The organism is Bradyrhizobium jicamae (assembly GCF_018130695.1).
Classification (GTDB): domain Bacteria; phylum Pseudomonadota; class Alphaproteobacteria; order Rhizobiales; family Xanthobacteraceae; genus Bradyrhizobium; species Bradyrhizobium jicamae_B.
This window is the reverse complement of record NZ_JAFCJX010000004.1, coordinates 1-230,686: the sequence shown is the minus strand read 5'-3', so window position 1 is coordinate 230,686 and position 230,686 is coordinate 1. Positions and strand designations below refer to the sequence as shown.

The 230,686-nt window shown below is 63.8% G+C and carries 205 protein-coding genes and 1 pseudogene (1 of these 206 cut by a window edge); 88 read left to right on the top strand and 118 right to left on the bottom strand.

From position 1 onward, the window contains the following. From JQ604_RS07940 to JQ604_RS07915, 6 genes are all read left to right on the top strand, one after another. On the top strand, positions 1–1,449 hold the end of the coding sequence (locus JQ604_RS07940) for a UvrD-helicase domain-containing protein (protein ID WP_212355083.1). The gene continues 1,911 nt to the left of window position 1, outside the view; only the last 1,449 of its 3,360 coding nucleotides appear in the window; the start codon falls outside the window, past its left edge; its stop codon occupies positions 1,447–1,449. Positions 1,450–1,529: 80 nt separating this feature from the next. Next, positions 1,530–2,021, top strand: a complete 492-nt coding sequence (locus JQ604_RS07935) for a hypothetical protein (RefSeq protein WP_212355081.1) — start codon at positions 1,530–1,532, stop codon at positions 2,019–2,021. 5 nt (positions 2,022–2,026) lie between these two features. Beyond that, positions 2,027–2,512 carry a DUF7665 family protein gene (locus JQ604_RS07930; RefSeq protein ID WP_212355079.1) on the top strand — a complete coding sequence of 162 codons (486 nt, stop codon included), beginning with the start codon at positions 2,027–2,029 and terminating at the stop codon, positions 2,510–2,512. 40 nt (positions 2,513–2,552) lie between these two features. Next, positions 2,553–2,987, top strand: a complete 435-nt coding sequence (locus tag JQ604_RS07925; protein ID WP_212355077.1) for a Mov34/MPN/PAD-1 family protein — start codon at positions 2,553–2,555, stop codon at positions 2,985–2,987. A gap of 4 nt (positions 2,988–2,991) precedes the next feature. Then, on the top strand, positions 2,992–4,350 hold the full coding sequence (locus JQ604_RS07920) for a hypothetical protein (protein ID WP_212355075.1): 1,359 nt from the start codon (positions 2,992–2,994) through the stop codon (positions 4,348–4,350). A gap of 105 nt (positions 4,351–4,455) precedes the next feature. Next, positions 4,456–5,238: a hypothetical protein gene (locus tag JQ604_RS07915; RefSeq protein ID WP_212355073.1), complete on the top strand. Its 783-nt coding sequence runs from the start codon at positions 4,456–4,458 to the stop codon at positions 5,236–5,238. Positions 5,239–5,247: 9 nt separating this feature from the next. Here JQ604_RS07915 and JQ604_RS07910 read toward each other — a convergent pair whose 3' ends face one another. Both JQ604_RS07910 and JQ604_RS07905 read right to left on the bottom strand, forming a co-directional pair. Next, positions 5,248–6,120 (bottom strand): nucleotidyl transferase AbiEii/AbiGii toxin family protein, encoded by an 873-nt coding sequence (locus tag JQ604_RS07910; protein WP_212355071.1) that lies wholly within the window; start codon positions 6,118–6,120, stop codon positions 5,248–5,250. Continuing rightward, positions 6,117–6,971, bottom strand: coding sequence for a type IV toxin-antitoxin system AbiEi family antitoxin domain-containing protein (locus tag JQ604_RS07905; protein ID WP_249158105.1), 855 nt, complete (start codon positions 6,969–6,971; stop codon positions 6,117–6,119). The genes JQ604_RS07910 and JQ604_RS07905 overlap by 4 nt, the downstream gene beginning before the upstream one ends. A 279-nt stretch (positions 6,972–7,250) precedes the next feature. On the opposite strand from JQ604_RS07905, the gene JQ604_RS07895 reads away from it, so the two are divergent. The 3 genes from JQ604_RS07895 to JQ604_RS42000 are packed head-to-tail and all read left to right on the top strand — an operon-like array spanning position 7,251 to position 13,437. Continuing rightward, the gene (locus JQ604_RS07895) at positions 7,251–8,423 is read left to right on the top strand and encodes a DUF6361 family protein (RefSeq protein ID WP_249158104.1); all 1,173 of its coding nucleotides are present in this window, start codon (positions 7,251–7,253) and stop codon (positions 8,421–8,423) included. Beyond that, positions 8,420–10,273, top strand: a complete 1,854-nt coding sequence (locus JQ604_RS07890; RefSeq protein WP_212355066.1) for a phospholipase D family protein — start codon at positions 8,420–8,422, stop codon at positions 10,271–10,273. The genes JQ604_RS07895 and JQ604_RS07890 overlap by 4 nt, the downstream gene beginning before the upstream one ends. Beyond that, the gene (locus tag JQ604_RS42000) at positions 10,270–13,437 is read left to right on the top strand and encodes a helicase-related protein (protein ID WP_212355064.1); all 3,168 of its coding nucleotides are present in this window, start codon (positions 10,270–10,272) and stop codon (positions 13,435–13,437) included. The genes JQ604_RS07890 and JQ604_RS42000 overlap by 4 nt, the downstream gene beginning before the upstream one ends. A 55-nt stretch (positions 13,438–13,492) precedes the next feature. Here JQ604_RS42000 and JQ604_RS42115 read toward each other — a convergent pair whose 3' ends face one another. Further along, on the bottom strand, positions 13,493–13,759 hold the full coding sequence (locus JQ604_RS42115) for a helix-turn-helix domain-containing protein (RefSeq protein WP_212355062.1): 267 nt from the start codon (positions 13,757–13,759) through the stop codon (positions 13,493–13,495). 780 nt (positions 13,760–14,539) lie between these two features. Here JQ604_RS42115 and JQ604_RS07875 point away from each other — a divergent pair. Next, the gene (locus JQ604_RS07875) at positions 14,540–14,800 is read left to right on the top strand and encodes a pyocin activator PrtN family protein (RefSeq protein WP_212355060.1); all 261 of its coding nucleotides are present in this window, start codon (positions 14,540–14,542) and stop codon (positions 14,798–14,800) included. Positions 14,801–15,474: 674 nt separating this feature from the next. Continuing rightward, a complete protein-coding gene (locus JQ604_RS07870; protein WP_212355058.1) occupies positions 15,475–16,428 on the top strand; it encodes a LysR family transcriptional regulator in 954 nt (317 codons plus the stop codon). Between the two features lie 301 nt (positions 16,429–16,729). Here the strand turns inward: JQ604_RS07870 and JQ604_RS07865 are convergent, their stop codons facing one another. The 7 genes from JQ604_RS07865 to JQ604_RS07835 are packed head-to-tail and all read right to left on the bottom strand — an operon-like array spanning position 16,730 to position 24,148. After that, positions 16,730–17,890 (bottom strand): CaiB/BaiF CoA transferase family protein, encoded by a 1,161-nt coding sequence (locus JQ604_RS07865; protein ID WP_349631068.1) that lies wholly within the window; start codon positions 17,888–17,890, stop codon positions 16,730–16,732. A 26-nt stretch (positions 17,891–17,916) separates the two neighbouring features. Further along, positions 17,917–18,579 carry a nitroreductase gene (locus tag JQ604_RS07860; protein ID WP_212355056.1) on the bottom strand — a complete coding sequence of 221 codons (663 nt, stop codon included), beginning with the start codon at positions 18,577–18,579 and terminating at the stop codon, positions 17,917–17,919. Between the two features lie 20 nt (positions 18,580–18,599). Next, positions 18,600–19,640 (bottom strand): phosphotransferase family protein, encoded by a 1,041-nt coding sequence (locus tag JQ604_RS07855; RefSeq protein ID WP_212355054.1) that lies wholly within the window; start codon positions 19,638–19,640, stop codon positions 18,600–18,602. A 5-nt stretch (positions 19,641–19,645) separates the two neighbouring features. After that, on the bottom strand, positions 19,646–20,890 hold the full coding sequence (locus tag JQ604_RS07850) for an acyl-CoA dehydrogenase family protein (protein WP_212355052.1): 1,245 nt from the start codon (positions 20,888–20,890) through the stop codon (positions 19,646–19,648). 45 nt (positions 20,891–20,935) lie between these two features. Then, on the bottom strand, positions 20,936–21,721 hold the full coding sequence (locus tag JQ604_RS07845) for an SDR family NAD(P)-dependent oxidoreductase (protein ID WP_212355050.1): 786 nt from the start codon (positions 21,719–21,721) through the stop codon (positions 20,936–20,938). A 10-nt stretch (positions 21,722–21,731) separates the two neighbouring features. Further along, complete coding sequence (locus JQ604_RS07840) at positions 21,732–22,493, bottom strand: SDR family NAD(P)-dependent oxidoreductase (protein ID WP_212355048.1); 762 nt, start codon at positions 22,491–22,493, stop codon at positions 21,732–21,734. Next, entirely contained in the window at positions 22,490–24,148 is a 1,659-nt protein-coding gene (locus JQ604_RS07835; protein WP_212355046.1) for an AMP-binding protein, read from the bottom strand. Before JQ604_RS07835 ends, JQ604_RS07840 begins: the two co-directional genes overlap by 4 nt. A 186-nt stretch (positions 24,149–24,334) precedes the next feature. Between JQ604_RS07835 and JQ604_RS07830 the strand changes: the two genes are divergently transcribed. Then, positions 24,335–25,354: a zinc-binding dehydrogenase gene (locus tag JQ604_RS07830; protein ID WP_212355044.1), complete on the top strand. Its 1,020-nt coding sequence runs from the start codon at positions 24,335–24,337 to the stop codon at positions 25,352–25,354. A 29-nt stretch (positions 25,355–25,383) separates the two neighbouring features. On the opposite strand, the gene JQ604_RS07825 is transcribed toward JQ604_RS07830, so the two are convergent. The 6 genes from JQ604_RS07825 to JQ604_RS07800 form a co-directional block, all read right to left on the bottom strand. Continuing rightward, on the bottom strand, positions 25,384–26,601 hold the full coding sequence (locus JQ604_RS07825) for an ABC transporter substrate-binding protein (protein WP_212355042.1): 1,218 nt from the start codon (positions 26,599–26,601) through the stop codon (positions 25,384–25,386). Between the two features lie 32 nt (positions 26,602–26,633). Further along, a complete protein-coding gene (locus JQ604_RS07820; protein ID WP_212355039.1) occupies positions 26,634–27,329 on the bottom strand; it encodes an ABC transporter ATP-binding protein in 696 nt (231 codons plus the stop codon). After that, a complete protein-coding gene (locus JQ604_RS07815; RefSeq protein WP_212355261.1) occupies positions 27,326–28,024 on the bottom strand; it encodes an ABC transporter ATP-binding protein in 699 nt (232 codons plus the stop codon). The genes JQ604_RS07820 and JQ604_RS07815 overlap by 4 nt, the downstream gene beginning before the upstream one ends. Before the next feature lies 1 nt (position 28,025). Further along, entirely contained in the window at positions 28,026–29,057 is a 1,032-nt protein-coding gene (locus tag JQ604_RS07810) for a branched-chain amino acid ABC transporter permease (RefSeq protein ID WP_212355037.1), read from the bottom strand. Continuing rightward, on the bottom strand, positions 29,054–29,950 hold the full coding sequence (locus tag JQ604_RS07805; protein ID WP_212355035.1) for a branched-chain amino acid ABC transporter permease: 897 nt from the start codon (positions 29,948–29,950) through the stop codon (positions 29,054–29,056). The genes JQ604_RS07810 and JQ604_RS07805 overlap by 4 nt, the downstream gene beginning before the upstream one ends. 281 nt (positions 29,951–30,231) lie before the next feature. After that, the gene (locus JQ604_RS07800; RefSeq protein WP_212355033.1) at positions 30,232–31,404 is read right to left on the bottom strand and encodes a phosphotransferase family protein; all 1,173 of its coding nucleotides are present in this window, start codon (positions 31,402–31,404) and stop codon (positions 30,232–30,234) included. A 269-nt stretch (positions 31,405–31,673) separates the two neighbouring features. Here JQ604_RS07800 and JQ604_RS07795 point away from each other — a divergent pair, with 269 nt between their 5' ends. From JQ604_RS07795 to JQ604_RS07785, 3 genes are read left to right on the top strand one after another with little or no spacing between them, the layout of a single operon-like run. Then, on the top strand, positions 31,674–32,861 hold the full coding sequence (locus tag JQ604_RS07795) for an ABC transporter substrate-binding protein (protein WP_212355031.1): 1,188 nt from the start codon (positions 31,674–31,676) through the stop codon (positions 32,859–32,861). A 23-nt stretch (positions 32,862–32,884) separates the two neighbouring features. After that, positions 32,885–34,036 (top strand): thiolase domain-containing protein, encoded by a 1,152-nt coding sequence (locus JQ604_RS07790; protein ID WP_212355029.1) that lies wholly within the window; start codon positions 32,885–32,887, stop codon positions 34,034–34,036. Beyond that, entirely contained in the window at positions 34,033–34,419 is a 387-nt protein-coding gene (locus JQ604_RS07785) for a Zn-ribbon domain-containing OB-fold protein (RefSeq protein ID WP_212355027.1), read from the top strand. Before JQ604_RS07790 ends, JQ604_RS07785 begins: the two co-directional genes overlap by 4 nt. Before the next feature lie 84 nt (positions 34,420–34,503). Here the strand turns inward: JQ604_RS07785 and JQ604_RS07780 are convergent, their stop codons facing one another. Both JQ604_RS07780 and JQ604_RS07775 read right to left on the bottom strand, forming a co-directional pair. Then, positions 34,504–35,694, bottom strand: a complete 1,191-nt coding sequence (locus JQ604_RS07780) for a CaiB/BaiF CoA transferase family protein (RefSeq protein ID WP_212355025.1) — start codon at positions 35,692–35,694, stop codon at positions 34,504–34,506. 19 nt (positions 35,695–35,713) lie between these two features. Next, positions 35,714–37,102, bottom strand: a complete 1,389-nt coding sequence (locus JQ604_RS07775) for an enoyl-CoA hydratase-related protein (RefSeq protein WP_212355023.1) — start codon at positions 37,100–37,102, stop codon at positions 35,714–35,716. 34 nt (positions 37,103–37,136) lie between these two features. Between JQ604_RS07775 and JQ604_RS07770 the strand changes: the two genes are divergently transcribed. The 5 genes from JQ604_RS07770 (at position 37,137) to JQ604_RS07750 (ending at position 42,085) form a co-directional block, all read left to right on the top strand. Further along, entirely contained in the window at positions 37,137–38,318 is a 1,182-nt protein-coding gene (locus JQ604_RS07770; RefSeq protein WP_212355021.1) for an acyl-CoA dehydrogenase family protein, read from the top strand. 70 nt (positions 38,319–38,388) lie between these two features. Next, on the top strand, positions 38,389–39,147 hold the full coding sequence (locus JQ604_RS07765) for an SDR family oxidoreductase (protein WP_212355019.1): 759 nt from the start codon (positions 38,389–38,391) through the stop codon (positions 39,145–39,147). Between the two features lie 40 nt (positions 39,148–39,187). Then, positions 39,188–39,982, top strand: a complete 795-nt coding sequence (locus JQ604_RS07760; RefSeq protein WP_212355017.1) for an enoyl-CoA hydratase-related protein — start codon at positions 39,188–39,190, stop codon at positions 39,980–39,982. An 11-nt stretch (positions 39,983–39,993) separates the two neighbouring features. Then, positions 39,994–40,923: a 3-keto-5-aminohexanoate cleavage protein gene (locus JQ604_RS07755; RefSeq protein ID WP_212355015.1), complete on the top strand. Its 930-nt coding sequence runs from the start codon at positions 39,994–39,996 to the stop codon at positions 40,921–40,923. Between the two features lie 16 nt (positions 40,924–40,939). Further along, on the top strand, positions 40,940–42,085 hold the full coding sequence (locus JQ604_RS07750; RefSeq protein ID WP_212355013.1) for an acyl-CoA dehydrogenase family protein: 1,146 nt from the start codon (positions 40,940–40,942) through the stop codon (positions 42,083–42,085). 6 nt (positions 42,086–42,091) lie between these two features. On the opposite strand, the gene JQ604_RS07745 is transcribed toward JQ604_RS07750, so the two are convergent. The 3 genes from JQ604_RS07745 to JQ604_RS07735 are packed head-to-tail and all read right to left on the bottom strand — an operon-like array spanning position 42,092 to position 44,599. Continuing rightward, the gene (locus tag JQ604_RS07745) at positions 42,092–43,276 is read right to left on the bottom strand and encodes an acyl-CoA dehydrogenase family protein (protein ID WP_212355011.1); all 1,185 of its coding nucleotides are present in this window, start codon (positions 43,274–43,276) and stop codon (positions 42,092–42,094) included. Then, on the bottom strand, positions 43,269–44,150 hold the full coding sequence (locus JQ604_RS07740; protein WP_212355009.1) for an HpcH/HpaI aldolase/citrate lyase family protein: 882 nt from the start codon (positions 44,148–44,150) through the stop codon (positions 43,269–43,271). The genes JQ604_RS07745 and JQ604_RS07740 overlap by 8 nt, the downstream gene beginning before the upstream one ends. Then, positions 44,147–44,599 carry a MaoC family dehydratase gene (locus tag JQ604_RS07735; protein ID WP_212355007.1) on the bottom strand — a complete coding sequence of 151 codons (453 nt, stop codon included), beginning with the start codon at positions 44,597–44,599 and terminating at the stop codon, positions 44,147–44,149. The genes JQ604_RS07740 and JQ604_RS07735 overlap by 4 nt, the downstream gene beginning before the upstream one ends. A gap of 125 nt (positions 44,600–44,724) precedes the next feature. Between JQ604_RS07735 and JQ604_RS07730 the strand changes: the two genes are divergently transcribed. Next, a complete protein-coding gene (locus JQ604_RS07730) occupies positions 44,725–45,738 on the top strand; it encodes an NADP-dependent oxidoreductase (RefSeq protein ID WP_212355005.1) in 1,014 nt (337 codons plus the stop codon). A gap of 10 nt (positions 45,739–45,748) precedes the next feature. Here the strand turns inward: JQ604_RS07730 and JQ604_RS07725 are convergent, their stop codons facing one another. Further along, complete coding sequence (locus JQ604_RS07725; RefSeq protein ID WP_212355003.1) at positions 45,749–46,624, bottom strand: SDR family oxidoreductase; 876 nt, start codon at positions 46,622–46,624, stop codon at positions 45,749–45,751. A gap of 134 nt (positions 46,625–46,758) precedes the next feature. Between JQ604_RS07725 and JQ604_RS07720 the strand changes: the two genes are divergently transcribed. Continuing rightward, positions 46,759–47,562 (top strand): enoyl-CoA hydratase/isomerase family protein, encoded by an 804-nt coding sequence (locus JQ604_RS07720; protein ID WP_212355001.1) that lies wholly within the window; start codon positions 46,759–46,761, stop codon positions 47,560–47,562. 1 nt (position 47,563) lies between these two features. On the opposite strand, the gene JQ604_RS07715 is transcribed toward JQ604_RS07720, so the two are convergent. The 3 genes from JQ604_RS07715 to JQ604_RS07705 all read right to left on the bottom strand — a co-directional run bounded on the left by JQ604_RS07715 (position 47,564) and on the right by JQ604_RS07705 (position 51,040). Continuing rightward, the gene (locus tag JQ604_RS07715) at positions 47,564–49,189 is read right to left on the bottom strand and encodes an AMP-binding protein (RefSeq protein WP_212354999.1); all 1,626 of its coding nucleotides are present in this window, start codon (positions 49,187–49,189) and stop codon (positions 47,564–47,566) included. A 121-nt stretch (positions 49,190–49,310) separates the two neighbouring features. Next, complete coding sequence (locus JQ604_RS07710; RefSeq protein WP_212354997.1) at positions 49,311–50,111, bottom strand: enoyl-CoA hydratase/isomerase family protein; 801 nt, start codon at positions 50,109–50,111, stop codon at positions 49,311–49,313. A 47-nt stretch (positions 50,112–50,158) separates the two neighbouring features. Beyond that, on the bottom strand, positions 50,159–51,040 hold the full coding sequence (locus tag JQ604_RS07705; protein WP_212354995.1) for an SDR family oxidoreductase: 882 nt from the start codon (positions 51,038–51,040) through the stop codon (positions 50,159–50,161). A 218-nt stretch (positions 51,041–51,258) separates the two neighbouring features. Here JQ604_RS07705 and JQ604_RS07700 point away from each other — a divergent pair, with 218 nt between their 5' ends. Beyond that, positions 51,259–51,783 (top strand): MarR family winged helix-turn-helix transcriptional regulator, encoded by a 525-nt coding sequence (locus JQ604_RS07700; RefSeq protein ID WP_212354993.1) that lies wholly within the window; start codon positions 51,259–51,261, stop codon positions 51,781–51,783. A 48-nt stretch (positions 51,784–51,831) separates the two neighbouring features. On the opposite strand, the gene JQ604_RS07695 is transcribed toward JQ604_RS07700, so the two are convergent. Next, positions 51,832–52,734, bottom strand: a complete 903-nt coding sequence (locus JQ604_RS07695) for an SDR family oxidoreductase (protein WP_212354991.1) — start codon at positions 52,732–52,734, stop codon at positions 51,832–51,834. Between the two features lie 13 nt (positions 52,735–52,747). Beyond that, positions 52,748–54,160, bottom strand: a complete 1,413-nt coding sequence (locus tag JQ604_RS07690) for an ABC transporter substrate-binding protein (RefSeq protein WP_212354989.1) — start codon at positions 54,158–54,160, stop codon at positions 52,748–52,750. Here JQ604_RS07690 and JQ604_RS41485 point away from each other — a divergent pair. Both JQ604_RS41485 and JQ604_RS07685 read left to right on the top strand, forming a co-directional pair. After that, positions 54,159–54,308 carry a hypothetical protein gene (locus JQ604_RS41485; RefSeq protein ID WP_249158103.1) on the top strand — a complete coding sequence of 50 codons (150 nt, stop codon included), beginning with the start codon at positions 54,159–54,161 and terminating at the stop codon, positions 54,306–54,308. The two genes, JQ604_RS07690 and JQ604_RS41485, sit on opposite strands and share 2 nt — an antisense overlap. Positions 54,309–54,313: 5 nt before the next feature. Continuing rightward, on the top strand, positions 54,314–55,012 hold the full coding sequence (locus JQ604_RS07685; protein ID WP_349631067.1) for a MaoC/PaaZ C-terminal domain-containing protein: 699 nt from the start codon (positions 54,314–54,316) through the stop codon (positions 55,010–55,012). A 1-nt stretch (position 55,013) separates the two neighbouring features. On the opposite strand, the gene JQ604_RS07680 is transcribed toward JQ604_RS07685, so the two are convergent. The 3 genes from JQ604_RS07680 to JQ604_RS07670 form a co-directional block, all read right to left on the bottom strand. After that, on the bottom strand, positions 55,014–55,976 hold the full coding sequence (locus JQ604_RS07680) for a Bug family tripartite tricarboxylate transporter substrate binding protein (protein ID WP_212354987.1): 963 nt from the start codon (positions 55,974–55,976) through the stop codon (positions 55,014–55,016). 159 nt (positions 55,977–56,135) lie between these two features. Then, positions 56,136–56,618, bottom strand: a complete 483-nt coding sequence (locus tag JQ604_RS07675; RefSeq protein ID WP_212354985.1) for a hypothetical protein — start codon at positions 56,616–56,618, stop codon at positions 56,136–56,138. 7 nt (positions 56,619–56,625) lie between these two features. After that, entirely contained in the window at positions 56,626–57,603 is a 978-nt protein-coding gene (locus JQ604_RS07670) for an amidohydrolase family protein (RefSeq protein WP_212354982.1), read from the bottom strand. A gap of 176 nt (positions 57,604–57,779) precedes the next feature. Between JQ604_RS07670 and JQ604_RS07665 the strand changes: the two genes are divergently transcribed. From JQ604_RS07665 to JQ604_RS07630, 8 genes are read left to right on the top strand one after another with little or no spacing between them, the layout of a single operon-like run. Continuing rightward, positions 57,780–58,997, top strand: a complete 1,218-nt coding sequence (locus JQ604_RS07665) for an NAD(P)/FAD-dependent oxidoreductase (RefSeq protein WP_212354980.1) — start codon at positions 57,780–57,782, stop codon at positions 58,995–58,997. A gap of 22 nt (positions 58,998–59,019) precedes the next feature. After that, positions 59,020–60,291 carry an aromatic ring-hydroxylating oxygenase subunit alpha gene (locus JQ604_RS07660; protein WP_212354978.1) on the top strand — a complete coding sequence of 424 codons (1,272 nt, stop codon included), beginning with the start codon at positions 59,020–59,022 and terminating at the stop codon, positions 60,289–60,291. A 14-nt stretch (positions 60,292–60,305) separates the two neighbouring features. Next, positions 60,306–60,791, top strand: coding sequence for an aromatic-ring-hydroxylating dioxygenase subunit beta (locus tag JQ604_RS07655; protein WP_212354976.1), 486 nt, complete (start codon positions 60,306–60,308; stop codon positions 60,789–60,791). A 12-nt stretch (positions 60,792–60,803) separates the two neighbouring features. Next, complete coding sequence (locus JQ604_RS07650; protein WP_212354974.1) at positions 60,804–61,565, top strand: SDR family oxidoreductase; 762 nt, start codon at positions 60,804–60,806, stop codon at positions 61,563–61,565. Between the two features lie 8 nt (positions 61,566–61,573). After that, positions 61,574–61,888 carry a non-heme iron oxygenase ferredoxin subunit gene (locus tag JQ604_RS07645; RefSeq protein ID WP_212354972.1) on the top strand — a complete coding sequence of 105 codons (315 nt, stop codon included), beginning with the start codon at positions 61,574–61,576 and terminating at the stop codon, positions 61,886–61,888. A gap of 1 nt (position 61,889) precedes the next feature. Then, positions 61,890–62,573, top strand: coding sequence for a TetR/AcrR family transcriptional regulator (locus JQ604_RS07640; RefSeq protein ID WP_212354970.1), 684 nt, complete (start codon positions 61,890–61,892; stop codon positions 62,571–62,573). Continuing rightward, positions 62,570–63,469: a VOC family protein gene (locus JQ604_RS07635; RefSeq protein WP_212354968.1), complete on the top strand. Its 900-nt coding sequence runs from the start codon at positions 62,570–62,572 to the stop codon at positions 63,467–63,469. Before JQ604_RS07640 ends, JQ604_RS07635 begins: the two co-directional genes overlap by 4 nt. Further along, positions 63,466–64,329 carry a VOC family protein gene (locus tag JQ604_RS07630; protein ID WP_212354966.1) on the top strand — a complete coding sequence of 288 codons (864 nt, stop codon included), beginning with the start codon at positions 63,466–63,468 and terminating at the stop codon, positions 64,327–64,329. The genes JQ604_RS07635 and JQ604_RS07630 overlap by 4 nt, the downstream gene beginning before the upstream one ends. Positions 64,330–64,349: 20 nt before the next feature. Here the strand turns inward: JQ604_RS07630 and solA are convergent, their stop codons facing one another. The 7 genes from solA to JQ604_RS07595 form a co-directional block, all read right to left on the bottom strand. After that, positions 64,350–65,516, bottom strand: a complete 1,167-nt coding sequence (gene solA, locus JQ604_RS07625) for an N-methyl-L-tryptophan oxidase (protein ID WP_212354958.1) — start codon at positions 65,514–65,516, stop codon at positions 64,350–64,352. 84 nt (positions 65,517–65,600) lie between these two features. Then, positions 65,601–66,917, bottom strand: coding sequence for an NAD(P)/FAD-dependent oxidoreductase (locus JQ604_RS07620; RefSeq protein WP_212354956.1), 1,317 nt, complete (start codon positions 66,915–66,917; stop codon positions 65,601–65,603). 57 nt (positions 66,918–66,974) lie between these two features. Continuing rightward, positions 66,975–68,291 (bottom strand): NAD(P)/FAD-dependent oxidoreductase, encoded by a 1,317-nt coding sequence (locus JQ604_RS07615; protein ID WP_212354954.1) that lies wholly within the window; start codon positions 68,289–68,291, stop codon positions 66,975–66,977. 49 nt (positions 68,292–68,340) lie between these two features. After that, positions 68,341–69,087 (bottom strand): amino acid ABC transporter ATP-binding protein, encoded by a 747-nt coding sequence (locus JQ604_RS07610; protein ID WP_349631066.1) that lies wholly within the window; start codon positions 69,085–69,087, stop codon positions 68,341–68,343. Further along, positions 69,084–69,899 (bottom strand): amino acid ABC transporter permease, encoded by an 816-nt coding sequence (locus JQ604_RS07605; protein ID WP_212354952.1) that lies wholly within the window; start codon positions 69,897–69,899, stop codon positions 69,084–69,086. Before JQ604_RS07605 ends, JQ604_RS07610 begins: the two co-directional genes overlap by 4 nt. Beyond that, positions 69,899–70,615 carry an amino acid ABC transporter permease gene (locus JQ604_RS07600; protein ID WP_212354950.1) on the bottom strand — a complete coding sequence of 239 codons (717 nt, stop codon included), beginning with the start codon at positions 70,613–70,615 and terminating at the stop codon, positions 69,899–69,901. Before JQ604_RS07600 ends, JQ604_RS07605 begins: the two co-directional genes overlap by 1 nt. A gap of 20 nt (positions 70,616–70,635) precedes the next feature. Continuing rightward, positions 70,636–71,445, bottom strand: a complete 810-nt coding sequence (locus tag JQ604_RS07595; RefSeq protein WP_249158121.1) for a transporter substrate-binding domain-containing protein — start codon at positions 71,443–71,445, stop codon at positions 70,636–70,638. 216 nt (positions 71,446–71,661) lie between these two features. Here JQ604_RS07595 and JQ604_RS42110 point away from each other — a divergent pair, with 216 nt between their 5' ends. Continuing rightward, positions 71,662–72,432, top strand: coding sequence for an IclR family transcriptional regulator (locus tag JQ604_RS42110; RefSeq protein WP_212354948.1), 771 nt, complete (start codon positions 71,662–71,664; stop codon positions 72,430–72,432). Between the two features lie 46 nt (positions 72,433–72,478). Here JQ604_RS42110 and JQ604_RS07585 read toward each other — a convergent pair whose 3' ends face one another. The 10 genes from JQ604_RS07585 to JQ604_RS07540 all read right to left on the bottom strand — a co-directional run bounded on the left by JQ604_RS07585 (position 72,479) and on the right by JQ604_RS07540 (position 80,396). Beyond that, positions 72,479–73,405: a dihydrodipicolinate synthase family protein gene (locus tag JQ604_RS07585; RefSeq protein WP_249158102.1), complete on the bottom strand. Its 927-nt coding sequence runs from the start codon at positions 73,403–73,405 to the stop codon at positions 72,479–72,481. A gap of 15 nt (positions 73,406–73,420) precedes the next feature. Then, a complete protein-coding gene (locus tag JQ604_RS07580) occupies positions 73,421–74,221 on the bottom strand; it encodes an amino acid ABC transporter ATP-binding protein (protein ID WP_283817964.1) in 801 nt (266 codons plus the stop codon). Continuing rightward, on the bottom strand, positions 74,218–74,949 hold the full coding sequence (locus tag JQ604_RS07575) for an amino acid ABC transporter permease (protein ID WP_212354944.1): 732 nt from the start codon (positions 74,947–74,949) through the stop codon (positions 74,218–74,220). The genes JQ604_RS07580 and JQ604_RS07575 overlap by 4 nt, the downstream gene beginning before the upstream one ends. A gap of 16 nt (positions 74,950–74,965) precedes the next feature. Then, positions 74,966–75,802, bottom strand: coding sequence for an ABC transporter substrate-binding protein (locus JQ604_RS07570; RefSeq protein WP_212354942.1), 837 nt, complete (start codon positions 75,800–75,802; stop codon positions 74,966–74,968). 126 nt (positions 75,803–75,928) lie between these two features. Continuing rightward, positions 75,929–76,231, bottom strand: a complete 303-nt coding sequence (locus tag JQ604_RS07565; protein ID WP_249158101.1) for a DUF4286 family protein — start codon at positions 76,229–76,231, stop codon at positions 75,929–75,931. Between the two features lie 11 nt (positions 76,232–76,242). Then, positions 76,243–77,196 (bottom strand): dihydrodipicolinate synthase family protein, encoded by a 954-nt coding sequence (locus JQ604_RS07560; protein ID WP_212354938.1) that lies wholly within the window; start codon positions 77,194–77,196, stop codon positions 76,243–76,245. Then, positions 77,193–77,624, bottom strand: a complete 432-nt coding sequence (locus JQ604_RS07555) for a MaoC family dehydratase (protein ID WP_212354936.1) — start codon at positions 77,622–77,624, stop codon at positions 77,193–77,195. Before JQ604_RS07555 ends, JQ604_RS07560 begins: the two co-directional genes overlap by 4 nt. A 3-nt stretch (positions 77,625–77,627) precedes the next feature. Next, entirely contained in the window at positions 77,628–78,035 is a 408-nt protein-coding gene (locus JQ604_RS07550) for a MaoC/PaaZ C-terminal domain-containing protein (protein WP_212354934.1), read from the bottom strand. 10 nt (positions 78,036–78,045) lie between these two features. Continuing rightward, on the bottom strand, positions 78,046–79,209 hold the full coding sequence (locus JQ604_RS07545) for an acyl-CoA dehydrogenase family protein (protein WP_212354932.1): 1,164 nt from the start codon (positions 79,207–79,209) through the stop codon (positions 78,046–78,048). After that, on the bottom strand, positions 79,206–80,396 hold the full coding sequence (locus JQ604_RS07540) for a CaiB/BaiF CoA transferase family protein (protein ID WP_212354930.1): 1,191 nt from the start codon (positions 80,394–80,396) through the stop codon (positions 79,206–79,208). The genes JQ604_RS07545 and JQ604_RS07540 overlap by 4 nt, the downstream gene beginning before the upstream one ends. A gap of 191 nt (positions 80,397–80,587) precedes the next feature. Here JQ604_RS07540 and JQ604_RS07535 point away from each other — a divergent pair, with 191 nt between their 5' ends. Then, a complete protein-coding gene (locus JQ604_RS07535; protein ID WP_212354924.1) occupies positions 80,588–81,490 on the top strand; it encodes a LysR family transcriptional regulator in 903 nt (300 codons plus the stop codon). Positions 81,491–81,495: 5 nt separating this feature from the next. Here the strand turns inward: JQ604_RS07535 and dapA are convergent, their stop codons facing one another. Further along, positions 81,496–82,407 carry a 4-hydroxy-tetrahydrodipicolinate synthase gene (gene dapA / locus JQ604_RS07530; RefSeq protein ID WP_212354922.1) on the bottom strand — a complete coding sequence of 304 codons (912 nt, stop codon included), beginning with the start codon at positions 82,405–82,407 and terminating at the stop codon, positions 81,496–81,498. Between the two features lie 186 nt (positions 82,408–82,593). Between dapA and JQ604_RS07525 the strand changes: the two genes are divergently transcribed. From JQ604_RS07525 to JQ604_RS07485, 9 genes are all read left to right on the top strand, one after another. Further along, positions 82,594–83,685: a LacI family DNA-binding transcriptional regulator gene (locus JQ604_RS07525; RefSeq protein ID WP_212354921.1), complete on the top strand. Its 1,092-nt coding sequence runs from the start codon at positions 82,594–82,596 to the stop codon at positions 83,683–83,685. A 3-nt stretch (positions 83,686–83,688) separates the two neighbouring features. Then, positions 83,689–84,057: a tautomerase family protein gene (locus JQ604_RS07520; protein ID WP_212354919.1), complete on the top strand. Its 369-nt coding sequence runs from the start codon at positions 83,689–83,691 to the stop codon at positions 84,055–84,057. A 12-nt stretch (positions 84,058–84,069) separates the two neighbouring features. After that, positions 84,070–85,212 carry an acyl-CoA dehydrogenase family protein gene (locus JQ604_RS07515; RefSeq protein ID WP_212354917.1) on the top strand — a complete coding sequence of 381 codons (1,143 nt, stop codon included), beginning with the start codon at positions 84,070–84,072 and terminating at the stop codon, positions 85,210–85,212. 13 nt (positions 85,213–85,225) lie between these two features. Then, a complete protein-coding gene (locus tag JQ604_RS07510; protein ID WP_212354915.1) occupies positions 85,226–86,809 on the top strand; it encodes an acyl CoA:acetate/3-ketoacid CoA transferase in 1,584 nt (527 codons plus the stop codon). Positions 86,810–86,818: 9 nt separating this feature from the next. Then, positions 86,819–87,307 (top strand): MaoC family dehydratase, encoded by a 489-nt coding sequence (locus tag JQ604_RS07505; RefSeq protein ID WP_212354913.1) that lies wholly within the window; start codon positions 86,819–86,821, stop codon positions 87,305–87,307. A 65-nt stretch (positions 87,308–87,372) separates the two neighbouring features. Further along, on the top strand, positions 87,373–88,209 hold the full coding sequence (locus tag JQ604_RS07500) for an ABC transporter substrate-binding protein (protein ID WP_212354911.1): 837 nt from the start codon (positions 87,373–87,375) through the stop codon (positions 88,207–88,209). Between the two features lie 394 nt (positions 88,210–88,603). Beyond that, positions 88,604–89,578, top strand: coding sequence for an ABC transporter substrate-binding protein (locus tag JQ604_RS07495; protein ID WP_212354910.1), 975 nt, complete (start codon positions 88,604–88,606; stop codon positions 89,576–89,578). Positions 89,579–89,587: 9 nt separating this feature from the next. Further along, on the top strand, positions 89,588–90,400 hold the full coding sequence (locus JQ604_RS07490) for an ABC transporter ATP-binding protein (RefSeq protein ID WP_349631065.1): 813 nt from the start codon (positions 89,588–89,590) through the stop codon (positions 90,398–90,400). Next, complete coding sequence (locus JQ604_RS07485; protein ID WP_249158100.1) at positions 90,397–91,152, top strand: ABC transporter permease; 756 nt, start codon at positions 90,397–90,399, stop codon at positions 91,150–91,152. Before JQ604_RS07490 ends, JQ604_RS07485 begins: the two co-directional genes overlap by 4 nt. Here JQ604_RS07485 and JQ604_RS07480 read toward each other — a convergent pair. The 12 genes from JQ604_RS07480 to JQ604_RS07425 form a co-directional block, all read right to left on the bottom strand. Further along, a complete protein-coding gene (locus JQ604_RS07480) occupies positions 91,089–92,537 on the bottom strand; it encodes an amidase (RefSeq protein WP_212354906.1) in 1,449 nt (482 codons plus the stop codon). The genes JQ604_RS07485 and JQ604_RS07480 overlap by 64 nt on opposite strands. A 4-nt stretch (positions 92,538–92,541) precedes the next feature. Then, positions 92,542–93,063: a VOC family protein gene (locus tag JQ604_RS07475; RefSeq protein ID WP_212354904.1), complete on the bottom strand. Its 522-nt coding sequence runs from the start codon at positions 93,061–93,063 to the stop codon at positions 92,542–92,544. 13 nt (positions 93,064–93,076) lie between these two features. Then, complete coding sequence (locus JQ604_RS07470) at positions 93,077–94,285, bottom strand: FAD-dependent oxidoreductase (protein ID WP_212354902.1); 1,209 nt, start codon at positions 94,283–94,285, stop codon at positions 93,077–93,079. Continuing rightward, a complete protein-coding gene (locus JQ604_RS07465) occupies positions 94,285–95,400 on the bottom strand; it encodes a ring-opening amidohydrolase (protein ID WP_349631064.1) in 1,116 nt (371 codons plus the stop codon). Before JQ604_RS07465 ends, JQ604_RS07470 begins: the two co-directional genes overlap by 1 nt. After that, positions 95,397–97,742 (bottom strand): xanthine dehydrogenase family protein molybdopterin-binding subunit, encoded by a 2,346-nt coding sequence (locus JQ604_RS07460; RefSeq protein ID WP_212354900.1) that lies wholly within the window; start codon positions 97,740–97,742, stop codon positions 95,397–95,399. The genes JQ604_RS07465 and JQ604_RS07460 overlap by 4 nt, the downstream gene beginning before the upstream one ends. Then, the gene (locus JQ604_RS07455; RefSeq protein ID WP_212354898.1) at positions 97,739–98,230 is read right to left on the bottom strand and encodes a (2Fe-2S)-binding protein; all 492 of its coding nucleotides are present in this window, start codon (positions 98,228–98,230) and stop codon (positions 97,739–97,741) included. Before JQ604_RS07455 ends, JQ604_RS07460 begins: the two co-directional genes overlap by 4 nt. Next, positions 98,220–99,095 (bottom strand): FAD binding domain-containing protein, encoded by an 876-nt coding sequence (locus JQ604_RS07450; protein ID WP_212354896.1) that lies wholly within the window; start codon positions 99,093–99,095, stop codon positions 98,220–98,222. The genes JQ604_RS07455 and JQ604_RS07450 overlap by 11 nt, the downstream gene beginning before the upstream one ends. 199 nt (positions 99,096–99,294) lie before the next feature. Then, a complete protein-coding gene (locus JQ604_RS07445; RefSeq protein WP_212354894.1) occupies positions 99,295–99,504 on the bottom strand; it encodes a hypothetical protein in 210 nt (69 codons plus the stop codon). Positions 99,505–99,530: 26 nt separating this feature from the next. Further along, positions 99,531–100,379 (bottom strand): cyclase family protein, encoded by an 849-nt coding sequence (locus JQ604_RS07440; protein WP_212354892.1) that lies wholly within the window; start codon positions 100,377–100,379, stop codon positions 99,531–99,533. Between the two features lie 26 nt (positions 100,380–100,405). Then, on the bottom strand, positions 100,406–100,990 hold the full coding sequence (locus tag JQ604_RS07435; protein ID WP_212354890.1) for a CoxG family protein: 585 nt from the start codon (positions 100,988–100,990) through the stop codon (positions 100,406–100,408). A gap of 40 nt (positions 100,991–101,030) precedes the next feature. Beyond that, a complete protein-coding gene (locus JQ604_RS07430) occupies positions 101,031–101,435 on the bottom strand; it encodes a cupin domain-containing protein (protein WP_212354888.1) in 405 nt (134 codons plus the stop codon). 6 nt (positions 101,436–101,441) lie between these two features. Then, the gene (locus tag JQ604_RS07425) at positions 101,442–101,840 is read right to left on the bottom strand and encodes a hypothetical protein (protein WP_212354887.1); all 399 of its coding nucleotides are present in this window, start codon (positions 101,838–101,840) and stop codon (positions 101,442–101,444) included. A gap of 116 nt (positions 101,841–101,956) precedes the next feature. Here JQ604_RS07425 and JQ604_RS07420 point away from each other — a divergent pair, with 116 nt between their 5' ends. Continuing rightward, positions 101,957–102,571: a helix-turn-helix domain-containing protein gene (locus tag JQ604_RS07420; RefSeq protein ID WP_212354885.1), complete on the top strand. Its 615-nt coding sequence runs from the start codon at positions 101,957–101,959 to the stop codon at positions 102,569–102,571. Between the two features lie 4 nt (positions 102,572–102,575). Here the strand turns inward: JQ604_RS07420 and JQ604_RS07415 are convergent, their stop codons facing one another. From JQ604_RS07415 to JQ604_RS07395, 5 genes are all read right to left on the bottom strand, one after another. Beyond that, positions 102,576–104,855, bottom strand: coding sequence for a xanthine dehydrogenase family protein molybdopterin-binding subunit (locus JQ604_RS07415; protein ID WP_212354883.1), 2,280 nt, complete (start codon positions 104,853–104,855; stop codon positions 102,576–102,578). Next, entirely contained in the window at positions 104,852–105,340 is a 489-nt protein-coding gene (locus tag JQ604_RS07410; protein WP_212354881.1) for a (2Fe-2S)-binding protein, read from the bottom strand. Before JQ604_RS07410 ends, JQ604_RS07415 begins: the two co-directional genes overlap by 4 nt. Next, a complete protein-coding gene (locus JQ604_RS07405) occupies positions 105,333–107,648 on the bottom strand; it encodes a xanthine dehydrogenase family protein molybdopterin-binding subunit (RefSeq protein WP_212354879.1) in 2,316 nt (771 codons plus the stop codon). Before JQ604_RS07405 ends, JQ604_RS07410 begins: the two co-directional genes overlap by 8 nt. Further along, positions 107,645–108,499: an FAD binding domain-containing protein gene (locus JQ604_RS07400; protein ID WP_212354877.1), complete on the bottom strand. Its 855-nt coding sequence runs from the start codon at positions 108,497–108,499 to the stop codon at positions 107,645–107,647. Before JQ604_RS07400 ends, JQ604_RS07405 begins: the two co-directional genes overlap by 4 nt. 170 nt (positions 108,500–108,669) lie before the next feature. Then, positions 108,670–109,347 carry a cysteine hydrolase family protein gene (locus JQ604_RS07395; protein ID WP_212354875.1) on the bottom strand — a complete coding sequence of 226 codons (678 nt, stop codon included), beginning with the start codon at positions 109,345–109,347 and terminating at the stop codon, positions 108,670–108,672. A gap of 371 nt (positions 109,348–109,718) precedes the next feature. On the opposite strand from JQ604_RS07395, the gene JQ604_RS07390 reads away from it, so the two are divergent. From JQ604_RS07390 to JQ604_RS07375, 4 genes are read left to right on the top strand one after another with little or no spacing between them, the layout of a single operon-like run. After that, entirely contained in the window at positions 109,719–110,798 is a 1,080-nt protein-coding gene (locus JQ604_RS07390) for a BMP family ABC transporter substrate-binding protein (protein ID WP_212354874.1), read from the top strand. A 17-nt stretch (positions 110,799–110,815) separates the two neighbouring features. Then, positions 110,816–112,318 carry an ABC transporter ATP-binding protein gene (locus JQ604_RS07385; RefSeq protein WP_212354872.1) on the top strand — a complete coding sequence of 501 codons (1,503 nt, stop codon included), beginning with the start codon at positions 110,816–110,818 and terminating at the stop codon, positions 112,316–112,318. A gap of 22 nt (positions 112,319–112,340) precedes the next feature. After that, positions 112,341–113,417, top strand: a complete 1,077-nt coding sequence (locus JQ604_RS07380) for an ABC transporter permease (RefSeq protein ID WP_212354863.1) — start codon at positions 112,341–112,343, stop codon at positions 113,415–113,417. Positions 113,418–113,426: 9 nt separating this feature from the next. Continuing rightward, positions 113,427–114,368: an ABC transporter permease gene (locus JQ604_RS07375; protein ID WP_349631063.1), complete on the top strand. Its 942-nt coding sequence runs from the start codon at positions 113,427–113,429 to the stop codon at positions 114,366–114,368. Between the two features lie 27 nt (positions 114,369–114,395). Here JQ604_RS07375 and cutA read toward each other — a convergent pair whose 3' ends face one another. The 6 genes from cutA to JQ604_RS07345 all read right to left on the bottom strand — a co-directional run bounded on the left by cutA (position 114,396) and on the right by JQ604_RS07345 (position 121,338). Beyond that, a complete protein-coding gene (cutA, locus tag JQ604_RS07370) occupies positions 114,396–116,789 on the bottom strand; it encodes an aerobic carbon-monoxide dehydrogenase large subunit (RefSeq protein WP_212354861.1) in 2,394 nt (797 codons plus the stop codon). Positions 116,790–116,801: 12 nt separating this feature from the next. Beyond that, positions 116,802–117,329, bottom strand: a complete 528-nt coding sequence (locus JQ604_RS07365) for a (2Fe-2S)-binding protein (protein ID WP_249158099.1) — start codon at positions 117,327–117,329, stop codon at positions 116,802–116,804. Next, the gene (locus tag JQ604_RS07360; RefSeq protein WP_212354859.1) at positions 117,326–118,216 is read right to left on the bottom strand and encodes an FAD binding domain-containing protein; all 891 of its coding nucleotides are present in this window, start codon (positions 118,214–118,216) and stop codon (positions 117,326–117,328) included. Before JQ604_RS07360 ends, JQ604_RS07365 begins: the two co-directional genes overlap by 4 nt. Positions 118,217–118,225: 9 nt before the next feature. After that, a complete protein-coding gene (locus JQ604_RS07355) occupies positions 118,226–118,987 on the bottom strand; it encodes an alpha/beta fold hydrolase (RefSeq protein ID WP_212354857.1) in 762 nt (253 codons plus the stop codon). 5 nt (positions 118,988–118,992) lie between these two features. After that, positions 118,993–119,964: an isopenicillin N synthase family dioxygenase gene (locus tag JQ604_RS07350; RefSeq protein ID WP_212354855.1), complete on the bottom strand. Its 972-nt coding sequence runs from the start codon at positions 119,962–119,964 to the stop codon at positions 118,993–118,995. A 126-nt stretch (positions 119,965–120,090) separates the two neighbouring features. Further along, positions 120,091–121,338, bottom strand: a complete 1,248-nt coding sequence (locus JQ604_RS07345; protein ID WP_349631062.1) for an amidohydrolase family protein — start codon at positions 121,336–121,338, stop codon at positions 120,091–120,093. A 491-nt stretch (positions 121,339–121,829) separates the two neighbouring features. On the opposite strand from JQ604_RS07345, the gene JQ604_RS07340 reads away from it, so the two are divergent. The 5 genes from JQ604_RS07340 to JQ604_RS07320 all read left to right on the top strand — a co-directional run bounded on the left by JQ604_RS07340 (position 121,830) and on the right by JQ604_RS07320 (position 127,152). Further along, positions 121,830–123,266: an ABC transporter substrate-binding protein gene (locus tag JQ604_RS07340; RefSeq protein ID WP_212354851.1), complete on the top strand. Its 1,437-nt coding sequence runs from the start codon at positions 121,830–121,832 to the stop codon at positions 123,264–123,266. 70 nt (positions 123,267–123,336) lie between these two features. Further along, entirely contained in the window at positions 123,337–124,257 is a 921-nt protein-coding gene (locus JQ604_RS07335; protein WP_212354849.1) for a carbohydrate ABC transporter permease, read from the top strand. A gap of 41 nt (positions 124,258–124,298) precedes the next feature. Then, positions 124,299–125,093, top strand: a complete 795-nt coding sequence (locus JQ604_RS07330; protein ID WP_212354847.1) for a carbohydrate ABC transporter permease — start codon at positions 124,299–124,301, stop codon at positions 125,091–125,093. A 12-nt stretch (positions 125,094–125,105) separates the two neighbouring features. Then, positions 125,106–126,209, top strand: a complete 1,104-nt coding sequence (locus tag JQ604_RS07325; protein ID WP_212354845.1) for an ABC transporter ATP-binding protein — start codon at positions 125,106–125,108, stop codon at positions 126,207–126,209. Positions 126,210–126,261: 52 nt separating this feature from the next. Beyond that, positions 126,262–127,152 (top strand): SMP-30/gluconolactonase/LRE family protein, encoded by an 891-nt coding sequence (locus tag JQ604_RS07320; RefSeq protein ID WP_212355245.1) that lies wholly within the window; start codon positions 126,262–126,264, stop codon positions 127,150–127,152. A 24-nt stretch (positions 127,153–127,176) separates the two neighbouring features. On the opposite strand, the gene JQ604_RS07315 is transcribed toward JQ604_RS07320, so the two are convergent. The 3 genes from JQ604_RS07315 to JQ604_RS07305 are packed head-to-tail and all read right to left on the bottom strand — an operon-like array spanning position 127,177 to position 129,801. Then, complete coding sequence (locus JQ604_RS07315) at positions 127,177–128,187, bottom strand: transketolase family protein (RefSeq protein WP_212354843.1); 1,011 nt, start codon at positions 128,185–128,187, stop codon at positions 127,177–127,179. After that, the gene (locus JQ604_RS07310; protein WP_212354841.1) at positions 128,187–129,035 is read right to left on the bottom strand and encodes a transketolase; all 849 of its coding nucleotides are present in this window, start codon (positions 129,033–129,035) and stop codon (positions 128,187–128,189) included. Before JQ604_RS07310 ends, JQ604_RS07315 begins: the two co-directional genes overlap by 1 nt. A gap of 16 nt (positions 129,036–129,051) precedes the next feature. Further along, on the bottom strand, positions 129,052–129,801 hold the full coding sequence (locus JQ604_RS07305) for an SDR family NAD(P)-dependent oxidoreductase (RefSeq protein WP_212354839.1): 750 nt from the start codon (positions 129,799–129,801) through the stop codon (positions 129,052–129,054). Between the two features lie 111 nt (positions 129,802–129,912). Between JQ604_RS07305 and JQ604_RS07300 the strand changes: the two are divergent. Next, positions 129,913–130,798, top strand: a pseudogene (locus JQ604_RS07300) (LysR substrate-binding domain-containing protein). A 74-nt stretch (positions 130,799–130,872) separates the two neighbouring features. Here the strand turns inward: JQ604_RS07300 and JQ604_RS07295 are convergent. Genes JQ604_RS07295 through JQ604_RS07280 form a run of 4 tightly spaced genes read right to left on the bottom strand, consistent with a single transcriptional unit; the run spans position 130,873 to position 135,312 of the window. After that, positions 130,873–131,646, bottom strand: a complete 774-nt coding sequence (locus JQ604_RS07295; protein ID WP_212354835.1) for an SDR family NAD(P)-dependent oxidoreductase — start codon at positions 131,644–131,646, stop codon at positions 130,873–130,875. Then, positions 131,643–132,440: an SDR family oxidoreductase gene (locus JQ604_RS07290; RefSeq protein WP_212354833.1), complete on the bottom strand. Its 798-nt coding sequence runs from the start codon at positions 132,438–132,440 to the stop codon at positions 131,643–131,645. The genes JQ604_RS07295 and JQ604_RS07290 overlap by 4 nt, the downstream gene beginning before the upstream one ends. Then, entirely contained in the window at positions 132,437–133,831 is a 1,395-nt protein-coding gene (locus JQ604_RS07285) for a transaminase (RefSeq protein ID WP_212354831.1), read from the bottom strand. The genes JQ604_RS07290 and JQ604_RS07285 overlap by 4 nt, the downstream gene beginning before the upstream one ends. Continuing rightward, positions 133,828–135,312 (bottom strand): aldehyde dehydrogenase, encoded by a 1,485-nt coding sequence (locus JQ604_RS07280; protein ID WP_212355243.1) that lies wholly within the window; start codon positions 135,310–135,312, stop codon positions 133,828–133,830. The genes JQ604_RS07285 and JQ604_RS07280 overlap by 4 nt, the downstream gene beginning before the upstream one ends. A gap of 216 nt (positions 135,313–135,528) precedes the next feature. Between JQ604_RS07280 and JQ604_RS07275 the strand changes: the two genes are divergently transcribed. From JQ604_RS07275 to JQ604_RS07265, 3 genes are read left to right on the top strand one after another with little or no spacing between them, the layout of a single operon-like run. Continuing rightward, positions 135,529–136,791 (top strand): Tm-1-like ATP-binding domain-containing protein, encoded by a 1,263-nt coding sequence (locus JQ604_RS07275; RefSeq protein WP_212354829.1) that lies wholly within the window; start codon positions 135,529–135,531, stop codon positions 136,789–136,791. After that, complete coding sequence (locus JQ604_RS07270) at positions 136,788–137,453, top strand: HAD family hydrolase (protein WP_212354827.1); 666 nt, start codon at positions 136,788–136,790, stop codon at positions 137,451–137,453. Before JQ604_RS07275 ends, JQ604_RS07270 begins: the two co-directional genes overlap by 4 nt. Before the next feature lie 13 nt (positions 137,454–137,466). Next, positions 137,467–138,819 carry an aminotransferase class III-fold pyridoxal phosphate-dependent enzyme gene (locus tag JQ604_RS07265; RefSeq protein ID WP_212354826.1) on the top strand — a complete coding sequence of 451 codons (1,353 nt, stop codon included), beginning with the start codon at positions 137,467–137,469 and terminating at the stop codon, positions 138,817–138,819. Here the strand turns inward: JQ604_RS07265 and JQ604_RS07260 are convergent. From JQ604_RS07260 to JQ604_RS07195, 14 genes are all read right to left on the bottom strand, one after another. Then, the gene (locus JQ604_RS07260; RefSeq protein WP_212354824.1) at positions 138,805–139,089 is read right to left on the bottom strand and encodes a hypothetical protein; all 285 of its coding nucleotides are present in this window, start codon (positions 139,087–139,089) and stop codon (positions 138,805–138,807) included. The genes JQ604_RS07265 and JQ604_RS07260 overlap by 15 nt on opposite strands. After that, positions 139,086–140,975, bottom strand: a complete 1,890-nt coding sequence (locus tag JQ604_RS07255; RefSeq protein ID WP_212354822.1) for a tyramine oxidase — start codon at positions 140,973–140,975, stop codon at positions 139,086–139,088. Before JQ604_RS07255 ends, JQ604_RS07260 begins: the two co-directional genes overlap by 4 nt. 158 nt (positions 140,976–141,133) lie before the next feature. Further along, on the bottom strand, positions 141,134–142,594 hold the full coding sequence (locus tag JQ604_RS07250) for an amidase (protein ID WP_212354820.1): 1,461 nt from the start codon (positions 142,592–142,594) through the stop codon (positions 141,134–141,136). Next, positions 142,591–143,610, bottom strand: a complete 1,020-nt coding sequence (locus JQ604_RS07245; protein WP_249158098.1) for a branched-chain amino acid ABC transporter permease — start codon at positions 143,608–143,610, stop codon at positions 142,591–142,593. Before JQ604_RS07245 ends, JQ604_RS07250 begins: the two co-directional genes overlap by 4 nt. Positions 143,611–143,615: 5 nt before the next feature. Continuing rightward, positions 143,616–144,482 carry a branched-chain amino acid ABC transporter permease gene (locus JQ604_RS07240; RefSeq protein ID WP_212354818.1) on the bottom strand — a complete coding sequence of 289 codons (867 nt, stop codon included), beginning with the start codon at positions 144,480–144,482 and terminating at the stop codon, positions 143,616–143,618. Between the two features lie 17 nt (positions 144,483–144,499). Continuing rightward, complete coding sequence (locus tag JQ604_RS07235) at positions 144,500–145,198, bottom strand: ABC transporter ATP-binding protein (RefSeq protein ID WP_212354816.1); 699 nt, start codon at positions 145,196–145,198, stop codon at positions 144,500–144,502. Continuing rightward, entirely contained in the window at positions 145,185–145,916 is a 732-nt protein-coding gene (locus JQ604_RS07230; RefSeq protein ID WP_212354814.1) for an ABC transporter ATP-binding protein, read from the bottom strand. Before JQ604_RS07230 ends, JQ604_RS07235 begins: the two co-directional genes overlap by 14 nt. Before the next feature lies 1 nt (position 145,917). Further along, on the bottom strand, positions 145,918–147,237 hold the full coding sequence (locus JQ604_RS07225) for an ABC transporter substrate-binding protein (RefSeq protein WP_249158097.1): 1,320 nt from the start codon (positions 147,235–147,237) through the stop codon (positions 145,918–145,920). A gap of 36 nt (positions 147,238–147,273) precedes the next feature. After that, a complete protein-coding gene (locus JQ604_RS07220; protein ID WP_212354812.1) occupies positions 147,274–148,359 on the bottom strand; it encodes a CobW family GTP-binding protein in 1,086 nt (361 codons plus the stop codon). A 5-nt stretch (positions 148,360–148,364) separates the two neighbouring features. After that, positions 148,365–150,029, bottom strand: a complete 1,665-nt coding sequence (locus JQ604_RS07215) for an amidohydrolase (protein ID WP_212355237.1) — start codon at positions 150,027–150,029, stop codon at positions 148,365–148,367. A gap of 215 nt (positions 150,030–150,244) precedes the next feature. Further along, complete coding sequence (locus JQ604_RS07210; protein ID WP_212354810.1) at positions 150,245–151,246, bottom strand: SphA family protein; 1,002 nt, start codon at positions 151,244–151,246, stop codon at positions 150,245–150,247. Positions 151,247–151,387: 141 nt separating this feature from the next. Then, entirely contained in the window at positions 151,388–152,401 is a 1,014-nt protein-coding gene (locus tag JQ604_RS07205) for a helix-turn-helix domain-containing protein (RefSeq protein WP_212354808.1), read from the bottom strand. Between the two features lie 106 nt (positions 152,402–152,507). Beyond that, positions 152,508–154,085 (bottom strand): gamma-glutamyltransferase family protein, encoded by a 1,578-nt coding sequence (locus tag JQ604_RS07200; protein ID WP_212354806.1) that lies wholly within the window; start codon positions 154,083–154,085, stop codon positions 152,508–152,510. Positions 154,086–154,266: 181 nt separating this feature from the next. Then, entirely contained in the window at positions 154,267–154,941 is a 675-nt protein-coding gene (locus JQ604_RS07195) for a helix-turn-helix transcriptional regulator (RefSeq protein ID WP_212354804.1), read from the bottom strand. A gap of 236 nt (positions 154,942–155,177) precedes the next feature. Here JQ604_RS07195 and JQ604_RS07190 point away from each other — a divergent pair, with 236 nt between their 5' ends. Both JQ604_RS07190 and JQ604_RS07185 read left to right on the top strand, forming a co-directional pair. After that, on the top strand, positions 155,178–156,380 hold the full coding sequence (locus JQ604_RS07190) for a serine hydrolase domain-containing protein (RefSeq protein WP_212354802.1): 1,203 nt from the start codon (positions 155,178–155,180) through the stop codon (positions 156,378–156,380). A gap of 97 nt (positions 156,381–156,477) precedes the next feature. Then, positions 156,478–158,004 carry an ABC transporter substrate-binding protein gene (locus JQ604_RS07185; protein ID WP_249158096.1) on the top strand — a complete coding sequence of 509 codons (1,527 nt, stop codon included), beginning with the start codon at positions 156,478–156,480 and terminating at the stop codon, positions 158,002–158,004. A 36-nt stretch (positions 158,005–158,040) separates the two neighbouring features. Here JQ604_RS07185 and JQ604_RS07180 read toward each other — a convergent pair whose 3' ends face one another. After that, on the bottom strand, positions 158,041–158,961 hold the full coding sequence (locus JQ604_RS07180) for a LysR substrate-binding domain-containing protein (RefSeq protein ID WP_212354798.1): 921 nt from the start codon (positions 158,959–158,961) through the stop codon (positions 158,041–158,043). 118 nt (positions 158,962–159,079) lie between these two features. On the opposite strand from JQ604_RS07180, the gene JQ604_RS07175 reads away from it, so the two are divergent. The 23 genes from JQ604_RS07175 to JQ604_RS07065 all read left to right on the top strand — a co-directional run bounded on the left by JQ604_RS07175 (position 159,080) and on the right by JQ604_RS07065 (position 191,761). Continuing rightward, positions 159,080–159,826: an ABC transporter ATP-binding protein gene (locus JQ604_RS07175; protein ID WP_249158094.1), complete on the top strand. Its 747-nt coding sequence runs from the start codon at positions 159,080–159,082 to the stop codon at positions 159,824–159,826. Further along, positions 159,823–160,545: an ABC transporter ATP-binding protein gene (locus JQ604_RS07170; protein WP_212354795.1), complete on the top strand. Its 723-nt coding sequence runs from the start codon at positions 159,823–159,825 to the stop codon at positions 160,543–160,545. The genes JQ604_RS07175 and JQ604_RS07170 overlap by 4 nt, the downstream gene beginning before the upstream one ends. A 2-nt stretch (positions 160,546–160,547) precedes the next feature. Next, complete coding sequence (locus JQ604_RS07165; RefSeq protein ID WP_212354793.1) at positions 160,548–161,462, top strand: branched-chain amino acid ABC transporter permease; 915 nt, start codon at positions 160,548–160,550, stop codon at positions 161,460–161,462. A gap of 3 nt (positions 161,463–161,465) precedes the next feature. Beyond that, complete coding sequence (locus JQ604_RS07160) at positions 161,466–162,539, top strand: branched-chain amino acid ABC transporter permease (RefSeq protein ID WP_212354791.1); 1,074 nt, start codon at positions 161,466–161,468, stop codon at positions 162,537–162,539. A gap of 29 nt (positions 162,540–162,568) precedes the next feature. Next, positions 162,569–163,756 carry an ABC transporter substrate-binding protein gene (locus JQ604_RS07155; RefSeq protein WP_212354789.1) on the top strand — a complete coding sequence of 396 codons (1,188 nt, stop codon included), beginning with the start codon at positions 162,569–162,571 and terminating at the stop codon, positions 163,754–163,756. 103 nt (positions 163,757–163,859) lie between these two features. After that, complete coding sequence (locus JQ604_RS07150) at positions 163,860–164,588, top strand: LamB/YcsF family protein (RefSeq protein ID WP_212354787.1); 729 nt, start codon at positions 163,860–163,862, stop codon at positions 164,586–164,588. A 41-nt stretch (positions 164,589–164,629) separates the two neighbouring features. Next, positions 164,630–164,872 carry an acetyl-CoA carboxylase gene (locus tag JQ604_RS07145; RefSeq protein WP_212354785.1) on the top strand — a complete coding sequence of 81 codons (243 nt, stop codon included), beginning with the start codon at positions 164,630–164,632 and terminating at the stop codon, positions 164,870–164,872. A 16-nt stretch (positions 164,873–164,888) separates the two neighbouring features. Next, a complete protein-coding gene (locus JQ604_RS07140; protein ID WP_212354783.1) occupies positions 164,889–166,262 on the top strand; it encodes an acetyl-CoA carboxylase biotin carboxylase subunit in 1,374 nt (457 codons plus the stop codon). A gap of 36 nt (positions 166,263–166,298) precedes the next feature. Continuing rightward, positions 166,299–167,174 carry a 5-oxoprolinase subunit B family protein gene (locus tag JQ604_RS07135; protein WP_212354781.1) on the top strand — a complete coding sequence of 292 codons (876 nt, stop codon included), beginning with the start codon at positions 166,299–166,301 and terminating at the stop codon, positions 167,172–167,174. After that, positions 167,164–168,141, top strand: coding sequence for a biotin-dependent carboxyltransferase family protein (locus tag JQ604_RS07130; RefSeq protein WP_212354779.1), 978 nt, complete (start codon positions 167,164–167,166; stop codon positions 168,139–168,141). Before JQ604_RS07135 ends, JQ604_RS07130 begins: the two co-directional genes overlap by 11 nt. 174 nt (positions 168,142–168,315) lie before the next feature. Next, positions 168,316–169,323 carry a helix-turn-helix domain-containing protein gene (locus tag JQ604_RS07125; RefSeq protein WP_249158093.1) on the top strand — a complete coding sequence of 336 codons (1,008 nt, stop codon included), beginning with the start codon at positions 168,316–168,318 and terminating at the stop codon, positions 169,321–169,323. A gap of 239 nt (positions 169,324–169,562) precedes the next feature. Beyond that, positions 169,563–171,587, top strand: coding sequence for a hydantoinase/oxoprolinase family protein (locus JQ604_RS07120; protein ID WP_212354777.1), 2,025 nt, complete (start codon positions 169,563–169,565; stop codon positions 171,585–171,587). Between the two features lie 3 nt (positions 171,588–171,590). Continuing rightward, positions 171,591–173,552, top strand: coding sequence for a hydantoinase B/oxoprolinase family protein (locus JQ604_RS07115; protein ID WP_212354776.1), 1,962 nt, complete (start codon positions 171,591–171,593; stop codon positions 173,550–173,552). 106 nt (positions 173,553–173,658) lie between these two features. Next, on the top strand, positions 173,659–174,756 hold the full coding sequence (torT, locus tag JQ604_RS07110) for a TMAO reductase system periplasmic protein TorT (protein ID WP_212354774.1): 1,098 nt from the start codon (positions 173,659–173,661) through the stop codon (positions 174,754–174,756). Between the two features lie 67 nt (positions 174,757–174,823). Next, positions 174,824–176,362, top strand: coding sequence for a sugar ABC transporter ATP-binding protein (locus JQ604_RS07105; RefSeq protein WP_212354772.1), 1,539 nt, complete (start codon positions 174,824–174,826; stop codon positions 176,360–176,362). After that, positions 176,359–177,375 (top strand): ABC transporter permease, encoded by a 1,017-nt coding sequence (locus JQ604_RS07100; protein ID WP_212354770.1) that lies wholly within the window; start codon positions 176,359–176,361, stop codon positions 177,373–177,375. The genes JQ604_RS07105 and JQ604_RS07100 overlap by 4 nt, the downstream gene beginning before the upstream one ends. Positions 177,376–177,388: 13 nt before the next feature. Continuing rightward, positions 177,389–178,381: an ABC transporter permease gene (locus JQ604_RS07095; RefSeq protein WP_249158092.1), complete on the top strand. Its 993-nt coding sequence runs from the start codon at positions 177,389–177,391 to the stop codon at positions 178,379–178,381. Next, the gene (locus JQ604_RS07090; protein WP_212354766.1) at positions 178,378–179,253 is read left to right on the top strand and encodes an FAD binding domain-containing protein; all 876 of its coding nucleotides are present in this window, start codon (positions 178,378–178,380) and stop codon (positions 179,251–179,253) included. The genes JQ604_RS07095 and JQ604_RS07090 overlap by 4 nt, the downstream gene beginning before the upstream one ends. Positions 179,254–179,274: 21 nt before the next feature. After that, on the top strand, positions 179,275–179,733 hold the full coding sequence (locus JQ604_RS07085; RefSeq protein ID WP_212354764.1) for a (2Fe-2S)-binding protein: 459 nt from the start codon (positions 179,275–179,277) through the stop codon (positions 179,731–179,733). 9 nt (positions 179,734–179,742) lie between these two features. Next, the gene (locus tag JQ604_RS07080) at positions 179,743–182,112 is read left to right on the top strand and encodes a xanthine dehydrogenase family protein molybdopterin-binding subunit (RefSeq protein WP_212354762.1); all 2,370 of its coding nucleotides are present in this window, start codon (positions 179,743–179,745) and stop codon (positions 182,110–182,112) included. Between the two features lie 12 nt (positions 182,113–182,124). After that, entirely contained in the window at positions 182,125–183,816 is a 1,692-nt protein-coding gene (locus JQ604_RS07075; RefSeq protein ID WP_249158090.1) for a hydantoinase B/oxoprolinase family protein, read from the top strand. Between the two features lie 22 nt (positions 183,817–183,838). Further along, positions 183,839–185,917 (top strand): hydantoinase/oxoprolinase family protein, encoded by a 2,079-nt coding sequence (locus JQ604_RS07070; RefSeq protein ID WP_212354760.1) that lies wholly within the window; start codon positions 183,839–183,841, stop codon positions 185,915–185,917. A gap of 342 nt (positions 185,918–186,259) precedes the next feature. Continuing rightward, positions 186,260–191,761 carry an ATP-binding sensor histidine kinase gene (locus tag JQ604_RS07065; RefSeq protein WP_249158089.1) on the top strand — a complete coding sequence of 1,834 codons (5,502 nt, stop codon included), beginning with the start codon at positions 186,260–186,262 and terminating at the stop codon, positions 191,759–191,761. Positions 191,762–191,831: 70 nt separating this feature from the next. Here JQ604_RS07065 and JQ604_RS07060 read toward each other — a convergent pair whose 3' ends face one another. The 15 genes from JQ604_RS07060 to JQ604_RS06990 all read right to left on the bottom strand — a co-directional run bounded on the left by JQ604_RS07060 (position 191,832) and on the right by JQ604_RS06990 (position 208,624). Then, positions 191,832–193,376 (bottom strand): alpha-N-arabinofuranosidase, encoded by a 1,545-nt coding sequence (locus JQ604_RS07060; protein ID WP_212354758.1) that lies wholly within the window; start codon positions 193,374–193,376, stop codon positions 191,832–191,834. A gap of 52 nt (positions 193,377–193,428) precedes the next feature. Continuing rightward, positions 193,429–194,241: an ABC transporter ATP-binding protein gene (locus JQ604_RS07055; protein ID WP_212354756.1), complete on the bottom strand. Its 813-nt coding sequence runs from the start codon at positions 194,239–194,241 to the stop codon at positions 193,429–193,431. After that, positions 194,238–195,254: an ABC transporter ATP-binding protein gene (locus tag JQ604_RS07050; RefSeq protein WP_212355229.1), complete on the bottom strand. Its 1,017-nt coding sequence runs from the start codon at positions 195,252–195,254 to the stop codon at positions 194,238–194,240. The genes JQ604_RS07055 and JQ604_RS07050 overlap by 4 nt, the downstream gene beginning before the upstream one ends. A 14-nt stretch (positions 195,255–195,268) precedes the next feature. Next, on the bottom strand, positions 195,269–196,132 hold the full coding sequence (locus JQ604_RS07045; protein WP_212354754.1) for an ABC transporter permease: 864 nt from the start codon (positions 196,130–196,132) through the stop codon (positions 195,269–195,271). Continuing rightward, positions 196,132–197,136, bottom strand: coding sequence for an ABC transporter permease (locus tag JQ604_RS07040; RefSeq protein ID WP_212354752.1), 1,005 nt, complete (start codon positions 197,134–197,136; stop codon positions 196,132–196,134). Before JQ604_RS07040 ends, JQ604_RS07045 begins: the two co-directional genes overlap by 1 nt. 86 nt (positions 197,137–197,222) lie before the next feature. Next, positions 197,223–199,079, bottom strand: a complete 1,857-nt coding sequence (locus JQ604_RS07035; RefSeq protein ID WP_249158114.1) for an ABC transporter substrate-binding protein — start codon at positions 199,077–199,079, stop codon at positions 197,223–197,225. A 300-nt stretch (positions 199,080–199,379) separates the two neighbouring features. After that, positions 199,380–200,114, bottom strand: a complete 735-nt coding sequence (locus tag JQ604_RS07030) for an aspartate/glutamate racemase family protein (RefSeq protein WP_212354751.1) — start codon at positions 200,112–200,114, stop codon at positions 199,380–199,382. A gap of 50 nt (positions 200,115–200,164) precedes the next feature. Then, positions 200,165–201,439, bottom strand: a complete 1,275-nt coding sequence (locus tag JQ604_RS07025) for an NAD(P)/FAD-dependent oxidoreductase (protein ID WP_212354749.1) — start codon at positions 201,437–201,439, stop codon at positions 200,165–200,167. Between the two features lie 27 nt (positions 201,440–201,466). Further along, complete coding sequence (locus JQ604_RS07020; protein WP_349631061.1) at positions 201,467–202,258, bottom strand: amino acid ABC transporter ATP-binding protein; 792 nt, start codon at positions 202,256–202,258, stop codon at positions 201,467–201,469. Positions 202,259–202,293: 35 nt separating this feature from the next. Further along, entirely contained in the window at positions 202,294–202,953 is a 660-nt protein-coding gene (locus JQ604_RS07015) for an amino acid ABC transporter permease (protein ID WP_212354747.1), read from the bottom strand. 215 nt (positions 202,954–203,168) lie between these two features. Beyond that, the gene (locus JQ604_RS07010) at positions 203,169–204,023 is read right to left on the bottom strand and encodes a transporter substrate-binding domain-containing protein (RefSeq protein ID WP_212354746.1); all 855 of its coding nucleotides are present in this window, start codon (positions 204,021–204,023) and stop codon (positions 203,169–203,171) included. Between the two features lie 57 nt (positions 204,024–204,080). Then, entirely contained in the window at positions 204,081–205,211 is a 1,131-nt protein-coding gene (locus JQ604_RS07005) for a saccharopine dehydrogenase family protein (RefSeq protein WP_212354744.1), read from the bottom strand. 12 nt (positions 205,212–205,223) lie between these two features. After that, complete coding sequence (locus JQ604_RS07000) at positions 205,224–207,005, bottom strand: thiamine pyrophosphate-binding protein (protein WP_212354742.1); 1,782 nt, start codon at positions 207,003–207,005, stop codon at positions 205,224–205,226. A 191-nt stretch (positions 207,006–207,196) separates the two neighbouring features. After that, complete coding sequence (locus JQ604_RS06995) at positions 207,197–207,637, bottom strand: Lrp/AsnC family transcriptional regulator (protein ID WP_212354740.1); 441 nt, start codon at positions 207,635–207,637, stop codon at positions 207,197–207,199. 84 nt (positions 207,638–207,721) lie between these two features. Further along, the gene (locus tag JQ604_RS06990) at positions 207,722–208,624 is read right to left on the bottom strand and encodes a LysR family transcriptional regulator (RefSeq protein ID WP_212354738.1); all 903 of its coding nucleotides are present in this window, start codon (positions 208,622–208,624) and stop codon (positions 207,722–207,724) included. Between the two features lie 151 nt (positions 208,625–208,775). Between JQ604_RS06990 and hglS the strand changes: the two genes are divergently transcribed. Genes hglS through JQ604_RS06975 form a run of 3 tightly spaced genes read left to right on the top strand, consistent with a single transcriptional unit; the run spans position 208,776 to position 213,036 of the window. Next, positions 208,776–210,173, top strand: coding sequence for a 2-oxoadipate dioxygenase/decarboxylase HglS (hglS, locus tag JQ604_RS06985; protein ID WP_212354736.1), 1,398 nt, complete (start codon positions 208,776–208,778; stop codon positions 210,171–210,173). 59 nt (positions 210,174–210,232) lie between these two features. Then, a complete protein-coding gene (gene amaB, locus JQ604_RS06980) occupies positions 210,233–211,795 on the top strand; it encodes an L-piperidine-6-carboxylate dehydrogenase (RefSeq protein WP_212354734.1) in 1,563 nt (520 codons plus the stop codon). Between the two features lie 11 nt (positions 211,796–211,806). Beyond that, on the top strand, positions 211,807–213,036 hold the full coding sequence (locus JQ604_RS06975) for a pyridoxal phosphate-dependent aminotransferase (RefSeq protein WP_212354732.1): 1,230 nt from the start codon (positions 211,807–211,809) through the stop codon (positions 213,034–213,036). Between the two features lie 22 nt (positions 213,037–213,058). On the opposite strand, the gene JQ604_RS06970 is transcribed toward JQ604_RS06975, so the two are convergent. After that, entirely contained in the window at positions 213,059–213,739 is a 681-nt protein-coding gene (locus JQ604_RS06970; RefSeq protein ID WP_212354724.1) for a GntR family transcriptional regulator, read from the bottom strand. A 174-nt stretch (positions 213,740–213,913) separates the two neighbouring features. Between JQ604_RS06970 and JQ604_RS06965 the strand changes: the two genes are divergently transcribed. Together JQ604_RS06965 and JQ604_RS06960 are read left to right on the top strand one after the other, a co-directional pair. Further along, entirely contained in the window at positions 213,914–217,318 is a 3,405-nt protein-coding gene (locus JQ604_RS06965) for a molybdopterin-dependent oxidoreductase (RefSeq protein WP_212354723.1), read from the top strand. Positions 217,319–217,365: 47 nt separating this feature from the next. Beyond that, positions 217,366–218,820, top strand: coding sequence for a short-chain fatty acid transporter (locus JQ604_RS06960; protein ID WP_212354721.1), 1,455 nt, complete (start codon positions 217,366–217,368; stop codon positions 218,818–218,820). 90 nt (positions 218,821–218,910) lie between these two features. Here JQ604_RS06960 and JQ604_RS06955 read toward each other — a convergent pair whose 3' ends face one another. The 9 genes from JQ604_RS06955 to JQ604_RS06915 form a co-directional block, all read right to left on the bottom strand. Further along, positions 218,911–220,632 (bottom strand): PHA/PHB synthase family protein, encoded by a 1,722-nt coding sequence (locus JQ604_RS06955; protein ID WP_212354719.1) that lies wholly within the window; start codon positions 220,630–220,632, stop codon positions 218,911–218,913. 122 nt (positions 220,633–220,754) lie between these two features. Further along, on the bottom strand, positions 220,755–222,131 hold the full coding sequence (locus JQ604_RS06950) for a sigma-54-dependent transcriptional regulator (protein WP_212354717.1): 1,377 nt from the start codon (positions 222,129–222,131) through the stop codon (positions 220,755–220,757). Continuing rightward, a complete protein-coding gene (locus tag JQ604_RS06945; protein WP_249158088.1) occupies positions 222,121–223,965 on the bottom strand; it encodes a sensor histidine kinase in 1,845 nt (614 codons plus the stop codon). Before JQ604_RS06945 ends, JQ604_RS06950 begins: the two co-directional genes overlap by 11 nt. Positions 223,966–224,014: 49 nt before the next feature. Continuing rightward, positions 224,015–224,182: a hypothetical protein gene (locus JQ604_RS06940; protein ID WP_212354711.1), complete on the bottom strand. Its 168-nt coding sequence runs from the start codon at positions 224,180–224,182 to the stop codon at positions 224,015–224,017. A gap of 36 nt (positions 224,183–224,218) precedes the next feature. Then, a complete protein-coding gene (locus tag JQ604_RS06935; protein ID WP_212354709.1) occupies positions 224,219–225,541 on the bottom strand; it encodes an NAD(P)/FAD-dependent oxidoreductase in 1,323 nt (440 codons plus the stop codon). 51 nt (positions 225,542–225,592) lie between these two features. Then, positions 225,593–227,875 carry an NADP-dependent malic enzyme gene (locus JQ604_RS06930; RefSeq protein ID WP_212354707.1) on the bottom strand — a complete coding sequence of 761 codons (2,283 nt, stop codon included), beginning with the start codon at positions 227,873–227,875 and terminating at the stop codon, positions 225,593–225,595. A gap of 90 nt (positions 227,876–227,965) precedes the next feature. After that, positions 227,966–228,691, bottom strand: a complete 726-nt coding sequence (phbB, locus tag JQ604_RS06925) for an acetoacetyl-CoA reductase (protein ID WP_212354704.1) — start codon at positions 228,689–228,691, stop codon at positions 227,966–227,968. A gap of 127 nt (positions 228,692–228,818) precedes the next feature. Beyond that, positions 228,819–229,991 carry an acetyl-CoA C-acetyltransferase gene (locus JQ604_RS06920; protein ID WP_212354702.1) on the bottom strand — a complete coding sequence of 391 codons (1,173 nt, stop codon included), beginning with the start codon at positions 229,989–229,991 and terminating at the stop codon, positions 228,819–228,821. 41 nt (positions 229,992–230,032) lie between these two features. Further along, positions 230,033–230,686: cation:dicarboxylate symporter family transporter (locus JQ604_RS06915; RefSeq protein WP_212354700.1), on the bottom strand; the 654-nt coding region annotated here is incomplete at its 5' end.

Genomic DNA, 230,686 nt, shown 5'->3' with positions numbered 1-230,686 from the left:
CTGCGCATCCTAGACGCGCTACGCCGGATCCCAGAGATTTCGGGCCTGACGCCTCAGGGCAGCGCGGGCCTAGCACATCTTGCCAACCACCTCGACGGCTTCGGAGCGGCCACTTCGCCCTGGACGCTTCTGACGACATGGCTTTTCGAGCGCAGCGACTATCTTAAACCGCGCCTGGCGGCCAACGACTCCAAGGCGCAGCAGCAGCTCGTCGCCATTTATCAGCTCCTTAAGGTCTGCGGTGAAATGGCGGCCGACGGCGATTCTACCCGCAAGCACATGCTGGCGCGCGTGCGCCGCATCGAGGCCTTGAATGACGATCGCATGTACCGGGCCGTGGCCTCAGAAGCGTCCGACCTCAACGGAGTGCGAGTCCTTACCGTTCACGGCAGCAAGGGGCTTGAGTTCAAAGCGGTCCACCTGCCGGCGCTAGCGACCCGGTACATGCCGGCGAACCGGCAGGGCGTACGCTGCCCGCCGCCACCCGGCCTGCCGCACCTCGCCATCCGCCCCGCCGATCATGAAGCGGAAGAAGAATGCCTGTTCTTCGTGGCCCTCTCGCGCGCGCGGGACTTTTTGTTCTTGAGCCGCGCCGAACGCTATAGCGCGAGCCAATCCGCGAGCGCTTCCAAATTCTTGGCCCCCATCAACGCGCTGGCACCGGCCGCGCGGCGCAATGGCTCTCCACTTCCGGCGCGTCCGGCGCGGGTCCTCGCGCCGCCCGGCCTGCGCGCGCTTTATCAGGAACGCGAGCTTTCTCTCTATATCCAGTGTCCGCAGCGTTATCAGTTCGAGACCTTGGACGGGTTGCGCGCCATTCGCGACGACTCACCCTATGTCCGCTTCCATCGCTGCGTGTTCCGCACCATCGGCTGGCTTGAGACGCAGCGCGCCGCCGGCACGCCATCCGGCCTTCCCGCCGCGCTCGCGCAGCTCGGGCAAGAGTGGGCGGTGCGCGGGCCGAAGGGGCACGGTTTCGAGGCGTATTACCGGGCCTCCGCCGAGACCATGATCACGTCGATGGTGGACGTGATCGCGGCGGAGACGGGAAGCTATGACCAGGGAGAATGGATCGTCGATGTCGGCGGTAAGCAAATCGCGGTGACGCCCGACCGCGTCGTCATCACTGCAGACGGGACGCTGCACGTGCAGCGCATCCGTACCGGGCGCAAGACCAAATCGGATCCCGCCAACCGCATTTATGCGCTGCTCCGCCGCGGCGCTGCGGAGCGCTATCGGGGCCGGCGTGTCGTGATCGAGGCCTATTACCTCGCGACCCGGGAAGCGGTGCCGATTCCACCTAACAAAGATGACAAATTGCTGGAGGAATACACCGGCGCCATCGCCGACATCGAGCGCGGCGCATTCGCGCCCGCCCCGGAGGATGCGCGGCGCTGCCCGAATTGCCAGTGCTACTTCATCTGCGATTTCGTCCAAGGCGTCTCCTAGACCACTTCCTGAAAATTCTGCCTGCCGTCGCTTTCTCCTTAGGGGCTCAATCAAGGGCCGCACACCAAAGGGAATATGCGATGAGCAAGACGATCATCTTCATCCAGGTCGAGGGAAAGCCCGGCGTCACCGAGGCCGAGATCACGATCCCGGCGACGGTGCGCGACCTGCACGAGGCCTTCAAAGCGCACGGGATCGATTTCGACAAGGAGCGCGAAGCTTTCGTCGATGAGGCGGATAACCCCGTGCCGCACGACGACAAGGTCACGGTCGAGGGCCTCAAGCACGGCTCGCGCGTCCACGTGACCCACTGCACGAAAATCAAGATCACGGTCCACTACATGCACCGCACCATCGACCGCGCCTTCGCGCCGGGCACCCGCGTGCGTACCATCAAGCAGTGGGCCGTGCGCGAGCTGAAGCTCAATCCCACGGATGCGGGCGAGCACGTGCTGCAGCTCTGCAACAGCACGATCCAGCCGCCGACCGACGCCGCGCTCTCAGAACTGGTCAGCGGCCTGAGCTGCGATGTCTGCTTCGACCTCGTCCCCGAAAAGCGCATCGAGGGCTAAAGCCGATGAGCGTGGTCGTGCCTCCCGACCAGTTGCTCCTCGCAGCGGATCTCGCCGCCCCGGAATTCCGGCGCGGCGAGATCGAGGGCAAATGGCATCACATCGAAACTGCGTGGCCGCACGCGACCATCGTGGTTTCTGCGGCGAAGCGCCCGCACGCGCCCGACGAATTCGGGTTCCGCTTCGAGTGCAGCGGTTACCGCCACACGCCGGCAACGGCGCAGCCGTGGGATGTCGCCGCGCGGCGGGCTCTCCCCGCGCCGCACTGGCCGGCGGGCCGCTCCATCGTTCCGTCTGTCTTCAGGCCGGACTGGAAAGGCAGCCAATGCCTTTATTTGCCGTGCGACCGCATGTCGATCGAGGGCCACGGCGACTGGATTCACAAACACCCGAACCGGCTGTGGCAGCCGCAACGGGGCATCCTCTGTTACCTGGAGCAGCTTTATGATCTCCTCAATCAAGACGATTATTCGGGCATTCGCGGCGCCTGAGCACCGTTTGAACTGCCCCACAGCGCTATGGGCGCGCACCATGGCCGAGCTGCACCGGCGCACGCAGCGCCGGCACGAATCCGGTGCGTTCCTGATCGGTCACGATCATGGCGGCCGCCGCGCTGCCGTCGATGTCGTCTTCTATGACGAGCTCGATCCGGCGGCCTACGCGAGCGGTGTGTGCATTCTCCACGCCGGCGCTTTCGCCAAGCTCTGGGCGATCTGCCGAGCGCGCAAGCTCTCCGTCGTCGCGGACATCCATACGCATCCGGGCACCGCCTTCCAGAGCGAAGCCGATCGCACCAACCCGATGGTCGCGCAGCCCGGCCACATCGCCATTATCGTGCCCGGCTTCGCCGCGTCGCCGGTCGGCTACGAGGATCTTTGCATCTACGAGTACCAGGGCGAGCACCGCTGGACCGAACGCAGCCACCGCCACTGCCGCAAATTCGTCTACACCGGATTTTGGAGTTGATCCCATGACCGCTCTTATCGATCACACGCGCCTGCACCGCACGGCCAAATACTTCATGGATAGCGGCCGCGCGGCGACGCACGACGACGCGATGGGTATCCTGCGCGGCTTCGGCGCTTCGATCCGCGTCGGCCCGGAAGTCGAAGCCTCGATCCCGCATCAGATTGCGGTTCTGACTTTGGTCAATCTCGCGCGCCGGACCTTGCTTGGCGGCGTCGAGGTGCTCGGGGTGCCCGATGCGCCCCTGGTGGTTCCGCTCGCGCGCGCGCGCAGTCTCGCAGACGCCGTGGTGGAACTGGGCGGCACGCTCGCCACAACCGGCAATCCGCTTTGGCCAGTCGCGCAGATCGGGACGGTGTCGCCACCGGCGGACGTCACTGGTTGGCAGCTCACCTGGCAAGGATGGCGGGGCGGTGTCGTGCCGCGGCATGACCCACGCCGCCTGTCCGACGATGCGGCGAATCCGCTCACTGCCGCCATGGCGGCGGCTGCTGCCGCCGCCGAGCTATTTGCCTGGCACGCGAAAGATCATGCCATGGCGGGACGGCGTGCCGCGGGGATCTCACTCTGGAATCCAGGCGCCGATTGGCTTGCCCCAGACCTAAGCGAGCCCGCGCTCGCCTACCTGCCCGCTTCGCTTTGGCTGATCGGCCTTGGCAATCTCGGACAGGCGTTGGCATGGCTGCTGGCCTGCCTGCCCTATGCCGATCGCAGCAAAGTCGAACTCACGCTCCAGGACTACGATCGGATCGCGGCCTCGAACGAAAGCACCTCCTTGCTGTCGTCCGTGCCGTTGGTTGGAGTCAAGAAAACGCGCGCCGTCGCGCGCTGGCTGGAGGCGGCGGGGTTCAATACTTCGCTCGAAGAGCGACGCTTTGGACCGTGGACATTGCGTGGTCCGCACGATCCGGCGGTCGCTTTCTGCGGCGTCGATAACGGGCCGACGCGCGCCGATCTCGGAAGCGCGAAATTCGAACTCGTGGTGGAGGCTGGGCTAGGCGCCGGTCCAAGCGGCTTTCGGAATTTCTCGCTGCACACCTTTCCGTCGTCACGGCGGCCCGACCAAATTTGGCGTCGCGAAGATGCTGGAAGCGCCTTTGATGTTTCCGCGATGCCGGCGTACAGCGCGCTGCGAAAGTCCGGGCTCGATACTTGCGGTCTGGCCCAGCTTGCGTCGCGCACGGTCGGCGTGCCGTTCGTCGGCTTGATTGCCGCCGCCCTGGCCGTCTCGGAACCCTTGCGCCGACTCCATGGCGGCGGCGGGGTCGAGATTGCCTCGGGGTCGGCACTCAATCTCTGTGATGTTGAATGTGTCCGCCTCCCGTTTTCCGCCTACGCACTCGGCCACCTGCCGGCGCGGTAGCGCGAGCGAGCGTGTTATACTCATTGTGGCGCATATCGATCCTCTCATTGGAGATTCAGAGTACAGATGAGCTTGTCGCAGACTTCCCGCGTCCTATTGGAGCGGATGAAGCCGATCATCGCGCACGCAACCCAGGCCGAGATCCGCCAGGCTGTCACCTCCGACGGCCCGTCGGTCTTGCGCGATGAGGCGTTGGGCCTCGTCCAGGAGGGGGATTACAGCGCGTTCTTCGCGCCCTTCGACTGGATCAACGACAAGGCCGACATCGTCATCATCGGGGCCACGCCCGGCAAGCAGCAAGCGCTTGAAGCCTTACTCAGCTTTCGCACCGCGCTTGCCAGTGGAGCGTCGCTCGATGAAGCGGCGCAGCGCGCCAAGAGCGCCGCTTCGTTCAAGGGCGGCATGCGCACGCTCGGCGCGCGGTTGATGGACCACTTCGGCTTGCACCTGCTCTTCGGCCTTTCGTCCACGCTTGATCTCTTCGGCGCAGCCGCGCACCGGGCTCATTACACCTCCGTCCTGCGCTATCCCGTCCTGAAGAGGTCTGGAAACTATGCCGGCGACAGCCGGATAGCGACGCGCCCCATTATGCGACGCATGATCGAAGAGACCCTTGCGGACGAGCTCGCTGCGCTGCCCAAGGCTTGGCTCGTGCCCTTCGGGCCCAACGCGCTACGCGCGCTCGAACACCTCGCGGCTGCCGGCCGCATCGACGACACGCGTATCCTAGGCGGCATCTTGCATCCCGGCGGTCAGCAATGGAACCGCTACAACATACAGCTTGATCTTGTGTCCGGCGATGCCGCGCTTGCGGTCCCAGGCGGCGCTGAGGTCCTGCGTCGCAGCGCCGTGCTGCGCGCGAAGGTCACCGCCCTGCTCCAGCAGTGATCACTGCTCCTATGATGTGAGCAGATTGGCAAGATCGTGTTGCTCGATTTTCTCAGGCGTATTCGCCCAAGGTTCGCCCTGGATCAGCTGAACGATGTCGCGGAAGACTGCTGTAAAGGCTTGCCTGCCCGTCTCATCCGTGAACCGCGCCGCCTCTTCCGCCGTCAACAAGGGTTTGACGTCGGCCAGAAAGTCGGAGCGCTCCAGTTTTTCAAACATGCGCTGCTCGGCCTGTGCGCGTGAAATCGCCTGACCGGACAGATCGAGGTACTTGCCGAAAAGCTCGACAATTCGCTTCTCATTAAGTTTCTCGAAGATGTCGAGCGAATGCGAAAGGTCAATGAGGTCACGCCCCTTGTTGCGCTGAAGCAGCGCGCGCAGCTTGGTCGAGAGGAGTTCCTCGTTGGAAAAGGTCGGAATCTCCGTCTCGCCGGAGAACCACGGGTTGTCGACCTTGAAGGGAGCCGTGATGGCCGGGTCATAAGCCTCACGCTCGCGCGTGTTGATCTCTACCTTCAGGCGGATGAGGCCTGATCCGTCTTCGGCCTCGGTCCTGAAGCGAAACTTGGGTGCCACTTCGCTCTGATCGAAGCGCGGAGTGCCGAGCCAAGGCGTAAGGGTATCACGGACGCGATCGAGGATCGGGCCGATCGCGCCCGCCGTGGTCCGCACAAGGTCGATATCCTCCGAATACCGCAGAGGCTTTGGGAAGTGCAGTTTGTTGAGCGCTGTTCCGCCACGGAAGCGAAGCTCTTTGCGCAGGAATGGGTCGTTGAAGAGCTCGACCAGCGCCCGTGCGATGATGAGGTCCTGCTCGACTTGCCGCTGCTCCGCCCACGGTGTATGCTTTGACCATGCGATGATGTTCTGAGCGGGGATCATTCATCGATCTCCGGATAACGCTGCACAATCACGCGCCAGCGCTCGTTGCGCTCGACAGGCGAGAGTTGCGCCTTCTCATCCTTTCGACGCTCCGGTTCGAGCGTGACCCACGGCATTGCCTCTTTTTCAAAGAGCTGGTTACGAAGCGCATTGGCGCGCTCGGCATGACCGAGACGATCAAGCAGATAGCCGACCCGCTGGCCGCAAGCGCGCTCGAAATGCGCCGACAATGCCGCCAGCTTTTGACCATCAATGCTTTCCGCAAGATCCGTCATGACGGTCGCCACGGCATCGATGCCGCCTGCCACGTGCATGTAACGGAAGAGGTCAAGCGCCGTTAGTTCGGGCCCTGAAATCTTCATGCTGCCCGTATCCGTCTTTCGATCGACGATACCCTCGCGGACGCTTTCCAGGTCTTTGCGGAAATAGAACGTAACCCAAGAGCGCCCCGCCCGGATCTTGCGGAGTTGCTTGTCAGTCACGACTTGGAATTCCATGACCGCATGATGCGTAGCGCCGTGCAGCTCAGCGGCCTTGAGCAGTCCGACATAGTAGGGACGCTCCTCGTGCCGCATCAGCGCGTCGATGTACCAAGGGGGTGGTGGTGCCTCCCAGCTCATGAATTGCGGCGGGACAGCCACGTAGAAACCATGCCGGGGGTTGAACAGCATGTGGCGTTTCTGGAGCCGCGCGGCGGCTTTGAGGAAGGCAGCCTCCGTGATGCCGAGGGCCGCGATGGCTTCCGCGCGCGTGAATGTAATGCGCCCCTCCGACTGGAGAGTCGTGACGAAGTTAGGGAGACTGGAACCGGCTTGTAGCATCATATCCAAAAATGGGCTATAAATGTCCATTTTTCAATATGGCGCATCCAGCAGCAAAGCGACATATGCAAATTTCGACCCAAAACGTCTATTCTTTAATATGATTCAACTAGTTAGGATCCCCGCCATGACTGCCGATCCCTTCACGCACCGAATTGCCTTCGGCGTCATGCTCTATGACGGCGCTGATCTCTCGCCTTTTGGCGATAAGCTGCCCGCCTTGCCCTTGTCCTCTTTATGGGGCTGAGCGGCATGGGCCAACCCACAAGATCATCCCGTACGAGAAGCGGCTCGCCAATCGAGTCCGCTTTGGGATGGACCTATCTATCGCGAGAGGCGCTCGCTCGCGCCAAGGCGCAGATGGATGAAGAGTCCATGGGTGTGCGCGATGAGATCGGCTTCCTGACGATCCATCAGCGTTATGCCGATCGCTTTTTTCCCGGCACATCGGTGCTGCATACTCGCGCCCGCTATGCCGTCATCGTGCCCTGGCTCTTCGAGGATCTGGCGGGACTGACGGGCCCGGCGGCCGTGCGTGCTTTGCGCGAACGCGAACGGGAGCTCGCTGGCCGTCTCAAAGATGCGGGCGAAAGCCAGGTGATTGGCGGCCGTGTCTTTCCCAAACCATCAAGCCAGCCGCCATCAACAGTGTATTGGAATGCGCTGGCGGTCTGGGGAATATTGCGTCCACGTCCGGATGGACGAACGATTTCGCGGGCACAAGCACATCGATTGCTGAAGAGCGCGGGAGCGGCGACTGATGACGATGGACAGCCGCTCCTCAATTTCGACCCGCCGTTCGCGCCGCTTCCCAACCGGCCGGATAGTTGGCAGAGCGGCCCCCTTACCCTTCAGCTAGCGACCGCGGAAGCGATATTTCTTCGCGAGCGGCTCGCTCAATTGCGGCGGAATGGCGGGCACGAGCTGTCTCTCCTTGCCCGGCTGGTCCGGAGCGAGGTTGCGGCACCACCGGCTATGTGGGCCGACGAGACTCGTGCAATCGCCGGTCCTGACCAAGCACCGCTTGTTCGGGCGCGACAGGCCGCAAGTCTCGCCGGTGTGGGCCGCGCCGTCTACGACGCGCTTCTCGAACATATGGTCGAGGCCGACGACAAGCGGGAAATTTCAAGCCGACATCGCAACCACTTAATCAATGTTGTCGAAGAATACGGTTCCATCGCAGCCAAACTCGACGTCGACGCGCTCGAGGCGGATATTGGCGCAGTGCCATCCAAATTACGCGCGGTCCTGACCGCCACAAAGGAGTGGATCGCGTCCAAATCGGAAAGTCCCGGCTCGCTCTTCGATGTATATGCTGCAGCCGAAGCTCGCAAAGGGCCTCGCGCTCGGCTTGCGAAGACGCCCAACGGTCGCGCGCGGCGCCTCGAATGGTCGAGCGACGAACACGGTCTCGCAGGACCTCTCCACTATCGATGGGAGCAGGTAAGCACGCTCCTCAATGATCTGGCTGACGCCGAATGAGCGGAACGGTCGATAGCTGGCCGGCGCTCTCGTTTCTCGAAGGCTTGCGCCCGGCTCCCGATGAGAACGTCGAGCTGGCGTTGTTGGCATCCTATTCGGCAGACCTGGGATCGATCGGTGCGACCTTGCTCGCCCTGGCGGGGAAGGACACCGACGCGGGCCGGGGCAGCCCGTCCGATTTCGCCGACGCGGTTGAGCGGCTGCGGGGGAAGGTGCGCATTATCATCCAGCGCGGCCGCCTCGCGAAGATGCGCAAGACACCGCGTATCGCTGCAGTGCTGGATCAGTTCGTACGCGAAGTCGATTTCGATGAGGCGACGCATAGTTGGCACCCCAAGGTCGCGCTGGTCCGAACGCGCGGCGCAGATGGCGAAATCGGTTGGCGGCTCTGGATTGGGAGCCGAAATCTAACCGAATGCGTGAATCGTGACATCGGACTTTTGCTTGTCTCCGGCGGGAAAGGTGGCGCTCCGATCCCCGGTACTGACGACCTAGCACGCGCGTTGGCCGACAGGGCCGCACTCAAGGGCCTGCGCTCGACCTCCCTTGCGGCCATCATTGCGAAAGTGGCTTGGCGGCCTCCGGCGGGCGTGCGCGTCGAGCGGATTCTCTGGTCGTCCGGATTGGGCGGCCAGCCCATTCCTGTTCCGCCGGTAGGAACGGACGAAGTTGTGGTGGTGAGCCCCTTCGTCGACAAGAAATTCCTTGCGCGACAGGCTCCGCAGACGACGAAGCCAACGCGACGGGTGCTGCTGACAACAATGCGCGAGATCGAGCGGATTGGTCCGTCTTTGGCGGTGTTCGACGATCTGCTAGCGCTGGATGCACCCGACTATCCAATCGGCGATCCCGCGCCTGAACCGCAGAGCGCTGCGTCGGCTCCTGACAGCGGCGCGCCCAATGACGAGGAAGAAGAGGTGGGCCGCGGACTTCATGCGAAGTTGTTGTTTATGCGATCGGGGCAGAAGCGTCGGCTCTGGCTTGGAAGCGCGAATGCAACTATGCGCGCCTGGACCGGGCGCAATGCTGAGGCGACGGCCGAACTGCTGGTGACCGAACCGGTTGAGAAAGGGCTGAGAGCGCTTCTCGGTTCGGCCCGGCTGGTTGAGGCGCCCGGCATCGAACATTCGCCGGATGCGGCGGCCCTAGAAGAGGAAGCGCTCGAACGGGCGCGTGCCCAGGTCGCGGCGCGATGGGCGGCGCAGCTCAGCATCGACGATGCGGGAGCGCGGCTCACCCATCGTTCCAGTCTCCATCCTGGCGGCCCCCATTCCGATGAGTTGGACATCGTGCTGGAGGTGGGCGCGCTTCACGGCGAGCTCATGGTCTGGCCCGCGCAACAAGTCGTGGTGGAGCTGGGGCCCGTCGCTCCCGCCGAGCGAAGCGAGTTCGTTCGCTTGCGCGTCAGCCGGGGGGGCAAAGGCCTGTCATGGCTTCAGCGCGCGCCAGCGGAGCCGCCTTTCGGAGAGGATCGCGACCGCGCAGCGTTCGTGCGCTTCCTCGGCGCAAGAGGATTCCTCATGTGGCTGGCCGGATTGTTAGCCGACGACGGGCGCGAGGGTGAAGGCGACTGGACGAATGACGAGCCGCAGCAACGAGCAGGCACGGTAACGAATCCCGCGCTCGATTCCTCACTGCCCACGCTCGAAGAAATGTTGGCGGCATGGGCGCGCGATCCGGACAAGTTCCTGGAGATCGAGCGGCGGGTCTCTCAATATCTGCCAGCCGTGCTTGAGCAGGCCAAACAGGAGGAGCCGCAAACCGCGGAAATGCTGGAGCGCTTTGATGATCTGTGGTGCAAGCTCCGGAGCGGGCTCGGCGTCGCCAAGATCAAGGAACAGCGTCGGTGAGCGCGCCCAAACCATTCCAGAAAGCCGCCGTCGATGCGGCGTTTGCGATCTTCGCGGCCCCCGGAGGCCGTCGGCGCTTTCTGGTTGCCGATGAGGTCGGTCTCGGAAAAACGGTCGTGGCGAAGGAGCTGGCTCGCCGAATGTCCGATGATGGCCGCCGCTCCTTCGTCATCTACTATATCGCCAATGGTCACGCGGTTTCGCACCAGAACAAGGGTCGGGTTGTCGGCTTTCTTGGTGATACACAGCGCAAGGCCGCAACCGCCACACCGGATCGGCTTTCGCTGATTGCGGTTGCAAAGCGGCCGGACAATCCGGTTCTCATTTACGCGTTGACCCCGGCAACGTCCTTTCCGGGCGCACGAGCACGCCTGACCGGAGGACGCAAGGAAGAGCGTGCATTCCTTAAGGTCTTGCTCGAGCAAGCATACCCCGCTTTCGCCCGCGACCTTGATCCCGGCATATTGCGGCTGAGCGCACGTGGGTCATGGGATTGGGCCGTCGCGGACGCGGAGACGAAATTCGCTGCCTCGCCACCTCATCTGCGACAGCAGTTCCGCGACGCGCTAGCGGCGGAATTTGGGGAGCCGGTACGTGCGATGCTCGACCTGGCCCTGCGCGGCGACGCCGAGCGGAAAATCAAAGCTGTCAAGCCCACAACTTTCGTTGGCCGCCTTCGGCGTGCGCTGGCGCTGGCGACGCTGCGCCAGCAACCGCCCGATCTCGTTATCCTCGACGAGTTTCAGCGTTACCGGCAGCTTCTGGACGAGAAAGACGCTGATCCGCTTCTCAAGGCGCTCCTTGATCCCGAAGGCTCGACCACCCCGCCGGCCATCCTGCTGCTCAGCGCAACGCCTTATCCGCATCTGACCACTCGGTGGGAGGAAGCACGCGGCGCGCTCGCTCACGCCGAACTTCTAAAACTGATCGATTTCCTTGGAGGTCCTTATGTGCGAGACCGTGCGAGGAAGCTCTTCTCGGATTTCGGCGACAAGCTACGTGACATTGCGGTGCATGCCGATGCGAGCCATCCGGAACTGAGGAATGAGGTGGCCGAAGCTGGCCGGCTCAGAGACGAGCTACGCAAGCTGCTGACGCCCGTGATGTCGCGCACCGAACGAGACAGCGTGGCCTCAATAGATCCGCTGGCAGGAACTCAGTTCCTCCATGCCGATCCGTCGCCCGAGGACTTTCAGGTGTACCGCCATTTGGCCGACAGTTTCGCCGAACGGGTTCGCTATGAAGCGCTGCCGTACTGGTCGTCGGTTCCGCTGCCGGCCCAATCTCTCGGTCCCCGTTACGCGGCCTGGAAGGGCGCCAACATTAGGGCTGCGCCGAAGCTCATCAGGATGACGCGCGAGCGCCGCAACAAGCTCGATGCGCCAGCCGCGTGGCCTGACGCAAAGCTTCGCGCTCTGAGCAGCGTAGCTCCGCCCGAACTGCTGTCGTTGCCGTGGGTTGCCCCTTCGCTTCCCTGGTGGCCGCTCGGCGGAGACTGGAAAAAGGTGGCCGCCGAGCCCAAGCTCCTGATGTTCAGCCGCTTCCGCGCAACGCCGCCCAGTGTCGCCGCACTGCTCAGCTTTGGCGTCGAGGCCCACTGCCTCCCCCGAAAACATGGCGGCTATGAAAAGGCCTACAGGCGCCGGCGCTTCAAGCTGGCCGCCGTTCCCGGACCCGTGATGGCGGCCTTCCATCCTTCGCCATGGCTGATCCGTAACACTGACCCGCTCGCGAAAGCCGGGGCGACGCTCGGCGCCGTCCGTAAAGAGGTGCGTCGGCAGATTCTCGCCGCATTGCCAAAGGGGATCGTTGAACGAGACACCGTCAAAGCCCGGCGAAGGCACAGATCGATTGCACGGATCTTGGCCTCGATTGAACGCTTCGCCGATGTCGCGGAGCTATCTGCCTCAGCGTGGAGCAGCGCAATCGGCGACGATCGTGCTGCGCAGACCGCTGTCCAGAAATGGCGGCAGGCGCAGCCGGTCGACCGGCTCTCTCCAGCCGAGCTTTCGGACCTCGTGGACTATGCAATCGGAGCGCCGGGCGTCGCACTGGGCCGGGCCCTGCTGCGCCACGACCCGACAATGCTCGATCCCACACGCTATTCCGAACTGGTGCAACTGAGTTGGCAGGGGCTTCGCGCCTATCTCGACAATCCGGTTATCCTGTCATCGTTGCCGGGAAAGAGTGCCGTCGACCAGGTCATGGGTGCGGTCGTCGATGGCGGTTTCGAAAGCATTCTCGATGAACACTTTTGGCTCCGCTCGCAGAATCTGCAAGAGGGTGCGGCTGGGCTCGCCAAGGACTTGCAAACATCTCTCGGACTTCGCGCCGGCGGCTTCAGCTTCCATAATATCGGAGGACAGCCGCATAAGATTCCAGTGCGCTGCCATGTTGCCGTGCCCTTTGGAGATGCCGAAACCGAGCCGGTTGTCAAAGTGGATGGCGGAGTGGCGCAAGCCACCCCGGTCCGCCCGGACGAAGTGCGCCGAAGCTTCAACACACCCTTTTGGCCGCATGTCCTTGCGACGACGTCAGTTGGGCAGGAAGGGCTGGATTTTCACACATGGTGCTCGCATGTCGTTCATTGGGATCTCTCTTCCAACCCGCTCGACCTCGAACAACGTGAAGGTCGCGTCCAGCGCTACGCGGGCTTGTCGGTCAGGCGAAGGCTGTCCGCGGAATTGCGCGATGAAGTATTGAAAGATCCCGCCCTGGCCGACGGCTCACCGTGGCGTTGCGTACAAAGACATGCGGAGCGTTTTGTCGATGCCAGCGGTCTTCGTCCTTGGTGGGTGCTCGACGGAGCCGAAATCCGCCGCCATGTCTTCGAGCGTCCCTTTGGGCGAGACATTGCGCGGTTCGCACAACTTCGAGAACAGCGCATGATCTATCGGCTAGCCCTTGGACAGCCCAATCAGGAGGATTTCATCGACCTGTTGTCTCGTGGGGGCGAGGCGACCCGTACCCTGCTACAGCCACTCATTCTTGATTTATCCGCAATGGGTCTCCGAACGAAGGCAATCCATGCCTCCGGCATGAATGGTCAGAGCCCGATATCGATCGCCCGTCCTCGGGTCAGGGGTGACGAAGATACTTCTGCGCGGCCCCCGCCGAACGAGGAGACGACCGTCCATCGAGCGATGCCCGGTCAGACATTTTGATGCTCCCCGCGCGGCGATCGCGAGCTGCCTATTGCTCTCTTAAATCGCTCATCGATTAGCTCGACATGTTGGTTTCAAGGAGCGCCAGTAGTGAGCGCACCACTACTAACCGTCGACGTCCGATCGTTGTCGTGACGATACGCCCAGCACCTATCAACTCGTAAAGCTTCGTGCGTCCCAGGCCCGTCACTTCGCATGCATCGTCAATAGTGCAGGTGAGCCGCTGAGCGAATGGCAAAACGCTCAGTTCTGCGGCTTTCGGAGGAGATAGACTGACTTGTGACTGTTGTCCGCCAGTTTTCTCTCGTCGATTGTCTCTCACGTGGCCCTCCTATCCGCACAAAGCTCGACAGGACGAGAGTTGAGTGTGCGACGAGCAAGGTCAATGCGAACATCCGAGGGCGCTGGCGTACGACAGCGCACGTCAGCGGCGGTTTGAATGTTTCTGGACACCAAGGGCGACGGAGAAATTTTTGCGAATGCGCCAGCCACCGTGAGGCATCGCGCCGAGGCTGGTCTGCCAATATCGGGAGCAAATTCCGCAAACGTTCGCCGCTGTTCACCAGCGTCTTATTCAACCATTATTCAACGAACGCGGCTGGTGGCTAGCTAAGTGCCTGAGTTTGCTGGCGCTCCCTAGGGGAATCGAACCCCTGTTTCAGCCTTGAGAGGGTAAAGCCGACCCGCTTGATGATCATCGTGAGGAGAGTCCCGCGATGGAGACCTTACGGATGTCAAGCCCGGGCGCTTGAGTCCGCCTTCCTCTGCACCGCACCAGTTGCGCACCAGAAACGGCCTCACTGAAACGCAACGAACGCAAACGAATCCAACCGGAAACCCAATTAACAAGGGCGATCGATGTCTTGCCGCTCATAACGGTCAGCTTGCAGGTTCGAACTCAAAGAATCAACGCTATCGAATTGCCCAGATCCCAAGATAGGCGCGCCATGTACGGCACTTACTCGCCGATGCAGAGAGCCGCACGCCCGAGCGCTCCTTTTACTACGCTAGGCAAGCCAAATTCCGCCGATGACGGAAATAGATCTCACAAGCCGGAAGCTATCAACGTAGATAGAATAAGTAGCGATTGAGATCTGGCCCAATGAACACTGCATTCCTTTTGATGGCGCAGTACGGAGGTAAGGCCATCATCCCGATTGAAGACGTGTGTCGGGATTACTTCTCACACCTCAATCCCACCAAGCTGGTGCAGAAGATCAGCGCAGGTGAAATAGCAATCCCTCTGGTGCGAATGGAAGCAAGCCAGAAATGCGCTAAGGGAATCCACCTTCTGGATCTGGCCAAATACCTTGATGCGAGAACCGAGGCCGCCAGAAAGGAAATGGCAGCCCTGACGGCCTAGCGGCCCCCCGCCTCGCCCTTTTTTGGGCGCCCTCAGGCTCGTTGCCTGAAACTGGCTAGACTAACCGCCCTCGCCCACGCGCAGAGCAAAGCTCCGAGCAGAATGATCGCTGCAGAACGTTGCACGCGGACGCCGCAGCGCATATCGCCAAGCCGCGGCGCGCGGCTACGCCGTGCTACGCTATAGCCGGAGGACAGACGCTGAGGCGCGACAATGCTCGCTCGTCGAGCTCCGAACCAGCGGCAGTACTACATTTGGTACGACATGATCGATCGAGGAGCGGCTTAAGTGCTGGCGCTGCTTGGCTTTTTGCGATGTCCCGGTCCAATCCATCATGGGGGCCGTGGTGAATTTTCGATCTAACTCATTCATCTTGCTAAGATATTTCGGCTTCAATCGCTCCTTTATGCTATTGGACCGATTGAGATATTTGGTTTTAACAAGCTTCCCCTGTTGGGCTCTTCTAGGACCATATATGCATGAAGTGGAAGCGAAAATCGCTTCTTCGGATCTCAGTGCACACGTCAGGCACGCGAGAGCAAAGGGGTGCACGGGCACCCGCATGACGTGCATCAGCGATTTTCGAGGCATCCAGATTGGGCAATGGGCATCAGTTCATACCCATTCAGCGATGTGAGTATAAATCGCAGCTATTGCCGGGTGGAGAACTTTCGATGCAAGAAACCAACGTCGATCACGCCCGCCTTGCCCGGCTTGATCTCAACTTGCTCGTGGCGTTAGACGCCATCCGGACCGCCGGAAGCGTGACCAAGGCCGCCGCCCGGCTCCAGATCAATCAGTCCTCGCTTAGCCACCAACTCGGCCGCCTGCGCGAGCTATTCGGCGATGAGTTGTTCGTCCGAAGCGGTTCGGGGATGAATCCAACGCCACGCGGCGCATCCATTGCCAACGTCGCGTCGGAAATCTTGCGACGCGTCGACGGCATGTTGCTGACCGAAGTGGAGTTCTCACCTGCCTCTTCCAACCGAGTCTTCAGGCTCGGCATTCCCGATTATCTCGAGAGTGTCCTCGTTCCGCCACTGGCCCGATTCTGTCAGACCGCCGCACCGAACGCCCGCCTGGAACTGCACTCTCTCGAGCATCATCGTGCCATTGACATGCTGGACAACGGCGAAATCGACGCCGCTGTCGGTAGCGTTTCCGAAGGAGGCCTCCTCCACAAGCGAAAGGTTCTGTTCGACGACCACTACGTTTGCTTGCACGGTTCGTGGCTTTTGGGGGACGCGTCGTCGATCACTCCAGAGACCTATTTCCAGCTCCCTCATGTCGCCGTGGAGCTGAAGGAAAACGCCTGCAAACTCGTCGATGAAGCGCTCGAGCACAACAAGCTGCGCCGCAAAGTGGCAGTATCGACGCCCCACGCGCACGCCATTCCAAAGCTGATCGCCTCGTTTTCCGCGATCGCGACGGTACCGAGGATGTTCGCCGAGGATGCCGCAAAAGTTCACGGCCTCGCAGTCAGCCCTCTCCCCTTCCATGTGGCACCATTCCAAATCTCTCTGGTTTGGCACGCGTCCAGTCATGCAGACCCCCAGTACGGCATGGAGGTTTTGATGGGACCCAGGCGGGGGCACGGATGTTTCTCGGCTTTGCGTTGGATTGCCTGAAACGTTGTCCAATCGGTTGGCCAAAATGCCAACGCTACTTTCAGATGCGGGAGATATCCGAAACTCAGAAAACGGCCGATACTACTTACGGCCAGCCCTGCAATCGCCCCGCCAGCTTGTCGGGGGAGCGCCGCGCGCCCGAGGCATCGGACCTTGGATGTGGGCCACGTAGGTCCAATTGAAGTCGCGGACCAACGTGACCTCGCGGGGAGCGCGCACCCATACCGCGCTATCGATCACCTGAAGATCGGCTAATCTGTCGACGACACGAGCTGGACCCTGTCGAAGGATCCTCGGCCGACTAGAGAGCAGCATCATCCCCGATGGCGCGGGCCGATTCCAGCGCGGCGATCTGCTCCGGGGAAACGCCCCAATCCGCGAGCGCCTGTCTTGTATCGCGCCCCGGCGTTGGCGGCGGCGTGTGAAGCGCAGACGGTGTTCGGGAAAACCGCGGCGCAGGGCTTGGGTGCCGTACCCCGTCGAACATCGTGTAGGCGCTTCGCGCCTGCATCTGCGGATGCAAGGGTGCCTCGTCGATGGTCAGGACCGGCGCGAGGCAGGCATCGCGTCCCATCGCGGCCGCAACCCATTCGTCGCGCGTTCGCCGAGCGAAGGTATCCGCAAAGCGCTGCCGCATCTGCGGCCAGGATGCGCGGTCGTTCTGGTCCGGAAGTTCCCCTGCCCTGAGCTCCATCACGCCCAACAGGTTGGCATAGAAATGCGGTTCGATCGCGCCGACGGCGATGAACCTGCCGTCCCTGGTTGCGTAGCTGCCATAGAAGGGTGCGCCGCCGTCGACGATGTTGTCGGCCCTCCGCTCAGTCCAGCTTCCCAGCTGTCGGAATGCCTGGAACGCCGACATCAGATGCGTCACGCCGTCGATCATGGCGACATCGATTGTCTGCCCGTTGCCCGACCGCCGCGCCTCCATGACTGCTGCGAGCAGGCCGACGACTAGATACAGCGCCCCACCGCCGAGGTCCGCGACCAGATTGAGCGGTGGTGACGGCGGCCGGTCCGCATCACCCAGGCAATGCAGCGCTCCGGTGAGCGCAAGATAGTTGATATCGTGCCCGGCCTCCTGCGCCATCGGTCCTGCCTGTCCCCACCCCGTCATGCGTGCATAGACCAGCCGCGGATTGGCGGCTTGGCAGATCTCCGGTCCAAGTCCAAGTCGCTCCATCACCGACGGACGAAAGCCTTCGATCAACGCATCCGCCCGCGCCACCAGTTGGAGCGCAGTCGCGACCGCCTCGGGCTGCTTGAGATCGAGTGCCACGGAGCGCTTGTTACGATTGTAGAAGTCGAACTGCGCGGGTAGCTCCGGTGCGACGCCGGGCTTCGCGATGCGATCGATACGCATCACATCCGCCCCGAGATCTCCGAGGAGCGCACCGGCAAAGGGAGCCGGGCCAATTCCGCCCATTTCGACGACGCGAAAGCCTTGCAGCGGTCCGGTCAAACCAACACCTCCCTGTCTCGACGCTCTCAGCGATGGAAACGCACGACGTCGTCGATCGGGGCCCGTTCGACGCGCGCGGCATTAGCCTTGACGTCAACATCCTCGTAACCAAACGAGATACCGAACAGCAGCCTTTGATGGCCGGGAATTCCGAGCTGTTCACGGACGATATCCGGAAACAAGCCGAGCGCGCCCTGCGCGCAGGAGGCGATGCCGCGGGCGATGAACGCAAGCATCAGGGTTTGCGCGTACATGCCGATATCCGCCGCCTCGCGCGTATCGAACGGCTCGGGCATGAAGATGAAGACGGCGTGGGGCGCATCGAAGAACGCGTGGTTGCGAACATAGGCCAGCTTGCGCCCGACCGTATCGCTTCGCGCCACGCCCATCGCGCCATAGAGCGCCTGCGCGGCACCGACCTGACGTTCGCGATGGATTCCGGAGAACTTGCCGTCGGCCGGCCAATCCGGCTTGATCGGCTCGTCGCGCATCCCTGCCGCAACCAGCGCGTCACGAAGCCGCTTGAGCCGACCTCCCGAAACCACGTGCGGAACCCATGGTTGCACATTGCAGTTCGACGGAGACCACTGCGCCAGTGCAAACACCTCGCGAAGCGTCGCGTCAGGCACCTCGCGGGACAAGAAGCCGCGCACCGAACGGCGCCGGCGGATCGCTTCATCGACACTCATCGACGGTCGTTCCAGCATGCTCATGTTTCATTCTCAATCAGGGCCATTCCCCGCGTCGCATAGGCACGGGCGAGCCGGCGCCCCACATTCGCGGCATCAGGCAGCGTGTTGTTGCCGAGATCGCCGCGCGCCGCGACGCCGGCACTGCCGACCGCACCGCGGAACATCGCGAACACCTGATGAAAGGCCGTCAGGCGCTCGGTCGTTTCGGCCCGATCGTAGTAGTGGTCGAGATAGGACTGCTCGCCCGGTATCCCCATCTCTTGGAGCGGCAGACCGAGCAAGCCCCCGTTCTCGTCCGGTGCCATGCGCCACGCCTGGGTATTGAACGCCAGATCGACGAGCGGATGGCCGAGTGTCGACAACTCCCAATCGAGCACACCGATCACGCGCGGTTCAGTCGGATGAAACACCAGATTGGCCATCCGGAAATCACCATGACAAAGCGCTAGGCTGTCGCTTTCGGGCACGCGTTCCGACAGCCAGCGCACCATCCGGTCGAGCGACGGATTGTCGTCGTCACCGCAGCGGTACTCGGCCCACAATTTTGACCAGCGGTTGAGCTGGCGGGCGAAATAATTTCCGGGCTTGCCGAAATCGCCGAGCCCGGCCGCGCGGAAGTCGAGCCGGTGCAACGCGGCCAGCGTTTCAGCCATCGAACGATAGCAGGCCGCACGTGCCTCCGGCGCAAGCCCTGGTAACGCGTAGTCGTACATGACGCGCCCCCTTAGCCACTCCATCAGATAGAACGGCGTGCCCAGTACATCCCGATCCTCGCAGTACCGGAACGGTCGCGGCATTGGGACGACGCTCTGCTGCAAAGCCGTGAGCACGCGATACTCGCGATCGATGGCGTGAGCCGACGGCATCAGCACGTTGTTCGGCTGCTTGCGCAGCACCGCATGCCAATCGCCACGAGTCACGAAATAGGTGGGATTCGACATCCCGCCACTGGTCCGCGTCACGCTGGCTTCGGCGCTTCCGCCGAGCCAGTCCCTCAGATACGCGTCGAGCCGACGAAGGTCGAAATCCACGTCGCCGTCGCTCGCCTGCCCGCTCATCGCGATCAGCTCGCGCTCTTGCCGCTGAAGCCGAACAGATACTGCGCCACGCGGCGCATCTGCACCTCCTCGGTTCCCTCCGTGATGCGGTAGCGGCGGTGATGGCGATAGATGTGCTCGAACGGCATGGCGCGGCTGTAGCCCATGCCGCCATGCACCTGCATCGCGCGGTCAGCGGCCTCGCAGCACAGCCGGTTGGCACGGAAGTTACAGATCGAAACCATGTCGCTGATCGTCAACGGGTTCTGGCGGTCCATCTGCCACGCGGTGCGGAAGATGAAGTTGCGGAGCAACTGATAATCGGCCCAAAGCTCGACCAGCGGAAACTGCACGGCCTGCTTCTTCGCCAGCGGCTCGCCGAACGCGACGCGTGATCTTGCGTACTTGACGGCCTCCTGGATGCAATAGCGCGCGGCGCCGGCGCTGGCCGCGGCCTGGCGGATGCGGTTCTCATGCACAAAGCGTTGCGCCACCACGAGACCCTCTCCCTCCCGGTGCAGGATCGCGCTGTCGGGCACGCGCACATTGACGAGCTCTGTCTCCGCGTGATCGCTCGGCATGTTGAAGGTCCAGTGATTGTAGAGCACGTTGTGGCCGGGCGTATTGGTCGGCACCACGAAGGCGGTGATGCCCTTGGCTTCGCCCGGCTTGCCCGAGGTGCGCGCGAACACCAGGTTGGCATGCGCACGCGCAACCTGACTGTTCCAGCGCTTGCGGCCGTTGATCACCCAGTGATTGCCGTCGCGCACGCCTGTGGTCTCGAGCCAGGTGGCGTCGCTGCCGTGGCCGGGCTCAGTCAGACCGAAGGAGAGATGCTTCTTCCCCGTGATGATGCCTTCGATATAGGTCTTCTGCTCCTCGGTCCCGTAGTCGGCCAAGGCAGGAATGATCGGGAAATTGCCGACGATCGACGACTCGTCCTGCAAATCGTTGTGCAGACCGAGGCCCTTGGCCGCGAGATGTTCGCGGATCGCGGCGATCGCGAGATTCGAAGCGCCCTGCCCGCCGCATGATTTCGGCAGGCCGTAGCGCAGATGTCCGGCCTTGTCAGCGCGGCGCTCCATCTCGCTGATCAGTGCTCGCCATTCATCGCAGGGACGGCCGTCATTGTCCCAGTCGGTGCGGGCGTTCTCGCGGCGGTGATCGAAGAACTTGATGTTGTCGCGTTCGAGCGGCTTGATTTCCGCTTCGATGAACGCGTCGAGCTCAGCCAGCTTGTCAGTGATCGCCTTCGGGAGTTCGAAATCCACGGCGTCTCTCCTGTGTCTGCTATTCTTGTTGGGCCGCCCGCTCCGCTAGAGCGCGATCCGGCCATACGGATGCGTGCTACTGACCCCACCGTCGACGGACAGCAACTGGCCGTCGACATATGACGAATCATCGCTCGCGAGGAACGCCGCGGCGGCCGCGATTTCTTCAGAGCGCCCCGGACGCTTCAGCGGCGTGACATGGCCGAGCTTGGATTCGACACCCCGTGCGCGCGCATCCTCGAACACCTTGCGGGTCAGTTGGGTCTCCACGAGGCCGGGCAGCACCGCATTGACGCGTACGCCAGTGCCGGCAAAGGCATTGGCAGCCGTTTGTGCCAGATTGTTCACTGCAGCCTTGCTGGCGCTGTAGGAGATCGCACCCGCATTGGCGCGCAGCGACGCCGCCGACGACGTCAGGATGATCGAACCGTAGCCCTGCTTCGTCATGTGCCGACCGGCATATTTGATGGCGAGGAAGCAACTGATCGTGTTGATGCGATAGACCTCGGACCACTCCTCGACCGTTTGCTCCAGCAACGGCGTATTCGTCCCGGTAACACCGATATTGGCAAAGAAGATTTCAAGCCCGCCGAATTCAGACACGCAACGCGACACGATCGCGGCCACATTCTCCTCGACCGCCGCATCCGTGATCATGGCCGAAGCAATCCCGCCCTCGCTCCGGATCGCCGCCACCGCCGCCTCGGCGTTGCCGGCGCGACCGACCACCAGGACGGAGGCGCCTTCGCGCGCGAAGCGGATGGCACTGGCGCGGCCGATACCGCTTCCGCCGCCGGTGACGACCGCGCGCTTGCCTTCGAGCCGCCTCATGCGCCTTCTCCTATTTTGCTGGGACAGTCCAGCCGCCGTCCGCGGTGATGACCGCGCCCTGGATGTAGCTGGCGTCATCGCTTGCGAGGAATGCCGCGAGCCCAGCGATCTCCTCGGGCTGGCCAAAGCGGCCGGCAGGCATTTCGGCCTGACGCGCCGCGATCGTCGCCTCATCGAATTGCGCGATCGAGGCCGGCGTTCCGATCATGCCCGGCGCGATTACGTTGACGCGGATATTCTTCGCAGCCAGCTCGATCGCCGACGCACGCGAGAGGCCGACGACACCAGCCTTCAGCGCGGAGTATGCGATGGAGTCCTTGGCCGGATGAAATGCCGATACCGAACTCAGATTGACAATCGAACCGCCGCCGCGCCGCTCCATCTGCGGCACCACGGCCTGCGTGGCCCAGATCAGGCCATGCACGCCGACCGCGAACATCCGCTCCACCGTGTCGACCGCGATCTGCGCCAGCGGCTCGAAGCGCGCAAACACGGCATTGTTGACCAACGCGGCAACCGGCGCCTTGAATTCATGTTCGATGCGCTCGAACAGCGTATGAATGTCATCGCGCCGGCCGACGTCGACTTCATATCCCCTGGCTTCGAACCCCATGTCTTTCAGCCTGATGACAGCGGGCTCCAGCCGCTTCGCGCTGATGTCGACACAGGCCAGACGCCCGCCCTCGCGGCCGAAGCGCTCGGCGATCGAAAAGCCAATTCCGCGCGCCGCGCCCGTAACGACGCAGACACGATCCTTCAGACGTGCGTTCATGCGCTGGCCTTGTGGGGCGGCTCGGCGAATGCCTTGGCAATCTCACGGAGCTGATATTTCTGCACCTTGCCGGCCGGCGTCTTGGGTAAATCGGCGACGATTTCGAGCCGTTCGGGCCAATACTGCTTGGCGACCTTGTGCTCGGCCATATGCGCCTGCACGGCGGTGAGATCGAGCGTGGTGCTCGGCCGCAGGACGACGAAGGCACAAGCCCGCTCGCCAAGCCGCGGATCCGGATATCCGACGATGGCGACGGACAATACGGAGGGAAGCTTGAACATCAGGTTTTCGATGTCGAAGACGGGGACGTTCTCTCCACCGCGGATAATGATGTCCTTGATGCGGCCATCGATCCGGATGTAGCCCTCGTCATCAATATAGGCCATGTCGCCGGTATCGAACCAACCCTCGGCATCGAACGGCTCCATGTCGTCGCGCTTGTAGTAACCGAGGAACATCTGCGCGCCTCGCACTTTCAGCAGGCCGCGCTCTCCGACCGCAGCCGGCGATCCGTCCATGCGCAACACCTTGACCGCGACGCCCTCGACGGGACGTCCGTCGGTCTTCGATGATTTCTCCAGCGCCCGCTCGGGCTCGGTCAATGTGCTCGCGAGCGACTCTGTCATGCCCCACAGTGAGCAGACCTTGAGGTCGAGCTCCCGATAGGCGCGATCGATCAGCGCGGGCGGGATCGGCGCACCTGCACAGAGGAATTTGCGTAGTTCTGACGGCTTCGCCGCACCGGCAGCAACCGCTTCGCACATGTCGGCCAGGAACGTGGCGGCGCCGGCAGAATAGGTGACGCCCTCCTTGGCCATGATGGAGACCCCGCGCTTTGGCTCCCAGATGTCCTGGAAGATCACGGTGGCGCCGATCTTCAGACCGAGCAGCATGCCGGCCGCAAAGCCAGTCATGTGGCCGAGTGGCGAGCACACTAGCATTGTATCACCTGCGTCGAGACCGAAGCGTCGGCCAAGTCCAATGCAGCACCCCATCAGCGTGTTAAGGCAATGCATGACGCCTTTGGGCGAACCCGTGGTTCCCGAAGTGAACATCAGCACAGCCATCCGGTCAGCCGGCAGCGCGCCGATGTCGCCGACCGGCGGCGGGCCGAGGCGCTCGCTGCCGGACAGCAAAGCCTGCTCGAAGCTCTCAGGTCCCTCGCCGTCGACGACGATGACATGCGTGAGCTTCGGCAGCCCCGGCTTCAGCGAACGCGCCATCGCCTCGTGATCGAAGCCGCGGAACAGCTTTGGCACCACTAGCAGCTTCGTCTCGGCAAAACCGAGCATGTAGCTGAGCTCGTGCTCGCGGAAGATCGGCATCAGCGGATTGACGACCGCACCCACCCGGAACGCCGCCAGCGCAATGACCGCGAATTCCCACCAGTTCGGCAGTTGGACCGATATCACGTCGCCTGAACCGACACCGAGACGACGCAGCGAGGCCGCCGCGCGCGAAATCATGTCGCCCAGCTCTGCGTAAGTGAGCCGCTTCGGCGCGTCACGATCGGCACGGTCAGCCATCAGCGCGAGCTTGTCGGGCGTCGCCACGATCGTCTGCTGCAGGAACTCGTCAAAACTCTTGTCGACCCAGAAACCGCTGGCACGCATCGCACGCGCGTGCGCCACGGGATCGAAACGCTTCTCGCTCATGGCGTTGCCTCCAAGACGATTGGTCGATGCACTTGACGGCATGTTCGTTCGCTAGTGTATTATATTTGAAATGGACCGCAATACTAAATTGCGTGGCTATGTAGACTGTCCATCAGGCACGCAGCGGAAACGTTCGTGAGCTAGTGCATTAGTTTTGCAGTGCGACCCGAAACAGGGAGGGCGACGATGCAGGCGGCAGTTCTGGAGCGGCGCGGGCCGGACGGCGTATCCTGGCGCGAGTTCCCCGATCCTGTTCCCGCCGCGGCTGAGTCCGTGCTCAAGGTCGCGGCCTCCTCGGTCAACCGCGTCGATCTCTACATGCGCGACAATGGCGACGGCATCACCCACGCATTGCCGCAGGTGATGGGGGTCGAAGCCGCGGGCGAAGTCGTCGAGGCCGCGCCCGGCAGTGGCCTGAAACCCGGCATGAAAGCAGTCCTGTTCTCAGAGGCGTTTTGCGGCAAATGTCGCTACTGCCTGGCCGGTGACCAGCCGCTCTGCGAGAACGTCAGGATCATGGGCGAGCACCGTAATGGCGGCTTCGCGGATTACATCGCGATGCCCAGCGATTGCTTCTTCCCTCTCCCCGACGATGCGGATCTCGTGGCCGCGGGCGCCTTGATGACCGGCCATCTCACGGCATGGCGAATGCTGTTCGGCAAGCGTCCGCTGCAGCCCGGCGAAAGCGTGATGATCGTCGGCATCGGAGGCGGCGTGGCCGTCGCTTGCCTTCAGCTTGCCAAGCTGGTCGGTGCCCGCGTGTTCGTCACCTCCTCCAGCGACGAGAAGATCGCCAGGGCCATCGCGATGGGCGCGGATGGCGGCGTCAACTACCGGCGCGACAAGGTCTCGGCCGCGATCCAGCAAATGAGCGGCGGTGGTGTCGACATGGTGATCGACAGCGTCGGCGAAGCGAGCTGGGGCGAGTCGCTCCGTTCCCTGCGCCGCGGCGGCCGGCTTGTCACCTGCGGCGCCACGACCGGCTCCAATCCACCGGCCGATTTGCAGCGCGTCTTCATCCGCCAGCTCGAAATCTACGGCTCGACGGGCGGCAGCGTCGCGGAGTTTCGGCAATTGCTCGACGTGTTCAATCGCGGCCTGATCCGGCCGGTGATCGACACGACCTTCAAGATGGCCGACGTCCCTGCGGCCCTCGCACGTCTCGCTTCGGGAGCGCAGTTCGGCAAAGTGTCGCTCGTGGCGTAGATGGCGCCACGAGCGAAGGCGGATCAGCGTCACATCTTGCAAGCGGGATCGACCGGCGGAATGATGTCGGACCCCGGCTCGATCTTCTTGATCTGGTAGACCGGCTTACCTTCCGGGCCCATCACGATCTGGCTGATCGCCATGCGCCGCGCTGTCTGGTGGTCACCCGCGCGCACCTCCACGTCACCCAAGACCGTCTCGGTCTTGAGGCCGGACAGCGCGGCACGGACGGCGTTGATGTCGGTCGAGTTCGCCTTCTGGAGCCCGGCGGCCATCAGCTGGATGGCCGCGTATTGATCGGCGCTGGTGTAGGGCGGAAGCTCACCGTTGTATTTCTCCTTGTACGCTTTCACGAAGGCCTCGGCCTGCGCGCCGGGGAAACCGGCCACGAAGCCGATGTTCTGATACACGCCGAGCACGGTCTCGCCCTGCGCGGGCAGCGTCTGCGGGATCACGAAGGAATTGCCCAGCACCATCTTGTACTTCTTGAACAGGCCGAATTGCTGCTGCTGTTTGGCGAGGTTGATCGCGTCGCTGCCGAAGATCGTGACGAACAGGCCGTCGGCCGGATCGGCACCAAGCTCGGAAATCTTGGCACCGAAATCCGGCGTGCCGTTTGGCGAGAACAGGACCTTGCCGATGGTGCCGCCCTGCGAGGTGACCAGCTGCTTGAACTTGTCCGCGGAGTCACGCCCAGCGGCATAGTCGACTGCGATGATGTCCCACTTCTTGATGCCCTGGTCCTTCAGAAATTCCCTGAACGTCCCCATGATCATGGAGTCATTGGCATTGACGCGGAAGTAATTCGGCGTGCAGTTCTTTCCGGTCAGGCCGTCCGCATTGGCCATCACTTCCAGCATCAGGACCTTCAACGCCGGAAGCTTGGCCTGCAGCGCCGGCGTCACTGCGGACGTGTCCATACCAGTGATGAACATTGCGCCATCCTTCTGGACCGCGCGGATGGCGCCGTCCACGGCCGTATCAGGCGTGCCGGGATAGGAGATGAAGATCGCTTCCAGCTTCTTGCCGGCCGCGCCGCCAGCGGCGTTGATCTGCTCGATCGCGAGGTTGGCGGCCTTGACCTGAGTGTCCTTCAGGCCGGCAAGCGGTCCGCTGTCGATCAGGAGAACGCCGATCTTGACCGTATCTTCGGCCAAGGCGGCGGTCGTGACGCCGAAAGCCATCGCTGCGCCGATTGTCGCCATGCGCAACAAACCGAAAGTCGAGCCCATGGATGATTTTTTCATTTTTTTCCCTCCTCCGTTATCCCGATGTTCCACTAGATCGCCATGAGCGCCTGGTTCTCCGGTGCACCGATGGCAGCGATCGCGCCTGCGCCGACGACCTCGCCCTTTGCCAGAATCACGAATCGATCAGTGGCGCGCTTGACGAGACTGAGATGTTGCTCGACCACGAGCACGCCGGTTCCGGCGCCACGGATTGTGTTGAGGGTGTCGACCAACCCATCGATCAGAACGGGAGAAAGCCCCTCCGAAGGCTCGTCGAGCAGAATGAGGCTTGGGTTGGCCATCAGCGCGCGGCCGATCGCCAGCATCTGCTGCTGGCCGCCGCTCAGCATCGTGCCGAGCCGATCGGCGCGCTCCTCGAGCACGGGAAACAGGTCGTAAATGGTTTTCAGAGTCCAATGCCCTGCCCTGCCGGTGGCCCGGCCCAGCAGCAAGTTCTCCCTGACCGTAAGATTCGGCAGGATTCGCCGCCCCTGCGGCGCGATCGACACACCGAGCTTGGCCGCCGTGTAACCTGGCAAGTCATCGATCCTGCGCTCGCCGACCCAGATCTCGCCGGACAGAATGTTGGTCTCGCGAAAAACGGAGAGCAGGAGTGTCGATTTGCCGGCCCCGTTGCGGCCGACCAGCGCGACCGATTCTCCCTCCTCGACCGTCAGATCGATGCCGCGCAGCACCGTCGAGGCGCCATAGCCGGCAAACAGCGACTGGATCCGCAGCGCACTCATGCCGCCGTCCCCAGATATGCCGAGATGACACGCTGGTCGGCGCGGATCGCTTCGGGCGCACCTGTCGACAGGTGCCGGCCAAGATCCAGCACCGTGACCATGTCGCAACAGGCGAAGACCGCGTCGACATCATGCTCGACGACGACAGCCGCGATCCTGCGCTCGCGGACGAGATCACGCACATGCTGGAACAGGCGCAACGTCTCCGTGGCCGAGAGACCGGCGCCCGGCTCGTCCATCAGCAGGAGGCGCGGGCGTCCGATCAGGGCGAGAGCGACGTCGACCCGGCGCTGCACGCCATAGGCGATACGTCCGGCCTTCTGGTCGAGATAGCCGCCGAGATCCATGGTCTCAATGACGTCGTCGAGCCCCTCGTCGCCGAGATGCTGTGCAACCAGCTGCAGCTGCTCGCGCACGGTCAGATCCTGGAAGATGCTGGTGCGCTGGAACGATCGCGCCATGCCCTGCCGGCGGCGCCAGCTGATCGAACGGCGCGTGATGTCCTCGCCGCAATAACGAACGCGTCCCGAGGTCGGACGCCGGCGGCCGCAGATCGCATCGAGCAAGGTGGACTTGCCGGCCCCGTTCGGGCCAATGATGCCGTGCAGCAGGCCATCGCCGCTGATCTCGAGATCGACGTCGGTCAACGCCCGCACCGAGCCATAGCTCACTGATAGTTTTTCGGTCGCGAGCATGTCAGGCCCCCTCTCGCCGCCAGCCCAGCCGCTTCGATAGGCTCGACAGCCCGCCGACGACACCGCGCGGGAACACGACGATGAACAGGACGATGGCGACGCCGGTCAGGAGCTGCGTCAGCCCCCGCGCGCCGAACTCGTCCTGCGCAAACGAGAAGATCAACCCGCCGAGAATCGGGCCGAGCGAACCGGAGATTCCACCGATCAGCGCCGCGACCAGCGTATTGGTGCTCACGAATAGTCCCAGGCTCTCCGGCGAAACGAAACCGGCATTGAGCACATGCAGGAAGCCGGCGATCGCCGCCGCGACATTGACCAGCACATATCCGATCAGCCGCGGCAGGAAGGTGTTGAAGCCGGAGAACCGCATGCGTTCCTCGTTCCCCCTGATGGCGCGCAGCACCACGCCGAGTCGCGAACGCCCGATGGCCCAGAAGGCCAGCCCGATCAGCACGGTCACGATCCAGGCGATGCACCAGAATTGCACCGGGTCGGCAAAACGAAGCGCGTCGATGCCAAGGACCGATCCGTTGACCCGAACCACCAGTCCGTCGGCACCTCCGGTATAGTCGCGCAATCCCTCGAGCAGCACGGCATGGCTGATCATCTCGCCGGCAGCAAGTGTCAACATCATGAAAGCGAGCGGATTGGTCCGGACGATCAGCGCGCCGAGCATCGCAGCATAGACGAGAAGGATCAGGAACGCGACGCACAGTGCTGCCGTTGGTGACAAGCCCCAATCGCTCATGCCGATCGCGAACAGGTAGCCGGCACCGCCATAGATACTGGCCGCGCCGAGCGCGACCAACCCAGCCTGGTTCATCAGGAAGGCGACGCTGAGCGCGAGCAGGCCGAGCAGCAGGCCTTCGCTGCCCAGTCGAAGCACGAAATCGCTGGCGAGATAGGTCGGAACGATTGCACCTGCGCAAAGCCCGATCAATCCGACGGCGATTGCGAGCGAACGCTGCGACAGCGAGCCGAATGTTGCCGTCGTGGAAGCACGCAGATCGTCGGTCATCGTGCCGTTGCTCAACTCATCACCCTCCCACGCCCGATGCCGCCCGGTGCGATCAACAGCACGACCATCAGCAGGATGTAGGGTACGAGCGCCGCAAGATTGGGGAGGAATACCGATCCTGCCACCTGCACGAAGCCGAACAGCAACGCCGCGATGATCGCGCCTCCAATGCTGCCGGTGCCGCCGATCACCACGATGATCAGGCAGTTCACGATCATCACGACGTCCATGCCGGGATCGACAGACAGATAAGGCCCGGCCAATACGCCGGCGATACCAGCGAACGCCGTGCTGAGACTGGTCACGAGCAGGCTCAGGCGATCGGCGTTGATGCCCATCATCCGCGCGACCGACGGATCCTGGCTCACCGCGCGCACATAGAGCCCCGACGACGTATAGCGAAGCCAGAGGGCCAGCAGCGCGCAGGAGCCGAGCCCCATCACGATCAGGAACAGGCGGTAGACCGGATAGGACAGATGCAGGACGGTCACAGAGCCCGACAGGATTTTCGGCGCATCCACGCTGCGCGCCTCGCCCCCGTAGATGTAGATGATGACCTGTCCGAGGATGATGCCGAGACCGAGCGTGACCAGCGCCACCTCGATATGCGAGCGGCGCTGCAGCGGTCGCAGCGCCAGATACTCGAACGCGATCCCGAGCAGCGCCAGCAGCAGCGGCACCAGCAGCAGCGCGAGCCAGAATCCGCCAACGAGGGCGATCGTGTAGCCGAGATAGGCGCCGAGCATGTAGATCGCGCCGTGACCGAAATTGATGACGTCGCGCAGGCCGTAGATCAGGGCGAGCCCGCTCGACAGCATGATCAGCAGGGACGCCAGCGCCAGCGAATTCGCGATCAGCAGCGCGATCATCGCAGCGATCTCCCGCCACGGTGCACGGCGCGACAGCACGCGATCGTCCGATGCGTCGCCAGTCTGCGCGCTTGATCTCGCAAAGGGCCCTCCTGCCATATGCACAACGTCCGTGGCGGATCTCGATCGCGCCCGGAGCCGGCCTTCAGCATTTCCCCGTCCTATCGGACGATTTCGAGTTCGACGCTCGATTAGTACACTGGCTTATCATATACTGGTGTTCGCCGCAAATCGAAATCGGGCGATACGCTGCGGCATCTCGCGCATGTGTCGTCAGGTTCACGGCGACGGCAACGGCCGTCTCTCGCCGAGACGCGTGATCAACCGCGCAGCGCCTCCAAATCGGCCATCGCCGTCGAGATCCGTTCGATCATCGCCAGCGTGGTCGCCTCGGACTGCATCGCCGGCAATAGCGGCGAGTGGCACAGCGTGATCGTCCACATCAGCAGCGCATGCACCATCTGCTGCCGATAGTTGAGGAAACTCCGGTCAAAATCCGGCCTGGTCCCCGTCAGCGCGGCAAACCGGTCAAGATAACGAACGAGCAAGTCCTTCTCCCACTTGCGGCGATCGCCGGGGGTGAGCGCCGCCGTCACGGCATAGGAAAAGTCCCTCGACCAGTGACCGCGGGCCAGGCACTGCCAATCGCACAGGCCCATCTTCCCCGCGCCCGTGCGATACCAATTACCGATATGCACGTCCGAGTGGATCAGCCCCTGCGGCTCGCTGTCATGGACGGCGAGCGCCTGCATGGCAGCTGGCCAGACCGCGTCCCGCTGCGCCAGCACGCCCTTGGGGATCACGTGCGCCGCGGCGTCGAACGCCTTCCTTGTGTAATGCTCGAGGCTCATCTTGTCCGCGCCGATGGTGAACCAGCGCGGATAGCTGGCGACCCAGCGATATTGCGTCGCGAGTTCAGCATCGCCGTAGAAGCGCGCATGCAGCGCGGCCAGCACATCGACCATGTCCTCCGCCATCCCCCGATCGACATAGGTCCTGGAGTTGCAGAAGGTCGCCGATTTGGTCGCGACCATGTCCTCCAGGAGCAAGATCGAGGCGTAGGTCTGGCGATCGAATGCCGCGTGATAGCCGATCGGCGCCTCGATCTCGAGCTGCGGCCGCAACTGCATGTAGAACCGGCCCTCGACCCGCGCGGTGCCGTTGAAACCACCGATCATGCGCGTCACGACGCTGGGCAGCGATTTCGTGAACATCGACCGCGGCAGGCCGGCGCGCTGGCCCGCGTCATTGTAGCTGACGATCAACTGGTGGCGTTCGTGCGTTCCTGCACTCGACGGCTTCACCACGACGTCGGTGACGACAGCGCCGGGCGTTTTCTGGCAGAGCACGGCGGTCAGCCATTCCGGCGTGATGGCGCTGGGCGAGCACGGAACATCCTCCGCGCGGCGGGCCTTCGGCCGCGTCAGGCGCTCGAAGGCCACGCGTCCGCCAATTTTCAGTGCAGCCAGTGCCGTTGCACCCGACGCAGCCATGGTCCCTCCCCTCTGCCGCACCCGATCGGGATCTGAGGCGACATAATTAGTACGCTTATGTACTATCTGTAGCACAATACAGGCCGCGTTCAAGGCATGGCTGCGCCGCGTCACGCGGTGGCTATGGCTACATCTTGGGCCAGCAACCGCCGGCTCGCGCGGAAAATTCGGTCGTGACGCAGCATCGCATATTTTAGTTTGATAATATATGGTATACATGCGTACTTACTACAGTCAGAGACCTGACTGGAATGACAGGGGGAGAGAACATGAGAATTCCGGTACTGGTCGGCATTTCCGCTCTTATTCTCGGCAGCACGGCTGGCGCCGCCGAGAAGCAGTACGGCCCGGGCGTCTCCGACACCGAAGTCAAGATCGGCCAGACCGTTCCCTACAGCGGTCCCGCATCGGCTTTTTCAAGCTATGGCCGCGTCATGACCGGCTATTTCCAGATGCTGAACGAGAGCGGCGGCATCAACGGCCGGAAGGTCAACCTGATCTCGCTGGATAATGCGTTCAGCCCGCCAAAGGCGATCGAGCAGACTCGCAAGCTGGTCGACGACGATGGCGTGCTCGCCGAGGTCGGCACGGTCGGCACCGTCCCGAACGTCGCCGTTCAGAAATACCTGAACCAGAACAAGGTCCCGCAGGTCTTCATCTCCGCCGGTGGCCGCCGTTTCAACGACCCGCAGAATTTCCCCTGGACCGTGCCATTCTATCCGCCGTTCGAGATGGAAGGCGCGACCTTCGGCAAGTTCATCGCCCGGAAGCTGCCTAACGCGAAGATCGCGGTGCTCTTTCAAAATGACGATTACGGCAAGGATTACCTCACCGGCTTCAAGTCAGGCCTGGGCGCGGATGGCACCGCCAAGATTGTCGCGGAAGCCTCCTACGAGCTGAGCTATCCGACCGTCGACTCCGAGGTCCTCAAGCTCAAGGCTGCTGGCGCCGATACGATCGTCTATTTTGCGACGCCGAAGTTTGCGGCGCAGGCGATCAAGAAAGCCAACGAGCTGAATTGGAAGCCGGCCCAGTTCCTCGCCAGCCCCGTCAATTCGATCCAGGGTGTGTTGATGCCGGCGGGCCTCGAAAACGTCCAGGGCGCCTACACGACCCAGTTCACCAAGCAAGCCGGCGATCCCGCCTGGGCGGACGACCAGGACGTGAAGGACTACGTCGCCTTCATGAAGAAGTGGGCACCGAACGACAGCCCAAATGATTTCATCGCGCTGTCCGGCTACATCAATGCGCAGGCCATCGCGAAGGGCCTGCAGCGATGCGGCGACAACCTGACGCGCGAGAACCTGCTCGCGCAGGCGACGAGCTTCAACAAGGAACGTGTCGGCATGCTGCTGCCGGGAATCGAGCTCTCCAATTCCAAGGAGAATTACGCGCCCTACCGCACGTTGCGTATGGCGATCTTCGAGAAGACGTCCTGGAAGCTGCTCGAAGAATAACGCAAGCACCGGCGGAGACCGAGTTGACCATCAAGGGCAAGGCCTACATCGCGGGGATCTATGAGCATCCCACCCGGCATGCTCCAGACAAATCCATCGCGCAGCTCCACGCCGAGGTCGCCAAGGGCGCGATCGAGGACGCGGGGCTCAGCAAGGACGATATCGACGGCTATTTCCTGTCCGGCGATGCGCCGGGCGGGACCTGGCCGATGGTCGACTACCTCGGCCTGAAGGTGCGCCATATCGACAGCACCGATACCGGCGGAAGCTCCTACATCATCCAGCTCGGCCACGCAGCCGAAGCGATCGCCGCCGGCAAATGCTCGGTCGCCCTGATCACGCTGGCCGGTAAGCCGCGTACCAGTCATACGCCACCTCGCGCACCGGGCGCAGAAGCTGACTTCGAAACAGCCTATGGCGCAACCACGCACAACGCATATGGCATGTGCGCCATGCGCCACATGCACGATTACGGCACCACTTCCGAGCAGCTCGCCTGGATCAAGGTCGCGGCCTCTCACCATGCACAATACAATCCGCATGCGATGCTGAAGGAGGTCGTCACCGTCGAGGACGTTGTCAACTCTCCGATGATCTCCGATCCGCTGCACCGGCTCGATTGCTGCGTCGTCACCGATGGTGGCGGCGCGTTGATCGTGACGTCACCGGAGATCGCCAAGAGCCTGAAGAAGCCGCTGGTCCGGCTGATCGGTCACAGCGAGGCGATGAAAGGTCCGAACAGCGGCAGGAATCTCGACCTCACCTATTCCGCCGGCGTCTGGTCCGGCCCACGCGCCTTCGAGGAAGCCGGCGTGACGCCAAGGGACATCAAATACGCCTCGATTTATGACAGCTTCACCATCACCGTCTTGATGCAGCTGGAGGATCTCGGCTTTTGCAAGAAGGGCGAAGGCGGAAGATTCGTGGCCGACGGCAATCTCATCTCCGGTGTCGGCAAGCTGCCGTTCAACACCGATGGCGGCGGTCTGTGCAGCAACCACCCCGTCAACCGTGGCGGCATGACCAAGATCATCGAGGCCGTGCGCCAACTGCGCGGCGAAGCGCATCCGAAAGTGCAGGTCAGGAACTGCGATCTTGCCATCGCCCACGGCACCGGCGGGCTGCTTGGCGTGCGCCACGCCGCATCGACAGCCATCCTGGAGCGCGTGCAATGAGCGAGAAAGTCTATCCGGCTCCCGTGATCAACCCCGAGACCGCGCCGTTCTGGGACGCGGCGAAAGCCGGCAAGCTGATGATCAAACGCTGCACCGCTTGCGGCGAGGCGCACTATTTTCCGCGTTCGATCTGCCCGTTCTGCTTCTCCGATCAGACCGTCTGGGAAGAGAGCTCGGGCGAGGCCACGATCTATACGTTCAGCCTGATGCGGAAATCACCGACCGGACCGTACGCGATCGCGTATGTGACGCTGAGGGAAGGTCCCTCGCTGCAGACGAATATCGTCGATTGCGATCTGGGGCAGCTGAAGATCGGCCAAGAAGTGAAGCTGGTGTGGAAACAAACAAGCGGCGCGCCGCTTCCCTTCTTCACGCCGGCCTAGAGGGTACCTTCTCCCCTTGGAGAGGGCACGAAAAAGAGCGCCTTCGCTTGCGGAGCTCATCTCCGAAGATGAGCTGCATGCCGGTCAACCAATGATCTCATCCCGGCGCAATGCGGCGATGCTCTCCGCGGATAGCCCCATCTCCCTCAACACATCATCCGTATGCTGCCCCAGCATCGGCGGTGGCAGGCCGGGCTCCCGCTCCGCGCCCACGAATGTCACGGGGTGGCCGACGCAGTTCAAGCGACCGGCGGCGGGATGATCGTACTGCATGATCAACCTGTCCGCCTTGGTGTGCGGATGCTCCAGCAGCTGGGCAAGCGTGTTAATCGGCGAGCAAGGTATGCCGACCTCATTCAACGCGTCGTTCCACGCGGCAACGGTCCGCGTCGCGATGATCGCCTGCACGTAATGCAACGTTTCGGCACGGTGCCTGACCCGCTCCGCATTGGACCGGAACTTGGGATCGTCCACGATCGCGTTCAACCCCGCAACCGCACAGAATTTGCGCCAGAGATTGTCGTTGGCGACACCGACCATGATCGGTCCGTCCGCGGCTTCGAACGCCTGATAGGGACAGAGCGACTCGTGGCTGGAACCGCATTTGGGCGGCTGCGTTCCGCGTTGCCAATAGGTCTGCAGATTGTAGCCGAGCAAGCCGAGCGCGGTATCGAACAGCGACACCTGGATCGCCCCACCCTTACCCGACTTCTCCCGTGCCAGCAGGCCGGCCAGAATGCCGCTGAAGGCGTGCACCCCGGTCATCTGGTCGATCGGCGAGATCGGGCTGCGGATATAACCGCCGCCCTCGTCGCCGGTCATCGACATGATGCCGCCGAAGGCCTGCAGGATCACGTCATAGCCGGGCGAGTTCTTGAGCGGTCCGGTCCGGCCGAAACCGGAGATGCTGCAATGGACGAGCCGGCTGTTAAGTGAGCAGAGTGTCTCGGCATCGATGCCCAGCCGTTCAGCCACACCCGTGCCGAAACTCTCGATGGCGACGTCGACGGATTTCGCCAATTCGTGCACGAGCTTTCGCCCCTTGTCCGACTTCATGTTGATTGCAATGCTGCGTTTGTTGCGATTGGCGCTCAGGAACACGGTACCCAAGCCGGGTGCTGGAAACGGCGGCCATCCCCGCGTCTCGTCGCCCTGCCCCACCGCCTCGACCTTGATGATCTCGGCGCCGAGGTCGCCGAGGTATTGCGCGCAGAGCGGGCCGGCCAAGACCTTCGAGAGATCGAGAACCTTGATGCCATCGAGCGGTTTTGACACGGCGTGTCTCCTTGATCGGCTAGTTCAGTCCGGCGGCAAATAATCCACCGAGATAGGCCGGAAAACCTTGCTGCGTAACGAGGACGTAATCGGCAGCGCGCCGCTCCGCCTCGTCAAGCTCGGAACGCCAGGTCGCGGCTGCGGCATCCGCTTCCGCAAGCCGCGCTCGCAGCAATTCCTTGCCCCAGGTCCTGGGCTCGTCATCATGCCAGTAGACGTCGCCGGCGATCCGGCCGTCGAAGCTCGCCTTGCGCTGTCCATCGACCCGAAAGCCCGCCCGTGCAAAGGCATCACCAAGCTCCTGTCCCGGCTCGGCCTCCGCACGGAGTGCATGCGAGACGGCGCCGACAGCCTGCATGATCCCTGAATCGAGCCCCTTCTTCTTCAGCCGCTCATAGTCGAGCCTGCCGAGAAACAGCGTCCGGATCATGTTGCGCGGCTCCCGGCGCTGGATCAGCTTTGCAAAGATCTGCATCTCGGCCCGAATCGCCGTGTCGAAATCCTGGGGGAGTCCCTGCACAACGCAATCGAGAATCGCTGACGGCGCGGGATAATGTCCGAGGGTTTCGGCAAGCATTTTGGTCCGGCATGTGTCGATCTCGCCCGCGATGCGCTGCGCGGCCGCCGGCCGCCAATTGGGGCGGTCCCAGGGCTGCGTGGACACGGGACAGGACAGCACCCAATTTTCTGCCGCGGCAATCTCCTCGCCTGGCGTCACCAGTTCGTGCGCGAGGCCTGCCGCGACCGCCGCTTGGCCACCGATCCGCGCGCCGTCAAGTAGCACCGGAAGCGCCGCGTCGATACCAATCAGCCGCGGCAAGCGCTGGGTTCCGCCGCCGCCCGGCAACAATCCGACCAGTGACTCCGGCAATCCAAATGTGGCCTGCGGTCGATCCGCGAGTACCCTGTGATGAGCCGCAAGCGCGAATTCACAACCACCTCCCAGCGCAAGACCGCCGACCGCGACGGAAATGGGCTTGCCTGCCGTCTCGAGCTTGCGCAAACCGTGGCTCAGGCGGAAGAAATGGTCGAAGGCCAAACGGTCGCGCTCGCCTGACGGCGCGGCCATGATCATGTCATACGCGGTCTCCAGTTCGGCCAGATCCGCGCCGGCGCAAAACGCCGTGGACTTGCCGGAGCTGATGACGACGCCCGCCACATCGCTCTGCTTGAGCCAGTCGGCGAACAGGTCGAGCTCTTCAATCGCCGCGTTCGAGAACACGTTCATCGAACGGCCGGGCATATCGAAGATCAGGTGCAGGACGCCGTTCCCCGACTGCTCCATGCGAAACTGCTTCAGCTCCGGTCCGATCGGCATCATTGGCCCCTTGATTACAGTTCGTTGGTGTACGATCACGCTTGCACTGGTCCCGTTTCGGGTTGTATACCCAATCCAAATACTGTACACTAGCACACTAAATCAGACGAGAAGCGTTTTGACAATGATCGAGCGTACGATCTTTCGCGAAGAGCATGAGATTTTCCGGCAGACGGTCCGGCACTTCGTCGACCGCGAGATCGTGCCCTTCCACGCCCAGTGGGAAGAAGACGGCATTGTTCCGCGGGAATTGTGGCTGAAGGCCGGTGCTGCCGGCCTGCTCTGCTGCACCGTGCCCGAAGAATACGGCGGCATGGGCCTCGATTACCTCTTTGACGTCGTCGTGTTCGAGGAACTCTGGCGGGCCGGCGCGAGCGGCCCTGGCTTTCTCATCCACACCGACCTCGTCGCCACCTATCTGCTATCGTTCGGCAGCGAGGCGCAGAAGCGCAAATGGCTGCCGAAGATGGTGTCGGGCGAAGCCATCGGTTCGCTCGGCATGACGGAACCCCATGCCGGCAGCGATCTCAAGGCAATCCGCACCCGCGCAACGCGCGACGGCGATAACTTCGTCATCAACGGCCAGAAGGTCTTCATCTCCAACGGCCAGCTCTGCGACTTCATCGTGCTGGCGACCAAGACCGACGGCCAGGCCGGCGCCAAGGGCGTCACCCTGTTCATCGTCGAGAGCAACCGAGAGGGCTTCAAGCGCGGCCGCAATCTCGAAAAACTCGGCATGAGGGCGCAAGACACCTCCGAACTGTTCTTCGACCATGTCCGCATTCCCGCCAGCAACATGCTCGGCGCGGAAGGCAGGGGCTTTGCACAGATGATGACAAAGCTGTCGCAGGAACGCCTTGCGCAGGCCATTCGCTCCGCAACGGTCACGGAAACCGTGATCGACTGGACGCTGCAATATACCGCCGAGCGTAGCGCGTTCGGCCAGAAACTCGCGGACTTCCAGAACACCCAGTTCAAGCTCGCGGAGCTGAAGACCAAAGCAACCGTTGCGCGCGTCTTCACCGACAAATGCATTGCACTGTTCATGGAAGGCAAGCTCGATCCCGTCGATGCAGCCATGGCAAAGATGTTCACCTCCGAGTTGCACTGCGAAACGGTCGACGAATGCCTACAGCTGTTCGGCGGCTGGGGCTATATGTGGGAATATCCGATCGCAAGGGCTTACGCCGATGCCCGGGTGGTGAAGATCGCCGGCGGCTCGATCGAGATCATGAAAACGATCATCGCCCGGCAGATGTATTCACAGCGCGGCTTCGACATCCAGAAGAACGGGTCGGCGTCATAGCCTTCCGACTTCCGACCATCGAAGACCAACGGCAAAGCGAAAGAACGACAAACGACAAGGGAGATCAGCGTTGAAGGGCCTATCTGGAAAGGTTGCCGTCGTGACCGGCGGCGGACAGGGCATCGGACGAGGACTGACGCTGCGGCTGGCCGAGGAAGGCTGCAAGGTCGCAATCTTCGACATCAACCCACAGGGCGGTGAAGAGACAGCAAAACTCGCACCACAGGCCGTCATCAAGACCTACGGGGTCGACGTTGGTGATGCCGCCTCGGTCGAGGCAGCCGTTGCCAAGGTGGAAGCTGAGCTCGGTCCGATCTGGGTGCTGGTCAACAACGCCGGCTGGGACCGCCCGATGCCGTTCCTGAAGACCGACAAGGAGCTTTGGGACAAGATCATCCGGATCAACCTCTATGGTCCGCTCAACACCCACAAGGCGATCGCGCCTCTGATGGCCGAGCGCGGCGGCGGCCGCATCATCAACATCGCTTCCGATGCCGCCCGCGTCGGCACCAGCGATGAGGCCGTCTACTCCGCTTGCAAGGGCGGGCTGATCTCCTTCACCAAATCGCTCGCGCGCGAGCTCGCGCGCAAGAACGTGCTCGTCAACGCCGTCTGCCCCGGCCCAACCAACACGCCGATGATGGCGGCCGTACTTGGCGAAGGCGAGCATGCCGTGAAATGGAAGGACGCCATGGTCCGCGGCATTCCACTGAAGCGGATGGGCGAACCGGACGATTACGGCGGGATCGTTGCCATGCTTGCATCCGACGACGGAAAATTCATCACCGGACAAACCATTTCCGTCTCCGGCGGAATGAACATGATCTAAGCGCGCAAGGAAACGCCAAGAAAACGCCGAGGAAAACACCATGACCGACCCCAAGCAATTCACCGACGTCATCTATGAAGTCCGCGATCGCGCCGCCTGGATCATCATCAATCGGCCGAAGGTCTACAACGCGTTCCGCGCGCGCACGCTGGATGAACTCATCCACGCCTTCCAGCTCGCCGGCAACGATCGCAACGTCGCAAGCATCGTGCTGACCGGCGCGGGCGAAAAGGCGTTCTGCACCGGCGGCGATCAGTCCGCGCATGAGGGCCAGTATGACGGCCGCGGCGTGGTCGGCCTCCCGATCGACGAAATCCAGGGCTTGATCCGCGATGTGCCGAAGCCGGTGATCGCACGCGTCAACGGCTTTGCGATCGGCGGCGGCAACGTGCTCGCCACGCTATGCGACCTGACCATCGCCGCCGAGCACGCGCAGTTCGGGCAGGTCGGTCCCAAGGTCGGCTCGGTCGATGCTGGCTGGGGCACGGCGTTCCTGGCGCGTCACGTCGGCGACAAGAAGGCCCGCGAAATCTGGTTCCTCAATGAGCGCTACACTGCCGAGCAGGCATGCGAGATGGGCCTCGTCAACAAGGTCGTCCCCATGGCGCAGCTCGACGCCGCCGTGAAGGAATGGACCGACAAGCTCGCGCAGCGGTCGCCGACCGCGATTGCGCTGGCCAAGCGCTCCTTCAACGCCGATTCCGACAACATCCGCGGCATCAGCAATTTCGCGCTGCACGCGGTCAAACTGTTCTACGACACGGCGGAGTCAAAGGAAGGCGTCAACGCTTTCAACGAAAAGCGCGAGCCGGACTTCCACAAGTTCACACGCTGAGTGGCCACGCCATGGCGCCCCACAAGGTCATCATCTCCTGCGCAGTTACGGGATCGATCCATACGCCGTCGATGTCACCGCATTTGCCGGTGACGCCGGCGGAGATCGCCGAGTCCGCGCTCGGTGCCGCCGCGGCGGGGGCTGCAATCGTGCATTTGCACGCGCGCAATCCTCTCGACGGACGGCCTGATCAGTCGCCGGAGGCGTTTGAGCCATTTCTGCGGGTGATCAAGCAGAGTTCAAACGTCGTGGTGAATCTCACGACCGGCGGTTCCCCCTACATGACCGTCGAGGAGCGCGTCCGTCCGGCGGCAACCTGGAAGCCGGAGGTCGCAAGCCTCAACATGGGCTCGATGAATTTCGGCCTGTTCCCGATGCTGAAGCGCTACAAATCGTTCAAGCACGACTGGGAGCCGCAGATGCTGGAGGGCTCCCACGACCTCGTCTTCCGCAACTCCTTCAAGGATATCCGTTACGCACTGGAGACGCTGAACGGAACGGGCGCGCGCTACGAGTTCGAATGCTACGACACCAGCCATCTCTATAATCTGCATTACTTCTGGACCGAAGGGCTGGTGAAGGCGCCGCTGTTCATCCAGACCTGCTTCGGCCTGCTCGGCGGCATCGGCTCGCATCCGGACGATGTCATGCACATGAAGCGCACGGCCGATCGCCTGTTCGGCGACAACTACTGCTGGTCCGTGCTCGGCGCCGGCCGCGCCCAGATGCAGGTTGCCGCGATGGCGGCGGCGATGGGCGGCAATGTCCGCGTCGGGCTGGAAGACAGTCTGTGGATCGGCGCCGGCCGTCTTGCGGAAACCAATGCGGCGCAGGTGACGCAAGTGCGCAAGATCATCGAGGGCCTCGGGCTCGAGATCGCGAGTCCCGAGGAAGCCCGCGACATCCTTAAGCTCAAAGGTGGCGACAAGGTCGCCTTCTAACAGACGGTCCGACGAAATGCTGCCAAACCGCGCGGTCTACGACGAAGAGCACACCCTCCTGCGCGACAGCGTCCGCCGCTTCGCTGCGGCCAAGATCGCGCCGCATTTCCAGGGATGGGAGAAAGCCGGGATCATCGATCGGGCGCTGTGGCCTGCGGCCGGTGATGCCGGCCTGCTCTGCCCACAGGTGCCCGAGCAATATGGCGGGATCGGCGGCGACTTCCGTCACAACGCCGTCGTCATCGAGGAGCTCGCCTATTCCGGCTTCGCGGGTCCTGCGACCGACTTCTCTGTTCATAACGACGTCTGTTGCGGTTATCTCCTGAGCTACGGCACGGAGGAGCAGAAGAAGAAGTGGCTGCCGCGCATGGTCTCTGGCGAGACCGTTTGCGCGATCGCGATGACCGAGCCCGGCACCGGCAGCGATTTGCAGGGCATCCGCACCCGCGCCGTGCGCGACGGCGACGACTTCGTCATCTCCGGCCAGAAGACCTTCATCTCGAACGGCCAGATGTGCGATCTCGTCATTGCCGTGACACGCACCAATCCGGATGGCGGTTCGCGCGGCATGAGCCTGATCCTGGTCGAAACCGATCGCTCGGGCTTCCGGCACGGCCGCAACCTCGACAAGCTCGGCCACCTCTCCTCCGATACGTCGGAGCTGTTCTTCGATCAGGTCCGCGTTCCCGTCAGCAACCTGCTGGGCTCCCAAGGCGGGGCGATGGGCGCATTGATGAGCGAGCTGCCGCAGGAGCGGCTGACGATCGCGCTTCACTCCATCGCGTCGGCGCAGAAGGCGTTCGACATCACCAAGGCCTATGTCCTGGAGCGCAAGGCGTTTGGTCAGGCCGTCGGAACGTTTCAGAACACCCGTTTCAAGCTGGCCGATCTGAAATCAGACCTTCAGGTCGGCTGGGCCTATGTCGACCAGTGCCTGGCCCAGCATATCCGCGGTGAGCTCACGACCTATGCCGCTTCGACTGCAAAGCTCTGGACCACCGAGATGCACGGGCGTCTCGTCGACCAGTGCCTGCAGTTCTTCGGCGGCTACGGTTTCATGCGCGAATACGAGATCTGCCGGCTTTTTGCGGATGCGCGCGTTCTGCGCATCTATGGCGGCACATCGGAGATCATGCGCGAGCTGATCTCGCGCAACCTTTGACGGGCTTCAATAGCTCTTCGGCAGATCGAGCACCTTCTCGGCAATGAAGCTCAGGATGAGTTGCTCGGTGATCGGCGCAAGGCGGGTGATCGAGACTTCGCGGAACAGCCGCTCGACGTGATACTCCTTGGCATAGCCAAAGCCGCCATGGGTCATGATGGCCTGCCAGGCTGCATCGTGGCCAGCACGCGCACCGAGCAATTTGGCGCTGTTGGCTTCCGCGCCGCAGGGTTTGCCGGCGTCGTAGAGCCAGGCCGCGCGCATCGCCATCAGCCACGCCGACTCCAGATACATCCACTTCTCAGCCAGCGGATGCTGGATCGCCTGGTTCTGGCCGATCGGACGATCAAAAACCACACGCTCCCTTGCGTAACGGGTCGCGCGGCGCAACGCATCCTGCCCGATACCGATCGCTTCGACCGCGATCAGGATGCGCTCCGGATTGAGGCTGTGCAGGATGTAGGAAAATCCCTTGCCTTCCTCGCCGATCCGGTCGGCCTCGGGGATGAACAGGCCGTCGATGAAGATCGCATTGGAGTCCACCGCCTTGCGCCCCATTTTCGGGATCCGCCGCACCTCGATCTTGGAGCGATCAAGGTCGGTGTAGAAGATGGTGATGCCGTCGGTCGGCCGCTTGCAGTCCTCGAATTTCGTGGTTCGCGTCAGCAGCATGATCTTGTTGCCGATCTGCGCGGTCGAGGTCCAGACCTTCTGGCCGTGGACGAGGTAACCGCCCGGCACCTTCTCGGCAAAGGTCTTGATGCGGGTGGTGTTGAGCCCGGCGTCCGGCTCGGTGAAGCCGAAGCAGCACTGGTCGTCGCCCGAAACCAGCCGCGGCACCCAGCGCCGCTTCTGGTCGTCGGTGCCCTTCACCACGATCGGATGCGGCCCGAACAGATTGATGTGCACGGCGGAGGCCGAGGTCATGCCGCCGCCATGGCTCGCCACCTCGTGCATCATGATCGCGGCTTCGGTGACGCCAAGGCCTGCGCCGCCATATTCCTCCGGCATGGTGATGCCGAGCCAGCCGGCATCCGCCATCGCGCGATGGAACTCGCGCGGAAATTCGCCATCCTCGTCACGGGCCAGCCAGTATTCATCGTCGAAGCGTGAGACCACGCCCCGAACACCCTCACGAATGGCAGCGTGATCCTCGGGCACGTCGAGCTGGTTGGCAAAGGATCTATCCATTCGAGCTCCCCTCCCCGATCGACGCCAGCGTGCGCCGCGCCGCGGTCAGATGCGGCATGTCGTACATCTTGCCGTCGATGCCGATCGTGCCGAGATCCGGATTCGCCGCGAACGCGGCCACGACGCGGCGCGCGTGCGCGATGTCTTCATCCGACGGCGTGAAGCATTCGTTGATGGTCGCGACCTGATCCGGATGGATCGCGATGCGGCCGACGAAACCGTCGCGGCGCGCGATCTTGCAGGTGTCAGCCAGCCCCTTCTGATCCCTGAAGTCGACATAGAGGGTTTCCAGCGCCGCGGCATCGGCAGCGCCCGCGGCAAACAGGCACTGCGCTCGCGCCACCTGATAAGGGAACGTCCAGCTTCCATCGGCCTCCCGCGGCGTCAGGGCGCCGAGCGCCGCGCTCAGATCCTCGCCACCCCAGGTCAATGCCACCAGTCGCTTGTGCTTGCGCGCATAGCCGCTGAAGCCGATCATCGCGGCGGGCGTCTCGGTTGCCACCGTCAGCAGCTTGACGTGACCGGGCGTCACGCCGTTTGCGACTTCCAGCACATCGACATAATGCGAGACCAGTTCGACATCCTCGATGCCGTTGACCTTGGGGATCAGGATGCCGTCGAGGCCGGGACGGACCACCGCCGCGAGGTCTTCCAGCGTCAGCCCGGTGCCGAACGGATTGATGCGGACCAGGAACGCCCAGTTTCGCGGCCCGCCGCCGAGCAATTCCTTGACGGCGTCGCGAGCAAAGGCCTTGCGGCCGGGCGCCACGGAGTCCTCGAGATCGAGGATCAGCGCGTCGGAACCGATTCCGTTGGCCTTGGCGAACTTGCGTTCGCTGTCGGCGGGCACAAAGAGCAGCGAGCGCAATTTCATGCCGGCCTCCGCATCATCAAGCCGTTCCTGCGGCAGTACACCACCTCTTCGTCACGCTGGTTGAAGCCGCGGTGCTCGAAGGTCACGATGCCCTGGGTCGGCCGCGACTTACTCTCGCGCACAGCGACGATCTTGGTCTCGGCGCGCAGCGTATCGCCGGCAAACACCGGCTTCGGGAACCGCGTGTCCTCCATGCCGAGATTGCCAACGGTGGTTCCGAGCGTCGTGTCCTGCACCGACAGGCCGATGATCAGCCCGAGCGTGAAGATCGAGTTCATCAGCGGCTTTCCAAACTCGGTGCTTGCCGCATAGTGATGATCGATATGCACCGCCGCCGGATTATAGGTCAGCGACGAGAACAGGATGTTGTCCATGTCAGTCACGGTGCGCCGAATCTCGTGGACGAAGGTCTGCCCGACCGAAAATTGCTCGAAGTAGAGCCCCGCCATCGCTTGCCTCTTCTGTTTTACAGGGTGACCTGGCAGCTTTCGACCCGCCGGACGTCCTTGTCTCCCGACCGATTTTTACCGTATAGTTATATCGTACACAAGCGTACCAATTTGAGGATCGTGCCATGACCATACATGAAAACCGGCAGGTGCGGCTGACGGCGCGGCCGCGTGGAATTCCGCAGGGCGAACACTTCTCGCTGGTCACGGAACCGATCGCCGCCCCCGGCAAGGGCGAGATCCTGATCGCAAATCGCTACCTCTCCGTCGATCCCGCGCAACGCGGATGGGCCAATGAGGAGGGAAATTACAGCGCACCGGTGCCGCTCGACACGCCGATGCGCGCGCTCGCGGTCGGCGAGATCATCGCGAGCAATGTTCCTGACTATCGTCCCGGCGAGCACGTCTATGGCTGGTTCGGCTGGCAGCGATATTGCCTCACGACGCCGGACGCTGTGCTGCGCCGCGTCGTTCCATCCAGCCTCCCGCTCAGCGCCAATCTGAGCGTGCTCGGCATGAACGGAATCACCGCCTATCTCGCCTTCCACGGCCTCGGCGATCCCAAGCCCGGCGAGCATGTGCTGGTGTCGACGGCGGCCGGCAGCGTCGGAAGTTTTGTCGGTCAGCTCGCAAAAATCGCGGGCTGCCGCGCGGTCGGGCTGACCGGTTCATCCAACAAGGCTGCGCACGCAAAGGCACGCTACGGGTACGCAGAGATGATCAACTATCGCGAGGCACCCGACCTCGGCGCGGCGATCCGTGCGGCCTGCCCTGACGGCAACGACATCTTCTTTGATAACACCGGTGGTTCGATCGCCGATGTCGCCATCCGCACCATGCGCCTGCGCGGACGCGTGATCCAGTGCGGCACGGCAGCCAATGCATCCTGGACCCCCGTCCCCACCGGCCCGCGTCCCGAGCGCGAAATTCTTACCCGCCGCCTGCGCTGGTCGGGCTTCATCATCTTCGATCATCTCGCCGAGTTCGAAACGGCGGCGGCGCGCCTCGCCGAGCTCACGTTGGCTGGCAGGATCGTTCACGACGAGGAGATCCTGCCGGGTCTGGAGCACGCTCCCGGCGCGATCGCGAGACTTTACCGCGGCGAGAACCAAGGCAAGCTGATCATCGCGGTCGACTGAACGCGGCCGGCTACGCGCTGGCCTTGCGCTTCATCACTTCGGGCAGCTTCACGCGATGGAAGCCTTCGAAGGGCGTGCTGCGGCTATGCGGCTCGAGCTTCCAGGTGGTGCGCGCATTCGGCGTTCCGCCGTCGACGCGCAGACAAGAACCAGTGATGTAGGCCGCTGCCGGCGACAGTAGATAGGTGATGGCGGCCGAAATTTCGGCTTCCGTGCCGAACCGCTGCAGCGGCACGCGTTCGGTGAAGTCGTGGAGCTTCTTCTGCATCTCCGGCGTATAGGTATCGAAGCCGCTGGAGACGATGCCGCCGGGCGCCACCGCATTGACGCGCACGCCCGAGGCCGACCATTCGCAGGCCGCCGTCTCGGTGAGGGTCAACATGCCGCCGCGGGCTGCGGCCGAATGGCCGAACTCGGGCCAGCCGTGCCAGATGTCGGCGATGATGTTGACGATCGCGCCGCCATTGGCCTCCATCCAGCGGTTGTAGACCTCGCGCATGAAGATGAAGCCGCCGGTCAGATTGTTGCGCACGACAGCCTCAAACCCCTTGGTCGAGATCGCCTTCAATGGTGCACGAAATTGCCCGCCGGCATTGTTGACCAGACCGTCGATCCGGCCATAGCACGCCAGCACCGCGTCGACAGCGCCGACCACCATCGTCTCATCGCGGATGTCGCAGGCATGGCTCATCGCCTGGCCGCCATCCTCCTCAATCTCGCGCTGCACCTCGACGAGCTTCGCCATCGTCCGGCCGAGGATCGCGACATTGGCGCCGAGCGCGGCGAGCTCATGGGCGGTGCAGCGCCCGATGCCGCTGCCGCCGCCGGTCACGATGATGGTCTGCCCCTTGAACAGATCCGGCCTGAACACGGATTGATATGGCATGCGTGCTGCTCCCTGAAGGTCTTGGCGCAAGCGGCGGCGACCTTCCTTCGACGGCCTCGACGAGCATTGCGCGTCGCGATAGTACACTATATTACTATATGCCATCAAGGACGTTGACCGATAGGAGCGCAGCCGTGACGCAAACGACCACCATCACGATCGAGAGCAAGGGCGCGATCGATATCCTGACCTTGAACCGCCCTGCCGAGCTCAACGCCGTTTCGCCCGACATGATCGCGGAACTCACCGCTTATCTCTCCGCCCTGCACGATCGGCCGACCACGCGCGTCGTGGTCCTACGCGGCAACGGGCCGCAATTTTCCGCCGGCGCCGAGCTCGGCTCTGATGCCTTCGCCGTGCCCGGCAAGGGCCGGCCGCAGCGCCAGCTCAAGATGCAGCAGAACTACTCCGGCGTGATCCGCCTGATGCGATCCTGTCCGCAGCCGATCATCGGCCTCGCCCATGGCGCGGCCTGCGGCGCCGGCTTTTCCTTCCTGCTCGCCTGCGACGTCCGCTTTGCCGCACCGGATGCGAGGATGAACGCCGCCTATATCAAGATCGGTGTCGGCGGCTGCGACATGGGCTCGGGCTACCTGCTGCCGCGCCTGGTCGGCCTCTCTGTGGCCTCGGAATTTCTGCTCACGGGACGCTTCATCAAGGCCGATCGCGCCAAAGCAATCGGACTTGTCAGCGACATCGTGCCGGGTGACGATTTGCTCAGAAGGGGGCTCGCATTCGCCGAGGACATGCTGCTTGTGTCGCCGATGGGACTTCGCATGACCAAACAGGCGCTCAACACGTTGATCGACGCGCCGAGCCTCGATGCGGCGCTGATGATGGAGGACCGCCAACAAGTCATCCTGCTGGAGACACACGACCATGCGGAAGCCGTCGCCGCGTTTCGTGAGCGACGGGATCCGACCTACGGCGACCAGTGAGCTATTTGGCGTCGGCAAACGCGACAGCCATCTCGCGCAGCTTGAACTTCTGGATCTTTCCGCTCGCCGTGCGCGGCAACTCGGCGACGATCTCCACCCGTTCCGGCCAAAACTGCTTGGCCATCTTCGCCTCGCCGAGATAAGTCTGCACCGCTGCGAGATCGATCGTGCTCCCGCTCCGGGGCACGATGAAGGCGCAGCCGCGCTCGCCGAGACGCGCGTCCGGAAATCCGACCACCGCGACACCGGACACCGCGGGATGCTTGTAGAGCAGGTTCTCGATCTCGACGACCGGCACATTCTCGCCGCCCCGGATCAGGATGTCCTTCACGCGACCGGAGATACGGATGTAGCCATCCCCGTCCATGTAGGCGAGATCGCCGGAATCGAACCAGCCGTCGCGATCGAAAGTCTGCAGCTCCGGCCGCCTGTAGTATCCCTTGAACATCTGGGCGCCACGCACCAAAAGTCGGCCTGACTCGCCTGCCCGCATCGGCCTGCCGTCGGTATCGACGATCCTGACCTCCATCCCCTCCAGCGCGCGGCCATCTGTGCTCGCCGATTTCCCGGCGGCACGCGACGGCTCCGTCAGCGTGCCCGACAGCACTTCCGTCATGCCCCAGAGCGAGCAGACCGTCAGGCCGAGTTCCTCGGCCGCGCGTTCGATCAGGACCGACGGGATAGGCGCGCCGCCGCACAGGAAGGAGCGCAGGCTCTTCGGATGCGGCGCACCAGCCCTCACGGCTTCGCAGATGTCGCTGAGGAACGGGGTGGATGCCGCGGTGTAGGTCACGCCTTCACCTGCTATCAGGTTGACGCCGCGCTTGGCTTCCCAGACATCCTGAAGGATCATCGTGCCGCCGAGATAGACCGAAAGCAGCACGATCGCAGCATAGCCCGTCATGTGGCCAACCGGCGATGCCACCAGCAGCACATCGCTCGCGTCCAATCCAAACCGACCCGACAGCGCCTTGCAGCAGGCGATCAGCGAGTTCGAGGTGTGCATGACGCCCTTGGGCTCGCCGGTCGTACCCGACGTGAACATCAGCACCGCCATGTCGTCCGGACGCAGGCCGGGCGGAAGCCTGGAAGGCTCCGACGATAGCAGCATGCGCTCGAAGCCGGTCTCGCCGTCACCGTCGGCCACGATCACGTGCTTGAGATGCGGCAGCTCGGCACGCATGCCCTCTGCCATCGCGGCATAGTCGAAACCGCGATAGCTCTTCGGCACGATGAAGACCTTCGCCTCGCAGAAGTTCAGGATGTAGAGCAGTTCGCGCTCGCGCAGGATCGGCATCACCGGGTTCATGACAGCGCCGATCTTGCTGCAGGCGAACGCCGTGACCACGAACTCCCACCAGTTCGGCAATTGCACCGTGACGACGTCGCCACTGTTGACGCCGAGCCGCCGCAACGAACTGGCAGCGCGATTGGCAAGATCGTTCAACTCCCTGTAGGAGAAGCGCGGCGCCTGGTCGCGATCCGCCCGATCCGCGACGATAGCAACCTTGTCGGGCGTTCTCGCAACCGCTTCGCTCAGCAACTGGTCGACGGTCTTGTCGAGCCAGTAGCCGGCTTCGCGAAAGCTCGCGTGGGACGTGTCTCGTAGGGCGGCGGCCACGGTCATTTCTCCCTCCTCTCGTGTCGTGCATCGTCCGGCTTCGCCGCCGGATTAATTGGTTTATGTGTGTACGTTATTGCAGAGTACGAGTGACTGCCAAGATTGTCGCTTCACGTCGCGTCGCGGGTCATTTTCCCGAGAACACCGGCTTGCGCTTCTCGACGAAAGCGCGGACACCTTCCTGCGCATCCGCCGTGCGTGAAATCGCGGCAAGCGTCTGCGCTTCCTCCTCGAGCTGGCTTTCGAAGGACCGATCATTGGTTTGAGAAAACAGCCTCTTGATCGCGCCGAACGCCTCGGTCGGACCGGCGGCGAGCTCCATTGCAATCCGCGTCGCCTCCGTCTGCACCGCGCTGTCGGCAACGACGACGTCGACGAGCCCGAACGACAGCGCTGTGGCGGCATCGAAGGTCTCACCGAGCAGGAAGAAGCGTCTGGCGCGGCCCACACCGATCCGGCGGGTTACCGTGGTCGTCGATCCGCTGTCCGGGCTGAATCCGATCCTGGAGAATGCCGCGGAGATCTTCGCCGATTCCGCCATCACGATGAGATCAGCGGCGGCCATCAGCGAGACGCTGCCGCCCGCGATATTGCCGTGGACGGCGGCGACGACGGGCGCGCGCATCCGCACCATCCTGGCGATCGCAACATGAATGTCGGCGGTCCAGGCCTTGATCGTTCCCGGCAGCGCCTCGCCCTGCTTGACCAGCGCCATCAGGTCGCCGCCGACGCTGAACAGTCGCCCGCGCGCAGAGAGCAGCACCGCGCGGACGTCGGAGCGTTCGCTCAATTCGGCAATCGCCAGAGCGAACTCGCGACAAAAGTCCCCGTCGATCGGATTCCCGCGGGAGGGTTGATTGAGGATGATATGGGCGAGACCATTGTCGATCGCGCATTCAAAGCTCTTGGTCGATATCGCCAATCCCATCAGCTCTCTCCCTTCGAGGCGCTTGCAACGCGTCCACCTGCCAATGCTCAGATCGACCGCGCCTGCTTTTCCTTTTGCACCGAGGCCTGGATCACCTCGCGCGCCCGCTGCCAGTCGGCCGGCGACAGCTTTGAAAGCCCGGCAAACGTGCTGGGCGCGGCCAGATGGTGACCGCCGTCGATGCTGATCGTATCCCCGGTGATGTAGCTGCAGCCGTCCGACATCAGGAAGATCAGGAGATTGCGCAGTTCGTCCATCTTGCCGAAGCGGCGCAACGGCACCTCGTCGGCCTGCGTCGCGCCGACGCCGGTCTCCGCCAGCGGGTTGAGCTTGTCCCAGGCGCCTTCGGTCGGAAACGGCCCGGGTGCGATCGCGTTGACGCGGATGTTCTTCGGGCCCCACTCGACCGCGAGTGACATCGTCATGGCATGCACCGCCGCCTTCGCCATCGCTGCCGGCACCACATAGGCCGACCCGGTCCACACCCAGGTCACGAGATTGCTGATGATGACGCCCGGCAGGTTGGCTGCGATCCAGCGCTTGCCGCAGGCAAGCGAGGCGTAGAACGAGCCGTCCATCACGGTGGAGCGAACCGCCTCATAGCCGCGCGGCGACAGAGTTTCGGTCGGCGCCAGAAAATTCGCGCCGGCATTGTTGACGAGGCCGGTGAGCGGACCTTCCGCCCAGATGCTCTCCATCATCGCCTCGATGCTGTCGGGATCGCGTACATTGGCGAGCAATGCGGACGCCTGCCCCTTCGACCGCGTGCGGATGTCCTGCGCGGCCTGGTCGAGCACCTCCTTGCGCCGGCCGCAGATGTAGACGTGGGCGCCGTGCGCGGCGAAGCCGACCGCCATCTCCTTGCCGAGCCCGGTCCCTCCGCCGGTAATCAGGATGCGCTTTCCCTTGAGCACCGCGGCGTCGAACATGGGTGGCTCCCGTCCCTGTGGCTGATCTGGCTGCGCCGGCCTTGCTTACGCCGGCAGCGTCGACGATATTAATACACTAGCGTACTTCTTTTGTAAATCGGCCGACGCGAGCCTGATCCGGGGCATTGTGCCTCTTCCATGGCCTTCCCTTTAAAATACGCTGGTGTATGGTATTTGTGAACCGCCGGCCCGACTCGGGGCCTTGAAGGGAAGCATCAATGGTTGAACAGCCCGATTGGGATCTCCGTCTTGGATATTTGATCCACGACGTATCGCGGCTCAGGAGGATGATGTTCGACCGCGCGCTGGCACCGCTTGGCATCACCCGTTCGCAATGGTGGGTGCTGGCCTTCATCTCGCGCAAGGACGGCCTGCCGCAGACCCAGCTCGCCAATGAACTCGACGTCGGCAAGGTCGCTGTCGGCGCCCTGATCGACCGGCTCGAGGCCTCCGGCTTCGTCCTCCGTCAAGCCGATCCGGTCGATCGGCGCGTCAAGCGCGTCTATGTCACCAAGCAGGCGCGTGGGTTCTTGGAAAAGCTGCGGAAGGAAACCGACAAGTTCAACGCTAGGATCGTCAACGGTATCGACCGCAAGCAGCTCGAGGCGGCGTCCGACGCGCTGCTCGCCATGAAGCACAATCTCCTCGCCATGTCTGATGGCGCGGTCCCTGGTGGCGCCGACGACGAAGAGGAAGAAGCTCAGCCCGCCAAGGCTAAGAAGAAGAAGCGAGCGGCGGCCTAAGGCTTGACCGTCCACTTCAAATGCACTCCGGGGGAAGTTTCGCAAAAGTTACGAGACGATGTCGCGTCCCCAGATATCCGCGTTGGGACGCGCCTTGCGCAGCATGTCCAGCACCTGCGGGCCGAGTTCGTTCGGATCATCAACCGGATCGATGCCGGGGCCGGCGTGCCAGCCCTCGGCGACCTTCAGAATTCCATCACCCGCTTCGAACACGCGACCCGTCACCTCGGCCGATTCCTCGCTCGCAAGCCAGACCACGATCGGCGCGACCCAGCGCGGATTCCGCCGCTTGATCTCTTCCTCGGTGCGTTCGCGCAGTCCTTCGGTCATCCTTGTCTGCGCGCGCGGCGCAATCGCATTCACCGTGATTCCGTACTGCCGAAGCTCCATGGCACTGATGATCGTGAATGCAGCGATGCCGGCCTTGGCGGCGCCGTAGTTGCACTGGCCGACATTGCCGAAGATCCCGGAGGCCGACGACGTGTTGATCAGGCGGGCACTCACCGGCTTGCCCTGCGTCTTCGATTCCTGACGCCAATACAGAGCGGCATGGTGCGACGGCGCGAAGGTGCCCTTGAGATGCACCTTGATCACCGCGTCCCATTCCGCCTCGCTCATGTTGACCATCATGCGGTCGCGCAGGATGCCGGCATTGTTGATAAGCACGTCGAGCCGGCCAAACGTATCGACGGCGGCGTCGATCAGCGCCTTGGCACCGGCCCAGTCGCTGACGTCGTTGCCGTTGACGATGGCCTCGCCACCGGCACGCTTGATGTCATCGACGACCTGCTGGGCCGGCGAAAGATCGGCGCCCTCACCTGCCGCGGTGCTGCCGAGATCATTCACCACGACCTTGGCGCCTTGCCCAGCCAGCATCAGCGCATATTCACGCCCGAGTCCGCGGCCGCCTCCGGTCACGATCGCGACGCGCCCGGCACATAGTCGTCCCATCTCTCGTCTCCCTCTAATTTTTCACGTCGCTGCTCATGACGTCGCCGAACAGATGCCAGGTGGTGCCCTCGAAGCGCATCAACTGCCACTGCTTGACCGGAGCAAAATCGTTCGGCGATGTATTCAGACGGATGCCGGGAAGCAGCATTCCGAGTTCGACGTCTTTCAAGTGGGACGCCTGCCGCATCACGTTCTCGCGCGTCAGATCGTCGCCGCACTGCTTCAAGAGATAGACCAGCGCCTGCGCCGTGTTGTAGCCGTTGACGATGAGCGTATCGCTGCGATCGGCGCCGGGAAAATAGCCGTCAAGGAATCCGTTGAGCGCCTTGAGCCCGGCATCGTCCTTCCAGGTCGGATCGTTCGGATCCTTGAAATAAGCCGCCGAAATCAGGCCCTGCGCGCGCTCGAACCCGGCGGGCTTGATCACGCTGCCGATCGACGCCGAGACATAGCTGAGAAAATGCAGCGGCTTCCAGCCGAGTTCCGACACCTTCTTGATCGCCTGCGCACCAAACTTTGGCGTCGCGACGTCGAACAGCACGTCGGCGCCGGTGGCCTTCAGCTTGACGAGGTGGGAGTCGATGGTCGGCTCCGACACGTCGAAGCCTTCCTCCGCGACGATCATGGAGGCGGCCTTGTCGCCGAGCCCCTGCTTGATCCCCTTGAGATAATCCTTCCCGAAATCATCGTTCTGGAACAAGATCGCGATCTTGGCCGCCGGCCGCTTCTTGAGCACGTATCGTGCGTAGATGAAACCTTCGGTCTCGTAACTCGGGGTAAATCCCATCGTCCAGGGGAAGTTCTGCGGATCGTTCCACTTGGCGGCGCCGCTCGATACGAAGAGTTGCGGCACCTTCCTTGTGTTCAGATATTTTTGCACGGCCGAGTTGGCCGCAGTCCCCATCGCATTGAAGACCAGCAACACCTCGTCGCTCTCGACCAACCGCCGCGTCTGCTCAACGGTCTTCGGCGGCGAATAGGCGTCATCATACGACAGGAAGACGATGCGCCGGCCGTTGATGCCGCCTTCCGCATTGACCTTGCGGAAATAGGCCTCCTCCGTCTTGGCGACCATGCTGAAGGCGGAAGCCGGGCCGCTATAGGGATTTGTGTTGCCGATCCTGATCTCGGTGTCACTGACGCCGGGGCCATATCTTTTCTCGCCGGCCAGCGCTTGCGTCGCAAGCAGACAGGCCACGGCGAGCGTCGCGGCGCCGCGAAGCAAGGTCACTGCGAACGATCCTGCTGTGCGCCCGCGACGGTTTGTCTGGTCAGTCTCCGGGTCCACGGCGTCTCCCTGCCCGGCGGGTTCGATGCCGGCATTTTCTATTTCGTACACTTGTGTACTATATGATAAGACAGCATTGCAACCGCCCTTGAACCGCGATCTTGAAATCGCAGCCGGGTCGGTATCGGAGGACGCCATGAACCTCGAAGCCGTCAGGAACCTGCGTTTTGAGTCGGTCACGCAGAGCTACACCCGCCGCGACACGATGCTCTATGCGCTTGGCCTCGGTTACGGCTCCAATCCGCTGGACCGGCGCAGCTCGACTACGTCTACGAGGCAAATCTGAAGGCTGTGCCCTCGATCTGCTGCGTACTTGCCCATCCCGGCTTCTGGGCGAAGCGGCCTGAGCTCGGCATCGACTGGCTCAAGCTGCTGCACGGCGAGCAGAGTTTTGACATTCACAACCCAATTCCTGCCGAAGGCACCGTCAGGGCCAACTATGAGATCGCGGCCGTGGCGGACAAGGGCGCCGGCAAGGGCGCGATTCTTCACCTCGTCAAGACGCTCGACGATGCCGCCACCGGCGCAAGGCTCGCGACGGTCCGCAGCGTGTTGTTCCTGCGCGGCGATGGCGGTTGCGGCAGTTTCGGCGAAGTCCCTGCCGATCCTGCAGGCATCCCCGAACAGGCCCCGTCACAGACGACGGATATCCCGACCCTGCCGCAGAGCGCGCTGATCTACCGGCTGAGCGGTGACTACAATCCGATCCACGCCGATCCGGACGCTGCGGCAAAGGCCGGCTTCGACCGGCCGATCCTGCACGGCCTGTGTACGCTCGGCGTCGCCACGCGCGCGGTGCTCGCGACCTTCGCGGATGGCAAGCCCGCGCGGCTTGCCTCATTGTCTGCCCGCTTCAGCCGCCCGGTGTATCCGGGCGAGACGATCCGGACGGAATTTTTCCCCGCCGGCAACCAGGTCCGTTTCCGCTCGCGCGTGATCGAACGCGACGTCGTGGTGCTCGATCGCGGAACGGCGGTGCTGCGCGATTAGGTTACTTCTTCTCGATCTTGGCGATCGCGACGATCTCGGCCCAGCGCCGCGTGTCGGCCTCCTCGAAGGCGCGCAGCGCATCGGGACTCGCGGGGAATGGCTTGGCGCCCACGGACTCCAGATAAGCAGCGGTCTCCTTGTTGTTGACAAAGGCAAGCACGACCTGGCTGAGCTTCGCGACGATGTCGGATGGCGTTCCAGCTCGCACGAATACGCCGACCCAGGCGGCAAGCTCCGCGCCGGGAAGCCCGGCCTGCGCCAGGGTCGGGATGTCGGGCAGGCCCGACAGCCGATCGCTGCTCGTCACCGCAAGCACGCGCAACTTGCCATCCTGGATCAACCCTTGTGCGCTGGCGGGATCGGCGAAGACGCAATCGATCTCGCCGGCCAGCACATCGGTCAGCGCCTGCGGCATCCCACGATAAGGCACGTGCTGCATCTCGATCCCGGCACGCGAGCGAAACAGCTCTGCAGCACCGCGGCTCGATGTGTTTCCGCTTCCGAACGACAGCGGCTTCTGCCGCGACTTCGCCAGCGCGATGAACTCGGCGACGGTCTTCGCCGGAAACTCCGGCTTCACGGCCAGCATCATCGGAATGGTCATGATCCCCGCCACCGGTGCGAAGTCCGCAGCGGGATCGTAGGGCAACGTATTGAACAGATTGATATTGGCCGACTGCGTCGAGTTGGTCGTCACGAACACGGTATAGCCGTCGGCGTCAGCTTTCAGCACGGCAAGCGCCGCCAGATTGCCATCGGCGCCCGGCTTGTTCTCGACCAGCACCGTCGCTCCGGTTTCGATCCGCATGCTTTCCGCAAGACGCCGCGTCACGCCATCGGTGGCGCTGCCCGCAGGAAACGGCACGATCAGGTTGATGCGCCGCGACGGATAGACTTCCGCCGACGCGGACGTTCCGACGAGCAGGGCGGCCAGCCCCAGGATGATCGCAACCCGACGCCGCATGAATTCTCCTTCGGCCTGAAGCGCTTGACGTTTCCACGCTGCGGTTCTGCATCAACCACAGTCTCGATTTGTTCTGATCGTACTCTACTTTACGATCTCTGAGAACAATCGTTTACAGAATGGATGCCCAGTTTCTCGTCGGCCGCCCCCTACGACGGCCTACGCGCACGGCTCCGACTCGCCGCTGGTCCGGCTCAACTCGACGCGATCGAGCTTCGGGAACAGCCCGTCATCGAGGCGCATATCCGCCGCAAAATGCATGGGATCGGCATGGCCGCAGATCACATCCGGAAAATGCCAGCTCGCGGTGCCCAGCACCGTCTCGCCGGCAAGCACCGCGATCTTCAACGGATGCAATGCCCCCACGCCGCGCGCGCTCTGATAGCCGTCGGCGATGCAGTAAAGTTCGAGCCGCATCATATTCTCCGCGACGCGCTGCACCGACAGCTCGATCTCGCAGAACCCGAACGCAGGATCATCCCTCGAACCCTCCGCATAAAAATAGAACGCACCGATCTTGCCATGCGCGCACGGGCCGCGCTGTGCGTCCTTCGGAACCTGCGGATCCGGCCGGGCCGGCGTGCGTGGCGGCAGGGGACCGAGCGAGCAAAACTGTCGATAGGAATAGCAGCGTCCCAACATCTCCTCCCTATTCGAGCCCGAACAGCCGCCTGGCATTATCAGCGAATGCCGCGCGTGCGATCGACGAAGCCTGCTCGGCAAACTGTGCAGGCTTGTCCTGCTTGATCGTGAACGGATAATCCGATCCCACGACCAGACGATCTGTCCCGACCTTGTCGGCCAGATACCGCAGCGCCGGCCCGTCGTAGAGGATCGTGTCGTAGTAGAAGGACCGCGCGATCTCGCTCGGATCCCGCGCAAACAGACTTTGCAGCGGCGGCCCCATGCCATAGGCGTGGCAGAGCCGCGGCAGCAACCAGGACAGCGCGCCGCCGCCATGGCTGAGCAGGATCCGCAAATTTGGAAAGCGCTCGAGCACGCCGTTTGTCATCAACGACACCGCGGCAAACGCCGTCTCCAGCGGAAACGCCGCGACAGCCGCGAGCTCTGGACGTCCACTCATCCGATCGAGCCCGAGCGGATGCAGCGGATGGATCATCACCGTCAATGCCGCCTGCTCTGCTGCCGCATAGAAATCGTTGAGGCGCGCATCGCCAAGCGGCATGCCGTTGATATGCGTGCCGATCTCGATGCCACGCAGGCCGAGCGACTTGACCTCCGCCATGCGCCGCGCCGCCAGCGCTGCGTCCTGCATCGGGACCATGCCGATCCCGATGAAATGCCGCGGATGTTCCGCGCAGAGCGCGGCAATGCCCTCGTTGACATGGCGACACAGCGCGTCCGCGTCGGCGGAGGGAAACCGGTGCGAGAGCAATTCCGGCATCGGCGAGACGACCTGCACATCCACGTCGTCTTCAGCCATATCGTCGAGCCGACGGCGCGCGTCCCAGCTTCTGGAATCGATCACCCGAAACACCTTGCCGCCGACCATGACGGCGGCGGACGCGTCGCGGAGCGCGATGGAGGGCCAGAGCGGGTTACGGCCCAGCTCCGCCGGAATGTGTCGCGGAACGAAATGGGTATGGGTGTCGATCGCTTCGACCACGGCGCTTCCTCAAACGATGCTTTTGCGCTGCACCCGGGTCCGGAGGGGCTCCCGCCGCCAGCGATCAACTTACAAGCAGGTTGGACTGTTTTTATTTTCTATGCAATCCATTATTCGTATGCTAGTGCACTAACTAGCCAGACGGGTGCGAACGGGCATCAGGGAGCGAAGCGCGCGTGACGCGGACGATCAACCACATCGTGATCGCAGGAGCCGGCCAGGCCGGCGCGCGCGCCGCGGAGGCATTGCGGGCGCGCGGCTTCAAGGGCTCGATCACGATGATCGGCGAGGAACGCCACCTCCCCTACGAACGGCCGCAGCTGTCGAAGGCCCTGTTGCGGTCGCCAGATACACCCCTCGCCTACATCAAGCATGCCAATGACTGGAACGAGGCGCTGGATATCCGGATCGCGACCGGCTCTGCTGCAATCGATGGCGATGCCGATCGCCGCGTCGTGTCGACCGCGGACGGCCGCAGCTTTCCATTCGACGCCCTTCTGCTCGCGACCGGCACACGGCCGCGACGTCTCCCTGCACTGGAAGGTGCACAGCTCGAGGTTCAGTACCTCCGCAATGTCGAAGATGCGCTCCGCGTCCGCCGTCATATCCAGGCGCAATCGCGGATCGTGATCGTCGGCGGCGGCGTCATCGGCCTGGAAGCGGCGTGCGCCGCAGCCAACGCCGGCTGCCATGTCACATTGGTCGAAAATGAGGCGCGGCTGCTCCCGCGGGCGTTTCCGGCTGCAATCAGCGACCTCGTTGCCGACAAGCACCGCAATCACGGCGTCACGTTCGTCTTCAGCACGACAGTAACGGGAAGCTCATCGCGTTCTGTGACGCTGAGCAACGGCGCTGAGATCGCGGCCGATCTGGTGCTGGTCGGCATCGGCGTCACCCCGTCGGGCGATCTCGCCGCCCGGCTGGGTCTTCCTGTCGCCGAGGGCATTGCGGTCGACGCCTGTGGCCGCACTGCAGTTCCCGGCATCTTCTGCGCCGGTGATGCTGCCCTACAATGGAGCCGGTGCCACGGCCGCGCCATTCGCGTCGAGACCTGGGCGAACGCACAGAACCAGGCGATCTCGGTTGCATCAAACATGATCGGCGAGACCAGCGACTACGGCGACCCGCCATGGTTCTGGACCGATCAATACGACCTCAACATCCAGGTTACCGGCGATATGCGCGATGCCGATCACATTGCGCGCGGCGATCCCGGCAGCGGGCGGTTCTCGGTCATCGCCATGCGCGGCACCGAGCTCGTCGGCGCGCTCTCAGTGAATGCGACCAAGGACATGGCAATGCTGCGGCGGATCATTGCCACCGACGCCAGACCCGGGCGCGCCGATCTGGAATCACCGGCCTACGATCTGCGGACCGCGTTGAAAGCACGATGACGAGTTCGAGGGAGGAATTGCAATGAATGCGTTCCAGAGAATGAACACCGCGCTGATGGTCGACGAGGACAGGCAGATCTTCAAGGTCTCGCGCCAGGCCTTTGTCGACCCCGATATTCTCGAAGCCGAGCGCACCCGCATCTTCGACAAGTGCTGGCTCTATCTCGGCCATGCCTCCGAACTGGCAAAACCCGGCGACTTCGTCACCCGTCAGGTCGGCGGCCGCAGCATCCTGTTTGCGCGCGACGCCAAAGGAACCCTGCGCGCGATGTTCAACACCTGCCCGCATCGCGGCGCGCAGGTCTGTCGGGAGAAGCACGGCAACGCCAAATCATTCCAGTGCTTCTATCATGGCTGGGTGTTTGGCCTCGACGGCGCGCTGCGCAGCCAGCCGGGCGACGCCTCCTACGCGCCTGACTTCAAGGAGCGCAGCACCTCCAGCATGCAGCAGGTGTCGCGGTTCGAGACCTATCGCGATTTCTGCTTCGTCTGTTTCGACAAGAATGCCGAATCGCTGGACAGCTATCTCGGGGCGGTGAAGGAGTATCTCGACGTCATCGCCGACCAGGCCGAGATGGGCATGACCATCGTCGGCGGCACGCAGGAATATTCCATGCGCGCCAACTGGAAGCTGCTCACCGAGAACTCGATCGACGGCTATCACGCACTCACCACGCATGCGACCTATTTCGATTACCTCAAGGCCACCAATGGGGGCCTTGCGCCGGTGCCGCTCGATGGCGCCGCCCGCGATCTCGGCAACGGCCACGCGGTGCTGGAATACAAGGCGCCGTGGGGTCGGCCGGTCGCGCAATGGGTTCCAATGTGGGGCGATGGGGGCAAGCGCGAGATCGACCGGCTCTATGAGGGGCTCGTGACCCGCTACGGCGAGGAGCGCGCCAAGCGGATCGCGCTCTACAACCGCAATCTCTTCGTGTTCCCCAATCTCGTCGTCAACGACATCATGGCGGTGACGATCCGCACCTATTATCCGCAGGCACCTGACTTCATGACCGTGAGCGCGTGGGCGCTGGCGCCGAAGGAGGAGACCGACTGGGCGCGCAAATATCGCCTTTTCAACTTCCTCGAATTCTTGGGCCCCGGCGGCTTTGCAACCCCCGACGACGTCGAGGCGCTCGAACAGTGCCAGCGCGGCTTCCGCAACGCGACGGAAGCTCAATGGAATGACATCTCAAAGGGCATGGGCAAGGCAGTGCCGGCCTATGACGACGAGCTGCAGATGCGCGCGTTCTGGTCGAACTGGAACAAGCACGTCTTCGCGGCTCAGGTGTAAGGCGGGAGGCGCAGATGCAGAATATCTCCCGAGCCGACGTCGAGGATTTCCTGTTCGCCGAGGCCGAGCTGCTCGACGAGTGGCGGCTGCCGGAATGGCTCGAGCTGTTCACGGACGACGCGATCTACTACGTGCCGTCGACCGACGTTCCCGCCGACTCCTCGCCCGACAAGAACCTGTTCTATGTCGCCGACGACCGTTTTCGCCTCAGCGAGCGCGTCAAGCGCTTGATGAAGCGCACCGCACATGCCGAGTTTCCGCATTCGCGGACGCGGCACCTTGTCAGCAATGTACGGATCCGCGGCCGCAACGACGACGAGATGGAGGTGGCCGCCGCCTTCATCACCTATCGCACCAAGGACGGCGTCACCGACACCTATTTCGGCAGCAACCGCTACCGGCTGGTCGCGGAGAACGGCCGGCTGCGAATCAAGGAGAAGCGCTGCCTGCTCGACAGCGAAGGCCTGCGCACGCAGGGGCGTGTCAGCATCATCCTGTAGGGAGCGCCGATCGTGGACAAAAAACTCAGGAACAACGTAGCGGTGGTGACCGGCGCCGCGAGGGGCATAGGCCTTGCGATCGCCGAGCGGCTCGCAAGCGACGGCGCGAGGTTGGTGCTGGCCGATCTCGACGAGACTAGGCTCAAGCAGGCCTCGGTGCAGCTCATCCGCGAGTTCGATACCGAGGTTGCGACGCAGGCCGGCGATCTCTCCGATCAGGCCGTCGCCGAAGGAACGATCAAGCTCGCCACCGAGCGGTTCGGCCGCCTCGACATCCTCGTCAACAATGCCGGTGGCGGCATCATCAAGCCATTTGCTGAGCACACTCCCGCGACGCTGAAGACCACGATCGATCGCAATCTGTGGACCGTGCTGTGGTGCTCCTGGTATGCGGTACCCGTGATGCGCAAGCAAGGCTATGGCCGCATCATCCATCTCGGCGCCGATTCCGTCCGCAATGGCCTGTGGGACCACGCCGCCTACAACGCTGCCAAGGGTGGCGTGCACGGTCTCACCACCGGCATGGCACGCGAGTTCGCCAGGGACGGCATCACCATCAACACGGTGGCCCCTTGCGCGGTGAACACGCCACAGATGGTGGCGATCACCAAGAGCGATCCCGCGCTTGCCGCCAAGTTCGTCAGCGTCATCCCCATGGGTCGTCCGGCCGAAATGGAGGAAGTCGCCTCGATGGTCTCCTATCTCGCTTCCGCCGAAGCGTCGTTCGTGACCGGCCAGGTCATCAGCGTCAATGGCGGCAGCACCATGCTCTAAGATTCGCGATGGCTGAAACGGTTATTCTCTGCAGGGACGACGAGGTCGTCGAAGGCGAGATCAGGCAGGCTCCTCTGCCCGACGGCACCAATGTCGCGCTCTATCGCGTCGCAGGAACCATCTATGCGACCGCCGACATGTGTACCCATGGCGAGGCGTCGCTGGCGGAGGAAGGCATCATCAACGGCAAGATCGTGGAGTGCACCTTCCACTTCGGAACGTTCGACGTCACCACGGGTGAGCCCACCGGCATGCCCTGCGAAATTCCGTTGAAGACCTATCCCGTCACGGTCGTCGACGGGAACGTCCAAATCGAGGTGTGACATGGCCCCCCGTCCCGATCGCACGCCCGCTCCGCTCAAATCCGCCCGGCGTCCGCTTGCGCCGCCACGCCGGCGCACGCAGGCTGAACGCACCGCGGAAACGCGTTTGCGGATCCTGAAGGCAGCCGCCAATCTGATCCGCCGCCGCGGCTATGCGCGATTTCGGACCGCCGAGGTCGCAGCGGAAGCCGGCGTGTCCCGCGGCGCCCAGCTCCATCATTTCCCGACCAAGGACTCCCTCGTCGTCGCCACGCTCGAATATGTGTTCGAGCAAGCGCAGATCGTCAGTCGCCGCCGCGCCGCGGCGGTCAATCGGCCGCGCGACCTGCTTGAGGCCGTGATCGCGGATGCCCGAGAATTCTTCTTCAGCGAGCACTTCATGGTGGCGATCGACATCGTGCTCTCGACTTCCACCGACCAGGCGGTGCGCAAGAAGATCCTCGATATCTCCCGCAAGGCGCGCCGGCCGGTCGAGGCGGCCTGGGCTGAGGCGCTGGTGGCTGGCGGCGTTCCTGCGACTGTTGCCGCCGATGTCGTCGCACTCACCCTCGGCGTTGTCCGCGGCATGGCGCTGCGCACGCTCTGGGATAATGACCCAAAATGGTTCGACCACCTGTTTGGACTGTGGCGGCAGATGATCAGGGTCTTCCTCGAGGCGGAGCAAAAGCGAGGACGGCTGCGATGAAGGCTCCGTTGAACGGAACGAGGCCACTGATCACATCGGTCTGCTATGTCAGGCATGCCGTCAGCGAGCCGGAGGCGTGCGCACGCTTTGTCTCCGATATTTTTGGCTTGCAGAAGGTGGCCGGTCAGGACGGTGAGCTTGCCTTTCGTTCCGACGATCGCTTCCGTACGCTGAGCCTCAGCAGCGATCGGGACGACGGTGCCAGCATCGGCGTCGAGGTCTGGGATGATGCGGCACTTGAGGCGATCGGCGAGCGGCTGCGCGCAAGCGGCTTTGCCGCGAGATCGGCAAATCCAGAGGAATGCCGACGGCGTTATGTGCAGTCAGCCCTACTCGCCGACGACGCATCCGGCAATCGGATCGATCTCGTGACCCGCCCGACTCGCAGCGGTCGGCGCTACTTTCCGCCACGCGATGCCGGCATCATCCAATTTCAGGGCATCGGTCTCTGCAGCACCAACCACATCGGCGATCTCGCCTTCTGGCGTCTGCTCGGCGCCGAGGTGACCGATTGGGTTGGCGACATCGCCTACCTGCATATCGACAATCTGCATCATCGCATCGCGCTCTACCCGTCGCGGCGAAACGGCCTGCTCTACGCTTCCTTCGAGGTCGAGTCGCTCGATCAAATCATGCAGAACAGCTACTTCATGCAGGAGAATCAGGTGAAGATCGCGCAGGGGCCTGGCCGCCAGTCCGCCTCGCAGCAAATCTTCCTGCATGTCGACGGGCCGGACGGGCTGATCCTGACCTATGTCAACGGCATGGCCGAGATCGGCGACCGGTCGCGGCCGCCACGGCAGTTTCCGCTTCACCCCGCCTCGCTCTGCAATTGGGGCAGCGAGAGCCAGGGTGTCCCCGAGCTGAGCGCCAGCGCTAACAGGAGAGACCTATGATCCAGCTGAAGGATGTCAGCTATGTCCGCTTGGGATCGCAGGATCTCGAACAGGCCGAGCAGTTTGCCACGACGTGCCTTGGCCTGCAGATCGCAGAGCGCCGCAAGGCCGATCTTTACCTGCGGTCCGATGATCGCGCTCATACGCTGTGCTACACGGAGGGTGATCCGACGCACCAGACGGTCGGGTTCGAGGTCGAGGACGAGGCGAGCCTGCAGGATGCGGCATCCATCCTCGAGTCGCTCGGCCACGCCGTTCACGGCGGTTCCGCCGAGCAAGCCGAGCAGCGCAAGGTAAGATCCTTCATCGGCTTCCGCGATCCGACCGGCAACCATATCGAGCTCGTCGTGCGGCCGGAGCGCAGCGGGCGCCGCTATTTTGCGAGCCGCGATGCCGGCATCACCGGTTTTAGTCACGTAGGCCTCAATTCCACCAATCCCGCGCGCGACGAACGGTTCTGGACCCAGGTCTGCAATGCCCGTGTCAGCGACCGCATCGGCGACATTCCCCTGATGCGCGTCAACGCCATCCATCACACCATCGCGCTGGTCCGCGCGCCGCAGGCCGGGATCCAGCACATCAATCACCAGGTCGAAAGCAGCGATGACGTGCTGCGCTCCTACCATGTGCTGAATGAGAAGCGCGTGCCGATCGTGTTCGGTCCCGGCCGACACCCGACCTCTGGCGCCCGTTTCCTCTACTTCAAGGGGCCGGACGGGATGGTCTTCGAGTATTCGGTCGGCGTCGATGAAATCGAGGACGAGGCAACCCATCGCCCCCGTCAATTCGGCTTCGAGCCGACGAGCTTTTGCATGTGGGGCTCAAAGCCGGCCGGCATGACGTTGCCAAACAGTAGCTGAAGAATCTCCGTGCGCTGGAACTACTCAAAACGAGCGATCGCAAACGAAGTCAGATCGATATGGTTGCGCCCTCCGGTCAATCGTTCGGCAACCACATCGCCTATGCCGGCGGAGTGCTTGAAACCGTGGCCGGAACATGCCGAGACCACGAAAATGCGATCGTGGCGCGGATGGCGATCAATGATGAACCCTCGATCGGGAGTGACGGTGTAGAGACAGGCGGCCGCTTGAGCCACGCGCGGCGTCGTGCCTGCCAACCGCCCCTGGACGTGCCTGCGGTACATCACGGCGGACTCCGCCGGATCGACCTCGCGATTGATGAGATCAGCGGTCGTCCGCGTCTCGTATTGTTCGGTCGCGACTTTGATGCGGCGATCGCCCGGCAGCGGCGGAAAGCCATAGAGATAGTCGACGTCGGTCGCGCCATGCATCCAGATAAACGCCGGCGCGTCTGGCCCGTAAGCGGCGGCATCGTCGAGTTCGTACCAGTGAAGAACCTGGCGATTGACGGTCAGCAGGCGATCGAACGGCGCTCCCAGCAAGGGCGCCGTCCAGCCGCCGGCCGTGACCACAGCCTGCTGTGCCTCGATCGTTCCGCTCGAGGTCTCGACACGGACCGTGCCGTGCTGGTCGACTGAAAGAACCTCAACGCCGGTGCGGATTTGCGCGCCGAGCTGCGAGGCGCGGCTCAATTGCGTCGAGATGCAGCGCTCGGGAAACACATAGCCACCGCCAGGCTCATAGTAAGCCTTCTCGTTTCCTGCGAGGCCCAGGAATTGAGGGAATCTGCGCGCAACTTCCGTACCGTCGAGAATTTCGTGCTCGATGCCGAAATCGCGGGCGACCCCGACCGAGCGCGCGACGAAGTCCGGTTTGCCATGGTGCGAGGTCGGTCCCGCGCCGGGCCCCATGACCAGAACACCACAATCATTCAGCAGCTTCTCGCCGGTATCCGCTTCGAGCTCGCGCCAGATCCGGTGGGAGTTGAGGACGAGTGGAGTGTAGACGCCCCCCTCACCGACCGCCTGCCGCGTGATGCGGGTTTCTCCGTGGCTCGACCCCATACGGTGTGGGGGCGCGAAACGATCGATTCCGATCGCATGCACTCCGCGCTTGGCCAACTGATAAAGGATCGCACTGCCCATCGCGCCAAGACCGACGACAACGAAATCTGCTTGCTCGGTCATGGCGTGCTCTCCGGGTTCGGGTCTGAAGTCTTGACCCATGTAGGGGCGTCGCGATCCGCGATCGACGGACACAAAGAGCTCAAATCAAGCGACCTTTTTCAACCGCTTGAATCGCTCGATCCGGAACGGAGCCGGATCGACGCAAGTCGTCGATCCCGTCACCAGGTCTGCCATCAACGCGCCGGCGCCCGGGCCGATACCGAACCCGTGACCGGAGAAACCTGTCGCGAGATAGAAGCCCGAAATGGACCCGACCGGCGCCATGACCGGAACGGCATCCGGCGTAACGTCCATCAGGCCGGCCCACATCTTTGTGATCTTGGCGTCGCCGAACACCGGGAAAGCCTCGCGCAAATGCCGAACGCCGCCTCGGACGAATCGCCACGACGGATCGGGATCGAGAATGCGGACCTGTTCGAAAGGCGTAACTTCGTCGCTCCGCCAGCTTCGCGCCATCGACAGCTCACGAAAAAACTGACCGCCGATGCGAAGTGTCAGCTCATTCCAGCTCTTGATGAGCGTCGGTGTATAATCGCAGAACAAACGGAAGCTGTCCGGCGTGATCGGCGCAATATTTGCGTTGCGCTGAGCGACAGTGAACCCGCCGTCCAGACGGCGACGGAAAGCGAAGTTGCCCGCGCCAACTGCGAAATCCGGAACGCCGTCGACGGAGGACAGGCGGACGACGCTGCCGAGGATATTCAGGACCGGAAGATCGATGCCCATGTTACCCGCGAACAAGCGCGACCAGGCTCCCCCCGCCAGAACCACTGAGGAGCAGCGGATTTCGCCGCGCTCGGTCACACAGCCGCTGACCCGGCCGGCCGATCGCTCGATGGAGCGAACCGCGCAATTGGTGAGGATGTGCGCGCCTTTGGCGGCCGCGGCCCGCGCCATCGCCGGGACTGCGATGAAGGGCTCGGCCTTGCCGTCGCTCGGCGTGTGCAACGCGGCGCGGAACGGCTTCGCCGCTCCGGGAATGAGCGTCTTCAGCGCCTCGCCGCTGACGAGGCGGGAATCGAGACCAAACGGGCTGGCATGCTTGAGCCACTCCTCGTACGTCGCGACGTCGGCATCGGTGTCGCAGAGGTAGGCGATGCCCGTCTGCCGAAAGCCCGTTTCGCCGGCGATGCGCGCGTTCATGCCACGCCAGAGCCGGAGGCTTTCGATAGCAAGCGGCAACTCGGCCGGATCGCGCCCCATCTGGCGGACCCAGCCCCAGTTTCGCGACGACTGCTCCGCTCCGATCAACCCCTTTTCACACAGGGCCACGCTGACGCCGCGCTCAGCCAGCGAGAGCGCCGTCGAGACACCGATGATGCCGCCGCCGATGACGACCACGTCAACTTGCGCAGGCAGCTCCTGCGGGGTGACGACGGGGTCGGGAATTATTCTGGACAAATTGCCCTCCTGGAAAGGAGCAAACGGAACGCCAAGCGGATCAGGTGTGCCTTGCTGTCAGCGCCCCGGGCGGTCGAGGAAATCGCGCAGGCGATACCAGCCGGAAAAGAGCGGCAGGAACCACGGCTTGCCCGAATAGAACGGCACGGCGGTGAATTTGTCCCGATCAAAGGCAGAGGGCGTGTTCTGCTGGCCGAGAATTTTCCGCGCCGTCTGATAGCCGAGATACGTCATCAGCGCGACGCCGTTGCCGTTGCAGCCGACTGCGAAGTCCGTGCCGTCGCGGGCACCAAGATGGGCGAGCTTGTCGACAGTCATGGCCACACGCCCGCTCCAGGCGTGGGTGATCTTCACACCTGCAAGCTGCGGCCAGATCGCCAGCATGCGCGCATAGAGCCGCTTGGCGGCAAGCTTGTCCGGCGTATCGAAGATGCCCGGGCGCGAACCGAACAGAAGTCGCGTCCCGTCGGGTGACGGCCTGGTGTAGATCAGGTCGCGGCGCGTGTCCGACACCATGCGCGCCTGCGGAATGAGCTCGGCCAGCAGATCAGCCGGCAGCGGCTCCGTGGCGATCTGATAGCTCTTGACCGGCACGATGCGGCTGGCGAGCCCCGGCGTCGCATCGGCGGCGGTATAGCCGTTGGTGGTTGCGACGACGTGCGCGGCCCGGATGCTGCCCCGCGCGGTCGGCACGATCTTCTCCCCACCTGCTCCGTCCTGCACCATGCCCGCACGCGCATGCGAGCGCAGCAAGACGCCGGCGGCGCGCGCGCGGTCGCGCAGCGCCTTGTGATACTTGCCCGGATGCAGACCGCCATATTGGTCGATCACCATGCCGCCGTGATAGTAGTCGGAACCGATCGCGGCCCGCTGTTGTGCGCGATCGAGGAAATGCACGGTGACGCCGGTCTTCTCCGCCAGCAGCGCGCCGTGTCGCTTCAGGGTTTCGTAGTTGCCTGCAGCGTGAGCACCGAAAAAACGGCCGGTGAGCGCGAGCCCGGCATCCAGCTTCTCCGTCTCGACCAGCATCTTCAGGTAGTCGAAGCTCTCATTGCTTTCGCCGATCAGGCGCGAGAACAGCACGGGGTCGATCCCCTTGATCGCGCCGCTCACCACCAGCTTCTGACCGCTCGACACCATGCCGCCCGACCGCGTCGAGGCGCCCTCTCCGATCCGGTCGCCGTCGATGACGACGACCGAGCGCCCGGCGCGCGCCAGATGGGTCGCCGCATTCAGTCCGGCATAGCCCGAACCGATGACGACGACATCGGCTCGCTCCGGCAAGGAATCGAGATCGGTCTCCGGTTCGGCCGCCTCCCACCAATAGGGCGCCTCCTTGAAGTCCTTGGCATAGATATCGTCAAAACGGGGCATGATGGGTCAAGCCTTTCCGGCTTATCTTTTTTGAACGTAGGCGGCGCGATCAGAGAACCTGACCGAGGAATTCGCGCGTGCGCGGATCTTGCGGATTATCGAAGAGTTCTGCAGGCGGCGCGCTCTCCACGATCAGGCCATGATCGGTGAAGCAGACGCGCTGCGAGACCTCCCGGGCAAACTTCATCTCGTGCGTTACGAGGATGCAGGTAAGACCTTCCTCCACCAGCTCGCGGATGGCGAAGAGCACGTCCTTCACCGTTTCAGGATCGAGCGCCGCCGTCACCTCGTCGAACAGGATGACCTCCGGCTGCATCGCGAGTGCGCGGGCGATGGCCACGCGCTGCTGCTGCCCGCCGGAGAGCTGACCCGGATAGCTGTCCGCCTTCTCGGAGAGCCGCACCTTCTTCAGCAGCTTGCGGGCGCGCTCCTCGACTTCGGCGCGGTCGTGTCCGAGAACCTGGATGGGCGCCATCATGATGTTTTGCAGCGCCGTGCGATGCGGAAACAGGTTGTATTGCTGGAACACCATCGCCACCTGATGGCGCAACGCCCGCATCGCCTTGTCCGATTTCAGTTCGTGCACGCGATGTTCGCCGACGCGAATAAAGCCTTCATCGATTGGAAACAGGCCGTTGATGCAGCGCAGGATGGTGGACTTGCCCGATCCGGAGGGACCGATGATGCAGACGGCCTCGCCCTTTTGCACGAACATCGAAATGCCCTTGAGAACCTCGAAGTCGCCGAAGGACTTGCGGACGTTGTCGAGCTCGATCAGCGCTTCGATGCGGCTCACAGGCTGTCTCCCTTCACGGCACGTTCGAGCCGGCGCGCAATGGCCGCGATTGGATAGCAGTAGGCGATGAACAGGAAGAGGATGGTCAGGTAGAAATAGACGATCACCCGCTCATTCTCCATGGCGAGCAACGTGTTGAGGATCGTCAGGACGTCCTGGATGCCGGTGACGGTCGCGAGCGCGGTCGCAATCATCAATAGTGCATAGAGATTCATCCAGCCCGGGATCATGCGCCGCATCGCCTGCGGCATGATCACGTGGCGATAGATCTGCAAGGTATTGTAGCCGAGCGAACGCGCCGCTTCCCATTGGCCGCTGTGAACGGACTGAACCGCGCCGCGGATCACCTCGGAGAGATTCGCCGCCGTCGGCAGCGCAAGGCCGATCACGGCTTTCACGAATGGCGGGAACGGAACGATCGTGCCGAAGATGCGCATCTCGAAGGGGAGGAAATAGAGCGTTGCAAAGAGCAGAACGAGCCAGGGTGAATTGCGCAGGAAGTTCACCAGCAGAACAGACGGGACCCGGATCAATCCGACGCGCGCAAGCGTCCCAAGACCCATGATCGTGCCGAGCACGGTCGCCAGAACCATGGAAGCGATCGAGAGGAGAATATTGAGGACAAAGCCGCCGGTGACCGGCCAACCGGATGCCGAGCCGGTCAGTAGCAGGGGAAGCCGCAGCAGCACGCGGGTCCAGTATGCCGAGCCGCCGGTCGCGGCATCGACAGCGATCCAGACCACCACGCCAAGGGCGATCAGCAACTGAACGGCGCGCTTCTTGTCGTCGTAATGAAGCGCGAATCCCGCCATCAAAGCCCCCGTCCGTATCCCGGGAAGGCCATGAAGGCTTCGAGCCTTGCCATCGCGAATGTGAGCATCGACACCAGCGCCACGTAGATGAGGAGCACGAGGATCATCACCTCCAGCGTGCGAAACGTGTCATTGTAGATCTGCCCGGCGTAGTACATCAGCTCCGGCACGGTGATGACTGACGCCTGCGACGTCGTCTTGAAGAGATTGGTCAGGATGTTCGTCAGCGCCGGCAGACAGATGCGGGTCGCGATCGGCGCCTCGATGCGCCAGAAGCGGGCCCATCGGCCGTACCCGAGTGACCGCGCCGCGTCGACGATCGACCGCGGCATGGTTTCGATCCCCGAGCGAAAGGCTTCGATGGCCAGTGCCCCGCCGAAGAGACTGAGCGAGATGGCCGCGCAAGCAAAGGCACTGAGCAGCGGCACCGACAGCCCGGTCGACGGATCGGTCACTTTGAGCCCGAGGGTCGAGAGCGTGAAATAGGCAAACAGCATCTGCAGCAGCGGCGGCGTGTTGCGAAACACCTCGACGAACAGCTCGATCAGGGCGTCGAGCCAGAATATCCTGAAGGTGAAGCCGAGCGCCCCGAGCATGCCGATGACGATGGCGGCGCTCGACGAGAGCGCCGCCAGCTTCAACGTGTTGACGACACCGATCAGCAGCCACCGCTGGTACGCCGGATCCGCGAGCCAGGAATAATCGAGACCTAACAAGGGCTGCGGCTCCGTACCCGTCAGTTCTTCTTCGCGGAAGCAGCCTTTGCCCGCGCGGCAATATAGTCGGAGTGCGGCATGCCGAACTCGGTCTCCCACGCGATCAGCTTGCCTTCGGCCTCGGCCTTGCCGATGGCCTTGTCGACGGCTTCGCGGAACTCGGCGTCGTCCTTCCGCACGCCGCCCGCCATCGGCTGGAATTCATACGGTGCAACGGCGATCTTGTAGCCTGTCCAGTCGGCTTCCTTGAGCTTCTGCTGAAGCGTCATGTCGTCGAACACAAAGCCGATGCAGCGATTGTCCTTCAGCGCGCGATAGGCTTCCGGCTGCGTCTTGAAGGCGACGAGAGTGATCCCGAACTCCTCAGTCATCTTCTTGTTGTAGTAGGAGCCCTGAATGCCGCAGACCGACTTGCCTTTCAGCTCTTCCCACTTGGAGATTATGGTCTCCTTGGCCATCAGCACCGATGGGCCGGCGGCGGAAACATATTCCGTCGTGAAGTCGATGACCTTGGCGCGCTCGGCCGTAACGCCAAGTGTGGCGAAGATCGCATCGATACGGCCTGCGGTCAGGAAATCGATGCGATTGGCAGCGATGACCGGCACGAGTTCGATCTTGTCCTCTGAGCCGAGGAGTTCCCTGGCAACGTACTTCGCCAGCGAGACCTCGAAGCCGACGACTTCACCCTTATCGTTCAAATAGCCGTAAGGTACGTAGTCGTTCTTCACGCCGACGATCAGCTTGCCGCGTGCCTTGACGTTATCGAGCGTCCCCGCCACCGCGGCGCCAGCAACGAAGACGGTCGCGAGCGCGAGGGCAGAAACGCCCATCATCCTTTTGAAGCCTGTCATCCTGTTCCTCTGGGTAAATCGCGGCTTCGCGCGCTGTTGCCGCAGCGCCACGTCAGCCGTCTTGTGTGCGAATGCAGAAATCGGGCCGCTCGAAAAATGTGCATCTCTCTTGAGCGACCTAATTTTCATCATTGGATGCTGATCTTTTTCAATAGGCAAGTTGTCAGCGGTAGTTTTTTCATAATATGAGATTTTATGCGTCCAACCGCCCAGCCATCCTCCGGTGGAGCCCAACTGCTCGACCGGACCGTCGCCCTGCTGGATCTCGTCGCCGATGGTGGAGTCGACGGCCTGTCGCTGAAACAATTGGCGGCGCTCTCCGGGCTCAATACCGCCACCTGTCACCGCATCCTCAACACGCTGGTCGGCCACAAGCTGCTCGCCCGCGACGACAAGAAACGACGCTACCGGTTGGGTGCGCGCATGGCGATCTATGGCGTGCGCGCGGCGCGCGGCCCCGGAATCATCAGCCGCTGCGAAGTCGCCCTGACCCGACTCAGGCGGCGCACCGGTGACACGACCCATCTGATGGCTCGTTTCAACCACGATTCCGTCTGTCTCGACCGGCGCGACGGCGAATGCATCGTGCCGACGCTGACGGGATCAATCGGCGGCTTCGTGCCTCTCGGCGTCGGTCCCGGTTCGATCGCGATGCTTGCATTCCTCGACGAGGACGAGCAGGACTACATCATCCGCGCCAATCTCGGGCGCTATGCATCTTATCGCAATCTCACCGAGGAAAAGGTTCGGCAGTTGATCGCCGACACCCGCCGGCGGGGCTACGCCGTGGATATGGGCGGGCTCATTCCAGGCATCGCTGGCGTCGGAATGCCGATCATCACGCCGGGAGAAAAGCCGGGCGCCGCGCTCAGCTTCACGCTGCTCTGCGCCAAGGCCGGACCCGGCGTCATCGAACGCTATGGCGCTCTCCTCGAGGAGGAGATCAACGCCATCGTCGGTCAGTAGGGCGGATTGGGAACGTGCGGCAATGGCTTAACGAGCTTCGCTCAGCTTAGAGCGCACCAGCGAGCCGCAGTGCCCGCTCTAGCGTCCGCAACTCGTTTGGCGTCACCGACGTCTGCGGCGGCCGGGCCGAGGCGCATGAGAGACGTCCGAGCAACTTCAGGCAGGCCTTGAGCCGCACCGACGCCCGTCCTCCAGGCGCATCGCGATAAATCGCGACCGCCAGCGGATAGAGCTTCTCGTGCGCGGCCCGCGCTCGCTCCCAATCGCCGGCTTGCGCAACACTCCATAAGCTGACGACAAGCTCCGGCACCACACAGGCAAGGCTGACCTGGCTACCGGCCGAACCGACGAGATAGCTCGTCAGCAGATGTTCGTCTCCGGATCCGAGCACGACGAACTCCGGCCGCAGCTTGTGGATCAGCCGCAGGTTCTGCTCGTAAGTCGCAACCTCCCAGCTGCCCTCCTTGATCGCGACAAAGCGCAGATCGGCGACGAGCCGCTCCAGCAACGGCGGTGGATAGGCCATGGCGCCCGCACCGACCGGCGCGGCATAGAGCATCAGCGGCACGGTCGTCGCATCGCGGATATGGCGGTGATGCTCAATGACACAGTCGTCGGCGTGACCGAGCGCCCAGCTGTTCGGAGGAAACACCAGGAGCCCGTCGGCTCCGGCCTGCTCCAGCGCAGCCGCTTCGCGCGCGGCTTCGAGACTGGATTCGTGATTGACGCCGGAGACGATCAGGCAGTCCTTCGCGTGCTGACGCGCCAGCTCCACCACGCGTCGCTTCTCGGCCAGCGTCAGCACGAAATTCTCGCCGGCGTGTCCGTTGACCAGAAGACCGTTGATCTCGGGCACTGACGCGACCGACGCCAGGTGCGTTGCCAACTGAGATTCATCGATCTGGAAATCAGGCGTCATCGGCACGATCGTCGCGGCATGGATGCCGCGCAGGCGATCGCTGAATGTCCGCATCCCCGCCGACATCGGCTAGTGAATGATCTGGTCGAGGAACGTCCGCGCCCGCTCGGACTTCGGATGCTTGAAGAACTCCTCCGGCGCGGCCTGCTCGACGACCTTTCCCTCGTTCATGAACACGATGCGGTCAGCGACCTCACGGGCAAAACCCATCTCGTGGGTCACGCACAGCATGGTCATGCCCTCTTCCGCGAGCTTCTTCATCGTCTCCAGAACTTCCTTGACCATTTCAGGGTCGAGCGCGGAGGTCGGCTCGTCGAACAGCATGATCTTGGGCCGCATGCACAACGCGCGCGCGATCGCGACGCGCTGCTGCTGGCCGCCGGACAACTGCCCGGGGAATTTCTCAGCCTGATCCGGAATCCGGACTTTTGTCAGGAAATGCATGGCGAGATCCTTGGCCTCCGCCTCCGTCATGGCGTTGACGGTCATCGGCGCCAGGATGCAGTTCTCGAGCACCGTCATGTGCGGGAACAAGTTGAAGCTCTGGAACACCATGCCGGTGTCACGCCTCACCGCATCGATGTTCTTGCGCTGATGGTCGAGCTCGATGCCGTTGACATAGATCAGGCCCTCGTCGTGCTTCTCGATGTGGTTGATACAGCGAATGAGCGTCGACTTGCCCGAGCCGGAGGGGCCGCAGACCACGATCTTCTCGCCCTTGGCGACCTTGAGATCGACCTCATCCAACGCGGTGAAATCGCCATAGTGCTTGTAGACGGCCTCCATGCGAACCGCAGGGACCTCACGCAATTGCGGCTGCGCCATTGCGCCTTCGACACCACCGGCCGGGTTCATCGACGTTTCACTCATGCCCGCGCCTCCACGCTTGCTTGCGCAACCGGCGCCCTCGCCGCGACCCGCCTGGATTTCGCGGCGCTCGACCGGCCAAAATGCTTCTCCAGCCGCCGCTGGACCGCATCCCAGACCGAGGTCAGGATCAGGTAATAGGCTGTCGCGGCCGCATAGACCTCGAGGATCTGGAAATGCTCCTGCATCAGCATGTCGCTGCGGCGCATGAGCTCTTCCACCGAGATCACCGAGGCGAGCGATGTTGCCTTCAGCAGCGAGTTGATGGAATTGCCGAGCGGCGGGATCATCAGCCGGAACGCCTGCGGCAGCGTGACGCGACGGAACGTCACCCAGGGCGACAGGCTGAGCGCCCAGGCAGCTTCGCGCTGTCCCGCCGAGACAGCCATGAAGCCGCTGCGCACGATCTCGGCGAGATAGGCCGCCTCGTTGAGGATCAGGCCGACCAGCGCGCAGGTGATCACCGAGAACTTGATCCCCAGCTGCGGCAGGCCGCTATAGATCACCACGAGCTGGATCAGCAGCGGCGTGCCACGGAAGAACCAGATGTAAAAGCGCGAGAAGCCAGACAAGACCGGATTGGACGACATGCGCATCAAAGCGATGCCCATGCCGAGGATCAATCCGCCGATCACCGCCGCCACCGTCAAGCCAATGGTGACGAGCACTCCCTTCATCAGGAAGTAGTTGAAGAAGTAGCTGACGGCGGCCGTCGGACTGAAATGGCTCATCGGTCGTCTCCGTATCTCAGGCCGGACCGGGGCCGGCGATCGCAAGCGGCTGATCGGCCGGCATGGCGGTCAGGCCGAACTTGTCGAACAGCGCTTGATAGAAGCCGTCAGCCCGCATCGCGTTGAGTGCCTTGACGACCGTATCGGCGACCGTCTTGCTGCGGAAACCGAGCGTGGTCCGCGCCGTGCCGAGCCCGCTCAAGACTTCCTTCACGCGGCCGCGGCCAACGAGATCGCGCGCCACGCTGTCGACGAGCAGCGCGTTGTCCACCTGGCCCGCGAGCAGTGCGCTGACGACGTTGGTCGCGGTCGGGAACGTACGCATCTCGATGGCGGGGCCGCCCTTCGCCACGTTCGCATCGCTGAGCTTCTTGAGCCAATTCATCTGGTAGGTGCTGACCTCGACCGCGGAAGTTTTTCCGATCAGGTCAGACTCGGTAGCAATTTTTGTGCCGCTGTCCGGCGCAACCACGACCGAAATGGCCTGAATGGAGTAAGGCACCATGTACATCAGCTTCGAACGTTCCTCGGTCCAGAACATGCCGGTATTGATGCCGTCGATACGGCCCGCGCCCATGGCCGGGATCATCGCCGGAAAGTCCATCCGAATGAGCTCGACCGGAAGGCACAACCGCTTGCCGAGCTCGGCAGCGAGTTCCACGTTGAGGCCCTGCAGCTGGCCGTCCTTGTCGACGAATTGCTGCGGCGGATTGGTCGGGTTGATCGAGAGCTGCAATTTCCCCGGCGCGATCAGATCGCCGTCGGCAATCGCCGCCGTGCATGCGGCGTGCGCCGCATTGGACGCGAGAACGAGTGCCGCAGCGGTACCCAAGCGAAGCAGTGTCGAGAACATGTTGTACCTCCAGTAAGACGCCAATGACCGATGCAATCCCCCGCCCGGCTTTCCCCCTCAACGTTCTTGGATGCCGCCAACCGGATCTTTCGGACACGGCAGGCTGCATCATCATCATCGATCCCTTCAGGCCGGTCCCGACATCGGCTTGAGCTGGATGCGCATGAAATTCCTCACCAGGGATTCGAACGGGCCGAATCCCTTCACCTTCAGAAACTCCGGTGTCTCGAACGCCCATCGTCCCGCGACCTCGTACATGGCCGCGTATTTCGGACCGTCGCCGATGGAGACGAAGCGCCTTGCCGAGAGCCAGCCGGGACAGGCGAGCAGATCAGGAAAATGCTTCTGCTCGTACCAGGCATTGAACGCAGCCTCATGCTCGGGATCGATGTCGACCCGCACGATGTGGATGAAGGCTGCGTCCGGCATCGGCTCGTTCCTCATGCCGGACGGATGTCGCCGGCCGTGCGCGCCGCGCCGACCGTCGTTGCAATGGCGTCGCACAGCGCAGGCAGAACCGGCAGCAGCGGCGGCCGCGGATCGGCGTTGCGGATCAGGCCGAGCGCCTTCAGCCCGACCTTCATGCGCGTGTGCATGTCCATGATCGGCGCCGGCCCGTAGATCGCGCGGACGATCGGATAGAGGCGCTCGTTGACGGCGCGCATCGCCTTGAGATCATCCATGAGCGAGGCCTGCCAGAGATCGATGAACAGATTCGGCGCGAGGCTGACGAGACCGGAGAGGATACCGTCGCCGCCGATCGCGAGCTGCGGCAGGAACCAGTTGAAGTTCGACGGCAGGATCGCGACGGTGGGATCGGCCTGCTTCACGGCACGCCGGTTCTCGTCATAGGCGAAGATGGTGTCACTGCCCTCCTTGATGGCGATGACGCTGTCGAGCGCAGCGATCTTCGCCAGCGTCTCCGGCGAATAGCCAAAGCCTGACGCAAGCGGATATTGGAAGATCGACACGGGAATGTTGATGGCGGAGCTGACGGCCTGCACGAAGGCCACCGGCGCGCGCGAGGTGGCCGATGCGCCGCCGCCGAGCGGGGCCGGCGGGAACAGCACGGCGCAATCCGCGCCGGCGGATTCGGCGAACCGGGCCTGATGAATCGCTTCTGCGGTCGAATGCGCGATGATGCCGGCCAGAAGCGGCTTGCCACCGATTTGCCCGCGCGTCCGCTCGATCACCGCCTGCCGTTCGTCGTCCGAGAGCGAGCCACCCTCGCCGGCATGTCCGTTGACGAACACCGCCGCGATTCCATCCGGGCACGCGCAATAATCGAGCAGGCGCGCATAGCCATCCCAGTCGATCGAGCTGTCGCTCCTGAAGGGCAGCACGGTCGCGACCGTGACGCCGCGCAAATCGGGTTTCTCCATCGGCTTGCTCATGACGGTTTCCGTCGCGGGAATTTCAGGCTCGCCCGCGCCTTCAGCACTTCGAGGCCGCCTTCGTTGCGGGCGCTGGCTTCCCAGATGATGGTGCGGGTCTCGTCGTGCTGCTCGGCAATCCACACGTCGAAGGTGAGCGTGTCGCCGTAGAACACAGGTCCCGTGAACCAGAACCGGTCCTCCACCGACACGCCGATGGTGCCCACGAGCTCGCTGGTCAAAATGCTGGTGCAGAGGCCCGCAACCATGATTCCCGGCGCAAGCCTGCGGCCGAAGCGCGTGGCGCCCGCATAGACCTCGTCGACATGGACCGGGCCGAAATCGCCGGTGGCCGCGATGTACATCGCGCCATCCGCCTCGGTGATGGTCTTGCTCAGGCTGACCCTGTCGTTGACCTTCAGATCGTCGAAGGATTTTGCCTCGTACATGGCTCAGGCCTTCGTAAAGGGAACCAGCGTCGCGGTGCCATCCACCACGGTAACGCCCGACGGAGATAGCGTGCAGATGACGCGACAGGTCGCGTCGTCACCGGTGACCTCCACGATCTCGGCCCTGGCCTCGACGGAGTCGCCGACGATCACGGGTGCGGCAAAATTCAGCGCGATGCTGCCGATACGCCGCGTGGGACCACCGAGCTGGCTGAGGCAGGTGGTGGCGAGGCCGCCGACCGCGAGCTCAAAGGCCACCATGTTGGACGCACCCGCCTTCTTGGCGCGGACGGCGTCGACATAGAGACCGCCGAGATTGCCGCTGATGCCGGTGAACATCGCCTGCTCGGCAACCGTCATGGTCTTGCGGAAGGCGAAGGCGGCGCCGGGATTGAGAGGTGTGTGAGACATCGGGCGTTCCCTAGAGCTGCAAGCCGTTCTTGATGGTGCTGCGCGCAACCAGCATGCGGTGGATTTCGGAGGTTCCGTCATAGATGCGGGTAACGCGGGCATCGCGATACATGCGCTCCAGCGGCAGGTCCTTGCTGAAACCCATGCCGCCGAACACCTGGATGGCGCGGTCGACCACCCTGCCCTGCATCTCGGACGCTGCAACCTTGATCATCGAGACCTTGTCGCGCGCGTCTTTTCCCTGATCGATGTCCCAGGCGGCATTCATCACCATCATCTTGACGCCGAATATCTCGGTGGCGGAATCGGCGATCAGCTTCTGCACCATCTGGAAGTCGCCGATCAGCTGGCCGAACTGGCGCCGCTCGCCGGCATGCTTGCGCATCATCTCCAGCGCCCGCTGCGCCATGCCGACGGCGCGCGCGCCGATATGGGCAAGGCGGATCTGGAGCACGCTCTGCATGATCAGCTTGAAGCCGCCGCCGACCTCGCCGAGCACGGCTGCCTTCGGAATGCGGCAGTCCTCGAAAGACAGCTCGGCGTGGCCGTAGCCGCGATGGCCCATCATCGGCTGGGTGCGTGCGACCTTGAAGCCGGCCGTAGCCCGATCGACCAGGAACAGCGTGATGCCGCCGCGCGCCCGCTTGTCCTTGTCGGTCAGTGCCATCAGGATCACGTAGTCGGCGATGTCGCCGTCGCTGATGAAATGCTTGGTGCCGTTGAGCACCCACTCGTCGCCATCGAGATGGGCCGTGGTGCTGATCGACGCGGCATCGGAGCCCGCGCCGGGCTCGGTGATCGCCATGGCGCATATCTTGTCGCCCTTCACCGTCGGCAACAGATAGCGCTCGACCTGATCGCCCTTGCAAGCCATCAGCATTGGATAGACCTGGCCGAACACGCGGCGGATCAGCGCGTCGGAGGTCTTGCCGAACTCCTCCTCGACGAGACAGTGCTCGACGCAAGACAGCCCGCCGCCGCCGACATCAGCCGGCATGTTCATGGCGTAAAGGCCGAGCTTCTGCGCCTTGGCTTTGGTGACCGCGAGCGCATCGGCCGGTACCTTGGCCGTCTGCTCCACAACGTCCTCGAGCGGCTGCACCTCCGTTTCGACGAAGCGGCGGACGGTATCGACCAGGAGGCGCGTATCCTCAGGGACCGAAAAGTCGATCATCGCGCCACCCCCACGGCCTTGCCGGCGATCATCGCCTCAATCTCGGCAACGCCGTAACCGATCTCGCCGAGCACCTGCCGCGTCTGCGCACCCAGCCGCTGCGGCACCAGCCGCACTTCCGGCGTCTGACCGTCATAGCGCGCCGGATGGGCGACCATCCGGATCGGCTTGCCCCCCGCGCTCTCGGCGCTCTTGAAGGCACCGAGGTGGTTGAGCTGCGGATCGGACACGAGGTCGCTATAATCCTGCACCGGTGCGTGCCAGATGCGCGCCGCCTCGAGCGACGGCAACCAATCGGCCGTCGATTTCTGCCGCAGCCTGAGAGCAACGATCCGCGTGATCTCCTCACGCTTCGAAAAGCTGTCGGCCTCCCCGAACTGCTTCAACTCCTCGCTGTCGAGCGCAATGGCAAGCGCCTTGGGTGCGGCCATCGAGATGGCCATATGACCGTCCGCGGTGGCGTGAACGCCGTAAGGCCCAGGGCTGAACCACGCCGCGATGCCGGCCGGACCGCGCGAGGTCGGCGACGGCGCGCCGTTCAGCCAGGCCGTCAGCGGCTCGACCTGGAGATCGAGCGCGGCCTGAAAGAGATTGACCTCGACGAGTTGGCCCTTGCCGGCCTTCGTCCGCGCAAACAGTGCCGCGAGAATGCTCATGGCATAGAGCGAGGCGGCGTGCTGATCGACGATGACGGCACCGACCGCCGTCGGCTCGCCGTCAGCCCGCCCGGTCCGCATCGCAAGACCTGACATCGCCTGAAGCAACAGGTCCTGACCGGGACGATCCTTGTATGGTCCCTCCGATCCGAAACCGGTTGCAACCGCATAGATCAGGCCGGGGTTGATCGCCTTCAGCATGTCGTAGCCGAGGCCGAGCTTGGCCATGGTGCCCGGCCGGAAATTCTCCATCACGACATCGGAAGTCGCGACCAGCTTCTTTACCGCGGCGATACCGTCGGGATGCTTGAGATCGACCGCGAGACTGCGCTTGTTGCGGCCGGTCGCCAAATGATTGACGCTGTCGCCAGCGACGAAATGATTGGCGACCGCCCAGTTCCGCTGAAACGCGCCCTCGATCGGCTCGACCGCGATGACGTCGGCGCCGAGATCGGCGAGCGTCTGCGCCGCCAACGGACCCGCGAGATAGTGATTGAAGCTGAGGATTTTGACGCCGTCGAGCAGGTTCATGCCTTCACACCGTGCTGGCGCTCGGGCCTTCGCATCCGGAAATGCGTCGGCCATCGCGCGATGTCTTCGCGTGAAGCGTAAGCTGACGCCCGAACCATCGACAACATCGCCATCAATTATTTTGCGCGCGAGGTTGATAACCGAAATCTATGATGCACACTGTCATCGCTCACTCATGTCTGGACACTCCGATGAATCTTCGACAGCTGGAAATCCTGCGTGCCGTGATGCGAACGCGTTCGACCGTCGCCGCCGCGCAGGATCTCGGCATGTCGCAGCCCGCCGTCAGCAACGCCATCAAGCATGCGGAGACCGCCCTCGGCTTCCTGCTGTTCGACCGCATCAACAAGCGCATGGTCCCGACGCAGGAGGCGCAGATCCTGCTCGCGGAGGCCGAGCCGCTGTTCCTGATGCAGGATCTGATCAGCCAGACGGCGGCGCATCTGCGTGCCGGCCGCAAGGGACGGATGCGAATCGTCGCAACCTCCGAGCTGTCGGAATCGCTGCTGCCGCAGGTGGTCGCACGCTTCAGCCGCGATCACGGCGGCGTCGAGATTTCGTTGGAGACGCAGCGGCTCGACGACCTCCTGGAATATGTCGAGACCGGAATCGTCGACATCGGCTTCGCCATGGAGCCGCATCCGCGTCCGACACTGGACTATCTGCCATTGGCGCAGCTCGACATGGTCTGCGCCTGTCCTGCCGACAGTCCGCTGGTGGAACTGAGCTTCGTCAGCCCGACCGATCTGCGCGAGACACCGCTGATCAACGCCCGCACGTCGAGCCGCATCAGCAGCCTGATCCAGGAGGCGTTCCGCCGCAGCGCCGTCAACTTTGCCCCCGCCATCGACGTGCGCTTCATGAATGTCGCCGGGCATTTCGTCGAGGAAGGGCTGGGCGTCACCATCATGGACGAGCTGACAGCCTCCTCCAAGCGCTACAGTCGCCTCAGAAGAGTGCCGTTCAAGCCGAGGACGGAAGTTACAGTATCCGCCATCGTGCCGGCCGGCCGCATGCAGCAGCGGCTGACGCAATCCCTGATCAAACATGCGCGCGAGGAAATCGCGGCCCGGATTGCGGCGGCTCGGCAGTGAGGCGGTCATGCGCTCGCTCGCGATAATGCTGCAGTTGGCCACGCCAAACCGAACCGCTTGACGAGCGCGAGCGCAGCCGCATCCTGCGCGGCCGGCAACGGCAGCCGCGGGGGTCGCGGATGGCCGACCGCAAGCCCCATATGGCCGAGCAGCGCCTTGCTGCCGGCGACATAGGCCTGGCCGCCGACGAATTCGATCACGGGCAGGTATTTCAGGTAGAGCTCGCGCGCCTCCTTGATCGCCCCCTGATCGGCAACCAGGCTGAAGATCCGCGCCATTTCGGACGGCACCACGTTGGAGGCCACGGCCACCCAGCCCTGCGCGCCCTCGACGAAGGATTCGAAGCCGAGGATGCCGCCGAACACGGTCATCCGGTCGCCGCAGAGGCGGATGATGTCGCGCACGCGCGTCACCTCCAGCGTCGACTCCTTGATATAGAGACAGTTGTCGATCTCGGCGATGCGCGCCACCAGTGGTGGCTTGAGGTCGACGTTGGCGGTCGCCGGGTTGTTGTAGACCATGATGGGCAAGGAGATCGCATCCGCCACCGTCTTGTAGTGATGGACGAGCTCCTCATCGGTCGGGGTCGAATAGAACGGCGGAATGATCATCACGCCGTCGGCGCCCAATCTTTCGGCACGGCGGCTGAGGCGCACCACCTCGCGCGTATCTTCCGCGCCGGTGCCGATCAGAACGGGCACGCGCCCCGCGGCCTGCTTGATGACGACCTCCGCGACCAGCGCCTTCTCGTCATCATCGAGCGACAGGAATTCGCCCGTCGAGCCGAGCGGAATCAACCCGTGTATGCCCTCAGCAATCTGCCAATCGACGAACGCGCGCAGCGCCGCGACGTCGACGTCGCCCGCCGGCGTGAACGGAGTGATCATGACGGTGTAGGTGCCGCGAAACGTCTTCATCGGGAACCAGCCTGAAATTCAGGTGAAGGGAGGGGATGGCAAGCGTCTGCGGAATATCCGCATCTTTTTTGCAAACGATTGCGAAACTGGCTCTGCATTGGGCAACACCATCTATTTTTTGAGCTTGATCCGCGTGGAATTAGCTCTTAGCTTTTTGCAATCGTTTGCAGTCTAGCGGCAGGTTTGATGAGCGTCACGCTCAAAGATGTGGCACAGGCGGCCCGCGTTTCGGTCAGCACGGCTTCCCGAGCGCTGACGGGGACCGGGCTGACCAGCGAGCGCACGCAGCAACGCCTGACGCGCATCGCGCGCGAACTCGGCTATCGGCCGAACCCGATCGCGCGCGGCCTCAAGACCGGGCAATCGCGGCTTGTTGCGCTGCTGGTCCACAATCTCACCAACGCCTCGTTCCAGGTGATGGCTGAAGTCGTGCAGGCGCGCCTGAAGGCGCTGGGTTATCAGATGCTTCTGTGCATCGGCGGCGATGATACACAGCAGGAAAGCGACACCCTCACCACGCTGGTCGACCATCGCATCGACGGGCTGATCGTCGTGCCCACCGGCAAGAACGGCGCCCAGCTCGAGGCGCTGGCAAAGGACGTCCCGATCGTCTGCCTGGTGCGGCGCGATGACGCAACTGATCTGGAGACCGTGCTCGCGGACGATCCGCAGGGCGCCTATCTCGGCACGCGCCATCTGATCGAGCTTGGGCACAAGCGCATCGGGTTGATCGTCGGCCGCCAGGACACCACGTCCGGCCGTGAGCGACTGTCCGGCTATGTCCGCGCGCTGCGCGAAGCCGGCATCGCCAAGGACGACACATTGATTCATGCCGGCCATTTCGTGCCCGAGACCGGCGCGACCTGCGCCCGCAAGCTGCTCGACCTGCCCCGCCCGCCCAGCGCAATCTTCGTCGCCAATCACGAGGCGACGCTCGGCGTGCTGCGCGTGACGGCGGAGCGCAACATCGCCATCCCCGACGACCTCTCGCTGCTCTGTTACGAGGACATGCCGTGGTTCGAATGGCATCGCCCGGCGATCAGTATCGTCGACAACGGTGCGCGCGACCTCGCCAATCTCGCTGTCGACCGACTGCTGCATCGCATGGATGCCAAGGGAAATGGCAGTGACGGCGTGCGCGAATATCGCGTCGGCGCGCGTCTGGTGCAGCGCGACTCCTGCCGCCGGATCGAAGCCACAAGCGCAGCCAGGGCCGGCAAGCCCAAGTCTGCCGCCTCCAAATCCAAATCGTCTGCGGCCAAACCCGCGAAGGTCTGATCGATGCCTTATGTCGAAGTGCTCGCCCCGCAAGTTCCGTCCCAGCGCAAGGCTGCGCTGGCGCGGGCCGTGACCGACGGCCTGATGTCGGCGTTCGGCGTGACCGCCGACACGGTCACACTCTATTTCCTGCCCATCGCGCCTGACGATTACGCGCATGCCGGCACGTTCGGCGCGGAGGCGACCGGCCAGCGCATCCTGCTCAAGGTCCACGCCTTCCGCCGCAGCGAGGCCGAGCGTCGCGCCGCAGCCATCGCGTTGACCCGCGGCGTGTGCAGCGCCTATGGCGTGCCCGGCGACGACGTCGCCGTCTATTTCCTCGATCGCGACCGCAGCGAGGTGTCGCACGATTCCAAGCTCGCCAGCGACTGACGAGGGCACACGATGGACCGCTTCTACACCCAGGACCAGAAGGCTCTCCGCGACACCGCCCGCCGCTTCGCCGAAGCGGAGATCTTGCCGCGTGCGGCCGCGATCGACCGCGAGGACCGCTTCGACCGCGCGCTCTACAGGGGCATGGCCGACCTCGGCCTGTTCGGCATCTGCCTGCGTGAGGGCGCGGGCGGCGCCGGCCTCGACGCAATCGCAGCCTGCATCGCGATGGAGGAGCTGGCGCGTTGCTCCGGTGCGGTCGCCAATGCCTTCGCCATTCCCGTCGAGGCCGCCCTGTTCTTCGACCATCACGGCACCGACGCGCACAAGGCGCTGATCCCGAAGATCCTCAGCGGCGACATTATTCCCGCCACCGCCGTCTCCGAGCCCGATCACGGCTCCGACGTCGCCGGCATCCGCACCAACGCGGTGCGCGAAGGCAACGGCTGGCGGCTCAACGGCACCAAGGCCTGGGTGACACTCGGCGGCGTCGCCGACCGGATCATGGTGTTCGCGCGCACCGGCGCGGATGCAGGCCATCGCTCCATCTCCTGCCTGCTGGTCGACGGCACCCTGCCCGGCATCGCCCGCGGCAAGAACGAGGAGCTGCTCGGCATGCACGGGCTCGACGACTGCCAGATCACCTTCTCCGATGTGCGCCTGCCGGCGGACAGCCTGATGGGGCCGGAGAACCAGGCCTTCAAAATGGCGATGAGCAATTTCAACTTTAGCCGGCTGATGATGGCCTCAATGGCGCTCGGCATGGCGCAGGCCGCATTCGAGGATGCCACCAAGTACGCCCGCGATCGCAAGCAGTTCGGCCAGGCCATCATCGGCTACCAGGCGGTGCAGTTCATGCTCGCGGACATGTCGACCGACATTGCGGCCGCGCGCCTCCTGATCCACCACGCCGCACGTCTGCACGACGCCGGCGAGCCGATCGCCAAGGAGGCCGCGCAGGCAAAACTATTTACGACCGACATGGCGATGAAGCACGTCTCCAACGCCCTCCAGATCCACGGCGGCAACGGCTACTCGCGCGAATACCGCATCGAACGCATCTTCCGCGACGTTCGCCTCGCCCAGATCTACGAAGGCACCAACCAGATCCAGCGGCTCATCATCGCCCGCCAGGTCGAGAAGGAGGCCGCGTGATGCGGCGCGTGTCATGCTGAGCATCATCACGGCGGAGCAAGCCGCCGGCATCATCCGCGACGCGGACACGCTGATCGTCGGCGGCAACGGTGGCACCGGCGTTGCCGAATCCATCCTCGATGCGCTGGAACGGCGCTTCGTCAGTGGCCAGGGCCCGCACAATCTGACGCTGATCAACATCACCGGCGTCGGCGCCGTGACCGAGAAGGGCATCTGCCATCTCGCCCATGAAGGTCTGATCGCGCGCGTGATCGGCGGCAATTTCGGGCTTCAAGTGCCCTTCATGCGCCTCGTCCGCGACGAGCTGATCGACGCCTATAATTTCCCGCAAGGCGTGATGAGCCAGCTCTGCCGCGCCATGGCGGCGAAGCATCCCGGCGTGCTCACCCATGTCGGCCTGAACACCTATATGGACCCGCGCCAGGACGGCGGTCGCATGAACCAGCGCACCACCGCGCCGCTGGTCGACCTGCTCGAGCTGCATGGCCAGTCATACCTGCTCTACCGCGTCCCCGCTCCGCCCGATGTCGCGCTCATCCGCGGCACCTCCGCCGACGAGGACGGCTATATCAGCATGGAGCACGAGGGCACGACGCGCGAAGACCTCTCGATCGCGCAGGCCGTGCACAATGCCGGTGGCACCGTGATCTGTCAGGTCAAGCGTATCGTGAAGCGCGGCTCGATCCATCCGCAGATGGTAAAGATCCCGGGCTTCCTGATCGACCATGTCGTGCTCGAACCCGATCAGATGCAGACCTACGGCACCGTCTACGATCCGGCGCGCTGCGGCGAGACCCGCGTGCCGGTGGCGATGATCACGCCCGATCCGCTCACCGAGCGGCGGGTGATCGCCCGCCGCGCCGCCTTCGAGCTGCGCCCGCGCGACGTCGTCAATCTCGGCGTCGGTATCTCCGCGATGATCCCCAATGTCGCGGCGGAGGAAGGCATCTCGGACCTGATCACACTGACGGTCGAATCCGGCGTGGTCGGCGGCGTGCCCGGCCATGCGCGCGAGTTCGGCACCGCGATCAATCCGCGCGTCATCCTCGACCAGGCCTATCAGTTTGATTTCTACGACGGCGGCGGGCTGTCCTGCGCCTTCCTGTCCTTCGCCGAAGTGGACGAGATGGGCAATGTCAACGTCACCCGCTTCGGCGAGCGGCGCGATGGCTCCGGCGGCTTCATCGACATCACCCAGAACGCCAGGCGGCTGATCTTCAGCGGCACCATGACCGGCGGCAAGTTCGACATCGGCGTCGAGAACGGCCGCCTGGCGATCCGGCGCGACGGCGCTTTCCGCAAATTCGTTCCGCACGTCGGACAGATCAGCTTCAGTGCCTCGCTCGCCGCGCAGCGCGGCCAGCACGTCAGCTACGTCACCGAGCGCGCGGTGTTCGAGCTTGAAAGCGGCAGCGTAACGCTGACCGAGATCGCCCCGGGCGTGCGCCTGGAGGAGGACATCCTCGCGCATATGGGCTTCAGACCGCGCATCAGCCCGCAACTCAGGGATATGGACCCGCGCATCTTCCGATCCGGGCCGATGGGCATTGCGCAGAGTTTCATGGCGCTGCCCGCGCGGTCGCGCAAAGTCGCCTGAGGGATCAGCATGGATACCAACGCCCCGATCAATCTTCGCTATGAGGACATCGCGCTCGGCGCAGAATTTGAGACGTCCGTGCACACCGTGACGGAGGCCGACATCGCGACCTTCGCCGACGTCACGCGCGACCATCATCCGCTGCATGTCGACTCAGGCTACGCGAAGTCGCGCGGCTTTCCGGCCGTGATCGGCCATGGCCTGTACGGCCTGTCGCTGATGGAAGGCTTGAAGTCGGAGCTGAAGCTTTACGAGGAGACCTCGGTCGCCTCGCTCGGCTGGGACGAGGTGAAATTCAAGGGCCCCATCGTTGCCGGTGACAGTTTGCGCGTTCGTTTCCGCTTCGTCGAGAAGCGGCCGACAAGGAATCCCGAGCGCGGCATCGTCGTCGAGACGCTCGACCTTCTCAACCAGCGCGACGAGGTGGTGACGGCTGCGCGCCACATCTCGCTGATCCTGACCCGGCAGGCCGATCGCGGCGCCCCGGCTGCCCCGTAACACAGAAAAAGACGTCGGACAGGAGACGGCTCAACTGCCACCCGCGATTTGACAGGAGTACTTTGATGCGATTTGCCAAAACCTTCTCCGCCCTCGCCGTTCTGATCGGCTTGACGCAGGTCGCCGGCGCGCAGACCTGCACGCCGAAAGTGCCGGCATCGAGCTTGATCGAAGCGCCGAAATGGCAGATGTCGATCAACCCGACGCTGCCGCCGCAGCAATTCGTCGACGACAAGGGCGAGTTGCAGGGACTCAATGTCGAGCTCGCCCGCGAGATCGCCAAGCGCATCTGCGTCGAGGCGGTATTCCTGCGCATGGATTTCCCACCGATGATCCCGGCGCTGCGCTCCGGCCGCTTCGATGCCATCAATACCGGCCTGTTCTGGACCGAGGAGCGCTCGAAGATGCTCTATCTCGTGCCCTACGCGCAGCAGGCGATCAGCATCTACACCGATCCCTCCTCCAGCCTGAAGCTGGAGAAGTTCGAGGATCTCGCCGGCCGCGTCGTCGGCGTCGAGTCCGCGACCTACACTGAGCGCAAGGCGCGCGAGTTCAACGCCGAGATGGTCGCCAAGGGCCTGAAGCCGATCGAGCTGCGCACCTTCACCACCGTCACCGCGACCTCTGCGGCGCTACGCGCCGGCCAGCTCGAGGCGGCACTGAACATCAACGAGACCGCGAATGCGCTCGAGCAGAAAGGCATCGCCAAGATCTGGGTCCGCGACATCGCCGGCACCGATATCACCTTCGCCTTCCGCGACAAGCAGCTCGCGCAAGCCTTCGCCGACGCCCTCAACGCAGTCCGTGCCGACGGCACCTACGACAAGCTGTTCGACAAGTTCGGTATGACCAAGTTGAAGACCGCGACGTTCGCCATTCGTGGTGACGGGCCGACGAATTGACAGCTGGCACTGCCTCATCTTTGAGAACGAGGTTGCTCGTCAGCCTCGCACAGCTCGCCGTAACTCTCGAAATCTTGCTTGCACTTGCACCTCTGAAGGCCGATCCGTCCGCTTCAGGCAGCTTGCTCCTGTCGGCCGGTGCAAGATCTTTCTTGATCTCCCGCTGCACAGGTCGTGCACACGCCACCCTCCAAGTGGTTGAACTACCGTGACTCTCGCTCCAATCCATCACGGGAACGGTAGACAACTTCCATCGTAAGCTTTTCATTTTACTGATCTATTTTATTCCACCCATCTCGCAAGGGCGGTCCGCGCGCAAAATCCGGCGCGCGCAAGCACATCAATCACGCGGCACATTTCTTGCCCCTGGTATCGGAGCCTTGGGGGATGCCGCATGAAACTGACCAAAGCCGTCGCCGTGATCCTTGTCCTGTTGATCGGCCTTATCGTGCTGCCCACACCGTCCAGGGCACAAGACAAGGTTTCAGTTGGGGTGTTCCCGGTCAGCTCATCACTACCCTACTTCGTTGCGCTGGAGCGGGGCTTCTTCAAGGAGCAGAACATCGAGCCCGAAATGACCAAGCTGATGGGCGGGCCGCCCAACGTCGCGGCCATGATGACCAACCAGATCGAGGTGTCGGCGGTGCTGGTGATGCTCGAAGGGCTCAATGCCGACGTCAAGAAGCCGGGCGTCGCGATGTATATCAGCCTCAACAGCCAGACCAAGGTCTGGAAGATGGAGCAGTTCGTCGTCCGCAACGGCTTTCCGGCGAACTCGATCGCCGACCTGAAGGGCGCCAAGCTGATGTCCGCGCCCGGGCCGGCCAATCTCAACACCGCAAAGGCCATTCTGGCCAAGAACGGCCTCAAGGATGGCGACTACACCATTGACCAGCTCGACATGGGCCAGCACGTCAACGCGATGACCGCCGGCACGTTCGACGGCGGCTATACGCTGGAGCCCAACGCGTCGATGATGATCAAGGCCGGCATTGCCCGCTCGATCGAGGCCGGCGTGATCTCGAAATATATCCTGGGCAACGAGGCCGCCGACGCCTATGCCGCGGGCTGCGCGATGACCTCCGACTTCATCCAGAAGCGGCCCGATGTGGCGAAGCGGTTCGCTGCAGCGTGGGCCAAGGCGATCGCATTCATCAACGCCAATCCGGACGAGGCGCGAAAACACCTCGCCAAGAACACGTTCACGCCCGACAACGTCGTCGACATGGTCTCGATGCTGGGCTACGTCATGGCTGGCGATCTCAGCCCGAAGCAGCTCGCCGACTTTCAGGCGTTCGCGGATTTCGGCACCTCGATCGGCGTGGTGCCCGAGAAAGTCGACGCCAGCAAGTTCCTGCAGAGATTCTGAGGGATGCGCGTGACCAGCCTGGCCCCGAGCGTGGCGACCGGCGGCTTCGACGAGTCGCGCCGTACCGCGCCGCATGTCACGATCCGCGGCCTGAGCAAGCATTATCCCGACGCCGTGATCTATGACCGCTTTGACCTCGATATTCCCCGCGGCAAATTGATTTCGGTGTTCGGCCCGAACGGCTGCGGCAAGAGCACGCTGATCAACATGATCGCAGGCCTCGTCCCCGCCGATGCCGGCGAGGTGCTGTTCGACGGACGGCCGCTCAGCCGCGTCAAGTTCGGCTATGTGTTCCAGAACTACCGCGAGGCGCTGTTTCCCTGGCTGCCGGCGTTCGACAACATCGCCTATCCGCTGAAGGTGATGGGCATGCCGAAGGCGGAACGCGAGCAGCGGGTCGAGCGCCTCGTCGCCCATCTCGGCGTCAAGATCGACCTCGCGCTGTATCCCTACCATCTGTCCGGCGGCCAGCAGCAGCTGGTTTCGATCATGCGCGCGCTGGTCGTCGAGCCAGAAATCCTGTTCCTCGATGAGCCGTTCTCCGCGCTCGATTACGAGATGACCCTGTTCATGCGCGACCAGCTGCAGCGCGTGTTCATGGAGACGCGGACCACGACGGTGCTGGTCTCGCACGATCTGGAAGAGGCCGTCTATCTCTCGGACCATGTGCTGCTGCTGTCGCGCCACCCGGCGCGCGTGGTCGAGTTCGTCCCCTATGACGCGCCGCGACCGCGTACCGACAAGACGCTGTCGGAGCCGGACTTCGTCGCCACCAAGGCGCATTGCCTGAAACTGTTTCAGCGCGAGGTGCGCCGGGGATGAAGACATCCAACGCCCTGCTGCCGCTGGTCGGCGTCGCCATCCTGCTCGCGGTCTGGGGTCTCACCACCGCGCTGAAGCTGGTCGATCCCGTGCTGCTGCCCTCGCCGCTTGCGACCTTCCGCACGCTGTGGGAGGGCATGCTGAGCGGCAAGCTCGGGGCCGATTTCCTCAAGACGGTGATGCGAACCATCTCCTCGACCGCGATCGCCGCCGTGATCGCGATCCCGCTCGGCATCCTGCTCGGCTCGTCCGAAAAGCTCTATCGCTCGGTGGAGTTTCTGATCGACTTCTTCCGCTCGACGCCGGCCTCGGCCATGTTTCCGCTGTTCCTGGTGCTGTTTGGGGTCGGCGACCGCACCAAGATTTCCGTCGCGGCCTTCGGGGCGGCACTGGTGATCCTGTTCAACGTCGCCTATGGCGTGATGAACGCGCGCAAGACGCGCCTGCTCGCGGCCAAGGTGATGGGCGCGTCGCGGACGCGGGTGCTGTTCGACGTGATGCTGCTGGAATCGCTGCCGCAGACCTTCGTCGGCCTGCGCAACGGCGTGTCGCTGGCGCTCGTCATCATCGTCGTCGCCGAGATGTTCATCGGCTCGACCGACGGCCTCGGCCAGCGCGTGTTCGAGGCGCAGCAGCTGTTCGACATGCCCGGCATGTATGCGGCGATCTTCGCCGCCGGCGCCCTCGGCTATACGTTGAACCTGCTGTTCCTGCTGATCGAACGCCGCTTCGTGCACTGGGCGGGGCGATGACACCCCAAGCGCGGCGGCCAGCGATGGACGAACAATCGTCCCGCATAGGCGCGCGCGAATGCCAGCAGCGGCCAATCGCGATTTGGCCCGGCGATGATCTGCAGGCCGACCGGCAGGGCCCCGTCATCGACCACGCAGGGCAACGAGATCGCCGGCAACCCAAGCGCATTCGCAACCGGCGTGAACACGGCATGGCCGCGCGGACCGACCGGCTGGCCGGCGATCACCGTCGGATGCGAGTCCGCCGCGGGCCACGGCATCGCTGCCGTGCTCGGCGTGACCAGGAAATCATAGCGCTCGAACAGGGCTTCAAGGTTCCGCTTCATCGCGGCGATCGTATCCAGTGCGTTGAGATAATCCGTGGCGCCGTAGGTCCGTCCGGCCGCCGCCATCTCCGCGATCGCGGGGGCGACCTTGGTCTCCCAATCCCGATGCCGCGAGAGCAGCCAGGCGACACCGGTCTGGCTGATGATCGGCCAGATCTGCCCAAGCGGCTCGGCCAGATCGAACGGCGCGATCAATTCGACGTCGATGCCGAGCGATCGCATCGCGGCCACAGTGCGATCCACCGTGTCGCGAATGAAGGGGTCGACCGCTGCGCCGCCAAAGCTCGGCGCGTAGGCGATGCGGGGATGCGGCGCTGCGGATTCGCTGAACAGCCGCGGCCAGGCCGCACCGGCAATGACCTCCATGCCGGCGACGATATCGTCGACACAGCGTGCGATCGGTCCGATCACCTCGAAATCGTGCAGGATCGCGGGAAAGCCCCTGCCGCGCGTCACGCTATCCCGCGACGGCTTGAATCCGATCAGCCCGGTATGCGCGGCGGGACGCCGGATCGAGCCGCCGCCGTCGGTGCCAAACGCCAGCGCGCCCATGCCGGACGCAACGGCGGCAACCGCGCCGCCGCTCGAGCCGCCCGGCGTCAGCGCGGGATCCCAGGGATTGCCGGTCGTCCCGAACACGGCATTGTGGGTGAAGCCATGGACGGTGAACTCCGGCACGTTGGTCTTGCCGAGAGTGACCGCGCCGGCCTCGCGCAACCGCCGCACCGGCGGTTCGTCCTCATCGGGCACGAAGCCGTCGTAGAGCCGACTGCCCCATGTGGCGCGCAGCCCGGCGACCAGGATGTTGTCCTTGACCGTGACGGGGACACCATCGAGCTTGCCGAGGGGGCGGCCGGCCTGCCACCGACGCTCGCTTGCCTCGGCAGCCGCAATCGCGCCGGCCTCATCGAGCGTGATGATCGCGTTGAGCTTCGGATTGACCTCGCCAATCCGCACCAGCGTCGCTTCGATCACACGGCGTGGCGACAGGCCGTTCGCATAGGCCGCGCAAAGCTCTCCCGCGTCGAGCGACCATAACGGGCGATCGCGATCGTCCATCGCGTCAGCCAAGCTTCGGGTAAGCCGCCTTGTCGAAGAAGCTCGTGCCTGCGACGTATTTGCGTCCCGGCGACATGTCCGGCAGCTCTTCGCCCTCGCCGCCGCATTCGAACGTCAGTTCGAGCTGCACGCCGCTGGGATCGTAGACGAACAACTGCCAGAGCGAGGTGCCCGGCACGATGAACTCGCGCCAGTCGAGCCCCGCCGCCTTGAAGCGCGCCACATAGGAGCGATAGCCGGAGCACGACAGCGAGATGTGATCGATCGCAGCCGTCCCCGCCGGCGCCTTGCCCTCGGGGCCGAGCGCCGGTCCGCCAGCGTAGATGTGCATGATGGCAAGTCCGCCCGGCTGGGTGCAGCCGATCCACGCGCCGGGATAGCCGAAGTCCGGCCGGGGGAATTCGCGCAGGCCGATGATGTCGACATAGAATTTGCGCGTCGCCGCCAGATCGTCGGTCTTGATCGCGATATGGTAGAGCCCGTGCACCGTGGCGAGCGGCAGCTGCTTTTCGAGAGCGGTGGTCATGACGTTCGTCTCCTCAGGTTCGGCGTCCATCCAACGGCAATCCAACGTCGCGGTAGAGTGCCTTCAGGCTGTTCTGGAACGCAGCCTCGGTCTTGTGCCGCGTCCCCGCGACCGGATCGGCACCATCGCGCATGGTGTCGGTCGCCTCGAGCGAAAACGCCATCACGAAGCGCATGCGCTGCTGCCGCAGCGCCTCGATATCGGCGAGCCAGCCCGCGACGTCGCGGACACCGTCCCGATAGCGCTGGGTGATCAGCGCCGAAGCGTTCGCGGCGTCTTCGAGCGCCTGCGTGGCGCCCTGCCCCAACGTCGGCACCATGCCATGGGCGGCATCGCCGAGATAGAGCACGTTGCAGTCCTCGGCGCGGTACAGCAGCGTGTGCTCCTGCATCCGCGCCCAATGCGTATCGGCGGCGTTCGCGCAAACCGTGTCGATCAGCCAGCGCGCCTGGGCACTCGGCTCGGCATCAGGCGGCGTATAGGCCGCGCGCAGAGCGTCGGGCGTTTTCAAACTTTCTGCAATCGGCGCCTCGGGCGAAATCGGAAACGTGCCGGCGACATAGATGTGGCCGGGCGGCACCTTGAACGACAGCAGGCGGTTCGGCCCATTGAACCACTGTTCGTAATCGTCGATCAGCCCGCCCGCAGTATCCGGCACCAGCAGGCGGAAGATCGCAACGCCGGTCTGTTGCACCTCGGGTTCACCCGAGATCGTCCGACGCACCGCCGAATAGCGTCCATCGGCCGCGATCAGCAGATCGATGTCGTCGAGCCGCCGCGTCTTGCCGTCCTCGATCCATGTGACCGACGTCTTGCTGGGATCGCTGGCGGCGCGCCCGATCCCGGTGATCTCGCAGCCGTAGAAGACCTTGTCGCCCGCCGCCTCGCGCAGCACGCGATAGAGCTCCGACCAGCGAATCCGCCAGCCGGGCCCGTCGGCGACGTCGGCCAGCGGAAGGTCGAACAACACGGTGCCGTCGGTCAGCGAGATCCGCCAATTGTGCCAAAGGTAGCTCGCCTCGGTGATGCGATCGACGAGCTCCGGATCGACCGCCTTGACCGCCTTGACCGCGTTCGGTCCGACATTAAGTCCGGTGCCGGCCTCGGAATGATCGTCGCGCGCGACGCGCTCCAGGCAAACCACCTCGACGCCGTCCAATCGCGACAGCCTCCGCGCCATCACGCATCCCGCAACGCCCGCGCCGACGATGACGATCCGCATCAGGCAGCCCCTTCTCGCGCAGCGATCACCGCAATCAGGCCGCCGCCATCCGGCCCCTGATGCTCGGCGCCGCCGGACACGAAGATCCGGCCGTCGCCGATCACGCCGGCAACCAGGCCCGCGACCGCGCCGCGGACATGCCGCTGGGCGTTGATGTCGGTGTCGTCGAGCATGGTGTGGCGGTGACCGCGAATCCTGCCACGACGGTCCGGCTCGCATTTGACCAGCACGGTCGCGATCCTCGTGGCGTCGGCTGCTGTGACCTGAGGCCGGGCGTCGATATCGAGGTCGGCCAGCACGTCGACGACAGCTCCGAGATCGAGCGCGTCGGTCATCGGGCGGTGGACGATGCGCAGCCGACCGGCCCAGCGCGCGCTGTTGCCGAGCACGACCACCTCGTTGCTCTCGACCTCGACGCCCGACGAGATGCTGGCGCGCGGCGACTGAATGGAAAAGTCTGACAGCAGCGAGGCATCCTGGAAGGCCGACGGCGCGAGCTCACCGAGCGCCACCGCCACGCCAAACGCACCTGCCGCCCGCGCAAACGCCATCGACTTGTTGGGATCATTGGTGAGCGGCGTCTTGCCGGCCGCGATCGCCGCCGCGGCGCGCGCCACCGTGACGCAGGGACATTTGACCTGCACGAAATGCACGTCGTCGAGGTGCGCGATCCCGGCATCGGCGATCGCGGCGCGAACCGCATCGGCGACGCTCTCGACATGGGCGCGCCGGCCGACATCCTCCGCCGGCACCGGAGCGCTGAAGGCGGTGCCAATCGCAAGCGATGGGCTCGCGCCCGGGCCTGGCCCACCCTCGCCGGCACAGAACACGCTGTAATGCGGGCTCATCACGCCTTCGGTGCCGCCTGACAGCACGCAGGGAATTTCGCGGATCAGTTGCTCGGCGGGCCTGTTCAGATGCTTCGCCAGCAGCGCCATCAGGGTCTGCGTGAAATAGCCGCGGGTGAAATCATTGACGCCGCCATTGCCCTCGGTCTTGCCGATGATCGCGACGATCTCCGCCGCGCGCACCGTGCCGCCCGCGATCAGCCGATCGAGCTCGGAGAGGTCGCCCGGATGGTCCATCGACAATCTGAAGACCTGCGCCGTCCTCACGTGGGCCTCGCCTTGCGCGTCAGTTCGAACAGCCGGCTCGGGCTCAGCGGAATTTCCAGCAACTCGACCTCCTTGCGCTTCAAATCCAGCGCGTCCTCGATCGCCTGCGCGAGCAGCGGCCCGACCGGAATAGCGCCCGCCTCGCCCGCGCCCTTGATCCCGAGCGGATTGAGCGGCGACGGCGTCACCGTGTGGTCGAGCTCCATGCGCGGCACTTCCAGCGCGGTCGGCAGCAGATAGTCGGCAAGCGAAGCGTTGAGCAGCTGACCCTGGTCGTCGAACGACAGCTTCTCGTAGAACGCATTGCCGATGCCTTGCGCGACCCCGCCATGGATCTGGCCGGCGAGGATCATCGGATTGATCACGGTGCCGCAATCATGAACCACGATATATTTGAGAACCTTGAGGTCGAAGGTCTGCGGATCGACCTCGACGATCGTGGCATGGACGCCGTTGGCGGTCGCGCCCATCGGCGGCCCGAAATATTGCGTCGATTCCAGCCCCGGCTCGGTCCCCGGCGTCACCGCGCCGCGCATCGGATTGGCGCGTTGCGCGAGATCGCCGAGGCGGATGAATTTCTCCGGGATTCCCGTGATCGAGACCTTGCCGTCGGCAAGCACCAGATCCTCTTCCGCGCATTCGAAGGCGTCGCTGGCAAGCTTCAGCGCCTTCTTCCGCACGGCGCGCGAGGCCTTCTTCACTGCCGTGCCGGCCACGACGGCGCCGCGGCTCGCAAAGGTGCCGGCGCCCCAATAGAACCGGTCGGTGTCACCCGTAACGATATCGACGTCGGTGACATCGACGCCGAGCTCATCGGCCACGATCTGCGCAAAACTGGTGAAATGACCCTGCCCCTGGGTACCGATCCCGGTCGCGACGTTGACCTTGCCGTTGGACTGAACCTGGACCTTGGCGCCCTCATAGGGCCCGATGCCGGTACCTTCGACATAGCAGGCAACCGCGATGCCGACGCAACGGCCCTCGGCCCGAAGCTTCGGCTGCTCATCGCGGAGGAAGCGATCATAGCCGATCAGCTCCAGCGCCTTGTCGAGCACCGGCTCGTAATTGCCGCTGTCATATTCGAGCGGCTGAAAATCCTGGTAGATGATCTCGTTCTTGTAAGGGAAGGCGTCCGGCGGAATCAGGTTGCGGCGCCTGATCTCGGCAGGATCGATCTTGAGCGCCTGCGCCGCCAGATCGAGAAACCGCTCCATCACGAACACGCCGTGCTGCCGGCCGGCGCCGCGATAGGGCGTCACGATCGGCAGATTGGTGAAGACGGCGGTAAAGGTGCTGTCGTAGTTCGGCACGACGTAGGGGCCGAGCAAGGTGCACTGGCTGTTGATCGGGACCGTCAGCCCATAGGGATCGTAAGCGCCAGTGTCGTGCAGGAACACGTCCTTGACGCCGAGAATGCGGCCGTCTGCGGCAAGCGCGATCTCGGCGTCATGGATCTGGCCGCGCTCATGCGTGGTAGCGAAGAAGTGCTCGAGGCGGTCCTCGATCCATTTCACCGGACGGTTGAGCCGCATCGAGATCCACGGCAGCACGACCTCTTCCGGGTAGAACATCATGATCTTCGGCCCGAAGCCGCCGCCGATGAAAGGCGCGATCACGCGGACCTGCCGCTCGCCGAGGCCGAGCATGGCGGCGAGGCCGTTGCGGACGAAGACCGGCGCCTGGGTGGTGTCCCAGATCGTCATCTGGTCGGCGCGCGCATTCCATTGCGCCACCATGCCGCGGGTCTCGATCGGCGAGGAGATGCCGTGCTCATAGCGAAAGCGGCGCTTGAGGATCAGATGCGCGTTTGCGGCGGCGCGACGGTAGTCGCCCTTGGTCTGGCGCACCCGCGCCGCCATGTTCGAACTGAGATCGTCGTGGACATGCGTCGCAGCCTGCAGCGCGTCCTCGCAATCGACGATCGCCGGCAGGATGTCGAGATCGACGACGATGTCGTCGAGCGCATCCTCGGCGATGTAACGGCTGTCGGCCACGACGACCGCGAGCGGCTCGCCGACATGGCGAACCTTGTCGCGGGCGAGCGGCACCTGCGTCCGCGCGTTGAAGATGCTGCCTTCGATCGGCGGCGGCGGCACCAGCAAGGGGCCCGGCTGCCAATAGGCGCCGAGATCATCCGCGGTGTAGACCGCGATCACCCCCGGCCGCTGCAACGCCTCCGAGACATCGATCCGCTTGATCCGGGCATGCGCGACCTGGCTGCGCAGGAAGGCAACATGCAGCATGCCGGGCAATTCGACATCGTCGATGAACAGCCCCTGCCCGGTGAGAAGCTTGCGATCCTCATTGCGTTTGACCGGCGCGCCGAAGAAGCGGGTGGTCATGGCGCAGCCGTCCGCATCGTCGCTGCCGCGGCCAGCATCGCATCGACGATGTTCTGGTAGCCGGTGCAACGGCACAAATTGCCCGACAGCGCCTCGCGTACGTCGTCTTCGGACGGTTGCGGGTTCCGCTTCAGATAGGCCGTCATCGTCAACAAGATGCCCGGCGTGCAATAGCCGCATTGCAGGCCGTGATGGTCGTGCATCGCCTGCTGCACCGGATGCAGCTTGCCGGTGCTCGCCGCCAGTCCCTCCACCGTCGCGAGCTCATGGCCGTTGGCCTGGACCGCCAGCATCAGGCAGGCGCGCACCGGCGCGCCGTCGAACAGGATGGTGCAGGCGCCGCAGACGCCGTGCTCGCAGCCGACATGGGTGCCGGCGAGCCCGAGGTCATGCCGCAGAAAATCGCTGAGCAGAGTTCGCGCCTCCACCGTACGCCGGTAGATCGTACCGTTGACGGACAGTTCGACGTCGTGCCGCTCAGGCTGCATCGGCGGCCCGCGACTGCGCCGTACTGATCGCGCGCTGGACGAGAACGCCGGCGATGTGCCGCTGATAATCGGCGGTGGCGTGAACGTTACCCGATGGATCGATCGTGCCCTGGACGTCGACCGCGACGGCCTCGATCGCCTCGCCCGTGCAGGGCTGCCCGATCAGGGATGCCGCGGCGGCGCTGGCGTCGACCGGCGTTTCGCCGACACCGCACAGCGCGAGCCGCAACTGCGCGCAGCATCCCTGCGCGTCGAGCGTCACGACGGCGGCCACGCCGGCAAGCGCGAAATCGCCCCGCCGCCGCGCCACTTCCATGAAGCAGGCCCCGCTCCGCGCTGTCGGCGGCGGAAAGACGATCTCGACCAGCATCTCATCGCTCTGCATGTCGGTCGTCAGCAGTCCCTGGAAGAATTCGGACGCATCGACCCGGCGTTCGCCGTTCGCCGACTTGATCCGCATCTGCGCCTGCATCGCAACCGCAAGCGCCGGCAATTCGGAAGCCGGATCGGCGTGGGACAGGTTGCCGCCGATCGTGCCGCGATTGCGGATCTGCGGATGGGCGATGTGCGGCAGCGCGTCGGCAAACAGCGGGCAGTCGGCCAGGAATCCGCGGTCGCCTTCGAGGGAATGATAGCGCGTCAACGCGCCGACCCGGATCTCGTCCCGCGATCGTTCGACGCCTGAGAGCTCGCCGAGGCCGTTGATGTCGATCAGCACGGCCGGCCGCGCCAATCGAAAATTCATCGCCGGGATCAAGCTCTGACCGCCGGCAAGGAAGCGGGCCTCATCGCCATGCTCGGCCTTCAGGGCAAGCGCATGATCGAGAGACGAAGCTGCAATATATCTGAATGGCGCAGGCTTCATCGTTCTCGCTCGGAAACCGCGCCTGCATCGATGCGGCGCATGCAACGCGAAAGTATCGATCGTCGAAGCGCTTGAGTCAAAAGCCCGCAATCGGAAACGACGCCGGAGTTGCATCGAAATCCAGCGATTGCTTGCTCATTCTGCTCTCGATCTGCATAAAGATTTTGCAAACGCAATGTCGTGCCGACCAGCGGTGATATCAGCCGCGTCGCTCCTCGGAGGTGAGCGCGTTCAGGAATGTCGCGAGCGCCTGCCTGCCGGCCTCCTCGGCCGCCCGCTGTGACATGAATCCATCGCCATTCAGCTTGACACCCATCGGTGCGCTGCGGCGCCTGATTTCCCATCGCCACGCCGAGCGGCTATCGTCGCTCATCGTCACGACATGATAATCTCGCCAGAACAGGATCATGGCGTCATCGGCCGGGCCGCCCCGTATCAGCGCCGCTGGAAGATGGCCTTGGCGACGTTGCCGACAGCCTCGACGTTTTCGTCCATGCCCTCGAAGCAGACGATCCGGCACGGACAGGCTTCAAGGCCCTCATAGCGCCACGGAAACGCGCCGATGATCGCCCGCTTGTTCAACATCTTCTCGATGTCGCCGCCGACATTCTCGGCGTGGATCAGCCCTTCCTGGAAGGCGTAGGAGTGGAACGGAAACATGTCTTCGGTGACCTGCCGGCCGGATTTCTTGTGCACGTAGCTGTATTCGCCGAAGAACGCGTCGCAGCTCATGCCGACCTTGGCTTCGAAGCGCTTGGTCAGATCAGGGCGCATCAGGCGGATCGAGGTGTTCATGGCGTGGTCGCCGGAGCCGCAATCGATGCCGAACCATTTGATCTTCTTCTTCAGCATCCATTGCAGCAGCTCGATCTTGCCGCCGGGATGCATGCAGAAATAGCGCACTAGGTCCTGCTGCGGTTGTCCCTCCCAATAGCGGTGCCAGCCGGTGTGCAGGATCAGGATGTCGCCTTCCCTCACCTCGACCGGCGCGGCCTCGATCATCTCGGGCGTGATCACGGCCCAATCGTCCATGTGGGGCGAGACGTCGACCACGGCGCCGGGGCCGACCAGAAAATCCAGCGGATAGGATGCCATGTCGCCCATGCCGTCGGTGCCGTGCATGGCGCCATCGATATGCGTGCCGACATGCAGCGCGGTGTCGATACGCTGCGCGACGATCATCTTGGTTTGAAGGTTTTGTGCATAGTACATCTTGTTGCCGGCGTAGCCGACCCAGCCGGGCGTGTGCACGTTCATCAGATGACTCATGTCGACGATCTTCATGGCGGATTCCTTGTCTGATTCGAATGTCACGCCGTGCGGCGAAACAGGGATCTGAAAACGCCCCGCAAGGCGGCCAACAGCAACGCAAGGCCACCGATCGGGCGTACCGCTGCAGCGCTATCGCTTGCAGCAAGCGGCTTCTCGCTTGCGGCGGACGGCGCGGCACGGGCACCCATCGCGGCCTCCGCATTGGCGACGAAATCAGCGACCAGCGCGTTGGCGATCTCGGTGATCAGGCCGGTTCGGCCGAACTGGGCGATGGTGCCGGACAATTGCACGTCGGAATCGACAGTGATCGCGGTTCCCGCGCCGACCGGCTGCAGCGAGCAGACCATCGTCATCTTGCCGCGGCTGGCGCCCTTGCGGTCAACGCCCTTGCCTTCGAGCGCGACCGATTTGGCCGCCTCGTCGTAACGGACTTCCGCCTCGCCCTCAAAGCTCGCCTGGAATGGACCGACCTTGGCCGACACCTTGCCCGCATGCCGGCCATCATCCCTGGGGCCAAGATATTCCGCGCCCGGCAGGCAGGCTGCGACAGCGGGAACGTCGTGAAAGAAACGCCAGACCTCGTCGAGCGGCCGCGCGATGACGAATTCCTGATGCAGCTTCATGCGCCGACTCGCTGCTTTCCTGTCATGCTGGCTCCAGGACTTAAGTGACGGGCGGCGGCGCGGCATCCGCCGGCAGCGCACCGGCCGCCTTCAGCAAGGGAACGTCGGCCGGCGCCGGTCCACCGACGCTGACGATTCCGGTGCCGCGATCCGCCTTGACCGCGTGCTTGATGCCGACCGGCACATGGACGATGCATCCGGCGTGGAACGGCACCGCGATGTCGTTGGTGTAGTCGTGGATCGTGCCCTGGCCTTCGAGGATGAAGATCGTGTCCTCCGACAGCGTGTGGATGTGCGGAACGTTGGCCTCGCCGGGTTCGAGGCGGACGTAGTTCAGGTTCGCCTCCCAGGCGCCGACGCCGGGCCAGATCACGAACCGGGCATCCTTCGAGATCAGCGGCAGCCGCAACGAGGGGTGATCGCGGTGAAACAGACGAATGGCCATCGGTGATCAGCTCCCGACCGCCGTAAGGCCGGCATACAGGTTCTCATCCGGCGGGCATGGTCCGCCGATCACCTTGATGCCGGCTTCGCCAGCCTCGATGCGATAGAGATCGCCGGCATCGATATGGACCATGCTGCCCTCCGCGAGATCGACACGTGAGCCGGCGGCGGCGTCGACGATGGCGCCCGAACCTTCCATCACGTAGTAGACGCAATTCGACGCGTGCCTCAGCCCGATGGTGCGGGCCCCCTGTTTCAGGGAGACCAGTTGAAAGCTGCGAAAGGTGGCACCGTTATGTGGTGACAGCACAACCTTCGCGTTGCCCTCGCCCTCGACGATGGGTATTTCTGGACACCCGACCGCGCTGTCGATGACGCGGACACGGGGTAACGGAGTGCTGGTCATCGCCACCTGCATATTTTAGGACAGATCAATATTTTTGAATATAATTCAAAATCCGAGACCGGGCAACGTCTACTTTGCGAACGACTGAAGCGGAGCGGCACAAGGAACGTCACGACATGAGCGAACGCGGCACCGAGGCGAACCTCGAAGCGCTACCGGAGGAGATCGCCGAGACCACGGCGAACACGCTGGCGGCGATCGGAATCAGGATCCGGGAATTGCGGCAGCTGCGCGGGTTGACGCTGCAGGAGCTTGCCGATGTTTCGGGGCTCTCGACCTCGATGCTCAGCCTGGTCGAGCGCGGCCGCGCCTCGCCGTCGATCGGTTCGCTGATCGTGATCGCGAGCGCGCTCGGGGTCACGATGTCGGACCTGCTGGTCAACGGCGCCGAGAGCGAGGAAAAGATCGTGGTGCGCGCCTCCGAGGCACGCAAGGTCGAGACCGCGCAGCACGTGGTGCGCCGGCTGCTGCGCGAGGACCGCAGCCGCGGAGTCTCGGTTGCCGTCAATGAATACGCCCCCCATACCGGCAGCGCCGAGCATCCGATCCACCATGACGGTTTTGAATACGGCTTCGTGCTGCAGGGCGTACTGACCGTCGAGGTCGACGGCACCAAGCATGTGTTGCGGCAGGGCGACCTCATCGCCTACAGCTCCCGCCGTAAGCACAAGATCTGGAACCACGGCAAGACCACGGTCCGCACGCTGTGGTTCAACCTCGACCGTGAATGAGACATCATGGTCGCCGGCCTCGCAGAATCGCATGCAGCCGGGCCGGCGTGATCGGAAGCTGCGTCACGACCCCCGGCTTTTGAAGTGCAGCGTCAATTGCAGCGGCAAGCGCGGCGCCAACGGCATTGATGCCGGCCTCGCCGGCGCCCTTGACGCCGAGGGGATTGAGCGGTGACGGCGCATCCTCGCGCAGCAGGACCTCGATCTCCGGCACCTCATGACAGGTCGGCATCAGATAGTCGGCAAAACTCGCCGCCAGCGGCTGGCCGTTCTCGTCATAGACGAACTCCTCCAGCAACGCGCCGCCGATCCCCTGCGCGGCCGCGCCGACGATCTGCCCCTCGATCAGCATCGGATTGATGGCGCGCCCGACGTCATAGCCGACCAGATAGCGCTCGATCGTGATCCCGCAGGTCGACGGGTCGACCTTCACCTGCGCCGCATGGATGCCGTAGGGATAGGTCATGTGGCCGGCGACGAACCGGCCCTCGCCCGTAAGGCCGCCGGACTCCTCCAGATGCAAAGCGACGTCTCCGAGCGGCAGCGACGCCCCGCCGTCGATCGCCTCAACCGTTCCGTTCGACAGACGTAGCGTATCGGGCGTCGTCTGCAGCAGCTTGGCCGCGGTCGCAAGCGCACGGTCGCGCAGGGCCTCGGACGCGATCTTCACCGCGGAGCCCGCCATCACCGTGACGCGGGACGCAAACGCGCCAAAGCCGATCTCGATCCGGTCGGTCTGACCATGGACCACGCTGATCCGCTCGATCGGAACGTCGATCGTCTCCGCGCAGATCTGCGCCAGCACGGTCTCGACGCCCTGCCCGACGGAAGCGACACCGGTCACGATCTCGATGGTGCCGCGGCCATCGACCCTGATCCGGACCAGGTCCTGCGGGCCCAGGCCGCTCTTTTCGACGAAACAGGCGACGCCGAGCCCGACGTGCTCGCCGCGATCTCGACGCGCGGCGAGCTCTTGCTGCAGCTGATCGTAATCGAGACGATCCAGCACGCGTTCGAGCAGATCGCCGTACTTTCCGGAATCATAGACGACGCCGGTTCCAAGCGTCTGGATGCCGCGATCGAACGGCATCGCCTCGGCGGCGATGAAGTTGGCGCGGCGCACTTCGACCGGCGACAGACCGAGGTCACTGGCGATCTTGTCGATCAACCGCTCGCGGGCAAAGGTGGACTCGTAGCGGCCGGGCGCGCGGTAGGTGCCGGCCGGCGTCTTGTTGGTGAGCCGGATATGTCCCTCAACGCAATAGGCGGGAATGACGTAGGGCCCCGGCAGCATGGCCGCGGACAGATCGGTCACCGTGGTGCCGTGGGTGCGCACATAAGCGCCCTGGTCGGTGAAGAACTCCGCCTTGAGGCCGAGGATGAAGCCTCTTTTGTCAACGGCGGCGCGCAATCGATAGACCTGATCGCGCGAATGATTGGCCGCGAGCAGATGCTCCTTGCGGTCCTCGATCCATTTCACCGGACGGTGCAGCCGCAGCGCCGCGGCGCACACCAGCACGTCCTCCGGATAGAGCTCACCGCGGATGCCGAAACCGCCGCCGACATGGCCCTCGCTGAGCTGCAGCCGCCCCGGACCGAGGCCGAGCATCCTCGTGATGGCGTCACGATTGTAGTGCGGCACCTTGGCAACGCCATAGAGCGTCACCACGTCCTTGTCCGCGTCGTAGACGCCGAGCGCGCCGCGGGTTTCCAGCGGCACGCCGGTGTGACGCCCGACCTTGACCTCCACCGCGACGATCTTTTCGGCCGCGGCGAAGGCAGCGTCGATGTCACCATAGGCGCGGCGGAGCACCGCGGGTTCCGACAATAGCCCGGGATAGATGTCGGGCTTGAACGCCACGGGCGGTGCGGTGGCATCGAGCTGCGCGGCCTGCTCATCGATATCGCAGTACACTAGGTCGGCCGCGTCTTCCGCGACATAGGGATCGACGGCAAACACCACAGCTACCGGCTCGCCGACATAGCGCACGTAGTCGCGCGCCAGCACGAACTGGCGGTAGGCCGCGAGCGCCTCGAGCCCCATCTGGCGAAAGTCGATCGGCGGCAATTCGGCGACGTCTGCGATTGTCCAGATCGCGACGACGCCGTCGAGCGCGCAGGCCTCCGCGGTCTCGATCCCGAGAATCCGCCCGAACGCGACCGGCGAACGCACGACGCGCATGTGGAGCTGGTCACGGGCATTGCAATCGGCCGCGAACGCGCCGGCCCCGCGCAGCAGTGGACGATCCTCGATGCGCCGGAGCGACCGGCCGATATGGCTCATGCCCGCGGTCTCGCCCGCAATTCGCGCGCCGCGATCCGCACCGCCTTGACGATGTTCTGATAGCCGGTGCAGCGGCACAGGTTCGAGGACAGCACGTCCTTGATCTCGTTGTCGGACATCTCAGGGTTTTCCTCCAGCGCGCCGGCGGCGAGCATCAGGAAGCCGGGCGTGCAGAAGCCGCATTGCAGTCCATGGTTTTCCCAAAACGCCTGCTGCAGCGGATGCAGCGTGTCGCCGTCGGCGAGCCCCTCGACGGTACGGATTGTCTTGCCCTCGGCCTGCACGCCGAACATCAGGCAGGACCGGACCGGCCTGCCGTCGACCAGCACGGTACAGGCGCCGCAGACACCGTGCTCGCAGCCGAGATGGGTGCCGGTCAACCCGCAATCGTCGCGCAGCACGTCGGCCAGCGTCCGGCGCGGCTCGATCGAGACCGCGTGGGACGCGCCGTTGATGGTGAGATTGACGTCGCGCTTGCTAGCCATGGACCGATACTCCCGCCTTGCGGAGCTGCTCGCGAATCCGTTGCGGTGTCGCCGGCAATTCGAACAGCTCGATACCGAACGGCGACAGCGCGTCGACGATCGCGTTGACGACCGCAGCCGGCGCACCGATCGCGCCGCCTTCGCCGACGCCCTTGGCCTTGGTGACGCTTTCGGGCGACACCGTCTCCATATGGGTGATCTCGATCTCCGGGATCTCCGCCGAGGTTGGCAGCAAATAGTCCGCGAACGACGCCGTCAGCAGATTGCCGTTCTCGTCGTAGATCATCTCCTCGAACAGCGCGTTGGCAATCCCCTGCGCGACGCCGCCGGCGATCTGCCCGTCGACGATCATCGGGTTGATCAGGACACCGGCATCCTCGACCACCAGGAAGCGTTCGATCCTGACGCCGCCGGTCTCGATATCGACCTCGACGATGGCGACGTGGCAGGCGTTCGAGAAGGTCCCGCCGGGATCGTAGACGGCGCTTTCATGCAGCCCCGGCGACAGTCCTTTGAACTTGTGGCTCTGGTGATAGGCTGCGCGTGCCAAGGCGCCGATCTCCGTCGTCCGGTTGGAATTGCTGACGCGGGCGAGGCCGTTCTCCAGCGTGATGTCGTCGGGGCTTGCTTCCATCAGATGCGCGGCGATCGCCTTGAGCTTGCCGGCGACCTGTCCCGCGGCAAGCTTGGATGCACCGCCGGCGATCACCATCGAGCGGCTGGCGAAAGTGCCCCAGCCATAGGGCGTGGCATCCGTGTCACCGGAGACGACCCTGATCCGCTGCGGCTCGATGCCCAATTCATCCCCTACAAGCTGGGCAAGGCTGGTCTTCAAGCCCTGGCCATGCGGCGAGGACCCGATGCGCAGCACGACGTTCCCCGACGGATCCATCGTGCAATCGACGATCTCATAGCCGGGAACGATGTCCATGCCGCGCGCGGCGTAGGCCGGCGTGCCGTATCCGGTACGCTCGCTGAACACCGAGAGGCCGACGCCGAGATGGCGGTTGCGCTTGCGCAGCGCGGTCTGCCGCGCCCGAAACGCCGGAAGGTTGATGGCTTTGACGGCCGTCTCCATCGCCTGCAGATAGCTGCCCTCGTCATAGACGAGGCCGGTCGGCGAGCGGTGCGGAAACGTGCCGATCAGATTACGCCGTCTGATCTCGACCGCATCGATGCCGAGGCGTTTTGCCGCCACCTCCATCAGACGCTCCATGGAGAAGGTCAGCATCGGTCGCGACACGCCGCGATACGGCGCCATCATGCAGGTGTTGGTGGTGACACCGCGTGAACGAACACCGTATTCGCCAAGATCGTAAGGGCCCGGCAACTCAGCCAGCGCCATCAATGGCTCGACGCCGCAGGTGACGGGATAGCAGGAGAACGCCCCGACATTGGAGCGCAGATCGGCCTCCAACCCGAGCAGCCTGCCGTCTTTCGCGAAGGCGCCGCGCAGGCTGAAGGCCTGATCGCGGCCATGGGCGGAGGCGGTGAAGTTCTCGCGGCGATCCTCGATCCATGCGACACTGCGTTTCAGTTTTCGCGCGAGCCAGACCAGCACGATGTATTCCGGGAACAGCGACATCTTCTGGCCGAAGCCGCCGCCGACGTCCGGTGCGATCACGCGCAGCTCCGACTCCGGCATCCCGAGCGCATCGGCGATCCCCGTGCGCAACATATGCGGCATCTGGACCGACGCGGTGAGCGTCACGCGCCCCGAGACGCCGTCATATTCGGCCAGTCCCCCACGGCCTTCCATCGGCGCTGCGGATTGCCGATGTGACCGCAGGTCCAGCGCGACGATCTCGGCTGCATCCGCAAAGGCCCGGTCGAAGCCGGCCGTCCTCATGCGTCCTTCGACAAGCACGTTCGACGGCGCCTCGGGATGGACCGGCGCAGCACCGGGCGCGAGCGCGGTGTCGAGGTCAACGATGGCGTCCGTGGTGTCGATGTCGACGAAGACCTGGTCGGCGATATCCTCGGCGAGCGCAGCATCTTCGGCGACGACCACGGCGATGGCCTGTCCGCAGAAGGCGACGCGGTCGACCGGCAGCACCGGCTGGCCGATCGCGATGTAGTCCGGACGATGCAGGATCGGCTGGATCGGCTTCACGTCGGACAGGTCACGGCCTGTGAACACCGTTGCTCCCGGTGGAATCTCGATACCGGTGATCGCGCCGCTGGCCAACGGGCTGCGCACGAAGCGGACGGAAGCGGCCTTGCCGATGCGGTCGGCGACGTAGCTGCCATGGCCTCGGAGCAGAGACGGATCCTCCAGCCGCGGCAGCGATCGTCCGATCCAGTTCATGCCGCAGCCTCTGTGAGCGCGCGCCTGACGGCGGTCGCTATCAGGTCGCGCCGGTATTCGGGCGACGCATGGATGTCACCGACAGGGGTGACCAATGCCCACGCCTCGCGCGCGATGCTGTCGATCAGCTCCGGCGAAGCGGCATGGCCGACCAGCCCGTCTTCCAGGCTCTCGAGACGGATCGCGCGATCGGCGACGCCGCCGACCCCGAGCCGCGCTTCACGTACGATACCGTCTTCGATCCTGAGCGCCGCCAGTGCCATGCCCAGTGCAAAATCTCCGGCGCGCCGGGAGAATTCGAAGAAGCCGGTGCGCCAGCCCGGCCCCATCGCCGGCAGGTGAATTTCGGCAAGCAGCTCGTCGGCCGCAAGATCGGTTGCGAATGTGCCGTTGAAGAAATCGCCGACGGAAATGCGTCGGTCGCCGCGTATGCTCTTCGCCACGATCGCCGCGTTCAGCGCGGTGGCGACGAGGCACCATTCCGATGCCGGATCGGCGTGCGCCAGGCTTCCCGCAAAAGTGCCGCGCTGTCTGATCGGATAATGCGCGATGTGACGCGCCACCTTCGACAACAATGCGCCAAGCGGGCCGTCGACGACGCGCCGGTGGAACGCGGCATGGCGCGTCAGCGCGCCGATATGGAGTCCATTGTCGTCCGCAAAAATGTAGTCGAGTTCGCCGAGATCGTTGATGTCGATCAGGATCGCGGGACGCGCGAGCCGGAAATTCATCGCCGGTACGAGGCTCTGGCCGCCGGCCAGGATCTTGCAATCGTCCTTGTACTTCGCCAGCAGCGCGAGCGCTTCGGAAAGGCTCGCGGGCCTGAAATAGTCGAACGCCGAAGGCTTCAAGTTTTTAACCTTGCTCAAATTTGTTTAACGTGATTAACATGACTGTGTCCGGGTGTCCACCACTACGAAGTTGAGCTTGCATGGGCTGGGCCAAACCCTTGGAGAACGGGCATGACGTTGCGCCGACCGGTCGGCCGGAAACCCGTAGCCCTTCCCCCGGCGGCGCGGCGCTAGCGGGTGCTGCGCCACTGCTCCAGCAGATCGGTGGCGTCGGCGACCACGCCGAGATGCAGCGACACCATTTTCAGCGCGGCCTCTTCCATGTCCTGATCCGTGCCGCGCACCAGATCGCGCAGCACCACCACGCGATAGCTCAGATTGCTGGCGTCGAAGGCGGCGTTGAGAATGCAGCAATCGGTCATGCCGCCGTTGAGCACGACGGTACGGACATTCATCTGTCGCAACAGGAAGTCGAGGTCGGTGGCGAAGAACGGCGACAGCCGCTTCTTGCCGGCGACAACGAGATCCTGCGACTCGACCTGGGTTACGAATTCGGTCCAGCGCGAGCCTTCGATCGCGTGCGCATCCGAGTTGGGAATCGCACCGACATGGAGCGGAAAGGTCCGCCGCCATGCCGACGGAATGCCGGCGGTGTCGTCGACGCCGCCCTTGCGCAACACCGATTTGACGTGGATGACCGGCACGCCGACCGCGCGGGCCGCCGCATGAAACGCGTCGATCGGCGCCACGATTTCGCGCGCACGCGGCGCGGGACAGGGGCAGTCCGGCGTATCGGCAAGATGCCCCTGATGCATGTCGATCGAGACGATCGCCGAACGACTGGCGGTGGTGAAATCCTCAAAGCCCTGCGGCAGGTCGCGCCTTTCGCCGTACACATAAGCCTTCATCACGCACTCTCCCGTCGACATCTGCACAACCTGCTGCGCTCCGCAGCGCTGCATGCGAAGCAATATCCAAGCCGCCTGCCCGTCAAGCATAGATTGCTTTTCGATGGCGTTCAGGCGGCCGCCGGCACGTCGCCGCACGACCGGACGCGGCGCCAAAACCTGGATTGGAAGGGGACGAACCTTGAACGGTGCGCCCTCAATTCCCGCAGCGGCCGACAATGGCCCCGTGACGACAAGACGAGGAGGAAGTGCCCAGCGAATGGGGCGACGATGACTAAACAATCGGCGTGCTATTTTTTCCATCGATGCGAAGATTTTTCGACGTCCGCCTCATGCGGCCGAAAATTTCGCACAGCTAGAGGATTTGCGTGATGCGCTGGACTTACATTCCTGTTCTTGCTGCGGCCCTCACCGGCGGCGCTGCAATCGCCTATGCGGCCGGCTTCACATTGCCTGCACCGCCCAAGGTCGCGTTCCTGTATTTCGCCGACAAGAGCGACGGCGGCTGGACGCAGGCATTTGACGAGGCTCGCCCGAAGATCGAAAAAGCGGTCGACTTGCAGATTCCGTTCGTCGAGAACGTGCCGGAAGTTGCAGGCCAAATCACGCCCGCGGCCGAGCGCTTCATCCAGCGCGGATACAATGTGATCATCGGCACCGCGTTCGGTTATTCCGACACGTTCAAGGAACTGTCGCTGAAATATCCGAAGGTCGCGTTCCTCAATGCCTCCGGCACCACCAACGGTCCGAACCTCGAATCCTTCTACGGCCGCACCTATGAGAGCCAGTATCTGTGCGGCATGATCGCGGGTGCGATGTCCAAGACCGGCAAGCTCGGCTTCGTCGCCGCGCATCCGATCGGCCCGGTCAACTGGACCATCAATGCCTACGAAATGGGCGCCTTGAAGATGAACCCGAAGGCAACGACGACGGTGATCTTCACCGGGGCCTGGAATGACCCGGTCAAGGAACGCGCCGCGGCAAGCGCCATGGCCGACCAGGGCATCGACGTCATCGGCCAGCACGTCGACACCCCGACGCCGCAGATCGTCGCCCAGGAGCGCGGCATCTATGGCACCGGACATCACCGCGACCTGCGCGAATTCGCACCGAAGGCAACGCTGTGCTCCTCGGCCTGGACCTGGGAAAAATTCCTGGCGCCCGAGCTGAAGAAGGTGGCGGCCGGCAACTGGGAACCGAGCCCTTATGGCGCCTTCCCGGGCATCAAGGACGGCGGCACCGATATCGCCTGCTGCGGCCCTGCAGTGCCGAAAGAGGTGGTGGACAAGGTGATGGCCGAACGCGACGCCATCATCGCCGGCAAGAAAATCTTCACTGGGCCGATCAAGGACGTCGCAGGCACCGAGAGGGTTGCAGCCAATGCGGCGCTCGACGATGGTGGTCTCTGGAAGATGGACTGGTACGTTCCAGGCGTCATTACCCAGAAATAGGCTGGTACGAACGGCTGATGGCATCTGCGCTGCAACTCGTCGGAATTCGAAAATCCTTCGACGGGGCCCTGGCTCTCGACGGCGCGTCGTTCGAGAGCCAGGCCGGCGAGGTGCATGCCTTGCTGGGCGAAAACGGCGCCGGCAAATCGTCCCTCATGAACGTCGCCGCCGGGCTCTACGCCCCGGACGCCGGATCGATCTCGATCGATGGCGCTCCGATCGCGCTGAGCGGCCCGGCGGCTGCCCGCCAGCATGGCATCGGCATGGTTCACCAGCACTTCAAGCTGGTGAAACCGTTTACCGTGGCGGAGAACGTGCTGCTGGCCAATCCGCAACCGCATTTCGCCTCCGGCATCCGCAATATCCGCGCTGCAATCGAGCAGCAGGTCGGAGAGCTCAAATTCTCGATCGACCCGGATCGGCGCATCGACACCATGACGGTGGCCGAGCAGCAGCAGGTCGAGATCGTCAAGGTGCTGGTCGGCGGTGCGAAGATCCTGATCCTCGACGAGCCGACCGCGGTGCTGACCGACGCCGAGGCGATCGGACTGCTCGAGATCGTGCGGCGGCTGGCGCGGGCCGGCACCGCCGTGGTGCTGGTGACGCACAAGCTGCAGGACGTGAAGCGTTTCGCCGACCGCGTGACCATCATGCGCGGCGGCAAGACGGTGGCGAAGCTCGACCCGCGCCACGCCAGCGCGGAAGAATTGACCGAACTGACGGTCGGCCAGACCTCGGCGCTGCCGGAACGCTCACCGCATGAAGGCGGACCGACGCGGCTCAATGTCGGCACGCTCTGCTACACCCGCGGCGACGGCCGCGTGATGCTCGACAACGCCAGCTTCCACGTCCGCGCCGGCGAGATCTACGGCATCGCCGGCGTCAGCGGCAACGGCCAGGCCGAACTCGCCGAAGCACTGATCGGCGCGATCGAGCCGTCGTCGGGCGAGATCTGGCTCGACGGCACCGGCGACATCAGCCGCGCCGGCCAGACCAAACGTCGGGAAGCCAAGATCGCCGCGATCCCCGCCGACCGTTACGCTTATGCGCTCGCCGGCAGCCTGCCGATATCGGATAACCTCGCGGTGGCGCAGATCCGCTCCGGCCGCTACGGCAGCGTCGTCAAGCTCGACCGCGCAGCGATGCGCCAGGATGCCCTTGCCGCCATCGCCGATTACGACGTCCAGGGCGTCCGCAGCGTCGGCCAGAAGGCTTCGCTTTTGTCCGGCGGCAACGCACAGAAGCTCGTCATCGCGCGGGAGTTCAGTCGCGAGCCCGACGTCGTGGTCGCGCATAGCCCGAGCCGCGGGCTCGACGTCCGCGCCTGCGCCGCCGTGCATCAACGCCTGATCGCGGCGCGCGAGCGGGGAGCTGCGATCGTGCTGATCAGTGAGGACCTCGACGAGGTGCTGAGCCTGTCGGACCGCATCGGCGTGATGAGCCGCGGCACCATCGTCGGTGAATTCGAGCGCCCCGCGGATCGTCAGGCGATCGGCCGTGCTATGGTCGACCATGGATGATTTCTCACGCCGAGCGGATGCCTTGATCTCTCCTGCGCCCTCCGCCTCCCGCGGCCTCGGCCGCGTCACCCTCGACGTGCGCCAGGACCTGTCGCCGTGGAAGCAGGCGGCTTTCGTCGGCGCCTCGCTGATCTTCGGGCTTGCGATCTCGATCGTCATCCTGGCGGTCGCCGGCATCCCGCCGCTGACCCTGGCGAGCGAACTCGCGGGCGTGCTGACGGCCGAAAACCTAAGCGGCGTGCTGGTGCAGGCCGCGCCGCTGATCCTGGTCGGACTCGGCGCCAGCCTCGCGTTCCGGATCGGGTTCTGGAATCTCGGCATCGAGGGCCAGATGATCTTCGGCGGCATTTTCGCCGCCGCGATTTCGATCTACGACATCGGACCGCAGGCGACGCGGCTCGTGCTGATGGGATCGGCCGCGGCGCTCGGCGGCGCCCTGTGGGTGCTGCTGGTGGCGTTCTTGAAGACTCGTTTTCGCGTCAACGAGATCATCGCAACCCTGCTGCTCAACTACGTCGCGATGTATTTCCTGTTTCATCTGCTGTACGGCGCCTGGCAGGATGCCAAGACGGCCTTCCCGCAATCGACCCCGTTCCGTCCCTTCGAGCGGTTGGGGGATATCGGCTACGGCGTCAACAGCGGTCTGTTGATTGCGATCGCCGGCGTGCTGGCGGCCGGCTGGCTGATTCATCTCAGCCGGATCGGTTTCTACACCCGCTTCATCAGCGCCAATCCACGGATGGCGAAAATCGTCGGCGTTCCCGTGCAAACGGCGACAATCTGGATCATCGCGGCCTCCGGCGCCTGCTCAGGCCTCGCCGGCTTCGTCAACGTCGCGAGCCAGGAAGGTCGCCTTACCCAGTCCTACGCCAACGGCTACGTGTTTTCCGGCGTCCTGATCGCGTTCCTCTCCCGCAACGATCCGATCGTGATCGCCATCGTCGGTTTCCTGATCGCGGTGCTGTTCATTACCGGACAGACACTGCAGGTGTTCTACCAGATCCCCTTCACGATGGTGCAGATGATCGAGGCGATCATCGTGATGGCAGTGGCCTCTTCCGAATTCCTGATCCGTCACCGCATCCGCTGGCTTCGCTGAAGGCATCCCGTGAACCTGGTCGACTTCCTGATCAATTGGATTGCCAACGCGCCGGTCACCGCGGTGCCCTATGCGCTCGCCGCCCTCGGCCTGATCGTGGCGGAACGTTCCGGCGTGCTCAATCTCACCGCCGAGGGTCTGATGCTGGTCGGCGCGCTGGCGGGTGCCGGCACCTCGCTGCTGTTCGTCGGCCATCCCGCGGTCGCGCTGCTCGCCGCGATGGTGGCGGCAAGCGTGGTCTCGCTGCTGTTTGCGGTGCTGGTGGTGGTGCTGCGCATCAACCAGGTGATCGCGGGATTGTCCGTGGTGTTCTTTTGCCAGGGCTTGACCGGCCTGATCGGCACGCTGGCAAAATGGCAGAACAAGCAATTGAGCGGGCTGGTGCCGCTGAAAATCTGGCCGCTGTCGGAAATCCCGGTGATCGGGCGGATCTTCTTCATGCAGGATCCCGTCGTCTATCTCACCATCCTGATCTTCATCGCGGTCAACTTCCTCCTGTTCAGGACCATGCTCGGCCTGCGCATCCGCGCGGTCGGTGAAAATCCGGCTGCAGCGGATGCGGCCGGCGTCAGCGTCGCGCTGCATCGCATCCTCGCGATCGTCGCCGGCTCCTCGCTGATCGGGCTTGCCGGCGGTTACATCTCGGTGGTCAGCGTGAAATTGTGGGTCACCGGCATGACCGGCGGCCGCGGCTGGATCGCGGTGGCGCTCGTGGTGTTCGCCCGCTGGGCGCCATGGCCGGCGCTGGCGGGCGCCCTGCTGTTCGGCTGCATCGAAGCGCTGATCCCCCATGTCGCCGCAGCCGGAATTCGGGTGCCGCAATATCTGATGCTGATGCTGCCCTATCTTGCCACCATCGCGGTGATGATCTGGGTCGGCGCCAAAGACCACCGCGGCAGCCAGGAGCCCGGCGCGCTTGGTCAGCCACATGTCCGCGAGGAGCGGCGATAGCCCATCGTGTTCGCGGGCTGCGCTTGCTTAGTGTCCCGCCCGCTCCAGCGCATCCGCGATCATGGTCGGCGACAGCGGCACCTGGTGGAATTTGAGTGCACCGAACGGACGCAGCGCGTCCTCGACGCCGGATGCCACCACTGCGCCCACCGCGATGCAGCCGGCCTCGCCGACGCCCTTGACGCCGAGCGGATTCAGCGGCGACGGGGTTTCGAGATGCAGGATCGAGACATCGGGAATCTCCGTCGCGTAGGGCACGAGGAAATCCATCAGGCTGGCGTTGGCGAGGTTGCCGTCGGCCTGATAGTCGAGATGCTCGTACAGCGCGCCACCGATGCCCTGTGCGATGCCGCCCATCACCTGGCCCTCGACCAGCATCGGATTGATCATGTTGCCGCAATCATGGATGCAGACATACTTTCTGATCTTGACGGTGCACAGGCCGGGATCGACCTCGACAACCGCGGCGTGCACTCCGTAAGCCCAGGTCGATTGCGACGGGCTGTAATAGTCGGTCGCCTCCAGCCCCGGCGCCTCGCCTTCGGCGAGCGGCGGACCGTCGTGCTTGCTGGCCGGTGCGAACTGCGTCGCCGCCTGCGCGGCCTTGTTGAAGGCATAACGTAGCGGATTGCTCGCGGTCGCGATCGCGGCCAACGGCACGAAGCGGTTGGAGCCTTTGACCCAGGCGGCGGAGTCACGCAACTCGATCGAGTCGATGTCGACATCCAGCATGTTGGCCGCCGCCTGCAGCACCTTCTTGCGCACGGTCACCGCGGTCTTGTGGATCGCGTTGCCGCTGACCACGGCGGCGCGGCTGGCAAAGGTTGCGACACCCCAGTCGAACGCCTTGGTGTCGCCCTCGACCACGATGACGTCCTGCGGCGAAACGCCGAGCTGGTCGGCGACGATCTGCGCAAACACCGTATCGTGCCCCTGCCCTTGCGTGCTCAGGCCGGTATTGACATAGACCTTGCCGGTGATCGGATGGATCTTCACATGACCGCCCTCGTAAGGACCGAGGCCGGTGCCTTCGACATAGCAGGCAAGGCCGAGGCCGAGGTAGCGCCCCTCGGACAAGGCTTTGGCCTGCGCGGCGGCAAAGCTTTCGGCGCCGAGCTCGGCCGCGGCCATCGCCAGCGCCTTGCCATACTGGCCGCTGTCGAGCGTCACCTTCAATCCGTCGGCGAACAGCAACCCCTCGCGGGCGTAGGGAAACTGATTGTCGGCGATCAGATTGCGGCGGCGAATCTCAAATCGATCGAGCCCGAGCTCTTGGGCCAACTGGTCCATCGCTCGCTCAATCGCGAAACAGGCCTGCGGACGGCCGCAGCCGCGATAGGGCGTCACCTGCACGGTCGGGGTGTAGACCGCCTTGAACTCGACGAGGATGTTGGGGATTCGATAGGGACCGGCGATCGAGGTGGACGCGACCTGCGCCACCGCGATACCGTAGGGAATGAAAGCGCCGGTGTCGTGCAGGAAGAAATCGCGCAAGCCGATCACTTCGCCCGACTTCAGCGCCGCCAGTTCGATGGTGTGGATCTGGGTCCGTTCCTGGGAGGAGCCGATGAAATTTTCGCGGCGGTCCTCGATGTATTTGACGGGGCGGCCGAGCTGCATCGCCGCCATCGGCACCAGCAGCTCATCCGGATAGAACAGCAGCACCTTCTGGCCGAACCCACCGCCGACGTCGGGCGCGATGACGCGGACCTTGTCCTCATCGATGCCGAACACCGAGGCGAGCCCGCCGCGCACCGAGATCGGCGCCTGCGTACCATCCCACACCGTCAATTCCCCGGTAACCGCCTCCCACCGGGCGGCGACCGCCCGGCATTCCATCGGCGCTGCGGTCGAGCGATCGACCTGCACGGTAATCCGCGTGACGTGCTCAGCGGCGGCGAAGGCGCCGTCGGGATCGCCGCTGCTCTGGACGAAATGGGCGGCGAGATTGTTCGGGATCGAGGCGTGCACGCGCGGCGCGCCGTCCTGCAGCGCCCTGATCATGTCCATCTCGACCGCCAGCGGCGCGTAATCGACCTCGATCATCGCAGCCGCATCTTCGGCGGTGTAGCGATCCACGGCCACCACCATCGCGACGGTCTGGCCGACATAGTGCACGTCGCCGCGCGCCAGCGGACGCTGGGTCTGCGGGTTGGTCATCGACGGATGCGGGATCAATAGCGGCATCTCGACGTCGAGCGCGCCGATATCGTCGCAGGTGTAGACCGCGACGACGCCCGGATGAGCCTTGGCGGCCGCCGTGTCGATCGCGTTGATCCGCGCCCGCGCATGCGGGCTGCGCAGGAAAGCGACGTGCAGCGCATCCGACAGCGGAATATCGTCGACGAAAGCCCCCTCGCCGCGCAGCAATTTTGGATCGATATTGCGCTCGATGCGCGCTCCGAACATGCGTGTCGACATCGGCACGCGCTCCTATGATCTGCCGAGCAGTTCGGCGGCGCGACGCACCGCGGCGACGATGTTGAGATAGCCGGTGCAGCGGCAGAGATTGCCCGACAGCAATTCCCGGATGCCGTCGTCGGAGAGATCGAGCGGTCCTTCTTCCTCGAAGCGGCCGAGCACGTTCATCACCATGCCGGGCGTGCAATAGCCGCATTGCAGGCCATGGCACTCCTTGAAGGCCTGCTGCACCGGATGCAGCGTGCCATCGGCGGCGGCGACGGATTCGATGGTGCGGATGCTGTAGCCGTTGGCCTGCACCGCCAGCGTCAGGCAGGAGCGGCCGGGCTTGCCGTCGATCAGCACGGTGCAGCAGCCGCACACGCCATGCTCGCAACCGACATGGGTGCCGGTCAGGCCGAGCTCGTGGCGCAGGAAGTCGGACAGCAGCATCCGCACGCTGACGCTGCGGCGAATGGCTTCGCCGTTGACGGTGAGCTCGACGTCGACCTGCGCGTCACCGGAGCGGGCGGAGCCGGCCTGCTTCATCGGCCGCGTCATGCCACGGACTCCGCGTGTTGCGCGGACCCGGCGCGCTGCGCAGCCTTGACGACCATCCGGCGGATCAGCGCGCCGAGCGCCCGGCGCCGGTAGCTTTGCGAGACATTGATGTCATCGGGCTGGGTCACTGCGGCCACCGAGGCCTCCGCCGCAGCATCGAGATCGGATATGCCGAGCGCCGTTCCCGTCAGGATCGCTTCGGCGTCTTTGAGCCGGATCGGCCGATCGGCGATCCCGCATGCCGCGAGCCGCACGCGCTCGGCACAGCCGCTGCCATCGAGCGATACCACGCAGCCGACGCCGACGACGGCGTAATCGCCATGCCGCCGCGTCACCTCGTCGAACGCCCACCCGGCCCTGCGCGGCAACAGGGGAAAGCGCGCCTCGATCACGATTTCATCATGGCTGCGCGCCGTGGTCAGGAACGACTGGAAGAAATCTTCGGCTGCGATCTCGCGCGTGCCCGACGGCCCCTGCGCGATGACGGAGCCGCCGAGCAGCACCAGCAGCAACGGAATCTCGGCCGACGGATCGGCATGGCAAAGGCTGCCGACCACGGTGCCGCGGGTACGGATCGGGACATGGGCGACGTGCTGGATGACCTCCGCGACCAGCGGATTGGCGCAGAGCACGTCCTGGTCGAGCTCGAATTCGCGGTGGCGGACCATCGCCTTGACGACGATGCCGTCGGCGCCGACCGCGATGCCGCGCAAACCCTGGATGTGCTGGATGTCGACCAGCAGCGACGGATTGGCGGCGCGAAAGTTCATCGCCGGCAGCAACGTCTGCCCGCCGGCGAGCACGACGGCGTCGGTATCGCCGGCAAGCAGACGGATGGCATCTTCGAGGCTGGTCGGCGCCTCATAGCCGAAGATCGAGGGCTTCATCGCGTCACGTCACCTCGCATGTTCGGCGACCGCCGTCATGAACAGCGCGACCAACGCATCGGGATCGGACAGCTGCGGCGCATGATCGCTGTCGAGCCCGTAGACGGCGCGGCACGGCGACATCGCCTGCATCTTCCGCTGCAGCGGCAGGTGCACCGAGCGATCCTCTCGCGCCTCGATGTAGACGCGCGGCACCGTACCGAAACCATCGGGCGACAATTTCAGCTGCGAGCGGCGGCCGCCCTCGGGCTGCGGCGTCAGGCGTTGGGCGGCGGCTTCGGCCTGCGCGCGGTCTGCCTTGTGATAAAACACTTCAACGGCGGAGGCCGGATCGATGCGCGACAGCAGCCCGCTCTCATCATAGGTGACGCGCTTGTGCGCACCGACCATCCAAGGCTCCAGATGCAGTTCGTAGAACTGCAGCACCGACATGCCATCAGGCAGCAGGAACGCGGCGAGGAAGATCGCAAGCGCGATCCGATCGGGACGTAATTCGCAGGCCTGCGCCGCGGCGGTGCCGCCCATGCTGTGGCCGACCATGACGATCGGCCCCCGGGTGGCGTCGATGATGCCTGTGACGTGCGCAGCGTAGCGCTCGAGATTGACGTCGGCTGGCGCCATCGGGTTGTGGCCGTTGCCCGGCAAATCGACGGCGATCGCGTCGTGACCCAGCGCTCTCAGCCGCGGGACAATCGTCTCCCAGGCCCAGGCGCCCTGCCAAGCGCCGTGGATCAGGATGAAAGTGAGGCGGGGCGGAGCGGCGTCGGCCATGGCGGCTATTTATAGGTCCGCTTGTACATCGCCCGCATGTGCTCCTCGACGGTGATGGGCGGATATTTGGGCGCCTCGCCCGGCGCAACGCAGGTCGGGATGCATTCGACCTTGTGGGCGTAGTTGCCGGTGTAGAAGAACGGCACCGAATAGCGCTCGCGGCCGGAGGCATTGACGACGCGATGCAGCGTCGAGCGATATTTATCATTGCTCCAGCGCGCGATCATGTCGCCGAGGTTGACGACGAAGGTGCCGGGAACGGGATCGGCGTGAATCCAGCCGCCGGAGGCCTGATCCCAGACCTGCAGGCCGCCGACGTCGCCCTGGCGCAGCAGAGTGAGCCCGCCGAAATCGGTATGGGCGCCGGCGCCTTTCTGGTCAGGATTGCCGCCGGCCGGTTGCGGCGGGTAGTGCAGCAGTCGCACGGTCGCCATCGCATCGCTGCAGTAACCGGCAAAATAGTCTTCCGGCAGATCCAGCGACAGCGCGATGCCGCCCATCATCCGCGCCGACAGATCCAGCATGACCTCGAGATAGGCCTGCATCACCGGCTTGAAGTTCGGCCGCATTGCCGGCCATTGGTTGGCGCCGTGATTGAATATACCGGCAATCACCCGGGGATCGTCGGCGCGATGTTCGGGGCCGATATAGTATCCCTCTTTCAGGTCGGGCGGCGCGCCGGGCTCCAGCGTCTGTCCCTGCAATGGTTCATAGCCGCGATTGGCCCTGGAACGGGATTTGTCCACCTCGGCCTTTTGCCCGGGCGGCAGGTCGAAGAAGGAAGCGGCTTCGGCAAAGACATCGGCCACCAGGGCTTCGCTCACTCCGTGATTTGAAATGTAGAAGAAGCCGTTGTGGAGGCACGCCGACCGCAAGGCGTTTGCGACCTGCTTGCGATCAGGCAGTTTTGGCGACAGCAACCCGCCGATGTCGATCACCGGCAAGCTGGCCTCTGATACGCGCGCCGCCTCAAGCATTGTCGTTCTCCGCATCTCAGGCTTTGCTTCCCCGCGAGGGAGCAGATCACCGCAGCTAGGTTACGCGGACAGCATCGACCGGGGCGCTCAAATATTCGGCAAAACGCAGGACTTCTGGCCCAAAAATCAGCCACGCCCGATCTGGGCAAGCTCGCGCATGCTGTCGAGATCGACCAGCCGTCCATGGCTGATGACGGCCGCGGGCGGGCTGTGAAAGCGCAGCGCTTCGCTGACACTGGGCTGATCGAGCACGACGAGATTGGCGGCGCAGCCCACCTCGACGCCGTACTGCCGAAGATTCATCGCCTCGGCCGCGCGCGACGTGATCATCTCGTAGAGCGTGGCGATCTCCGTCTCTTTGGTCATCCACAGCAGATGCGACGCCAGGAACGCGACCTCTGGCATGTTGTTGCGGCCGAACGGATAGTACGCATCCGAGATATCGTCCTGGCCGAGGCAGACATTGACGCCTCCACCCAGAAGTTCCCGCACGCGCGCATGGAGCGGGCCGGTGTGGGGATCGCTGACGATGCTGATGCGTGCCTGCCGCAACAGTTGCTTCAATTCGCCGAGATAGTCTTCGGGATAGAGCGCCATCGCCCGGCAATGATGCGCCAGCGCCCGCCCCTCATAGCCCCGCGCCAGGGCTTCTCGGGCCATCGCTTCCAGCGTCTTCATATTGGGATCGCCGACGTCATCCAGCAGCATCGAGACGTCGGCGTCGAATTCGGCGGCAAGATCAAAGCAGAATTTGAGGTGTGCGTCCGCATCGGCGGCATTGGCCTCGATCCAGGGAATGCCGCCGACGACATCGGCGCCCATCGCCATCGCCTCCCGCATCAGCGCGTCCGCACCGGGCTCGCGGATCAGGCCGTCCTGCGCGAACGCAACGACCTGGAGATCGACGATGCCGCGGAATTCCTCGCGAACAGCGATCAGCGCCTTGACGCCCTCAAGCCGCGCCTTGGTGTCGACATCGGCGAAGCCGCGGATGTGGAGATTGCCGTGCAGCGCCGCCAGTGCCATCGCACGCCGCGCGTTCGGAATGATCCAGGACGCATCGCAATTGGCCTTGACCACGGCGGCGAGATCGATCGCCTTGGCCGCCTCGCTCATGCCCTTGGCATGATAGGCCTCGATCGCCGCTTCCGACATCATCGGCAAGGTCCAGACCTTGCAAAGATGCAAATGCGCGTTGACGTAGGACGGCGTGACGAGATGACCGCGCGCATCCACCGTGGCGCCGGCCCCGATTTCAATCGACGGCCCGATCTCCACGATGGCGCCATCCGAAATCGCGATATCCGAAAGGACCCCGCCGCCATTCGGCAAGCGGGCATTTTTGACAAGCAGGTCGACCGCTTCAGAGGTCACGACCGATTCTCCGCGCCCGGTATCTTGTTTCGCCATCGTACGGACGCGAGCAAGTTGCGTGCCGCGGCATAACAGCTCATTCTGCAAAGCGCGCGCGTAGTCCCGTATCAGCGTCCGGTTCAGAGGGTGACAAGTGAATGTGGCTCACCCTTGCTTGCAAAGTTATCATTTGTCCGCCAGTTCCGCCACGACGCAAACTGATCCCAAAATCAGGGCATCAAGCTTTTGGGGGGATGTGCGCTTCTAGGAAGCAAAGCCGGGAATACCTCGTACGCCACAAGCCTGCAGGTACCCGAGCGAGACTCCTTCACACAGATCAATTGAGCTTCGAGACCGCAGCTGCACCTTCGGTGGGTCCCCGCATCGATTGCGACGTCATCGATTGCAGCGCAGCCGCTCCTGCGCAAGCACGAGTTTGACTACCAGAGACCACGTGAGAGGCGCGAGGGGCCTAACAACCTACGAGTGCCCAAAAGGAGGAGGAAGCACGAATGAGGCTCATGACTTTCCTGGGGGCAGCCGCTTTGGTTGCCTTGACCGGTGCCGCGGCGCCCGCAGCGGACAAGGATGCGGCGGATATCGCCGTCGAAGCCGCGAAGAAATACTCGGGCACGACCATCAGCATCGTCTGGGAGGCCGGCCTTCAATCGCTCGATCCGCTGAACTATTCGGGCCCGAAATGGGAGAAGTTGACCGGCATCAAAGTGAAGGTGGTCGAAGTCCCGACCGATCAGATGTTCACCAAGATCCTGCAGGACTTCAAGTCCGGCGCCGGAGCTTACGACGCACTGAACGTGATCCCGTCCTGGATGCCCGATCTGGCGCGTGCCGGTGCGCTGGAGCCGCTGGACAAATATGTCGACAAGTACGGCTATCGCGACGAGTTGCAGGACATCGCGGCGGCCTATCGCGACAACCAGATGCAGTACGACGGCAAGATCTATGGCTTCCCGGACGACGGCGACGTCATGCTTCTCTACTACCGCAAGGACATCTTCGAAGACCCGAAGATGAAGGAGGCGTTCAAGGCCAAGTTCGGCTATGAGCTGGCGCCGCCCAAGGACTGGAAGCAGTTTGACGAGATCGGTCAGTTCATCACCGACAAGATGGCGCCCAAGGTCTACGGTGCCGGTTTCTTCCGAACGGCGCCCTATCCGCAATACATGTTCCAGGAGCGCTTCCGCATGGAAGGCGGCAAGTTCTTCAACCCGGACACCATGAAGGCGACCGTCAACAGTGACGTGGGTCTGAAGGTGCTTACGCAGATGAAGGCGGAGAACAAGTTCATGCCGCCAGGCGTCGAGCAGTGGAACTTCGTCGACAACCTCGCCGCCTTCCTGCAGGGCACGACGGCGATGACAATCTCATGGCCGCCTTATGGGCGCTGGGCGGCCGGCTACGGCTCCGGCGAGGAAGCCCTGAAATGGGTGCCGAAATCGCAGGTCGCCGGCAAGGTGGGCTATGCGCTGACGCCGCTTGGACGTCCCGAACTCGGCGTAGGCTTCGACCTGTCCGTCTCGGCGACGAGCAAGAACAAGGAAGCGGCCTATCTGTTCATCCAGTGGCTGAACAGCAAGAAGACCAGCCTCGAGCGCGTTCAACTGCCCTACACCCTGCGCGATCCTTTCCGCATCTCGCACTATGCGAGCGAAAAATATCGCTCGGTGTGGCCCGACGCCCCCGCCTATCTCGACACCGTCAAGCTGTCCGGAGAGAAGGGCCTGCTCGACCTCTCGCTGCTGCAGCAGGACAAGTACGACGAGGCGATGACCAAGACGATCTCCAGCCTTTGGGCAGGCGAGGATCCCAAAACCATTCTCGACCGCATGGCGCAGCAATTCGATGCGATCACCGAGAAGGTCGGCGTCGAAAACCAGAAGGCGGTCTACAAGGTCTGGGCGGCAAAGCCCGGCGCCTATCCGCAGTAGTCAAGACCAGACATTTGCACGGGGTCGGTCCGCAACCGTCCCCGTGCATCGTATCTTCTGGATCGTCATGATGTCCTCTCCAGCCATCGAGACCACCAAGCCGGCCCGCGGCCGCACGTTCGGCCGCGTGCTCGAGGACCACCTGCCCTATCTCATCATTGCCCCCGCGATCCTCATCCTCCTTCTGGTTGGGCTGTTTCCGCTCGTCTATTCGCTCATCGTGAGTTTCCAGCACATCACAATGACTGAGAACGACACGTCCTTCGCAGGCCTGATGAACTACGCCGAGTTGTTCAAGGATACACGCCTCTGGGCAGCCTTGGGACACACCGCGATCATCACCGTCATTGCGCTGCCGCTGGAGCTACTGATCGGCTTCCTCATGGCGCAGCTATTCATCGATCGCATGCCCGGCCGCCAGCTCTTCGTCGCGCTCTTGGTACTGCCTACCGTGATCTCGCCGATCGTCGCCGGCGCCACCTGGCGGCTGATGTTCGACGTCCGGTTCGGGCCGGTTGGACAGATCCTCAGTTTCCTTGCCGGCGAGCCCGTGCGCATCCTCTGGACGGTCAATCCCGCCTACGTTTACCCGGCAATCATCATTTGCGAGGTCTGGCAATGGTCGCCATTCATGTTCCTGCTGTTGCTCGCGGCGCTGTCGAATGTCGACCAGTCTCAGCTCGAGGCCGCCGAACTGGATGGGGCGTCCTATCTGCGTGTCCTTCGGGCGATCATTTTGCCCGCGATCGCGCCCGTGGTCGCGGTCGCCTGCCTGATCCGCGGATTGGACCTCGTGCGCATCTTCGACATCATCTGGGCCCTGACGGAAGGTGGCCCCGGCTCGATGACCGAGACGATCTCGCTCTACACTTATATCCAGGGCTTCTCGCAGTTCGAGACCAGCTACACGGCTGCCATTGCCTTTCTGGTCATCGCGCTGCTCACCGTCATCACGACGCTGGTCCTCAAGCGAATGGAGCTGGCGCGGTGACCCCGACGTTGCTCCCAAGCAGGAAGACGCGCATTCTCGCCTTGCGCTACGTCGGCGCAATCGCCCTGACGCTTCTCTTTCTGTTCCCGGTCTACTGGCTGTTCATGATCTCGTTCAAGACGCCGGATGAGATCTATCATGTGCCGCCGCTCTGGGTTCCCGGCCAGATCCAGTTTTCCAACTACTACGTCCTCTTCAAGGACGGAGACGTTGTTGCGATCGCCAATAGCCTGATCGTGGCAGGGACAAGCTCGATCGTTGCCATCATCCTTGGCACGCTCTGCGCCTACAGTCTCGCACGCTTCGGAACCGGCGGCGAGAATCTCGCGATGTGGATCATCTCGCAACGAATGATCCCGCCGATCGCGGTCGTCTTTCCGATCTTCCTCATCTACGTCTATTTCGGCATGGTCGACAGCTTCTTCGGGCTGATCCTGCTCTATACGGCGTTCAACCTACCCTACGTGATCTGGATGATGCGCGGCTACATCGTCGACGTGCCGATGGAACTTGAGGAGAGCGCACTCGTCGATGGCTTGAATCGCTGGCAGGTGATCTGGAAGGTGGTCTTCCCGATGGTTCGCCCGGGGCTGATGGCGACGTCGGTCTTCACGTTCGTGTTTGCCTGGAACGACTTTCTTTTCGCGCTGGTGCTTACCCGTACGGAAGTCATCACCTTTCCAGTCCAGCTGACACACTACTTCGGCGGTCAGTCAAACTTCTGGGGGAAGATCGCGGCCATGTCCGTGCTGGGCACGTTGCCGATCTTCGTCGCAGTCACCGTCATGCAGCGCTACCTGGTGCGAGGCATCTCGCTCGGCGCAGTCAAGGGATAGAGGAGATCAGGAGTGGCGGACGTCAGATTGTCCGGAGTTCACAAATACTACGGCAATGTTCATGCGGTACGGGGCGTCGATCTGGTCATCAACGACGGCGAATTCGCCGTCCTGGTCGGGCCCTCCGGTTGCGGCAAGAGCACGTTGTTGCGCACGATTGCGGGTCTCGAAGATCCCGATCAAGGCACGATTGCGATCGGCGGCGCGGTCGTCAACGACCTGCGGCCGCGGGAACGGAATATAGCCATGGTGTTCCAGAACTACGCGCTTTATCCGTACCTCACCGTCAAGGAGAACATCGCGTTCGGCCTACGCGCGCGCAAGACGCCCGAGATCGAGCTCAGGAAGCGGGTCAACGAAGCCGCCGAGATGCTCGGAATCGGCGGACTTCTTGAGCGTTATCCCCGCCAATTGTCGGGTGGCCAGCGCCAGCGCGTAGCCATTGGACGCGCGATCGTCCGCAAGGCCGAGCTGTTCCTGTTCGACGAGCCGCTCTCCAATCTCGACGCACAATTGCGAGATGAAATGCGGGGCGAGATCAAGCGCCTGCATCATGAAATCACAACGACGATGATCTACGTGACCCACGACCAGGTTGAAGCCATGACCCTCGCCGACCGGATCGTACTGTTGCGCGACGGCAAGATCGAGCAGCAAGGCGCACCGCTTGAGCTGTTCGAACGACCCAGGACCGGGTTTGTAGCCGGGTTCCTCGGGTCTCCGTCCATCAACCTGATTCCTGCCAAGCTGGCGTCGACAGACAATGGCATCTCCGCTGTATTCGAAAACGGCGGAACACTGGCGCTGCCGGCGTCGAGAGTTTCGTCGCTGAAGGGAATGGAAGGACGGCCGATCCTGCTCGGAATCAGACCGCAGCATTTCAGCCGCGCCACCGGCGGTGCCTTGCGTGAAGGTGTCATGTCATATCCCGCTACGGCAGAGCTCATTCAGCCGACCGGTACGCGGACTCTCACCACCATCAAGATCGGCGGCGTGGACGCGATTGCCGAACTGCAGGCGCATGATGTCGAGAGCCACGGCGAGACGATTGAACTTGCCGTCGACCTCAACCGCGCCGTCCTGATCGATCCGGCGTCCGGCGAAGTCATCAGCTGATCGCTGCGCGGTGCGCAGGTCATTCGAGACTGAAGAATGAAAGGGAGTGAAAATGACATCGAGACTTTTCGCCACTGAAATTGGAGCCCCGGAAGGTCCTGTCTGCTTACCCGACGGATCGATGTATGTGACCGAAATGTCGGCTGCGACCCTCTGCGTCACCCACCTCGATCCGCAAGGCAATCGAAAGATGATCAAGAAAACGGCCGGCCGGCCCAATGGCCTGACGACCGACGGCCAAGGCCGGATCTGGATCGCCGAGGCCGGCGTTCAGGCGCTGATCTGTATCGATGCGCAAGGAAACGAAGTTCGCCGCATGGACGGCGACGGCGCGGTTCGTTTCCTGTTTCCCAACGATCTCTGCTTTGGTCCGAACGGCCTGCTTTACATGACCGACTCCGGCCTCGCGGCGACGGATTTCATCAGCGGCCAGGAATTCGTTGACGGCTACATGGACCTTGATTGGGACGGTCGGGTCTACGAGATCGACCCGGTGGCAATGAAGGTGCGGCGCGTGCTCGATCGCAGAATCCGCTTCACCAACGGTATCGCCTTCGGCCCCGACAACCAGCTTTATGCCAATGCGTCCTTTACCGGCGAGATCTATCGCTACGATGTGTTCGGCGAAACTGCTCCGAAGCGCGTCGTTTTCGGTAACGTCCTGCAGCCGGATTCCAATCCGGATTTCAAGGGTCCGGACGGGATGGCATTCGGGACTGATGGCCGGCTGTACTGCACCGTCTACAATCAGAAGAATGTCACCGTGCTGGATCGCGAGGGTGCCGTGGCGGACCGCCTGATGCTCGATGGTCCTCAGCCCACGAACTGCGCGTTTGCTCTCGAGGGCAAGAGGTTGCGTGTCACGGAGGTCGGCAAAGGGCAGGTCGAAGAACTCGACTTGCCCTGCGCGGGCCTGCCACTGCATCTGCCGCGATTTTCATGATAGGCGATTGTGGCAGCCGGAGCGCTAGAGCCATTGCTTGATCTGCCTTGCGACCTCCGAGGTCGAAATGCCGTAGCGATCGTGCAGCGTCGGAAGCGCACCGGCGTCGAGGAATTCGTCCGGCAGCGCGATCTGCCGGAAGGTCGGATGTATGCCGGCGCGCATCAGGAGCGCGGCAACCGCCTCGCCGAGGCCGCCAATGATCGTGTGGTTCTCCGCCACGACGACGAGACGACCGCCCTTGCCTGCCTCGCGCAGGATCGTCTCGGTATCCAGCGGCTTGATCGTCGGGACATGAAGCACGGCTGCATCGACATGGTCGCCGGCAAGCGTCTGAGCTGCTTCGAGCGCGCGCATCGTCATGAGGCCCGATGAGATGATCAGCACATCCTTGCCGTCCCGGATCATCTTCGCCTCGCCGAGCTCGAATTTGTAGCCGTACTCATCGAGGACCAAGGGGACCTGACCACGGAGCAGCCGCGCGTAGACCGGCCCCTTGTGAACGGCGATGGCCGGCACAAGCTGTTCGATCTCGAGCGCATCGCAGGGGTCGATCACCGTCATGTTCGGCATGGCGCGAAACAGTGCCAGATCCTCGGCCGCCTGATGGCTTGGGCCGTAGCCCGAAGTCAGGCCTGGCAGCGCACAGGCAATTTTGACGTTACGGTCTTCCTCGGCAATCGTCTGGTGGATGAAGTCGTACGCGCGGCGCGATGCAAACACCGCATAGGTCGTGGCGAACGGCATGAAGCCCTCGGCCGCCAGCCCCGACGCGGCACCGAACAAGAGCTGTTCGGCCATGCCCATCTGGTAATAGCGATCCGGAAACTCTTTGGCGAAGAGATGAAGGTCAGTGTACTTGCCGAGATCGGCCGTCATTCCGACCACGTCGGTGCGGTTACGCGCCAGTTCAACAAGAGCGTGACCGAAAGGCGCCGGCTTTGTCCTCTGTCCCTCCGACGCGATTGAGGCGATCATCGCCGAGGTGGTCAGGCGCGGCTTGCCCCGCTGCGGAGCTGTTCTGACGGACTTCATCATTGCTTCCCAGCCTCCAGCGCGGCCAGCGCGAGCTGCCATTCATCGGCCTCGACGCGAATGAAGTGGTTCTTCTCGCGTTGCTCCAGGAACGGAACGCCCTTGCCCATCAGCGTATCGGCGACGATCATCCGTGGCTTCGGTTCAGGATGTGATTTCGCCGCATCGAACGCCGCGACCACCGTATCGAGAGCATTGCCATCAACCCGCTGCACGAACCAGCCAAACGCTTGCAGCTTGTCCACCAACGGCTCGAAAGCCATGACCTGCGTCGACGGACCATCCGCCTGCTGATTGTTGACGTCGACGATGCCGATCAGATTGTCGAGCTTGTAATGTCCCGCGGATTGGATGGCTTCCCAGACCGAGCCTTCGTCGAGTTCTCCGTCCGAAAACAGTGTGTACACCCGAGCTGTCGATTTCTTTCGCTTCAACCCCAGACTCATGCCGACAGCAATGCTGAGCCCCAAGCCGAGCGAGCCGCCGGACATTTCCATTCCCGGCGTGTAGGACGCCATTCCGGACATCGGCAGGCGGCTATCGTCGCTGCCATAGCTCCCGAGTTCCTGCTCCGGGACGATCCCGGCTTCAATCAGCGCCGCATAGAGCGCGATTGCATAGTGCCCGTTCGACAGCAGAAAGCGGTCACGCTCTTCCCAGGCGGGATCTTCCGGCCGGTAACGCATGGCGTGGAAATAGGCCACCGCAAGGACGTCGGCGATATCGAGCGCCTGCGCGATATAACCTTGTCCCTGCACTTCCCCCATTCGCAGCGCGTTGCGGCGGACGTTGTGGGCGCGCTCGGCAAGAGTGGGAGCGTTGGCAAGCGGTTTAGTTGTGGTCTCCATTGCTGTCCGTCTCCGCTCAGTGGATCAGCATGCCGCCATTCACGTCGATCACTGCCCCTGTGACGTAGGCGGACAGATCGGACGCAAGGAACGTGTAGATGCCGGCGACATCGCTGGCATCACCCAGGCGACCGAGCGGAATTCCTTCCAGAATCTTGGCCCTCATCTCGTCGGTCAGCTTGCCCGCCGTGATATCGGTGCCGATCAGGCCGGGCGTAACGCAGTTCACGCGTATACCGTCGGGGCCGAACTCGCGGGCCATCGCCTTGGCGAGGCCGAGGACGCCAGCCTTTGCCGCGGAATAATGCGGACCGCCAAAAATGCCGCCGCCGCGCTGCGCCGAAACCGATGACATGCATGCGATCGACCCGGACTTCCGGGCGCGCATATGCGGAATCACCGCCTGCGACAGGAACAGGATGCCCTTGAGGTTGACGTCCTGGATGCGATCCCAATCGACTGACGAAATGTCGAGGAATTTGACTGGCTGGGTGATGCCAGCATTATTGACTAGCACGTCGACGGCGCCGAAGGCATCGATCACGCTGCCGACGGCCTTCTCGCAGGAGGCTTTGTCGGCGACGTTGCACCCCAGCCCGATATGGGTCGGCCCGAGCGTCGCAGCGGCATCGGCCGCTGCTCCCGCCTCGATATCCAGAATGGCGACCCGCGCACCCTCGGCGGCGAAGCGCCGGGCCGTGGCAAGCCCTATGCCCCGCGGCGAGGCCGCGCCCGAGATAATCGCGGTCTTATCGCTGAGCAGCATTCACGCCTCCCTTCGATGATTTCTTCTTGGCTGCGACTGAAAATGACCTGCGGAGAGCCTCTCGACAAACGCGCAGTTGTCACGGATCGATGAATTTGGTTCACTTGTGGGATGCTGTCGAACATCCCGATATCGTCAACTCGCGTATTTGAGGCTGCCGCGCGCACCGGATCGTTTCGGGATGCGGCGAATGAGCTTCACCTGACCCCCAGCGCTGTCAGTCATGCGATCCGCAAGCTCGAAGGCACGCTTCGCACCGTCCTGTTCCAGCGCAGCGCGCGGGCCGTGCGGCTGACGCCGGCTGGCGAGAACCTGATGCGCCATACCGGAGTTGCCTTCGATCAGCTCCGCCGGGGTCTCGAGGAAGTCGCCGCGCGCGGACCGCAATTGGTGCGAGTCCATTCAGCGCCGAGCTTCGCTGCACAATGGCTTGCCCCGCGGCTTGCGCAGTTCCTGACCGCTTATCCGAAACTGGAGGTTCGCCTCGCCGCAAGCACCGACTATGCACGCTTCAGCAACGATGATTTCGATATCGATATCGTCTATGGTCAGCCGCGCGCAGAGGGCGTCGAGGTCATCCCGCTCAAGGAGGAGACGGTCACCCCACTCTGCTCACCCGCGCTTGCGAAATCGATCAGGAAGCCGTCCGATCTCTTCGATCAGACGCTCATTCGTTCCGACGTGAAGCAAGTTCAATGGCATCAATGGTTCGCCGCCAACGGATTGGAAGCGCCGGCGCTTCACGGCATGAGGTTCGACCGCAGCTTTCTCGCAATTGCGACGGCGGCGGAGGGATTGGGTGTGGCGCTGGAATCCACCCTTCTGGCCGAACGTGAATTGGCCTCAAGACGATTGGTCGCGCCCCTGGCAGGACGAGCAACTGACATCAGTTACATCGGTCACCGCCTCGTCTATCCGCGCGCCAGCCGGCAACGATCCGCGGTGCGCGCCTTATGCGGATTGGATCGTGTCACAGCTCGGCGGCAAGGCTCCGTAGTTTGAGTGTCGCGACGACCTAGAGCCCGGCAGCCTCCGTCGCCGTGGCAGATCCAGAGCCCTCGACGGCATCCGTCAAACCGCACGATTCTGGGTCGGAGAGCGCCCACCTCCGTCAGCGACCAACACTGCTCCGGTGACAAAAGAGGCCTCATCGGAAGCGAGGAACAGGCAGCAGGCGGCGATTTCCGCTGGTTCGGCCATCCGCCCCAATGCAATGCGCTGCGTGGTCGATCGAAACTCGCTCTCCGCGCTTGTGCCGTTCCGCTCAGCCAACAACTGCATTTCGCTCGCGCTCATCGGTGTCCACACCCAGCCAGGGGCGATCGCATTGGCGCGGATGCCGTCGGCGCCATGCGCGTAGGCCAGTGAGCGCGTGTAGGCGACGACCGCGGCCTTGCTCGCCGCGTAGCTCGTGCTGTCCGGACTCGCATTGAAGGCTGCGACGGAGGCGATGTTCACGATCGCGCCACCCCGTCCCTTCAAAAGTGGCAAGGCAGCGCGGCATACGCGCATCGTCCCGGTCAAATTGACGTCGAGCGTCCTGGCCCAGACGTCATCGGTGACCGCGATCGGCTGATCCGGAATAATGTGGCCTGCCGCATTGACGACGATATCGAGCCGCTCGCCACAACTTGCGATGGCCCGCGCGACATCAGCATTGGCTGTGACGTCGCCGTGGACCGCCTGCCCGCCGCTCTCGGCGGCAGCCGTGTCGAGCTCAGCGCCACCGAGGCCGAACAATAGGACGCGTGCACCGTCTTGCGCGAACAGCAACGCGGTTGCCCGGCCGATGCCGGTCGCCGCGCCCGTGACCAGTGCCGTCCGTCCCGCGAGGCGTGCCGTCATCCGGGGCCCCAATGTCGTTCGATGGCAAATCCAGTCTCGGGCAGCGTCGCGCCGCCATCGACCACGATGGTCTGTCCAGTCACATATTTGGCTTCGGCCGAGGCAAGATAAAGCATGGCGTAACCGACATCGTCGGCGCTACCCATCCGTCCGATCGGAATGAAACGTTCGAGCTTCGGCCGCGTCTCGGGCGCGCTCATCGTACCGCGGCCCGGCTTGGCGATGAACCCGGCCTCGACGCCGTTGACGGTGATGCCGTCCCGCGCCAGCTCGAACGCCGCGCCCCGGATGAACGCGTTGACGCCGGCCTTGGCGGCCGAGTAATGCGCACCCCCACCCATTGCGAACCGCGCGGATATCGACGATGTCACCAGAATGCGGCCGAAGCGGTTGGCGCGCATATGCGGGATGGCGGCTTGCGCGAGCCAGAAGCCCGCATTGAGATTCAAAGCCAGTGCTTCCTCAAGCCTGGCCTCGTCGAGTTCTTCGAGCGTCGACCAAGGGCAGCCGCCGGCATTGTGGACGACAATGTCGAGCCGACCAAATTGACCGGCAACGCGATCGATCATGATGCGCAGGCTTTCCCGATCCAACGCATCGAACGGGACGCAGTGCACCGTCGAGCCGGCCGCCGCCAGGTCCCGCGCCAGGGCTTCGGCGACATCCCGCGAGCGGTTGGCGATCACAACGGCGGCGCCGGCTTGCGCAAGGCGCATGACGATGGCTGCACCAATTCCCCTGCCCCCGCCTGTCACAATGGCGGCGCGACCGGAGAGATCGAAGGGACGTGTCATGATCGGATCATTCCCGCTTGGCGCAGGAGGTCGATGAAGCCGCCGAAGGCGACCGTGTGCCGGTCGATATCGGCACCCGATGTCGCCGGACACATCAGCAGCATGGTATGGAACGGCGTCACCAGGATCCCTTCGTTCATGTAGAACGCGTGCAGCAATGTCTCGAGGTCCGCTTGCCGGCCGGCGATGACATCGGCGCCGTGTCGCGGCTGGTTCGGCATGAACATGATCTCTGCGCGCGCGCCGATCTGGGTGACATGCCAGGGCAAATGATTGGCCTCGATCAGGCCGCGGGCCGCCTCGGCAAGCCGCGTTGCGGTCGCGATCATCCGGCCATAATTCTCGTCGGTCAGCACCTTCTCCAGCACCGCGCGCATGGTCGCGACCGTCAGCGCATTGCCGGCAAGCGTGCCGCCGAAGCCGAGATGCGCGGACTGACGCTCGCGCGGATTCACATGGGGCACGATGGCCCAGAGCCGCTCGGCCGTCTCCTGGTCAAGCCCGAACACCCCAGCCGGTATGCCGCCGGCAATCGCCTTGCCCGCGACGAAGATGTCGGGCTGCAGCCGATGCAGACCGGTGTAGCCCTTGGGCCCGCAGGACAAGGTGTGGGTCTCATCGATCACCAGCAACGCACCGGCCCGCCTGGTCAGCTCGCGAAGCGCGCGGTGAAAGCCTGCAGCGACCGGGATCATGCCGAAATTGGTCATCAGCGGCTCGGCCAGCACGCACGCGACGTCGCCGTGCGCCAGCGCCGCCTCGAGCGCCGCGACGTCATTGAACTCGACGACGCGCGTCACGGCGGCATGATCGATCCCGTTGGGATGGATCATGTTGCGCAAGCCGACCCGGCCGTGGCGGATCTCGACATGCGCCTCCTCGACGCCGCCATGATAGCAGCCCGAAAACACCAGGACCTTGGGACGGCCAGTGATCATCCGCGCGATCCGGATCGCAGCGCGGTTGGCATCCGTGGCCGAGGTCGTCAGCGTCCATTGCCGTGGCCCGAACCGGCGCGACAGCTCAGCACCAACCCACAGACTGTCTTCGGTCGGCAGCATCATCGTTGCGCCGCGCTTGAGCTGGCGCAGCGCGGCCTCGGTGACGGCGTCGGGCGCGTGGCCGCACATGCCGCCGGTATCGCCGAGGCAGAAGTCGATATAGTCGTTGCCATCGATGTCGCAGATATGCGCACCACGGGCCTCGTCGACATAAACGGGAAAGCCGCCCGCCCAGCGCCGCATCCAGTGCGAGGGGCCGCCATAGAGAAAATGCCGCTGGCCTTCCTGCCAGGCGGCGGCAGACTGCGGATGGGTCTTCCGGAAGCGTTCCTGCTCGGCGTCGATCAGGCGATCGACGATTTCGCTGCGTTCGACGGTCACGGTTCTCATAGTGCAATCCAGGCGGTCTTGAGATCGGTATAGGCGTCGAACGCATGCAACGACTTGTCGCGACCGAAGCCGGATTGCTTGAAGCCACCGAGGGGTACGGAGATATCAGCCCCGCCATATGTGTTGACGTGCACGACGCCGGCGTCGATGGCGCGGATCATCCGGTGCGCGCGCGACAGGTTGCCGGTCCACACCGCCGACGCCAGTCCGTAGGAAGAGGCGTTCGCGAGAGCAACGGCGTCCTCCTCGGTCTCGAACCGCGTCACCGCGAGAACGGGGCCAAACACCTCCTCGCGCCAGAGCGCCATGTCAGGCATGACGTTGGCGAAGACCGCCGGCGACATGAAATGCCCGCCGCTCAGGCCAAGGACCTGCTCGCCGCCGACAAGGCGACGGGCGCCCTGCTTCTCTGCCAAGGCGACCGCATCGAGGTTGCGGCGCAGTTGGGCACTGCTGGAGATCGCGCCGATATCGGATGTCAGATCAAGGGGGTCGCCGACCTTCAGACCCGCGGTCGAGTTCAGAAGCTCGTCCACGAACGCATCATGGATCGACGACTGCACGAGCAATCGCGACCCGGCGACACAGACCTGGCCTGAATTGCGGAAGATGCCGTTTGCCGACACTTTTGCGGCCAGCTTGAGATCGGGAGCATCGGCGAACACGATGTTCGGGGACTTGCCGCCGAGCTCGAGGTGGATGCGCTTCAGGTTGGAGCGCGCCGAGGATTCGAGCAGCCGTCGCCCAACCGCGCCCGAACCGGTGAACGCCAGCGCGTCGACATCCATATGGAGCGCGAGCGCCTCGCCGGCCGACGCTCCGCGTCCGGTGACCACGTTCAATACGCCGTCGGGTAAACCGGCCTCGCTGGCGAGCCGCGCGACGTACAGCAGCGTGAGCGAGGCGATCTCCGGCGGCTTGACCACGACCGAATTGCCGGCCGCCAGCGCCGGCGCGATCTTCCAGGCGCCGATCATTAAGGGAAAATTCCAGGGCACGATGACGCCGATGACGCCGAGTTGTTCCCGGTGGACGAGGCCGAGCACGTCGCGCCCGGTCGGTGCGATCTCGCCATAGAGCTTGTCGATCGCCTCGGCGTAGTAGCGGATGGTGCCGGCGGCCGAGAGCGGCTCGGCCTTGTAGGCCATCCCGATCTCGGTGCCATTGTCGCGCACGCCGAGCACCGCAATCTCGAGCGCATGCTGCTCAATCAGTTCGGCGAAGCGCAGCAGCACCTTCTTGCGATGCGCCGGCGCTGCCCTCGACCAGCTGCCGCGAACGAAGACCTGTCGTGCCGACGTCACGGCACGATCGATGTCGCGGGCGTCGCCATCCGCGATCGTGGTCAGGAACCGGCCATCGATCGGCGACGTCACATCAAGCCGCGCCTCGGCGACGGCATCCGCCGTCCTGCCCCCGATGAAGAGCTGCTGGGGCGGAACGGCCGCCGACCTCAATCGATCGATCTGGGCTTGCTGCATGCGGATGAATGGGCCAATGGCGAGAGACGGCATCGGACACGCCGTTGCATGGTCCGATCCTCGCCAAACCGACGGCTCGGCGGCAATCAACCGATGGGTGGATGTCGTTGCAGCGCCTGCGCCCATAGCGTGCGGACAAACCTCGACATCCTGCCCATCCGACGCAGGCCGGTCGTTCCACATTCTCTTCAAACTATCGGTGAGTGCTGAGAGGTCATGTCTGAAACCATGAAGCCGCGGATCCTGCTGATTGGCACCGGGGACACCAAGGCCGACGAGTTGCTCTTCATGAGCGACCGCATCGCGCGGGCTGGCGGCGAACCCGTCATGATGGATATCAGCGTGCTCGGCGATCCGCCCTACCGTCCCCAGCACGACAAGCACGCGGTCGCCGCGGCCGCGCAGACCACGACTGCAGCAGTCGCTGCCAGCGGCGACGAGAATTCCGCGATGTCCCTGATGGCGCGTGGCGCCACCAACCTTGCCCGCGAGCTCACCGAGCGCAACGAGATCGACGCCGTCATCGCGATCGGGGGTACGATGGGAACCGATCTCGCGCTCGACGTCGCCCTGGTGCTGCCGCTCGGCATGCCCAAGCTGATCGTCTCGACGGTCGCCTTCTCGCACCTGATCCCGCCGGAGCGGATCGCGGCCGACCTGATGATGATCCTCTGGGCGGGCGGCCTCTACGGCCTCAATGGCACCTGCACATCCGTGCTTTCCCAGGCCTGTGGTGCGATCGTCGGTGCTGCCCGCAATGCTGTGCGACCAAAGCAGGACCGGCCCGTCGTCGCCATCACCTCGCTCGGCAAGAGCTGTCTCAACTACATGGTGGAGCTGAAGCCGCAGCTCGAGCGACGCGGCTATGAAGTGGTGATCTTCCACACCACCGGCATGGGCGGCCGCGCGATGGAATCGATCGCCGCGCAAGGCGGTTTTGCCGCGGTGCTGGATCTCAGCCTGCAGGAGGTCGCCAACCAGCTCACGGGGTCGGTCGTGAATTCTGGTGCAGACCGGCTGGAGAATGCGGGCAAGGCCGGCATCCCACAGATCGTCGCGCCCGGCGCGATCGACATGATCGATTTTCCGGCCTGGCTATCCACGCCGAAGGAACTCGCCGATCGGCCCTTCCACGCGCACAATCGCTTGCTCGCATCTGCCACATCGAGCCCGGACGATCGCCGGCGGATCGCCCGCGCGATCGCAGCCAAGCTGGCCCAAGCCAGGGCGCCGGTCGCCTTCGTGCTGCCCGCCGGCGGCATCCAGCAATGGGATCGAGAGGGCGAAGCCCTGCACGATCCCGAGGGGTTGGCGGCATTCGTCTCGGAGATGCGCACAGCCATTGCATCGCCGGTCGAGCTGCACGAGCTGAAGGAGCACATCAACAGCCCCGTCTTTGTCGAGCGGGTGCTGCAGATCTTCGATCGCTGGGTCGCAGCCGGCATCGTGCCGGCCGGCCAGGCAACGGCGGCCGCGTGAAGCCGCCGCTCGCACGCGCACTGGTGCTGGATTTCGGCGGGGTAATCTCCAAGACCCTGTTCGAGACCCATGACCTCACCGAGCAAGCGCTCGGCCTGCCCCCCTGCACGCTGAAATGGCTCGGACCGTTTGCACCGGACACCGATCCGCTCTGGGTGTCGATGCAGCGCGGTGAGATCACCGAGCGTGACTACTGGCTGACGCGCAGCCGTGAGGTCGGCCGTCTGCTTGGCGAGGAGTGGTCGGCGATGGAGACGTTCGTGCAACGCGCCCGCGGCGCCGATTCCGAAACCGTCATTCGCCCCGAGGCTGACCGGGCTATCCGGATGGTCGCTGACGCTGGCTTCAAGCTTGCCATCCTGTCGAACGAGCTCGACCTGTTCTACGGCGCAAGCTTCCGCCATCGCCTGCCGATCCTGCAGCGGTTCGAGGCGATCGTCGACGCGACGCATACCGCCATCCTGAAGCCCGATCCGCGCGCCTACCAGGACGTGCTCGATCAGCTGAAGCTCGATCCGGAGGATTGCGTCTTCGTTGACGACCAGCGCCGCAACGTCGCCGGAGCCGCCGCCTGCAACATGCGAACGGTGCTATTCGACGTCAGGCACCCCAGGATGTCCTATAGCGAAGCGTTGCAGCATTTTGGACTGACATTCGACTGAGGCGAGAGAGATCATGCGCGACAGGAACTTTCTGATCGAGAACAACGCCAAGCCGATCTGGCATCCGATGGCGCATCCGGCCGAGATGCGCGCGCAACCGCCGCGCATCATCATGAAGGGCGACGGCGCGCACGTCACCGACATCGACGGTCGCAGCGTGCTGGATGCGGTCGGCGGCCTCTGGAACGTCAATCTCGGCTATAGTTGCGATCCCATCAAGAAGGCGATCGCGGATCAGCTCACCGCGCTGCCCTATTACTCCGGCTTCCGCGGCACCACGACCGGCCCATCGATCGAGCTCGCCTACGAACTGACCGAATGGTTCAGCCCGGAGGGCATGGTCCGCGTCTTCTTCACGTCGGGTGGATCGGACTCGGTCGAGACCGCGCTGCGCCTGGCACGGCAATACTGGAAGATCAGGGGTCAGAGCGATCGCACGAAATTCCTGGCGCTGAAAAAGGCCTATCACGGCACCCATTTCGGCGGCGCCTCGGTCAACGGCAACGCCAATTTTCGCCGCAACTATGAGCCGTTGCTGCCCGGCGTATTCCATTGTCCTGCGCCGTGGACCTATCGCAATCCCTTCAATGAAACCGACCCGGCGAAGCTCGCGCAGCTCTGTGCCGCCGCCATGGAGGACGAGATCGCCTTCCAGGGCGCCGACACGATCGCAGCCTTCATCATGGAACCGGTGCTCGGCGCCGGCGGCGTCATCGTGCCGCCGGACAATTTCATGAAGCTCGCGCGCGAGATTTGCGACCGGCACGGCATCCTGATGATCGCCGATGAGGTCGTCACCGGATTTGGCCGCACCGGCGCCTGGTCGGGCTCACGGCTGTGGGGTGTGAAGCCAGACATGATGACCATCGCCAAGGCCATCACCTCGGGCTACTTCCCGCTCGGTGCGACCTTGATCGGCGAGAAGGTCGCTGAAACCTTCGAAACCGATGCGACCAGCTTCGGTTCGATCGGGCATGGGTACACCTATTCGGGGCATCCGGTCGGCTGTGCCGCGGGTCTTGCGGCGCTCGCCGAGACCCGTCGACTGAGGGTCGACGAGAATGCGGCCGTCCGCGGCAAGGAACTGGCCGCGGCACTCGACGGGCTGAAATCGAAGCATACGCTCGTCGGCGACATCAGGTGCAAGGGCTTGATGGCGGCGATCGAGTTGGTGGCCGACCGCGACAGCAAAAAGATCGTCGACAAGAAGCTGATGGCGAAGGTCGCCGACGCCGCCTATGACTCCGGGGTGATGCTGCGCGTCTCCGGCAACAATATCATCCTGTCGCCGCCGCTCATTCTTTCCGCCACTGACGTGACAAGGATCGTCGACGGCATCGGCGCCGGCCTCTCAGCGGCGGCGTGAGGCGACGCAGGCGATGGCCCGCTCGAACATCGGGCCGTTCGTCCGGTCGCCATCGAGGCACTCGACAAGCAACGCGGCCGGCATGGTCTGGTCGGTGCAGAAGATGCGCATGAAATCCGACGCGAGCGCCAGCCGTTGCACGGTCGATTGCTTCGGCCAATCCACCGGCTCGAGATAGAGGAGCGAGGTCTCGGGACCGGCCTGAGCGAGCGTCGAGGTCATCGCCAGCAGCGCACCGGCAGTGGCGACGGATATCCGACGCCTGCTCATTGTGCGGCCTTGACGTCGACTGGCGGCACATCGAGGGCCGGATTGCGATCGAAGAAGTTGAACGGACGCAGCCGGAAGCCGTGCCACAGGCCGGGCATCACAGGCCAATCCTCGGCCCTCGGCACATGACGAAAGCCGACCGTGTACCACAGCACCAGATCGCGATTCTCGATCGGGCGGTTGGCCGCAACCCATTTCGGCAGGCCATCGACCTCCGGGTTCTCGTTCGGATAGAGCCCTGCAGCGTACTTCTCGTCCTTGGCGTAGGCGGAAGCCCAGAGCGTGTAACCGCTGAAGGCGGCGCGCTGCTGGATCGGATCGTCCTTGGCGAGCAACGACACGTCGGAATGACCAGGCATCAATTGATAACCGGTGTGATAGCCGAGCCTGTTGGTCTTCTCCGTGCTCTCGACCCTGAACTGCGCTGCGTTCAGCGGCGTCGTAATCGGTCCTTCGCTCGACACGGGCCGCGATTCCACCTGCCACAGGCTCTTGCGCGTCCCCTCGCCGGTCAACTTGCGGACGCCAAAGCGGTCCTCGACCAGCCGGTTTCCGGTGCCGTCGACGTCCATGTCGATGCGGAACGTCATGTAGTGATCGTGGTTGACCGCCAGCAGCCGCGGGTCGACCAGCGTTCCATAGGCCGTGTCCTGCGCTGCGGTCGGATCGCTGAGATGTGCGCTCGCAACGCCCTTGGTGGCATCGATACCAAAGGCGCCAAGCCGGACGTCGATGTCGCCGGCACGATCGAAGACATAGTCGACGATGTAGTCGTAATTACCGACCACCGGTGCCATACGCACCACCAGTTCGTTGTTCGGCCGCCCTTCCGCCGTGTTGTTGAGCAACTCGCTGTGGCGCCAGATCGGATCGCCCGTCGGCCGCTCGAAGATGCAGACCGCCCCACGCGAGATGACGGGCGCGCCCTTGGTGTCCGAGATCGCGAGATCCAGGAAATGTGCATTTGCTGGACAATCCTCACCGGGCCGCAACTCGCTGGCGAGCACGCCGAAGCCGTATTCGCCGATGTCCATATAGGCGCGGAAAGCCCAGGTCTGCATGGGGTCCATGTAGGGCACGAACATCTCGCTCGCCGCGAGCTGATAGGCGATGTCGCGCTGGGTGCCGTGGTCGTCGTAACGGATCAGCGACAGCACCGCACCAACCCGCGGTTCGAGCCGGATGTGGAACGACCAATTGTCCCAACGGACCTGCCCACCATTCACGGTGACGTTGCTGCCCTGCGGCGCCGTGATCTCGATCGGCTTCGGCACGGCGCGATATCTTCCGGAATCGGCATAGGCATGCGACGGCGTCGGCGCTGGCGGCGGCACCACGCCGAGATCGGTGACCGAGAGAACCGTCCTGCTGCTGAGGTCGACCTGAGCGATCAAATTCTCGATCGGCTTGCCCCAGAGATTGTTGCCGGCGCCGGTCCGGTCGACGCAGGGCACGTTGAGCAACCGGCGGCCCTTCAGCGCGGGATCGCTGACCGGACCGACGGTCAAGGGAAGACAGAGCACATTGCTGAAATCGGTGATGCCACGCTTGGCCATCGCCGCGATCCAGCGCGGATCCTGTTTCGGCAAATCGCCGGCCGACATCAACTCGTCGATAACAAGCGCGGATTGCCGATCTTTGACCTCGTCCCAGCCGGCCAGGCTGCGCGCGGCAAGATCGATCCGCGCCTCATAGAGCTTTCCGGCAGCCAGCAGCGTCGCCATCGCGCGCCGTGCGAAGGGCTGTCCCGGGTGCCAGGCGCGGACCTCGTCCTTGGCGTTCTCGTCGATCGTCAAGGAGACGATCCGCGCGGCATCATCGAATTTTCCGGCCGCGCGCAGCACGCCGACGGCAGCACTGATTTCATCCGCAGTGAGGCCGTCCATCGGATGGCTCGCAGACGCTGAAGGCGCCACCCTTGTTTCCGCGTGCAAGGCAGGTACGAGGATTGTCGACAGGGCAAGCAGCGTTCCACCAAGCCACGACGTCAGCGATTTCAAGGCCATCCCCGCTCTCCCGGTCAACGCATCCGTTGCGAGCATACTCACAAAGGCGGCGGCATGAAGCCCCCGAGGGTGCGCTCGAGCAGTTGGGCAAATTTCAGCGGCGTGCGATCTTCGAGATAGGGACCGACGATCTGGACGCCAGCCGGCAGTCCCTCCACCAGTCGCCGGGTCGGGATCGCGGTGGCCGGCAGGTTCGCAACCGTCACGAGCCCCGGCCACATCAGATTGTCCATATAGGGCGCCGGCTTGCCGTTCACGACGATCCGTCGCTCGAACTGCGCGGCCAGATCCATTCGAGCGACGTCATGCGGAAACGCGACAGTCGGCGTGATCGGGCACAGCAGCACGTCGAAGCGGGTGAAGAAATCGCGCCAGGCGCGGAATAGTCTTTCGCGCGCTTCCGCAGCGTCGGCGAACTGCGCAAAGCTCTGGCCGATCGCTTCCGCTACCATCCGCGGATAACTTCCTTCCGGCGCAGCTTTGCCATCAGCGATAATCGCCTCGCGCGCCGGCGGAGGCATACCGACGCCGATGATACCGAACAGCGTCTGCATGTAGACACGAAAACTCTCCGCGGGATCAATCGCGGGTCGCGCCGTGACGTCGACCCTAACGCCAAGCCGGGTCAGATCCGCGACCAGCTCAGCGATCGCGGTGGCATAGGCGTCATCCAGTGCGTAGGCCTTTGCGTCGTTCCAGACTGCGACCCGAAAGTCTCGCAAATTGGTGTGCCGCGCGGGCGGCAGCGCCAAACCGAATGCAGTCCGCTTCAGTTCCGGCACATCAGCGATCAGATCGAGCATCAGCTCGAGATCGAATGCGGACCGCGCCAGGGGACCCGCGACGCCAAGCTCGGGCTGCGAGAGATGGCCGGGCGGCGGCGGGATATGTCCGTCCAGCGGAACGATGCCGTGGCTCGGCTTGTGACCGTAGACGCCGCAGAAATGCGCGGGCACGCGGATCGAGCCGCCGATATCGCTGCCCAGCTCCAGCGGCGTGAAGCCGGCGGCGAGCGCGGCTGCCGAACCGCCGGAGGAGCCGCCGACCGTGCGCTCGCCATTCCAGGGATTGCGCGTCAGCCCGAAAAGGGCGTTGCAGGATTGATGGTCGGCCGCCGCCGGTGGCAGATTGGTCTTGCCGAAGATGATGGCACCTGCCTTGCGTAGCTTCGCAACAGTCGCGGCATCCGCTTCAGGACGATAGTCGCGCAACGGCTCCAGCCCGCAGGTCGTCGGCATGCCGGTGACGGCAAACGTGTCCTTGATCGTCATGGACACGCCATGCAGCGGACCAAGAGCGTCGCCGCGCGCCAGCGCCGCGTCGGCCTCCTTGGCTGCCTTGCGGGCCCCCTCCTCGTCCAGCGCGACGATGGCGTTGATCGCAGGATTGAGCTTCCTGACTCGCGCGAGATTTTCGTCGAGCAGCTCGGTGGCGCTGATCCGGCCCGCTGCCAGCATCCGGGCGAGATCGGAAGCCGTGGCGTTGGTGATCTCGCTCATCCCGGTGTCCTCCCCGACAGTTCATTCAAGGCCATGGCAGCCGCCGGACACGGCGGCGTGCGATGCACGTCCAGCAGGCGGACGCCGATGCGATCGCGCAGCACCGGCCAGATGCCGCGCGGAAACAGCATCATCACCACGACGGCCAGCACGCCGAGCCCGACCAGATACCAGCCGCCGGACAGACCCAGTGGTCCGGTCATGATCTCGCGCAGGCCGAAGAAGATGATCACACCAAGGATCGGACCTTCGAGCGTGCCGATGCCGCCGATGATGACGATGAACATCATGTAGACCGACCAGTTGACGTCGAACGCCGCCAGCGGAGCAATATAGAGGTTGCCCATGAAGTTGAGCGCGCCGGCGAGGCCGCACCCGGCAGCGGAGAGGACGAAGGCGACGAACCGATTATGCCGCACATCGACCCCGACGCTCATCGCGGCCAGGTCGTTGTCACGCACGCTCATCAGACCGAGGCCAAAGCTCGAAATCATCAGCCGGTAGAGCGCGCCGATCGTCCCAAGCGTCAACGCCGCCGCGAGCCAGAACATGATCGGTTCGAACCAGTCGAAATCGATCAGCTTGCTGGTGGCAAGCGGCAGCCCCGCGGTGCCGCCGGCAAATGACGATTTCATCGTCAGCGCACCGATGATCTCCGCGAACACCCACATCGCGATCGAGAAATAGGCCTCTCGCAGCCGGAACAGCGGCACGGCAATGACGGCCGCCACGATGGCGCTGACCAGCGGCGCCACCGGCAGCACCCAGATCGGTGTGAGCTCGAGCCAGCCTGCCGTCATGAACAGCGAATAGGCCCCGAAGGCAACGAACACCTGGTGGCCGAGCGAGACCAGCCCGGCATAGCCCGCCAGCAAATTCCACATCTGCGCCATGGTCAGCAGCAGCAGGCATTCGGTCGCGAGCCGCAAGAAACCTTCGTTCAGCACGAAGGGGGCGCCGGCCATCGCGGCAACCAGGACTGCGGCACAGAGAACAAGGATCGTCCGTGTCGGCATCGACGTCAGGCCTTGCTCGAGACGAGGCCGGACGGCCGGATCAGCAACATGCAGAAGAACAAGAGATGCGCATAGAGCAACCCGGCATTGGGATCGATCTTCAGCCCGATCAGCTGAGCCATGCCGAGCGCGATGCCGCCGAGCAGCGCGCCCCAGAACGAGCCGAGGCCGCCGAGCACGATGACCTCGAAGGCGATTAACAACCGCTCTGCGCCGGAGAACGGCGTAAAGCTCGAGCGCACCGCCAGCAGCACGCCGCCGATCGCCCCGAGCGCCAGCGACAGGCCCATGACATAGTTGTAGATGCGATCCGGCTTGACGCCGGACAGGCGGACAATGTCGGCGCGGTCGGCGGTCGCGCGGACGATGCGGCCGAACTCGGTCCGCCGCAGGATCAGCTGCAGGACCATGAACAGGAGCGCAGCGAGCACCAGCGTCAGCAGCGGCATGATGCCGATGCTGAGCCCTGCGATCTCAAGGCTGGCGCGGGACAGTTCGCCGACCTGCAGGCTGCGCACGTCGGCACCGAAAATCTCAACCATCACATTGCGCAGGATCACCGAGACGCCGAAGGTCAGCAGCAGCGGCGCAAGCGGATCGGGCGATTTGATGACGCGGTTGACGATCACGGCCTGATAGGCCCAGCCCACCACAAAGGATACCGCGATGACCGGAATCAGCATCAGGAGCGGCGGCACTGACGGGAACATCGCGGCCAGTAGCACCGCGAAGAAGGCGCTCAGCACCATGAACTCGCCATGCGCGATATTGACGACCCGCATCACGCCGAACACCAGCGCCAGCCCAATCCCGAGCAGCCCGTAGAGCCCGCCCAGCAAGGCTCCATTGATCAATGTCTCAACCCAGATCATGTCGCACCGATCAGTCCTTAGGTTCCGAAATAAGCTTGCGTCAGCCGCTCGGGGTTGGTCTCGCGTGCGTCCCCCGTGAGCGACACCCGGCCTTTCAGCAGGCAATAGACCCGCTCGGAGGCGCCGAGCGCACGCTTGACGTCCTGCTCCACCAGCACGACTGCAGTCCCCTCGCGGCGGATGTCGGCGAAGGAACGATAAATCTGCTCAACCATCACGGGGGCGAGCCCCAGCGAAATCTCGTCGCACAGAAGCAGGCGCGGATTGGACATCAGGGCGCGGCCGATTGCGGCCATCTGTTGCTGGCCGCCGGACAATTGGCCTGGATACATCCGCCGCCGCTCTTCAAGGATCGGGAACAGGTCGAACACGCGCCGCAGCGTCCAGGTGCCCGAGCGGCGGTTGACCGTGCCCATCAGAAGATTCTCCTCGATGGTCAGCGAGTCGAACAGCAGCCGCCCTTCCGGCACCATGATCAGGCCGAGCCGCGACACCTGCTCCGCCGGCATGCGGGAGATATCGATGCCGTCGAAATAGACCGCGCCCTTGCGCTCCTCGTTCAATCCGACCAGCGCCTTGAGGAAAGTCGATTTCCCGGCGCCGTTGGCGCCGACCAGGGCCACGGCCTCACCGTCTCCGACTGTGAAATCCATGTCGAACACGGCCTGCAGGTCGCCGTAGAAGACCTGCAGCCCGCTCACCTCAAGCAACGCCATCGGCCTTCAGCCCCATGTAGATTTCGCGCACCACCGCACTGTCCATGACCTCGGCCGGCGGCCCCTCCAGCACCTTGCGGCCGAAATTCAGCACCAGGATGCGGTCCGACACCGCGCGCAGCGCGTGCGGGATATGCTCGATCCAGATGATGGCGTGATCAGCCTTCACCGTGCCGATGATGGCAACGAGACGCTCGACCTCCGGCTCGGTCAGGCCGGCCGCGATCTCGTCGAGCAGGATCAGGCGAGGTTTCGACGCCAGCGCCTTGGCGAACTCCAGGCGCTTGCGGTCGATCAGCGGCAGTGCACCGGCAAGCTTCTCCGCCTTGCCTTCCAGGCCGGTCCGGCGGAGCACGTCCATGGACCAGTCCGAGGCCGCCGCGCCGCGCAGGCCGGCGCCGTAGGACGCCGCGACCAAGGCGTTTTCGTAGACCGACAGATGGGTGAACGGCTGCGGGATCTGGAAGGCCCGTCCGACGCCCATCCGCGCGCGCCGGTGCGGCGGAAGATCGCTGATCTCCACGCCGTCCAGCACGATCGAACCATGGTCCGCCGTGACCAGGCCGACGATCAGGTTGAGCAGCGAGCTTTTGCCAGCACCGTTCGGACCGATCACGCCCAGACATTCTCCGCGCGCCAGTTCAAACTCGACGTCATCGGCGACGACGATCGCGCCGAAGCGTTTGCACAGACCGCTGACGCGCAGAAGCGGTTCCATCTCAGGCGAGCTTGGACAGCAGCGCGAGATCGGCCTGTTTCGGAATGAACGGCGCCGTTCCATTGTGTACGATCAGCAGCTCATACTTCGACTTGCCGCCCTTGGTCTTGCGCCACTGCCCGCCAGACAGCGAGGTCACCGCGACGCTCTTGATCGGGCTGCCCTTGAACTTGACGGGACCGACGATGGTCTCCATGTCCAGGCCGGCGATCGCATCACGCAGCGAGTTCTTGTCCTTGGGATCGCTTTTCTGAAGTGCGGCGAGCGCGACCTCCCACAGCGCGTGGGCGTAGCCGATCGGCTGGGTCCATTGCTTGCCGGTGGTCTTCTCCCATTCGGCGGCGAGATCACCCGCGCTCTGCCCGGTCAGCGATGACTTGAAGGGATAGGCCGGCGTCCACCACACCTCGGTCGACATGCCATCGCCGCGGTCGCCGAGCGCGTTCACCGCACTCGGGAACAGGAAAGCCGCGGCGACCGTGCATATCTGTGGCCGGAAGCCGGCCTGCGCGGCCTGGTTCCACAGCGTGACCCAGTGATTGCCATAGGTGAAACCGGAGACGATATCGACACCGTTGCTCTTGAAAGCCGAGACCTGGTTGGTGAAGTCGTCAGTCGCGATCTGGAATTTGCCGGCGGAGAATTCCTGATAGCCGGCCTGCGCGATGCCGCCGGGCAGTCCGACCTTGGGATCGGAGAAGGCCTGTCCGGCCGGGTTGTCGATATAGAGCGTGCCGACCTTCTTGTTGGTATCGACCGACTGCCACATGCCCATGAAATTCTTCACGACGTCGTCGGCGCCCCAGAAGAAATGGAAGCTGTAGGGAAAGCCCTTGTCCGGCGTCGACTTGCGCGGGAACATCCAGCCCTGCCACGGCACCATCGTCGAGATCGAGGGAATGCCGCGGGCGTCCGACAGCTCCTGCACCGGCGCCTGGGCATCGCCGTCCTCGACCAGAATCAGGTCGCATTTTTCGCGCAGCACCAGTTCGCTGGCGACCACCGAGGAGCGGTTCGGGTCGGACTGATTGTCCTTGAACACGAACTCGATCTGATACGTCTTGCCGCCGATCTTCAGGCCATCTTTCACATGCGCCTTGATCCGCTCGTGGATCCAGGTGTCGGGCTCGGCAAAGGGAGCGCGGACGCCGGAAAGGCAGCCGACCCAGCCGATCTTGATGGTGTTGCCGGCCGCACGCGCGATATTCGGCATCGGCATTGTGAAGGCCGTGGCGAGGCCGGTGGCTCCCGCCGCTTTCAGCAGACTGCGCCGATCAAGCCGGCCGGCCGACGGCGCCTTCGAATTCGTCGTATCAGTCATATCCCTCTCCCTGACCAAGCAGATGAAAATGCCGCGTCACGCCGCGGATCGATGGACCGCATTCCGGCTGACGGCAGCGAATTTGCACAGCGTGTTCTCGATGATCTCGCGCGGGATGCCGCGCACGATGAAGACGAGGCGCGAGCGCCGGTCCGCCGACGGCCAGCCATCGAGCGCAATTGGCCGGTGAAAGACGTGCTGGACGCCGTGCACCACGACCGGTGCATCCGGTCGCTCGGCGATCTGGACGATAGCCTTGAAGCGCAGCAGGTCCTCGCCCTTCAGCGCCGCGACATAGTCCAGCCAGCGCATGAAAGCGTCGTGCCGGATCGGCTCGTCGATGATCAGGCTGTAGGAGGAAACACCGGCATCGTGGGCGTGATGGCTGTGATGCGCACAGGTCACGCCTTCGCATTCGTGATGGCCGTGGTCATGCGTTTCATTTGCAGCCTGGGACGCTGTCTCGAACCAGCGCAGAACGTCGGCTGACTTGGCGGACGGATCGAACAATCCGGCATCGAGGACACGGCAGGGATCGACATCCCCATTGCGAACAAGCGTGCGAACCGCGACGGGATTGATGGACACAAGCCGCTGCTCGAGTGCCGCGCGGTCCGCATCGGAGACCAGGTCGGTCTTTGTCAGAAGCAGCCGGTCTGCGACCGCTACCTGGCGCACCGCCTCGGGATGAGCCGCCAGCGTGCGGGCGCCGTTGACGACGTCGACCATCGCGACCACCCCGTCGATCCGGTAACGATCGACCACATCGGACGCTGTCATCAGCGTGTGCAGCACAGGGACGGGATCGGCGAGACCGGTGGTCTCCAGCAGGACGCGATGGAATGGCGGGATCGTCCCGGCGACGCGGCGGGACGCGAGATCCCTAAGCGTCTCGATCAAATCCTCGCGCACCGAGCAGCAGATGCAGCCATTGTCGAGCAGCGCGAGGCGGTCCTCGCTGGTCTCGACCAGGAGGTGATCGAGCGCAACCTCGCCGAACTCATTGATGATCGCGACCACACCGTTCAGCTCGGGCTGGCGCAGCAGATGGTTGAGCACCGTGGTCTTCCCGCTGCCGAGGAAGCCGGTGAGAACCGTAACCGGGATATGATCCGCTGCCATCGCGCTCACCTCCGCTCGAACACCTTGCGGCCTTCGAAGAAGGTCGTCTCGACCCGCGTGTCGGCGAGCTGGTCGACCGGAATGTCGAAGATCATCTGGTCGAGCACGATCAGGTCGGCCGATTTGCCGACCTCGATCGATCCCGTGATCTGGCTGAGACCGGCGGCACGCGCCCCGTCGATGGTGTAGATGTCGAGCACCGTCGTCAGATCGAGCGCCTGTTCGGCCCACAGCGACTTGCCGGGAAAATCGCCGGTCGGATTTTGCCGCGTCACCATCCCCTCGATGCCCTGCCAAGGATCGGGGATCGGGATCACCGGCCAGTCCGAGCCACCGGCCATCAGCGCGCCAGCCTGCTTCAGATCCTTGTTCGGCCAGAAGCGCTGCGCGCGCTCGTCGCCCATTGCCGCCTTGTGCGCTTCCAGGAACACGGTCGGATACCAGATGATCGGCGACAGATCAGCGGCGACGTTGAGTTCGGCGAAGCGGGCAATGTCGTCGGGCGCGATGTAGCTGGCATGGGCAATGTGGTGGATCAGATGGGTCGGCCCGTTGAAGCTGCGGACCACGTCGATTGCATCGAGCGCCTGCGTCACCGATGCATCGCCCGCGCAATGGATCTTGGCCGCCAGCCCGAGCTTCTCGCAACGGCCGAGCCAGCGGATCAGGTCCGGTACCGTCATCATGGTGGTGCCGCGGAAGCAGCAGCCCCGCACGGGATCGGCCACATACGGCTCGTGAAATGCCGCCGTCTTCGCGCCCGGTACACCGTCCAGGAACATCTTCACATAGTCGGGCTTCACATGGGCCCCGCGAAACTGTTCGCGCATCGCAAACAGCGCCTCGCCCGCTTTACCGAACATGAACCCGGGCTCGACCACCGGCATGGCGCAGACCGCCCATGCGGTGAGCTCGCCGCGATCGTCGAGGCCTTTCAAGGCGGCCATGATCGGCTGCATGCTGGCCGCGTCGATGAAGGCCGTCACGCCATAGCTGTTGAGCACCGAGATCGACCGCGCGACCGCCGTACGATCCATCTCCGCGGTGTAATGGCCGGAGGCCGCGAGCGCCCGCTCCACCAGCCCCGAGGCCGCCTCGATCATCAGCCCGGTCAGGGTGCCGGTCTTGAGATCACGGCCGATCTCGCCATCCGTCGGATTGGGTGTGTCGGCAGAGACGCCAGCCAGCCGCAACGCCGCCGAGCTGGCCCAGCGATTGTGATAGCTGTCGTCACGCAATACCACGGGATGGCCGAGGCTCGCCGCATCCAGCAGCGCACATGCCTCGGTTGTGTTCAGCGAGGTCAGGAGATTGTTGCCGAACTGGCCGCCGACGATCCAGGCACCGGGGGCAGCCTGGGCGGCCGCCTTGTGCACGGCATCGGCGATCCTGGGGATGCTGTCGCTCGAGGAGAAGCGCAGTTCGTAGAGATCGGCCTGCCCACCCATCATGATGTGGTTGTGGATGTCGATGATCCCCGGCATCGCCATCCGCCCGCCGAGATCGACGGTGGCGGTGTCCTCGCCGACGAGCGACGCGACATCAGCCTCGCTGCCGACGGCGACGAACCGACCGGCTTTCACGGCGGCGCAGGTCGCCCAGGGCTGCTGCCGGTTCGACGTGTAGATCCGGCCGTTGCGGAAGACCGTGTCGGCGAATGTCCTGTCCATACGCATCCATGTCTCGGTTGGAAGGCACACAGAGCCGTGAAGGAACGGCCGGCATGATGAGGGAAACGTTCGGCATGTCGCCGTCGCAAACAATCCACCGTCTGGTGGATGCAGCTTCGTGGCGTCCATGCGGACGACAAAAGACGGCTTCGGGGAACCGATCTGATGCGATTCCCGTCGGCCGCTTGACGTTCCGCAGAACGCGGACGCTCGCTCTATTTTGTGAACATCGGCCGCTTCTGCGACGCCGGCGGCGCGTCCGGCCCCCACAGGCGGAAGCTCAGGTTGGCGAAGACCGAATAGCCCCTGGTGATCGACGCCGTATCGATGCCGGGTGGGCCGGCATTGCCGCCGGACGCATTGGCGGAGAATTCGTGCGTGGCCCAGACCGTGAGCGCCGCCGGCCCGAAATTGTAGCCGACCAGGCCGCCGCCGGCCCAGATGTTGTACCGGTTGACGTTGATCGCGTTGCCATAGAACGCGCTCGACTTGTCGTCGGTCACCTGCCCCGCATAGTAGGCTACGGGCCCAAACGTCCAGTTGCCGATGATCTTGGTCGCCGTGAACTCGGCATGGAAAACGTCGCCGGAACGATAGCCGGTGATCGAGTTCGCAGTGTTGATCTCCTGGAAGAAGTTGGCGGTCAGATTCCAGCCGTCCTTCAGGTAGGACACGACGAGCTCAGGCTGGAAGGTCCACCAGGGATTGCCGACGCTGTTCAATCCGGCCGGGCCGCTGATCGAGCCATTCGGCACATAGATGCCCAGCCCCGTCTTGACGAAGAAGCCGCTGTCGCCGAGCTTCCAGCTCAACTCTGCCGGCACGATGTAGGTGTTGTGCATGCCGGCCTGCTGCACGTTAATCGGCGAACCAACGTCGGCCATGATCCAGGGCTGCACGATGACCGCGTCGTAAGTCGCGCCGAAAATGGTCCAGCCCGGCACCCACAGCAGACCCGACGCCTCGACGGCGGCATGCACCGGCGTCGACGCACCACCGACATTCGGTGCACCTGGCCCGACGAGGTTCGACTGATAAGTGAAGACCTGATTGAAGCTGTAAAGCCCAGGCGGCGGTGCACCCGCGGTGCCGCCACCGAGCGTGATCCCGGGCTTTTGCGCAAAGCCCGCGTAACCGAACTCGAACGCATTGGCGCTCGTTGCACCGGACACGGCCGCGACGAGCGCCGCCGCAGCAATTCCTCTATTGATCGTCATGTGGCCCCTCTCCGTCCCCAAAATCAGCTTCGCGCCACGCTTCGTTCAGGTGGTGCTGCAGCCGCAGGCAAAATCTAGGAAGAGGCTTTCGGCAAGCGTTATCCGAAATCGGCAGACGGACAAACGGCGATGTGAAAATTCTCAGCGTGGTGCAGAGAGCACACGCTGGACAGTCTGCGACGGCAACTCGCCGAACAGCTGCCGATAGTTCTCGGTGAAGCGGCTCCAGTGCCAGAAGCCCCATCGCGCCGCAACATCGCCGATCGAGATCGGCTGGCGGGCTGCAGCCAGGGCGCGGAGCTCGCGGCGCACCGCATTCAGCCGCAGCATGCGCAGATACTGCAGGGGAGCCAGCCCAAGCGATTCCTGAAAGCACAGCTGGAGCGTTCTGCGGCTAACGCCGACGTAGCGGCAGAGGTCGGCGATGCTCGGGGGCTCCTCAACATGCGCAAAGACGTAGTCCTTGATTCGATCGACGGTCCGCTTTTGCGCGGTGACGCCATTGACGTCGTTCCACGCATTGTCCGAAAGGATGTCGGCCAGCGCGTCGACAACCGCGTCTTCGAGCGACGCCCGCGCGCGGGCAAATCCGACCGCCGACTCCAACCGATCTCGCTGATCGTAGATCTCACGAAAACCGTGCTGCAGCGTCGACAGCCCACCGGGCAATCCACTGAAGCAATGGTTCTGCCGACGATGACCCGCGACGAAATCTGCCGCCCGCCGCTCTCCGAGCGCTTCGAGTGACGACGACAGGCGATTGCGCTCGACGGCGATCGACACCACGTCGAGCTGCGTCGATGTCAACAAGGGAGGCAAGTCCGCACCATCACTGAGCAGCACATTCGGGAAGGCCAGCGGTCGGCCGTTGAAATGCCCTGCGTTGGACGCCGCCAGCGGCAGGCTGAAGACAAGTGACCCAGACCATGCCGACCCCTGCTTGATCAGTGCCTGTGTGGTGATCTCCCTGACAATCTCGAGACCGCCGAGCCGGATCGAGATCAGCCGTCCGGCGAATGACCCGGACGATACCTGATCCATGCGCAGGTCCCAGCCGGCGAAGCGGCTGGCGTGATCCGCGACATCGACGGACTCCGCGGCCGAAACGCCAACAACGTCACCGGACTCAGTCCTGGAAACGGGCTTGTCCGCCATGAAGCGCCCCCCGAGACCAAGCTTGGCGAGCGCGCTGGATGGTAACAATCAACCCTTGGGTGGACGATTTGTCACGGCCGATGCCGGCCGAGGCAGGCTCCCCGCGTCAATAACCGAGCGCGAGACCATCCTTGCGATGGTCGGAGGCCCCGAACAGGACGCCACGATCATGGTCGATGCGGATCGCCTGACAGCCGCCGATCGGCTCCTCCGAGAATCGTGCATCGTGTCCGCGCGCGGCCAGTTCGTCTCGAACGACTGGTTCGATCGTCGTCTCCAGCGACAGCACGCCGTCGAAGGCGAACGAGCGAGGCGCCTCAGCGGCCGCCTGGATGTCCATCTTCATGTCGAAGATGTTGGAGAGCAGATTGGCATGGCCGGCGGCCTGGTAGTGGCCACCCATGACGCCGAACGACATCACGGTCCGCCCGTCCCTGCGGAGCAGGCCGGGAATGATGGTGTGCATCGGGCGCTTGCGCGGGCCCAGCGAGTTCGGATGCCCGGGCCTGGCGCGGAAACTCCAGCCGCGATTGTGCAGGAGGACACCGGATCTTGGGGCATAGATGCCGCTGCCGAACGGATAGAATAGCGAATTGATCAGCGAGATCGCGTTGAGGTCGCGATCGACCACGGTGACGTAGACGGTGTCGCGATGCTCGATGTCGTCCCACGTAACGGCGTTCGATGCCCGCACCATGTCGATCTTGCCACGGATCCGCACAATGTAATCGTCGGCAAGGAAGCTGTTCGGATCGACCTTGCCGGTCGCGGGATCGCAGAAGAACGCATCGCGTGCGCGATAAGCGGCCTTGGTCGCCTCGGCCAGGAGATGGATACGATCGGTCTGCGACATCGCGGCGATGTCGAAGCCGGCCAAAGTGCGCAGGATCATCAGCGCGGCGAGGCCCTGCCCATTCGGCGGGCACTCGATCACGTCATGATCATGATAGCGCGCGGAGATCGGGGCGACATAATCGGATATCTGCGCAGCGAAATCATCCGCAGAATGGGCGCCACCGAGTCCATGGAGAATGCCGACCATCTCGTCGGCCACCTCGCCCGCATAGAAGCCGTCGCGGCCGTGACGCGCGATCCGGCGCAGCGTGCCGCCCAGCGCCGGCTGGCTGCGGATATCGCCGACCATGGGCACCTCGCCTCGCGGCAGAAACTGCGCGCGTGCATTGGCATCGATCTCGACCCGCGCGCGGAAACGCCGCCAATCCTCGGCCACGCGTGGCGTGACACGGAATCCGTTCTCGGCAGCATTGATCGCCGGTCGAAAGATCTCCTCCAGCGATTTGCTGCCGTGATCGGCGGCCAACCGGCACCACGCATCAATGGAGCTGGGTATCGTGACCGATTCCGGCGAGGTCGGCGGGATGTCACGTTGCGTCCCATCGGCATATTTCCCGATGCCGGTCCCTGCGGGCGTGCGCCCTGACCCGTTCAGCGCGATCGGCTCGCCCGACTTCGGCGAATACAGCGCAAAGCAATCGCCGCCGATGCCGGTCATCTGGGGTTCGACGACGCCCTGCACCGCGACGGCGGCGATCGCGGCATCGACGGCGTTGCCGCCCGATTTGAGAATTTCGACCGCCGCCAGCGTCGCCTGCGGATGCGAGGTCGCCGCCATTCCCTTGTCGGCGACCGCCACGGAGCGGGCGACGGCCATGAAGTCGCGCATGTCGTTTCCTTGAGAACCGGTTGGTCACAGCGGGAGCCGCTCGCCAACACAGTCGAAAACGACGCCATCACGACAATGTCGGCTGCGATCGCAGCCGGCAGCAATCAACCGATCGGTGGAGAAGACACCATCAGGCCGCGCGCAGGATCAGCGCAAGCCTTCGAACCGCGGCGCCACGAGTTCAATGCGGCCGCGACATCAGCGCGACGACGGCGGAGCGGGTCTCGACGCCGAGCTTCTCGAAGATGTGGATCAGATGCGTCTTCACCGTTGCAAGGCCGATATTGAGGCACTCGCTGATCTCGCGGTTGGTCCGCCCGCAGCACAAGAGCTCGATGACCTCCATCTCGCGCGCCGTCAAACCGTAGCGCGCGGGTTCGTCGCTCGCCGACGACAGGCGGCTGGTCAGGTTGAACTCGAGATAGTCGTGGATCTTCTCGGCAATGTGCATGCTGCCATCGGGAATCCTGCAGCCTTCTCCCCAGAGCACGCTCATGCCGGCAACGATGCGGTCCTTGCGGCGGAAGAAGAACTCGATCATGTCGACGATGCCGCATTGCCCGGCAAAACTGCGATAGGTCGCCGCCTCCGCGGTCGGACACCGGTCGATGGCAACACTCAACCGCGCGAACGGCTGATTGGCCGCAGCACGCGGATGCAGCGGATCAAGCCGGCTCATCCCGGCCACGTATTGGTCATGAAACCCCGCCGGGACACCGTTCGAGAGCACGAAGCGGTTGAGATTGAGGTTCCCGTCAACTTCGTAAAACGCAGTCGCAGACCCCTCGAGAATCCCGCGTGCGAACTGAATGGCCTGCGTGGTTGCCGGATCCGATCGGCCCAAAAGCGCAATCATGATCACTTCTCCCGATGTTTCCCGATGGCGAACGTCTGGGCGTCACATGGCCGGCAACGCTGAGGCAGACGCACGGCTTAGTCAAGCAAATTGCGGGCCAAGCAGCCGTCCAACACAGATCTGATGCAGTTTCAGCCAGGTAACCAGCCGCAAGCCTCCACCATCCGGTTGATTGCCGGCCGTCCGACGCACGCTGAAGTTTGACGCTGTTCCAAAAAGCGAATGCCGGACCAGGAATGAATTCACGCCACATCATGGCCGCCTTCCCGGCGGCCACGGACGCGCAAGTGACGCTCGCCAATTGGCGGCAGCATCCGTTCAGCGAATGGGCTTTTCGCAACGTGCGCGAACTATTGCCCACGGCGAACATCGCGCGCTCGCCGACGCCCACATCGCTGACCTTCGCGCAGTGCTATCTCGAGGATGTTACTTTCGCGAACCCGCGTGGCGATACGATCGGCCTCGGTGAGGCCTTGCGTACGAGCCACACTGACGGAATCGTGGTGTCGCATCGCGGCCGGGTCGTATTCGAGTGGTACGCCAACGGTCTCACGCCCGACACCGCTCATTTGGTCTTCTCCGTCAGCAAGTCGGTCGCCGGCACGCTGGGCGGCATCCTTGCCGACATCGGCAAGCTCGACGTGGACGCGCCCGTTACGCGCTACATTCCGGAAATGAATGGATCGGTCTATGGCGACGGCTGCACGGTGCGGCATCTGCTCGACATGAGCGTCGGCATTCGCTTCGACGAGGACTACATGGCGCGCGCGGGCGACGTCATCAACTACCGGCGCTCCACCGGTTGGGAGCCGCCGGACGCGAGCATTCCGCCGATCCATCTGCGTCAATATCTGCAAACGCTGCGTCCGGACGGCACGCCTCACGGACACACGTTCCACTATGTGTCGACCAATACCGACGTGCTCGGCTGGGTCTATGAGCGCGCCTGCGGCCTGTCCTACGCAAAGATCCTATCGAACTATCTCTGGCAGCCGATGGGCGCGGAGCACGACGCCTATATCACCGTCGACTCCCACGGCGCCGCGCGCGTCGCCGGCGGCATCTCGGCGACGCTGCGTGACCTCGCCCGCCTTGGCGAGATGATGCGTAACAACGGCGTCAGCAACGGGCGGCAAGTGGTGCCGGGTTGGTGGATCGATGACATCAGATGCAACGGCAATGCCGGAGCCTGGTCACGTGGCGATCTGACGAAGGTGTTCCCGAACGGCAACTACCGCAGCAAATGGTACACGATCGAGCGTGGCCAGCCGCCGTTTGCCGCAATCGGCATCCACGGCCAATGGGTCTACATCGATCCGGCGAACGACATGGTGATCGCGCGCGTGTCGTCGCAGCCGCTGCCGATGGACCTCGATCTCGATCACATGTGGTTGCGCGGCTACCGCGCGATCGCCAGCAGGCTTGCCGGCAAGTCCTGACGGGATTGCCGCTCACGTCAGGGGAAGAAGCATGGGGCAATCGATCAATCGGCGTCAGCTCTTGCAAGTCGGCGCTGGCACAACGCTGGGGCTTGCGATGCCGCGTATCGCGCGGGCGCAATCGTCGAAAACGATCACTGCGGTGATGCACGCGCCGCTGCGCGCTACCGATCCGATCATGACGACAGCGTGGACCGCGCGGAACCACGGCTACATGATCTATGACACGCTGTTCTCGACCAATTCGAAGTTCGAGATCAAGCCGCAGATGGTCGAGGCCTGGGAGGTGTCGGCCGACAAGCTCGTGTACACTTTCCGCCTGCGGCCCGGACTCAAATTTCACGACGGCGTTCCGGTGACGTCGGCGGATGTGATCCCGTCCCTGCAGCGCTGGGCCAAGCGTGACACGATGGGACAGAAGCTGTTCGAATTTGTCGCTGAGCTGAATGCCGTCGATGAGCGAACCTTCCGCATGGTGCTGAAGGAACCCTGCGGGTTCGTGCTCGCAGCCCTCGGCAAGCCGACCGCCAATGTGCCCTTCATCGTGCCGGCCCGGATCGCCGCCACTCCGGCCGACCAGGCGATCACGGATCATGTCGGCTCCGGGCCGTTCCGCTTCGCGACCGCGGAATTCCAGCCCGGCGCGAAGGCAGTCTACGAGAAGAATCCGGATTACATCTCGCGGGACGAGCCGTCCGACGGCACCGGTGGCGGCAAGGTCGTGAAGATCGGGCGTTACGAATGGGTCGGCATGCCGGACTTCCAGATCGCCACCAACGCGCTGATCAACGACGAGATCGACTATTTTGAAGTTCCGCCGCACGACCATTTGCCCTTGCTTCGACGGGCGCCCAATGTCGAGCTGACCGATTACAACACGCTCGGTTTCTCCGGCATGTGCCGGATGAACTGGCTCGTGCCGCCATTCGATAGGCCGGACATCCGCCAGGCGGTGCTGCACGCCGTGAACCAGCAAGACTGGCTCGATACGCAGATCGGCAATCCCGATTACTACAAGGTGACGCCCGCGATCTTCGTCGCTGGCACGCCGTTCGAAAGTTCGGTCGGCTGGTCGACCAGGGCGGATACGGCAAAGGCCAAGGAACTGCTCAAACAGGGCGGCTACAAGGGCGAGCCGGTCACGATCCTGCATGCCACCGACGCCCCGATCATCACCGCGCTCGGCACCGTCACCGCCGAAGCGCTTCGCGCGATCGGGATGAACGTCAATCTGCTCGCCATGGATTGGGGATCGGTGGTCGCGCGGCGCGCCAAGCAGTCGCCGCCTGCGGAAGGCGGATGGTCGATCTACCACTCGACCTGGGCCAGCGCCGACCTGATCAATCCGATCGGCAACGCCTGCGTTAACGGCAAGGGCAAGAATGGTGGCTTCTTCGGCTGGGTCGAGGACACCGAGCTCGAACGTCTGCGCGACGGTTTTGCTAGGAGCGCCTCGCCGTCCGACCAGAAGACACTCGCCGATCGTATCCAGGGCCGCGCCTACGATGTGGTGACCCACGTTCCCACGGGGCAGTACAACCAGCCTGCCGCGACGCGGAAGGTGCTGAAGGACATCGTCCGCGCGCCGGTCCCGCTATTCTGGAACGTCGACAAGACAGGCTGAGACCGCGCGCGGGTCGAAGCTCTGGTCGGCGAGCCTTCAGTCGAACTGCACCGGCTCCGCTCCGGGATAGGCATGCGCGACATACTCGCAGAAAGCCCGAGCTGCCGGAGAAAGGCGCGCCTTGCTTTTCCAGGCGAGACCAACATCCATGGTGTGAACGTCGTCATCCAGGGTCTTCACATCGATGCGATGCCCCTCCAGTGACCATGGCCGATAGACCATGTCGGACAGGACCGTGATCCCCATGCCGGTCGCGACCATGCTGCGGACGGCCTCCACGGACAAGGTCCGGAAGATCACGTTGGGCACATGTGGCGTGCGCTGCCAATAGCGCATCGCGGAGCGCTCAGCCTCGTCGACGGTCAGCATCAAATACGGCTCGCTGGCGAGGTCGGCCAGCGTGACCTTGTCCTTGTGCAGCAGCGGATGGTGCGCGCAGGTCCAGAGCCGGCGCGGCGAGCGCAACAGCAGGCGCGAACGGATGCTGCGCCGGTCGTGCAGGTTCGAAACCAGCATGACCGCGGCATCGACGGTGCCCTTCATCAGGCTCTGCTCGATCGCATCGCGCTGGAATTCGTGCAGCCGCACCGTGATGCCCGGAAACGATCGCCAGAACCGCGATAACAGCGGCGGCAGGAAATAGCCGGCGACGGTGTAGCTGACGGCAACGTCGACCGTGCCGTCGACCTGTGTTCCCCAGCGATGCGGTCCCTGCATCGCATCCGATACGCTGGCCTCGATCGCACGGGCGCGCTGCAGGAATTGCTGTCCATCGACGGTGAGCGTCACGCCGTTCGAATGCCGGTCGAACAGCTTGCGTCCGAGATCGGCTTCGAGCGCCTTGATCGACGCGGTGACAGCCGATTGCGTCACGTTGAGCGCAGCAGCGGCCGCCGAGACCCTGCCGGACTCGGCGGTGGCGATGAAATGGCGGACCTGACGGAACGTCAGCGTCATAAATTTTTCCGATATCAGTGACCAATATTTCGAATTTTACAATCCCTCACCTCATCGCAAAAATCAATCATTCGATCGCGTATGAGAAAGCCGTTCAATGTCGTCCGGTGGGTTGGAATTGGTCGCTCACGAAGTCAGCGTCCAGTTCGAGGGCCTGAAAGCGCTCTCCGAAGTGACCCTTGCCGTACCCCGCGGACGCATCACCGGATTGATCGGCCCGAACGGCGCGGGAAAGACGACGCTCATCAACGTGCTGACCGGCTTCCAGTCAGCGGGCACGGGCAGCGTCGCGCTCGAAGGTCAAGCGGTCAACGGCATCGCGGCCCACAAGCTGCGACGTATGGGTGTCGCGCGCACCTTTCAATCAGGCCGACTGTTCCGCGATCTCCCCGTGATCGACAACCTCGAGGTGACGGGCGTAGGTCTCGGCCAGAGGCGCCGCGACGCCATCGCGGAAGCCCAGCGGGTGATGGCCTGGCTCGGCATCTCGCATCTCGCCGGCATGATCGCCGGCGCCCTGCCCTACACCGACGAACGCCGCGTTGCGATCGGCCGCGCCATCATGTGCACGCCGCGCTATCTGCTGCTCGACGAACCCGCAGCCGGCATGTCCGAGCATGAAAGCCACGACCTCGCGGTCATCATCAGACGGATCGCCGCCGAGCTCGGCATCGGCGTTCTCCTGATCGAGCACAATATCGGGCTGGTGCTGGAGCTCTGCGAGCGCATCTTCGTGCTCGATTCCGGCGAGATCATCGAGGTTGGCTCGCCCACCCAGATCCGCAACAGCGACGCAGTCCGCCACGCCTATATGGGCACCCAGCAGGACGAGTTGCTTCCGGTCGAAGAGGCGGTCGCGTCATGAGCCTGTTGGCCGTCGACGACATCACCGTCAGCTATGGGCGCCTCACCGCGCTGCGCGGCGTCACTCTTGATATTGCCGAAGGTGAAATCCTGTTCGTCACCGGCCCCAATGGCGCCGGAAAATCGACCCTGCTCAACGCCATCGCCGGCGTGGTGCCGTCAGGCTCGGGCACCATCACCCTGGCCGGCGGCATGATCACGGGCGCGGCGCCGGAGGAGATCGCGCGGCGCGGCTTCTCGCTGGTGCCGGAAGGACGCAACGTTTTTGGCGGCCTGACGATCGAGGAAAACCTGAAGGTCGGCACCGGCATGCGGACCGACCGGAAGAAGATCGCCGACGATCTCGATTCCGTCTATGCGGAATTTCCCATGCTGGCCGAGCGCCGCCATACCCCGGCCGGCATGCTGTCCGGCGGCCAGCAGCAAATGCTTGTGATCGGGCGTGCGCTGATGGCCGCGCCTCGCATCATGGCGATCGACGAGCCCTCGCTCGGGCTGGCGCCGAAGATCATCGATCAGGTCTACGAGATCCTGATGCGGCTGCGTGCACAGCGCAAGCTGACGCTGCTGATCGTCGAGCAGAGCTCGACGCGCGCCAGGATGACCGGCGGACGGATGGTGCTGATCCGCGGCGGACGCATCGTGCTTGAGGGCGCAGCCGCCGACATGGTGAAGGACGCACGGCTGAAGCAGGCCTATTTCGGCTTCGGAGATCACTAGGCATGACCGCCGTCCTGCAAATCCTGTTCGACGCGCTGAGCCTGGGCAGCATCTATGCTCTGGGCGCGCTCGGAATCGCAGCCATCTTCGGCGTCATGCGGCTGGTGAACTTCGCTCATGGCGACTTCATCGCCTTCTGCGTATTCGCGATGTTGTGGCCCTCGATCGACGCCGCTGCGATCGTGTTCGCCGGCCGCCTGCCCTTCTATCTCCTGATCCCGTTGTTGCTGTTCATCGGCGCCGCGCTGTCGATGTTGTCGGAGGTGGTCGTCTTCCGCCGCTTCCGCAACGCCAATCCGGCAACCATGATGATCGCGTCCTTCGCGCTCGGCTTCGTGATCCGGCATCTGCTGCTGATGCTGTACTCCAGCCGCCCGAAGTCGATCACGCTCTGGCCCAATCTCGGGCTGCCGGTGGAGTTCCTCGGCGCGCACATCCCGATGCTGCAGGTCGTCACCATCATCATCACGCTCGCGGTGCTGGCTGTCCTCGTGCTCTTCCTGAAGCGCACCCGCTTTGGCCTGGAGATGCGCGCCGCCGCCGACAATTTCACGATGGCCCGCATGCTCGGCGTACGCGCCAACGGCGTCATCCTGCTCGCCTTCGCCATCAGCGGCATGCTGGCGGCGGCGATCGGCTTGATCCTCGCCACCAATTCCGGCACCGCCGACATCGGCATGGGTGCCAATGTCATGCTGATCGCGTTTATCGCCACCGTAATCGGTGGCCTGGGCAGCGTGCCCGGTGCGGTCGCCGCCGGCTTCCTGATCGGTGCCGCCAGCGTCGTGTTCCAGGCTACGCTGCCGCATGACGCCCGCGTGTTCCGTGATGCCTTCGTTTATGGCGCCGTCATCGTGGTTCTGCTGGCGCGCCCGCAGGGCCTGTTCGCGCCCAAATCCGCCAAGCAGCGAGTCTGATCGATGTCGAAGCCGCACTCCGTCATCAGGCAAACGATCACCACGCCGATCGTGCTGATCGTGGTGCTGCTGGCAATGGCGGCCCTGACCTATGCGTTCGGCAGCCGGGCCTTCAACCGCACCGCCATCGAGATGTTCATCAACATCATGGTGGTGGTCGGGCTCTACGCTTTCGTTGGCAATTCCGGCCTGCTGTCGTTCGGGCATATCAGCTTCATGTGCCTCGGCGCCTACATGACGGCGTGGCTCGCCATTCCGCCCGTCATGAAGTCGATCACGCTGAAGGGCCTGCCGGGCTGGCTGCTGCACACGCAACTGCCGATGTGGGTCGCCACCCCGATCTCCGGCGTGTTCGCCGCACTGTTTGCGCTGATCGTCGGCCGTATCATCATGCGCCTCTCCGGGATCGCCGCCTCGATTGCGACTTTCGGCCTGCTCGGCGTCGTCAACAATGTCTATTCGAACTGGGACACCGTCACCGGCGGCCAGGGTTCGATCGTCGGCATTCCGCCCACGATGAACGTCTGGATCGGCTGGCTCGGCGCCGCGGTCGCGATCGTGATCGCCTACCTCTATTCGATCTCCCGCTCCGGCCTTGCGCTGCGCGCCACGCGCGATGAGGCGGTCGCGGCGAGCGCCTCCGGCGTCGACATCGTGCGCGAGCGGCTGATCGCCTTCGTCGTCAGCGCTTTCATCATTGGCCTGGCGGGCGCGCTCTACGGGCACTTCCTCAGCATCGTCAATCCCGGTTCGTTCTACCTGCGCACCACCTTCATCACGCTGTCGATGCTGGTGGTCGGCGGCATGTACAGCTTGAGCGGCGCGGTGTCCGGCGTCGTCGCGATGTCGGTGCTGATCGAGCTGTTCCGCAACCTCGAAAAGGGCGTCAGCCTGGGCGGCGTGACGGTCGGCCTGCCGAACGGAGTCCAGGAGATCGCGATCGGCATCATCACCATCATCATCCTGATCTACCTGCCGACCGGCCTCACCCGCAACCGGGAATTCTCCTGGCGCGGCTGGCCGCTTCAGCGGCGCCTCGCACCTTCCGTGCAGACGGCGCTGAAGGAAATCAACTGAAGTTCGATGCATCATTGGAGGAGTGGACAATGCGTATCTTGAAACTACTGGGCGTGCTGGCCGGGGCGACCGCACTGCTGCTGACGCCGGCCCGCGCCGCGAACGAGATCGTCGTCGGATTCGCCACCGCGGCATCCGGCTTCATGCAGGCCTACGACAAGCCTGCCCAGGACGCCGCCTTGATCCGTATCGAGGAGATCAACAAGGCGGGCGGCCTGCTCGGCAAGAAGATCAAGGCCGTGTTCGCCGACACTAAGACCGATCAGGCCGAAGGCGCCAAGGCGGGCCTTGCCGTGCTCGACCAGGGCGCGGACCTCGTCATCGTCTCCTGCGACTACGACTTCGGCGCCCCGGCAGCCCTGCAGGCGCAGGCGGCCGGCAAGGTCTCCTTCTTCCTGTGCGCGGAATCGATCAAGGCCGGCATTCCCGGCGTCGGTCCGTTCTCGTTCTCGGCCTCGGTGCTGGCCGCCGTGCAGGGCGCGACCATGGCGGAATGGGCCTACAACAAGAAGGAAGCCCGCAACTTCTACCGCCTGCTCGACAGCTGGACGGTCTACAACAAGGGCATCTGCGACGGCTTCGACTGGATGCTGCCGCGTCTGAAAGACGCCAAGCTCGCCGGCAGCGACACCTTCAAGAACGATGACGCCTCGATCGCGTCCCAGATCACACGCATCAAGAGCCTGCCGAAGGAGCCCGACGCCATCATGCTCTGCACGATGATGCCGGGTGCCGTCTCGGCCATCAAGCAGATCCGCGCCGCCGGCATCAAGTCGATGATCCTCAACGGCTCGGGCGTGGATGGCAGCTACTGGCTGAACGCCGTGCCCGACCTGTCGAACTTCTACGTTCCGGTGCAGGGCTCGGTCTACGGCGACGATCCGAACCCGAAGGTCAACGAATTCAACAAGAAGTACAAGGAAGTCACCGGCGGCGATCCGTCCAGCCAGTACGTCTATCCCGGCTACGTCCTGATCGACGTCTGGGCCAAGGCGGTCGAGCGCGCCAAGACGACCGATGCCGCCGGCGTCGTCGCCGAGCTCGAGAAGATGAAGGACGAGGCCACGCTGTTCGGACCGCGCACCTTCACCAAGGACATCCATCACCAGAACCAGGGCCGCTATCTGATCGTCGACACCGAGGCCGGCAAGCCGAAGGTGATCGATCAGTGGACGATCTCGGAGAAGATCCCGGTCGACTACCTCGTTTCCAAGTAACCAACTGATGTGCCGCGCGCGAGTGCCCTCCGCACCCGCGCGCGGCGCGGCGCTTAATCGTACGCACCTGACCGGAAGAAAGACAATGGGAGGACAATGAGACATGGTCGTCATTAACTGCGACATGGGTGAGGCCTACGGCCTCTACAAGATGGGCGATGACAAGGCGCTGATGCCCCATATCGACGTCGCCAACGTCGCTTGCGGCTTTCATGCCTCGGATTTCAATCACATGCGCAGGACTGTGCAGCTCGCCAAGAAACATGGCGTCAAGGTGGGCGCGCATCCGTCGCTGCCCGATCTGCAGGGCTTTGGCCGCCGCGAGATGAAGATCGACCGCGATGAGCTTGCCAACTGCCTGCTCTATCAGATCGGTGCGCTCAAGGCGTTCCTGGACGCCGAAGGCATGCCGCTGAACCATATCAAGCCGCACGGCGCGCTCTACGGCATGGCGTCACGCAACGAGGAGATCGCGGAAGCTGTCGCCGACGCCGCTGACGTCTACAAGGTGCCGCTGCTCGGCATGAAGGGAACGCTGCATCAGAAGGTCTATGAACGCCGCGGCCACACCTTCGTTGCCGAATATTACGCCGATCTCGACTACAACGCCGATGGCAGCCTGATCATCACGCGCGAGCATGACGCCAAGGATCCGGTCGATGCCGCCTCGCGCTGCACCCGCGCCGTGAATGAAGGCAAGACCCGATCGGTCGCCGGCAACGACATCGTGGTCGGCGCCGATTCGATCTGCATTCATTCCGACACGCCCAACGCCGTCGCGATCGCAGAAGCTGTTCGCGAGGCAGTTCGTCCCTATTTGACGGCGCCTTGAGCAAAAGGCCAAGGTCGACACGAACCCACGAGGAGCAATTCATGGCCACCCAGCAGATATTCTCGCCGCTACCAGGCATCTTCTACCGCAAGCCGGCGCCGGACAAGCCGGTCTACAAGGCTGATGGCGACGTCATCACCGAAGACGATACGATCGGCCTGATCGAGGTGATGAAGTCCTTTAACGAGGTCAAGGCAGGCGCTGCCGGCAAGATCCTGCGCTTCCTTGCCGAGAACGAGGAAGCGGTGATGGCCGGCCAGCCCATCGCCGAGATCGACGTTTGAGCGTCCCCTGTTGTCCATGACGATCAAAAAGCTCCTCATTGCCAATCGCGGCGAGATCGCGGTGCGCATCAACCGCGCGGCGCGCGAACTCGGAATTGCGACCGTGCAGGTCTACAGCAAGGCCGACAAGGATTCGCTTGCGGTCAAGCTTGCCGACGAGTCCGTCGAGATCGGCCCGCCGCAGGCCTCCAAGTCCTATCTCGACCAGGCGAAGATTCTGGCCGCAGCCGAGAGCACAGGCGCCGACGCCATTCATCCCGGCTACGGCTTCCTCGCCGAAAACGCCGAGTTCGCCGCAGCCGTCGAAGTGGCGGGGTTGATCTTCGTCGGCCCGACTGCGCATGCGATCCGCCTGATGGGCGACAAGGTCGCTGCGCGAGAAGCCGCGGCATCGGCGGGTGTCCCGACCGTTCCGGGCAGCGAGGGACGCCTGGAGTCTCCCGAAGCAGCCTTTGCACTGGTCGAAAAGACCGGCTTTCCCGTGATGATCAAGGCTGCAGCTGGCGGCGGTGGCCGCGGCATCCGCATCGCGCGCACGGTTGAAGAGTTCCATCATCTGATGCCGCAGGCGCAGGCCGAGGCGTTGGCGGCATTCGGCGATGGTGGCCTTTATGTCGAGAAGCTCGTCGAGGGTGCGCGGCACATCGAGGTGCAGGTGCTCGGCGATGGCAAGGACGTCATCCACTGTTTCGAGCGCGAATGCTCGCTGCAGCGCCGCCGGCAAAAGGTGTGGGAGGAAGCCCCCTCGCCGTCGCTGACGCCGGCCGTTCGCGAACAACTCTGCGCATCGGCGGTCGCGCTTGCCAAGGCGGTCAACTACCGCGGCGCCGGCACGCTCGAATATCTCTATGACGACCGAACCGGCGCGTTCTACTTCCTGGAGATGAACACCCGCATTCAGGTCGAGCATCCCGTCACCGAGATGGTGACCGGCATTGACCTCGTGCGCGAGATGATCCGGATCGCCGGTGGCGAGCCGCTCAGCATCCGCCAGGACGAGGTCCGTGTCAGCGGCCATTCGATCGAAGTGCGGATCAACGCCGAGGATCCTGCAAAGAGCTTCATGCCGAACCCCGGCACGGTCAGCGCGCTCGCTATCCCCTCCAGCGACGGCGTCCGCTTCGACAGCATGCTCTATGCCGGCTACACCGTGCCGCCCTTCTACGACAGCCTGCTCGGCAAGCTGATCGTCCATGCCGAGGATCGCGCGAGCGCGATCCGGCGGCTCGAGGGTGCGCTCGCCGAACTCACCATCGAAGGCCTGGCGACGACAAAACCCCTGCATCAGGCCCTTGCCCGCGATCCCGACGTGCGGGCCGGACGTTTCCACACCGCCTGGCTCGAACCCTGGCTTGCTTCGCACGCCAAGGCCGCGCCGTCGGTCCCATGATCACCCGCCCCGTCAGCAACAGGAGGCCGTAGTCCCATGCAAACGCGATTTTCCTTCGGCGGCGACGAACATATCTTCGCCGAAGTCGATGATTCCATGTCGCTCGAGGCTTTCTTCAAGAGCCTCTTCATCACCAACGCGGTGCGCGACGCCAAGATCAAGGGCGTGACCGAGATATGTCCGGCCAACGCGTCCTATCAGGTCAAGTTCGACCCCGATCAGATCAAGCCCGATGATCTCCTCGCCGAGCTGAAGCGACTCGACACGGCGACCGAGAAGTCCGAGCCGGTGATCAAGACGCGGATCATCGAAATCCCCGTGCTCTACAACGATCCCTGGACGCATGAGACGCTGATGCGCTTCCGCGAGCGCCACCAGGACCCCAATGGCACGGACATCGAATACGCAGCGCGCATCAACAATCTCGACGGCATTGACGGCTTCATCAAGGCGCATTCAAGCGCACCCTGGTTCGTCTCGATGGTCGGCTTCGTCGCCGGCCTGCCCTTTCTCTATCAGATGGTCGAGCGCCAGCGGCAAATTCAGGCGCCCAAATACCTGCGTCCTCGCACGGATACGCCCAAGCTTACCGTCGGGCATGGCGGCTGCTTCGGCTGCATCTATTCGGTGCGTGGTGCCGGCGGCTACCAGATGTTCGGTATCACGCCGATGCCGATCTACGATCCGAACCAGGAGATCAGCTACCTCCGCGACTTCATGTGCCTGTTCAGACCAGGCGACATCGTGAAGTGGAAGCCGATCGACCGTGCCGCCTATGACGCAGCAGTGGCCGACGTCGATGCCGGCCGCTTCGCGCCAACCATCCGCGACGTCGCGTTCTCGCTGACCGAGTTCAATCGCGACATCGACGGCTACAATCGCAAGCTCGAGGGGGTTCTCCATGGCCATTAAGGTTTTGAAGCCGGGTCTTGCAACCACCGTGCAGGATCTTGGCCGTCCCGGCTATTACCATATCGGCATTCCCCTTTCCGGCGGCATGGATCGCCATGCGCTCGCGGCCGCCAATCTGCTCGTCGGCAATGAGGAAGGCGCCGCCGTGCTCGAGGCCGTCTTCATGGGACCCGAGCTTGAATTCACCGACGACGCCATGGTTGCCGTGACGGGGGCCGAATTGCCGCCAAAGCTCGACGGCACGCCACGCGAGACCTGGACCAGTTTTCAGGTGAAGCGCGGCCAGAAACTCTCCTTCGATTTCCTGAAGCAGGGCGCGCGCGCCTACATCGCCGTCTCCGGTGGCATCGACGTGCCGCTGGTGCTCGGCTCGCGCTCGACCTACGCGCTCGGAGCGCTCGGCGGCTTCAAGGGCCGCAAGCTCGAAGCTGGCGATGAGTTACCGGTTGGCACGAGCTCGGCATCGGTCAGCGAAGGCCGCACGATCGCCAAGGAGTTGCGCGGCCTGCCGGCGGGAATGCCCACCGAGTTGCGCGCGATGCCGGGCCTCTACTGGCATCGCATCACAGAGCAGGCCGGCAATGGCTTCTTCTCCGACACCTGGAAAGTCGCGCCCGAGGCCGACCGGATCGGCTATCGCTTCAGGGGCGGCAAGCCGCTGGAGTTCGTGCCGCGCGAACCGCCGTTCGGCGCCGGTTCCGATCCCTCCAACATCACTGATGCCTGCTATCCCTATGGCTCGATCCAGGTGCCCGGAGGCACCGAGCCGATCGTGCTGCACCGTGACGCCGTCTCGGGTGGCGGCTATTTCATGGTCGGCACCGTGATCGCCGCCGACATGGATCTGATCGGTCAGTTGCAGCCGAACATGCCGGTCAGGTTCGTCAAGGTCGGAATGGACGAAGCGCTTGCAGCCCGTCACGATCGCGCCGGATTGCTGGCGAAGCTGCGCAGTTCCCTGGTCTGAACATTGACCTGCTCTGGTCGTCGACAACCCGCCGGATTCGTCTGGGAAGTTGTCGACGACCGCAGTGTCCACCTTGCGGTTGCCCCTCATCGAAATTGGGCAAACCCGGCCTAAAATATCAGCTTTCCCTTCTATTGGACTTGACGTCATCCTGACGTCCTCGCGAAGCTGATGATGACGGCAACTGGAGTGCAGCAGTCGACGGCAGTGACGGAGCGCAAGATGCAGACCACTTTCGCGACCAACGACATTCCCGCCCACCAACGCCGCCAGTTCTGGCAGCAGGTCGTCTCCGACATCTACTATTCGCTCGACCTCCGCTTTCTTGGCGGCCACGACTTCCGCGGCAATCTGGGCGCCTGGTCGCTCGGCCCGGTGTCGATCTCCCGCAACGTCTCGGACGGCCTGCTCTACAAGCGGCATGAACGCCACCTCCTCAATGAGCGTGAGGAGAGCTTCCTGATCACGGTGCCGGAGCTCGCCGAAATCCGCTTCGAGCAGGACGGCAAGGACATCCGCTGCAAGCCGGGCGCCTTCCTGATCGAGCGCAGCCATCTGCCCTATGAGTTCAGCCATTGCGATCCGGCCGCGCTGTGGGTGCTGAAGATCCCGAGCGCGGTGTTGCGCGGCCGAATCTCCCGCCCCGAACGACTGGCGACGTTGCAGTTCGATGCCAGCCGCAGCGTCGGCGCGCTGTTCGTCGAGACGCTGCGCCTTGCCGGCGAGCGGATCGGGGAAATGGACGAGACCGCCCGCACCATGATGGGCAAGCATTTGATCGATCTGCTGGCGATGGCGGTGGAGTCGGATGAGCGCGTGCTGGCCGGCCACTCGTCCACCGTTCGCAATGCTCATCTGCATCGCTGCGAGCAGTTCATCCGCACGCACATCGACGACATGCGGCTCACGCCGCAAATGGTGGCCGACGGCTGCGGCATTTCACTGCGCTACCTGCACCAGATCTTCGAGCGCGAGGGCGTCACCGTGAGCGCCTATATCCGCAATCAGCGCCTGCTGATGTGTGACGCCATGCTGCGCGATCCGAACTGCCGCAAGAGCATCTCGGAGATCGCCTATCAATGCGGCTTTGGCGATCAGGCACAGTTCAGCCGGAACTATCGCGGCCGTTTCGGCTGCTCACCGAGCGAGGCACGCGCGGCATCGCGCACACCCAATTCGTGAACCTGCCCCATTCGGTCGCGGTCAACTGAGCCGGCGCGTTTGAGCCGTCGTGCTCTCTGGCACAAATTGTCTTGCGCTCAGCGACAAGAGTGTCGCTGACGATCTGCCTATCATCCTTCCGACATCTTCGACATCCGCCGGTCGAACGGCGGCGCGCGGCTCCGGACCAGCTGTCCGGATGAGCCTGCGCGCTCGCCCAACAACGGTCGGCAAAAGAATGCTGGAAAGGAAGGCCCATCGTGCAGAACCTTCGCGTGGCCGTTGACGTCGGCGGCACCTTCACCGACATCTGCATCATGGATGAGGCCACCGGCCTCATTCGCATCGAGAAGACCTCCTCCACCCGCGACCCCATCGAGGGGATCATGGGCGGTGTGTCCAAGGCCGGCATCGACCTGTCCAAGGTGGCGCTGTTCTCGCACGGCACCACGGTTGCGACCAACGCGCTGATCACCCGCCGCCTGCCCCGCACCGCCGTCGTCAGCACCGAAGGTTTTCGCGACGTCATCGAGATCCGCCGCGCCAACAAGGAAGACCTCTGGGACACCTACAAGGACGTGGTCCGGCCCTACGTGCCGCGGCGCGACCGGCTCACCGTGCCCGAACGCGTCGATGCGAGCGGCCAGGTGATCCAGCCGCTCGACTTCGAGGCCGCACGCAATGTCGCACGTATCCTCAAGCGCCGTGGCGTTGCTGCGATCGCGGTCTGCTTCATGAATGCCTATCTCAACGGCGCGAACGAGCGCGCGATGCGCGACATCCTGCTCGAGGAAATGCCGGACATCCCGGTCTCGATCTCCTCGCAGGTCCTGCCCGAAATCTTCGAGCACGAGCGGTTTTCGACGACCGTCGCCAATGCCGTAGTGAGTCCGGTCGTCGTCAACTACACCAGCCGGCTCGGCGACCGCCTCGCAGACGAAGGCTACACGCGCGATCTGCTGCTGCTGCACACCGGCGGCGGCGTCATGACGCCGGCCAGCGTCAAGGATTTCGCCGCGCGCCTTGCCGGCTCCGGAATCGCCGCAGGCGCTATCGCCAGCCGCTACATCGCCGGCCTCTGCGGCTATCCCAATTCGATCGGCCTCGACATGGGCGGCACCTCGACCGACGTCTCGCTGGCCTATGAGGGCCACTCGCGCATCACCAAGGACTGGTGCATCGAGTTCGGTTATCCGATCCGCTTTGCCTCCATCGAGGTGCTCACCATCGGTGCCGGCGGCGGATCGTTGGCCTGGACCGATCCGGCTGGCTCCCTGCGCAATGGCCCGCAATCGGCCGGCGCTTTTCCGGGTCCAGCCTGTTACGGCAACGGCAACACCCAGCCAACCAACACCGACGCCAACGTCACGCTGGGTCGGCTCGGCACCGATCTCGCCGGCGGCAAGGTCAAGCTCGATCCTGCGCTTGCCCGGCAGGCGGTCGAGGATGGCGTTGCAAAACCGTTCGGCCTCGGCCTGCATGAGGCGGCGGACGCGATCGTCAAGGTGGCCAACGCCAACATGTCGGATGCAGTGCGCCTGATCTCGATCAGCCGCGGCTATGATCCGCGCGATTTCGCATTGGTCGCTTTCGGCGGCGCCGGGGCCCTGCATGGCGTCGACGTGGCGCGCGAGCTCGCGATCCCGGTCGTGATCGTGCCGCCCAATCCCGGCGTCACCTCGGCGCTCGGCTGCCTGCTGGTCGATATGCAGCACGACTTTTCGCAGAGCTGCATGGTCGGCGCCGACGAGGCCGACTCCGCCGACATCGAGGCGCAGTTCGTCGCGCTGGAGAAGGAAGCGCTGGCCCGGCTCACCCACGAGGGCGTCGCAGAAGGCGACATCGTGTTGCAGCGGTCGATCGACATGATGTATCGCGGTCAATGGCGCTCGCTCGCGGTGCAAGCACCGCGCCCGATCGGCGCGATCACCGATCTGGTGCAGAGTTTCCACGCCGAGCACAAGCGCGAATACAATTTCCGCCGCGACGACTCGCCCGTGAGCTTCTTCCGGCTGAACCTGAAAGCCATCGGCGTCGTGCCGAAAGCCGAGTTCGCCGTCCACAAGCCGACCGGCGTGATCCCGGAGCCGGTCAGCCGCCGCAGGGTTTGGTTCGAAGGCAATGGGCTCGATACGCCCGTCTATGCCCGCAACGACCTGCCCTGCGGCTTCTCCTTTCAGGGCCCGGCGATCGTCGAGCAGGTCGACGCGACCACCGTCGTGCCGCCCGGCGCCAGCGCCGAGGTCGACAAATATCTCAACATCATCATCCGCGTGAAGGACTGAACCATGGCCGGTGATCTCCCGCTCGACCCCGTGACCTTCGAGGTTTTGAAGAATTCCTTCATCACCAGCGTCGACCAGATGGGCGAGCAGGTGCTGCGCACCTGCTACTCCTTCGTGATCTACAACCGCGATTTCTCCAGCGCCCTGCATGACGCCAAGGGCGAATGCGCAGCCCAGGGCAATCAGGACATCGCGGTCCATGTCGGCACGCTGCACTTCACCTGTCAGGACGTCATGCGCCACTTCGAGGGCGACATGCACGAAGGCGACGTGTTCGCGATCAACGATCCCTATGCCGGCGGCACGCATTTCTCCGACGTACGGCTGATCCGGCCGATTTTCGCCGACGGCAAGATCATCGCCTTCAGCCAGTCCAACGGTCACTGGTCGGACATGGGCGGCAGCGTTCCCGGCTCATTCGACGTCGCAGCACGCGACATGTTCCGCGAAGGCCTCCGCATCACGCCGATCCGGCTGTTCGACAAGGGCCGTTTCTGCAAGGACGTCGCGCATCTGATCGCGTCCAACACCCGGGATCCTGCCTCCATCATCGGTGATATCCAGGCACAGGCCGAGGCCACGGCCGTGTGCGGGCGCGAGATCCTGCGCCTCGTCAACAAGTATGGCCGCGACACGGTCGAGACTGGCCTAGCGGCTGTGCAGGACTATGTCGAACGCTCAGCGCGCCAGCGGATCGCTGCGCTGCCCGACGGCGAATGGGAGACGGTTGACTTCATCGATCGCGACCCGGCCGGCGGCGAAGGCATGATCCCGATCCGCATCAAGATGACCATCAAGGGCGACAAGGCGATCTACGACTTCACCGGCAGCCATCCGACCATCGGCTCGATCTACAACTCGGCCTTCGGCGCAACCTTCTCCGCCGTCGCGGCCGGCATGAAGACCTTCTTTCCCGACCTGCCGCTCAATTCCGGCTTCTACCGCTGCTTCGAGATCATCGCCCCCGAAGGTTCGATCGTCGATGCCAAATGGCCGATCGCAGTCACCGGCTTCCTGATGCCGTTCGAGAAGATCATGAACTCGATCTACGAAATGTGGTCGAAGCTGATGCCCGAGCGCGCCCTCGCCTGCGCCTTCAATCTCGAATATCTGCTCACAGGCGGCCTCGACGGCCGCAGCGCCGACAAGCCGATCTTCATGTTCTACGACTGGCTGCCCGGCGGCTGGGGCGGCCGCAACGGCAAGGACGGCAGCAATGTCACCACCGCCTGCTTCGGCACCGGACTGATGTCGCAGCCGGTCGAGGGCCAGGAGCGCGCCAATCCGATCCTGACCACCAAGTGCGAGATCTTGAAGGACTCGCCCGGCCCCGGCAAATGGCGCGGCGGCGCCGGCGTGATGAAGACCTCACGCATGCTGCAAGCCGAGAAGACGGTGATTTCCTATATCTGCGATCGCGAACGAGCCGTGGTGTGGGGCATCGAGGGCGGGCTGCCGTCCATGCCGCATGGGCTGACGCTGCATCGTGCCGGCGCAGCCACCGAGGAACGACTGGGCTCGATCTTCTCCGACGTGCCGATCGGTGAAGGCGACATCTTCTCGCGGCCAACCGCCGGCGGCGGCGGCTTCGGTGACCCGCTCGAGCGCGATCCCCGCCTCGTGATCGAGGACATCAAGGACGATTACGTTTCGGTCGAACGCGCCGCGAAGGATTATGGGGTTGTCGTCCAGATCATCGACGCCGAGCTCTGCGAGTACGAGGTGGACAAGGCCGCAACCGATGCTCTACGCGCCAAAATCAGGGCGGAGCGGATCGCCAAGGTCCGGCTCGATCCGGAGCTCATCGCGCAGCGCTTCCGTAGCGGCGAGATCGATGCCCTCGACGTCATCCGCCAGCACGCTGTGATCCTCGACTGGGGTAACGGCGCCCTCCTCCCGGAATCCACACGCCAGTTCCGCGAAACTTTCGAGCGGCGTTCGGTCGCGAAGTGGACGACCGGCTGATGCCCATCGGCAACCGCGTCGCCCACGGGCGGCGCGGCGCTTGCATGCAACAGAGGAACCGAAGCCGTCGGCCCTCACCCTTCATCCGAACCATGAGGATAGAGCTATGACCCGTACGACGTGCCTTTCCATCGAGCGGCTTCGGCCGATCTGCTCCACCCTCGGCATCGCCGCAGGCCTCGCCTTCGCCGCAATGACGCCCGCTGCGGCCGAGACGCCGTGGTTCCCCATGAAGGTGTACGACGCCTCCTCCGGTACGCCGAAGCCGGCCGAGTACACGGCTTTGACCAAGGCGGAGAAGCCCTACAAGCTCTGCGTGCTGTTTCCGCACATGAAGGACAGTTTCTGGGTCGCGGTTGCCTATGGCATCGTCAAGCAGGCCGAGGCAATGAACGTCAACATGACGCTCTACGAAGCCGGCGGCTACGAGAACCTGCCCAAGCAGCTTTCGCAGTTCGATGACTGCATGGCGAGCAGCCCCGACGCGATCATCGTCGGTGCCATTTCCGGCGCCGGTCTCAGCAAGAAGTTCGAGGAAGCCAAGGCCAAGGGCGTGCCGGTGGTCGGCGTCGCCAACCCGTTGCCGCCAAATGCCCTACCCGCCGCGATCTATGTCGACTTCGTGGCGATGGGCGAAGTCACCGGCGACGGTCTGCTCGCACAGGCCAAGCCCGGCGATAAGCTCAACATTGTCACCTTCCCTGGCCCCGCCGGCTCGGGCTGGGCGGAATCCTTCAACGAGGGCTTCAAGAAGGCGGTGGCGAAGAATCCCAACGCCAAGGTGCTGGCCGAGAAGTTCGGCGACTCCGGCGTCGCCGTGCAGCTGCAGCTGATCCAGGACGCGCTGCAGGCCTATCCCAGCATGAACGTGATCTGGGGCACCGCCCCAACCGCAGAAGCCGCAATCGGCGCAGTCGCCGAGGCCGGTCGCAGCGACATGAAGATCATGTCCTCCTACGAGAACCAGGCGATGCTCGACGCGCTGAACCGCGGCGACGTGCTTGCCTTCGCGACCCAGTATCCGGTCGGCGAAGGCGCCGTCTCGGTCGACCAGGCCGTGCGCCTGATCGAGAAGAAGCCGGTGATGAGCCTCGCCCAGCCGTTGGCCTCCGCCGTCGACAAGACCACCGTGCCGAAACTGCAGATGGACCTTGTGCTGGCGCCTGGCAGCTGGAAGCCGGTCTATTCGGTCAAGGCCAAGTAATCGCCCATCATCGAGGCGGGAGACCTGCACTCCCGCCTCTTCCTTGTTGAACGCCCTTGGAGACCAGATGGACGTCGCCACCGACCAGACGCCGGCCGGCCCCTTGCTCGCCTTGCGCGGCATCTCCAAGCGATTCACAGGAATCCGTGCGCTCGACCGGGTTGATCTCGATGTCCACGCGGGTGAGCTGCATGTGCTGTTCGGTGAGAACGGCGCCGGCAAATCGACCCTGATCAACGTGGTGTCAGGGACGTTTGCGTCCGACGAAGGCACGATGCATTTCGGCGGCGAGGAAGTCCGTCACCTCACACCGCAGCGGGCGCGCGCGATCGGCATCAGTCCGGTGTTCCAGGAATTCTCGCTGGTGCCGAGTCTCACGGTGGAAGAGAACCTGTTCCTCGGCCGCGAAGTCACAAGCGGCGGCGTATTGCATGCGCGCGAGATGCGCAAGCGCGCGACGGCGTTGATCGATGAGCTCGGCTTCGACCTTGATCCGTCCCAGCGGGTCGACGACCTCTCGCGTGCGCATCAGCAGATGGCGGAGATCGCCAAGGCCCTGCTCGGCCGCGTGCGCCTGCTGATCCTCGACGAGCCGACGGCATCGCTGACCGAGCGCGAGACCGGCCGGTTGTTCGAGCTGATCGCCCGGCTGAAGAACCAGGATGTCGGCCTGATCTACGTCTCGCACCGCATGCGCGAGATCCGCGCGCTCGCCGATCGCGTGACCATTCTGCGCGACGGTCGCCACATCCGCACCCTCGACGCCGCGACCTCGACCGACGGTGAGTTGGTCGAGCTGATGACCGGCCGCAAGATCGACCTGCTGTATCCGACGATCATGCACAAGCCGGACAAGGTCATGGTTGACGTCGAGAACCTGACACTGGCAGACGGCAGCGTGCGCGACGTCAACTTTCACGCCCGTGCCGGCGAGATCACCGGGATCGCCGGCCTCGTCGGCTGCGGCAAGTCCGAGCTGATCCGCGCCATCTACGGGATCGAGCCGATCGTCTCCGGCATGGTCCGGATCGACGGCCTGCCTTATGAATTCCCGGCGCCCCGGCGCAGCCTGAAGCATGGCATCGCCTACTTCCCTGCCAACCGGGTCGCCGAAGGTCTCGCGTTGTCGCGCCCGATCCGCGAGAACGCCTCGATGACCGTGCTCGACCTGCCGGCCTTCGCGCGCTTCGGCGTGCTGCGGCAGGCCGCGGAGCGTATCAAGATCCAGGGCGTCATGGAGGCGTTACAGCTCAGGCCGCCAAACATCGAGCGGACCGCAGGCGCGCTGTCCGGCGGCAACCGCCAGAAGGTGATGCTCGGCCGCGCGCTGACACGTGAGCTCACGGTGTTCCTGTTCGACGAGCCCAGCGTCGGGATCGACGTCGGCGCCAAGCTCGAGGTCTATGAATTCATGAAGCGTCTGGTCGAAGCCGGCGCCGCGGTGATCGTGGTGTCTTCGGAGCTGCCGGAGGTGTTGGCGCTGTCGAAGCGGCTCTACGTCATGCACCACGGCCGTATCGCCGCCGAACTCGCAGACGCCGAGAAGACCGAGCAGAACGTGCTGGCGAGCTTTTTCCGGGAGCATCTCGTGGCGGAGGTCGCATGAGCACGATCGTGACCGTCGGTGCGCCTCGCGGATCAATCAGCCTTCGCTCGATCGTAGGCCGGATCGGATTCCTGCCGGCACTGCTGGTCGCCCTCGTCGTCGGCATGTCGGCGGTCGATCCCCAGTTCTACGGCCTCATCAACATCCTCAACATCCTGCGCAACGCCTCGCTGCTGGCGATCGTCGCCTGCGGTCAGGCGCTGGTGATCGTCGCGGGCGGCTTTGACCTCTCGGTCGGCGCAGTCGTCGCGCTGGCGAGTGTGGTGACCGCCAAGACGATGGCAGCGACCGCGGCGGCATTCCCCGGCAACACCGCATTGATCATCGCAAGCGGCGTTGCCGCAGGCCTCGGCTCCGGACTGGTGGTGGGGCTCATCAACGGCTTCTGCGTCGCGAAGCTCAAGGTCTCAGGCTTTGTGGTGACCCTCGGCACGATGTCGGCAACCGCGGGCGTCGGTCTGATGATCACGAGCGGCATCCCGGTCTACGGCATGCCGGATGTCTTCGTGAAAGGATTTGGCCGCGCGCAGTTGTTCGGCCTGCCGACAGCGGTCTATGCCGCGCTTGCCGTCATTGCCGTGATGATGTTCGTGCAGCGGCGCACGCTGTTCGGTCGTTACGTCTATGCGATCGGCGGCAATGTCGATGCCGCCGTGGTCTCAGGCGTCTCGATCCAGCGCCACATCGTCGGTACCTATGTGATCTCAAGCGTGCTGGCCGCCCTGACCGGCATCCTGCTCACCGCACAGGTCGGCTCCGGCCAGGCGAGTTTCGGCGGCGACCGCATGATGCTGCAATCGATCGCCGCCGCCGTGATCGGCGGGGTCTCCTTGCGCGGTGGCGTCGGCCGCGTCGAGATCGTGGCAGTCAGCGCGCTGTTCCTCACCATCCTAGGCAATGCGCTCAACCTGCTGCATGTCGACTCCCGCCTGCAGCCGGTCTTCCTCGGCATCATCATGGTGGCCGCCGTGGCGCTGGACGAATTCAGCCGACGGAGCAAGGCCCGTGTCTGACCTGGAATTGTCGATGACGTCAGAGAGCACGATCCCCAAAAAGTCGTTTCCGACCGAGTGGCTCTGGCGCGCAGTGTTGCCGATCGCGCTGATTGCTCTCCTGCTCGGCTTTGCGGCTGTCGACCGCAGCGTGCTCTCGCCGGGCAATCTGCTCAACATCGCACAGCAAACCAGCTATCTCGCACTGTTTGCGATGGCGCAGACCGTGGTGATCCTCACCCGCGGCTTCGACCTCGCGCTGGGCCCCGCCGTCTCGATGGTCAGTGTCGGCACGGCGCTCGCCATGGCGGGTGCCACCGCCGCGGGCCATGATCCGTCCACCGTGCTGCTCGCTGGGCTCGGCGCCGGCTTCGGCCTCGGCATTGCCTGCGGCCTGTTCAACGGCATGGTCATCGCGCTGCTCGGCGTCAACCCCTTTGTTGCCACGCTTGGCAGCTACAACGTCGCGATCGGCGTCGCCACCACGCTCTCCGCCGGACGGCCGGTGCAAGGTGTGCCAGAATTGTTCTCGCAGCTGTTCTACGGCGGCAGTATTTTCGGCATCCCCGCCGCGATCTCCATCACGCTCGTCATTGGCCTCGTGCTGCATCTGATGCTGGGCCGCACGGTGTTCGGCCGCTCGCTGTACATCATCGGCACCAACCCGCGCGCGGCGGCAGTCGCGGGCCTGCCGGTCAAACGGATCCTGATCGCGACCTATGTGTTGTGCTCGACACTCGCTGCACTCGGCGCGATCATGATGACGGCGCGCACCGGATCGGGCGAACCGAACCTCGGCGGCTCCCTGTCACTTCAGGCGATCGCCGGCGCTGTCGTCGGCGGAACCAGCCTCGCCGGCGGACGAGGTGGTGTCGGCACCGCCGTGCTCGGCGCCCTGTTCGTCACCATCCTCTCCAACGGCATGAATCTCACCCGTATCGACGGCTACATCCAGATGGTCGTTCTGGGCGCGATCGTCATCATCGGCGTGCTGCTCGATCGCCTGCGACTGGAGCGACGCCAATGACAACTGGACCCCTCACGAAAGGCGGCGCGAGCGGAACGTTCTATGTGGCACCGTCGTTGGCCACGGCCCTCGACGCGCTGAATGACTACGGCGCGGACGGCGCTCCCTTTGCCGGCGGCACCTGGATCATGCGCGCGCCGATCCGGCATCAACAGCTCAAGGCCCGCTACGTCGCGATCGGGACAATTCCCGAACTGAGCGCGATCCGGATCGATGCCGATGCGATCGAGATCGGGGCCGCGGTCACGCACGCCGCGCTTGCCTCAGCCTTGGCAGACCTGCCTGAGCTCGCAGTCCTCACATCGGCCGCCGGCTCCTCTGCCAACCCCGCAATCCGTGCGATGGCAACGATCGGCGGCAATCTCTCGGCATCTGATTTCTCCGCAGCGGACTGCGTGCCCGCCCTGCTCTGTCTCGACGCCCAAGTCGAGATCGCAAGCAAGCACGGCCACGAACGCATGAGTCTCGACGCATTCCTGAAGCAGCGATCGACATTGGCCCTGGGCCGGCTGCTCACCAAGATCGTGGTGCCGCGATCACTGTGCAAGACCGCTCATGCACGCCTGCCGCTGCGCAAAGCGGGAGATTATCCGGTCGCCATCATCAGCCTCTCCTTGGACGCCGATGCGACCGCCCATGTTCGAAAGGCGCGGATCGCGGTCGGTTCGGTCGAGACTGTCGCACGCCGCTGGGAGCGGCTCGAGACTGAACTGCTTGGGCGCGTACTCGACCCCGCAAAGGCTGCGGATATCGCCGCCGGTCTTGCAGGTGAATTCACCGGCCGCGAGAGCGTCGAGGTTCCTCCCTGGTATCGCGCTAGCGTGCTGCCCGGTCTCGTCAGGCGCGCGACCGCCGCCGCTCTCGGCGCCTGAACGACATTGCAGGAGGTGACCATGACCCTGAACCTGACCGTCAACGGTAGTCGCCGCACCTCCGCGTCCGAGCCTGCGACGCCCCTGGTCGACATCCTGCGCGAGGAATTTCATCTCACCGGCGCCAAGCCGGTATGTCGCGAAGGCTTCTGCGGCGCCTGCATGGTGCTGATTGACGGCAAGCCAACCCCATCTTGCCTGATGCCGGCGGCGCTCGCCCAGGGTTGCGAGATCAGAACGGTCGAAGGCCTCGGCGCCGGCAACACACTGAACACGATCCAGCAAGCGCTCGAAGCCTGTGATGCGGTTCAGTGCGGCATGTGCTTCCCGGGCATGGTGGTGACGCTCACGCATCTTCTGACAACCGCGCCCAGCGCAACACGTGACGACATCCGTGCAGCGTTGAGCGGCAACATCTGCCGTTGCACCGGATATGAGCGCATCGTCGACGCCGCGCTGACCGCGCTCGCGAAGAAATAGAGGCTTGCCATGTCCGACGTCTCAGCCATCATGGATTTCCGCCGCCGCGATGCCCGCGACAAGCTGCGCGGCCGCACGCGCTACACCATGGACCGCTTTCTGCCCGGAATGCTGCATGCCGCGGTGCTGCGCGCCAAGGTGGCCTCGGGCCGCATTGTCCGCCTCGATACGTCGCGTGCCGCAGGCATGCCCGGCGTGCGCGCGATCGTCACCGCGGCCGATGCCCCCGGCAAGATCGGGATCGGCATCGCCGATCATCCGCTGTTTGCGCGCGACGTGATCCGCTACGACGGCGAGCCGCTGGCAGCCGTCGCCGCCGACACGCTGACCCAGGCTCAGGCCGCGCTCGCGGCGATCGATGTCGAGATCGCGCCACTGCCGGCCGTGCTCACGATGGAAGAGTCCCTCACACCGTCCGCGCCTCTGGTTCATCCCGATTGGCGCGAATACGAGGTGCTGTTCGAAGGTGGCGCACGCGAAGGCAACGTCGCCTGGGAGGCAACTGTTGTTCGGGGCGACGTCGACGCCGCTTTCGCGCGACCCGACGTCGAGATCGTCGAGAGCAGCTTTCGCGTCGGCCGCCAGAACCATGTCGCCTTCGAGCCGCGCGCAGTGGTGGCGAGCTACGAGGACGGTCGCTTCCATATCGAGACGTCGACCCAGGTTCCCTGGACCATCCGCAATGCGACGGCGCGCATCCTCGGTGTGGCACCATCGCAGGTGCGCGTGACGGTGCCGCCTGTCGGCGGCGCCTTCGGTCTCAAATTCGATCTCGCGATCGAGCCGTTCGCCGCCCTTCTCGCCCGCGCCAGCGGCCAGCCGGTGCGGCTGGTCAACTCGCGCGAGGAGGAGATGCTGACCTGCCTGTTCCGCGAGAACGCCGACATCCGTATCCGCTCGGCGGTGACGCGCGACGGCGAGATCGTCGGGCGCGAAGCCGTCGTCCTGATGGATTGCGGCGCCTATGGCGGCGAGCAAATCTTCCTGACCACGATGACCGCGCACACGCTCGGCGGAAACTACCGGCTCGGAACGACACGGCTGGTCACGCGCGCCGTCTACACCAATACCGCGCCGAACGGCGCTTTCCGCTGCTGCAATGGTGTCTATTGCACCTTCGCGCTGGAGCGGCACACCGACGAGATCGCAGCGCGGATCGGCATGGATCCGCTCGCCTTCCGTCGCCGCAACGTGCTCGGCGACGGCGATCTCGGCGCCACCGGCCAGGTGTTTGAAGGCAATGTGCTCGGCCCGATGCTCGACCGGATGGACACCTTGCGCGATGCAGCCGTGCCGCCCCGCAAACTGGCCGATGGCCGGCTGTTCGGCCGCGCCACCACAGTCGGCACCTGGTTCGTGTTCGTCGGCCCCTCGGCCGCGACCGTCAACATGAATGCCGACGGCACGGCCACGCTGGTGACATCGGGCGTCGAGATCGGCTCCGGCTCGATGATGCAAAGCCTTCCCCAGATCGTTGCGAGCACGCTCGGCCTCAAGCCCGACGACGTCGTGGTACGCGCCGCCGATACCGACTCCGCCGGCTACGATGTCGGCGTCGGCGGGGGCCGCACCACGGTGTCGCTCGGGGCCGCAAGCCTGTCGGCCGCGCAGGAGGTCAGGACCAAGCTACTGAAGGTCGCCTCCGACATGATCGAGGCAGCGCCGGAAGATCTCGTGATGCGCGAAGGGCGGATCGAAATCGCTGGCGCGCCCGGTTCGGGCCGCACCGTCGCCGAGGTCGCAGCCCGCGCACAGGCCACGCTTGGTCCGGTCGCCGGCACCGGCTCCTTCACCGGCGCCGGCGTGCCGGCGATGCCCGGCTGCGTGGCCGGCCACTTCATTGACGCGATCGACATCCCCGTCTTCGCAGTCCACGACTGCGACGTTGCAGTCGATCCGGAGACCGGCCACGTCGAGGTGCTGGCCTATCGCGTCGTCCAGGACGTCGGTCGCGCGCTCAATCCACGCGCGATCCAGGGCCAGATCCAGGGCGGCGTGGTGCAAGGGCTCGGCTATGCCCTGCACGAGGAAGTCACGATCGGCGCCGACGGCCGGGTCTGCCAGACCGGCTTCGAGACCTACCGCGTGCCGCTGGCGCTGGATGTCGTGCCGGTCGAGATCAGCCTCTACGAAGGCGCACCATCGATCGGCCCGCTCGGCACCAAGGGTGCCGGCGAGGTGCCGATCCTGAACGTCGGCGCGGCCATCGCCTGCGCCGTGGCCAACGCGACCGGAAAGCGTGTCCAGGAACTGCCGTTGACGCCGCCGCGGGTGCTCGAACTGCTGCTCGACCGCAAGGGCGCGCTCAGCCTCCCTCACATCGCCGAGGCCTGGGCCGACAATCTGGTGCGACCGCACGGCACGGCTGCACAGAATTGAAAGTGACGCATTTTGGCCATTGAAACCATCAAGCCCGCCGCGTCGTTCGATCCAGTCACCCACGAAATCATCCAGGGCAAGCTGCTGTCCGTCGTCGACGAAATGGCAATCGTGATGACCAAGACCAGCATGAGCCCCGTGATCTACGAGGTGCTGGATTTCGCATGCGGCATCTGCAATGCGCACGGCGAGCTCATCGCCCAGACCAACGGAATCACACTGTTTACCGGAACGTTCGGCGCACAGATCCGGAGCGTCATCGACCGGTTCGGCACGTCGATTTTTCCAGGCGATGTCATCGTCACCAACGACCCTTTCCGCGGCGGCACGCATGCCTGTGATTTCGCGATCGTACGCCCGGTGTTCGCCGAAGACCGACTGATCGCGTTTGCCATCAATGTCGCGCATTGGCTGGACGTCGGCGGCGCAATTCCGGGAAGCCTGCCGCCCGATGCGACCTCCATCTTTCAGGAAGGACTGCGGCTGCCCTGCGTGAAGATCGCCGAAAGGGATGAATTGGTCGAAAGCATCGTGGAAATCATCCGCGAGAACGTCCGGCTTCCCGACATGGCCATCGGCGACCTCCATGCCCAACTCGCGACCGTTCGAATCGCCGATCTGCGGCTGCAGGAGGTGGTCGGCCGATACGGTGCCGACACGCTGCTCGCTTCGTTTGATCAACTGCTGCGAGACTCCGAGAACCGAGCCAGTGAAATCATCCGGTCGCTGCCGGATGGCGAGTACATCGCCACCGACGTGATCGATGGCGACGGCGTCAATCCGCTTCCCATCGAAGTCAGGGTTGCGGTTCGTATCGCCGGCGACAGCATCGAGGTCGACTTCACCGGTTGTCCCCCGGCGTGCGCTGGTCCGATCAATTGCGCCCGCGGCGCGCTGCACTCCGCAGTGAAGACCGTCTTCAAAGCCCTGGTCGCACCCTACGAGCCCTCGAACGAGGGCTGGTTTCGCCCACTGTCGATCCTGGCCCCGCAAGGCACGCTCTTTACCGCCGAGCGGCCGTCTCCCACTGGCTGGTACTATGAAGGGTCGGTGCATGCCTCCGAGCTGGTCTGGAAGGCGCTGGCGCCGATCTTGCCCGAACGATTTTCTGCCGGCTCCTATACCAGCCTCTGCGTCACCTACATCGCCGGACATGACGAAGCCGGCGAGTTGTTCGTCCATATCGAACCCGAGCATGGCGGCTGGGGCGCCTGTCACGACGGCGATGGCGCCAATGCGCTGATCGCGCTGACCGACGGCGATACCTACAACTATTCCATCGAACTCATCGAAGCCAAGTTTCCGCTGCTGGTCGAGCGCTACGGCCTCAATGTCGAGGGCGGCGTCGGTGCCGGTCGATTTCGTGGCGGATATGGTTTGGTAAGGGAGTACCGGGTGCTGGCCGAGCGCGCCGAGGTCTATTGCGGTTTTGGACGGACGATCACGCCGCCTTGGCCGATGGATGGCGGCGAGTGCGGATCGGTCAACTACCTTGAAATCGTGAAGGCCGATGGGAACGCGTTGAAGCTCGGTCGATCGCCGGCGAGGCCGGTTGCCCGAGGCGACCGTGTCAAGATCGTGACAGGCGGCGGCGGCGGTTGGGGAGCGCCCTCGGACCGGGCCCCCGCAGCAGTGACCGCCGATATCGAGAGCGGGCTGATCTCCCGAGAGGATGCACAGCGCATTTACGGAAGACAACAATAGCGCTTACCAGGAGTGCATCTGCATGATTCGCGTTGCCACGGATGTCGGCGGCACCTTTACCGACCTGATTGCATATGATGACACCAGCGGCGCCGTCGTCTTCTCGAAAAGCCTGACAACCGTCGATGACCAGTCGGTCGGGGTACTCGACGCGATCGCCATGGCCGAGCAATCCGGATTGGGCGTCGATGACATCGGCTTCTTCGTGCATGGCGGCACCACCGTCATCAACGCCATAACCGAGCGCAAAGGCGTCAAGACCGCGCTGGTTACGACGGCTGGTTTCCGTGACGTGCTTGAGATCGGCAGGGGCAACCGACCCGATCTGTATAATTTGCGCACCAGGACTCCGGCACCCTTCGTACCGCGTCACCTGCGGTTCGAGGTGAGAGAACGCATGAGCGCTTCGGGCCAGGTCCTGCACGCCCTGGACGAGGAAGACGTCGCGCGCTGCGCCCGGCAATGCCGCGAGCAGCACGTTGTCGCCGTCGCGATCATCTTTCTTCACAGCTACGCGAATCCAGCTCACGAGCAGCAATGCGCGGAACTGCTGCGCAAGGAGCTGCGTGGGATATCGGTTTGTGCGAGTCACGAAATTTCACGGCAATGGCGCGAATACGAGCGATCGAACACGGTCGCGCTCAATGCCTATGTTCAGCCCATCATCAGAAATTATTTCGACAATCTCGACGCCGCACTGCACAGGAAGAGGATCAGTTGCGCCTACTATGCGATGCAATCGAACGGCGGCATCGCAAGCTTCGAGCAGGCGGTAACAGCTCCCCTCACGCTGGTCGAATCCGGCCCCTCCGGCGGCGTGGCTGGCGCGGCGCGCATTGGATCGGAAATCGGCGAAACCGACGTTCTGTACCTGGACGTCGGCGGCACGACCGCGAAATGCTCCCTGATCAAGGCGGGACAGCCGAAGGTCGACGCAGAATATCGCCTCGAGAAGACACGAAGCTCACCTGGTTACACGATTCAAGTCCCGGTCGTTGATATCGTAGAGGTTGGCGCCGGCGGGGGCTCGCTGGCCTGGCTTGACCCGAGCGGCAGGCTGCGGGTCGGCCCTCAGAGTGCGGGATCCAACCCAGGGCCAGCCTGTTACGGCAGAGGTGGCGTCGACCCGACGGTGACGGATGCCAAGCTCACCCTCGGAATTCTGGACCCGCTCACCTTCGCCGACGGCCGCATGCCGCTCGATGTCGATCGGGCGCGTGCGGCGATCGCCCGTGTTTCCCTGCCGATGAAGCTCTCCGTCGAACAGGCCGCGCTGGCGATCGTCAGGGTGGCCGAGGAATCCATGAGCAACGCGCTGAAGTTGATCACGATACAGCGGGGGCACGATCCGCGCGACCTCGTGTTGATCGTGTCCGGAGGCGCGGGACCGTTGCTGGCTGCCAGCCTCGGGCGAGAACTGAACGTCAAGCGGACCGTGATTCCCACGCATCCCGGTATTTTTTCGGCCTGGGGGATGCTTGCCGCGAGGCCGCGCGCCGATATCAGGCGTACGGTGCTGAAACCGGTCAGCGAGGGCGAAATGAATTCGATCTCGCAATTGTTTGCGGAGCTCGAACAGGAGGCCACCGAATATTTCGCCGGGACCGACACAGCGAGATTGAAATTCCATCGCCGTGCCGAGATGCGATATCGCGGTCAGGAGCACAGCGTCTCCGTGGCTATTTCCGGCGGTACCACCAGGGAATTGTTATCCGACTTCCATACCGCCCATCAGAAGGCATTTTCGTTTGCGATAATGACGGCAACAGTCGAGATCACGATGCTTCATTTGCAGACCGAGGTGCTTAGCGAAGTGATCGGCCTGCCGAATATCCAGAGCGACGAGCGCAACACGCTTGAGAACGCCCTCAAGGGCCGACGCTTGGTTTTCCTTGCAAGGGAAAACGGTTGGGTCGCTTGCAGCGTTTATGATCGAAACCGGCTTCCGATCGGATCGTTGATTCCGGGCCCCGCACTCGTCGAAGAACCCACAACGACGACGTTCGTGCCGTCCGACCAGGCTTTCACGCGCGACGAGACGGGTCAGCTCGTCATCTGGGGCGAAACATCGATGACGAGGTCGGAAGGTGAAGCAGCCTGACAGGTCAGATAATGCCCTCATTCTTAGGTGGCTCGTGCGAACCAATGAGCATCCACTGGCTCAATTTGGCTCGGGACGTCGCAAGTTGACGAAATTGAGCCAAGTGATAATTTTTGAATGCGCCCGGCAGCACGGCCAATTGAACCGGGCGCCGAAACAAAGGCGTGAGGGGCAGGTCCGTAGTTTCACGGATTTGCGCGCTCCTCCGGTATTTCCTAGCCAGCACGCGCTAATAGAGAGATCTGCTGACGGCGCATCACCGCAATGAAGCCGCGTTAAGGGGGAGTGCGAAGCAGCGAACGGGTCTCCCTCGGCTCGGGTCGGCACGCATGGTTTACCGAGATGATCCTTCCTTCGATTTTGGGCGCAGGCTGGGCCCATGGTCTGCAGGTCCTGTGTGACGACGAAGGAATTCTGCTGTGCCGTGCCTCTCGTGACGGCATCGATGGTGAGCCGAAGACCGTGCTGGCCGTTCTCCCGACAGCTGAGCATCCAAGTCCGCAGAGCCTCGATCGCCTCGCTCATGAGTTCGGGTTGATGAACGAGCTGGACGGCGCGTGGGCAGCGAAGCCACTGGAACTTCTAAGGGATGGCCGGACCATTCTTGTTCTTGAGGATTTCGGCGGCGAGCCGCTCACCAGGCTGTTGGACGCGCCCATGGAGATGGGGGACTTCCTGTCCATAGCTGTTCAAATTGCAGCAGCATTGGGCAAGGTCCATCAGCACGGTCTCGTGCACAAGGATATCAAACCAGCCCACATCCTGGTGAATCGCACCAAAAAGAACGTGCGGCTCACCGGCTTTGGCTTTGCCTCGCGTCGGCCGCGCGAGCGACAATCTTCAGCACCTCCTGAATCCATCGCCGGCACGCTGGCCTATATGGCGCCCGAGCAGACCGGGCGCATGAACCGGTCGATCGACTCCCGCAGCGACCTGTACTCGCTCGGGGTCACGCTCTATCAGATGCTCACCGGCTCCCTCCCCTTCGCCGCGACCGATCCGATGGAGTGGGTGCACTGCCATATCGCCAGAAAGCCAACACCGCCAAGCGACAGATTGGCAGACGTCCCGCCCGCAGTGTCGCGGATCGTCATGAAGCTGCTCGCCAAGATGGCGGAGGAGCGATATCAAACTGCGGCCGGCGCCGAGCGAGACCTGCAGCGCTGTCTCGCTGAATGGGAGCGTCAGCGCCGCATCGATGATTTCCCGCTCGGGCAGCACGACGCGCCCGACCGGCTGCTGATCTCCGAGAAACTGTACGGGAGGTCGCACCAGGTCGAGACCCTGCTCGCCTCCTTCGGCCGCATCGGCGAAAGCGGCGTGCCGGAATTGGTGCTGGTCTCGGGATATTCTGGCATCGGAAAATCCTCGGTCGTCAATGAACTGCACAAGGTGCAGGTTCCCTCACGCGGCCTGTTCGCATCAGGCAAATTCGACCAGCACAAGCGCGATGTCCCCTACGCGACGCTGGCACAGGCGTTCCAGAGTCTCGTTCGACCGCTGCTTGGTAAAAGCGATGCTGAGCTAGGCGGGTGGCACCGCGCCTTTGTGGAGGCGCTCGGCCCCAATGCACAGCTGATGGTCGACCTGATCCCCGAGCTCGAGCTGATTATCGGCAAACAGCCGCCGGCTCCGGAGCTTCCACCGCAGCAGGCGCAAGGCCGATTTCAGGAGGTGCTGAAGCGGTTCATCGGCGTCTTCGCCCGCCCCGAGCATCCGCTGGTGCTGTTCCTCGACGATCTCCAATGGCTCGATGCCGCGACACTCGACCTGCTCGAGGATCTTTTGACGCGGTCGGATCTGAGGCACCTGATGTTGATCGGTGCCTATCGGGACAACGAGGTCAATGCCGCTCATCCCCTGACGCGTATGCTCGACGTCATCAGGACGGCGGGCGGAATGGTCACGCAGATCACGCTTGCGCCGCTCGGCCGCGAGCACCTCGGGCAGTTGCTCGCAGACGCGCTTCGCTGCGAGCCGGAGCAGGCGGCACCGTTCACGCTGATGGTGCTCGAGAAGACCGGCGGCAATCCATTTTTCGCCATTCAGTTCATGTTCTCGCTGGCCGAAGAAGGACTGCTCGCCTTCGACCACGACGCGGCACGCTGGTCCTGGGACCTCGATCGCATTCATGCCAAGCGATACACCGATAACGTCGTCGACCTCATGCTCGGGAAGCTCGCGCGCCTGCCGGCCGCGACACGGACCGCCCTGCAGCAGATGGCCTGTTTCGGAAACATCGCCGAGACGTCGATGCTGTCGATCGTGCTCGGCATTCCCGAGGGGCAGGTCCACGCCGCCCTGTGGCCCTCGGTTCGTCAGGAACTGGTCGAGCCCCACGCCGGCGCCTATCGGTTCGTCCACGACCGCTTCCAGGAGGCGGCTTACGCGCTGATCCCCGAGGACGAACGGCCCGCGGCCCATCTGCGGATCGGCCGGCTGCTCGAAGCGCGGACCGCACCGGAGGCGATCGAGGAAAATGTCTTTGAAATCGTGAGCCAGCTCAATCGCGGTGCAGCCTTGATCACCGATGCGAAGGAGCGGGAGAAATTGGCCGAGCTGAACCTGGTGGCCGGCCGGCGCGCCAAGGCGGCAACGGCCTTCGCCATGGCGCTCGCCCACTTCAGCGCCGGTGAGGCGATGCTGGCCGAAGACCGTTGGGAGCGGACTTACACGCTTAGCTTCGCGCTGGCCTCGCAACGTGCGGAGTGCGAATTCTTGACCGGCGAGCACGCCGCCGCGAAAGCCCGCCTCGCCGAACTGGCGGGCCGCGCCGCTACCCTTCCCGACCTGGCCGCCGTCACGCGACTGCAGATGGAACCAAACGACCGCGACGTCGAAATCGGCCTCGCCTATCTGCGCCGTGTGGGCATCGCATGGCCGGCGCAGCCAACGTCGCAGGAAGTCGCGCAGGAATATGAGCGGATGTGGCAGCACATCGGCGAGCGCAAGGTCGAGGCGCTGCTGGATCTGCCCCGGATGACCGACCCGATCGCGCGCGGCACTATGGACGTCCTCACCGTGCTGGTGTCGCCCGCCTGGTTCATCGACGAGAACCTGCGTCGTCTCATCATTGCGCGCATGACGAATTTGAGCCTGGAGTTCGGCAATTCCGATGCGTCGTGTCTCGCCTATATCTTGCTCGGCACCGTGCTTGGGCCCGACTTCGGCGATTACGAGGCAGGCTACCGCTTCACCCAGCTCGGCCTGGACCTGGTCGAAAGATACGGATTGGACCGCTTCAAATCGCGCGTCTATCTCGGCTTCGGCAGCTGGACACGGCATATCCGGACCGGGAGGCCGCTGCTGCGGCGAGCCTTCGACGCAGCGCAACAGGAGGGCGACTTCAACTATGCGGCCTTTAGCCGCCACCACCTCATGACGCATCTTCTCGCCTGCGGCGATCCGCTCGCCGAGGTGCAGCGGGAGGCCGAGGCCGGGATCGCGTTCGCGCGGCGGGCGCGGGTTGATCTCGCGGTGGACCGGATCGCCGGGCAGCTCCAGCTGGTCCGGACGCTGCGCGGCTTGACGCCGAAATTCGGCAGCTTCGACGACGCCGATTTCAGCGAGGCGCCGTTCGAACGTCGCCTGGAGGCCGACCCGCAACTGGTGCATGCCGGCTACTGGTACTGGATCCGCAAGCTGCAGGCGCGCGTCCTTGCCGACGATCCGGCTGCCATCGCGGCAGCAGCGAAGGCGGAAGGGCTGCTATGGACGTCGAAGGCGCTGTTCGAGCGGGCGGAGCTGCACTTCTATGCCGCCCTGGCGCGGGCAGCCCACGCCGATTCAGCGTCGGCCGAGGAGCGCGCCATACGTCTCGAAGCTATCGCACCCCACCACAATCAGCTTCAGCAATGGGCGAGCATTTGCCCGGAAGATTTCGCCGATCGCGCCGCGCTCGTCGAGGCTGAGATCGCGCGTATCGCGGGACGTGAGCTCGATGCCATGCGCTGTTACGATCAGGCTATCGGCGCGGCGCACGCGAACGGCTTTGTCCACAACGAGGCCATCGCCAACGAACTCGCCGGGCGGTTCTATGTCGCACGAGGGTTCGAGAAGATCGCTTATGCCTATCTGCGCGACGCGCATTATGGATATCTCCGTTGGGGCGCTGATGCCAAGGTGAGGCAGCTCGAGCGGCTCTACCCGCGACTGCAAGTGGTGGAAGACGATCGCACCGCCGCGAAGGCGAGCGGCTCGGTCCGGCAACTGGACGTCACGACCGTGGTCAAGGCGTCACAGGCTGTATCGAGCGAGATCGAGTTGCCGAAACTCATCGAGTCATTGATGAAGATCGCGCTGCAAAACGCCGGCGCGGAACGCGGCCTGCTGATCCTGCCACGCCACGACGACTTCCGAATCGAGGCGGAGGCCCAGGCAAGCGTCGAAGAGTTCACGCTCGCGATGCGTGAGGCTCCCGTCTCCGGTCCCGATTGTCCGGAGGCGCTGCTGCGCTATGTCATTCGCACGCAAAAGCCCGTCATCATCGATGACGCATCGCGGCCCGATCCGCTCTGCGACGCCGAGTATGTGAATCGCCGGCATCCCAGATCGATCCTCTGCCTGCCATTGATCAAGCAGGCCAAGCTGACCGGGTTGCTCTATTTCGAGAATAGCCTGACCACCCACGCTTTCACTCCCGACCGTGTCGCGGTACTGGAAATGCTGGCAGCGCAAGCGGCGATTTCGCTTGAGAATACCCTGCTCTACCGGGACCTGCAGGAACGCGAAGCCCGGATCCGACGCCTCGTCGATTCCAACATCATCGGAATCCTGTTCTGGGATGCAGCCGGTAACATCAGCTACGTCAACGAGGCCTTCCTGAGCATGACTGGCTACTCCAGGGAGGAACTGGTCTCCGGAGCGGTCAGCTGGAAGGACATGACGCCGTCGGACTACGAAATGGACGACACACAGCGGCTCGATCAACTTCGCCTGTCGGGGGAGCTCGCACCCCGCGAGAAGGAGTTTTTCAGAAAGGACGGTAGCCGGCTTCCCGTGCTCATCGGCTCAGCCGCGGTGGCGGGATCCCCTGATCAAAGCATCTCCTTCGTGCTCGATCTGACAGAACGCAAGCGGGCGGAAGCCGAAGCGCGCGAGAGTGAGCGGCGTTATCAGGAAATGCAGATTGAACTGGCGCACGCGAACCGGGTCGCAACCATGGGCCAGCTCACCTCATCGATCGCCCATGAGGTCAGCCAACCGATCAGCGCTGCTGCCATTAGCGCCGGCGCGGCCTTGAACTGGCTCCGCAGGAGCCCGCCTGCTCTCGAGGAAGTGCGAGCTTCACTAGAGGCCATCGTCAACAATGCGCATCGCAGCGGCGAAGTGATTAGCCAACTTCGTGCACTGTACAGGAAGGCGCCGCCGCGCAAGGGGCGCGTCGATTTCAATGAGGCGATCGAACAGGTGATTGTCTTGACCGGTAGTGAGGCGCTCAAAAACGGGATCTCGGTGAAGACGCAGCTTGCGGACGGTTTACCGCTCATCGAGGGCGATCGCGTGCAGCTACAGCAGGTTCTGCTTAACCTCGTTGTCAACGCGATCCAGGCCATGGCCACCATGGCTGACGGGGCGCGGGATCTGCTCATTACCACCGGCGCGGCCGAACCGGACTCCGTGCTGGTGCGGGTTGCCGATTCCGGGCCCGGACTCGATCCACAAATGCTCGAAAATGTTTTCGATGCCTATTTCACCACCAAGCCTCACGGTATGGGCATGGGTCTGGCCATCTGTCGTTCAATCATCGATGCACACAGCGGACGCCTGTGGGCGAGCGCCAACCAGCCGTGCGGCGTCGTCTTTCAGTTCACATTACCGGTGAATCCGCAGAGCGAAATCTGACGAGTCTGGGAAAGCGCAAACACGCTGGACGGAACGGTGATTTCGTGGACGGCCGCTAGAGACTTGTCGGTCAACCCGGGGACAAGTGAACCACGTTCCATGATGCCGGCTTCAGCGTCGCGCGCATCCGCGCGCCGTCGATGGTCACGCCCTGCAACGGCTCCGGCTTCACGCGCTCGGTTGCGTCACTTGTGTTGGTCGCCTGGAGATCGTCGTGGCGCAACTCAAGCGCCTCGCTGACTGCGAGCGGGCCAAAACCCCGCGCCTCGAAGCCCACCTCCATCTCCTGCGTCTGGTCGCGGTTGAGCATGAAGAGGGAAAGAGTGCCGGCTTCTCCTGCAACCGCCGCGATCTTGAGATACGGCACGTTTGGCACCGGAAAGCTGAAATCGTTGGTGCCACGGGGATCGTAATAGAAAGTATCGTATGTATCCGACTCGACCAGGGTGCGCAGCACCTTGCCACGTCCGAGGCGGCTCATCTGCGCGAACGGAAAGAAAATCGTCTGGCGCCACGCGGCGCCGCCCGTTTCGGTCATGATCGGCGCGATGGCGTTGACGAGCTGCGCAAGACAGGCCGCTCTCACCCGATCGGCGTGATTGAGCAGCGAGATGCAGGCGCCGCCGAAGGCGAGCGCGTCCTGCATGGTGTAGATTTCCTCCAGGATCGGCGGCGCCACCGGCCACCCTTCCTTGACCCGATCGGCCCGATTGCGGCGGGTTCGATACCAGACATTCCATTCGTCGAAGCTCAGCATCATGCGCTTGTGGGAGCGCCGCTTCGCCGCCACCGCGTCCGCCAGCGCAACAACCTCGTCGATGAAGCGATCCATCAAGTCGGGGCTGGCGAGAAACGATGCCGTATCCTGTCCGTAATTGTTCAGATAGGTGTGGAGCGAAATGTACTCGGCGTGATCGAACGTGTGCTCGATCACCGTGTCTTCCCACTGGCCGAACGTCGGCATGTTTCGTCCGGACGAACCGCACGCCGCAAGCTCGATCGTCGGATCCACCCACCGCATCATCTTGGCGGCTTCGCGCGCGATCGCGCCATAGGCGTCGGCGCTCTTGTGCTCCATCTGCCATGGACCGTCCATTTCGTTGCCCAGGCACCAGAACCTGACATTGTGCGGCTTCTCCCAGCCATGGGCACGACGCAGATCCGACCACGCCGTTCCGCCCGGATGATTGCAATATTCAACCAGGTTGCGCGCGGCGTCCCCGCCCCTCGTGCCGAGATTGACCGCCAGCATCGGCTCGACCCCGGCGGCCTTGCACCAGTCCATGAATTCATTGGTGCCGAAACTATTCGGCTCGGTGCTGAACCAGGCGAGGTCGAGACGCGTCGGGCGCTTATCCACCGGGCCGACGCCGTCCTCCCAATTATATCCGGAAACAAAATTACCGCCGGGATAGCGGATGATGGTCGGGCCGAGTTCCTTGACCAGGGCCAGCACGTCGCCGCGAAAGCCGTCCTTGTCCGCAGTGGGATGGCCGGGTTCGTAAATGCCGCCATAGACACAGCGTCCCAGGTGCTCGACGAAGGCTCCGAACAAGCGCGGGTCCGTGTGGCCGATGGCGAAATCGCGGTCCATCAGAACGGTTGCTTTTCTCATATTCGCCTCTCAGGTGCCCCGGAGCTTGTGAGGTGGGTCATGCTGACTTGACTTAAAGGCCTGCTGCGACGTCAGGCAATAGCGCGGCCTCGCGCAACTGACGGGAATAGGGATGCTGCGGCGCATTCAACACAGTTCTTGCGTCGCCGCTTTCGACGACGCTGCCCTTCTGCATGATCATGATGCGGTCGCTGACATAATAGGCGGTCGCCAGATCATGGGTGACATAGATGATGGAAATACCGAGGTCATCACGCAACGTCTTGAACAGGTTGACGATGGATATGCGCAAGGACGCATCGATCATGGACACCGGCTCGTCGGCCACGATCAGCTTCGGGTTGGCGAGCAGCGCGCGGGCGATCGCGACCCGCTGAAGCTGTCCGCCGGAGAGCTCGTGCGGGTATCGATGACTCACCTCCTTCAGCGACAATCCGACCTTGTGCAGCGCCTCGTCAACGGCCATCTCGGGGGTGATCCGACCATCGGATGCGATGAAGCGGCGATGCGTCATGAACAGATAGCGATCGAGCCGCTTCAGCGGGTTGAAGGAGTCAAATGGATTCTGGAAGATCGGCTGCACCTTGTGCATGAAGGCCAGGCGGTCGGCGCCGGTGCGGAGCGTCGCAAGGTCGACACCGTCGAACAGCAATTTGCCGCTGGTCGGTATCTCAATATTGAGGATCATGCGCGAGAGCGTAGTCTTGCCGCTGCCGGATTCGCCGACGATCGCAAAAATCTCGGGCCGCGCTGCGTCGAGCTGCAAGCTCACGTCCTTGACCGCGGCAATTCGCTGGCCCGACAGCAATCCTCCGCGGGTGAAGGTCTTGCTGACCTGGCAAACATCGAGCAGCAGGTCGCTCATGCCGCCTCGCTCCGGTTGACGGCAAAGCAGGCGATACGATGCCCAGGCGCGGTCTCCAGCGTGGCGGGGACCTTGTGCCTGCAAATCTCCATCGCCAGCGGGCAGCGCGGATGGAAGCGGCACCCCGGAGGCGGATCGGCGAGATTTGGCGGCGCGCCTTCTAGTCCCTTGCGGGGGACGTCATCGCCGATGCGTGGCAGGCTGGAAATGAGATGCCTGGTGTAAGGGTGCAGCGGATTGCGGAAGATCTCCACCGTTGCGGCCTCTTCGATCAGGCGGCCGGCATACATGATGCCGAGACGGTCGGTCACCTGTGCATGAACGCCGAGATCATGGCTGACCAACACGACCGACGAGCCGATCTCGCGTCGGATGCCGCTGATCATGGCGAGCACCTCCTTCTGCACCACGACATCGAGCGCGGTCGTGGGTTCGTCAGCAAGGATGACGTCGGGTCGGCAGATGGTGGCGAGCGCAATGGTGGCGCGTTGCCGCATGCCGCCGGACAGCTCATGCGGATAGGCCGCCAGCACCGAGGGGTCGAGCTTGAGTCGCGCCAGGTGGGCGACCACGTCCTGCTCGAATTGCTTGCGGCTCTCGCCGATATGCGGATACGCGAAGTCGACAAAGGCTGACCGGAGCCGACGCACCGGGTTCAAGACGTTCATCGAACCCTGCATGATGTAGGACAAATGCCGCCAGCGAATCCGCGCCACTTCGGCCGCCGGTGCGCGGCGCAGTCCGCCATAGCCGGGCAGGAAGGCGAAATCCACGCGGCCGCCGACCACATCCAGCGGCGGCTTGACCGCCCCCGCGATCGTCCTGACCAGCGTGGTCTTGCCGGAGCTGGACTCGCCGGCAAGCCCGTAGATCTCTCCGCGGCGGACCGCGAAGCTGACACCGTCGACCGCCTTGACGTCGCGCTTGACGCCGAAACGATCGGTCCGGAAATGCGCTTGCAGGTCGCGCACCGACAGGATCGGCTGCGCGTCGTCGGGCAGTTCTCCCGGCATCGTCTCGGCCTGCGTCACGAGGCCCCTCCGAAGCTGCGGAGACGGCTGCGCGGATCGATATAGTCGTTCATCGATACCGCCAGCAGGAACAGCCCGATGAAGGTCATGATCACTGCGATGGTCGGAAATGCGATCCACCACCAGATTCCCGCCACCATCGCGGTGTGCTGGTTGGCCCAATAGATCATGCCGCCGATCGTCGGCGTGTTGATGTCGGTGAAGCCAAGCACCGCCAACGTCACCTCCAGCCCGATCGACCATACCATGTTGTTCAATGTCGTCGAGAAGACGATCGGCATGACATAGGGCAAGTGCTCCTGAACCAGGATCTCGCGCGTGCTCATGCCGGAGAACAGGCTGCTCTGGGTGAATTCCCGGGCCTTCAGGCTCATGGCTACCGCGCGGATCAGCCGCGCGTCATAGGCCCAGCCGAGGCTGGCCATGATCAGCGCCAGCAGCAGCCAGGACATGCGGTCGCGCATGACGAAGAAGAACAGTACGAGGATCGGCAGCAGCGGGATGACGATGAAGGTGTCGTTCACCGCCATCAGCGACCGATCGATCCAACCGCCCTTGTAGCCGCTAAACAGCCCGATCGTGAGCGCCAAGAGACGGCTGATCAATGCCACGGTGCATCCGAACAGCAGCGTATTGCGCATGGCAAAGGTCAGCTGCCAGAACACGTCCTGGCCGCGGGACGTGGTGCCGAACCAGTAGGTCAGCGACGGCGGCACATCCGGCGGCACCACATAGACCTGCTGGGGCGGATAAGGCGAGAAGCTTGCCAGCACGGACAGCAGCAGCGCGACGGCAATCAACGCGGCGCCGATCCGGAATTCGGCGTGGTATCGCCAGAGGTCACGCAGGATCCCGGTCATCAGGTGACCTTCACCCTGGGATCGAGCAGCGGATAAAGAAGATCGATGACGAGCACGCCGGTCGAAACGCCGAGAATGGAAACGGTGGTCACGCCGAGCACGAGCCCATAGTCCCCCGCATAGACGGCATCGACCAGCAGCGAGCCGACGCCGGGATAGCCGAACACCTTTTCGGTGATGACAGCACCGTTGAAGATTCCGCCGAGCGACATGGCGAGCCCGGTCAGCTGCGGCGGCAGCGCGTTGCGCATCACGTAGGATGACAGAACGCGCCAGGGTCTGACGCCTGCCAGTTCGGCATAGACGACGTAGTCCTCGGTCACGACATGGGACACCAGCGCGCGCATCCCGAGGAACCAGCTGCCCACGCCGATCAGGATCAGCGAGAGTGCGGGCAGAACGGCGTGCTGCATCACGCTGACGATGAAATCAAACGTCGGTGCCTGCGGCAGGTTCATCGCCGCCCCGCCCGTGATCGGAAGCACCGGCCAGAGGAAACCGAACACGATCAGCAGCACGAGTGCCAGAATGTAGTAAGGGATCGGGTGCACGCCGATGGCGATCACGCCGATCAGCTTCAGCCCGCGACTTTCCTGATAGTAGCCGGCAAGTCCGCCCAGCAGGCTGCCGAGCCCCCAGGCGACGATCGTCGAAACCGCGAGCAGTCCGGCGGTCCAGGGCAGCGCACGGCCAATCAACGTCGAGACGGGCGTTGGAAACGCCGACATTGAGGGACCAAAATCGGCGCGCAGGATCCGCTTCCAGAACGCCAGATATTGCTCGACGGGCGAGCCGCCAAGTCCGTAGAGTTCGCGCAGCGAAGTGCGCATCTTCTCGATCGCGTCCGGAGCCGTGTTGCCGAAAGAGGTGACGACCGAGATTGATTGCTCGACGGGATCGATCGGCGTGGCATGGGTAATGACATAGGCGATGTTGATGCCGATGAAGACAACGAGCACGAATTGCGCCAGCCGCCGGACGACATACGCGAAATACCCGCTCATCGGCGCTCCCGGGACGCGGGACCGAGGCGTTCGGGAGGATGCGACCGGCTGTTCGGGGATGCCATTGCCGCTTCCTTATCACGTCCCTAGCCGGCCGGCTTGAGCTTGACGAGCATATAGCGCGAATTCCCCCAGTTCGGCACCGGATTGGTGTAAGGATTTTCCGACGTCGGATAACCCGTCCAATAGGTCTGGTCCATCGCCGTGAAAACGTTGTACGCCATCAGCGGGATGGTCGGCATCTCCTTCACGGCGAGCTTGATGTAGTCCTTGCCAAGCTCGGTCGATTTCGGATCATCAAATCCCACCATCCGGATGCTCTCGATGATCTTGTCCAGCGCGGGGCTAGACCAGCGCTGCCAGTTGCGCAGGGGCTGCGATTTGCCTGGCTCTGCGACGAACTGCGAATGCCAGCTGTCGAGGAAGTAGGACAGGTCGGGGTGACCGCCCCAGGTTTCCACGCTCCAGCCGATGAATGTGTCGAAATCGCCGGCCGCCCGCCGCGTCGGCAGCGTCCCCTGCGCCACATCGATCCGGGCGTCGATGCCGGCCTGTTTCCATAACTGCACGATCATGGTGCCTGCCCGCGTCATCACGGGGCGCAGGTCGCCTTCCACCATGACGCGGACCGTGAAGGGCTTGCCATCCGGCGTGGTCCAGGCGCCGCCGCGCTTGGTGAAGCCGGCCTTCTCCAACAGCTCCTGCGCGGCCTGCGGATCGACCTTCCACCAGCCCATGCCGAAGGCGCGGGCGATCTCCGCGGGATCGGACGGAATCTGCTCGCCCATCGACGGCCGCAGCATCTCGGCGATCTGCTTGCCGATCGTGGGATCGTAGGGCTTGATCTTGCGCTTGCCGGTGTCGAGCTCGAAACCCTTGAGCCATTCTTCCATCGGCTGATGATAGGTCGCCGGGTGGGCGCCGGTCGGCGGCACGCCGATCGCCGATATGGTGGCGGCGCCGCGATAGGCTGCCATCGACACCGCCTTGATGTCGATCAGAAGCGCCAATGCCCATCGCACATCGGGGTTCCTGAACAGCTCGTTCTGGGTATTGAAGATCACCGCCGGCAGCGTCGGGTCGGGATGGCCATACGGGAAACCCTTGAACCAGGCCCGCGTCACCTTGCTCTGCTTGGCGAGGGCAAACATGCCCTCGGGCGCGATGTCATGGATCACATCGAGCTCGTGGTTGAGCTGCGCAATGACCCGTTTGTCGGGCGGCCCGGGATCGATATAGGCGAGATATTTCGGCCCGGGCTTGCCGTAGCGGGCGAGCGTGGTGCGTTGCCAGTCGTCGCGCAATTGCCAGATGTACCATTTGCCGTCGGGATCGTAGCTGTTCAGCACGTAGGCGCCGAGCGAAACCGGCTTGTTGAAATCGAACCTGACCGGATCATCCACCTTCTCGAAAACATGCTTGGGCAGGATCCACACCGCCCCCCAGCGCACCGTGAAGTTGGCGTGAAAGCGTGAGTTGGGCTTCTTGAGCTTGAACACCACCGTATAGGGGTCCGTCGCCTCGACGGACGCCACGTTGCTCGCGAGCACTGCGCTGAAGCGCATTCCCGGATGCTTGATCTGCGTCGTCACGGTCGCGACGACGTCGTCCGCGGTGAACTCGACACCGTCGCTCCAGAAGATGCCCTTCCGCAGTTTCGCCGTCATCTCGGTGAAATTGGCATTGTATTGCGGCTTGTCTGATGCCAGCGAGTTGTCCCAAACGCCGTCGAGGCCGCTTTCGGGATCGATGTACCACAGCGTATCGAGGGCGACCTGCTGCAGTCCATTCGACTGCGACCCGGCATTGATGGCCCAGATGTTGAACCATCCGGCGTTCTTGACGGTCCCTTCCGGGTTCTCAAGGATCAGCAGTTCCTTCCTGGGGATGTTTTGCAAGGCGCCCTGCGCGTGGCCCGACGTCGCCAACGGGAACGACTGCATGAGCGCAGACGCAACCAGCAGAAGTGCACGAATGCAGCGCATCATCTTCCTCCCGGTGCAGTTCGTCGCGACACCTGTGCGACGAATGCTAAGGGCGGCAAAAACGAGTAACAACAGAAATCTTGTCCAGCGCGAAAGGTCAGTCCCCGATGTGCGCGCCCGTCTGGATGGCGCGGCCAATTTGAACCACCTACGGCCAACAAGGGTGGAGTTCAGCAATGATGATCCAGCTTGCCCCAAGCCGTGGAACCTGCAATTCGGCGACGGATCCGTCACGGCATGGGCGGCAAGGCAACCCATCTATCTCCATTGCAGAAACGGCACCGGATTGGCCGCGCGGTAAAAGAAGTTGATCATCGTGTTGATATCAAAGACCGGAAGGCCCGAGATATCAGCCACGTCCTTCGCGAACGGGCACATGTTGGTGCATTCGAACAGGATGGCGCCGGGATTCTTGCAGGAGGCCATGAAGGCCTCGGTCATTTCGATCATTTCAGCGCGCAGCACATCGGTGTCGAGCTCTTCCCGGCCAAGGATATAGGTCGCCGGAAACTGTGCGTCCGGCTTCATGCCCTGAATCTGGACCGGGATGTCGTCCCGCGACCAGCCGACGCCGCGGAAGTGGCCGTCGTTCATGTGATGGCCGCGCTCGGTGAAGACGCCGATGACCTTGCCCGGCGGCAGCATGGCGCGGATCAGCGGCGCCTGGATCAGGCTGGAGGCGAAAACCGGAATGTTGACCGCCGCCGCAAGCTGCTTCTGGAACGGCGCGAGGAAGCCGCAGCTTGTGGTGATCGCCTTGACGCCCTCGGCTTCCAATTCACGGGCCGCCGCGACAAACGGATCGAGCAGACTGGCATCCGGATGATCGCCCATGATCTTGGTCGCATGGGCGCCGTGCACGATCTTGTAGCGCACGGGAAAGTCGTAGGAGAGCGCATTTCCAATATCACCGCGCGGGCGTGGAAACCGTGTGTCCAGCATCAGGATGCCGATCGTCTCTCCGTAATTGGTGTAGCCGCCGCGCAGTTTCATGGTGGTCTCCAGAGATGATGAACAAGATCGATGGTGTTTGGACTCTTCGATCACGCGAAACGCGAGGCGGCGAACGGCTGCAGATCAACGCCGGTATCCCTCCCCGCGACGAGATCTGCAACGATCCGGCCGGTGATCGGACCGGACGCCAGGCCGACATGTCCGTGTCCGAATGCGTGGAAGATATCTGTGGATGCCGAGGCCGTGCCGATGACCGGCCGACCGTCCGGTGTCGATGGCCGATGCCCCATCCAGCAGTCGATCGTCAGGTCCGCGCGCGATCCGAGACCGGGATAAGTCCGCAGCGCATGCCCGATCAGAATCTCGACCCGCCTCCAGTCGGGCTCGGCGTCGGGTTGCGCCAGTTCGACCTGACCCGAGAGCCGCAGGCCGGCAGGCGTCGGCGTATTCGCCATCCGTCCGTCACTCGGCATCAGTGGAAGCCTGGGACCTGCCGCGGGCGATGCAATCACACCGTGATATCCGCGCTCGCTCGCCAGCGAGACCCGATCGCCTGCGGCGACCGCAAGAGCCTTGGACCAGATGCCGGCGCAGATCACTGCGCGATCACAATCGATCCGGCCCTGGTCGGTGGTGACCGCCGCGAGACGGCCGTTCGTTACGACAAAACCTGCGGCACGCGCTCTGACGAGGCTGGCGCCGCGGGCACGCGCGGCGTCGACAATGGCCGCCACATAAGCGCCCGGGTCGGTGCAATGGGCACCGCCCTGAACCAGTGCGCCGAACCGGTAGTTCGGGCTCAAATCCGGCTCGCGGCGGCGCAGCTCTCCGGCATCGAGCTCGAGCCATCGCAGCCCGTTCTCGCGTCGAAGCCGCCAGGCGAGCGCCTCGGCGTCAAACGCCGCGCGATCGGGATAGGCATAGAGCAGGCCTGTGCGGCGGATGTAATCCGGCCTGCCGATCTCCTCGGCGAGAACCGCATGACGCTCCGGCCCGTCGCGAAGGATCGAGGCGAGCACGCGCGCGGTCCGCTCGACCTTCTCGACGGTCGATCCGGCTGCGAGGAAGCGGAGCAGCCAGGGCGCCAGCGCGGGCAACGCCGACCAGCGCAGCACCAGCGGTCCGTTGGGGTCGAGCAGAAATCCCGGCACCTTGCGCCAGAGGCCCGGCATCGACATCGGGATGATCGAGGCAGGGCTGATCCAGGCCCCGTTGCCGTAGCTGGCGGCCTGCCGCCCGCCCGGCGCTTCCGGGTCGATCAGCGTGACCTCGTGTCCATCCTTCAACAGCTCCCATGCGGTCGCAGCACCTACGATACCGGCGCCGATCACCGCGATGCGCAGCCGCCTGCTGTCCCGTTCCATCGCTCGATCCGGTCGCTGCTTCTCAAATCATCCGTTGACTGCTGCCGACGTCAGGCCGCTGTTGTGGAAGTGGCTGAGGAAGGTCCGCGTGGACGGCTGACGCGGCGCGTCGATGACTTGCCGTGCAGGCCCCTCCTCCACGACGACGCCGTCGCGCATGAAGACGACGGTGTCGGCGACCTCGCGCGCGAACGCCATCTCATGGGTCACAAGCACCATGGTCATCCCCTCGGCCGCGAGCTGGCGGACCACCGCCAGAACCTCTCCGACCAGCTCGGGATCGAGCGCCGACGTCGCCTCGTCGAACAGCATGACTTGCGGCTTCATCGCCAAAGCGCGCGCGATCGCCACGCGCTGCTTCTGGCCGCCCGATAGCTTGTCGGGAGCAACGTCCGCCTTGTCCTTCAATCCGACCTTGTCCAGCAGCGCCAGCGCCGTCACGCGCGCCGCCTCCGGCGCAACCTTCAGAACCGTGACCGGCCCCTCCATGACGTTCTGGATCGCGGACATGTGCGGAAATAGGTTGAAGTTCTGGAACACCATCCCGGTCCGCGCGCGGAATGCGGCCAACTCCTTGTCGGCGGGCAGCTTGTGCCCGTTGGTGAAATCCATGGCGCTTTGCCCGACCCGGATGTAGCCACTTTCCGGAATGGTCAGCAGATTGAGGCACCTGAGCAGCGTCGATTTGCCCGATCCGCTCGGACCAATCAGTGCGACCACGCCGCCACGCGGCACCCGCAGCGAGATGTCTTTCAGGACGTTGACGGCGCCGAACGACTTCTTCACGTGCGCCAGTTCGATCATCGGGGCATCGGACACGGGACCATTTCCCTCTTGGCTGGACATCACGGACCTCACCGCGCCAACCGTGCTTCGAGCACGCTCGCAGCACGCGTCATCGGGAACAGGATGATGAAGTAGATGGCAGCGATCATGGTGTAGGTCTCCAGCGGCCGGTACGTCGCCGAGGTGATGAGCTGCCCTTGGTAGAGCAGATCCGGCACTGCCAACACCGACAGCAGCGACGTGTTCTTGAGCTGCAACACGGCCTGATTAACCAGCGGAGGAATCATCCGCTTCAGCGCTTGCGGCATCACGATACGCCGCATCAGGTCGAAGCGGCGCATGCCGAGCGCGCGACCGGCATCCCATTGCCCCATATCGATCGAAACGATGCCGCCACGGATGATTTCCGAATAGAAGGCGCCGCCGTAGAAGCTCAGCGCGATGAACGCAGCCACCGCGGGCGAGAGCTCGACGCCGATCAGCACCGGAAGCGCGTAGTAGATCCACACCAGCTGGACCAGCACCGGCGTGCAGCGGAACACCTCGACAAGCATCACGAGCGGGGTCGAGACGAACCGCATTTTGGACAGGCTCGCGATTGCGACCACGCAGCCGATGACAAATCCGCTCGCCGCCGTAAGCAAGGTAAAACCGATCGTGTAGGCCGTCCCGATGGCGATCAGCTTGCTGTATTGCAGCAGGAAGCCAAAACTCCAGTCATAATGCATTGCAGCTTTCCCCTGCTCGGCGATTGCGAATAGGCGACGAGGCCTCCTTGAGATCGGCGTCGCGCCGCTCACGATCTTTCGCGATGTTGCCCATGTTGCATCGATCAGTTGTTCCCTGGCGGGTCGAACACCGGTTGGTCAACGGTTGAATGAAGGTCAACGAGGTTGCGGAAACGAAACTGCCCGCGTCATGTGACGACGCGGGCAGCCTGAGATCAAAATTGCAGTCCCGGGGGAATGTCCTGCTCCCCGATATTCACCAGCGACAGGCTGGAGAGGATCCATTCGCGTAGCGCGCCAAGCGAGCGGCTGTATTCGAGCCAGTTGTCCACATAGGTGCGGAAGCGGGTGTCAACATCCACGCGCACGCCGCAGCACGTCGGTTGCGAAGCGACGGGCGTCGGGATGATGACCTTGCCCACTTTCGCGTTTTTCTTGACCGTCACCAGGGAGAGCATCGCGACCTGGATCAGACAATCCGCCCGCCCCGACTGCACTGCCAGCACGGCATCATCGGGCGTCTTCAGTGCGACCAACGTCGCCTTGGGCAGGATTCGGCGCGCGTAGAGATCGTGCGTCGAGCCGATGTCCACCGCGACCCGTACCTCCGGCTTGTTGAGGTCCTCCCATGTCTTCGGCTCAAAACCGGACTTGGCGATGATCGTGAAGGTGTTGTTCATGATCGGGCGCGTGAACTCGACGATCAAGGCGCGCGATGGCGTCGGACTGAGGCCGAACATGATGTCGATCTTGTTGCTCTGAAGGTCGAGCACCGAGTTGCCCCAGGTCGATTCGATGATCTCGACCTCGGCCTCGAGCGCCTTGGCGAGATCGGTCGCCATGCTGACGCAGAAGCCCGACCACTGCCCCGTGGCGATGTCCTTGTGGTAATAGGGCTCAGTCCCGACAATGCCGGCGATGCGAAGCTTCTTGGTCTTGCGAATTTGAGCAAACGTACTTTCCGCCGGCGGCGTCTGGGCGACGGCCTGCGAGACCGCGGATCCGGCCGCCATCGCCGCCGCGGCAGCACCAAGTCCAACGAGCGATCCGATTTCACGACGATTGACCATACTCAGCTTCCCCTCTTCAGTTGAATTCTTTCGATCCGGTCCAGCCTCCCCGCCCGGCTATGCAGCCTTCTGGGTCAGGAACCGTCCCACAAAATCGCTCGTCTCGGAGCTGCGCGCTTCGCGCGCGAGCCTGCTTCCCGCGCGCGTCGCCAGGAAGTCGGCCAGACTGGCGTCTTCCTGCCGCACAAATCCCTTTGCCGGAAGCTTGCCGGCGAGGAAGAGTTCGACCATCGCAACGCAGCCCGCGGCCGTGGTGAGCTGGATGGCGCCAAGCTCCGGCCGGCCGTCGTAGCGCAGGACGATACTGTCCTCTTCCATGCGCCCATTACGCTCGCCGATACCGGTGACGAAGATCACGACGACGTCCTTTCGCGTGAATGGAGCGGCGCGATTGAGGATTCGGCGCATGGTGTCGCGGTCGTCGGCCAGTCCCAGCCCCTGCAGCAGCAGCTTCATGATCTCGGCATGGCCGGGATAGCGCAGCGTCTTGTAGCTCATGTCGCGGACCTTGCCGGCCAGTGTTTCCGTCAAGGTGCCGAGGCCACCCGAGGTGTTGAACGCCTCATAGGCGACGCCATCGATCATGACGCTCTCGACGCCCTCAAGCGCGGGCACGGAGATGGGCTTGCCGTCGAACACGATCTCGCAGGGATTGCAGTACTCGTTGATCAGGCCATCGATGGACCAGGTCACGTTGTAGCGTAAGGCATTGGTCGGATAGAGTGGCAGCGCACCGACGCGCATCTTGATCGCTTTCACCGTGTCGAAACGGGCCGCCATGTCGGCCCCGAGCACACAGATGAAGCCTGGCGCGAGACCACATTGCGGCGCCAGGCTCACGTCGGCAGCCGCCGCAATCTCCTTGATGTAGGCCGTCGTCGCCACGTCTTCAGTCAAATCGAAGTAATGTGTTCCCGTCTCCACAGCGACCCGCGCGATCCCCTGATTGAGGAAATACGGACAGGCGCTGACGACGATATTCTGATCCTTCAGGAAAGCCCGCAACGCATCGAGGTCACCGGCATCCACGACCTTGGTAGCGAAGGTTTGTCCTGCACTCAAGGTGAGTTGGGCTTCCGAAGCGTCCGCCAAGGTGACTTTGTGGCCCTGCTCGGCCAGCATTCCGGCGATGACGACTCCAATCTGCCCGGCGCCAAGGACGGCGATGTTTTGCGGCGAATATGCCATTTTCGACCCCCTTTAGAGAGCAGCCTGAACGCCAACCGCCGCCGGATCGGCGCCGACCTTCTTCAACCATGAGAACACCGGTGGCAGGCGATCGGCGATCGATTCGACGGCGACGTCGACAAAGACCGGCTCGCTCAGCGCGAACGCCTCACGAAGCGCCGTCTCCAGTTGCTCCGGCGTCTCGACGCGAAAGCTGCGGATGCCGTAGACGGCCGCGAGCCTGCTCATGTCGTAGCTGCCGAAATCGACGCTGAAGGTCGGATCGTTGGCCGGCGCGTCATCGTCGCGTCCGAACGTCTTGCGTGCATGGTCGCGGTCGACCACCCGCTGCAGCGCCTTGATCCAGCCAAAGCAGGCGTTGTTGAAATGGACCAGCACGGCCGGGATTTGCAGCCGCGCCAGCGTCTCCAGTTCACCGGCCGACATGCCGAGCGAGCCGTCGCCGAACAAGCCGACGGGCCTGAGATGCGGCGCCGCAAAATACGCCCCGATCACCGCCGGAATGGCGTAGCCAAGTCCGCCGTAGAATCGCGGGATCACCAGTTTGGACTGCGGATCGCGCAGCCGCAGGAAACGCGTCGCATAAGGTGTCGGCGTGCCGGCATCCGACACCACGTTGCAGGGCACCGGCATGCAACGGTTGAGCGTCTCGATGACGCGCTCGGGCCGCAGGGGAACAGCGTCGTTCTCGAGATGCGGCGCCATCACGTCCCAGAACTCCGCCCTGCGGCGGTTGATGTCGTCGACCCAGCCGGCGGTAACGGGCTCGTGGTCCGAAGCGATCCTGGCAAGCAGCGCATCGATCACGGCGCGGGCATCTCCGACCAGCGGATGGTCGATGGCGTAGGTGTTGCCGATGACTTCCGGTTCGAGATCGATCTGGACGATACCCGTCTCCCCGTTCGGCACCGGCCATTGCCAGTTCATGGTGGCGACCGAGCCCATGCGGCAACCGACATAGATCACGAGGTCGGCGCGTCCGAGGGCCCACACCGCATGCGGATGGAAGCCGTTGTCGCCGATGATGCCGATGCCGAGCTTGTGGTCGTCGCGAATGACGCCCTGCCCTGTGATCGTGGTGACGACGGGGATGCCGAGCCGTTCGCCGAACGCCGTGATGGCAGCCGCCGCGCCGGACCGGTTGGCGCCACCGCCGGCAACGATCAGCGGACGCTCGGCGGCGAGAATGGCCTTGATGGCGGCATCGAGATCGCTATCCGGCGGCCTGCTGCGATAGGACGGCGCCTGTCGGCATTGCGGCTCGACATGGAGCGACACGGCTGCCTCGGGAAGCTCCTGATAGAGAACATCTTCCGGCAGCGCGAGAACGACGGCTCCTGGACGACCACCGGTCGCCTCGCGGAAGGCCCGGCGCACGAGCTCAGGCAATTTTCCGACATGCCCAAGCGTCTCGGCGCGCTTGCTGACCGGCTTGAACAGTTCCTCGACCGGCAGCTCCGTGAGAGTACCGCGGCCGACGCCGGGTTGCGGGATATCATTCACGAGCAGGATCAGCGGCACTGAAGACTTGTTCGCTTCGGCAACGCCAGGCAGACCGTAGAGTGCGCCGGCGCCGCTTGGCACTTCCGCCACGCCGGGCTTTCCGGACAAACGCGCATAGCAGTCCGCCATGAACACCGCCGAGCGCTCATCGCGGCACAGGATATGACGCGGTGCATCCCTCGTCGTTCGCAAAGCCTCGTAGAAGGCGACGTTGGTATCGCCGGGGATGCCAAAAATAACCTCGACGCCGTATCCGGACAGCATGCTCACGAGAGCGGACGCACCATTCATCTTTCGATAGCTCCTTGTTGATTGTTTTATCCGGGAGCATCGAGACGACATGAATAGCCAAACCGATGGCTATCTCACTAATTTTGTTACAATCCGTCGGAGTAAGTTCGATTTCGATGGAGAATGCGCAATTCTGCCAATGCAGGCGGCAGCGAGAGTGCCTGCGAGGCAGCGTTTTGCCTATGCCCTGTTCACCTTTCGAATTTCCTGGCGAGAAGAATCGATGACGTGGTGCGTCGAACACCTTCCATCTCGGCGATCCAGTCGATGATCTCATCGAGATGCGTCGACGTCACGCAATTGATCTTCACGAACAGATCGAACGGACCGCTCAGCGTGTAGCAGTGCACGACTTCGGCCTTTTTTCGCAGGGCCGCAATGACGTTGCCTTGCTGCTTGACCTCCAGTTCGATCAGGATGATCGCCGAAATCGCCGTGACATGATCCTGCTTGCCGAGAACGGCGGTGTAGCCGGCGATCGTTCCGTCCTTCTCCAGCCTTGTCATTCGTCCCTGCGCGGTCGCGCGGGACACGCCCAGCGCCTTGGCGATGTCGGAAATCGACGTCCGCGCATTTGCGATCAGGATGTTGAGGAGATCCTGGTCCTTCCTGGCATCCGCCGGACGCGCCATTTGCAACCCTCCAAAGTGGCTATTTCTGAACAAAACGAAGGGAAATTATTGCGCTCCGCCGGGGAAAGGTCCAGCGTATCTTGATCAGCGATCCGGCGCGGTCTCCGTGACCAGCCATTCCCGAAACGCTGCGAGCGGCGGATACTTCGCCCGTTCGGCGGGCCAGACGAGGTAATAGCGCTCGGGGCTTTCCATCGGCAGGTTGAGCGCGCAGACCAGCTTGCGGCTGGCGAGCTCATCTTGAATCAGGAAGGTCGGCAGCAACGCCACGCCGAGGCCGGCGATCGCCGCCTGAGCTGCGGTCGCGAACTGGTCGAACACCATCCCCTGAGCGGTTCGGCCCGGCACGTCGTGAACGGAAAACCACCGGTCCCACGCGTGAAAGCGCGTCGAGATGCTGAGCAGCGGGGCCTTTCGCAGATCGCCTGCGACACGGAAGCGATATTGCCGCTTCACGGCGGGGCTGCAGGCGGGCACGACCTGTTCGGACCGCAAAAGAGCCATCTCGGCCCCGGGCCACTCCGGTTGACCGAAGTGAATCGCCGCGTCCAGAGCCTCGGGTCGGAAGTCGAAATAAGACAACCGTGTCGTGAGATTGATGGTGATGCCGGGATTCGCGGCCAGAAACCTCGGCAGGCGCGGCGCAAGCCACCGCGTGCCGAACGTCGGCAGGATAGCGAGATTGAGCGTCCCGCCCCCCGGGTTCGCACGGAGATTGAAGGAGGCGGTGCTGATCTTGTGGAGCGCTTCGCGAACCTCGCGTGCATAGGACTCGCCAACGGAGGTCAGTCGAACGGTCTGGCGCTCGCGGACGAAGAGCTCGACCTCGAGCTGCTCCTCCAGGATCTTGATCTGTCGGCTGACGGCGCTCTGGGTCAGCTGAAGCTCGCGGGCGGCCAGCGTCATGCTGCCGGTCCGCGCGGTGGCTTCAAACGCCGACAAGACGGCGGTCGAGGGCAAAAAACGGCGAGGTGTCTGCGGGTCCATTTCCATCATTCCAATTCAGAATGACCTTCTGAGCAAACATCGTTTGAACTGGCCAAATAGGCAAGGCTTAATCGCTAGATCATGATTAAGCCGCATGACTGAGGGGATTTCGGGCGGGCATGACGGCCTCCCCCTCATACAGGAGATTCTGATGCCAGCGCAGCGGACGAACGCAGACGAAATCCGCACGCTGTTTTCCCGCGCCATGTCGGAAATGTACCGGGCCGAAGTGCCGCAATACGGCGCCCTGGTCGAACTCGTCGATGATACCAACCACGAAACGTTGCGGCGGGACGAGCAGCTCCGCGCGAGCCTCGAACGAAGCGATGAACTCGAGCGGCTGAACGTCGAACGTCACGGTGCCATTCGGCTCGGACGCGCGGACGAGCTGTTCAACATGCGCCGCGTCTTTGCGGTGATGGGCATGCAGGCGGTGGGTTACTACGACCTGTCGGTAGCCGGCGTGCCCGTCCACGCAACGGCATTTCGGCCGATCGATGATGCTGCGCTCCGCCGCAATCCGTTTCGCGTGTTCACCTCCCTGCTGCGCCTCGATCTGATCGGGGATGAGACCCTTCGCCTTGAGGCGGAGCGAATCCTCGGCGAGCGCCGCATCTTTACGCCACGCGCGCTCGAGCTGGTGGGCATTTTCGAGACAGAAGGTCGGTTGACCGCCGCGCAGGCGGACGAGTTCGTTCGTGAAGCGCTGGAAACTTTCCGTTGGCACAGCGAAGCGACGGTCAGCCTGGAGGTTTACAGCAGACTGCACGATGCCCATCGGCTGATCGCCGATGTGGTGAGCTTCAAGGGCCCTCACATCAACCATCTGACGCCCCGGACGCTCGACATCGACGCCGTCCAGGTGGCGATGCCACGGCGCGGCATTGCGCCGAAAGCGATCATCGAGGGGCCTCCGCGTCGCGACTGTCCGATCCTGCTGCGCCAGACCAGCTTCAAGGCGCTGGAAGAGCCGATCCTTTTCACGGACGCGGCCGGCGCGCGCGCTCCCGGAACACATACGGCCCGCTTCGGCGAGATCGAGCAGCGTGGTGTCGCCCTCACGCCCAAAGGCCGCGCGCTCTACGACCGATTGCTCTCCACCGTGCGCCAGGCGGGCGCGACCGCGCGCGCCTACGACACCGAGTTGGCCGAGCACTTCAGGGGGTTCCCTGACGATTGGGCGGAGCTTCGCGCGCAGGGACTGGCCTTCTTCCGCTACTCGGCCACACCGGCAGGCATCAACGCATGCAAGGGGCACACACTGCCCTCCAATCTCGATGAGTTGGTCGCGGCAGGCTTTCTGCGCTACGATCCCATCGTCTACGAGGATTTCCTCCCTGTCAGCGCGGCAGGAATCTTCCAGTCGAACCTGGGCAACGACCAGCAGCAGAACTATGCAGCGCGCTCAAACCGCGCTGCGTTCGAAACCGTGCTCGGGGTCGAGGTTCACGATGAAATGAAGCTATACGCGCAGGCGGAGAGTGATTCCCTGGAGCAAGCTCTGGTCCAGCTCGGGTCACCGCACCTCGCACGCCGGGCGATGGCCTGATCAAACCGCAATTCAACCGCCCAAGAGAACGCCCAAGAGAACGCCCAAGAGAAACCACCATGAACATCACGACAAACGCCCCATCGCGCAGCATCAAGTCCTTGGGCGGTGAGGCAGACGCCCTCCTCAAAACGCTCGGCGTGACGCGCCATCGCTACACCGGCGGCAAGCTGATCGCGCGATCGCCGATCACCGGCGAGATCACGGGTCATGTGCACGAGATCAGCGCCCCTGATGCGCAGATGGCGATCGACAAAGCGCACGCCGCATTCCTCGAATGGCGACTTGTCCCCGCCCCGAAACGCGGAGAACTCGTCCGCCTGCTCGGCGAGGAACTGCGGGCCAACAAGGCGGCGCTCGGCAGGCTGGTGTCGATCGAGGTCGGCAAGATCGCGTCCGAGGGCCTCGGCGAGGTCCAGGAGATGATCGACATCTGCGACTTCGCCGTCGGCCTGTCGCGCCAGCTCTATGGTCTGACCATCGCGACCGAACGCAGCGAGCACCGGATGATGGAAAGCTGGCATCCGCTCGGCGTCACCGGAATCATCTCGGCGTTCAATTTCCCCGTCGCCGTGTGGTCGTGGAATGCGGCGCTGGCGCTGATTTGCGGCAACAGCATCGTCTGGAAACCTTCCGAAAAAACTCCGCTGACCGCACTTGCGACGGAAGCCTTGTTCGATCGCGCGCTCGCGCGCTTCAAGGCAGAAGGCGACAAGGCGCCGGACGGGCTGTCCGCTGTTCTGTTCGGTGGCCGTGAGATTGGTGAGATCCTCGTCGATCACGCCAAGGTGCCTCTGGTGTCGGCAACCGGTTCGACTGCGATGGGGCGTATGGTCGGGCCACGGCTCGCCAAACGCTTTGCGCGCGCGATCCTTGAGCTCGGCGGCAACAACGCCGCGATCGTCGCACCGACGGCCGACCTTGACCTGACGTTGCGCGGTGTCGCGTTCGCCGCCATGGGCACGGCCGGCCAGCGCTGCACGACGCTGCGGCGTCTGTTCGTCCACGAGAGCGTCTATGAGACGCTTGTACCGCGCCTGAAGCGCGCCTACGAGAGCGTACCCGTAGGTGATCCGCTCAAGGACGGCACCCTCGTCGGCCCGTTGATCGACGCAGCAGCGTTCGCCTCGATGCAGAATGCCCTGAGCGCGGCGCGCGCTGCGGGCGGCGCGGTGCTCGGCGGCGAGCGGATAACCTACGATGGTGCGGATGACGCCTATTATGTTCGCCCGGCACTGGTCGAGATCGCGGGACAGGTCGGCCCCGTCGAGCACGAGACATTCGCGCCCATTCTCTATGTGATCAAGTATCGCGACTTCGATACGGTGCTGGAGCTGCACAATGCCGTTCCGCAGGGACTCTCGTCGTCGATATTCACCAACGATCTCCGCGAGGCGGAAGCGTTCCTGTCGGTGCGCGGCTCGGATTGCGGCATCGCCAACGTCAATATCGGCCCATCCGGTGCCGAGATCGGTGGCGCCTTCGGCGGCGAAAAGGAAACCGGCGGAGGACGCGAATCCGGGTCGGATTCCTGGAAGGCCTACATGCGCCGCGCCACCAATACGATCAACTTCGGCCGGACCTTGCCGCTCGCCCAGGGCGTCAAGTTCGACGTCGCGTAAAGAGAGCAAGCATGAACGCTCCCCTGCACCGCTCGGCGTCGTTCCGCCCGTCGGATCGTCTGTCCTCGATCGGCGTGTCGGAGATCCTGAAGATCAGCGGCCTCGCCGCGGAGATGAAGCGTCAGGGCCGCGACGTCATCATCCTCGGCGCCGGCGAGCCTGATTTCGACACGCCGGATACGATCAAGGAGGCGGCCGAGCGTGCGATGCGCGCAGGAGCGACCAAGTACACCGCGCTGGACGGCTCGCCCGATCTCAAGGCCGCCATCCGCGCCAAGTTCAGGCGCGATAACGGGCTCGACTTCGCGCAGGACGAGATCACGGTCTCGACGGGCGCCAAGCAGGTGCTATTCAACGCCATGATGGCGACCATCAATCCCGGCGACGAGGTCATCATCCCGACGCCGTTCTGGGTGACGTACGCCGACATCGTGGCGATCGCCGGCGGCAAGCCGGTGCTGGTGCCGTGCGTGGAGGCCAATGGCTTCCGCCTGTCGGAAGGCGATCTCGAGGCGGCCATCACGCCCCGTACGCGATGGGTCATGCTGAATTCGCCGTCCAATCCAACCGGGGCGGCCTATTCAGAGGGCCAATACCGGCCGATCCTCGATGTGCTGCTCAGGCATCCGCAGGTTTGGCTGATGGTCGACGACATCTATGAGCATATCGTCTATGACGGCTTTCGCTTCGCCACGCCCGCAGCGCTCGAGCCGGCCCTGCGCAACCGGACGCTGACCGTCAACGGTGTGTCGAAGGCCTATGCGATGACGGGCTGGCGCATCGGCTATGGCGCCGGACCAAGCGCGCTGATCCGGGCGATGGCCGTGGTCCAGAGCCAGTCGACGTCCTGCCCTTCGTCGGTCAGCCAGGCCGCGGCCATCGAGGCGCTGAGCGGCCCGCAGGACTTCATCGACGCGCGCTGCCGGTCATTCCAGGAACGGCGCGATCTGGTCGTCGCTGCATTGAATCGAATCGACGGCATCACCTGCCGGAAGCCCGAAGGCGCCTTCTATACTTTTGCGAGCTGCGCCGGCGTGATCGGGAAAGCCACTCCCGATGGCCAGACGCTGCAGAGTGACACGGACTTCGCTGATTATTTACTGCGCGCCGCCGGAGTTGCGGTGGTGCCCGGTTCGGCGTTCGGACTTGCACCGTTTTTCCGGATCTCCTACGCGACCTCCGCGGCCGAACTCGAGGATGCCTGCCGGCGCATCGCGCGTGCAACGGCGGCGCTTTCGTAAACGTTGCAATCCGGCCCGGCAATTACCGGCCATGACCGCGACTGGCGATGATCGGCTCGCGCGGGCTCGCCATCCGCGACAGCGCCTCGCTGAAGATCGGCTCCCACGACCTGATATGGCGCCGGAGCAGATCGGCGAGCTCGTCTTCCCTGCCGGCCATCGCAAGCTCGATGATCTGGTAGTGCTCGGCGGCGGATTCGTTCTGACGGGCAAGACCGGCGCGCGACTTGATGCCGTAAAGCCGCATCTGATCGCGTAGTCCCATCACCATTTCGGTCAGACGCGGATTTTCCGCCGCCGCCGTCAACCGCTGGTGAAAGGTGCGATCGGCTTCGAGGTAAAGCCTGATGTCCTCGTTCTTGACCGCGTGGGCAACCTCATCGGCAAAGCGGATCAGCTCCTTGAGATTCTTCTTCTTGCGCGCGACGATCGTCACCGCGTGGAGTTCCAGCACCTCGCGCAGATCGAACAGGTTGCGAAGCTCGGTCAAGGTCGGCTCGACCACCTTGAAGCCGCGGTTGCGCATCGGTTCGATCAAGCCGCTGCGCGCCAGTTCGAGCAGCGCTTCGCGGACGGGCGTCGTTGACACGCCGAGGCTCGCGGCAAGCGTCGGCACCGAGTACATCGATCCCGGCATGCTCTGACCGGAAATGATCTCGGCGCGCACCTGCTGCAGCACCTGCTCCCGCAAATTCTGATCCATTCCCATTCCCGCTTTGTCCGTTCCGGAATCATCCGGCTGAGCCGCGGCACAATAGTCCGGTTTGTCTGCGGCACAATAAATGGGCTTGACGACTGGCGTCCCCTCAGACGAGATTAAGTAGCGCATTACTGTAGCGCACTATAATCGTCCCTTGCTCCAACGTGAACCCCACCTATGGCGCAGCGCGTCCCCGGCTATTGCACGCTTTGCCGATCCCGATGCGGCTCGACCATGGTCATCGAGAACGGGCGGCTGATCGGTGTCGAGACCCTGCCAGGTCACCCGACCGGCGGCGCACTATGTGCGAAGGGGCGCGCCGCACCGGAGATCGTGCACAGTCCACGCCGCCTGACGCAACCATTGCGCCGGACGGCGCCACGGGGCGCGGCCGATCCCGGCTGGACCGAAATGACCTGGGACGAAGCGCTGGACGAGATCGCCCAAAAGCTCGGCGACATCCGCAAGACATCCGGCGCCGAAGCGGTGGCCTTTGCCGTCACCACACCGAGCGGCACACCGATGGTCGACAGCTTCGAATGGGTCGAGCGCTTCATCCGCTGCTTCGGCAGCCCCAATCTCATCTACGCGGTCGAGATCTGCGGTTGGCACAAGGACTATGCCCACGCCCTGACGTTCGGACGCGGCATCGGCGTTCCCGACTATGAGCGTGCCGACGCCATCGTGCTGTGGGGACACAATCCGGCCCGTAACTGGCTCGCCCAGGCGACACGCGTCGCCGATGCACGGCAGCGTGGCGCACGCGTTGCGGTGGTCGACCCCAAGCCGAACGGGTCCGGGCAACAGGCCGACATCTGGCTGCGTATCCGTCCCGGCGCGGACGGCGCGCTGGCGATGGGGGCGATCCGGCACCTCATCATCACGAAAACCTACGACGCAGATTTTGTGACGCGTTGGACCAATGGACCGCTGCTGGTCGATACTGACACGGGCCGCTTCGTTCGCGCGAGTGAACTCTGGAGCGACCAATCAAGCGACAATTTCGTCGCGCTGGACCGGTCAGGAGCGGCGCGCGCTGTCGATACCCGTATTGCGACGCTCGATCCTGCCTGCTGCGAGTTGGATGCTCGGGTCACGCTCGCCGCGCGGGACGGCCGTGCCATCGTTGCGGCGACGGCGTTTGGTCTTCTGACTGCCGAGGCAGCTCCCTACACGATCGCTCGCGTGGCCGAACTGACCTGGCTCGAGGAGAGCAAGATCGCAGCCTTCTACGCGCTGTTCGAGAACGGTCCGCAACTCGCCTATCATTCCTGGACTGGCGTCGGCCAGCACACCAATGCAACCATGATCGAGCGAGCCATCGCGACGCTCTATGCGCTCACGGGCGCCTGCGACAGGCGTGGGGGCAATGTCTGGCCGACATCGCCTCCGACGCGCACCGTCAACGACTATGCCCTGTTGCCGCCGGAGCAAAGGGCCAAGGCGCTCGGCCTCAGCGAATTGCCGCTCGGTCCGCCGAGCCGGGGATGGATCACGGCACGGGATTTCAGCCGCGCGGTTCTGACCGGTGAACCCTACCGGGTCCAGGCGCTGATGAGCTTCGGCACCAATTTCGTGGTGTCGCAGGGGCATTCTTCGCGCAATCGCGAGGCGCTGCGTGCGCTCGACTTCCATGTGCACGTCGACATGTTCATGAATCCCACTGGCGAGAACGCCGACATCGTTCTGCCGGCCAACATGCCGTGGGAACGGGACGCTCTGAAAATCGGCTTCGAGATCACGCAGGAGGCCGTCGAAACGGTCCAGTTCCGTCCGCAGATGTTGCCGCGCCTCGGCGCCTCCAAGGCGGACTATGAAATCGCAGCCGAGCTCGCGGTCAGGCTGGGCCTTGCAGATCAGTTTTTCGGCGGCGATATCGAGGCCGGCTGGAACTATCAGCTTGCTCCGCTCGGTGTGACGATCGACGAGCTGCGCAGCCACCCCGAGGGCCGGCGTTTCCCTCAAGTGCTTCGTCACGAAAAATACGCGCTGCCGCAACAGGACGGCACCGTTGCGGGCTTTTCTACCGTCACGCGCCGCGTCGAGGTCTATTCGGAATTGATGCTCGACCATGGCTACGCGCCACTGCCGGGTCACGTCGAGCCTGCCGAAAGTCCGTTCGCAGAGCGTCCCGACAAACGCTTTCCATTGGTGCTCACGACCGCCAAGAGCGGCTGGTTCGTTCACAGCTCGCATCGTCACGTCGCGTCCCTTCGCAAGAAGACGCCCGACCCGGCGATCGAGATCAACCCGACGCTCGCAGCGACACGCGGGCTCAAGGACGGCGATTGGGCGATCGTCACAACTGCGACCGGCGAGGTCCGGCTGCGCGTGCGGCTGAATGATGCGCTCGACGATCGCATCGCCGTTGCCGAGTTTGGCTGGTGGGAGGATTGTCCGCCGCTTGGACGCGACGCGATGCAGCCCGTCAGCTCGCCGACGTCGAATATGAACGATGCCTTGAGCGATGTGACGCGCGATCCGGTGAGCGGTTCGGTGCCGCTGCGCGCCACGACCTGCGACATCAGCAAGGACGAGACCGCGAGCCGCGGCCACTGGATCGGCAAGCGCGACTTTGCAGTCGCCGCTATTCGCCGCGAAGCCAACGACGTCATCGCGCTGGACCTTGCGCCACGCGACGGCAGTCCGCTTCCCGCATTTCACCCCGGTCAGCACGTCCTGCTGAGCCTGCCGGGACTGGATGTTGCCCGCGCCTATTCCCTGACCGACCACGACGGCCATGGCGTGCTGTCAATCGCAGTCAAAAGATACGGCTCCGGCGATACACGCCAGACCGGCAGTGCGGTCCATCTGTCCGATCACATCCATCGTCTGTCGGTCAGCGATGAGGTCCAGATCGAGCCGCCCAAGGGCATTTTCACGCCACCACTCCACGGGCGCCGACCACTTGTCTTTCTTGCCGCTGGAATCGGCATCACTCCCTTTGTCGGTCATCTCGAAGCCTTGGCGCGGCGGGAGCCGGCCGAACGCGTTGCCAGGGTTTTGCTGCTCCACGGCTGCCGCAACGGCGGCGAGCATCCCTTTGCCGAACGGTTGCGGCAGCTCGCGGACGTGCTGCCGGAGCTCGAACGCGTGACGGCGTATTCGGCACCGCTCGCCCAGGATCGGTGCCCCGGGGACTACGACTACGCGGGCCGGCTTGACCTGTCGGCAATCGAACCACTGCTGCCATCGAGACCCCTGCTCTATCTCTGCGGTTCGCCAGCCTTCACGACGTCGATGACAACACGGCTGGTCGAACAAGGCGCTCCGCGCTTTGACATCTTCACGGAAGCGTTCGCCTCACCACCGGTCGTGCCGCGCACATTGAAGCCGCAAACCGTCCACATCGCCGATAGCGACAGGAGCTTCACCTGGACGCCGGAGCTCGGGACCCTTCTCGATGCGGCCCAGGCCGCCGGCCTGTCCCTGCCCAGCGGCTGCCGCGTCGGCCAGTGCGAGAGCTGCCTCATGCGCGTCGTCGACGGCAACGTCGCGCAGCTTGGCGGCGACGACGGCCCAATCGACCACTGCCTGACCTGTCAATCCGTTCCGCTCTCGGAGCTAACACTCGCACTCTGATCGGAATGAAAAACTGAACGCAACACGACGCGACTATGGGGGCCGCAATGACCGACACGACGGATAAAGCCATCTTCTTCGATAAAGTGCCGACACACACCAACATGCTTGCGAGATTTTCGCAGTATATGGTCAGCTTCGCCGAACGCTGGTTCCCGGACGCCTATGTGTTCGTGCTGATCGCCGTGGTCGTGATCGCACTCGGCACGATTGCGCATGGCGGCTCGCCGCTCGCGGTCAGCCGCGCCTTCGGCGACGGCTTCTGGAATCTCATCCCGTTCACGATGCAGTTAGCGCTGGCCGCCGTCGGTGGCTACGTGGTTGCGATGTCACCGCCCGTCTCTGCACTGATGCGACGGCTGGCCGGTGTCCCTTCCAGCGCGCGCAGCGCAGTCGTCTTCGTCGGCGTTCTCAGCATCCTCCTGTCGCTCCTGAACTGGAGCCTGAGTCTGATCTTCTCGGGCCTGCTGGTACGCGAAATCGCGCGGCGCAAGGACATCAAGCTCGATTATCGCGCGGCGGGCGCCGCCGGCTATCTGGGCCTCGGCTGCGGCTTCACGCTCGGCATCACATCATCGGTCGCGCAGCTCCAGGCCAATGCGGCGAGCATCCCGGCCTCACTGTTGCCGATCACCGGTGTCATCAGCTTTTCCGAGACGATCCTGACGTGGCAAAACCTGGTAACGATTATCGTCGTGACTGCACTGTCGGCGGTAATCTGTTATCTGACAGCGCCAGATGAAGCGCTCACCAGAACCGCAGAAGATCTCGGCGTGTCCCTTGACGACGACCGGATCGAGCCAAAGAAGCCGACGCGTCCTGGCGACTTCCTCGAATTCAGCCCCGTTCTGACCATCCTGATCGTCGCACTTGCGTCGGGCTGGCTCTGGCAGACCTTCCAATCCGGCAATCCGCTGATCACCCTGTCGGGCCTCAACACCTATAACTTCGTGTTTCTGCTGCTTGGCATTCTCCTGCACTGGCGCCCCCGCAGCCTGCTCGAGGCTTTTTCCAAGGGAACGCCGAGCATCTCCGGCCTGCTGTTGCAGTTTCCGTTCTATGCCGGCATCGCCCACATGCTTACCAAGGTGCCGAATGCCAGCGGGCTGACGCTGTCAGATACCGTCGCTCACTGGTTTGCAAACGTCTCGGTCAACTCGACCGTGTTCTCATTCCTGATCGGGATCTATTCCGCGGCGCTCGGCTTCTTCATCCCTTCCGCCGGCGGCAAGTGGATGATCGAAGCGCCCTACATCATGAAGGCCGCCAACGAAGTCGGGGCTCATCTGGGCTGGACCACCATGGTCTACAACATCGCCGAAACGCTGCCGAACTTCATCAACCCGTTCTGGATGCTGCCGCTGCTGGGCGTGCTCGGACTAAAGTCAAAAGACCTGATCGGCTACACGTCCGTGCAATTCTTCGTGCACTTCCCGATCGTCATGATCCTGGCGGCGCTCCTGATGGCGACCTTCACCTACCATCCGCCAATCCTGCCTTGATCGAACGCCGGAGCTGATCATACGGGATGTCGGGGGCCTCACCCCTCGGCATCCCGAAGCGCGGTGCACTGCTGCCGCTCCGCGACACCGTCACTCCGCCTTGGCTTTGACGTATCGGCCCGGCGCAGATTCACCCGGCGGATAGAGATTGCTGCCGAGCTGCGTCCGGGCCGGCACGCGGTCTTCCATCGACGGCTTGAGCCAGCCGATCCAGTCGTTCCACCAACTGCCCGGCTTTTCGTCTGCGCCCGACAGCCATTCTGCCGGATCCTCGCACCTGTCGTCCGAGACCCAATAGCTCCGCTTGTTTTTTGACGCGGGATTGATCACGCCGGCGATATGCCCGCTGGCGCCGAGCACAAAGCGGGTATCGCCGCTGAACAGGCCGGTAGTGCGATAGGCGGAACGCCACGGCACGATGTGATCTTCAAGAGTGGCCAGCACATAGGCAGGCAGGTCGACCCGACCCAAATCGACCGAGGTGCCGCACATCATCAGCTTGTTCGGCACCCGAAGATTGTTCTCCAGGTACATGTTCCTGATGTACCAGCAATACATCGGCCCCGGCAGGTTGGTCACGTCCGAGTTCCAGAACAGAAGGTCGAAACGCTCGGGCGATTTTCCTTTCAGATAGTTGTTGATCACGTTCGGCCATATCAGCTCCTTCGAACGGAGCGTCTGGAAAACGAATCCAAGCTCCGAGCCGCGATAAATGCCGCCATTGCCGATCGTCTGCTCACGCTGTCGTACGCCCTCCTCGTCCACGAACACCCCGAGATCTCCGGGCTCGCGGAAATCGAGCATCGTCGTGAGCAGCGTCACTGACGCGACCGATTCGTCGCCTTTGGTGCGGAGCAGCGCGAGCGCCGACGACAGGATGGTCCCGCCGACGCACCAGCCGACGACGTTGACCTTGTCAGCCGCCGAAATCGACCTGGCGATGTCGATCGCGCGCATGACCCCATGCTCGACGTAATCGTCCCATCCAAAGTGTCCGCAGGAGGCATCCGGGTTGCGCCAGGACACCATGAAGACGGTCAAGCCATGCTCGAGCGCAAACTGGACGAAGGAATTGGCCGGCTGCAGGTCGAGAATGTAGAACTTGTTGATGCAGGGCGGCACGATCAGCAAGGGCCGCGCGGCCACCTGCTCGGTCGTCGGTGCATATTGAATGAGCTGAAACAGATCGTTCTCGAAGACGACGGCGCCCTTCGATGCCGCGACGTCCTTTCCGACTTCGAACGCGCTTTCGTCAGTGATCGTCAGGCTACCCCTGCCTAGATCGTTCATCAGATTGTCGAGGCCGGCCTTGAGACTCTGACCGTCACTGTCGGTCGCAAGCTTGATGACATCGGGATTGGTTGCGATGAAGTTGGTCGGGCTCATCGCCTCGACGAGTTGGCGCGTGAAGAAGCGCAGGCGATGCTTTTCCTTCTCATCCAGATCCAGCGCCTCAACGAAATCGACGCAATAGCGTGAATTCAGCAGATAACACTGCTTCAGCAGGCTATAGGCCGCATTGTCCCGCCATTCTGTGGCGTTGAACCTGCGGTCACCGCGCGGCGGCTCGATGGCCCCCTCGCTCTGGACGCCGGCTGTGGATTTGAGGACGTGCTCGGTGAGCAGATACAGGCGCGTCAGGTGTTCAGCCTGCAGCTGGGCGAGACGCGCCGAAGCATCCAGGGCTGCGGCAGGACTCGCACCGTCATGACCGTTCTGAGCGGGTATCCACCCGAGCGACCGCCACAGGCTTTCTCCCGCCTTCTGGAAGCCTTCGACAAACTCGTCAGGCATGTTGAACGGTCGGCTCATGACGTTCCCTCACTGCTAAGAATTGATGACTTTTCTTTGGTTCGAACGTTGGGCCGCTTCGTCCGGCGCCCTTTTTGCTCCCGCACACGCCGGGAGCTACCATTTACGTTACGTTGCTCTCGTCAGGAAACGGAGCGGACGGTTACGCCTTCCCTGATCCCGTCGACATTGACGGAGAGGCGCTTGATCTTGTCGTAGAGCGTCTGCTTCGGGATGCTCAGAAGTGCGGCCGTTGCCTGCACATCGCCCTGCTTGCGGCGGAGCGCGTCCTCGATGATCGAGCGTTCGATGTTCTCCAATTGCCGCGGCAGCGACACATCGGCCAACCCGAAACCGGACTTGTTGATGGATTTGCCGTCGAGCACACCAAGCACGAAGCGGTCGGCGACGTTGCGAAGCTCACGGACGTTGCCCGGCCATGAATAGGCCAGCAGGTGCGACAAGGTCTGCTCGTCCAGGATCGGTGCATCACGCTCGAAGCGCCGGGCAGCATCCAGGGTGAAATGTTCGAACAGCAGCGGAATATCTTCCCGCCGCTCGCGCAACGGCGGCAGCTCGATGAAGGCGACGCCGAGACGGTAATAGAGATCGGCACGAAACAGCCGTTTTTCGCTGAGTTCGAGCAGGTTCGTCTTGCTCGCCGCCACGACACGGCAATCCACCGCGATCGGCTTGTTGGTCCCGACCCGCTCGATCGAACGGTCCTGCAGTGACCGCAGCAGCTTGACCTGTACGCTGAGCGGCATGCTCTCGATCTCGTCGAGGAACAGGGTCCCGCCATTGGCATATTCGATCTTGCCGATCCGCTGACGGGTCGCGCCGGTGAAGGCGCCGACCTCGTGGCCGAACAGCTCGCTCTCGACCAGCGATTCCGGCAAGCCGCCGCAATTCACTGCGACGTAATTTCCGTTTCGGCGACCGCTGTGATTGTGCAGACAGCGCGCAACGACGTCCTTGCCCGTTCCGGTTTCGCCGTAGATCGTGACGTCGACATTGGTTGCGGCCAAAGTGGAGACGAGGCGGCGCACCTCCTGGATCTGCGGCGAGCGGCCGAGCAGGCTCGCCTCGATGCCCTGGCGATCCGCCAAGGCGGATCGGAGCGAACGCACCTCGAGCGTCAGCCGCCGCTTCTCGGCCGCGCGGCGCACCACCGAAATCAACTGCTCCGAGGAACATGGTTTCTCGATGAAATCGTAAGCGCCGTTCCGCATCGCCTGCACGGCCATCGAGATATCGCCGTGACCGGTAATCAGGATCACCGGCAAGTCCGGATCCAGCCGGCGCAGATCGGCTTGCCATTCGAGGCCGCTCTTGCCGCGCAGACGTACGTCGCAAACCACAACGTAGGGCATGTCGGCGCGAACCGCAGGGTTGGCAGTCTCGACCGAGGCAAATCCGGACACGGAAAAATCCGCAAGCTCGAGCGCCTGCACGCCGCCGATCCGGACGTCGTCGTCGTCCTCGACGTAGATCACACCGATCGATTGGTCACCGCCCATGCGAAGCAGCCCCTGCAGTTTCGGCCAATGGAAGAAGCACGACGAACTCGGCACCGCCAGGCGCCAGATTGCGTGCATGCAGCTCGCCCCCGAAGGAGCGCGCAATGTGGTTGGACAACATCAGGCCGAGGCCGAGCCCCTTGCCGGCCGGCTTGGTCGTGACAAACGGCTCGAACATGCGCTGAAGCACGTCGGAGGCGATGGACGGACCGCTGTTGCTGATGGCGATGCGGCAACGGGCGGTCTGTCCCCCCTCCTGCGTCGCCTGGATCAGGATCGACTTGCGCTCGGCGCTCTCCACCGCATCCAGCGCATTCGCCACGATGTTGCACAAGAGCTGCTCGAGCCGGGTTTGATCGGCGATCACACTGAGCCCGGCGTCGAGGTCGGTCGTGACGGCGACGCCGCCCTCCTTGACACGCCCCGCCAATATCTTGAGCGATTCAGCCACGGCCTGCTCGACGGAAACCGCGTCGAGCGGCCTGCTGGACTTGTAGGCGAACACCCGCAGCTGACTGGTCAGGCGGCCGAGCCGGCGCACCAGCTCGCCGATCCGTGTGAGATTGCCGCGGGCATCGCCGATCGATCCGCGATCGACCAGCAGGATCGCATTATCAGCCGCGGTCTGCAGCGCCGCCAGCGGCTGATTCAACTCGTGCACGATGCCGGCCGACATCTGGCCGAGGGCGGCGAGCTTACCGGCATGGACCAGTTCGTCCTGCGCCGCCTGCAATTCCTGGGTTCGCTCCTGTACCCTCGTCTCGAGCATGTCGTTGGCCGACTGCAGGGCCGCCTGGTTGTCCAGCCGCTGCTTGATCTCCCGCCGGCGCTGCTCGATCAGGCCGAAGGCCAGCAGGGCAACGATGGCGGCGAGGCCCGATATCACGCCAATGATGAGCGCGGTCTGCCGTACGGGCGCCTCGTCGTGGAGGAAAACGAGTTTCCACAAACCGCGGTTGATCGAGAGCTCGCTGACCGTGTAGGCGGTACCGTTCTCGGTGATCCTGGCCGCGCCGCCCTCAGACTGCGCGACCAACTTCCATCCGAGCGGCGCCAGATCATGGTTGCCGTAGGGTTTGGATCGCGCGATGTCATCGCGGGTTTGTTGGGACAGCGGTGCCATCGGCCGATAACGCCACGCGTCGCGGGACGCCAGGATTGTCACCTGGCGTTCGTCGACCAGCAGGATGTCGTTGTCACTGTCCCGCCAGGCACGCTCGAACGAATCCAGATTGACCTTGACGGTAGCGATACCCTTCGTCGCACCCGTGTCCTTCAAGGCGTAAGACAAATAGTAGCCAGCGCGTGCGGTCGTGATGCCGACACCGAAGAACGCCCCGCGTCCGCTGGCGAGCGCCTCGCTGACATAGGGACGATACGACAGGTTTTCGCCAAAGGGCGTCCCCGGCTGGTCGAAGTCGGCCGCGGCCAAGGTGGCCCCGGAGACACCCAGGACGTAGAGATTGTCGGCGCCCGCAAGCAGATTGATCGACTTCAGATACAGGCTGACGGTTCGCTGCAGTGCAGGATCGTCGGGAGCACCCAGCAGCCGGAACACGTTGGGCGACGTCTCCAGCAGGGACGGCAGATACTCAAACCGCGACAGATAGCCGTCGAGCCTGACGGCCTCGACGGCGAGCCGTTGCTGCGCCGCGACGTGCAGATGGTCCAGCCCCCGCTGCAGCGCCAGGGTATATCCAAGCCACGAAGCGCCGGCGACCAGCGCTAGCGCTAGCGCTATGGCGCCGCGAAGCAGCCAGCGCGAGGAAACGGGCGTTACCGGACCGACGTCGGAACTCGCCTTGACGTTCAGCAGGGATGAAAGCTCCGTCATCGTGGGAACCAGGACCAACCGCGGAGCGTCGGCCACCACGGACGCCCCCTCACGCATAGTCTAACTCTATGGTCTTGCCCCGGAATACGCGATAGGAAAATCCGATGTAGCCGATGATGATCGGCAGTGCGACACAATCCCCGATCAGGGCGATCCGCAGCGGCTTGGGGCTGTTTGCCAGCCGCGTCTGCATGCGCACAAGCATCACGACGTCCATCAGCGTCCCCTTTTGCCTCACCGCGGCGTGTCCACGTCAGTGCAGCTTCACATGCGGCTCGGTGCGCCGCGTGATCAGGCGCGCCAGCGTGTCGAGCGCGACCTTCGACGGACCATGCAATGCGTTCTCGTGCATCTTGTAGAGCGACAGGTACATCATCCGCGCGAAGATGCCGGCGAACACCAGATCACCGCCGACGAGCGCCCCCATCATCGAGCCGACCGTGCTGAACTCGCCGAGCGACACCAATGATCCGAAGTCCCTGTAGCGGTAATCCTTGATCGGCTCGCCGCGCAGATAGCGCGGGATCTGGGAATAGAGGTGGGAGGCCTGCTGATGCGCCGCCTGCGCGCGAGGCGGCACGAGGCCGCGATCGCCCCATGAACAGGCCGAGCAGTCGCCGATGACAAAGATGCTGTCGTCGCGCGTCGTTTGCAGGGTGGGCCGAACGACCAGCTGATTGATGCGGTTTGTCTCAAGCCCCGCGATGTCCTTGAGGACATCCGGCGCCTTGACGCCCGCGGCCCAGACGATCAGCTCGGCCGGGATCACCCGGCTGTCCGCCAGGCTGACATGGTCGGAGCTGACCTCGGAGACCTTGGCACCAACAAGCACATTGACTCCGAGCTTGACGAGCAATTTCTCGGTCTCTTTCGAAACCCGTTCCGGCAGTGCCGGAAGCACCCGGTTAGCGGCTTCGATCAACGTGATGCTGATATCCTTCTGCGCGTCGACCTGATCGAGGCCATAGGCCACCACTTCACGTGTCGTCCGGTGCAGTTCGGCCGCTAGCTCGACACCAGTCGCGCCGGCGCCGATGATGGCGACTTTCAACTGATGCGCACCGAGTGGCGACGTCTGCGCATGGGCGCGGATGCAGGCGTTGACCATTCGCTCGTGGAAGCGCTTGGCATCCGCCTGCGACTCCAGCTTGATGGCATGATCGACGACGCCAGGCGTGCCGAAATCGTTGTTCTGGCTGCCGATCGCAACGACAAGAACATCGTAATCGATGGTCCGTTTCGGCGTCACCTCACGGCCTTCGCTGTCGAGATAGGGCGCGACCAGGACCTGGCGCTGATCCCGATCGATCCCGATCATCTCGCCGATGCGGTAGCGAAAGCCATGCCAGTAGGACTGCGCGAGGTAATCGACCTCGTGCGCGGAGAGGTCCATGCTTCCGGCCGCAATTTCATGCAGCTTCGGCTTCCAGACATGGGTGCGGTTTCGCTCGATCAGCGTAACGTCGAGCTTGCCCTTGCGCCCGTATTTGTCGCCGAGGCGGGTTGCGAGCTCCAACCCGCCGGCCCCGCCTCCGACGATCACGACCCGGGGTTTTCCCGACTGCGGCTTACTCATGATGGCCTCGAGCGATCGTGTTCACAGCCGTTGAATAGCGTCTCTCTGGAGTCACCCTCTCTCCGAGACCGCATCCGCAGCCGCCACGGCCGCCATATTCACGATGCGCCGCACCGTGGATGACGGTGTGAGAATGTGCGCCGGCTTTGCCGCCCCGAGCAGGATGCCGCCCACCGTCAACCCCTGCCCCGCAGCCATCCGCAGCAGATTGTAGGAGATGTTGGCGGCATCGAGATTCGGCATCACCAGCACATTCGCCGGCCCGGTGAAGCCGGAGTCCGGGAATTCGTGGTCACGCACGGTCTGCGACAGCGCTGCATCTCCGCGCATTTCGCCTTCGACCGCGAGCTCGGGCGAGCGCACGCGAATGATCGTGCGTGCCTCCCGCATCTTGTGCGCTTCCGGGACCGCGGAGCTGCCGAAGCTCGAATGCGACAGCAGCGCCACCCGCGGCGTGATGCCAAATCGCTTGACTTCGGCCGCTGCCAGCGACGCGATGTCGGCAACCTGCTCGGCGGTCGGATTGAGATTGCAGTGCGTGTCGCAGATGAACAGCTGATGGCTTTGCAGGATGAGCATCTGCATCACGGCGAGCGTCCGCACGTCGTCGCGGGTCCCGATCACGTTACTGATCGCAGCCAGATGATCGGCGGTTCGCCCGATCACGCCGCACAGCATCGCATCACCGATGCCCCGCTCGAGCAGGATCGAGGCGAGCACGGTCGCATTGCTCCGCGTCTCCGACAGCGCTAGCGCCGCCGACACGCCATCGCGCTTGCGGCGCGTATGGTAGACGTCGGCGCATTTGGAATAAACCTGCGCATCGTGCGGATCGATAATCTCGCAGTCCTGGCCGGGCTTGAGGCGGAGACCGAAGGCCTTGATGTGCTGCTCGATCGTGGCGGGACGGCCAAGCAACAACGGCTTGGCGATCTTCTCGTCGGCGATGACCTGTGCGGCCCGCAGCACCCGCTCGTCCTCGCCTTCCGCGAGAATGAGGGACTTTCCGCTCCCCTTCGCCACCGAAAACACCGGCTGCATCGCATTGCCGGACTGGTAGACGAACCGGCTCAGCTTCTGCCGATAGGCGTCCATATCGGTGATCGGGCGTCTTGCCACGCCCGTATCTGCCGCAGCCTTTGCCACCGCCGGCGCAATCATCTCGATCAGCCGCGGGTCGAATGGCTTTGGAATGAGATAGTGGCGCCCGAAGCGAAGGTCCTCGCCCTTGTAGGCGGTCGCAACGACCTCAGGCACTTCTGCCATGGCGAGATCCGCCAGCGCACGCACCGTCGCCAGCTTCATCTCCTCGTTGATCGTGGTGGCCCCGCAATCGAGTGCGCCCCTGAAGATGAACGGGAAGCAGAGCACGTTGTTGATCTGGTTTGGGTAGTCCGAGCGTCCGGTCCCGATAATGGCGTCCGGGCGAACCGCCAGCGCGTCCTCGGGCATGACCTCGGGGATCGGGTTGGCCATGGCGAAGATCAGCGGATCCCGCGCCATCTTCTTGACCATCTCTGGCGTGAGCACGTTGCCCGCGGACAGCCCGAGGAAGATGTCCGCATCCGCAATGATCTCGTCGAGCTTTCGCGCCTCGGTCTTCGCGGCGTAGCGCGCCTTGTTCTCATCCATGCTCTCGGTGCGGCCCGCATAGACGACGCCCTTGACATCGGTCACGATGATCCGGTCCTGGCGCAAGCCGAGGCTGACGATCAGGTCGAGACAGGCCAGCGCGGCAGCGCCGGCGCCGGAGCACACCAGTTTGACGTCGGCGATATCCTTCTTGACGAGCTTCAGCCCGTTCAGGATCGCAGCTGCGGCGATGATTGCGGTGCCGTGCTGATCGTCGTGGAAGACCGGGATTTTCATCCGCTCGCGGAGCTTCTTCTCGATGTAGAAGCATTCGGGCGCCTTGATATCTTCCAGGTTGATGCCGCCGAAGGTCGGCTCCATCCGCGCGATGGTGTCGACCAGCGCATCGGGATTTTCCTCGGCGAGCTCAATGTCGAACACATCGATGCCGGCGAACTTCTTGAACAGGCAGGCCTTGCCTTCCATGACCGGCTTGCCCGCCAGCGCGCCGATATTGCCGAGGCCGAGCACCGCGGTGCCGTTGGTGACGACGGCGACCAGGTTGCTGCGCGCCGTCAGCACGTCCGCCTGCAATTCATCCTTGGCGATGACAAGGCAAGGCTCCGCCACACCGGGAGAATACGCCAGCGCCAGGTCGCGCTGCGTGGCCATCGCCTTGGTCGGGACCACGGAGATCTTCCCGGGCGTCGGCAGGCGATGATATTCGAGTGCGGCTTCCTTCAGACTCTGATCCTGGTCCATCGTATTCCTCGACTAGCTGTCTTGCGTTCGAGAGGCAAGCATTCTCGCCCCTCGCCTTCGTTTCTGCCGCCGGCGGACGCGGCTGATAGCTCAGGCCATGTGCTGACCGCCATTCGCCGAGATCGTAGCCCCCGTGATGAAGCCGGCATCGTCGGATGCCAGGAACACCACCACGCGTGCGATCTCGCTCGGCTCACCCAAACGTCCCACGGGAATCTGCGGCAGGATGCTCTTCGCGACGACATCAGGGTTGATCGCCTTGACCATCTCGGTGGCGATATAGCCGGGGCAGATCGTGTTGACGGTGATGCCGGCGCGAGCGCCCTCTTGCGCCAAGGCCTTCACGAAGCCGATGTCGCCGGCCTTGGCCGCGGAATAGTTGACCTGGCCCATCTGGCCCTTCTGGCCGTTGATCGAAGAAATGCAGATCACGCGGCCGAACTTGCGCTCGCGCATGCCTTCCCACACCGGCCGCGTCATGTTGAACAGCGAGTTGAGATTGGTGTTGATGACGGCGTACCATTGCTCCGGCGTCATCTTGTGGAACATGCCGTCCTTGGTGATGCCGGCATTGTTGACCAGCACGTCCACCGGGCCGAGGTCGGCCTCCACCTGCTTCAGGCCGGCGGCACAGGCGTCGTAGTTCGAGACGTCCCATTTGTAGACGTTGATGCCGGTCTCGCTCTTGAATTTCGCGGCCGCTTCGTCATTGCCGGCATAGCTTGCCGCCACCTTGTACCCGGCCGCCTTGAGCGCGATCGAGATCGCCTCGCCTATGCCGCGCGTACCGCCGGTCACCACTGCAACTCTGGACATCGTTTCCTCCTGATCCTGATTGGTTCAATCCGTATTTGCCGGCCCTCGGCCAGCCGCTGTCGTTCGCGGACGGCGTGATGCCGTCCGCGTTGGTTTCGCTCCGGTTCTTGTGACCGGCTGGTCTGGTCTAGCGTTCGACCGTTAGGGCGACGCCCATGCCGCCGCCGATGCACAGCGTGGCAAGCCCCTTCTTCGCGTTGCGCTTCTGCATCTCGAACAGCAGCGTCGTCAGCACGCGCGCACCGGATGCACCAATGGGATGGCCGATCGCGATGGCGCCGCCATTCACGTTCACGATCGACGGATCCCAGCCCATGTCCTTGTTGACCGCGATCGCTTGCGCCGCGAAGGCCTCGTTGGCTTCGACGAGGTCGAGATCCCTGACCTTCCAGCCGGCCTTTTCCAGCGCCTTGCGTGAGGCCGGGATCGGCCCCGATCCCATCACCGCCGGATCGACGCCCGCGGTCGCCCAGGACACGATCCTGGCAAGCGGGGTGAGACCACGCTTCTTGGCTTCATCGGCGCTCATCAGGACCAGCGCAGCCGCCCCGTCGTTGATACCCGAGGCATTGCCGGCGGTCACCGAGCCTTCCTTGTTGAAGGCTGGCTTCAGCTTGGCGAGCGCGTCCTGGGTCGTGCCGGCACGGATATATTCGTCCTGGTCGACGACGACGTCGCCCTTCCTGGTCTTGATGGTGACGGGGACGATCTCGTCCTTGAACCGGCCGGCCCTCTGCGCGTCCTCCGCCTTGTTTTGCGAATTGGTCGCGAAAGCATCCTGCTCCTCGCGGGTGATCTGCCACCGGGCCGCGATGTTCTCCGCCGTGACGCCCATGTGATAGCCGTGGAAGGCGTCCATCAGGCCATCCTTCAGCATGGAGTCGACGAACTTGACGTCACCCATCTTGGTACCGCCCCGCATATGCGACAGATGCGGCGCCATCGACATGGACTCCATGCCGCCGGCGACGATCACCTTCGCATCGCCATTGGCGATCTGCTGCAGACCGAGCGCCACCGACCGCAGGCCCGAGCCGCAGAGCTGGTTCATGCCCCACGCCGTCTTCTCCTGCGGTATGCCCGCCGCCATCGCCGCCTGCCGCGCCGGATTCTGCCCCTCGCCGCCGGCGAGAACCTGGCCGAGGATCACCTCATCGACCTCCTCAGGGGCGACCTTGGCACGTTCGAGCGCACCCTTGATCGCCACAGCGCCAAGCTCGTGCGCGGTCAGCGAGCCGAATGCCCCGTTGAAGGAGCCGACCGGCGTGCGCGCCGCGGAAACAATGACTACGTCCGTCATGATCAATTCCCCGTTCTTGTCTGATTTGAACGAATGGCCGGTTACGCCGTGCCGCTGTCAGCGGTGACGGCGGTCTCGAAGTCCGTTGGATCGATATTCCGGTCGAGCCCGGCATTCAGTTTCTCGCGGTCGAGCTCGCCCTCCCACCACGCCACCACCACGCAGGCGACGCCGTTGCCGCAGAGGTTGGTGAGCGCGCGGCATTCGCTCATGAACTTGTCGATGCCGAGCACGATCGCCATCCCCGGAAGCAGCTCGGGCCTCACAGCCGCGAGCGTGCCTGCGAGTGTGATGAACCCGGCTCCCGTGATGCCCGAGGCGCCCTTCGAGGTCAGCATCGCAACGACGAGGATCGTCATCTGCTCGCCGAAGGAGAGATCGACGTTCATCGCCTGGGCGATGAACAGCGTCGCCAGGGTCATGTAGATGTTGGTGCCGTCGAGATTGAAGGAATAGCCGGTCGGCACCACCAATCCGACGACGGACTTGGAGCAGCCGAGCTTTTCCAGCTTCTCCATCATCTGCGGCAGCGCGCTCTCCGAGGACGAGGTGCCGAGCACGATCAGCAGCTCGTCCTTGATGTATTTGAGGAACTTGAAGATCGAGAAGCCGGCGATACGGGCGATGATGCCGAGACCGACGATCACGAACAGGAACGCCGTGAGATAGAAGGTCGCGATCAGGCCGGCGAGATT

What these genes read in the sequence shown, in the direction of transcription:
- JQ604_RS07555 (WP_212354936.1), bottom strand. Translation starts at nt 77,624, where the DNA reads ATGTACGAGGCAAAATCCTTCGACGATCTGAAGGTCAACGACAGGGTC.
- JQ604_RS07420 (WP_212354885.1), top strand. Translation starts at nt 101,957, where the DNA reads ATGAGCGAACGCGGCACCGAGGCGAACCTCGAAGCGCTACCGGAGGAG.
- JQ604_RS06975 (WP_212354732.1), top strand. Translation starts at nt 211,807, where the DNA reads ATGAACGCTCCCCTGCACCGCTCGGCGTCGTTCCGCCCGTCGGATCGT.
- JQ604_RS07000 (WP_212354742.1), bottom strand. Translation starts at nt 207,005, where the DNA reads ATGAATGGTGCGTCCGCTCTCGTGAGCATGCTGTCCGGATACGGCGTC.
- JQ604_RS07045 (WP_212354754.1), bottom strand. Translation starts at nt 196,132, where the DNA reads ATGACCGGGATCCTGCGTGACCTCTGGCGATACCACGCCGAATTCCGG.
- JQ604_RS07170 (WP_212354795.1), top strand. Translation starts at nt 159,823, where the DNA reads ATGAGCCTGTTGGCCGTCGACGACATCACCGTCAGCTATGGGCGCCTC.
- JQ604_RS07250 (WP_212354820.1), bottom strand. Translation starts at nt 142,594, where the DNA reads ATGAGCGAGATCACCAACGCCACGGCTTCCGATCTCGCCCGGATGCTG.
- JQ604_RS07255 (WP_212354822.1), bottom strand. Translation starts at nt 140,975, where the DNA reads ATGGACGGCCTCACTGCGGATGAAATCAGTGCTGCCGTCGGCGTGCTG.
- JQ604_RS07860 (WP_212355056.1), bottom strand. Translation starts at nt 18,579, where the DNA reads ATGAGTGTCGATGAAGCGATCCGCCGGCGCCGTTCGGTGCGCGGCTTC.
- JQ604_RS07235 (WP_212354816.1), bottom strand. Translation starts at nt 145,198, where the DNA reads ATGGCGTTGCTTGAGGTGAGCGGGCTGCAGGTCTTCTACGGCGACCTG.
- JQ604_RS07520 (WP_212354919.1), top strand. Translation starts at nt 83,689, where the DNA reads ATGCCTTATGTCGAAGTGCTCGCCCCGCAAGTTCCGTCCCAGCGCAAG.
- JQ604_RS07905 (WP_249158105.1), bottom strand. Translation starts at nt 6,971, where the DNA reads ATGGACATTTATAGCCCATTTTTGGATATGATGCTACAAGCCGGTTCC.
- JQ604_RS07205 (WP_212354808.1), bottom strand. Translation starts at nt 152,401, where the DNA reads ATGGCGGACAAGCCCGTTTCCAGGACTGAGTCCGGTGACGTTGTTGGC.
- JQ604_RS07055 (WP_212354756.1), bottom strand. Translation starts at nt 194,241, where the DNA reads ATGAGCGACCTGCTGCTCGATGTTTGCCAGGTCAGCAAGACCTTCACC.
- JQ604_RS07080 (WP_212354762.1), top strand. Translation starts at nt 179,743, where the DNA reads ATGTCCGACGTCTCAGCCATCATGGATTTCCGCCGCCGCGATGCCCGC.
- hglS (WP_212354736.1), top strand. Translation starts at nt 208,776, where the DNA reads ATGCCAGCGCAGCGGACGAACGCAGACGAAATCCGCACGCTGTTTTCC.
- JQ604_RS07200 (WP_212354806.1), bottom strand. Translation starts at nt 154,085, where the DNA reads ATGCGCGACTTCATGGCCGTCGCCCGCTCCGTGGCGGTCGCCGACAAG.
- JQ604_RS07830 (WP_212355044.1), top strand. Translation starts at nt 24,335, where the DNA reads ATGCAGGCGGCAGTTCTGGAGCGGCGCGGGCCGGACGGCGTATCCTGG.
- JQ604_RS07920 (WP_212355075.1), top strand. Translation starts at nt 2,992, where the DNA reads ATGACCGCTCTTATCGATCACACGCGCCTGCACCGCACGGCCAAATAC.
- JQ604_RS07415 (WP_212354883.1), bottom strand. Translation starts at nt 104,855, where the DNA reads ATGAGCCATATCGGCCGGTCGCTCCGGCGCATCGAGGATCGTCCACTG.
- JQ604_RS07510 (WP_212354915.1), top strand. Translation starts at nt 85,226, where the DNA reads ATGCTGAGCATCATCACGGCGGAGCAAGCCGCCGGCATCATCCGCGAC.
- JQ604_RS07095 (WP_249158092.1), top strand. Translation starts at nt 177,389, where the DNA reads ATGACGTCAGAGAGCACGATCCCCAAAAAGTCGTTTCCGACCGAGTGG.
- JQ604_RS07915 (WP_212355073.1), top strand. Translation starts at nt 4,456, where the DNA reads ATGAAGCCGATCATCGCGCACGCAACCCAGGCCGAGATCCGCCAGGCT.
- JQ604_RS07750 (WP_212355013.1), top strand. Translation starts at nt 40,940, where the DNA reads ATGCTGCCAAACCGCGCGGTCTACGACGAAGAGCACACCCTCCTGCGC.
- JQ604_RS07695 (WP_212354991.1), bottom strand. Translation starts at nt 52,734, where the DNA reads ATGGGACGACTATGTGCCGGGCGCGTCGCGATCGTGACCGGAGGCGGC.
- JQ604_RS07595 (WP_249158121.1), bottom strand. Translation starts at nt 71,445, where the DNA reads ATGGGCGTTTCTGCCCTCGCGCTCGCGACCGTCTTCGTTGCTGGCGCC.
- JQ604_RS07025 (WP_212354749.1), bottom strand. Translation starts at nt 201,439, where the DNA reads ATGGAACGGGACAGCAGGCGGCTGCGCATCGCGGTGATCGGCGCCGGT.
- JQ604_RS07350 (WP_212354855.1), bottom strand. Translation starts at nt 119,964, where the DNA reads ATGCTTGAGGCGGCGCGCGTATCAGAGGCCAGCTTGCCGGTGATCGAC.
- JQ604_RS07100 (WP_212354770.1), top strand. Translation starts at nt 176,359, where the DNA reads ATGAGCACGATCGTGACCGTCGGTGCGCCTCGCGGATCAATCAGCCTT.
- JQ604_RS07320 (WP_212355245.1), top strand. Translation starts at nt 126,262, where the DNA reads ATGACATCGAGACTTTTCGCCACTGAAATTGGAGCCCCGGAAGGTCCT.
- JQ604_RS07820 (WP_212355039.1), bottom strand. Translation starts at nt 27,329, where the DNA reads ATGAGTGCGCTGCGGATCCAGTCGCTGTTTGCCGGCTATGGCGCCTCG.
- JQ604_RS07550 (WP_212354934.1), bottom strand. Translation starts at nt 78,035, where the DNA reads ATGTCTCACACACCTCTCAATCCCGGCGCCGCCTTCGCCTTCCGCAAG.
- dapA (WP_212354922.1), bottom strand. Translation starts at nt 82,407, where the DNA reads ATGAAGACGTTTCGCGGCACCTACACCGTCATGATCACTCCGTTCACG.
- JQ604_RS07910 (WP_212355071.1), bottom strand. Translation starts at nt 6,120, where the DNA reads ATGATCCCCGCTCAGAACATCATCGCATGGTCAAAGCATACACCGTGG.
- JQ604_RS07360 (WP_212354859.1), bottom strand. Translation starts at nt 118,216, where the DNA reads ATGAAGCCCTCGATCTTCGGCTATGAGGCGCCGACCAGCCTCGAAGAT.
- JQ604_RS07125 (WP_249158093.1), top strand. Translation starts at nt 168,316, where the DNA reads ATGACGGCAACTGGAGTGCAGCAGTCGACGGCAGTGACGGAGCGCAAG.
- JQ604_RS07470 (WP_212354902.1), bottom strand. Translation starts at nt 94,285, where the DNA reads ATGCGGATCGTCATCGTCGGCGCGGGCGTTGCGGGATGCGTGATGGCG.
- JQ604_RS07445 (WP_212354894.1), bottom strand. Translation starts at nt 99,504, where the DNA reads ATGATCCTGTTCTGGCGAGATTATCATGTCGTGACGATGAGCGACGAT.
- JQ604_RS07285 (WP_212354831.1), bottom strand. Translation starts at nt 133,831, where the DNA reads ATGAGAACCGTGACCGTCGAACGCAGCGAAATCGTCGATCGCCTGATC.
- JQ604_RS07890 (WP_212355066.1), top strand. Translation starts at nt 8,420, where the DNA reads ATGAGCGGAACGGTCGATAGCTGGCCGGCGCTCTCGTTTCTCGAAGGC.
- JQ604_RS07185 (WP_249158096.1), top strand. Translation starts at nt 156,478, where the DNA reads ATGCCGCGTATCGCGCGGGCGCAATCGTCGAAAACGATCACTGCGGTG.
- JQ604_RS06930 (WP_212354707.1), bottom strand. Translation starts at nt 227,875, where the DNA reads ATGGACCAGGATCAGAGTCTGAAGGAAGCCGCACTCGAATATCATCGC.
- JQ604_RS07525 (WP_212354921.1), top strand. Translation starts at nt 82,594, where the DNA reads ATGAGCGTCACGCTCAAAGATGTGGCACAGGCGGCCCGCGTTTCGGTC.
- JQ604_RS07515 (WP_212354917.1), top strand. Translation starts at nt 84,070, where the DNA reads ATGGACCGCTTCTACACCCAGGACCAGAAGGCTCTCCGCGACACCGCC.
- JQ604_RS06965 (WP_212354723.1), top strand. Translation starts at nt 213,914, where the DNA reads ATGGCGCAGCGCGTCCCCGGCTATTGCACGCTTTGCCGATCCCGATGC.
- JQ604_RS07585 (WP_249158102.1), bottom strand. Translation starts at nt 73,405, where the DNA reads ATGCGGACATTCAGCGATCGCCTGCGCGGCATCCATGCCGCGACGATC.
- JQ604_RS07090 (WP_212354766.1), top strand. Translation starts at nt 178,378, where the DNA reads ATGACAACTGGACCCCTCACGAAAGGCGGCGCGAGCGGAACGTTCTAT.
- JQ604_RS07460 (WP_212354900.1), bottom strand. Translation starts at nt 97,742, where the DNA reads ATGACCACCCGCTTCTTCGGCGCGCCGGTCAAACGCAATGAGGATCGC.
- JQ604_RS07735 (WP_212355007.1), bottom strand. Translation starts at nt 44,599, where the DNA reads ATGGCGGGGCTCTACTTCGAGCAATTTTCGGTCGGGCAGACCTTCGTC.
- JQ604_RS07070 (WP_212354760.1), top strand. Translation starts at nt 183,839, where the DNA reads ATGATTCGCGTTGCCACGGATGTCGGCGGCACCTTTACCGACCTGATT.
- torT (WP_212354774.1), top strand. Translation starts at nt 173,659, where the DNA reads ATGACCCGTACGACGTGCCTTTCCATCGAGCGGCTTCGGCCGATCTGC.
- JQ604_RS07305 (WP_212354839.1), bottom strand. Translation starts at nt 129,801, where the DNA reads ATGCTGCTCAGCGATAAGACCGCGATTATCTCGGGCGCGGCCTCGCCG.
- JQ604_RS07935 (WP_212355081.1), top strand. Translation starts at nt 1,530, where the DNA reads ATGAGCAAGACGATCATCTTCATCCAGGTCGAGGGAAAGCCCGGCGTC.
- JQ604_RS07745 (WP_212355011.1), bottom strand. Translation starts at nt 43,276, where the DNA reads ATGGATAGATCCTTTGCCAACCAGCTCGACGTGCCCGAGGATCACGCT.
- JQ604_RS07925 (WP_212355077.1), top strand. Translation starts at nt 2,553, where the DNA reads ATGGCCGAGCTGCACCGGCGCACGCAGCGCCGGCACGAATCCGGTGCG.
- JQ604_RS07680 (WP_212354987.1), bottom strand. Translation starts at nt 55,976, where the DNA reads ATGCGGCGTCGGGTTGCGATCATCCTGGGGCTGGCCGCCCTGCTCGTC.
- JQ604_RS07275 (WP_212354829.1), top strand. Translation starts at nt 135,529, where the DNA reads ATGTCTGAAACCATGAAGCCGCGGATCCTGCTGATTGGCACCGGGGAC.
- JQ604_RS07580 (WP_283817964.1), bottom strand. Translation starts at nt 74,221, where the DNA reads ATGAGTGAAACGTCGATGAACCCGGCCGGTGGTGTCGAAGGCGCAATG.
- JQ604_RS07505 (WP_212354913.1), top strand. Translation starts at nt 86,819, where the DNA reads ATGGATACCAACGCCCCGATCAATCTTCGCTATGAGGACATCGCGCTC.
- JQ604_RS07570 (WP_212354942.1), bottom strand. Translation starts at nt 75,802, where the DNA reads ATGTTCTCGACACTGCTTCGCTTGGGTACCGCTGCGGCACTCGTTCTC.
- JQ604_RS07135 (WP_212354781.1), top strand. Translation starts at nt 166,299, where the DNA reads ATGCAAACGCGATTTTCCTTCGGCGGCGACGAACATATCTTCGCCGAA.
- JQ604_RS07425 (WP_212354887.1), bottom strand. Translation starts at nt 101,840, where the DNA reads ATGACCAGCACTCCGTTACCCCGTGTCCGCGTCATCGACAGCGCGGTC.
- JQ604_RS06955 (WP_212354719.1), bottom strand. Translation starts at nt 220,632, where the DNA reads ATGAGCCGACCGTTCAACATGCCTGACGAGTTTGTCGAAGGCTTCCAG.
- JQ604_RS07690 (WP_212354989.1), bottom strand. Translation starts at nt 54,160, where the DNA reads ATGGCGTCCTCCGATACCGACCCGGCTGCGATTTCAAGATCGCGGTTC.
- JQ604_RS42110 (WP_212354948.1), top strand. Translation starts at nt 71,662, where the DNA reads ATGCGTCCAACCGCCCAGCCATCCTCCGGTGGAGCCCAACTGCTCGAC.
- JQ604_RS07560 (WP_212354938.1), bottom strand. Translation starts at nt 77,196, where the DNA reads ATGAGCAAGCCGATGGAGAAACCCGATTTGCGCGGCGTCACGGTCGCG.
- JQ604_RS07875 (WP_212355060.1), top strand. Translation starts at nt 14,540, where the DNA reads ATGAACACTGCATTCCTTTTGATGGCGCAGTACGGAGGTAAGGCCATC.
- JQ604_RS07450 (WP_212354896.1), bottom strand. Translation starts at nt 99,095, where the DNA reads ATGAAGCCTGCGCCATTCAGATATATTGCAGCTTCGTCTCTCGATCAT.
- JQ604_RS07150 (WP_212354787.1), top strand. Translation starts at nt 163,860, where the DNA reads ATGGTCGTCATTAACTGCGACATGGGTGAGGCCTACGGCCTCTACAAG.
- JQ604_RS07715 (WP_212354999.1), bottom strand. Translation starts at nt 49,189, where the DNA reads ATGACCGTGGCCGCCGCCCTACGAGACACGTCCCACGCGAGCTTTCGC.
- solA (WP_212354958.1), bottom strand. Translation starts at nt 65,516, where the DNA reads ATGACCGAGCAAGCAGATTTCGTTGTCGTCGGTCTTGGCGCGATGGGC.
- JQ604_RS07435 (WP_212354890.1), bottom strand. Translation starts at nt 100,990, where the DNA reads ATGAAGCTGCATCAGGAATTCGTCATCGCGCGGCCGCTCGACGAGGTC.
- JQ604_RS07535 (WP_212354924.1), top strand. Translation starts at nt 80,588, where the DNA reads ATGAATCTTCGACAGCTGGAAATCCTGCGTGCCGTGATGCGAACGCGT.
- JQ604_RS07145 (WP_212354785.1), top strand. Translation starts at nt 164,630, where the DNA reads ATGGCCACCCAGCAGATATTCTCGCCGCTACCAGGCATCTTCTACCGC.
- JQ604_RS07395 (WP_212354875.1), bottom strand. Translation starts at nt 109,347, where the DNA reads ATGAAGGCTTATGTGTACGGCGAAAGGCGCGACCTGCCGCAGGGCTTT.
- JQ604_RS07105 (WP_212354772.1), top strand. Translation starts at nt 174,824, where the DNA reads ATGGACGTCGCCACCGACCAGACGCCGGCCGGCCCCTTGCTCGCCTTG.
- JQ604_RS07230 (WP_212354814.1), bottom strand. Translation starts at nt 145,916, where the DNA reads ATGGAACCGCTTCTGCGCGTCAGCGGTCTGTGCAAACGCTTCGGCGCG.
- JQ604_RS07260 (WP_212354824.1), bottom strand. Translation starts at nt 139,089, where the DNA reads ATGAGCAGGCGTCGGATATCCGTCGCCACTGCCGGTGCGCTGCTGGCG.
- JQ604_RS07050 (WP_212355229.1), bottom strand. Translation starts at nt 195,254, where the DNA reads ATGCCGGGAGAACTGCCCGACGACGCGCAGCCGATCCTGTCGGTGCGC.
- JQ604_RS07015 (WP_212354747.1), bottom strand. Translation starts at nt 202,953, where the DNA reads ATGCATTATGACTGGAGTTTTGGCTTCCTGCTGCAATACAGCAAGCTG.
- JQ604_RS06945 (WP_249158088.1), bottom strand. Translation starts at nt 223,965, where the DNA reads ATGACGGAGCTTTCATCCCTGCTGAACGTCAAGGCGAGTTCCGACGTC.
- phbB (WP_212354704.1), bottom strand. Translation starts at nt 228,691, where the DNA reads ATGTCCAGAGTTGCAGTGGTGACCGGCGGTACGCGCGGCATAGGCGAG.
- JQ604_RS07495 (WP_212354910.1), top strand. Translation starts at nt 88,604, where the DNA reads ATGAAACTGACCAAAGCCGTCGCCGTGATCCTTGTCCTGTTGATCGGC.
- JQ604_RS06950 (WP_212354717.1), bottom strand. Translation starts at nt 222,131, where the DNA reads ATGGGCGGTGACCAATCGATCGGTGTGATCTACGTCGAGGACGACGAC.
- JQ604_RS07165 (WP_212354793.1), top strand. Translation starts at nt 160,548, where the DNA reads ATGACCGCCGTCCTGCAAATCCTGTTCGACGCGCTGAGCCTGGGCAGC.
- JQ604_RS07410 (WP_212354881.1), bottom strand. Translation starts at nt 105,340, where the DNA reads ATGGCTAGCAAGCGCGACGTCAATCTCACCATCAACGGCGCGTCCCAC.
- JQ604_RS07385 (WP_212354872.1), top strand. Translation starts at nt 110,816, where the DNA reads ATGGCATCTGCGCTGCAACTCGTCGGAATTCGAAAATCCTTCGACGGG.
- JQ604_RS07335 (WP_212354849.1), top strand. Translation starts at nt 123,337, where the DNA reads ATGTCCTCTCCAGCCATCGAGACCACCAAGCCGGCCCGCGGCCGCACG.
- JQ604_RS07240 (WP_212354818.1), bottom strand. Translation starts at nt 144,482, where the DNA reads ATGATCTGGGTTGAGACATTGATCAATGGAGCCTTGCTGGGCGGGCTC.
- JQ604_RS07215 (WP_212355237.1), bottom strand. Translation starts at nt 150,029, where the DNA reads ATGGACAGGACATTCGCCGACACGGTCTTCCGCAACGGCCGGATCTAC.
- JQ604_RS07705 (WP_212354995.1), bottom strand. Translation starts at nt 51,040, where the DNA reads ATGTTCGACGCCGCGGTGCTCAAGGGAAAGCGCATCCTGATTACCGGC.
- JQ604_RS07635 (WP_212354968.1), top strand. Translation starts at nt 62,570, where the DNA reads ATGAAGGCTCCGTTGAACGGAACGAGGCCACTGATCACATCGGTCTGC.
- JQ604_RS07455 (WP_212354898.1), bottom strand. Translation starts at nt 98,230, where the DNA reads ATGCAGCCTGAGCGGCACGACGTCGAACTGTCCGTCAACGGTACGATC.
- JQ604_RS06960 (WP_212354721.1), top strand. Translation starts at nt 217,366, where the DNA reads ATGACCGACACGACGGATAAAGCCATCTTCTTCGATAAAGTGCCGACA.
- JQ604_RS07390 (WP_212354874.1), top strand. Translation starts at nt 109,719, where the DNA reads ATGCGCTGGACTTACATTCCTGTTCTTGCTGCGGCCCTCACCGGCGGC.
- JQ604_RS07795 (WP_212355031.1), top strand. Translation starts at nt 31,674, where the DNA reads ATGAGAATTCCGGTACTGGTCGGCATTTCCGCTCTTATTCTCGGCAGC.
- JQ604_RS07365 (WP_249158099.1), bottom strand. Translation starts at nt 117,329, where the DNA reads ATGACGCGGCCGATGAAGCAGGCCGGCTCCGCCCGCTCCGGTGACGCG.
- JQ604_RS07210 (WP_212354810.1), bottom strand. Translation starts at nt 151,246, where the DNA reads ATGACGATCAATAGAGGAATTGCTGCGGCGGCGCTCGTCGCGGCCGTG.
- JQ604_RS07475 (WP_212354904.1), bottom strand. Translation starts at nt 93,063, where the DNA reads ATGACCACCGCTCTCGAAAAGCAGCTGCCGCTCGCCACGGTGCACGGG.
- JQ604_RS07040 (WP_212354752.1), bottom strand. Translation starts at nt 197,136, where the DNA reads ATGAGCGGGTATTTCGCGTATGTCGTCCGGCGGCTGGCGCAATTCGTG.
- JQ604_RS07785 (WP_212355027.1), top strand. Translation starts at nt 34,033, where the DNA reads ATGAGCGAGAAAGTCTATCCGGCTCCCGTGATCAACCCCGAGACCGCG.
- JQ604_RS07540 (WP_212354930.1), bottom strand. Translation starts at nt 80,396, where the DNA reads ATGAACCTGCTCGACGGCGTCAAAATCCTCAGCTTCAATCACTATCTC.
- JQ604_RS07755 (WP_212355015.1), top strand. Translation starts at nt 39,994, where the DNA reads ATGGCGCCCCACAAGGTCATCATCTCCTGCGCAGTTACGGGATCGATC.
- JQ604_RS07010 (WP_212354746.1), bottom strand. Translation starts at nt 204,023, where the DNA reads ATGGTCAATCGTCGTGAAATCGGATCGCTCGTTGGACTTGGTGCTGCC.
- JQ604_RS07630 (WP_212354966.1), top strand. Translation starts at nt 63,466, where the DNA reads ATGATCCAGCTGAAGGATGTCAGCTATGTCCGCTTGGGATCGCAGGAT.
- JQ604_RS07310 (WP_212354841.1), bottom strand. Translation starts at nt 129,035, where the DNA reads ATGGAGACCACAACTAAACCGCTTGCCAACGCTCCCACTCTTGCCGAG.
- JQ604_RS07825 (WP_212355042.1), bottom strand. Translation starts at nt 26,601, where the DNA reads ATGAAAAAATCATCCATGGGCTCGACTTTCGGTTTGTTGCGCATGGCG.
- JQ604_RS41485 (WP_249158103.1), top strand. Translation starts at nt 54,159, where the DNA reads ATGAACCTCGAAGCCGTCAGGAACCTGCGTTTTGAGTCGGTCACGCAG.
- cutA (WP_212354861.1), bottom strand. Translation starts at nt 116,789, where the DNA reads ATGTCGACACGCATGTTCGGAGCGCGCATCGAGCGCAATATCGATCCA.
- JQ604_RS07315 (WP_212354843.1), bottom strand. Translation starts at nt 128,187, where the DNA reads ATGAAGTCCGTCAGAACAGCTCCGCAGCGGGGCAAGCCGCGCCTGACC.
- JQ604_RS07355 (WP_212354857.1), bottom strand. Translation starts at nt 118,987, where the DNA reads ATGGCCGACGCCGCTCCGCCCCGCCTCACTTTCATCCTGATCCACGGC.
- JQ604_RS07845 (WP_212355050.1), bottom strand. Translation starts at nt 21,721, where the DNA reads ATGAGGCGGCTCGAAGGCAAGCGCGCGGTCGTCACCGGCGGCGGAAGC.
- JQ604_RS06990 (WP_212354738.1), bottom strand. Translation starts at nt 208,624, where the DNA reads ATGGACCCGCAGACACCTCGCCGTTTTTTGCCCTCGACCGCCGTCTTG.
- JQ604_RS07565 (WP_249158101.1), bottom strand. Translation starts at nt 76,231, where the DNA reads ATGCCGGACGCAGCCTTCATCCACATCGTGCGGGTCGACATCGATCCC.
- JQ604_RS07575 (WP_212354944.1), bottom strand. Translation starts at nt 74,949, where the DNA reads ATGAGCCATTTCAGTCCGACGGCCGCCGTCAGCTACTTCTTCAACTAC.
- JQ604_RS07840 (WP_212355048.1), bottom strand. Translation starts at nt 22,493, where the DNA reads ATGAACGCACGTCTGAAGGATCGTGTCTGCGTCGTTACGGGCGCGGCG.
- JQ604_RS07195 (WP_212354804.1), bottom strand. Translation starts at nt 154,941, where the DNA reads ATGATTGCGCTTTTGGGCCGATCGGATCCGGCAACCACGCAGGCCATT.
- JQ604_RS07605 (WP_212354952.1), bottom strand. Translation starts at nt 69,899, where the DNA reads ATGGCGGGATTCGCGCTTCATTACGACGACAAGAAGCGCGCCGTTCAG.
- JQ604_RS07500 (WP_212354911.1), top strand. Translation starts at nt 87,373, where the DNA reads ATGCGATTTGCCAAAACCTTCTCCGCCCTCGCCGTTCTGATCGGCTTG.
- JQ604_RS07730 (WP_212355005.1), top strand. Translation starts at nt 44,725, where the DNA reads ATGACCATACATGAAAACCGGCAGGTGCGGCTGACGGCGCGGCCGCGT.
- JQ604_RS07710 (WP_212354997.1), bottom strand. Translation starts at nt 50,111, where the DNA reads ATGGGATTGGCGATATCGACCAAGAGCTTTGAATGCGCGATCGACAAT.
- JQ604_RS07835 (WP_212355046.1), bottom strand. Translation starts at nt 24,148, where the DNA reads ATGAGCGAGAAGCGTTTCGATCCCGTGGCGCACGCGCGTGCGATGCGT.
- JQ604_RS06940 (WP_212354711.1), bottom strand. Translation starts at nt 224,182, where the DNA reads ATGGACGTCGTGATGCTTGTGCGCATGCAGACGCGGCTGGCAAACAGC.
- JQ604_RS07295 (WP_212354835.1), bottom strand. Translation starts at nt 131,646, where the DNA reads ATGACGGCACGCCTCGCGGGACGGACGGCACTGGTCACGGGCGCGGCG.
- JQ604_RS07660 (WP_212354978.1), top strand. Translation starts at nt 59,020, where the DNA reads ATGAATGCGTTCCAGAGAATGAACACCGCGCTGATGGTCGACGAGGAC.
- JQ604_RS07700 (WP_212354993.1), top strand. Translation starts at nt 51,259, where the DNA reads ATGGTTGAACAGCCCGATTGGGATCTCCGTCTTGGATATTTGATCCAC.
- JQ604_RS07855 (WP_212355054.1), bottom strand. Translation starts at nt 19,640, where the DNA reads ATGAGCGGGCAGGCGAGCGACGGCGACGTGGATTTCGACCTTCGTCGG.
- JQ604_RS07140 (WP_212354783.1), top strand. Translation starts at nt 164,889, where the DNA reads ATGACGATCAAAAAGCTCCTCATTGCCAATCGCGGCGAGATCGCGGTG.
- JQ604_RS07155 (WP_212354789.1), top strand. Translation starts at nt 162,569, where the DNA reads ATGCGTATCTTGAAACTACTGGGCGTGCTGGCCGGGGCGACCGCACTG.
- JQ604_RS07485 (WP_249158100.1), top strand. Translation starts at nt 90,397, where the DNA reads ATGAAGACATCCAACGCCCTGCTGCCGCTGGTCGGCGTCGCCATCCTG.
- JQ604_RS07405 (WP_212354879.1), bottom strand. Translation starts at nt 107,648, where the DNA reads ATGAACTGGATCGGACGATCGCTGCCGCGGCTGGAGGATCCGTCTCTG.
- JQ604_RS07115 (WP_212354776.1), top strand. Translation starts at nt 171,591, where the DNA reads ATGGCCGGTGATCTCCCGCTCGACCCCGTGACCTTCGAGGTTTTGAAG.
- JQ604_RS07800 (WP_212355033.1), bottom strand. Translation starts at nt 31,404, where the DNA reads ATGGCTGCGTCGGGTGCAACGGCACTGGCTGCACTGAAAATTGGCGGA.
- JQ604_RS07340 (WP_212354851.1), top strand. Translation starts at nt 121,830, where the DNA reads ATGAGGCTCATGACTTTCCTGGGGGCAGCCGCTTTGGTTGCCTTGACC.
- JQ604_RS06935 (WP_212354709.1), bottom strand. Translation starts at nt 225,541, where the DNA reads ATGAGTAAGCCGCAGTCGGGAAAACCCCGGGTCGTGATCGTCGGAGGC.
- JQ604_RS07265 (WP_212354826.1), top strand. Translation starts at nt 137,467, where the DNA reads ATGCGCGACAGGAACTTTCTGATCGAGAACAACGCCAAGCCGATCTGG.
- JQ604_RS07085 (WP_212354764.1), top strand. Translation starts at nt 179,275, where the DNA reads ATGACCCTGAACCTGACCGTCAACGGTAGTCGCCGCACCTCCGCGTCC.
- JQ604_RS07220 (WP_212354812.1), bottom strand. Translation starts at nt 148,359, where the DNA reads ATGGCAGCGGATCATATCCCGGTTACGGTTCTCACCGGCTTCCTCGGC.
- JQ604_RS07760 (WP_212355017.1), top strand. Translation starts at nt 39,188, where the DNA reads ATGACCGACCCCAAGCAATTCACCGACGTCATCTATGAAGTCCGCGAT.
- JQ604_RS07160 (WP_212354791.1), top strand. Translation starts at nt 161,466, where the DNA reads ATGTCGAAGCCGCACTCCGTCATCAGGCAAACGATCACCACGCCGATC.
- amaB (WP_212354734.1), top strand. Translation starts at nt 210,233, where the DNA reads ATGAACATCACGACAAACGCCCCATCGCGCAGCATCAAGTCCTTGGGC.
- JQ604_RS07180 (WP_212354798.1), bottom strand. Translation starts at nt 158,961, where the DNA reads ATGACGCTGACGTTCCGTCAGGTCCGCCATTTCATCGCCACCGCCGAG.
- JQ604_RS07870 (WP_212355058.1), top strand. Translation starts at nt 15,475, where the DNA reads ATGCAAGAAACCAACGTCGATCACGCCCGCCTTGCCCGGCTTGATCTC.
- JQ604_RS06970 (WP_212354724.1), bottom strand. Translation starts at nt 213,739, where the DNA reads ATGGATCAGAATTTGCGGGAGCAGGTGCTGCAGCAGGTGCGCGCCGAG.
- JQ604_RS06995 (WP_212354740.1), bottom strand. Translation starts at nt 207,637, where the DNA reads ATGGCGCGTCCGGCGGATGCCAGGAAGGACCAGGATCTCCTCAACATC.
- JQ604_RS06920 (WP_212354702.1), bottom strand. Translation starts at nt 229,991, where the DNA reads ATGACGGACGTAGTCATTGTTTCCGCGGCGCGCACGCCGGTCGGCTCC.
- JQ604_RS07440 (WP_212354892.1), bottom strand. Translation starts at nt 100,379, where the DNA reads ATGAAGATCGTCGACATGAGTCATCTGATGAACGTGCACACGCCCGGC.
- JQ604_RS07065 (WP_249158089.1), top strand. Translation starts at nt 186,260, where the DNA reads ATGATCCTTCCTTCGATTTTGGGCGCAGGCTGGGCCCATGGTCTGCAG.
- JQ604_RS07640 (WP_212354970.1), top strand. Translation starts at nt 61,890, where the DNA reads ATGGCCCCCCGTCCCGATCGCACGCCCGCTCCGCTCAAATCCGCCCGG.
- JQ604_RS07030 (WP_212354751.1), bottom strand. Translation starts at nt 200,114, where the DNA reads ATGAAACTGCGCGGCGGCTACACCAATTACGGAGAGACGATCGGCATC.
- JQ604_RS07005 (WP_212354744.1), bottom strand. Translation starts at nt 205,211, where the DNA reads ATGGCATATTCGCCGCAAAACATCGCCGTCCTTGGCGCCGGGCAGATT.
- JQ604_RS07290 (WP_212354833.1), bottom strand. Translation starts at nt 132,440, where the DNA reads ATGACACGTCCCTTCGATCTCTCCGGTCGCGCCGCCATTGTGACAGGC.
- JQ604_RS07930 (WP_212355079.1), top strand. Translation starts at nt 2,027, where the DNA reads ATGAGCGTGGTCGTGCCTCCCGACCAGTTGCTCCTCGCAGCGGATCTC.
- JQ604_RS07545 (WP_212354932.1), bottom strand. Translation starts at nt 79,209, where the DNA reads ATGATCGACTTTTCGGTCCCTGAGGATACGCGCCTCCTGGTCGATACC.
- JQ604_RS07740 (WP_212355009.1), bottom strand. Translation starts at nt 44,150, where the DNA reads ATGAAATTGCGCTCGCTGCTCTTTGTGCCCGCCGACAGCGAACGCAAG.
- JQ604_RS07280 (WP_212355243.1), bottom strand. Translation starts at nt 135,312, where the DNA reads ATGCAGCAAGCCCAGATCGATCGATTGAGGTCGGCGGCCGTTCCGCCC.
- JQ604_RS07770 (WP_212355021.1), top strand. Translation starts at nt 37,137, where the DNA reads ATGATCGAGCGTACGATCTTTCGCGAAGAGCATGAGATTTTCCGGCAG.
- JQ604_RS07675 (WP_212354985.1), bottom strand. Translation starts at nt 56,618, where the DNA reads ATGTTGGGACGCTGCTATTCCTATCGACAGTTTTGCTCGCTCGGTCCC.
- JQ604_RS07130 (WP_212354779.1), top strand. Translation starts at nt 167,164, where the DNA reads ATGGCCATTAAGGTTTTGAAGCCGGGTCTTGCAACCACCGTGCAGGAT.
- JQ604_RS07190 (WP_212354802.1), top strand. Translation starts at nt 155,178, where the DNA reads ATGAATTCACGCCACATCATGGCCGCCTTCCCGGCGGCCACGGACGCG.
- JQ604_RS07615 (WP_212354954.1), bottom strand. Translation starts at nt 68,291, where the DNA reads ATGCCCCGTTTTGACGATATCTATGCCAAGGACTTCAAGGAGGCGCCC.
- JQ604_RS07060 (WP_212354758.1), bottom strand. Translation starts at nt 193,376, where the DNA reads ATGAGAAAAGCAACCGTTCTGATGGACCGCGATTTCGCCATCGGCCAC.
- JQ604_RS07245 (WP_249158098.1), bottom strand. Translation starts at nt 143,610, where the DNA reads ATGCCGACACGGACGATCCTTGTTCTCTGTGCCGCAGTCCTGGTTGCC.
- JQ604_RS07480 (WP_212354906.1), bottom strand. Translation starts at nt 92,537, where the DNA reads ATGGACGATCGCGATCGCCCGTTATGGTCGCTCGACGCGGGAGAGCTT.
- JQ604_RS07035 (WP_249158114.1), bottom strand. Translation starts at nt 199,079, where the DNA reads ATGCAGTCGTTCCCGTTGGCGACGTCGGGCCACGCGCAGGGCGCCTTG.
- JQ604_RS07225 (WP_249158097.1), bottom strand. Translation starts at nt 147,237, where the DNA reads ATGACTGATACGACGAATTCGAAGGCGCCGTCGGCCGGCCGGCTTGAT.
- JQ604_RS07645 (WP_212354972.1), top strand. Translation starts at nt 61,574, where the DNA reads ATGGCTGAAACGGTTATTCTCTGCAGGGACGACGAGGTCGTCGAAGGC.
- JQ604_RS07815 (WP_212355261.1), bottom strand. Translation starts at nt 28,024, where the DNA reads ATGCTCGCGACCGAAAAACTATCAGTGAGCTATGGCTCGGTGCGGGCG.
- JQ604_RS07655 (WP_212354976.1), top strand. Translation starts at nt 60,306, where the DNA reads ATGCAGAATATCTCCCGAGCCGACGTCGAGGATTTCCTGTTCGCCGAG.
- JQ604_RS07430 (WP_212354888.1), bottom strand. Translation starts at nt 101,435, where the DNA reads ATGGCCATTCGTCTGTTTCACCGCGATCACCCCTCGTTGCGGCTGCCG.
- JQ604_RS07725 (WP_212355003.1), bottom strand. Translation starts at nt 46,624, where the DNA reads ATGCCATATCAATCCGTGTTCAGGCCGGATCTGTTCAAGGGGCAGACC.